Raw genomic sequence first — 200,579 nt, 5'->3', positions numbered from 1 at the left:
TGGGTGCCCAGGACGTTGGTGGTGACGAACGGGGCGGCGCCGGCGATGGAGCGGTCGACGTGTGATTCGGCGGCGAAGTGCACGATCACGTCGTGGTCGGCGACGACCTCGTCGACGATGGCGGGGTCGCAGATGTCGCCCTGGACGAACCGTAGCCGCGGGTCGTCGCGGACGGGGTCGAGGTTGGCCAGGTTGCCCGAGTAGGTCAGTTTGTCGAGCACGGTCACGACCGCCGGCTCGAGTGGCGGCACGCCGTCGGCACTGCCGAGGGGCTTGCCCAGCAGCAGGCGAACGTACTCCGACCCGATGAATCCGGCTCCGCCGGTGACGAGGATCCTCACGGGTCCGAGAGTCTACGCCGGCCGACTGGCGGCGACGGCAGGTGTTTCGGCATTATCGGTTCGGGCCGCCCGGGCGATTGCAGGTGTAGCGGGGTTCGGGTAGAAAGTGCCAGCGAAGTACGACTCGTCGTGCCCGCACGTATTACATCTATGGGGGGCGAGTGAACGGCGTGTCGCTGGTCAAGACTGCTCGGCAATCGCCGAGTCCCGGCACGAAACCATCGCCCGGCCGCCGCGTACTGGGTCTGTTGCGGCAGCTCGTCGCACCCGAGCGTCTCTACATCGGCGCTCTCGGCCTGACCGGGCTGGCAGCGGTCCTGTCGGTGGCCCTGCCGCCGGCGGAGCGCGGTGAGCTGTCCGCGAACATGGTGAGCGCGACGCTCGGTGCGGCCGTCGGTGGTCTGTCCCTGGACACCTTCCTGCTGTCCCGTCCGGGCGGCTGGGTCTTTTCCCGGGGACGCCCCTGGGTCCTCGCCATGTTGGGGGCCTCGGTCCTCCTCTCCGTCGTCGCCGCCGCGGTGCTCACCACGGTGGCCGGACTCGGCAGCTACCTGGTCGGCATGGGGTCCGCGGCAGGTCTGACGATCTTCAACACGGTCTCGTCGATCGCGCTGCGCCAGAAGAGCTTCCTGGTCGTCTACGCTATGCGCGCGGCGAGCGGAGCCGTCCTGGTCGGTGGCTACGTGGCGCTGTACTTCGCCGGCTACCTGGACGGCGGCCTGTGGAGCATGGTGTGGCTGGTCGTCCAGTGGGTCAGCGCGCTGTCCGTGTGCGCCCTGGTGCTGGGGATGCTCCGGCGGATCGGGCCCGCACCACGGCCGGAGGCGACCGCGGTGGACTACCGCGCCGACATGGCAGCCGTCGGCAACCTGCACCTGGGGATCTTCGCCCAGATGATGACGCTGCGGTTCAACCAGATCCTGGTGGCCAGGTTCGTCGGCGCCGGCCCGCTCGGCGTGTACGCGCTGGCGGTTGCCGCGCTGGAGTTCGCCCAGGCGGGTGCCGTCGTACGGGCGCAGCGGATCCTGGCCAGCCGGGACGGCGACGGCGGCCCCGACCCCACCCGGGCCGTGGTCACCGCGGCTCTGCCGGTCGCCCTGGCCGCCATCCTCGGGCTCGGTGTGCTGGGCTACCTCCAGCCCGAGTACCGGTACGCCTGGATCCTCGGCCTTGTCCTGCTGCCCGGTTCACTGGCCACCGCGGCCGGCAAGAGCTGGAGCGCCCTGCTGCTGAAGAGGCGGGGCGAGCGGGCGACGACGGTGGTCGCACTGATCACCCTCGGGTTCGCGATTCCCGCATACTTTGCGATCATCCCGTGGGCTGGTGTGGTCGGGGCGGCGATCGCCTCGACGCTCGCCTACGCCGTACACGCCTTCGCCTCCAGAGCAAGCCTGCGACGAGCGCAGTCGCCGAATCATGGGACGGTTTGACATGGATGTCTCGATTGTTGTCCTCGCCTGGGAGGACTTTGAGCGCACGCGCGCCTGCGTCCTGTCGCTGCCGGCGGAGGCGGAGATCGTAGTCGTCGACAACGGCAGCTCGATGCACATTCAGGAGTCGTTGAGCGCGTTCTGCGCCGAGCAGGGTGTCCGGTACGTCCAGTCCGGCTCCAACCTGGGGTACGCGCGGGGGATGAACCTCGGCGTGCGCCACACCAGCCGGGCGAACGTGATCCTCTCCAACAACGACATCATCGTGCACGAGGACGCCGTCAGCCGCCTGCTGACCGCCCTGGAGGACCCGCAGGTGGGCGCGGCCTTCCCGGGCGTGGTCACCCCGTCGGGTGTGTCGCAGACCGAGGGTGGGCGGTTCCTGGGCCTGGGCGTGGGCTTCGCCCACGCCACCGGGCTGAGCATGGTGCTGCCGAACCTGCGGATCGTCGCGCCACCGGAGAAGGCGGACTGGCTGACCGGCCCCTTCGTCGCCATGCGCCGCGACACCTTCGACGCCATCGGCGGCGTCGACGAGACCTCGTTCTTCTACTCCGAGGACATGCGGCTCTGCTGGGCCGTCCGTCAGCAGGGTCTGCGGCTGGCGTATGTGCCGGAGGCCGTGATCATGCACGAGGACGACGCGACCGCGAAGCGGCGCTGGTCCGAGGAGGAGATCTCCGAGCGTCGGACCAGGGAGTTCATCCGGGCGAGCCGGAGCATGGGTGGCACGCGCGGCCGCATCGCCACGACGGCGTACGTGGGCGGGGTGCTGCTGCGCGCCGCGGTGGGTGGAAACCCGGTTCGCCGCGCCATCGCGAAGGGCGCCGTCGAGGGGCTGCGTACCTCGTGAAGGTGTTGTTCGTCTGCACCACGGGTGGTTCCGGGCGGCGGCAGCTCGGTGGCGCCGAGCGCATCCTGACCGAGATCATTCCGGCGCACGCCCGAACGGGCCTGGACGTCATCGCCGCCACGTCGGACGACGAGGTGGGTCACGCGCTGCGCGAGGCCGGGGTGCCGTGGGTCGGGCTCAGCGCGACCAGCCGGATCGACCTCGCGTACGCGCGGGAGATCCGCCGCCTGGTCGACGAGGTGCAGCCGGACGTGGTCTGCGCCCACCTGCTGTCCGCCGCCATGCACTCCCGGGCGGCGCTGAGCATGGGACGCCGGCGGATCCCGCTCGTCGTCACCCTGCACAACAGCCTCTGGCAGTACCGGGACACCGCCGGATCGTTCCAGCAGAAGGCGCTCATCCAGTCCAACATCACGCTGGACCTGGCCATGCGTCGGGCCCGTCCACACGCGACGGTGGCGGTGTCCGAGTTCGAGGCCTCCGAGCTACGCGACCGCGGTGGCGTCAAGAACATCCACCTGATCCCGAACCCGCTGCCGGTCACCTGGCCGAGCCCGAAGCCCGCGCACCTGCCGGAGCCGGGTCGACGGCCGGTGGTCGGCTATCTCGGCCGGCTGGAGAAGGAGAAGGGCGCCGATCTCCTGCCCGAGATCGCCTCCCTCCTTCCGGAGGTGGACTTCAAGGTCGCCGGGGCGGGTTCCATGGCGATCGACCCCAGGCCCAACCTCGACCTCGTCGGTCGGGTCACGGCCGCAGACTTTCTTCAGGAGATCGACTGCCTGGTGGTGCCGTCCCGGGTCGAGTCGTTCGGGCTCAGCGCCCTGGAGGCGCTGTCCCTCGGCGTACCTGTGGTGCACACCGGGGCCGGCGGTCTGGCCGAGGTCACCCGCCACGCCACGGGCACCCTGGCGTTCCAGGCGGACCTCGCGCCCGCCGCGCTCGCCGCCGCCATCCGGGACGCCGTCGGCCACCGCGCCATCGACGAGGGTCAGCGGGTGGCCGAGTGGTACGCCCAGGAGTACGCCTTCGATCGGTGTGTCGAGCGGTGGCAGAGCCTGTACAGGTCTCTTCTGTGACCACAACAACCAGGGCCAGCAGCCCCACCCTCTACCGGACCCTGGTGCCCTGGGTGGTGGCGGTCGTCATCGTCCTGGCGGTCCTCCTCTGGGACACCGAGTTCGGCGTCGCCGCCGCCTTCCTCGCCATGGCGGCCCTGATCTTCCGTGCTCACACGTGGCTCGCCATCTGCACGGCCGCCTGGGGCTTTGTCTTCCTCGCCGTCCTCACCATTCCGGGGCCGTACGACTCTCCGGCCGGACGCGCCGCGGTGCCGATCTTGGGGATCTACGCGGCCTGGTTCCTCGCCGCCTGGTATTTCGGTCGTCGACTGGCAGCCAACAAGCCTCGCCCGGAACAGTCGACGGCGACCGAGGACACCGTCGTCATGCCGGCCGTGCGGACGGAGTCCGCGGTCACCGTCGTCATGCCGGCCGTGACGACGCGTCCGCCGATGGACCGAGCGGGCGTCGAGTCGGCTCGAGCCGAACTGCGCTGGCCCGCCGAAAGTCGGCTCCGGCCCTTCGTACTCTTCCTCCTTCTGCTCGCTCTCATCGGTGCGGCGATGAAGTTCCGCGGTGAGGTACCGCCGCTGTTTGCCGACAACCCGGACGCCGCACGCGAGGCGGTACGACTGCGCTCCAACCTCCTCACCGGGCTGTTCTCGGAGTTCTGGGGGATCGGATTGGCGATCTCGCTGCTTCGCGCGCTCACCGGGAAGGCGGAGGGACGGTGGAGCTACGTCGCCTTCGTCGTCATCTTCGCGTTCGGCGCGGCGCTGGGCGCGAGTAAGAACTCCGTTCTGCTGGGGATCGTGCCGCCGCTGGTCGCCGCACTCTCGGTACGCCGATCGGCGACCATCAGCCGGAAGAACCGGCTGCGGGTGTCGCTCGTGGTGCTGGTGATCGGAGCTCTCGCAATGGGTGCGGCAGTCTTCCTCGGCGGCCAACGGACGCTGGCCGGCACCGGGCAGTTCGAGGACCAGTTCCGAGCGCAATACGGCGCCAGCCCGTTGTACGCCAGTGTCGGGTCGCTGGACCTGTCGCTGAGCAGTTCCGTCGAGACCTTCGGTCGGTTGTGGCAGGTGCGCGAGCAGCACCCGCCGACCTGGGGTCGATACACCCTGACCTTCACGGGTTCGTTGGGCGATCGCCTGCTCGGTTCGGCCGACATCTACAAGATCACCGCGGGCCTGAGCAAACCGTTCTACATGAACACCGCGACGTTCGTGGCCATACCTCTGCTCGACTATGGGCCGGTCGGCGCGGTGCTCTTTCTCTCGCTGTTGGGCTTCTGCGTCGGGGTCATCGATCGGCGGCTGACGTACACGTCAAGCCCTGCCCACCAACTGACCCGGGCGTTCGTGATCTATTTCGCGACTTTTGGTGTCTACGAGTTCTATCCCGTGGTGCAACCCTTCTGGCTGGCGCTCGCCCCTGGCCTCGTTGCCCTTTACCTGCTCAGCAAACCGATGAGGTGGATCCCGGAGTGGATGAAGCGCTGACAATCGTCACCGTTCTCTACCGTTCGAGCGACATGTTGACCCAGACGCTGCCTACCTGGGTGCGCAGCGCCGAGGGACTTCCGGTGCGGTTCATCTTCGCCGACAACTGGCCCGAGGACGGCTGCGAGAAGGTCGTTGCCGGTTGGCTCGACGAAGAGCGGTACGAGTACCTCCCCGACTCCTCGAATCCGGGGTTCGCGGCGGGCTGCAACCGCGCGGTCGCGGCCGCGAGGACGAACCACGTGCTGCTGCTCAACCCCGACGTGTGGCTGCCCGACGACGCGCTTGCGCGCATGTGCGCCGCCATCGCCGAGGACCCCGGCACACCGATCGCGGTTGGTCTGGCCATGCACGGTGGGGAGTACATCGGCATCGACGTCAATCCGGTCTCGCTCTTCATCGACAGGACCGCCACCGCGGCGCGGGGACCACTGGGTCCGTCGGGGGGCGCCGCCGTCTTCCCGACCGAACTGTTCCACCAGTTCGGGGGGTTCTACGAGCACCTGTTCGCCTGGGGCGAGGACGCTGACCTGGCTTACCGTCTCTACGCATCGGGATACCGGACCCGCGCGCTCGATCTCGTGCTCCCCCACGCGGGTGGGCACAGCGTCGAGGGCGACAACAAGCTCCAAGGCTTTCGTGCCTTCCTGCTGGCCCGAAACCGACTTCTGGTCGCGGCCCGGGTCTTCACCTGGCCGCTGATGCTCCTCGCCATGCCGGTACTGGCCCTTGCGCACCTCGCGCTCGCCGCCCGACGTGTCCGTCAAGGCCTGCTGTGGCCGTTCCTCCGTGGCGTCGGACGTGGCCTGGCGGAGAGCCCGGCCGCCCGACGGCAGTGGAACGGCAAGCGGTTCGGCTTCGCGTCCCTCTACAGCTACCTGACAGTTCGGAGAGCATGATGGCAGGACACCAGTGGAGTGTCGTGACGGTCACCTACAACTCGGCGGAGACGCTCCGCAGGTGCTGGCGGGGAGCCAAGCCCTACGAGTGGATCGTCGTCGACAATGCCTCCTCCGACGACTCGGTCGCGGTGGCGGAGGAGTTGGGTGCCCGGGTCATTCGCCTGCCGGAGAACGTCGGCTTCTCCAAGGCCAACAACGTCGGCGTGCGCCAGGCGGCGAGCGAATACGTGGTATTCGCCAACCCCGATCTTGAGATCGACCCGGACGGTCTCGACGTGCTCAAGCGGCACCTCGACGTCCACGGCGGTCTGGTAGCTCCTCAGCTGCTCGCGACGGACGGCACTCCCCAGCCCAACGGGCGCGGTTTCCCCTACGCCACCGCCAAACTGGGCAACCGGAAGATCTGGCCGCTGTCCCGGATGCACGCGACCTACCGGGTGGTGGCGAACCCCGGTGAAGCGGTCTACGTCGCCTGGGCCATGGGTGCCGCAATCGCCGCCCGCACCGCCGACTTCATCGCCATGGGCGGATGGAACGAACAGTTCTTCCTCTACTACGAGGACCACGAGCTCGGTCTGCGGGCGTGGCGCCACGACATGCCCGTGGTGCTGCTCGGCGACGTGCGGTGGACCCACCACTGGGCCCGTGCGACGAACTCGTTCCAGTGGTCGCGCGCGCACACTCTGGAACTGCAGAGCGCCAAGACCTTCTTCAGTCTGTTCCCTGAGTTCGTCATCGGGTTGCCGTCGGCCTCCCGGCGCAACCCGCAGGCGGCACGCCTGATCGGCGCCCCGGTGCCCATGCAACGACGCACGGGTGAGTCGCTGCCCACGCCGGGCCGCCAAGCAGGGGGCAGCTGACGGCGCCCTGCTCCACCTCGGCGCCACGACGGGCTCGGTCGACACCGCAATTCGCTCTCATCGACGATGTCGTCGGAATGAAGCATGGTCGTTTCGCACTCTGGATGGGAATTGGCGTGGTTGGACAACTCGTACTCGAGAACGTGAGCCCGTCGGACGCCCCAGCGGCACCGACAACCAGGCGCCGCCCCACCTCCGCGGACTGGGTCGCCATTGCCGTATTGCTGGCCCTCGTCCCGGTGGTCCACGACGTCAAGACGATGCTCACGGCGGGGTACTGGCTCGACGAGGCGTGGGTGGCGCTCTCGGTCCGGCTCCCGCTCGGCGACCTGCCGGTGACGACCGCGTCCACCCCGATCGGGTGGACCCTCCTGCTGCGGCTGGTGCCGGACGCCGACTACCTCCGTGTGGTGCCGCTTGCCTTCCTCTGCCTGGGTGTCGTCGCCGCGTACGGGCTCGGGCGGTTGCTGCGGTGGCCGACTCGGTGGCTCGGAGTTGTCGCAGGCTTCGTCTGTGCCATGGCGGTCCTGCTCCTGCCGGCGCAGCAGATCCGTCACGACCTCAAGCAGTACACCGCTGATGCCGCCGTCACGGTGGTCCTGCTCGCTCTGGGCGCTTGGACCGAGCAGACCTGGTCGCGGAGACGGCTTGGCGTGGTCGCGGCCGTGGCCGCCACAGGCATATTCGTCAGCCACGTCACTGCCATCGCCACCCCCGCCGTGTTCGGCGGGTTGTTGCTGGTCACCGCGCTGCAACGCCAGTGGGCGCGACTCCGGGACGTCGTCGTGGCGGGGCTCGGCGCAATGACTGTCATCGTCGCCGTCTACTTCGGTATCTCTGCGCGGGGCAACAATGACTCGATGCGGGAATTCTGGGTCGGTAGTTTCCCGACCCTGACCGAGTTGCCCGGCTACCTCAGCGGGCACATCGGCGACCTGGTCCCGATGCTCGGCGCGTCCGCTCTGGTCGTCGGCGGGCTGTTCATCGCAGGTGCCGTCACCCTCGCCCGGCAGGGCCGCCCCGCGTCGGCGATCGCGGTGCTTCTGCTGCCGGTGGCGGTGACAACGCTGGGGGTCGGCAAGTTCTATCCGCTACTGGAGCTGCGTACCTCGCACTTCCTGCTCGTCACGACGGCTGCGGTCGCCGGCCTCGGTGTCGCCGGACTGGCCCACGGGGTGGCCGCGCTCATTGCCCGCAGGGTTCCTCGCGTGCCGTCGACGGTCCTGACCGCGGCGATCTGCGCCGTCCTGCTCACGATCTTCGGCATCAACAACGGCCGCTGGTACCGGTTCGACGGCAACGACCCGGGGTTCTACTTCACCGCCATCGGCGCGACGGACATCCGTTCGGCGACCGAATACGTGAACACCCATCGGTCGGCCAACGATGCCATCGTCATGAACGGTCTGGCGTGGTACGGCTTTGCGTACTACTCGCGGTCCGACAAGGTCAAGCTTGTCGCACCAGCCGACAACACCGTCGGCTGGCAGGTCGAAATGCCCACCCGGTCCGACCTCATCGTGATTCCCCACCACGACATCGCACTCATCCATGCCAAGATCGATGAGGCGCTGGCATTGGCAGCGCAGCGCGGCGGCGGGCGCGTATGGCTGATCCGCACCCACGTGATGTGGGAGACGGAGGACTGGCAGAAGGTGTTCACCGACTACCGGGTCGAGCAGGCTACCGGTGGTGTGGAACCGGTCCTGCTGATCAGCAAGAAGTGACCACCCCGGCACCGAAGAGTCACCGCACGCCCGGGCTTGGCTAAAGGCTTCCGGTCAAGCCGAGGTGGAGACCAGCGGCGGTTCGGCAAGGCGGAGATTCGTCCAGAGATCGATGGTGCATCCGGGCGAATCTCCGCCTCCGGGCGGGCCTAACGGATCTTGTAGATGAGGAATGTGGCAGCCGGATAGCGGACTGTCTCGCGAAGTTCCAGACACGGCTCGTCGAGCGCCGTCGCTGTCACCAGGTACCGGACCTGATGCTGCTGGAGGAAGCTGCCGCACGGTTCGGTGGCGACCTCGAAATGGTCGGGCGTCGGCAGGTCGAAGGTCGTCGGTGAGTCGCGGGCGGGGTCCCGGTCGAACACGAACCAGACGTGGGCGTAACGGTTGTAGACCGCGTCCTGCTCGCCCTGCTCGTCTGCGGTCCGCCAGAGATCCAGCTGGGGGTAGGCGTAGACGCCGGACAACGAGCGGGCGCCGCTCATGGAGGCGAAGCTCTGAATGCTTCCCACATCGGTCACCCAGGCGGCGCCGGGGTCTTCGGCATTGATGGTGCGGATCGACTCCGCCAGCGGCGTGCGGGTCAGTGCTGCGGTGCCGCGGTAGAGCGGGTGGATGAACACCGTCATGGCAACGGAGAAGGCCAGCAGGACGGATACGGCCCAGGTGAAACGCTGACGAAGCAGCAGATACACGACCAGCGGAACCGGGATGATCGACAAGAGGAAGCCGCGCGACTGCATGAAGCCGGGAAATGCCCGCTGCACGTGCAGGCTGAGCAGCACCTGAACGAGCAGGACGACGAGGGCGTATCCGACGACGACCTTGAAACCCGGCTTGGCCGATCGCTCGTCCTGCAGCCGCCGGACGACCAGCACCACCCCGATGACACTGAGCAGACCGATGCCGACGAGCAACCGCGTGTGCGGCACCAGGCTGAGGAACAGGATCTTGCCGACAAGGTCGAGATGGGGGACGGACAGCCAGACCAATGCCCCTAGAAGCGTGAGATTGGCGAGCAGCAGTGGCCAGTCGATGGCCCGCTGGGCGCGGTACAACAGGTACAGCAGGATCATGCTGGGCACTACCAGGTACGGGAATACGAGCAGGAAGTTGGAGTTCTCGCTCTGATTGTCCATGACCTGGTAGAGCTCGGCCTTCTCGGCGAACTGCAACCCGAAGCTGGTGTGCCCGGAGAACAGGTGCAGCAGATCGAACCCGCCGCTCTCCACGACGCGCTCACCCGGATAGACCGTGCTCTGCATGGTCTCGATGACGGTCAGCCGGGAGGCGATGAACGCACCGATCACGGCACCCGCAACCGCAAGCGATGCGGCGACGATGCTCAGCTGCCGCAGCAGCAGTCGGCGCTGTAGTACACGGCCCTGCTCGATCAGGTAGCCGATGGCGAACGGCGTCACCGCCAGGACGCAGGCGATCTGGAACGGTGGGTAGAGCACGAGCGCGAAGCAGGTGAGCAGGTAGGCCAGGAGCGCCCCCCAGGCAACTGTGACGAGCAGCCGTTTCGAACGCACCAGAAGAATCAGCACCGTAGCCGCGAACAGGGCGTAGTACATCGACGACAACGTCACGTACTGGTACCACCACTGCACGAACGGACTGAAGAACAGCGCCAGGGAGAGCCCGGCGGCAAACCACCGTTGCCTGGGCATCAGAGCCAGCACGAAGAAATAACAACTCAGGATGAGCAGGTAGCCCATCAGCCACCATTTGAAGGCGAAGGCAAAGTCGAACGGCAGCACCAGAAAAGCCAGGTTGTGCGGCTTGAAGGCGACCGACCACTCCTTGTACGGGACGTCCCTGACCAGGGAGACATCCTCGCCTTCCTCCCCCACGTTCGGGTTGATCAGGGGGTAACCGGCCGCGTCCTGGGCGACGGTCATTTGAGTGTTGACGTTCCACTCGTCTGACCGGATCCCCTGCGGGCTGTTGAACAGGAGGTCCGGGTCCTGCTGCGCGCCATACAGCGTCTTGTGGACCATTCCCATTGAGGACCCGTTGATTTGCAGAGCCGTCAGCCCCAGCAACGCGACAGTCAACAGAGCCGGGAAGAGCCAGATGCTACGGACGAATCTCCCGCCGGCGCGGGTGGCCCGGCCACGGAGACCAGTGATGTCGTTCATCAGTACCATTCTGTTCAAGGAGTGAGGGCATTGCGCGGTCAGCCGCAGGAAGACGTGCTGCCTCCTCGGCGCAAGACCCCGTAGTCAGCGCGGCGGCGCGCCTGGGCCGTTCGCAACGCCCAGGCCGGCCAGGTAGTAGTTGTGCCAGAGCCTCAGCTGTGGCGACGCCACATGTCGCGCAGAGCGTCCCAGTTGCCCGCGATGCCGGCCATGCAGGGAGTTTCGAGAACCATGACGGCGTTGGAGTCGTCCCGGTCCCACCAGACACCGCAGTATGCCTGGCCCTCGAACAGGAAGCCGTACTCGACGTAGCTACCGGGCACACCTGTCACGCCGCCCGTCGTGCGGGTCGGCTCCCTGACTCCAGGGGCGAACGCGTTGGCAGTGCGGCCGAGTTCTTCACGCTGCGCGCGCCCCGCGATCTTCAGGGCTCCTTCCCGGAACAGCGAGAAGTGCACCTGCAGTGCGCCGTCGGGGCAGAAGACGTGGGCCTCCTCGTTCTCTGCCAGTGCGGGGCCGCCGCGACCGTAGACCACGCAGCCGCTGACGTCGGCCAACCAGAGTTCGCCCATCTGCGCCAGCTCGCCGGTGAACTTCGACTTGTTGATGGAGAGCTGGGTCGCCTGATAGGGCGAGAGGGAGGCGGTTACGGGCGGCGGCTCGTCCGAGTCGCCGCGTCCACCGAGGGCGTACCCCGCGACACCGGCGACGAGGGTGAGCGCCAACCCGCCGACGACGACCCAGATCCAGTTCACGCCTCTCCGGACGACCTGGACCGGTGCGATCCGCCGGCCGGGCGCTGCGAACTGTTGGTCGAAAGGGGCCGGCGCGGCGGACGAGGGCGCCGCCGAGATCGGTTGGGACGACTGTGCGGACCACGGCGCTTGCGAATACAGGGCAACCTGCTGCGTCGGCTCCGCCGGCGCGCCGGTGACGTCGTCACCCGCCAGGTCTCCACTCGGGCCCGCCGACACGGGGATGCCGCTGACCGGAGCGGCTGGACCACTCACCGGCGCAGCGGGGTCTTCGGACCGGTAGTCGAGCTGCAGGAGCCGGAAGAGCTGCCCCGGAACATCAGGCTGCTCGCCCTCGTACGCCACCCATGGGTTCGTCGCGGACAGGTCGGCCTCGGCGTAGTGCTGGTTGCCAGGCGCCTGCATCAACATCCTGACGGCGTGAGCGAAGGCGTCTCGCCAGCGCGGGTCCGCCGCCGCCGGCCCTTCCAGCAGGATGACCGTCCTGGGTCGCCCCCGCTCGTCGACGGCGGCCCATGCCTTTCCCACCAGCGACCCGCCGAGTGCACGGGTGAACCTGTAGGGACTGTCCGGCTGCATGCGCGCTCCTCCGTCGTACCGCCGTGCGGATAGTACAGATCACCACCGACCGGGGGCTGCCCCGTAAACGTGTGCTTGAGGCCACTGTCCGGACGGCAGCGGCGCACTTGCGGCTGTTCTACCGGAAAGAAGCGGCCGGCGCATCCCGCCGGTGGGTGCTGTCGCCCGCCGGAGGCCTGCTGACCTGCGCTACCTCGCCTTGGTCAGGTACTCGCAGGTGAGAGGCACGAACCAGGCTGGATTGATGTCGACGCGGACCTCCGTCGCACCGGCGGCACACTGCTGCTCGGCAACCGCGAGACTCTGCTGCCACGTGGGGCCGTCGAGTCGCACCAGGCCAGTCGTGGACTGCCACTGGTAACCGATGCCGACGAGAATTATCGCTGCGACGCCGACGCGCACGACGGTCAGCAGGTGCCGCAACTGAGGTCGGGGAGCCCGTGCCAGGCTCACGAGCACGGCGGTGAACAGGAACAGACAGGGTGCCGCGCTGTAGCGCTGCATGGGAATGACGACGTTCGGCGCGTCGAGGCGAAGCAGGAAGGACCAGTTCATGTAGAGCTCCGCGGAGATGAACGCTGCGGAGAGGAGCAGGCTCGTGATCACCAGGATCCGCCGGCCCGAGGTCCCGTTGCGCAGGCCATACCCGACGATGGCCAGAACGATGACCGCGGCGAGCGCCGCCGGCCAGGCGTAGAAGTCCGAATAGAACGCGAGCGCATGGGGGTAGAGCTCCGCAGTCCACTCCGGCCCGAAGAACAGCACCAGGGGCCCGCGGGCCGCGGCCGCGGACACTCCCTGCAGCAGGTCGAACGGTTCACCGCCCCGCTCCGAGGTCGACCCCAGCAGCGGCACGATCTGCATCGCCGAGCCGATGATGAAGGCGAACGCCGGAACCCGGTCACGTCGTCGGGGCAGCGCGAGTCGTGCGGCGGCCAACGGAACGAGCAGCATTCCCAACGGGCTCGTCAACGCGGCGAGCAGGAGCGCAACGGCACTGAGCCCGTTCTGCCAGCGGGTGGTCGGCCGCCAGAGGAGTGCCCAGAAGGCGCCGAAGATGACGAACCAGTGCAGGTTGGCAAGGTTGTTCAGGGCCTCGCTGTTTCCCGCCGGGAGCAGGACGACCGCAGCGGCCAACACCGCTCGCAGCCTGCGGGACGGCAGATGACCGGAGGCCGCGGTGAAGACCAGCAACGCGACCGCGGCACGCACCACCGCCGCGGCGATCGCCACCACCGCGGCCCACCAGCCGATCGGCAGGTGGGTGGCCAACTCGGTGGAGAGTCGTGGCAGCACGTGCAGATAGCCGCCGTACGGCTCGACGAGCACCAGCGGGAAGCTCTTGGCCACCGCCCCGTCGAAGAAGATCCGACCGTCCTCCGCCCACATGTGCGTCAGGTGGGTTCGGCCCTGCGGGATCACCAACTGGTAGGTCACCGCGAGCAGGAAGGCCGCGACGTAGCCGAGGACGGTCCTGCGGTCGGTCGCCGGCGGTGTGAGCGTGCGGGGGAAGAGGTTGTCCGCCAACCACCGTTGCCAGGCCAGCCCACTCAGCCAGCCTCTCGGCGTGGGCCGGTGGGTGGAGTCGACCGCCGAAGGCGATTCCGGGGGTGGTGTGTCGTCGTGGATGGTCGCGATGTGCTGGCCCTGTTCCACGCTTGTCACGACACTACCTCCGCTGATCCCCCGCGCCGGATCGGCAGTATTGCATAGGCCGGACCTACCGATTCGACAGCGCAGACCTTGCCGTTGAAATTTTTCATGCATAAAGTCGCGCCATGAATGACGGCGGTGCGGGGTCGACCGACCACCTGCTCGACCTCTTCCACGGCGTACGACTCACGCCCACCCAGCGCCGCATCGCGCACTGCCTGGTGCAGCACGCCGGAGCGGCGGCCTACCTGTCCGCGGCGGAAGTCGCCGAGATGGCCGGGGTCAGCCAGCCGTCGGTGACCCGGTTTGCGATGGCGCTCGGATACGACGGCTACCCCGCCCTCCGCCGTCGGCTGCGGAAGGCGGGCCCCACCGAGGGCACCGAACCGGACGACGCCGGCAACGAGCTTCAGCAGGCGGTACGCGCGGAGATGGAGAACCTGGACCGGCTGGCCGTTCAGCTCGCCGACCGGGACCGGATCGCCGAGACCGGGCGGTTGCTCGCCCGGAGCCGCCCACTGCCGGTGCTCGGCCTGCGCGCCGCCGCGCCGCTGGCCGCGTACTTCGCCTACTTCGCGGCGAAGGTGCACCCGGACGTTCGGGTGCTCGACGACGGCGGCAGCCTGCTCACCGACCGCCTGGAGCAGGCGGCCGCGGCCGGGGCGTCGGCGCTGCTCGCCTTCGTCCTGCCCCGCTACCCCAGGGAGACCCTGGACGCGCTCCGCGACGCCCGCGACGCCGGGCTCACCGTGGTGGCGATCACCGACTCACCGGTCAGCCCCGCCACCGAGCACTCCGACGTGGTGCTGCCCGCGGCGGTCGGCGCGCAGCTCGTCTTTGACCTGCACACCGCCCCGATGACCCTGGCCATGGTGTTGTTACAGGCGATCTGCGACGCCGCACCGGCCGACACCCAACGCCGACTGGAGGCGTTCGAGGCCTCCGCGGCCCGCCGTCAGTTGTTCCGCGGATGACCGGAGGAGACCCGAGATGACCCAGCCCGTCCGTGCCGCACGGGGCAACCAGCTCACCGCCCGCGGGTGGCAGCAGGAGGCCGCCCTGCGGATGTTGATGAACAACCTCGACCCGGAGGTCGCCGAGCGCCCCGACGACCTGGTCGTCTACGGCGGCACCGGCAAGGCGGCCCGGGACTGGCCGTCGTACCACGCGTTGGTCCGCACGCTTACCGACCTGCGCGAGGACGAGACGATGCTCGTGCAATCCGGCCGACCGGTGGGCGTGCTGCGTACCCACGAGTGGGCGCCCCGGGTGCTGTTGGCCAACTCCAACCTGGTCGGCGACTGGGCGACCTGGCCGGAGTTTCGCCGGTTGGAGCAGCTCGGCCTGACCATGTACGGGCAGATGACCGCCGGTTCGTGGATCTACATCGGCACCCAGGGCATCCTCCAGGGCACCTACGAGACGTTCGCGGCGGTGGCCGCGAAGAGGTTCGGGGGCGACCTCGCCGGCACGCTGACGCTGACCGCCGGCTGCGGTGGGATGGGCGGCGCGCAGCCACTCGCGGTCACCATGAACGGCGGCGTCTGCCTGATCGTCGACGTGGACCGCACCCGGCTCGACCGGCGGGTGCACGACCGCTACCTGGACGAGGTCGCCGACTCGCTGGACGACGCGGTACGACGGGTGCTCGCCGCGAAGCGGGACCGGCGCGCGCTCTCCGTGGGCGTGGTCGGCAACGCCGCCGAGGTCTTCCCCGAGTTGCTCAGGCGCGGTGTCGGGGTCGACGTCGTGACCGACCAGACCAGCGCCCACGACCCGCTGTCGTACCTGCCGGTGGGGGTGGAGCTGGCCGACGCCCGGGACTACGCGCAGGCGAAGCCGGCCGAGTTCACCGACCGGGCCCGCGCGTCGATGGCGACGCACGTCGAGGCCATGGTCGGCTTCCTGGACGCCGGCGCCGAGGTCTTCGACTACGGCAACTCGATCCGCGGCGAGGCACAGCTCGCCGGATACCAGCGCGCCTTCGACTTCCCCGGTTTCGTGCCCGCGTACATCCGGCCGCTGTTCTCCGAGGGCAGGGGGCCGTTCCGGTGGGCGGCGCTCTCCGGCGATCCGGCCGACATCGCGGCCACCGACCGGGCGATCCTGGAGTTGTTCCCGGAGAACGAGCCGCTGGCCAGGTGGATCAGGCTGGCCGGCGAGCGGGTCGCCTTCCAGGGCCTGCCGGCCCGGATCTGCTGGCTCGGCTACGGCGAGCGGGACCGGGCGGGCGTGCGGTTCAACGAGATGGTCGCCTCGGGCGAACTCTCCGCCCCGGTCGTCATCGGGCGGGACCACCTGGACGCCGGCAGTGTGGCCAGCCCGTACCGGGAGACCGAGGCGATGGCCGACGGCTCCGACGCCATCGCCGACTGGCCGCTGCTCAACGCCCTGGTCAACACGGCCAGCGGGGCCTCCTGGGTGTCCCTCCACCACGGCGGCGGGGTGGGCATCGGCCGGTCGATCCACGCCGGGCAGGTGTGCGTCGCCGACGGCACCGCCCTCGCCGGGCAGAAGATCGAGCGGGTGCTCACCAACGACCCGGCGATGGGCGTGATCCGGCACGTCGACGCCGGCTACGACATCGCCCGCGACGTCGCGGACCGCACCGGCCTCCGCACGCCCATGGCCGAGGGACCCGCGTGAGCGCGAGGAGTGCAGCGCAGCGGAGCCCCGCAGTCGCGAACAACGGGAGTAGAGCGTGAGCGCGGACCTGTCCGGCCGGTTCCGGGCGCTGTGGGACGAGATCGCGCCGGTCGGGCGGGACGCCGACAGCGGCGGCTATCTGCGGTACGCGTTGACCGAGCCGGAGCGGGAGCTGCGCGCCTGGTTCCGAGCCCAGGCCGAGCAGCGCGGAATGCCCGTCACCGAGGACGGCAACGGCAACCTCTTCGCCCACTGGGGTGACCCGCAGGCGTCCGACGCGGTGCTCACCGGCAGCCACTTCGATTCGGTGCCGCACGGCGGGGCGTACGACGGGCCGCTCGGCATCGTCAGCGCGTTCCTCGCCGTGGACGAGCTTCGCGCCGCCGGCGTCACCCCGGATCGGCCGCTGGTGCTGGCCGCGTTCGTGGAGGAGGAGGGTGCGCGCTTCGGCGTACCGTGCCTGGGGTCTCGGCTGCTCACCGGTGCGCTGTCCGCCGACCGCGCGGCCGGCCTGCGCGACGCGGCCGGGGTGAGCTTCGCCGAGGCGCTGGGTGACCGGCCGGCGGGCGCCCGCCCGGAGTTGCTGGGCCGGTTCGGCGCCTACGTGGAGTTGCACGTCGAGCAGGGCCGCGCGCTCGTCGACACGGACGCGCCCGTCGCGGTGGCGAGCGCGATCTGGCCGCACGGCCGGTGGCGCTTCGACGTCGTCGGCGAGGGCAACCACGCGGGTACGACCCGGATGGCCGACCGGCGCGACCCGATGCTCACCTACGCGTTCACGGTGCTGGCGGCCAACAAGGAGGCCCGGCTGCGCGACGCGCACGCCACCGTGGGCCGGGTCGCCGTCGAGCCGAACGCCACGAACGCGATCCCGTCGAAGGTGACCGGGTGGCTGGATGCCCGCGCCGCCGACCCGCAGACGCTGTCCGGGCTGGTCGAGGCGGTGTGGGGCAAGCTCACCGAGCGCGCCCGCCGCGACGGTACGGTGGTGACGGTCACCGAGGAGTCGGCGACGCCGCTCGTCGCGTTCGACGGCGGTCTGGCCGGACGGCTGGCCACGCTGCTGGACGCGCCGGTGCTGCCCACCGGTGCGGGCCACGACGCCGGGGTGCTCGCCGCGCACCTGCCCACCGCGATGTTGTTCGTCCGCAACCCGACCGGGGTGTCGCACTCCCCCGCCGAGGCGGCGACCGACGACGACTGCGCCGCCGGGGTCCGCGCGCTGGCCCGGGTGCTGGAGGAGCTGACATGCCGATGACACCGAGCCGCTGGCTCGCCGAGTACGCCTGGCTGCCCGAGCACGCCGAACCCACACCCGACGTGCTGATCGAGGTCGAGGACGGCCGGATCACGGCGGTGACGCCGCTGACCCCCGGCAGCAGGCCGACGGCCGGGGTCGACGTGTACGCCGACGCGGTGCCGCTGCCCGGTCTGACCCTGCCCGGCCTGGCCAACGTGCACTCGCACGCCTTCCACCGGGCGCTACGCGGACGTACCCACGGCGGCCGGGGCGACTTCTGGACCTGGCGGGACCGGATGTACGCCGTCGCGGACCGGCTGGACCCGGACACCTACCTGGCCCTGGCGCGTGCCGTCTACGCCGAGATGGCGCTCGCCGGGATCACCGGCGTGGGCGAGTTCCACTACCTGCACCACCGGCCCGACGGCGGCGCCTACGACGACCCGAACGCGATGGGTGCCGCGCTGGTGGAGGCCGCCGCGCACGCCGGGATCCGGCTCACCCTGCTGGACGCCTGCTACCTGACCTCCAGCGTGGACGGTCAGGCCCTCGCCGGGCCGCAGCGCCGCTTCGGTGACGGCGACGCGACCCGCTGGGCGGAGCGGGCGGCGGCGTTCCAGCCGGCGGACTCGCACGTGCGGGTCGGCGCGGCCGTGCACTCGGTGCGGGCGGTTCCGGCGGACCAGCTCCGCACGGTCGCCGACTGGGCCCGGGATCGGCGGGCGCCGCTGCACGTGCACCTCTCCGAGCAGCCCGCCGAGAACGACGAGTGCCGGGCGGTGCACGGGCGTACGCCCACCGCGTTGCTCGCCGCGCACGGTGTTCTCGGGCCGGACACCACCGCCGTGCACGCCACCCACCCGACCAGCGCCGACCTGACCCTGCTCGGCGACAGCCGGACCGGGGTGTGCCTCTGCCCGACCACCGAACGGGACCTCGCCGACGGGATCGGCCCGGCCCGGCGGATGGCCGACGCGGGAATCCGGTTGAGCCTGGGCAGCGACAGCCACGCCGTCATCGACCTGTTCGAGGAGGCCCGCGCGGTGGAGCTGGACGAGCGGCTGCGCACCCGCCGCCGGGGCCACTTCACGCCTGTCGACCTGCTGACGGCGGCCAGCGTCACCGGGCACGCCGCCCTGGGCTGGGCCGACGCCGGCCGGATCGCCGTCGGCGCCCGCGCCGACCTGGTGACGGTACGGCTGGACAGCCCCCGCACCGCCGGCGTGCCACCGGTCGGGGCGTTCTTCGCGGCCACCGCGGGAGACGTCGAGCAGGTGCTGGTGGACGGCCGGGTGGTGGTGGCCGAGGGCCAGCACCTGAGCGTGGACGTGCCGGCCGAGTTGGCCGCCGCCATCGAGGCGGTGACCCCCACATGAGCAGTCTGCTTGTCGACACCATCGGGGAGCTGGTCACCAACGGCCCCGGTACGCGCCCACTCGGCATCCTCCGCGACGCGGCCGTGCTGATCGAGGAGGGCCGGGTGGCCTGGGTGGGGTCGTCCGCGACCGCGCCGGCCGCCGACCGGCGACTCGACGTCGGTGGGGCCGCCGTCCTGCCCGGCTTCGTGGACAGCCACGCCCACCTGGTCTTCGCCGGGGACCGGGCGGACGAGTTCGCCGCCCGGATGGCCGGTCAGCCCTACACCGGCGGCGGCATCCGCACCACGGTCCGCGCGACCCGGGCCGCGACCGATGACGAGTTGCGAGCCACCGTGCGCCGGCTGCGGGGGGAGGCGCTGCGCCAGGGCACCACGACCATGGAGATCAAGAGTGGGTACGGGCTGACCGTCGCCGACGAGGCCCGCTCACTGCGGATCGCCGCCGAGTTCACCGAGGACACCACCTATCTCGGCGCGCACGTGGTCCCCGCCGAGTACGCCGACCGCCCGGACGACTACGTGGGGCTGGTCTGCGGGCCGATGCTGACCGCCGCCGCGCCGCACGCCAAGTGGATCGACGTGTTCTGCGAGCGGGGTGCCTTCGACGTGGACCACGCCCGGGCCATCCTGGCCTGCGGGCAGGCCGTCGGGCTCGGTGTGCGGGTGCACGCCAACCAGCTCGGCCCCGGAGCGGGCGTGCAGCTCGGCGTGGAGCTGGGCGCGGCCAGCGTGGACCACTGCACCTACCTGTCCGACGCCGACGTCGACGCACTCGCGTCCTCCCTGGTCGACTGCATGTGCCACGAGGGCCCGCACAGCACCACCGTCGCGACCCTGCTTCCCGGCGCGGAGTTCTCCACCCGCTCGCCCTACCCGGACGCCCGCCGGCTGCTCGACGCCGGTGTGACAGTGGCGCTGGCGACGGACTGCAACCCCGGCTCGTCGTACACCTCGTCGATGGCGTTCTGCGTGGCCCTCGCGGTCCGCGAGATGCGGATGACCCCGGCGGAGGCGGTCTGGGCCGCCACCGCCGGTGGTGCCCGGGCGCTGCGCCGCGACGACATCGGTGTCCTCACCCCCGGCGCGCGGGCCGACCTCGTGGTCCTGGACGCGCCGTCGTACCTGCACCTGGCCTACCGGCCCGGTGTCCCCCTGATCCGCCAGGTAATTCGCAACGGAGTTCCGCTATGACGAACGTGACCATCCAGCCCACCGGGATCACCGCCGACGACGTGCTCGCGGTGGCCCGCGGCACCGCCACGGTCGTCCTCGCCCCGGCCACCGTCGAGGCCATGGCGACCAGTCGGGCCATCGTGGACGGCATCGAGTCGTCCGGCCGGCCCGTCTACGGGGTCTCCACCGGGTTCGGGGCGCTGGCCAACACCTTCATCGCTCCGGAGCGGCGGGCCGAACTGCAACACGCGCTGATCCGCTCGCACGCCGCCGGGGTGGGCGCCCCCATGCCGCGCGAGGTGGTCCGGGCCATGATGCTGCTGCGGGTCCGGTCCCTCGCGCTGGGCCGCTCCGGGGTCCGGCCGCTGGTCGCCGAGGCACTGGTCGACCTGCTCAACCACGACATCACCCCCTGGGTGCCGGAGCACGGCTCGCTGGGCGCCTCCGGCGACCTGGCGCCGCTGGCGCACTGCGCGCTGGTGCTGCTCGGTGAGGGCTGGGTCCTCGGCCCGGCCGGCGAGCGGCAGGACGCGGCCGACGCGCTGAGCGCCGCCGGGCTCACGCCGATCGAGCTGGCCGCCAAGGAGGGGCTGGCGCTGATCAACGGCACCGACGGCATGCTCGGCATGCTGTTGCTGGCCATCCACGACGCGGCGCACCTGTTCGCCATGGCCGACGTGACGGCCGCGCTGGCCATCGAGGCGATGCTCGGCTCGGAGCGGCCGTTCCTGCCGGAGCTGCACGCGATCCGGCCGCACCCCGGTCAGGCGGCGTCGGCGGCGAACATCCACCGGCTGTTGCAGGACTCCCGGGTGATGGACTCGCACCGCGACGACCTGGCCCATGCCGTGCAGGACGCGTACTCGATGCGTTGCGCCCCGCAGGTCGCCGGCGCGGCCCGCGACACCCTGGACTTCGTCCGTACGGTCGCGGGCCGGGAGTTGGTGTCCGTGGTGGACAACCCGGTGGTGCTGCCGGACGGGCGGGTCGAGTCGACAGGCAACTTCCACGGCGCGCCGCTCGGCTTCGCCGCGGACTTCCTCGCCATCGCCGCCGCCGAGGTGGGCGCGATCGCCGAGCGGCGGGTGGACCGGCTGCTCGACGTCACCCGCTCCCGGGAACTGCCGGCGTTCCTCTCCCCCGACGCCGGGGTCAACTCCGGGCTGATGATCGCCCAGTACACGGCGGCGGGGATCGTCGCCGAGAACCGTCGGCTGGCCGCCCCCGCCTCGGTGGACTCGCTGCCCACCAGCGGGATGCAGGAGGACCACGTGTCGATGGGCTGGGCGGCGGCCAAGAAGCTGCGCACCGTGCTGGACAACCTGACCAGCCTGCTCGCGGTGGAGCTGCTGGCCGGCGTACGCGGTCTGCAACTGCGCGCCCCGCTGGAGCCGTCCCCGGCCGGCCGGGCGGCCGTCGCCGCGCTCGGCCCGGCGGCCGGCGAGCCCGGCCCGGACGTGTTCCTCGCCCCGGTGATGGAGGCGGCCCGAGCGGTCGTCGGCGGGCCGGAGTTGCGCGCCGCCATCGAACGGGAGGTCGGCCCGCTGGGCTGACCTCCGTCGGTCGCTGTCGTCCGCCGCGGGTCAGGCGGCGGGCGGCAGGGTCCGGTCCCACCCTCGCCCGGCCTGTCGGCCGGTACTGCTAGGTTCGCCGCCGTGGACATCGAGGAGCCTGAGCTCACCGAGCAGATCCGGGACGTCGTCCGTCGTCAGGTGGCGCTGGCCGAGTTGCCGGCCGCCGCGATCGTCGCCGGGACGATGGAATATCTTGCCGACGAGGCAGACCCTGCGGAGATCCAGGCCCGAGCCTGGCCGATGGTCACCGAAGAGTTGAGCGCTCACCTCGCCGCCCAGGCCCAGTGGCCAGAGATCACCGACAACGATCGGCTCACCGCGGCCTTCCGGACGCTCTCGGCCGCCGGGGTGGTGGCTCGGGAAAACTTCAGCTGCTGCCAGACCTGCGGCACCGCCGAGATCGGCGGCGAGATTCCGAGGGGGCGCACCGCCCGGGGGTACGCCTTCTACCACCAGCAGGACGCCGAGAACGGCGTCGACGACTCGGGGGTGCACGTCGCGTACGGCCTGTTCGGGCAGCCGACGACGGCCGACCTCGGTGCGGAGGTGGTGGCGGCGCTGCGCGCCGAGGGGTTGAGCGTGCACTGGGACGGCAGCACCGGCACCCGGATCCGGGTCGCGTTGACCTGGCAGCGGCGCCGGGTCGGTCGGTTGGCCGCGCTGCCCGCCACTGTCGACGACGACGTCGACATCGACGTGGAGCTGCTGGACCAGTGGACGGGGGTGTACGCCCCGACCGACGGGCCCTCGTCGGCCGCCCGGCTCGCCGGTCTGCACCTGCCGTGGTTGCCGTCCGGCGTGCGGGTCCGGCTGGCCCGCGAGGGCGCCGCCGTCATCGTCCGGCGGGAGGGGGACGCCCTGGTGGGGACATCCCCGGACCAGGCTGGGCGGGAGCTGACCGTCGGCCGGTTCGACGGCCTGGAGCTGATCGGCCGGTTTACCGATGGGTCGGTGCGGGCGGTCGCCACGCCGGCCCCGCCAGATTTCCTCGAGGCGACCTACCAGTACCGCGACGACGTCCAGAAGGAGGTGCCCCTGGACGCGGCCGAGGCCCGCCTCCTGCTCCGTGCGATGCGACCGCTGAGCAGGGACTTCCTGACCGCCTCCGGCCGTTCCGGCGGCTGCGTGCAGGCCACCTGGGAGCGCGACGGGCTGTGGTTGGAGGAGCTGGACACCGCGCGGGCCACCTCGACCGGCCGGATCGCCACCGTGGCCGAAGCCGAACGACTGCTCACCGTGCTCGCGACGGAGGACCGCGTCGGGATCGACGAGCTGGGCGGCGACCTCGTGACGAAGAGCTGGTGACAGCCGTCGGAGGTCACCGACCGCGCCGGCGCGTCCCGGTGCTGCTCAGGCGGCGGGCGGCAGCACCTTGGCGATCAGCTTCGCCAGCTCGCGCAGTGCCTTGCCGCGGTGGCTGATCGCGTCCTTCTCCGCCGGGGTCAGCTCGGCGTTGGTCCGGTCCTGTCCGTCGCCCAGGAAGATCGGGTCGTAGCCGAATCCGCCGTCACCGCGCGGAGCCCGCAGCACCCGACCGGACTGCCGACCGTCGACGAGGTGCTCCTTGCCGCCGGGCAGCACCAACGCCACCGTGCAGACGAACGAGGCGGCCCGCTGCTCGTCGGGCACGTCGGCGATCTGGTCCAGCACCAGCTGAAGGTTGGCGCGGTCGTCGCCGTGGCGGCCGGACCAGCGGGCGCTGAAGACCCCCGGCATCCCGTTGAGCGCGTCCACCGCGAGCCCGGAATCGTCGGCGATGGTCGGCAGCCCGCTCTGCCGGAACCCCTCCCGCGCCTTGATCAGCGCGTTCTCGCCGAAGGTCAGGCCGGTCTCCGGCAGCTCCTCGTACTGCTCGACGTCGTCCAGCCCGAGCAGGGCGATCCGCTGCGCGCCGAGCGCACCGTCCAGGATGCGCTGGAGTTCCACAAGCTTCTTACGGTTACGGGTGGCGAGCAGGACCTTGTTCACGCTGAAACACCTCTGTTCGCGACTGCGGGGCTCGCAAGCTCACTCCTCGCGCTCACGCGAGTGCCTTCCGCTGGGCTTCGGCCAGATCCGCGCAACCCGCGACGGCCAGGTCGAGCAGGGCGTCGAGCTGGTCACGGGCGAACACGCCCGCCTCGCCGGTGCCCTGCACCTCGACGAAGTCACCCGTGCCGGTGCACACCACGTTCATGTCCACCTCGGCGGCGACGTCCTCCTCGTAGCAGAGGTCCAGTCGTGCCTCGCCGGCGATGATCCCCACGCTGACCGCGGCCACCGAGCGGTGCATCACCTTCTCCGGCTTACCGGCCAACGCCTTGCGGGCGGCGAGCCAGGTCACCGCGTCGTGCAACGCGACGTACGCGCCGGTGATCGCGGCCGTCCGGGTGCCACCGTCGGCCTGGAGCACGTCGCAGTCGAGCACGATCGAGTTCTCGCCGAGCGCCTTCAGGTCGATGCTGGCCCGCAGGCTCCGGCCGACCAGCCGGGAAATCTCGTGGGTACGACCGCCGACCCGGCCCTTGACGCTCTCCCGGTCGGAGCGGGTGTTGGTGGCCCGGGGCAGCATCGCGTACTCGGCGGTCACCCAGCCGAGCCCGGAGCCCTTGCGCCAGCGGGGCACCCCCTCGGTGACGCTCGCCGTGCAGAGCACCCGGGTGCCGCCGAACTCGACGAGCACCGAGCCCTCCGGATGGGTGCTCCAGCCTCGGGTCAGGGTCACCGGTCGGAGTTGATTGGGCCCTCGCCCGTCAGGTCGCGCCATCCCTGCACCCTATGCGGTGCGCTGATCCACCTCAGCCGGGGTGCCCCCGGTCAGCCCCACCGGGTCAGACGTCGTAGCTGGCGCCGGGTCGGACCACGTCGATCGGACCGGCGTACGCGCCGGCGGCCGAGTCCAGGGTGTGTGCCTCACTTCCCCAGGCGGGCACCAGGTGGGTCAGCAGGAGCCGGCCCACCGCGGCCTTGGTCGCCGCCTCGCCGGCCTCCCGGCCGGTCAGGTGCAGATCCGGCGGATTGTCCATGCCATCGAGGTAGCTGGCCTCGCAGAGGAAGACGTCGACGTCCTGGGCCAGCCGCAGCAGGGCCGCGCAGGGCGCGGTGTCCGACGAGTAGCACAGTGACCGGCCGTCGTGCTCCAGCCGCACGCCGTACGTCTCGACGGGGTGGTTGACCCGGTCCACGGTGACGGTGAACGGGCCGATCGGGAACGTGCCCGGCTGCAGGGCGTAGAACTGGTAGACGTCCTCCACCGAACCGTCGTCGCCGTACGCGGCGCTGAGCCGGTCCGGTGCGCCGGAGGGGGCGTACACCGGCAGCGGTGGATAGGGGCCGTCCGGTGCGTACCGGCGCACGACGACGTACAGGACAGCGTCGAACATGTGGTCGCAGTGCAGGTGGGTCAGCAGGATCGCGTCCGGGGCGTGCAGCCCCGCGTACCGCTGGAGGCTGGACATCGACCCGGAACCGAAGTCGACAAGGAGACGGAAGCCGTCGGCTTCGACGAGATAGGCCGAGCAGGGCGACTCGGGACCGGGAAAGCTACCGGCGCTGCCAAGGACAGTCAGTCGCATCAAGTTGTCTCGCTGTCACTGTCAGTAGCATCCGTGTGGGCAATCGCCTCAGCCATGATCTCTACCGACGCGTACGTCACGCTGCGCAGCCTACGCTGGGGTACCCGGCGGTAAGAATCATCCGGCGGAAGTTGTCACGAACGTGACACCTGCTCACGGTGCGCCGGACCGCGTACGGGCCGTCGACCCACGTCGACGGCCCGTACCGGGAAGACCGGTCCGGTCAGGCCCAGAGCTGCCCCTCCAGGGCGTCCTCGGCATCGGCGAGCGTGCCGCCGTACGCGCCGGTGGACAGGTATTTCCACCCACCGTCGCAGACCACGAAGGCCACGTCGGCACGTCGACCGTCGCGAACCGCCTCGTGCGCCACCGCGAGCGCGGCATGCAGGATGGCACCCGTGGAGAAGCCGGCGAAGATGCCCTCCACCTCCACGAGTTGGCGGGTACGCAGCACCGCGTCCCGGGTGCCGACCGAGAAGCGCCGGGAGAGCACCGAGGCGTCGTAGAGCTCCGGCACGTACCCCTCGTCGATGTTGCGCAGGCCGTAGACCAGCTCGCCGTAGCGCGGCTCGGCCGCCACGACCTGGATGCCGTCGACCTTCTCCCGCAGGTAGCGGCCGGTGCCCATCAGCGTGCCCGTGGTGCCGAGCCCGGCCACGAAGTGCGTGATGCTGGGCAGGTCGTGCAGCAGCTCCGGCCCGGTCGTCTCGTAGTGCGCCCGCGCGTTGGCCTCGTTGCCGTACTGGTAGAGCATCACCCAGTCCGGGTGTTCGGCGGCGATCAGCTTGGCGGTGGCGACCGCCTGGTTGGAACCACCCGCCGCCGGCGAGAAGATGATCTCGGCCCCGTACATCCGGAGCAACTGGACCCGCTCGGTGGAGACGTTCTCCGGCATCACGCAGACCAACCGGTAGCCACGCAACTTGGCCACCATCGCCAACGAGATACCGGTGTTGCCACTCGTCGGTTCGAGGATGGTGTCACCCGGCCGGAGCCGCCCGGCCTCCTCCGCCGCCCGGACCATGAACAGCGCCGCGCGGTCCTTGATGCTGCCGGTGGGGTTCCGGTCCTCCAGCTTGGCCCAGAGCCGCACCGGTGGCGCCCCGTCGGACACCGTCGGGGAGAGCCGGGGCAGGCCGACCAACGGCGTACCCCCGCACGCGTCGAGCAGGCTGTCGTACCGCGCCATGGCGGCCGACCTCAGCCAGCCGCGACGGCGCCGCGGACCGCCGCCGCGGCGCTGTGCGAGCTGATCGCCGCCGCCGCGGCGCTGTGCGAGCTGATCGCCGCGGCCGCGGCGCTGTGCGAGCTGATCGCCGCGGCCGCGGCGAAGCCGAACGCGCCGCCGGCCACCGCGGGCAGGATGGTGACGCTGTCACCGTCGGAGAGCTTGGCGTCCAGCGCGCCGAGGAAACGGACGTCCTCGTCGTTCACGTAGACGTTGACGAAGCGGTGCAGCGTGCCAGCCTCGGTGATCAGCCGGCCACGCAGGCCGCTGTGCCGGGAATCCAGGTCGGTGAGCAGGTCGGCGATGGTGTCGCCGGTGCCGTCGACGACCTTGGCGCCGCCGGTGTAGCTGCGCAGGATGGTGGGGATGCGAACCTCAATGGCCATGATGTCGAACTCCTCGATCGGGTGTGCCTACGGTGACGGGACGGGACGAGTGCGAACGCTGACGGATCAGCGGCCGGAACACTCGTAGTCGACCGTCGCCGGGCTCTGCCCGAACATGTAGGACTGGACGGCATGCGGGTCGACCCCGGCCTCCACGACCCGGACCGGCTCCTCGGCGATCACGCCGTCGACGATCCGGAACGAGCGGATCTCCTCGGAGTCGGGATCGCGGGTCGAGACGAGCAGGTAGTGCGCGCCCGGCTCACCGGCGAAGGAGACATCCGTCCGCGACGGGTACGCCTCGGTGGCGGTGTGCGAGTGGTAGATGACCACCGGTTCCTCGTCGCGGTCGTCCATCTCGCGCCACACGCGCAGGTGCTCCATCGAGTCGAACTCGTAGAAGGTCATCGACCGCGCGGCGTTGTCCATCGGGATGTGCCGGGTCGGGGTGTCGCTGCCGACGGGACCGGCGACGACGCCGCACGCCTCGTCGGGGTGATCCCGGCGCGCGTGGGCGACGATCGCGTCGATGATCGACCGGTCGATGCTCAGCACGAGGACCAGCCTAACGCCTGACGAGCGCGGGCCGAAGTGGTGCCGGTCACGCCTAGTCGATCAAGGCGTTGAGCAGCGACTCCTGCAAATACCCGAGATAGGCGTAGACCGAGAGTTGGAACACCCGGCTGGATCCCGGGTCCTCGGCGACCGCGTCGTCCAACTCCTCGCCCAGGTCCGTGCCGTCCTTGATCTCCAGGCGGACACCCATCGCGAGACGGGCGTCGTTCAACGCCCGCAACCACGCCTCGGCCGCCTCGGCGTCGAGTCGTACCTCACCACCGGTGTCGTCGGGCAGCGCGGCCAGGATCGCCCCCGCCTGATCGATCTTCGCGGTCTTCAGGTCGCCCTCGGTGTACCGCCGGAACTCGGCCGTCCCCGGCGCGTCCTGCGGGTAGACCGCCGGGAAGAGCCGACCCACGACCGGGTCGGTGTGGTCGAAGCCATCGGTGAGCAGGCCGACCACCTCGGAGGCGACCTTGCGCAGCACCCGCACCTCGTCGACCGCGAAGGTGGCGACGTAGCGGCCGGCCTGGCGATGGAACATGCTCACGACCGATCCACCGTCGCCCACAGCCCATACGCGTGCAGCTGCGACGCGTCGTGCTCCATCCGCTCCCGGACACCCGTGGAGACCACGGCCCGGCCCTTGTGGTGCACATCCAGCATCAGCTGCTCGGCCCTCTCCCGGCTGTAGCCGAAAAGCTTCTGGAAGACCCAGGTCACGTACGTCATCAGATTGACCGGGTCGTCCCACACGATCGTCACCCATTGCCGGTCAGCCGCCGGCACCTCGTCAGTGTCCGACGTCTCGACCGGTGCAACCTGTGGAGCCGCCATGCCCCCCATCGTGCCACCGGTTTCCCGGAACCGAGGAACCGGAACGCCGGCCCGGCGCGGATCGCCCACCCGGGACACCTCTGATCCGCCCCGGGCGCCCTCGGACCCGTGGTGCGGCGCGGACCCGGACTCGGGGGCGGCCACACCGTCAGGCGAGCAGGATGCCGTGATCGACTGCATCGGAGAGCACCGCGCCCAGCGAGAGGCGGATCACCTCGAACCGTCGGGATATCTCCCGGGACAACCCCAGCTCGACCTCCCGCACCGCGCGCTGGGACCAGGCCCGCGCCGCGTTGTGGTCGTCGCTGCCGGGCGTACGCCACTGTTGCCAGCACCCGCCGGAGAGCGCCACCGCGATCGGCGGGAGCACCTCGTCGCGGCACACCGCCGGATAGTTGGCGAGGGCATCGATCGCCTCCGGACCGGTCAACCCGGCCACCCCGGCTGTGCTGGTGATCAGGAGCACCTTGTCCAGCTCATGGCCGGGCCGGTCGTCCAGGCCGTACTGCACGGCGGTGGTGATCCGCCGCCGTACTCCTTCGACGGGCGGCGCGCCGAGCACCCGGACCGCGGCGTCGGTGACGATGCCGCGCACCGCCTGGTCGCACTGCGCGGTGGCCAACAGCGACAGCGCCGCCATCTCCCGATCCAGGAGGTCCGGTAGGCCCGCGCAGCCGACCCCGAACACGATCTCCTGGACTGCCCGCAGGTGGATGTTCGCCAGTTCCAGTGCGAGATGCTGACGGATCCGCTGCGCGCACGTGCGGGTCTGCCGGTCCAGTTGCTCCGACCAGTCGCCCGGATCGGCGACCACGGCCACCCGGTCGTGTTGCCCCGGCAGTACCGGCGGTTCGACGCTGGCCCGTCGCAACCCCTCCTTCGACGACCAGCCGACCAAGGCCCGTCGCAGGTCGGCGGCGGAGTCGGTGCAGTGGGCGTCGACCGGGAACCACCGCGCGTCGGCGAGCGCCGGTACCGCGGCCAGCAGCGCCGCGCGGTGCGCCGCCACGGTCACCGCGGCCGCGTCCATCTCGGTCGCCTGACCCCCGACCGGCGAGACGGACGCCCCCGCGTCCTCCGTCGTCGCCACGCCGTCGACCGGCGGGGCCCACCCTGCCGCGCCGGGGGTCACCGCGAAGACGACCTCCACCGAGGTCGGGGCGACCTCGGCGAGCAGGTTCAGCTCGGCGGCCGTGAACGCCTGGTCGGCGGCGATCACGAAGAGCAGCGCGCCGGCCCGGCCCACCGCGTCGAGCAGCACCTGCCGGCCGGACACGCCGAGCGTCGCGGTGTCCGGTACGTCGATGAGCGTGAAGTGCCGCAGCACCGGCTCGGGCACACTCAACTCGACCCGCCGGGGTGGACGGGCCAACGCCGGGCCGGCGGCGTTCCGGTCGGCCCCGTACGAGTGGGGCTGGCGGTAACCGGGCACGTACGCCGCCCGGGTGGGCACCTTGGCGTTGCGCACCAGCAGCCAACTGCCCGACGGCACGGTGAGCATGACCGGGTCCAGCCCGAGCAGCGTGGCGAGCACCGCGCGTCGCTCGGCGCCGGCCGGACCGACCGCGACCACGCCGAGCGGCTCCTCCGGGCCAGGGTTGGTCACGCCGACCTGGGAGGGCAGCGGGCCGCAGCTGGGCAGATCGGACGGGCCGACCACGTCATCCGAGGAGTCGACCGAGGGGAGAGGGCCCTGCTTCATCAGGTGGCCTCCCGGGGGCAGGTGGCCGGACGCCCCGGCCAGGTGGGAAATCCGGTCGAAAAACCCGGATGTCGGAAGACTACGGGCGGGCCGGCAACCAGGTGGAACACCTCGGATACTCAGCGGTAATTGTGCGGCTACTCAACTTCGTTGAGTGACGGTGCGGGCGCGGACGGATTCCGGTCGATATGCTGCGCGAATGAGTCGATGGAAGTTCGTCGGCCGGACCGATGAGCTCAACCGCCTGCTGGCGGCGGTGACCGGCGAGGCTGGTCGCGGGCTCTTCTTCAGCGGCAGCGCCGGGATCGGCAAGAGTCGGCTGCTGCGCGAAGGCGTGAGCACGTTGCCCACCGAACGCTTCGCGATCTGGTCCATCGCGGCCAGCGCCACCACCGCCGCACTACCGTTCGGCGGGCTGGTGCAGGTCCTTCCCACCGAGCAGCCCCAGGGCCTCTCCCCCGCCGGCATCCTGCGCTGGGCGCTCAACGTGCTGCAACAGCAGGCTGCTGGTCGACGGATCGTGCTCGCCATCGACGACGCCCACCTGCTCGATCCGCCCTCGGCCGCACTCGTGCACCTGGTCGCGCGCTCGGAGAACGCCACAGTGGTCGGCACCCTGCGCGACGGCGAGCAGATCCCGCTGCCGATCCGCGCACTCTGGACCGACGACCTGGTCGAGCACGTCGAGCTGACCCCGATGCCGCACGCGGAGACCGCCGGCCTGCTGGCGGCGATCCTGGGCGGCCCGGTCGACGCCAACTCCGCCGACCGGCTGGGCCGGCTGTCGGCCGGAAACCCGCTGCTGCTGCGGGAGCTGGTGCACGCCGCCAACGGCAGTTCGGAGTTGAAACAGACCTACGGGATCTGGAAGTGGACCGGCCGACTGGAGCTGGCGCCCAACCTGACCGACCTGATCGACACCCGGGTCGGCAAACTCACCGACGGCGTCCGCGCGGTCGTCGAGCTTGTCGCGTTCGGCGAACCACTCGGCCTGCACCTGCTCAGGCAGGCCGCCGACCAGGTGGACGTGGAGACCGCCGAGGAGCGCGGGCTGATCAGCGTGGTCCAGAACGACCGACGGACGAACGTCCGGCTGGCCCATCCGCTGTACGGCGAGGTGATGCGCCGCCGCTGCCCGGTCAGTCGCACCCGCCGGCTTCAGGCACACCTCGCGGAGCTGCTCGAACAGGTCGGCAAGCGCCGCCGCGACGACCTGCTGCGGGTCGCGGTGTGGCGCCTCGACTCGGGCACCGCACAGGATCCGGCCCTGCTGGTGGACGCGGCGGTCCAGGCGTTCACCCGGTACGACGTGCCGCTGGCGACCCGCCTGGCGCGGGCCGCGTTGCACGCCGGCGGCGGTTCCGATGCGGCGGAGCTGCTGGCCACCATCCTGATGTTCGCCGACCGGCCGGAGGAGGCCATCGAGGTCCTCGACGCGGTGACCCCCGAGCCCGGCGACGAGCGGCGATACTGCCGCTGGCTGACCGTCCGCGGAATGGTCAGCTACTGGGGGCTGAGCCAACAGTCCACGGTGGAGGAGATCGCGAGCCGCGTCGAGCAGCTCAGCGACTCGGCGGACCGGTCCCGGGTGCACGCCTTCGAGGCGATCATGCGCCTGCACCGGATGGACACGACCATCGCGGTGCGGCTCAGCCAACAGGTGCTGGACCGGCCGGCGGCAGGCGTCGCCGCCCGCGAGTTGGCCCGCTGCACCATCGCGTACGTCCAGGCCGCGCAGGGCCAGCTGACCCGCAGCGGTACGGCGATCGCCCAGGTGCACTCGGCCGTCGCCAACTGGCGCACCGACATGCCGTACCTGCAACTGGCTCTGGAGTTGGCCCGGGGCACCCGGCTCATGCTGACCGGTGACCTGGCCGGGATCGACGCGATAGTGGCCGACGAGTTCGCCGACCTCGCCGATGCCGGCGACTTCCGGCTCGGCACCGGCTACCTGGCCATCCTCCAGGCGTACGCGGCCCGCTTGCGTGGGCAGAGCGACGCCGCCACCCGCGCCTCGCTGGGTGCCTGCGCGGTGCTGGCCACCAGCCGGGTCTACGCCGGTCTGGCCCAGGCCGAGCGAGCCCAGTCGGCCGCGCTGCGCGGTGACGCCGTCCAGGCAGCCGCGGCGATGGCCGAGGCAGACCGCACCCACGCGCCGGGCATGGCGGTGCTCTACCCGTGGCTGGAGCAGGCCCGGGGTGCGACGCTCGCCGCGTCGGGTGACCTGCCGGGTGCGGTCAAGCACCTCGCCGACCTGGTGGATCGGCTGCGCTCGGACGGGTTCGCCGGCCACGAGGTGCACGTCCTGCACGATCTCGTCCGGCTGGACCAGGCCGGCATGGCGGTCGGGCCCACCTGCTCCGATGGTGGTCGACGCACGGTGGCGCAGCGCCTGGCCGAACTCTCCGAGCGGGTCGACGGGGTGCTGCCGCCGCTACTGGCCCGGCACGCCCGCGCGGCGGTCACCGACTCCGCCGACGATCTGCTCGCGGTCGCCGACGACTACGCCGCGCTGGAGCTGACCGTGTACGCCGCCGAGGCCGCCTCCCAGGCCGTGCAGCGGCTGCGCCGGCAGCACTCGACGGCGGCCAACGGCGCCCGGGAACGTCTGGCCGGGTTGCTCGGGCGCTGTGGCCTGATCCGCACGCCAGCGCTGCACGCGGGGGCGCCGGTGTTGACCGAGCGGGAGTGGCAGGTCGCCCGCCTCGCCGCGCACGGCGCGTCCAGCAGGGCCATCGCGGAACGGCTCTACCTCTCGGCGCGCACCGTCGAAAACCACCTCCAGCGGATCTACAGCAAGCTCGGCGTGACCGGACGGGCCGAGCTGTGGGCCGCGCTACGGTCGATCCCGGGCCACGACGACGGCGACGCGGACTGAACCTTAGGCTGGGGCGGTGAGCATCAACCGTCCCGCGCTGCTGACCGACCACTACGAGCTGACCATGGTCAGCGCGGCACTGAAGGACGGCACCGCCGACCGCCGGTGCGTCTTCGAGGTGTTCAGCCGCCGGCTGCCCAGCGGCCGCCGCTACGGCGTGGTCGCCGGCACGGCCCGCCTGATCGAACTGATCCGCGACTTCAGGTTCGACCCCACCGAGGTCGACTTCCTGCGACGGACCGGCGTGGTCGACGACGCGGCCGCGGCCTGGCTCACCGACTACCGCTTCACCGGCGACATCGACGGGTACGCCGAGGGTGAGCTGTTCTTTCCCGGTTCGCCGATCCTCACCGTCTCCGGCGGTTTCGCCGAGTGCGTGGTGCTGGAGACGCTGGCACTCTCCGTGCTCAACCACGACAGCGCGGTGGCCGCGGCGGCGGCGCGGATGGTGACCGCGGCGCGGGGTCGAGCGCTTATCGAGATGGGGTCGCGTCGGGCCCACGAGGAGGCGGCGGTGGCCGCGGCGCGGGCCTCGTACCTGGCCGGGTTCCGGTTCACCTCCAACCTCGCCGCCGGTGCGCGCTACGGCATCCCGACGGCGGGCACGGCGGCGCACGCGTTCACCCTCTTGCACGACGACGAGCGGGCGGCGTTCGCCTCGCAGGTCGCCACGCTGGGCAAGGACACGACGCTGCTGGTCGACACGTACGACATCAGCCAGGGCATCCGCAACGCGATAGCGGTGGCCGGGCCGGAACTGCGGGCGGTACGGATCGACTCGGGCGACCTGGCGGTCATCGCCCAGCAGTCCCGGGAGCTGCTCGACTCGCTGGGCGCCACCGAAACTAAGATCATCGTTTCCGGTGACCTCGACGAGTACTCGATCGCCGCGCTCGCCGCCGAACCAGTGGACATGTACGGCGCCGGCACGGCCGTGGTCACCGGCTCCGGGGCGCCGACCGCCGGGCTGGTCTACAAGCTCGTCGAGGTCGAGGGACGCCCGGTGGTGAAGCGCTCCGAGCACAAGGCGACCATCGGTGGCCGGAAGGTTGCGGTCCGCCGGCACAAGCCGACCGGCACCGCCACCGAGGAGATCATCGTGCCGCAGGGCGTACCGGACCGGCAGCCCAACGACCGCATGCTCCAGCACTCGTACGTGGTCGCCGGTGAGCCGGTGTGGCTGCCCACCCTCGACGAGTCGCGGGAGCACCTGCGCGAATGCCTGATCTCCATCCCGTGGGAGGGGCTGAAGCTCTCGGCCGGCGACCCGGCGGTCCCGGTCTCCGTCGTACCCGCCGACTGAGCTCATCGCGCACCGCCGCCGCAGACAGCCCGTGAGGAGAGGAACTCCAATGGCCAACGCTCTGATCATCGTGGACGTGCAGAACGACTTCTGCGAGGGTGGCTCGCTGGCCGTCGAGGGCGGCGCGGGGGTGGCCGCCGGCATCTCCCGGCTGCTCGCCGCCGAGCCGGACCGCTGGTCGCACGTGGTCGCCACCAAGGACTACCACGTCGACCCGGGTGCACACTTCGGCGATCCGCCGGATTTCGTGGAGTCCTGGCCGAGGCACTGCGTGGTCGGCACCAGCGGCTCGGAGTTCCACCCCGAGCTGAACACCGATCGAGTCGAGGCGATCTTCCACAAGGGCGAGCACGCGGCGGCGTACTCCGGGTTCGAGGGGCACGCCGACGACGGCGAGTGCCTGGCCGACTGGCTGCGCCGGCACGACGTGGATCGGGTGGATGTGGTCGGCATCGCCACCGACCACTGCGTCCGGGCGACCGCGTTGGACGCCGCCCGGGAGGGGTTCGCCACCACCGTGTTGCTCGAACTGACCGCCGCCGTCGCTCCGGCGACCACCGACGTGGCACTGCGCGCCATGGACGGCGCCGGGGTCACCCTGCAGGGCCAGCCTGTGATCAGGGCCGCATAAGACCCTAATTGGCTGGCCATCGGGGCGCCGCCGGTCGACGATGTCGCCGGAGGTACGGACCCACGTGAACATGAAGCCTTACCGGCAGGCGCTCGCCCTGCCCGGCCTGCGGTCGCTCCTGGTGGTCGCCGTCCTTGCCCGCATACCGCTCACCGCGACCGGGGTGACGCTGACCTTCCACGTGGTGCTCGACCTCGATCGGGGCTACGGGGCCGCTGGCCTGGTGGGCGCGGCCGTCACCGTGGGTGCGGCGATCGGCGGACCGCTTCTCGGCCGACTGGTGGACCGGCGTGGACTGCGCCCGGTCCTCGTGCTCACCGGCATCACGGAGGCGATCTTCTGGTCCACCGCGCCCGGACTGCCGTACCCCCTGCTGCTGCCGGCCGCCTTCGTGGCCGGCTCCCTGGCCCTGCCCATCTTCTCGGTGGTCCGTCAGTCGATCGCGGCGCTGGTTCCGGAGGACCGACGACGCCCCGCGTACGCACTGGACTCGATGTCGGTGGAACTGTCCTTCATGATCGGCCCGGCGCTGGCGGTGGCCCTGTGCACCGCGATCTCCGCACAGACCACCATGTACCTGGTCGGCGGCGGCATCGTCGCCGCCGGGATCGCCCTGTGGCTGGTCAACCCACCGATGCGCGACGCCGCCGAGGCCACCGCTCCGCAGCGCCGGACGCCTCGCCGGGAGTGGCTGACACCTCGACTGCTCGCCGTGCTGGCGCTCAGCGGCGCCGCGACCCTGGTGCTCGGTGGCACCGACGTGGCGGTGGTCGCCGTCCTGCGGGCCAGCGGCGAGGTCGGCTGGACCGGCGCGGTGCTGGCCATCTGGGCGGTCGCCTCGCTGATCGGTGGCTTCGCCTACGGAGCCGTCCACCGCTCGTTCTCCCCGCTGATCCTGACCGCCGCCCTCGCCCTGTGCACCATCCCGGTCGGGCTGGGCGGAGCGCACTGGTGGCTGCTCTGCCTGGCACTGATTCCGGCCGGCGCGCTCTGCGCGCCGACCATCGCGGCCGGCTCCGACGCGGTCAGCCGCCTGGTTCCAGCCGAGGTACGCGGTGAGGCGATGGGCCTGCACGGCTCCGCGGTCACCGTCGGCATCGCGATCGGCGCGCCACTCGCCGGCGCGGTGATCGACGCCACCTCGCCGCCCTGGGGCTTCGCGGTCACCGGCGCCCTCGGCGCACTGGTCACCCTGGTGGTACTCACGATCGAGCTCCGCCGCCGCCGCACCGCCGACGCGGCCACCCCGCCGCCGGTCGAAGCCGACCTCACCCCCGCCGCCCGCTGACGACTGCCGCCCCGACCGCTCTCCCGCCGACGCGGTGAAGGTCGGAGGCGCAGCGACCTCGGCCGGTCAGTCCCGGGCGTGCCGCGCGGCGTCGACCAGTCCGGCGTCCGCCGGGCACCCGGCGCGCATGCGTGGTGCAGAGCGTGATGCCTGTGAGTCATCTTGATGACTCACAGGCATCAGGCGCTTCAGGCACCCAGCCCCAACGCCGTTGCGTTGGCGCTGTGGCCGACGGGTCGACCCGCTGGTGACCAACGGGGCTTGTAGGGCCCGGCCGGGTAAGCAGTTGTCCGGGAAGTTGTTCGGATCTGGACGCGGGCGCGGGGCGCCGGGGGGCGCACATGGCGACGGGCGCCGCTCCCGGTGGTCCGGGGGCGGCGCCCGTCGTACTGCTGGGCTTGAGCGTCAGTGCCGGTCGATGTCGCTCGCGGTGTCTTCGCGGTAGCTGGCGCCGCCGTCCGACTCGCTCGTGAGCGGCTTCGAGCCGCCCTCCGGCGGGCCGGCCAGGGTCTGACCGGCGGCCAGCTCCGGGAACTTCGCGTCGAACGCCGGCCGCTCGGAGCGGATGCGGGGCATCCGGTCGAAGTTGCGCAGCGGCGGCGGGCTGCTGGTCGCCCACTCCAGCGAGTTGCCGTGGCCCCAGGGGTCGTTGACCTCGACCACCGGGCCGGTCTTGTACGACTTCCAGCAGTTGTAGATGAACGGCAGCGTGGAGATACCGGTGACGAAGGCGCCGATCGTGGAGATCGTGTTCAGCGTGGTGAAGCCGTCACTGGGCAGGTAGTCGGCGTACCGACGGGGCATGCCCTCGTTGCCGAGCCAGTGCTGCACCAGGAACGTGGTGTGGAAACCGATCATGGTGAGCCAGAAGTGCACCTTGCCCAGGCGCTCGTCGAGCATCCGGCCGAACATCTTCGGGAACCAGAAGTAGATGCCGGCGAAGACCGCGAACACGATGGTGCCGAAGAGTACGTAGTGGAAGTGCGCCACCACGAAGTACGAGTCCGACACGTGGAAGTCGATCGGCGGGCTGGCCAGCAGCACGCCGGTGAGACCACCGAAGAGGAACGTGACCAGGAAGCCGATCGCCCAGAGCATGGGCGTCTCGAAGCTGACCTGACCCCGCCACATGGTGCCGATCCAGTTGAAGAACTTCATACCGGTCGGCACGGCGATCAGGTAGCTCAGGAAGCTGAAGAACGGCAGCAGCACCTGGCCGGTGGCGAACATGTGGTGCGCCCAGACGCTCATGGAGAGCGCGGCGATCGCGACGGTCGCGGCGACCAGACCCTTGTAACCGAAGATCGGCTTGCGGGAGAAGACCGGGATGACCTCGCTGATGATGCCGAAGAACGGCAGCGCGACGATGTAGACCTCGGGGTGCCCGAAGAACCAGAACAGGTGCTGCCAGAGCATCGGCCCACCGGTTGCGGGGTCGTACACGTGGGCGCCGAGGATGCGGTCCGCGGCGAGCGCGAAGAGCGCGGCGGCCAGCAGCGGGAAGACCAGGATCACCAGGAGGCTGGTGACCAGGATGTTCCACGTGAAGATCGGCATCCGGAACATGGTCATGCCGGGCGCACGCAGGGTGAGCACCGTGGTGATCATGTTCACCGCGCCGAGGATGGTGCCCAGACCGGAGATGGCCAGACCCATGATCCACATGTTGGCGCCGACGCCGGGCGAGTGCTCGACGCTGCTCAGCGGCGCGTACGCGAACCAGCCGAAGTCGGCGGCGCCACCCGGGGTGAGGAAACCGGCGGTCGCCATCGTGCCGCCGAACAGGTACAGCCAGTAGGCGAAGCTGTTCAGGCGGGGGAAGGAAACGTCGGGCGCGCCGATCTGGATCGGCACGATGTAGTTCGCGAAGGCGAACACGATCGGCGTCGCGAAGAACAGCAACATGATCGTGCCGTGCATCGTGAAGAGCTGGTTGTACTGCTCCGGCGACAGGAACTGCAGCCCGGGTCGGGCCAGCTCAGCACGCATGATCAGGGCCATCAGGCCACCGATCATGAAGAACGCGAACGCGGTGACCATGTACATGATCCCGATTTGCTTCGCGTCCGTGGTTCGCAGCAGCCGCGCGATGGCCGACCCCTTGACCGGCTCCCGGACCGGCCAGGGCCGGGTCACGACCGGCTTGGGTGCGACGGTGGTCACGAGTGGCCTCCGGTTCTCGGTTGTCCCGCTCGGCACACGCTGTTTATCGGCGGGCCGTCATCCGCAAGGAGGATAGTCCCCGGCAGGTCGCAGCGCCGCGTGGGGTGGCGTGACACGATCTACTACGGGCCTACAGAGGGCCGAGCAGCAGCCGGTAGTGCTCCCCGAAGATCCGGCCGCCGCGCCCGCGCAGCAGCGGGTCGCGCAGCGCCGGCGGCACGTCCCTGGTCCGGTTGCGGTCCCGGGTCCGGTCCCGCACCCACCGGGTACGCGGTCGACGACGACTCTCGTACGCCACCAGGGCCGCTTCCACGCTGCCGGCGGCGCGCAACGATTCCGCGAGCACCACCGCGTCCTCGAGTGCCATCGCCGCGCCCTGGGAGAGCGTGGGCGCGGTGGCGTGCGCGGCGTCGCCGACCAGGAGCACCCGTCCCCGGTACCAGCGACCCAACTCCACCTCGTCGGTGATCCCGACGTGCACCTTGTCGAGTGCCGCCAGCACCTCCGGCACCGGGCCGCGGTAGTCGGCGAAGAGCTCGCGCAGCCGGCCCAGCGGGTCGGCGGGCGCCTCCGTGCCGGCCTCGTCGGCGTAGAGGTGCAGCCGCCCGGCGCCCATCGGCACCATCAGGAACCCGGAGCGCTGGCCGAGCAGGGCGGTCCACTCGGTGACGGGTGGGCCGTCGCGCAGCACGGCGCGGTAGACCACCTGACCGACCGGGCGGGGCGGCCCACCGAGCGCGGCCAGCGCGCGGACCGAGGAGCGTGGCCCGTCGGCGCCGATGACCAGTTCGTACTCGGTGGTGGTGCCGTCGGTGAAGGTGACCCCGACCGCGCCGGGCAGCAGCTCCAGGGTGCGGACCTCGGCACCGTGCCGGACGGCGCCGCCGGCGCCGCTGAGCAGCACCCGGTGCAGGTCGGCCCGGGGCAACGCCCGACATTCGCCGACGCCGGCCCAGAGGGTGTCGAGGTCGACCTCGCAGAGTCGCGCGCCGGTGGCGTCGAAGAACCGCTGCCGGTGGATCACCTGCCCGAGCGGGCGGACCGGGTGGTGCAGATCGAGCCGGTGCAGCGCGCGGGCGGCGTTGCCGGGCAGGTAGAGGCCGGCTTCGGTGGACTCCCCCGGTGGCAGTTTGTCGGTGACGTCGGGCCGGAAGCCCGCGAGGCGCAGGGCCCGAGCCGCGGCCAGGCCGGCGATGCCCGCGCCGACGACGAGGATGCGCAGGGGGGAGCCACCCATGGTGGTGTACGCCTCCGGAGGGGGAGCGGAACGCGTTGGAGGCAACACGCTACTCGGAGCGATCGGCGCACGCCAGGCCCGATCGGCCGTCCGGTTCCACTCGTCGGTGTGCCCGTGCCGCTTGGCTGGTCGCCCGTCGACAGCCGTCCGGTGGGGGCACGGCAATCCGCCCGATTCATCAGTTTGCCGCGTACGGTTGCGCAGCAGTTTCAGGCATGTAAATGTGTCGTTGAGCGTGGGAGCGCTCCCGCACCACCCCACCACACGCGGCGCCCGGCATGCGCCGAGTCAAGGAGCGTCATGAAACGTCAACTTCGGGCCCTGGCCGCCGCCAGCGTGCTGCTCGCCGGCTCGCTGGTAGCGGTGGCCTTCGGCGGCACCGCCTCCGCCGACACCCAGATCTGCGAACAGTACGGCTCGACGGTCATCCAGGGCCGCTACGTGGTGCAGAACAACCGCTGGGGCACCACCGCCCAGCAGTGCATCAACGCCACCAACAACGGCTTCGAGATCACCACCCTGAACGGCAGCAGCCCCACCAACGGGGCGCCCACGGCGTACCCCTCGATCTTCTTCGGTTGTCACTACACCAACTGCTCCCCCGGCACGAACCTGCCGATCCAGGTGAGCCAGATCAGCAGCGCCACCAGCAGCATCTCCTACCGCTACGTCAGCGGGGCGACCTACAACGCGTCGTACGACATCTGGCTGGACCCGTCGCCCAAGCGGGACGGGGTGAACCAGATGGAGATCATGATCTGGCTCAACCGGCAGGGCCCGATCCAGCCCATCGGCTCGGTCGTCGGCACGACGAACCTGGCCGGCCGCACCTGGGAGGTCTGGCGGGGCAGCAACGGCTCCAACAACGTCATCTCCTACGTCGCGTCGTCGGCGATCTCCAGCCTGAACTTCAGCGTGCTGGACTTCATCAACGACACCCGCAACCGGGGCGCGATCACCAACTCCTGGTACCTGACCAGCATCCAGGCCGGCTTCGAGCCCTGGCAGGGTGGCGTCGGCCTCGCGGTGACCTCGTTCTCGGCAAACGTCAACGGTGGCGGCCAGCCGCCGACGACCCCGCCGCCGGGCGGTGGCGCGAGCTGCGCGGTGAAGTACACGGCGAACTCGTGGAACAACGGCTTCACGGCCGACGTGCAGATCAGCAACACCGGGTCCAGCGCGATCAACGGTTGGACGCTCACCTACAACCTGCCCGGCGGGCAGCGGGTCACCAACGCCTGGAACGCCACGGTGAGCCAGAGCGGGTCGACGGTGACCGCCCGCAACGTCGGCCACAACGGGTCGGTCGCACCCGGTGGCACGGCCAGCTTCGGCTACCAGGGCACGCTGAGCGGGTCGTACTCGTCCCCGACCAGCTTCTCGCTCAACGGGGCAACCTGCTCCCGGAGCTGAGGCTCTCGACGGGCTGCGGGGGCGTGACCTCATCGGTCACGCCCCCGCGGCGTCTGTCGGTGCCGGACGCTCAGGCGGCCGGCGGGATGGTCCGCGTCCGGGTCAGCTGGCCGAAGTTGGTCGCCGACGCGTCGTACGTGGTGCCGAAACCGCTGCCCGAGACGGTCGTCCACGCGGACGTGCTGATGTGCACGCTGCCGTCCTCGCCCGTCCACCGCTCGCGCCGGAGCGGCTCGTCGAGAGCCACCCAGGTGACCTTGAGGGTGGTGGTGCCCGCGCTCTCCCGCCGCTCGCCGCAGATCTCGTCACCGTCGACGAAGTCGCAGTGCTGCTGAGACTCCTGGTACGGCACAGTCGCGGTGAGCTTCGCACCCGTCAACGAGAACGAGAAACGGGTGACCGGCACGTCGTACGCGCGGCGGGAGACGCTGTCGCAGCCGCGCACTCCGTCGGTGACGACACACACGCTCTTCTGCCACTCGACGTCGACAACTGTGTCGCCGACCGCCGGCCGGGTCACGTCGACGGACATGCTGCCATCGCCGTCGAATTGGGCGTGCGCGGACCGGTTGACGGTGTCGGCCTGCGCCGGGCCGGCGACCAGCGTGATCGTGGCGGCGGCAGTGATGCCGGCGGCCAGGACTGTGGAAAAGCGGATCACTGTGCTCCCTTGCTGAGGTGGAGCGATGACCTTAAATCAATCCATCGACATCCGGCACCCGGTTTGATCCACCCGGGTTACCTGAAGTCGGGGCATCATCGCGCCTGGGACGCCCCGACTTTCAGAAAGTCGAGTCGGTCAAGCGCGGACGGCCGAGATCAAGCGCCGGAAGGCCGCTGTCAGACGCGGGTGAGGCGTACCGCGTCGGCGATGACCAGGCCGCTGGTGTTGCTCCACCGGCTCACGCCCACCCGGTTGGCGTCGCCCGCCGGGAGTGCGAACGTGCCGAGGACGCGCCACTGCCCGCCGGTGGCCCGTTGGTCGACCCGCACCGTCTGGTTGCCGGTGCTGGTGGCGACGATGTACGGGGTGGCGCTGTTGTAGCCGGAGTTCGCCGGCCACCAGGCCTCGACCCGGTAGCTGGCGGTGGCCGGCACGTTGAACCGGTACCACGCGACGTCGCTGGCCGCGACCGGGTCCGCGTACCGGTAGTCGGCGCCGTAGCGCTGCCCGGAGTACGACGACACGCCCCAGTTGGCGCTGGCGGTGAACCGGCCGCTGGTGGTGTTGTCCACCGTGGACGACCAGGTCGTGCCGCCGCCGGCCATTCTCGCCGCCACGTCGGCCCGCATCACGTTCAGGTCGATGAACGACGGGTCGATCTTGCCGGTGGTGCTGGTCTCCCGGTGCCCCCGGGCATAGCTGCTGTCCCGGCCCAGGCGGGTGAGCACGGCAGCGGTGGCGGCGAGCGACGCGCTGTACTGCGCGGCGGTCATCTCCTGACTGACGCCGTTGTAGTCGATCTCCCACCCGATCATGAGGGTGTTGCCGTCGCCCGCCGGGATCGGCCCGCTGCCGCCGCTGACCCCGGCGTGGTTGCACCGGCCGGCCGAGATGACGTGGAAGACACCGTTGTAGTCGACGAGCGCCTGGCAGAGCGGGCCGGGCAGGTCGGACCGGCCGTTGATGCAGATGCCGAGGGCCGGGTGCGGGTTGCTGGCGCTGGAGGTCGAGGCGGTGTGGTGCCAGAGCACCCCGATCGGGTCGAAGGAGCCGGGCCGCATCCGGTTGAGCCAGTCCCCCTCGACGACGACCTGGACCCCGGCGGCGCGTAGGACGTCCACCAGCCAGGGGATCGTCGCCATCAGGCGTCCTGGAGCAGGTCGGCGAGGCACTCGGCCTTCGGCGCGGCGCTCGCCGGAGTGGGCCGGGCGACGACGGTCAGCGCGGCGGCCACCAGGGCCGGGATGCCGAGCAGCCCGCGGCGGCGCAGGCGGATGGACGGGGGTCGGGACATGGCGATCCTCCAGCGACGGCGGGTTTCGAACGGATCGACGAACGTGATGACCGGCACGTTATACCGTCACGAACGTCGATGTCGATACCCTTCATCTTCATGTTGCTTACTGAAGGAAATCGCCGCTTCAGACCTCGCCGAGCGCGTCGATGTCGCGCATCTCCTCCGCCGTCACGCTGCGCGGCTACCTGTGCAGCCGCACACCCCGCGGTATAGCAGACGCTATACTTCACGGATGGCTACGGACGAGTGGGAGATCTACCTCGTCAGCGAAGTGCAGGAGTGGATCGACAGCCTCGATCCACTCACCCACGCCCGCGTCGTGCAAGCCATCGACCTGCTCGCCGAAGCTGGTCCAGGGCTCGGCCGGCCGCTGGTCGACACGATCCACGGCTCGTCGGTCGCCAACCTCAAAGAGCTGCGCCCCGGCACCGTACGCATACTCTTCGCCTTCGACCCGTGGCGTTCCAGCATCCTGCTCGTCGCCGGAGACAAGGCCGGACGATGGCAGCAGTGGTACGCGGAAGCGATCCCCCTGGCCGAGCAACGCTACGAGATCTACCTGAAGGAACGCGCCGAGGAGGAGGGCCGACAGCCATGAGCAGCTACCCACGCTGGAGCGACATCCGCGCCGCTCACGTCGAGCGCGCCGGCGGCGAACAGGCCGTCGAGACGGGCAAGCAGGAACTACTCGCCACCGTGGTCGGACACCGCCTTGCCGAGGTACGCCGCGCCCGTGGCCTAACCCAACAGCAGGTCGCCGACCGCATGAGCGTCACGAAAGGCCGAGTCTCCCAAATCGAACAGGGCAAGATCTCCGGCCAAGACATCGTCGCCCGCTACGCCGCCGCCCTCGGCGGACGCCTCCACCAAGCCATCTACTTCGACGACGGCGACATCGCCGCCATCGCATAACCACCCCACCTGGCCAAAACCAGCCATCGACCGAATCGCGAACGGTGCCACGCCCGAGCAGCCCCTGCTCGGGCACGGCACCGGCCTGATGTGAACGAAGCCGCTTCAGACCTCGCCGAGCGCGTCGATGTCGCGCATCTCCTCCGCCGTGAGCGAGAAGTGGAAGACGTCGAAGTTGGCGGTGATCCGCTCCGGGGTGACCGACTTCGGGATCGCCACGATCTCGTGGTCGATGTGCCACCGCAGCACCACCTGCGCCGGCGAGACCCCGTGCGCGGCAGCGATCCTGGTCAGCACCGGGTCGCTGAGGTCGCTGGTCTTGAACGGGCTGTAACCCTCCAGCACCACGCCCCGGTCCCGGTGCTCGGCGTGCCGCTGCCGGTCGTACAGCGCCGGACTCCACTCGATCTGGTTGACCGCCGGGTTCTCCTCGGTCGACTGGATCAGTTCATCGATCTGCCCGGTGCTGTAGTTGCTGACACCCACCGCCCGGACGAGGTTCTCGTCCCGGGCCGCCAGCAGCTCACGCCAGAGCGGGATGCTGTCCGACGGTGACGACGGCGGCCAGTGGATCAACCAGAGGTCCACCTGGTCGACGCCGAGCGCCTCCAGGCTGGCCTCCAACGTCGCCCGCTCCTGGCCCACCCGGTTCGGCGGCAGCTTGGTGGTGATGAAGACGTCCTCCCGGCGCAGCCCGCTCTCCTGCACGGCCCGGCCGACCTCGCGCTCGTTGCCGTACACGGTGGCGGTGTCGACGTGCCGGTAGCCGGTGTCGAGCGCGGCCAGCACCGCGTCGTAACCGGCCTGGCCGGTGGCCTGCCAGGTGCCGAAGCCGAGCAGGGGCATCCGGACGTCGCCCGGGAGCAGGACGGTGGGCTGGTCGGTGAGGTCCATGAGGTCCGTTCTACCCCGCCGAGCGCCCGCCCGCCGAGCGAACCGGACACTCCGGCATCCAGCGCACCGATCCGGTGTGCCGCAGAATGCCTGTGTGACCGACCGGCTGGAGGAGTACCGGCGACGACGGGACGCGGCCCGTACGCCGGAGCCGGTGCCGGCGCGGACCCCCGCGACACCCGGGGCCGACGGCGACACCGCGCGCTTCGTCATCCAGCAGCACCACGCCCGGAGCCTGCACTGGGACCTGCGCCTGGAGCACCAGGGGGTGCTGGCGTCCTGGGCGGTGCCGCGCGGCCTGCCCCGCGATCCGGGTCGCAACCACCTCGCCGTGCACACCGAGGATCACCCGATGGAATACCTCGACTTCGCCGGCGAGATTCCCTCGGGTGAGTACGGCGGCGGCCGGATGCTGATCCACGACCGGGGCACCTACCGGTGTGAGAAGTGGCGCGACGACGAGGTGATCGTGACCCTCTCCGGTGATCGGACCGCCGGCCGGTACGTCCTCTTCGCCACTTCAGGACGGGACTGGATGGTCCGACGGACCGACCCCGCGCCGCCGGGTTGGACGCCGATACCCGACCTGATCCGCCCGATGCACACCACGGCCGCCGCCGGGCTCCCCCGCGACCGTGCCGCCTGGGGGTACGAGCTGCGCTGGGACGGCGTCCGGGCGATGGCGTACGTCTCCGGTGGGCGGCTGCGGTTGCTCTCCGAGACCGACGAGGAGATCACCGGCGGTCACCCGTGGTTGCGGGCGATGGCCGAGGCGCTCGCACCCACCGAGGCGGTGCTCGACGGTGTGCTGGTGCGCATCGACGGCGCCGGTCGGGTCCGCCCGGTCCGCCCGGCCAGCGGCAGTCGGGTGCCCGCCGGCGCCCAGTACCTGATCGTCGACCTGCTCTGGCTGGAGGGTGTGAGCAGCGTCGACGTGCCGTACGCGCAACGCCGGGAGCTGCTCGAAGGGCTGGCCTTGGCCGGTGTGCACTGGCAGACTCCGCCATGGTTCCCGGGCGCGGGCGACGAGGCCCTGCGCACCGGGCGGGAGCAGGGCCTACCGGGCGTGGTCGCCAAGCGGCTCGACTCGGTGTACGAGCCGGGGCGGCGCAGCCGGCGCTGGTTGAGCATCGACGCGGTCTGAAACGGCGAGGAGCGATGTGTACCTGACCCACCTGGACTGCCCGCGCTGCGGCAGGGAGCACTCCGCCGACGAGCTGCGCAACCTCTGCGCGTGCGGCTCCCCGCTGCTGGCCCGCTACGACCTGCCGGCGGTGGCGAAGGCGGTCACCCCGGAACGGTTCGGGTTGCGCCCGGCCGACCTGTGGCGCTACCGGGAGGTGCTGCCGGTCGGCGACCCACGGCACGTCACGACGCTCGGCGAGGGTTGGACGCCGCTGCTGCGCACCCCGGCGTACGGCGCCGAGATCGGCATCGCGGAGCTGATGGTTAAGGACGAGGGGTTGATCCCGACCGGCTCGTTCAAGGCGCGCGGCGCGGCGGTCGGCGTGAGCCGGGCCCGTGAGCTGGGGGTCGAGCGGATCGCGATGCCCACCAACGGCAACGCCGGGTCGGCCTGGGCGACGTACGCCGCGCGCGCCGGGATGGGCGCGACAATCGTCATGCCGCTGGAGGCCCCGAGCATCTGCCGGCGCGAGTGCGTCGCCGCGGGGGCCGACCTGCGCCTGATCGACGGGCTGATCAGCGACGCCGGCCGGCGGGTCGCCGAGCTGATCGCGGAGTCGAACGGGGCGATCTTCGACGCCGGCACACTGCGCGAGCCCTACCGGCTGGAGGGCAAGAAGACGATGGGGTACGAGATCGTCGAGCAGCTCGGTTGGCAGGCGCCCGACGTGATCATCTACCCGACCGGCGGTGGGGTCGGGTTGATCGGCATCCACAAGGCGCTGCACGAGCTGCGCGAGCTGGGCTGGATCGGCGACAAGCTGCCCCGGCTGGTGGCGGTGCAGTCGACCGGCTGCGCACCCATCGTGCGGGCGTTCGCCGCCGGTGAGGACCGGGCGCGGCCCTGGGCGGACGCGCACACGGTGGCGTTCGGCATCACCGTGCCCGCCCCGCTGGGCGACGAGCTGATCCTGGCGGCGCTGCGGGAGTCCTCCGGCACCGCTGTCGCGGTCGACGACGCGGACATCCTGGCCGACCTTCGGGACTTCGCCGGCCGGGAGGGGTTGCTGCTCTGCCCGGAGGGGGCGGCCTGCCTGACCGCGGCGCGGCAACTGCGCGCCGGCGGGTGGATCCGGGCCGGTGAGCGGGTGGTGGTGCTCAACACCGGCGCCGGGCTGAAGTATCCGGACACGGTCGACGTGTCCGGCGTACCGGTGCTGGTCTGACTCAGTAGCTGCCCGGCGCGGTCAACCGCCAGGCCGCGTTGATCAGCCCGACGTGGGAGAGCGCCTGCGGGGTGTTGCCGAGTTGCTCCCCACTGGTCAGGTCGATCTGCTCGCTGAACAACCCCACGTCGTTGGCGTACCCCACCACCCGCTCGAACAGCGCCTCGGCCCGCTCCGGCTCGCCCGCCATGACCAGGCATTCCACCAGCCAGAACGAACACAGCAGAAACCCGCCCGGGTCTGTCGACCATCGTCGGACCAGCCCGCCGTCCGTGCCCAGTTCCCGCTCCACCATCTCCATCGTCGAGCGCATCCGCGGGTCGGTCGCGGGCAGGAAGTGCGCCACGGGCAGGGTCAGCGCGGAGGCGTCCAGCTCCGCCGACCCGAAGGCACCGGTGAACGCCCCGATCCGGTCGTTCCACCCCTCGCGCAGCACGGTCTCGCGGATCTCGTCGCGCACCCGCGCCCAGCGCTGCGGGTCCGCCCGCTCGCCGAGCCGGTCAGCGAGGCCCACCGCCCGGTCCAGCGTCAGCCAGCAGATCACCTTGGACGACAGGTAGTGGCGCTCCTCGTCGCGGGTCTCCCACATGCCCCGGTCCGGCAGGTGCCACGTCGCCGCCACCTGCTCGGTCAACCCGAGCACCATCTCCCGCAACTCGCCCTCGAACGGCGCACCGAGATAGTCGCGCAGCCGCCACACGGCCGAGATCACCTCACCCGGCACGTCGAGTTGCCGCTGCCGCCAGGCGTCGTTGCCGATCCGGACCGGCCCGCTGCCGCGGTATCCGCGCAGGTGCTGACAGGGGTGCTCGGAGAGGTCACGCTCGCCCTCCAGCCCGAAGAGCACCGGCACCGGTTCGTCGCCGATCCGGCCGATCGAGCGCGACGCCCAGGCGAACAGCCGGGACGCCTCGTCCGGGCAGGCCGCCACCCACAGCGCGCGCATGGTCAGCGAGAAGTCCCGCAGCCAGGAGTAGCGGTAGTCGTAGTTGCGGTCGCCGCCGATCCGCTCCGGCAACGACGTGGTCAGCGCCGCGGCGACCGCACCGCTGCGGGCGTACGTGAGGCCGGTCAGGACCGTCGCGCTATGCCGGACGAGATCGGGGTACCGGCCGGAGTACTCGTGCACGTCCCGGTACGCGTCCCAGGCCTGCGTCGTCTCGGCGAGCGCGGTTACCGGATCCAGCCGGGCCGGAGGGTCGCCGTACGCGGCACCGAACGCCACGTCCACCCCGACCACCTGACCGGTGGACACCTCGAACTCGTGCGTCACCCGGTCGCGGCCCGCCCGCAGGCGCAGGCCCGGCGCGCGCAGCACCAGCACCACCGGGCCGGCGCCGGCCAGCACCCCGCCGTCCGGCTGCTCGTGCAGGTACGGCGTGAGCAGGCCGTACTCCGGTCGGGGCGCGAAATCCAGCTCCATCCGGACTCGCCCGGACAGCCCCTCGACCACCCGGAGCAGCACGGCGGGCGAGTTCATCCCCAGCTCGTGGGCGCGGGCGCCGATCTCGGCGGCGAGCGCGTCGGTGACCGCCACGCTGCCGTGCGGCGTGTGGTGCACCGTGCGCAGCACCAACGTGCCCGGCCGGTACGCGCGCTCCACCCGGTGCCCCGGGCCACCGGCGCCAACCGGTGCGAGCCGGAAGTGCCCGGCGGTCGGGTCGAGCAGCCGCCCGAACACGGAGGCCCCGTCGAACCGGTGCGGACACCACCAGTCGACCGAGCCGTCCTTGCCGACCAGGGCACCCGAACGGGAGTCCGAGAGGAATCCGTAGTCGGAGATCGCCGGCTGCTGCTCCACCCGCCGCGGGTACCCGCATCGGCCCGGATCAGACCGTTGCCCAACCGCTCAGTCGGTCGGCGGCTCGTCCTTGCCGGCCTCCTCGGCCGCGTCGGCCTCCTCCTTGGTCCGGTGGACTGCCTTGTCGGCGTGCTCGGCGGGGCCGTAGACCGTGTACAGCACCAGCGGGTTGGGGCCGGTGTTGACGAAGTTGTGCTTGGTGCCGGCCGGCACGACCACCAGGTCGCCGGAGACGACCTTCCGCTTCGAGCCGGCGACCCGGGCCTCACCGACGCCACTGACGAAGGTCAGGATCTGGTCGACGTCCTCGTGCACCTCTTCGCCGATCTCCCCGCCCTCGGGGATGGTCATGATGACCAACTGGCTGTGCTCGCCGGTCCACAGCACCCGCCGGAAATCCGGACTCTTCTCGGCAACGGTCGCGATAGTGAAATGTTCCATGCCCACGCTCATACCCCGTTCATCGGCGCGCCACGCAGGGGAGTTGCGGGGCGGCAACTGGCCCTGCACGCTGCCGGGACTGGCGAATTGTGGAATTCCCCACGGTCGGAGGGTTTGGATCCCACCGGCCCGGGGATCGAGACACCGGACCGGCACGAACAGCCGGTCGAGCCAGGTCCCCGCCGGCGTACCGCCGAACGGCTGCGGTGGTGGGAGACGGCCAGAGCGCGGCGACGTTCCGACCCTGTCGAGGACGGCGCCGCGCGCTCGTGTGCGCCTAGCGGTGCAGCCAGCGCAGCAGGTCGGGCGGGGCCAGCGCCGCCGCCCGCTCCTGATATCGAGCCTGCCCGGCCGAGTCCAGCAGGTTGCGGCCCTGGCCCGAGGTGCCCTGGCGGAAGAACTGCTGCCGGTCGCGCAGCACGCCGAGCGTGTCCGGGGCGAGCCGGTCCGCCCGCGCCCGCATCCGCCCGAAGGTGGCCGCCTCGACCAGCTCGGACCAGCGTTCCGGTGGGACCGCGATGCCCCACCGTTGGGCGAGCCGACGCATCTCACCGCCCAGGTCGGCAAGCAGGTCGTCGTAGTGCACCAGCTCGATGTTCGGCTCGTGCCGGCGGGCCCAGGCGTCGCTCAGGTGCAGCATCACCCCGGGCAGCGAGTCCAGGTCGGCGCGCGGATCCACCTCCCGGTCGACCCAGCTCGGCAGCCACTGCTCCAACGGCAGCGCTGTCCGGGGCGGCCCGGTCGGGGCGGGCGCGCCGGTCAGCTCGGCGAGGCGCACCGGGTCCAGGTTGCCCGCCTGGTGATAGAGGGACACCGCCAGGTCCAGGGGGTGCCGGGCCACCACCACGTAGTGCACCCGAGGATCGAGCGGCACGCCGTCCAGCGGGGTGTGCGTCTTGATGAACCGTCGGTGCGGTTGCGCGGCCAGCCGGTCGAACACGTCGTCGCGTGGTTCGACCAACCAGTCCAGCCACGGTGACAGCACGGTCAGCGGCGCCGGCAGCTCCGGAGTGCCCAGCACCAGGAGCGCGCAGATCATCTGCATCCAGGTCGTACCGCTCTTGGACCGGGTGCTGATCACGATGTCGCCGTCGCGGAACGGGAATCCCGTCCAGCGGGCGCTGTCCTCGTCGGTGGACCGGTACCGGTGGGCTGGCGGGGGCACCGCGGCAGCGTAGTCGCCGGGCCGACGCCCGAGCAGCCGAATTCCGACCCGGCGGGCCGCTCCTACTGCCGCTCGGTGAAGCCGAACTGGATGACGCCCTCGTCGTCGACGGTGGCGTCCACCGAGGCGTCCCCGAGCAACTCGGCGGCATCCTCGTCCAGGAAGATCCGGGCGCCCTGGTTGTCGACCACACGATCGCCCTGCACCGGCTCGGGCACCAACTCGACGGTCAGGGAGCCCGCCTCGGTGTCGGCGGCGATGCGTACGCCGCCGTCCTGGGCGACGTCCTGCTGGTTGGCGAGGTCACGGATGACGAGCACGGCGTTGTCGGTCATGGTGAGCATTTTCGGAACTCCTCGTGGATTCTCGGCTCGCGGTCGCAATGATGCGCAGACCGGACGGTCGGCTCGCGTACGAGCGCACGTGGGAGGCGACAGGAGGGCGAACGGTCGTCGCCGTCGCATGGAATCGGGGCAGCTGACGGCCCCTTCACCACCACCGTGCCCGCTGGCGGAGCATCCGTCAAATAGAGCCAGGTCAGTCGAGAGCGGGGGCCGGGGGCCACCTCGGTGACGATCACACCGCTGGTCCGGCGCGCGCCGGACCAGCGGGGCCGGCCATTCCGGTAACAGCCATCTGGCCTGCGCTTACGCTGAGTTCATGAGCGACTTTCGTCGGTACGCGGCCGAGTTCCTCGGGACCCTGCTGCTGGTCTTCTTCGGGGTCGGCAGTGCCGTCGCCGCGCGGGTCCAGGGTGGCGTGGTGGTGGTCGCTCTGGCCTTCGGCTTCGTGATGGTCGCCCTCGTCTACACGATCGGCCCCCTGTCCGGGAGCCACGTCAATCCGGCGGTGACGCTCGGTGTGCTGCTCTCCGGGAAGATCTCGGCGATCGGTGCCGTGGCGTACTGGATCGCGCAGTTCGTCGGCGCGACAGTGGCGGCCTTCGTGCTCTGGGCGTTGACCCGCTGGGGCGACGTCGCGGACCAGACCGGGGCGTTGGGCACGAACGGTTACGGCGCGCACATCAACCGGGGAGGCGCAGCCGTGCTGGAGGTCATCCTGACCTTCCTTTTCGTGCTTGTCGTCCTGGTGGTGACCAGTCGTAGCGAGAATCCGGGCACCGCGGGTCTGGCCATCGGGTTGGCTCTCGCCGCGACCCAACTGGTGGGCGTGACGCTGACCGGCGCCGCGGTCAACCCGGCTCGCGCGTTCGGCCCGGCGGTCTTCGAGGGTGGTGTGGCGTTGCGGCAGCTCTGGGTGTTCATCGTCTTCCCGCTGCTCGGCGGGGCGCTCGCCGCGCTTGTCGCACCGTTGGTGATGGGTGCGCAGCGGCACTACTGGGGTGGTCACGACAAGTCGGTCGGCCGGCCGACGTAGTCCGGGTCGGCGAGGACCCGCCCCGAGGCCCTTCTCCGGCGAATACACCTCATGACAGCATCGGCGCATGCATCGCCGTCACTTTCCTCGGGCCCTCGCGCTGCTCACGCTCGTCGCCGTCGCGGCCACCGCCGGAGCGCCCGGCGCCACGGCCGAGTCGCCCACGCCCGCGACGACCCGACTGAACGCCACAATCGACACGATCCTCGCCGACGCCCGGCTTGCCGGGGCGCAGACATCGGTGGTCGTGGTCGACACCAGCACCGGCCAGACGCTCTACGACCGCAACGGTGACCGTCGACTGATCCCGGCCTCGAACACCAAGCTGCTGACCTCGACGGCGGCCCTCGAGCTGCTCGGCCCGGGACACCGCTTCAGCACCGACGTACGCGCCACCGGCAAGCGCCGCGCGGGCCTGCTCTCCGGCAACCTCTACCTTCGCGGCGGAGGTGATCCGACGATGCTCGCCACGGACTACGACGCGCTCGCCGCGCAGGTCGCCGCCGACGGCGTGCGGGTGGTCGCCGGCAACCTGGTCGCCGACGACACCCGCTACGACCGCACCCGGCTCGGCCCCGACTGGACCTGGGACGACGAGCCCTACTACTACGCCGCCCAGGTGTCCGCGCTGACCGTCGCGCCGAGCACCGACTACGACGCGGGCACCGTGATCGTGCACGCCGCCCCGGCAGCCCGAGCCGGCGCCGCACCGGAGATCAGCACCACCCCGCCCACCGCGTACCTGCGCATCGACAACCGGGCCCGCACGGTCGCCGAGGGCACGACCTCGATCTCGATCGAGCGCGAGCACGGCGACAACACAGTCGTGGTGACCGGCCAGATCGCCGTCGGGGGCAGTCCCGCCAGCGACTGGGTGACCGTCGAGGAGCCCGCCGGGTACGCGGCCGACGTGTTCCGGGCGGCGCTGCACCGGCACGGCGTCCGGGTGCTCGGCCGGACCGTGCTCGGCCAGTCCACCCCGGAGACGGCCGACCCGGTGGCGCGGCACGAGTCGATGAGTCTGGGTGAGCTGATGACGCCGTTCCTCAAACTCTCCAACAACGGCCACGCCGAGGTGTTGACCAAGGAGATCGGACGGGTCCGGTCCGGGTCGGGCACCTGGACGGCCGGACTGACCGCGATCAGCGAGTACGTGGCCGACTCCGGTGTGGACACCGGGAAACTGCGCCAGCGCGACGGGTCCGGGCTGTCCCGGCGCAACCTGGTCCCCGCGACGGAGTTCGTCGACCTGCTGAGCGCCGTCCGCACCGAACCGTGGTTCGCCACCTGGTATTCGGCACTGCCGATCGCCGGGCAACCCGATCGGTTCGTCGGCGGCACCCTGCGCAGCCGGATGGCAAACACGCCCGCGGCGGGCAACGTGCATGCCAAGACCGGCAGTCTGACAGGTGTCTCCGGCCTTTCCGGCTACGTCACGAGCGCCGACGGCCGACTGTTGGCGTTCTCCATCCTGCTGAACAACTACCTGACGGCGTCGGTCAAGCCGTTGGAGGACCAGATCGCCGTGGCGTTGGCGGGATACCGCGAGGACGTGGCGGCCACCACGGCGCGGATGGCACCGCCTGCGGTGCCGGAGACGCCCGGGAACCCGGAGGGCGTCGAGTGCTCCTGGGTCAAGCCGATCACCTGCTGAGCGGGCGCCGGGAGGCGCATCCACGCCTCCCGGCCCGTCGCACGGTCAGGCCGGGCGGTCCGGTGGAGGGACCACCGCCGCCGGGTCGCCGCGCTCGATCAGCGCGTCGATGTCGGCGGCCCGCAGCCCGCGCAGGGCGAGCACCCGGGTGCCCCAACGGTGCAGGCGGCACGGGTGCGGGCTGGCGTCGTTGCGGCAGACCACTCCTCCGGACCACCGCTGCGGGGCGTGCACCACCACCGCCCGCACCGCGAACTGGGTGTCCTCGCCGGTCACGTACGGCGGCAGGGGAATGTCGCGGAGCACCTCCCCGGGCGCTTCATCGGCACCGGACGTAACGGCGCGACGGACGCGGTGGGCGGTGCTGCTGCTCATCTCCGCTGCCTCCACACTGGATAGTTGGATGGGGACAGCAGAAAGTTACGGCCTCCTCGACGGTGCGCGACGGACAAACTGTCCCGGGGTGCGATCGACCGGTCAGCGCACCGCCACGGCCTGGAGGCCGACGTTGCCGCAGTGCGGGGTGAAGACCTTGTCAACGGTCCAGGTCAGCAGCAGTCGGGCGTTCTTCGGCGCGGCGAACCGGACGGTGAACTGGGCGCTCCGACTGGTGTACGGGTCCTCCAGCACGGCGGTGCGGGCGGTCCCACCGGTGGACAGGCGTGCTTCCAGCCGACCCCGAGCCATCCAGGTGCCGCCGTAGACCTGCACCGTGCGCGGTTCACCGCTGCCGGCGACGGCGAGGGTGAACCCGTTGCCGGCACCACAGGTGTAGACGCCGTTGGAGGTGCCGTTCGTCGACCGCTGCGACGAGCCGTCGGACCAGCGGACGTACTCCTGGTTGCCGTCCCAGCCGACCCGCGTGCCGACACCACCCGCGTCGATGATCTCCCCGGAGCCGGAGTTCTTGCGGACCGTCGAGTTGCCCCCGCGCGGCCCCCAGTGCATCCAGTCCCGGGTGCCCACGGCGGTGAGGTCGACCTCGGCAGGCATCTCCCCCTGGGTCATCGACAGCACCGGGGACCCGGGTGACGCGGGAGGCGCGGGAGATGCGGGAGGTGCGACGGGCGCGCTCGTCGCGGGTGTCGGATCGGGCGAGGGTGGGCGCTGACGCGGACGCAGGCCCGGCATCGCCGGCCCCGCTTCGCCGGTGCGCCCGTCGGTGGCCGGGTGAGCGGCGGAACGGGCGGCGCCGGCAGGCACCTCTCCCGCGCGGCCCGCCTGGTCGTCGCCGGACTCCGGGTCGGACCGGCTGGCGAGGTACGAGACCAACAGCACCAGGCAGACGAGTACGGCAACCCCCTCCACCGCCCAACGCCGCCGCTGCCGGGCACGGGCGACCCGGCGCAGCCCGGTGCGGGTCTGCGTCCTCGTGTGGTCGTCGTCCGTCACCGACCCTCCACCTCCACCGCCCGGCTGCCATCGACCGTCGCGCGCCGCGCCGTCCACTGTGGGTCGTTTCACGTTTGCACCGGTGTGGACGACACGCTAGATCCGGACCGGCGGACGTGTCCAGCCCCGCAGCCGGACGCTGCCGGACGCCCCGCCTTGCGCGCACGGCGTACCGGCTGGACCGTCGGCGCCCCTCGCGTCAGCCGATCCGGAACCCGAGCACCTGCGCGATGACGATGGCCTGCTCGGCGTCGACGATGGCGCCGTCCCGCTCGACGACCGTCGGGTCGAGCGCGGTGAGGTCGCTGCCGCGCAGGTCGGCGCCGCCGAGCCGGACGTTGAGCAGCAGCGCGCCGGAAAGATCGACGCCGGTGACGGTGGCGCCGGTGAGATTGGCCCTGGTCAGGTCGGCCTCGCGCATCCGCACCCCGGTCAGCCGGACGCCGCGCAGGTCGGCACCGGGCAGCGCGACGAAGGACCAGTCACCGCCGTCCACCGTCATCGGACGCAGGTCGCACTCGACGAAGGTGCTGCCGATCAGCTTGCAGCCGGTGAACTCGGCCTCGAAGAAGTTGCACCGCCGGAAGACGCAGCGGGTGAAGGCCGAGTCGACGTGCCGGGACGCGTTGAACTGCACGTTGCCGAACGTGCAGCCGGTGAAGACCGCGCCGCGGCTCACCGCCTCCGTCAGGTCCACGTCGAAGAACTCGCAACCCACGAAGTGCCTGTCGACGAGCTCCTCGCCGTACCAGTCCTCGTTGCGGAAGGTCGCGTTCTCGGTCAGCTCCGGCATCCGGCCAGGCTAGTGCCCACCACCGACAGCCGACGGGCCGGCGTCGCTGGTGGCGGCCCCCTTCCGGTGCCGGCGTACCGGCTAGTAGGTTCGGCGACGTGAGTGTGGCTCAGAGCACGGACCCGGATCAGATCGGTTTCGACCCGACGCGGTTGGCGCGGATCGACGAGCACTTCGGCAGGTACGTCGACGACGGCCGGCTGGCCGGCTGGCAGGTGGTGGTCACCCGTCGGGGCGAGGTGGCGCACTCCTCGACGTACGGGCTGGCCGACCGGGAGTCGGGCGCACCTGTCGAGGCCGACACGCTCTGGCGGATCTACTCGATGACCAAGCCGGTCACCTCGGTCGCGGCGATGATGCTGTGGGAGGAGGGCCGGTTCGAGCTGACCGACGAGATCAGCCGCTGGTTGCCGGAGTTCGCCGACCTGCGGGTCTACTCGAAGGGGTCGGCGCTCAAGCCGTTCACCGTGCCGGCGATCGAGCCGATCCGGGTCTGGCACCTGCTCACCCACACCGCCGGTCTGACGTACGGCTTCCTGCAGACGTCGGTGGTCGACGGGCTCTACCGGGCCGCCGGGTTCGACCTGCACCCACCGGAGGACGTCGACCTCGCCAGCGCCTGCGCGGCCTTCGGCGAGCTGCCGCTGCTGTTCCAGCCCGGCTCCGCCTGGGGCTACTCGGTCGCCACCGACGTGCTCGGCCGGCTCGTCGAGGTGATCTCCGGGCAGAGCCTCGACGCGTTCTTCGCCGACCGGATCTTCGGCCCGCTGGGCATGACCGACACCCGCTGGTGGATGGACGGCGACGACGCCGGGCGGCTGGCCGCGCTCTACGTACCGGACCCGCGCAGCGGCCGGGCCGTTCGGCACGACAGCCTCGGGGCGCACGCGTACCGCAAGCCGGCCCTGCTCTCCGGCGGTGGTGGTCTGATCTCCAGCGCCGCCGACTACCACCGCTTCACCCAACTGCTGCTGCGCGGTGGGGAACTGGACGGGGTTCGGCTGCTCGGGCCGCGCACGGTGCGGTTCATGACCCGCAACCACCTGCCGGGTGGCCAGGACCTGGGCACGCTGTCCACCGGCGGCTTCGCCGAGACGACCCTGGACGGGATCGGCTTCGGCCTCGGCTTCGCGGTGGTCGAGGACCCGATCCCCAGCCGGGTGCCGAGCAGCGTCGGCGAGTTCTACTGGGGTGGGGTGGCCAGCACCGCATTCTGGGTGGACCCGGCCGAGGAGGTCACCGCACTGCTGTTCGCCCAGCTGATGCCGTCGAGCACCTACCCGCTGCGCTCCCAGTTGCGCCAACTCGTCTACTCCGCCCTGGTCGACTGACCTGGGCGGCGGGGCGCGGTCAGTCGGCGAGGCGGGCGGGGAAGCCCCCGGTGGCGATCGGGCCCCAGGCGTCGATCGTGACGCGGATCAGTGACTTGCCCTGGCGCACCATCGCCGCCCGGTAGTCGTCCCAGTCCGGGTGCTCGCCGGAGATGCTGCGGAAGTACTCGACGAGCGGCTCCACCGCCTCGGGCAGGTCGAGCACCTCGGCGGTGCCGTCGATCTGCACCCAGGGGCCGTCCCAGTCGTCGCTGAGCACGCACGCCGACACCCGGGGGTCGCGGCGGATGTTCGTCACCTTGGCCCGCTCGGGGTAGGTGGAGACCACCAGCCGCCCCTGTCCGTCGATCCCCGCGGAGACCGGGGAGGACTGCGGTCGGCCGTCGGCCCGGGTGGTCATCAGCACGACGCGGTGTCGCGGCCGGAGGAAGTCGAGCAGGCCGTCCCGGTCGACCCGGGTGTTCTGTGCGATGCTGCGCGCCATTCCCCGTTCCTACCAGGGCGGCGGCGACGGCGGGTCAGCGGGGCGCGGAGCGGTGCGCCGCCTGGGTGGGCACCCGGGGGCGGCTGGAGGGGCGCCAGGCCCGACCGTTGGCGTAGATCACCCGGAAGCCGAGGTACGAGGCGAGCGGCGCCCAGTGGGCGGAGCCCATCCGCAGCTCGGCGGCATTGTGCCGCTGACCGTTGGCGAGCACGTCGAGCAGGACGGTTTCGAACGCCGCCGATTCGACCCAGTCGACTTCTCGGCTGAAACCGCAGATCAGCGCGGCACCGGTGACCTCCAGGAACTCGCGCAACACCGCGTCCGAGGCGCGCAGCACCGAGCAGCTGCCGAAATAGAGTCGCCGCCCCTCGGCGCGGCCGGCCATCAGGTCGGCGACCTCGTTCAGCTCCACGGACTGCCAGTCGGTGAGGCAGAGGCGGCTCGGCTCGCCGTGCATGGCGAAGAAGCCCACCCGGTGGTCGGCGTACTGCTTGAGCAACCAGCGGTCCAGGAAGTAGAACAGTTCGTCGCGCGTGGCCGCGTCCTTGTGGATGAAGCGGATCTTGCCCAGTCGCTCCAGCAGCTCAAGGGTGGGCAACACGGAACCCCGCTCGTTGAGGTCCCGGTGCCACTGACCCTCGACACAGAAGACGCCACCGCGTGCCACGTGCACCTCCGCCAGTCCGCCCGCCCGGGCTGACGTTACCGCCAGCCACCGACAGCGGAACATCACCCTCGGTGTGATTGATTGCGACGTTCGGTGTGCTTGTCGTGATTGGTTGGAGCAGGGGTGATCGGTGACGAATGGCTGTTTCGTAAATCAGCACAATTCCCAGGCAATACCCAGGGATGGCGGTTTGTGAGGACGATTCTCGTTAACGACCGCCAACCGGCCCGATGAGTGTCAGGGTGGAAATCGCGGGACTTCTCGGTCGATGTCCTGGAGCCACCCCATTCGCTCTCCTATCGGGAGGACTTCTGTGCGCGTAAACACCTTGAAGCGAGTCGCCGTCGCATTCGCCCTGGCGCTGCCCGGGGCAGCAATCGCCACGGTGGTCGCCGCGCCGGCGGCACACGCGGACGGCTGTTACACCTGGAACCGCAACCTGTACCAGGGACGCTCGGGCGACGATGTCCGCCAGTTGCAGATCCGGATCGCCGGCTGGGCCGGCTACCGGGACATCGTGGAGAACGACGGCCAGTACGGACCGAAGACCGCCGCCGCGGTCAAGCGGTTCCAGCAGGCGTACGGGCTGCGTGCCGACGGCGTCGCCGGCCCGCAGACCTACACCAAGCTGTACCAGCTACAGGACAACGACTGCACGCCCGCGCACTTCAGCTTCACCGAGATGGACGACGGGTGCGGCGGGTCCGGTTACAGCGGTGGACCGCTCTCGGCGGCCCAGACCCGGCAGAACGCGCTCCGCACCATGTGGAAGCTGGAGGCGATGCGCAAGAGTCTCGGCGACAAACCACTCGACGTGTCCAGCGGCTTCCGCAGCCGGGCCTGCAACAACCAGGTCGGCGGCGCGTCCGACAGCCAGCACCTGTACGGCAACGCGGCCGACGTCACCGCGCGGTCGTCCTCGCTGTGCCAGGTCGCCCGCAGTGCCCGCAACAACGGCTTCAGTGGGATCTACGGGCCGGGCTATCCCGACCACGACGACCACGTGCACGTCGACTCGCGGCGAGAGAACAACAGCGACTCCAGCTCGAACACGACGAGTTGGTCGGCGCCGGACTGCGGGGTCGGCAACTGAGCCGTCCGCCCAGCGTGACGTCGGCCCGACGCGGAGGGGATCTCCGCGTCGGGCCGGCGTCCTGTCGTCCCGGGTCGGGCGGGCGCTCAGCTCGCCCGGGGCCAGCGCGGCGCGGTGACGGGGGGTGCCACCGGCCGGCCAGCGACGGTGGACCGTGCCCCCGGCGGCACGACCCGCGCGGTCTGCTGCCGCGACGGCCCGGTCGCCGTGAAGGGGAAGGGCACGTGCACGAACGGGTTGCCGTGCCGGATCACCGCCTCGATCTGCCGCTCATTGAGCCCGTGTGTCTCCAACACCCGTCGTCCCCAGCGGTGCAGGCGGCACGGGTAGGAGGCGCCGTCGTTGCGGCACAGCGGCCCGGTGGGCCACTCCTCGGCGGTGTGCACGACCACCGCCCGGACCGCGAGCCGAACGTCCTCCGGGGTCAGAGGTGCCGGCATTGGCACCTCCCCCAGTACCTGATCGATGGGATCCGTCGACTGCTCACCAACTCGCACGGCAGGCCTCCCGCAGCTCGGCAGCGGTACGGCGGACTCACCGCACCGACATCCTCGGCAATGGGTACGGCCGGCACCCGACGAAAGTTCAATCCCGATACGCGCGAAGCAGATCCTCCGGCGACAGAACGTGTAGCCCGTCGACGGCGGTGCCGCTGCGCGCCACGGCAAGGGTGGGTACCGACTCGTCGACACCGGGCAGCTGGGACCGGTGCAGGAGCAGCCGGCCGAGGTCGTGCGCGTCGAACGGCCGGTTCTCCTGCCATTTGATCGACCCGACGAAGGTGATGCGCCGCGCGACGGGCTCCCGGTCAGCACCGACTATGTCTATTTCCGGATCGTTTGTCCGGGTCCAATAGCCACCGACCGTCGCTGCCTCCGCCGGCAGGTGCTCGCTGGGTAGACGGCGCAGCGCCTCGCGAACGACAGGTTCGATGGCCCGCCCCCGCCAGGACGTCCAGGACCGAAGGATCCGGGCCAGGGTCAGATCACCCCGCCCCCGCTCGATCTCGGAGAGGTGCGGCCCCAGGAACGACAGCCAGAAGCGCAGGTACGGATCAGCCACCGTGTACCGGGTTTCCCGCGACGGCCTGGTGGACAGCGGAACGGCGACCTCCACGACCCGCTTCTGCGTCAGCAGGCGCAGGGCGCGGTTGAGGGACGCCTGCGGAAGATTCCCCGCCGCGCGGGAGATCAGCGAGAAGGTCCGCTCACCGGAGCCGATGGCCCGCAGCACCAGGCCCGCCTGGGACTGGGGCGGGAACTCCGCAGCCAGCGCCCGTTCGCCGCTGACCAACAGGGCCGAGGTCGGATCCCGTACGGCGTCGGCCAGATAGTCATGCACCGACACGCCGGTCGGCCACTCGTCGAGGATCAGCGGCAAACCACCGGACACCAGGTAGGCGTCGAACGCGTCGGCGGCGGACAGGTCCAACATGTCGCGAACGTCGGCCGGGCTCAACGGCGGGATGACCATCTCGGTTGCCCGCTGGTGGAACGGCCGGCCGTAGTCGTTCAGGGCCTCCATGATCGCCAGGTCCGATCCGACACAGATCAGCAGGACCGGCCGTCGGGAAAGCTCACGATCGAAGATCTTCTGCAGTGTCCCCTCGAAGCCCGGGTCACCCGCGATGAGGTACGGCATCTCGTCGAGGACCACGACGCTCGGCCGGTCGGCCGGCAGCGCGGCGGCGAGCAGGCTCAGGGCGGCATCCCACGTCTGTGGTTGCTGCTCGCGAAGTAGCTGTGCGTCCGGCAGCGTCGAGGCTGCCGCCTCCTCCACGAAGAGAGCGAGGTCGGCGGCGACGCTGGGCTGCGCGGAGGCGGTGAAGAACAGGTACGGCACCTCGGCCCGCTCCACGAACTCCTCGACCAGTCGGGACTTGCCTACCCGTCGGCGACCGCGCATGAGGAGTGCGCGACCTGGTCGGCCAGCTCTGCCGCCCCGTTGCACCCGAGCGAGCATGCCGCTCAGGAGCTGAAGCTCACGGTCCCGTCCGACGAAGCCGTCCATGACCCACCCCTGACACAACCAAAAATGAAACAACCAAGAATGAGTGTAACCTCATCCGTGTTGTCGCGATCGACAGATGGTGTCGAGGCATCCCCGCCGCGTGGCTCAGGCCAGGCCGGCGTCGTGCACGAGCAGGGCCACCTGGACCCGGTTGTTGAGGTTGAGCCGGGTCAGCAGCCGCGAGACGTACGCCTTCACCGTCGCCACACTCATGAACAGCTCCCCCGCGATCTCCGCGTTGGTCTGGCCTCGCCCGAGGGCGACCGCCACCTGCCGCTCCCGTTCACTGAGCCCACTGAGCAACCGCAGCGCCCGCTCCCGGCGCGGGTCCGGACCGACCGGGACGGGCGTGGCGGCGGTCACATGGGCGATCAGCTTCCGGGTCACCGTCGGGGAGAGCGTCGCCTCGCCGGCTGCCACCCGTCGTACGGCGTGCACGATCTCCGCCGGTGGGGTGTCCTTGAGCAGGAATCCGGCCGCCCCGGCGCGCAGCGCCCGCAGCACCTGCTCGTCGGCGTCGAAGGTGGTCAACACCAGCACCTCCGGCGGGTGCGGCTGGGCGCGCAGCGCCTCGGTGGCGGTCAGCCCGTCCACCCGCGGCATCCGGATGTCCATCAGCACCACGTCCGGGGCGTACGCGGCGACGGCGGCCGGGACCTCGCTGCCATCGGCAGCCTCACCGACCACGGTCAGGTCCGGCAGGCCGCCGAGGATCATCGAGAGGCCGGCCCGGACCAGGGCGTCGTCATCCACGATCAACACGCGCACCGACGGCACGGCCGACTCCGGCCCGGCCGCGCCCGACGGCCCGGCGGCACCAGCGGACCCCGGCGCACCGGCAGGCCCCGGCGCGTCGGCGGGCACGGTCACGCCGGCCACGGCAGCCAGGCGGCCAGCCGGAAGTCGCCCGCGTCGTCCCGGCCGTAGGCCAGCCGGCCGCCGGCCAGCGTGACGCGCTCGCTGATGCCCACCAGGCCGGTGCCGGCACCGGGCAGCGTGCCGCCGGGCGGCGCGCCGACCGGCCACCGGTTGCCGATCGCCACGGTCAGACCAGCGCCCGGCCCGCCGGCCACGTCCACGGTGACGGCCGCGCCGGCCGCGTGCTTGCGGGCGTTGGTCAGCCCCTCCTGCACGATCCGATACGCGGCCCGGCCCAGCGCCGACGGCACCTCCCCCACCCGGTCCACGGTGTCGCTGACGTTGACCCGAACGCCGGCGGACCGCGACTCGGCGATCAGGGCGGGCAGGTCGGCGAGAGTGGGCTGCGGCGGCTCGGGGGCGTCGCCGTCGGTGCTGCCCGCGGCCCGCAGCACCCCGATCACCTCTCGCAGGTCCTGGAGGGCGGCGTGCGCGCTGCCCCGGATCACCCCGGCGGCGCGGGCCACCTCGTCCGGCGGCGCGTCCGGGCGAAACTCCAGCGCGCCCGCGTGCAGGCTGAGCAGCGAGATCCGATGCGCCAGCACGTCATGCATCTCCCGGGCGATCCGGGTGCGTTCGAGGTGGCGGGCCTGGCTGACGCGGAGCTGCTGCTCGGCCTCGGCCCGCTCGGCCCGCTCGCGCAGCGACACGACCAACTGCCGGCGGGCCCGCACGAACATCCCCCAGGCCAGCACGGCGAAGCTGAACACCACGCCCCACGACGCCGTCGCCCAGTACGGCCAGGCCGGGTCCGGGCGCAGCCAACTGAAGACCAGGTTGGTGACCAGACCGGCGGCGGTCACCGCCATCGCGATGGCGGTCCGGCGATGCACCACCACCGTGAAGAACAGGATCAACAGTGGGATCGCGGCGGCCAGCGAGAACATGGTCAGCGGTGTGGTGGCCACCAGCAGCCTGAGCGGCCACCGCCGGCGCACCCAGAGCAGCCCGCAGCAGACCAGCCCGATCAGGGCGTCGGCGACGGTCATCCATTCGTGCGGGAGCGGGATCGCGATCGCCGGATCCGGCGACAGGGCGTCCGCGGTGACGAACAGCACCCAGAGCAGGGAACCCAGGAACGCGACCGTGTCCACGATCCAGTCGCGGGTGGTGCGGCGCGGGTGGGTGCGCCCCCGGTCGGCCGGCACGGCCAGCTCCCCTGGCAGCAGCCAGGGGTGCTCCGGGACGGCGAGGCTGGTCACGGCCCCAATGCTAGGCACCGACGGGCACCACGACCAGCTACCAAAGTCGAGACCCGAACGTCGACCAAGGGCGACACGGCACCGACCGGTGGCCGCAGCGGATGGCCGGGCGGCGCGGGCAGGCTCAACCGCATGATCACGGTAGAGAACCTCACCAAGCGATATGGGCCACATCCGGCCGTGGACGACGTCTCGTTCCAGTGCGAGCCGGGCACCGTCACCGGCTTCCTCGGCCCCAACGGAGCCGGCAAGTCCACCACCATGCGGATGATCTGCGGCCTCACCGCGCCGACCGCCGGCCGGGCCACCGTCTCCGGGCACCCGTACCGGGAGCTGCCCAACCCCGGCCGGGAGGTCGGGGTTTTGCTGGACGCCTCCGCCCAACACGCCGGGCGCACCGGGCGTGAGGCGTTGACGCTGTCCGCGTACACCATGGGTCTGGACCGGCGCGAGGTCGCCGCGAAGCTCGACCTGGTCGGGTTGAACGCGGTGGCGGCGAAGCGTCGGGTACGGGCGTACTCGTTGGGCATGCGCCAGCGGCTCGGCCTGGCGCAGGCGCTGCTCGGCGACCCTCGGGTGCTGATCCTCGACGAGCCGGCCAACGGCCTGGACCCGGAGGGGATCTTCTGGATGCGCGGCCTGCTGCGCGACTTCGCCGACCGGGGCGGCACCGTGCTGCTCTCCTCCCACCTGCTGCGCGAGGTGGAGGCGGTCGCGGACCGGCTGGTGGTGATCGGGGGTGGCCGGATCGTGGCCCAGGGCGACAAGAACGAGCTGCTGGCCGGTGGCGGCACCGTGGTCCGGGCGCGCGACGACGCGGCGCTGCGCCGGGCGCTGGACGCGGCAAACCTGCCCACCGCCGACAGCTCGGAGGGGCTGCTCGTGCAGGCCGACGCCGAGGCGGTCGGCCAGGCCGCCGCCGATGCCGGCGTCGCGCTGGCCGAGCTGCGCCCGGCCAGCGGCGGCGGCCTCGAACAGCTCTTCCTCACCCTGACCGCCGGCGAATCGACCAAGGAGGCCGTCCGATGACCACCACCACCGCGCCCGCCGCCGGCGCCGTCGCGCCCCGGCACCACACTCCGGTACGCCGTCCGTCGCTGCTCCGGCTCTCCGCCGTGGAGGTGCGCAAGCTCGTCGACACCCGGGCCGGCCGTTGGCTGCTGATCACCATCGGCCTGGCCACCGCCGTGATCGTGACCCTGCAACTGATCTACGCGAAGGACGCCGACCAGACCCTCCTCAACTTCTTCGTCCCCTCGCTGCTGCCGGTGTCGGTGCTGCTACCGGTGCTGGGCATCCTGTCGATCACCAGCGAGTGGTCGCAGCGGACCGCCCTCACCACGTACGCCCTGGTGCCCCGCCGGGAACGGGTGGTCGTCGCTAAACTGATCGCCGTGTCGCTGACCGCGCTCGCCTCGGTGCTGACCAGTCTCGCCGTCGCCGCCATCGGCACGCTCGTGGCGTCCGCCACCGGCGGGGCGGGCACCTGGGAGTTCGACTGGTCGCTGGTCCTGAACGCGGTGGTCATCCAGGTCACAAGCGTTCTGATGGGCGCCGCCTTCGGCCTGCTGCTGCTCAACCCGCCGCTGGCGATCGTCGGCTATCTCCTGCTGCCCACCCTCTGGGGGGTGCTCGGCGAGATGGTCAAGCCTCTGCGCGGCCCGTCCGAGTGGCTGGACACCAGCAAGACCATGGAACCGTTGTTCAGCAGCGACGCCGTCACCGGCGGGCAGTGGGGGCGGATAGTGGTGTCCCTGCTGGTCTGGATGGTCCTTCCGCTGGCCGCCGGTCTCTTCCGGACGCTGCGCCGCGAGGTGTCCTGACCATGGACCTGGCCGGCAATCGACCACGCACCGTCGTCAGCGGCGGCGCGACCGAGCTGGCCGTCATGTGGGGCGGCTTCCCGCTTGTCGGCGCGGGCCTCGGATGGCTCCTCGTGGCGACGACCGGTTGGCTCGCCCGGTTGCCCTGGGTGCCGTTCGGTGACCTGGTCGAGTGGCTGGACCGGCTGCCCGAGCCGCAGGCCACCTTCGGCGCGGTCGCGGTGGGCGTCCTGGCCGGCCTGGTCGTCGCCGGGATCGGTACCGCCGAACGGCTGATCGTCACCGTCGACGCGGCGCAGGTCCGCCTGCGCCGCTCCGACCAGGACCGCGCCGTCGCACGGGTCGACACCCGGATGGTCTTCCTCGCCGACAAGCACCTGGTGCTGCTCGACGGCGACGGCGCGGAACTGGCCCGCGAGTCGACGGACCTGCCGGCCGCCCAACTGGCGGAGGCGTTCCGCACGCACGGCTGGAGCTGGGCGGACGACGATCCGCACCGGTCGGCGTACCGGCTGTGGGTGTCCGACCTGCCCGGACTGCCCGCGGGCGCGGACGCGCTGCTACGCGCCCGCGAACGGGCGATCGAGCGGGACCGCCGCGACGACGCCCGTGAGTTGCGCCGGGAGCTGGGCCGGCTCGGGGTGGTGCTGCGCGACGAGGGCAAGCGGCAGTACTGGCGGTTGACCACACGGGCCGTCGCCCCGGGGCCGGAGCAGCCGACTTCGGCCGAGCGGAAGCCGGACGGGCGGTAGCGTCTGTCCCAGGAGATCCTGGGAGCCGCGCGATGACCGAACAGCAGCCGTACCGGGTGGTGTCCCGCCACCCCGGCTTCGAACTGCGTCGGTACCCGGCCCACCTGGTGGCGGAGATGCAGATCCAGGCGTCGTTCACCCGGGCGCCCATCGAGGCGTTCCGGCCGTTGGCCGCGTACCTCGGCGGCGCCAACCGGACCCGGCAACCGATCGGGACGGCCGCGCCGGCGAGGCCCGCCGCCAGCGGTTCGGAGAAGATCGCGATGACCGTCCCGGTGGTCCAGGTGGAGGGTGAGCGGCCGGGCGCGTACCTGATCCAGTTCGTGATGCCTGTCGTCTTCACCGCCGCCACCCTGCCCGAACCGGTCGACCCGAGGGTGCGGACCCGCGAGGTGCCGGGGCAACTGGCGGCGGCGATGCGGTTTTCCGGCCGGTGGACGGAGCAAGCGTTCAGCCAACGCGCCACCATGCTCGGCCGCTCGGTCACCGCGGCCGGGCTGCAACCCAGAGGCGCGATCCGGTACGTACGCTTCGACCTGCCGTGGAAGCCGTGGTTCCTGCGCCGCAACGAGGTCGTGCTGCCGGTCGTCGAGTGATGCGCCGACGGCCGTCCGGCTACCGGCGGTCGTCGGGCGAGCTACCGGCGGTTGTCGGCGGTCGGCCAGGCCAGCAGCAGGGACATCCCGAGCCCGGCGAGCAGCCCGCACAGCGAGACCAGCAGGTCGGAGTCGGCCGCGTTGATCGGGCTGTTGCCGGCCAGCGCGGTGAACGTCGGCCCGATCGGCAGCAGGATCAGCATGGGGATGGCCGTGACCAGCAGGAAGGCAAACGGTCCCACGAAGGCGGCGAGGGCGGCCAGAGCGTGGTGCCGCCAGATCGGCCGACCGCCCGGCCAGTCCCAGGCCAGCAGAGTGACCCCGGTGAGCAGCACGGCCCCGAGGGCCATCTCCGGCAGGAGTCGCGTCCCGGGCGCAACGGCACGGACCAGCCCGACGCCGAGCAGCGATGCCACGGCTAGGCCGGCCGCCAGCCCGACGCGGGACCGGGGCCGCGCCGGGGCCGCCGCCAGCGCGGCAGCGACGGACAGGACGACGAGCAGCGCCGCGGTGGCCAGGGCGCCCTGGTTCAGTTCCGGCTCCCGGTCCGTCGGTGACTCGATACCGGCCGCCACGATCGTCAAGACGCCGGCCACACACGCCGCACCGGTCAGGACCTTCCGATCGGCGGCTGGAGGCAGCCCGCGTTCCCAGCCCATCAGGGCCACCGCCAGCACGCCGAGTACCGCGCAACCGCCGACGGCAAGCAGCACCGTCGCCCGGACACCGATCGGATCGGTCCGGTCGATCGCGAGGTCGGCGGCGACCCAGCAACCGCCGAGCACCACTGCCGTTCGGCTCCAGGACCGAAGACCCCGGCCGGCCAGCACCAGCCCGACCGCCACCGCCATGATCGCCAGGAACCGAAGGTCGCGCGCCCAGTAGGTGTTGTTGCCCGGCAGGCGCTCCGACCACGGGCCGATCGGCTCGGTCAGCGGTTGCAGCACGGTCACGCCGAACGCCCAGAGCACGACGGCGACGGCGGAGAGCAGCAGCCCGACCGGCCGCGCGAATCGCATCCGTGGACCGTAGCCGTCCGGCCGCTCCCCCGGGGGGCGGGGCCGCGCTCATCCGGCGACCCCGACCGGTGACCGCGCGGGGCGGTAACGCAGCATCCGCCACGTCGGCAGCACGCTCGCCAGCGCCGCGAGCAGCAGGCACAACCCCACCACACCGACGATCACCGACCACGGCACCACCAGGTCGACAGGGGCACCGACCTGCTCGGCGAGGCCGGCGCGGATGCTGAGCAGACCGACGAACGCGACCACCCCGCCGAGCAGCGCGCCGATCAGCACCACCAGGGCGGACTCGGCCGTCACCAACCAGATCACCTGCCGCCGGGTCGCCCCGGCCATCCGGATCAGCCGCAGGTCGGCGGCCCGTCCGGCGGCGGCCAGCAGCAGCGTGTTCGCCACCGCGATGGCCCCGTAGCCGGCCGACACACCGATCAGCAGCAGGGTGAAGAGCCAGACGAGGCGGTCCTCCGCGGCGTCCGCCTCGGCCGCCCAGGTGGCGACGTCGACGACCCGCGCGCCGACCGGAGGCTCGATCCGGTCCCGGACGAACACCGTGGACGTCAGCGCCGACGGGTCGTGCGTACGCACCACCGCCCGGGGCACGAGCAGGTCGCCGGGGAGCGAGTCGTCGGTGACCACGGCGACGACCCGCAGCGACACCAGTTCCCCGTCCGCGAAGACCACCGCGTACGGCTCGGACGGCCGCAGGTTCGCCGCGGCGGTCACCACCACCGTGTCGTCGCCACGCAGGTCGTCGAGCGAGCCGGCGACGACGGTGAGCGCCCGGTTCGCGGCGGCGAAACCGGCCGGGTCCACCCCGAGCGCGGTCAGTGGCCGGTCCGCCGGCGGCGTCGCGGGATCGGTACGGAAGACCGTGGTCGGCAGGAGGGCGGTGCCGCCGGTCGCGGCGACGGCCTGGTCCGACAGACCGGGTGCCCGGTCGGGCAGCACGATCCAGCCGGCGTTCACGTTGTCGGCCCGACCCGCGGCGTAGGCGGCGGTGGTGGTCCGCACCATCCCGGACACCAGCACCGCGAAGGCGACGGTGAGCAGCACCGGGGCGGCCGTCGACGCGGTCCGCCGGGTCGCGGTCAACGCCCCGCCCCGGACCAGCATCCCGATCGCGCCACCGCGCCGCCGGACCGGAGACCGCAGCAGTCGCACCGCCGGCCCGACCACCGCCGGGGAGAGCACCGTGGCACCGGCCACCAGCGCCATCACCGCGTACAGGGCGTACTGCGCCCCGACGCGGGCCTCGTCGGCGGTCGCCGTCCCGACGCTGAGCGCGACCCCCGCCGCGACGAGCAGCGCGCCGGTGGCGACCCGCAGTCGCCCGATCGGTCGCTGCTCCACCGCCGCCTCCCGCAACGCCTCCAGCGGTCGGACCCGGGCGGCCCGGCGCGACGCCGACCAGACGGCCAGCAGCGCGATCACCGGCCCGGCGACGAGCGAGAGCGCGATCGGCCACGGGGTGTAGCGCACCCGGAAGGTCGATGGTTCGAAGCCGACCTCGACGAGCAGCCGGCCCAGGATCGGGGCGAGCACCGCACCCACCAACAGGCCGACGAGCCCCGCCGCGACGCCGACGACGAGCGCCTCGACGTACACCATGCGGCGGACCTGGCGTCCGGTGGCGCCGACGGCGCGGAGCAGGCCCAGCTCACGGCGGCGCTGCGCGATGGTGAACGCGAAGGTGGAGGCGACCACGAAGATCGTGACGAAGCCGGCGAGGGCCGCCGTGGCGGTGAGCACCTGCATGCCGATCCAGCGGGTGCGGGCGTCGTTGCGCGGCTCCAACGCGCCACGCGCGTCGCCGGTGAGCACCCGTCCGTCCGGGCCGACGACACCGCGTGCCGCCGCGGCGACCCGCTCGGGATCGGTCCCCGGCGCGAGCACCAGCCCGATGGCCCGGACGCCGGGCGCGAGCGCGGCGGCCACCTCGTCCGCGACCTGGACGCCGGGCGCGTCGACCAGACCGGTGACGGTGTACGGCTCCGGCCCCGCCGCGGTGAGCAGGGTGAGCGGCGCACCGGTACGCAGCCCGAGCGCGCGGTCGACGACCACTTCGCCGGGCCGGCGGGGCGGCTCGCCGGCCGTCAGGCGCAGTCCGCCCAGTTGGGCGCTGGACCAGCCGTGCCCCTGGTGGGCGTCCTCCCGTCCGGTGTCGGCGCCCGAGGGTCGGCCGTCGACGAGCGGCTGGGCGTAGAAGGTCCGATCCGGCACCGCCGCCACGACTCCGGGCAGGGCGGCCAACCGGTCGACGAGTCCCGCAGTCGCGGTGGCCGACCAGGGCCGGGTCGGCAGGAACGACTCGGCCGACGCGCCCGCCTCGGGGCTGTGCACCACGACCGCGGCCCGCGCGAGCCGGTCCGGCGCCTGTGGACGGCCGGAGGCGAGCAGCAGGGTGGCCGCCGCGACAAGCGTGACCCCGATGGCGACGGCCACGAACGCGCTTGCCGACCGCCGGATGCTCAGCACGACCGCTCCGCAGGCGTCGTCGCGAACGTCTCCCGCTCGGCGATCCGGGCGGCGACGACCGCGGCGGTGATCCCGCCGTTCAACTCGTCGACGACGCGGCCGTCGGCGAGCAGCAGGACCCGGTCGGCGTACGCGGCGGCGGCCGGATCGTGGGTCACCATCACCACGGTCTGCCCGTGGTCGTCGACGAGTGCGCGTAGCAGCCGGAGCACCTGACGGGACGCGGCACTGTCCAGTGCGCCGGTCGGCTCGTCGGCGAAGACCACCGCCGGCCGGGTGATCACCGCGCGGGCCACGGCGACGCGTTGCTGTTCGCCGCCGGACAACTCACTCGGCCGGTGCCCGGCCCGGTCGGCCAGGCCCACGGCGTCGAGCGCCGCGGTCACGTCCCGCGCCGGTGGGCGGCGACCGGCCAGGCGCAGCGGCAACTCGACGTTCTGCGCGGCGGTCAGCGTGGACACCAGGTTGAACGCCTGGAACACGAAGCCGATCCGGTCGCGCCGCAACCGGGTCAGCTCGTCCTCGCCGAGGTCGTTCAGGCGCGTGCCGTCAATCGTGACGACCCCCTCGGTCGGGCTGTCCAGTCCCGCCGCGCAGTGCAGCAGAGTGGACTTTCCCGAGCCCGATGGGCCCATCACCGCCGTGAACGTGCCGCTCGCGAAGCTGGTGCTCACGCCGTCGAGCGCCGTCACCCGCCGGGTTGCGGTGCCGTACACCGCCCGTAGCCCCGTCAGGGTCACCGTGTGTGTGGTCATGGCCAACACGGTGCCGGTTGCCCGGGGTGTCGCGCGTCGTGCCCCAGCGGGCACTTTGTTGCCCTCCCCCGGGTGGAGGTGGCGGCCCGGAAACACCGGCCGGTCGTCCTCGGTGATGACCACCCACGGGTGGACGCGGCCGACCCGGTCGGCCGATACCGTCTGGCAGGTGACCGCTCTTCTGCTGACCCGGCGGCTGCGGCCGGTGGACCTGTACCTGGTGGACGCCGTGCTCGCCCTGTCCGTCGGTGGTCTGCTCTGCCCGTACGCGGCGTTGGCGTCGCCGTTGCACGGTGGCGTGCGCGAGCCGCTCTGGGTGTCCGTGCTCGTCGGGCTCGCCCTCGGACTACCGTTGGCCGCCCGACGCCGGTGGCCGATGACCGTCGCCGTGGTGATCAGCGCCGGCACCACCGTGTCGCTTGTCACCGGGGTGATCCCGAACTTCGCCGCCGCCGCACCGGCGTTCGCCATCGGCCTGTCCTTCTACACGGTGGCCGTGTCGACGGCCACGCGTCGGTCGGTGCTCTGCGCGGCCGGTTGTCTCGCCCTGGTCAGCGTCGGCCTGGTGTTGACCGCGGGTGACCTGTGGTCACGGACCGGGGGCGTCGCCTACGCGGCCGTCATGATCACGCCCGCCTGGTTGATCGGCTGGTTGCTTCGCGAGCGGCGCGCCCTCGCCGCCCGGCAGAGTGACCAGCGGGTTCATCAGGCCGCAACGGAGGAACGACTGCGGGTGGCGCGCGAGCTGCACGACGTTGTCGCGCACACGCTGAGCCTCATCGTGGTGAAGGCGGCCGTCGCCAACCACGTTGCCGAGGCCGACCCCCGGGAGGCGGGGGCCGCCCTGCGGGTGATCGAGGAGACCGGCCGCAACGCGCTGACCGACGTCCGCCGGGTGCTCGGTCTCCTGCGTGAGGACACCCCGTACGCGCCGACGTTCGGCCTGGACGAGCTGCCCGCGCTCGCCCGGCAGGCGGCGATCGGCGGCGTCGACGTCCGGCTCGACGTCCGACGCGACGAACCGGACGGTACGGTGCCCGAGTCGGTGGGCCTCGCGGTGTACCGGATCGTGCAGGAGGCGGTGACGAATGTGGTGAAGCACGCGGCACCTGCCGCCTGTCGGGCACTGGTGACCGTCACCCCCGACGAGGTACGGGTGGAGGTGACCGACGACGGCCGCCGGCCGGTCCTGCTCGGCGGCGAGGGTCACGGATTGATCGGCATGCGGGAGCGGGTGGCGTTGCACGGTGGGGAGTTCCGGGCCGGTCCACGCTCCGAGGGCGGTTTCGCGGTGACGGCCAGCCTGCCCTACCGGGTGGCCGCGTGATCCGGGTGCTGATCGCCGACGACCAGGCGCTGCTGCGCGGCAGTTTCCGGCTGCTCGTCGACCTCGCCGGGGACTGCACGACGGTGGGCGAGGCGGGCACCGGCGTGGAGGCGGTCGCGCTGACCGGCCAGCATCGTCCGGACGTGGTGCTGATGGATGTCCGGATGCCGGAGATGGACGGCATCGAGGCGACGCGGCGGATCTGCGCCGACCCGGCGACGGCCGGCACCCGGGTCATCATCCTGACCACGTTCGACCTGGACGAGTACGTCTACGGCGCGCTGCGCGCCGGCGCCAGCGGGTTCCTGCTGAAGGACACCCCACCGGCGGATCTGCTGGCCGGGATCCGGGTGGTCGCCGCCGGTGAGGGGCTGCTCGCGCCGACGGTGACCCGCCGGCTGATCGACGAGTTCGCCCGGCGGGCGGAGCCGACCCGGCCGTTGCCGCGCCAGCTGGACGGGGTGACCGAGCGGGAACGGGAGGTGCTCACGTTGATCGCCCGTGGTCTGTCCAACGCGGAGTTGGCCACGCGGCTCAACCTCAGCCCGGCCACGGTCAAGACGCACGTCGGGCGGTTGTTGACCAAGCTGGGGGTGCGCGACCGGGCGCAACTGGTCATCGTGGCCTACGAAACGGGTCTGGTGGGGCCGAGCGGCCTACGCTGAGCCAGTCGACCCGCACCCGAGGAGGAGAGCCATGACCCGGTACGTCGCCCTGTTGCGCGGGGTCAACGTCGGCACCACCCGGTTGGCGATGGCCGACCTGCGCCGGATCGTCACCGACCTCGGCCACGAGGACGTCAAGACGTACCTGCAGAGCGGCAATGTGGCCTTCGGCAGCGCCGTACGTGACGCGGGGAAGCTGGCCGCCGGAATCGAGCGGGCGCTCACCGACGAGCTGGCGTTGACCGTGCCGGTGCTGGTACGCAGCGGCCGGGAGTTGGCAGCGGTGGTCGCCGGCAACCCGTACGCCGATCGGGAGGACGACCCGACCCGGCTGCTGGTGGCCTTCCTCGCGACCGCCCCGGCGACGTCCACGGTGGACGCTCTGGTCGTGCCCGGTGGGGAGAACGTGTCGTTCACGGTGGCCGGCCGCGAGGTCTTCCTGCACTTCGTCGACGGCGGTTACGGGCGGTCGAAGTTCACCAACGCGTACCTGGAGAAGAAGCTCGGCGTGGTGGCCACCACCCGGAACTGGAAGTCGGTGCGCGCCCTGGCGGAGCTGGCCGCCGGCTGACCGGGCGGGCGCGGGCGCCCGCCCGGACCCGGTCAGAAGTGGTACGCGGTCTCGTACTCGGGCACCAGCACCCGGCTGCGCGGCGAGATCCGGCGCACCGCCGCGATCATGTCGGTCAACCGGGCGCGGTCGGTGTCGGCGACCGTCGGCGGGTTCTCCAACGGCGTCTCGAAGTTGTCGTAGTGCACCGGCACGATGACCTTCGGGTAGTCGAGGCCGGCCAGCAGCCGGGGCAGGTAGTCGCCGGTGGTGGTGGCGCTCTGCATGGCCACCATCGCCACGTCGGGCGACAGGCCGGTGAGGTTGCGCTCGGCGACGTCGCTGGCCCCGGTGAAGTAGACCGACGGGCCGCCGTCGACCCGCAGCAGGTAGCCGAGCGTGTCGCCCTCCGGCAGGTCCGCGATGGTCGCCGGCTGCGGCGGCTGGGTCACCCGCACCCCGGGAAAGGCCACCGAGTACGACGGGTTGCGGCTGTGCAGCGAGCCGACCACCTCGACGCTGTGGTCCCCGAAGTCCAGCACCTCCCCACCCTTCACGGCGCTGAGCTGCGTCGCCGGCAACCCGTAGGCCAACCCCAGGTGGTACGCGGTGAGCGTGCCGAACACCCGTGCGCCGGTGCGCTTGGCGATGTGGGGCACGTCCATGAAGTGGTCCCAGTGCGTGTGCGTGACAAGCACCGTCATGGCCCTGTCGACGCGCGGATCGATCACGTCGGCGCGCACGGTCAACGGGGTGGCCGTCTGGAACGCGCCGGTGAACAGCCCGGTGTCGATCCGGCTGAGGAACGGGTCGACGAGGACCGTGCGGTCGGCGATGTCGACGCGCCAGCCGGCCGTACCCCACCAGCGGAAGCTGACCGCGCCCTTGCGGCGGGCAGCCGGGGTGGGTGCGGCGACCGGGGTGGCGGCCTGCGCCGGGGTGGCGGAGCCGGCGGCTAGGCCCCCGGCGGAGACGAGTGCGGTGGTGGCGGCGGCGTCGCGCAGGAAGCGACGGCGGTCGAGACTGGGCATGCGAATCTGCTCCCCGTGGTCGGGCTGTTTGTCGACCACGAGCCAACCAGCGCCACCGGGTCCCGGTCCAAGATCGAAGGCGGTCGGCTCCCATACGCCTCCGCATATCGGGCCAGCTCAGGGGCGGACCACCGAGGCTGCGGCGGGTGCGAAATCAGTCGCCGCGCAGCGCCTCGACGGCCGCACGGGCGGCCTCCCCCATCGCCAGGTCCACGTCGATGCGGCGCGAGGCCAACCGGTCCGCGCGGGCGAAGACGGCAATCGCGTACCGGCCGCCGTCGGGGTATTCGGCGACGCCGGCCTCCAGGTGCAGGCCGGGCAGGGTGCCGGTCTTGCCGGAGACCCGGACGCCGGGCGGAAACCCGGCAGCCAGCCGGGTCCAGAAGATCTGCCGGGCCATCCAGGCGCGGACCATCGCGCACGCCGCCGCCGGGCCGGCCTCGTCGCGCCAGATCAACGTGAGCAACCGGGTGATCTCCCGGGCCGTGCTGGAGGTGGTGTGGGCGGGGTCGAAGACCCGCATGGCCCGGACCCGGTCCGCCGGCAACGTGGGGAAGATCCGGGCGAACTCCGCCTCGGTCCGCGCGCCCACGTCGGTGAGCATCGTCTCGACCAGGTCCCGGGGACCGCCGAGGACACGGGTGCGGGTCAACCCCAGCTCGGCGGCGAGCATCGGCAGCAGATCCGGGCCGACCCGGCGCAGCAGCAGGTCGGCGGCCGTGTTGTCGGTGACCGACATGGCGAAGTACGCGAGGTCGCGCAGCGACACCTCGGCGTCGTCGGCGCAACCGGCCAGGCCCCACCCGCCGAGCCGGTCGGCGGCGGTGACCAGGACCCGTTCGGTGGGGTCCAGTTGACCGGCCTCGACCTGCCGGGCGAACTCCAGGACCAGCAGGATCTTGAAGATCGAGGCGATCACCACCTGCTCGTCGGCCCGCACCCCGACCTCCGGACCGCCACCGACGGCAACGCCGCCACGGCCGACACCGTCGACGTCGACGGTCAGGTCCGCGGCGTCCAGGTCGACGGCGTGCAGGCTGGCCGTCACCCCCACGGCGGCGAAGATGGCCTCGATGCGCTCGCTGACGTCCACGCCAGCACGGTATCCAGCGGCAGCGGGCCGGCGCTGGCGTAGGGTCCGGCCGTGGATCTGCTCCGGCACCTGCGGCACTTCGTGGTGGTGGCCCACGAGTTGCACTTCGGGCGGGCCGCCGAGCTGCTCGGGATGGCCCAGCCGCCGCTCAGCCAGTCGATCCAGCGCCTGGAACGGGAGCTGACCGTCGAGTTGTTCGACAGGTCCCGCCGCCAGGTACGCCTCACGACGGCCGGTGAGCTGCTCCTCGGCGAGGCGGAGGAGTTGCTCGCGGGTGCGGGTCGGCTGCGCAGCCTGATGGGGCAGGTCCGCGCGGGTGAGCTGGGCGTACTCCGGGCCGGGGTGCCGCCGGAGACGCCCGCGGTGACGCTGCGCTCGCTGCTGGACGGGCTCACCACCCGGGCGCCCGGCCTGGACGTGGAGCTGCACGAGCTGACCACCGCCGAGCAGGCTCGGATGCTCACCGAGCGGACTCTGGACGTGGGCCTGGTGCACCACCCGGTGACGGCGGACGGGCTGCGTTTCGGCACTCCGGTGGACGTACCCCTCGGGGTGTTGCTGCCACGCGCGTCGCCGCTGGCCCGCGACCGCGCGGTGGCGCTGGCGTCGCTGGCCGATCTGGATCTGGTGACCGCGCCCCGGGCGACCGCGCCCGGGTGGCACGACCACCTGTTGACGGTGTGCCGGCAGCACGGTTGGCGACCAGCCCGGGTCCGGCCGGCCCGCAACCCGGAGTTCCTCTTCGGGCTGGTGCTCGCCGGCGGCGCGGTGGCCGTGGAACCGGCGACGGTGGCGCGTCGGGAACCCCGGATCGCCTGGCGGCCGATCACCGGCGCGTCGCTGGTCCGGCGCACCTCGGCGGCGTGGCCGGACCGGTCGGCGCACCCGGCGGCGCCGATGTTCGGGCAGCTCGCCGCCGAGGTGCTGGCCGACGCCGAGCCCGTCGCGCCCGCGCCGGCGTCGGTGCCGGCGGCCCGGCCCTGGCCGGTGATCTTCGACACGACCGGGTGAACAGATCGTGCGTTGCACTCGTCACGCCGGATTGGCCGGTGAATCATCTTTCGCTCGGGTATGGATGACAGGCAACGAAGACGACGCGAAGGAGCCGCAATGGCCAACACCATTCCCGACATCAGCCTGAACGACGGCACCACCATTCCGCAGCTCGGCTTCGGCGTGTTCCAGATCGAGCCGAAGGACACCGTCGCGGCGGTGACGACGGCCCTGGAGACGGGCTACCGGCACATCGACACCGCCGAGATGTACGGCAACGAGGCCGAGGTCGGCGAGGCGGTCCGCGTGTCCGGCCTCGACCGGGGTTCGGTCTACGTGACGAGCAAGCTGAACAACGCCTTCCACCGCCCTGACGACGCCCGTCGGGCGTTCGACTCGACGCTCGCGGCGCTGAAGATGGACTACATCGACCTGTTCCTGATCCACTGGCCGCTGCCGACCCTGTACGACGGTGACTACGTCTCGACCTGGAAGGTGCTGGAGGAGTTCCAGCGCGACGGCCGCGCCCGTTCGATCGGCGTGTCGAACTTCCAGGTGGCGCACCTGGAGCGACTGGCCGCCGAGGCCAGTGTGGTGCCGGCCGTGAACCAGATCGAGGCGCACCCGTACTTCACCAATGACGAGGTCCGCGCCTACGGCCGCGAGCACAACATCCTCACCGAGGCGTGGTCGCCGATCGCGCAGGGCAAGGTGCTCGACGACCCGACGGTGGTCGACATCGCCGGGCAGCTCGGCCGCACTCCGGCGCAGGTGGTGCTCCGCTGGCACGTGCAGCGCGGCGACATCATCTTCCCGAAGTCGACCACCCCGAAGCGGATCGAGGAGAACACCCGGATCTTCGACTTCGAGCTGGACGACGCGACGATGGAGCGGATCACCAACCTGGACAAGGGCGAGGCCGGGCGGACCGGCCCGAACCCGGACACCTTCGCCTACCTGCCCAACTGACGCTCGAATGATGGTGATGCCGCTCAGTCATCAAGATGACCGAGCGGCATCACGCTCGCCCGTGGGGTTTCAGGAGCCGACGCGCTCGGCGATCCGGCGGAACACCGCGTGGGTCGGCGATCCGGGCTCGGCAACATAGACGATCATCCGCTGGTCGGTCTCCGGCACCAGCAGGACACGGCACTCGAACTCCAACGGCCCCAGGTCGGGGTGCGGCACCCGCTTGACGACCGGGCGGCGTTCCGCGACGTCGTGCTCGGCCCAGAGCCGGGCGAATCGGGGCGAGGTGCCGAGCAGCTCGGTGACCAGCTCGCGGATCGCCGGATCGGCCGGGTAGCGCCCGTAGGCGGCCCGCAGGTCAGCCACCGTGCTGCGCACGAAGCGGAGCACCTCGGCATCGGCCCAGTGCGCGCCGGTCGCCGGCTGCCGGAACGTCCACCGGATCATGTTGCGGTCCGCGTCGGGCACGGCCGCGAGATCCCCCACGAAGTACGTGGCAAGCCGGTTCCAGACCAGCACGTGGTACGCGGCGTCGACGAGGTACGCCGGGGTTTCGGTCATCGCGTCGAGCAGGTGCCGCATCCCGGGCGGAACCTCCCGGCTCGGCCCGCCGACCGGTGGCGGATTTTCCCCGGCGATCCGGAACAGGTACTCCCGTTCGTCCCGGCTCAGCAGCAGCGCCCGGGCCATCGCGGCGAGCACCTGCCGGGACGGGTGCGGCCCCCGGCCCTGCTCCAGCCGGATGTAGTAGTCGATCGACATCCCGGCGAGCTGGGCCACCTCCTGTCGGCGCAGGCCGGGGGTGCGTCTCCGTACCCCGTCGGGAAGGCCGACCTCGGCGGGGCGCAGCCGGGCGCGGCGGGTGCGCAGGAACGCCGCCAGTTCGTCCCGCCGCAGACCGCCGCTCGTCATGCCTCCAGCATGCCCCGGGCCGGGCTCGCGAGGGTGGTACCGCCGGTCCCAGGCTCGGCCCGTCTCTCCCCCGGGGCCGCCGGCGCAGACAGGCTCGACGGCATGACGAACATGATCGCCCTGATCACCGGGGCCAACAAGGGGATCGGCTTCGCCACCGCCCGGCAGCTCGGCGCCCTCGGGATGACCGTGCTGGTCGGTGCCCGCGACGCCGAGCGCGGCCGGACAGCGGAACGGAAGCTGCGCGACGGCGGCGCGGACGCGCGGTTCGTGCCGCTGGACGTCACCGACGCCGAGTCGGTGGCGGCAGCCGCGAAGCTGGTGGAGACGGAGTACGGCCGGCTGGACGTGCTCGTCAACAACGCCGGCATCATCCTCGTCGACGGAGAGCGAGGGCTGCCCACCGAGACGACGGTGGCGACGCTGCGCGGGGTGTACGAGACGAACGTGTTCGGGGTGGCGACGGTGACCAATGCGCTGCTGCCACTGCTGCGCCGGGCAACCGCGGCCCGCATCGTCAACGTCTCCAGCGATGTCGGCTCGATCGCGGCGATGACCGACCCGGCGAGCGCGCTGTTCGCGTTGACCTCCCTGCCGTACCCGTCGTCGAAGGCGGCGCTGAACATGCTCACCGCCATGTACGCCAAGGAGCTGCGGGACACCCCGATCAAGGTGAACGCGGCCAACCCGGGCTACTGCGCCACCGACCTGAACGGCAACAACGGCTTCCGCAGTGCCGAACAGGGCGCCGAGGTGAGCGTGCACCTGGCGACGCTGCCGGCCGACGGCCCGAGCGGGCTGTTCTGGGGCTTCCAGATGGACACCGGCGGTGGCTACGGCGTACTGCCCTGGTGACCGAGCGCTTGACCTGGAGCGCACTCCAGCCGTCAGGGTGATCCGCAGGCGCCCACCGGCAGGGCGCACGGAAGGAGATCCCCATGCGGTACCGCACGATCGGCACCGACCCGGCGACCCGGCGCGAGGTCAGCGTGCTCAGCCTCGGGGCCATGCTGTTCGGCAGCGCCACCGACGAGGTCACCTCGTACGCGATCCTCGACCGGTACGTCGAGGCCGGCGGCACGTTCATCGACACGTCGGACAACTACGCGTTCTGGGTGGACGGCGGGCAGGGCGGGCAGAGTGAGGCGCTGCTCGGCCGGTGGCGGCGCAGCCGGGGCGTCGGCGCCGAGATCGTCATCGCCACCAAGCTGGGTGCCCGACCGCTGGCCCCGGGGACCAGCTATCTGGACAACGCCGAGGGCCTGTCGGCGAAGGTGATCCGCGAGTCGGCGGAGCGCAGCCGGGAACGGCTCGGGGTGGAGCGGCTGGACCTGCTCTACGCGCACATCGAGGACCGGACCGTGCCGCTCCAGGAAACTGTGGAGGGCTTCGCCGAGCTGGTCGCCGAGGGCACGGTGGGTCTGCTGGGCGCCAGCAACCACCGGGCCTGGCGGGTGGAGCGGGCCCGCGCGTTGGCCGCCGCCGCCGGCCTGCCCGGGTACGAGGTGCTCCAGTACCACCGCAGCTACCTGCCGACCCGCACCGACCTGATCAGCGAACTGGACCCGGACGGCGAGCCGGGCGGCGTCGGCGGTGACCTGCTCAGCTACCTGCGTGCCGAGCCCGAGCTGACCCTGGTGGCATACTCGCCGCTGCTCAAGGGGGCGTTCACCCGGGCCGACAAGCCGCTCGGCTCGGCGTACGACCTGCCGAGTACGCCCCGGCGGCTGGCCGCGCTGCGGGACGTGGCCGGGCAGAGCGGCGCGACCGTCAACCAGGTGGTGCTCGCCTGGTTGCTGGGCGGCGACCTGCCGTCCATCCCGCTGGTGGGCGCCTCCTCGGTGGCCCAACTGGAGGAGAGCCTGGCGGCGGTCGACCTGGAGCTGACCGCCGAGCAACGACACCGCCTCGACACCACCTGGTGACCTGCCACCGACCGCCCCGCCGACCTCAACTCCCGGTCGGTGGGGCGGTCAGGTCGAGCTGCCAGTCGTTGGCACGCATCAGGTGCCCCGGCGGGTATTCGAAGCCGGTCTCACCGAGCAGCGTGAACCCGGCCTTGCGGCAGACCGCGTTCGAGGCCGCGTTGTCGACCGACGGGTAGGCGTGGGCGTGGCGGTGGGTCCGCCGGGCGCGGGCCACGTCGACCACCGCGCGCACCGCGGCGGTGGCCAGCCCCTGCCCCCGGTACGCGGGCAGCACCGCCCAGCCCATCTCGTAGACCTGCTGCTCCCGCCACTGCCGGGACCAGTAGGCGACGCTGCCCACCCGCGCGCCGTCTGGCAGGACCATGACGAACATGCAACCCTGGCCGTCGTCGGCGAAGTGCACGTATCGCTCGTGCCGGGCGAGCACCTGCTCGTCGGTCTCCGGGCCGCCGGTGTGCTTGCGCGTCTCCGGGGTGTTGAGCTGCCGCAGCAGGTCGAGGTCCTCCTCGCGCCACGGGTCGATGCGTACCTGAGCCATCCCATTCCCCTGTCCGTCGACCCCAGTCAAGCCGATCCGCGCCGACATTCCACCCCGAAACGCCGCCCGCTAGATCTGATCTAGCGGGCGGCCGACCTCCGTCTCGCGCCTTACGGGTGGCAGGCCAACCCGTACACCTCGAAAGGTACGAATCATGAGTAGACGCACCACCGGCCTGGCCATCGAGGCCGAGGGACTGACCCGCTCGTTCGGGGACACCAAGGCCCTGGCCGGCATGGACCTTCAGGTGCCCGCCGGCACCGTCTACGGCCTGCTCGGTCCGAACGGGGCGGGCAAGACCACAGCAGTCCGGGTGCTCGCGACGTTGCTGCGCCCGGACGGGGGCTCGGCCCGGGTGTTCGGGCACGACGTGGTCACCGAGGCCGACAAGGTCCGGTCCCGGGTCAGCCTCACCGGCCAGTACGCCTCCGTCGACGAGGACCTGACCGGTACGGAGAACCTGGTGCTCCTCGCCCGCCTGCTCGGCCTGCGCAAGCCGGCCGCCCGGGAGCGCGCGGCGGCACTGCTCGCCGCGTTCGGTCTGACCGAGGCGAGTGACCGCCAGGTGAAGAAGTACTCGGGTGGGATGCGGCGGCGCATCGACATCGCCGCCAGCATCCTCAACACCCCCGATCTGCTGTTCCTCGACGAGCCGACGACGGGCCTCGACCCGCGCAGTCGCAACCAGGTGTGGGAGATCGTCCGGGCGGTGGTGTCGCACGGCACGACGGTGCTGCTGACCACCCAGTACCTCGACGAGGCCGACCAGCTCGCCGGGCGGATCGCGGTCGTCGACCACGGCCGGGTGATCGCCGAGGGCACACCGGGTGAGCTGAAGTCGTCGGTCGGCTCCGGCACCGTCCACCTGCGACTGCGCGATCCCGGCCAGCGGCCCGAGGCGGAGAGGGTGCTCCGGGAGGCGCTCGGCGTGCCGGTGCAGCTCGCCGCCGACCCGGTGGCGTTGACCGCCCGCGTCGGTGAGGCCGGCACCGACCTCGACGCCAGCGCCCAGGCCTCGCGAGCGCTCGGCGAGCTGGCCCGTGCCGGCATCGTCGTGGACAACTTCTCCCTCGGCCAGCCGAGCCTGGACGAGGTCTTCCTGGCCCTGACCGATCACCCCGCCGTGCCGGCCGACGAGCCCGACAACGAGCTGGAGGCAGCCCGATGAGCGACACCACGACCACCACGACCGAACGGGCGCCGACGGTCTACGTCCCCTCCGCCGAGGCGCTGGCGACGGTGCTCGCGCCCGGTGCCCGACCGCCTCGACCGAGCGCGCTCGGCGCGTCGCTCACCTTCGGCTGGCGGGCCATGCTGAAGATCAAGCACGTGCCGGAGCAGCTCTTCGACGTGACCGCGTTCCCGATCATCATGGTGCTGATGTTCACGTACCTGTTCGGCGGTGCCCTCGCCGGCAGCCCGCGCGAGTACCTGCAGTTCTTCCTGCCCGGCATCATGGTGACAAGCGTCGTGATGATCACCATGTACACCGGGATCGGCCTCAACACCGACATCGAGAAGGGCATCTTCGACAGGTTCCGGACGCTGCCCGTCTGGCGTCCCGCCGCCCTGGTCGGCATGATCTTCGGCGACGTGCTGCGCTACATCCTCGCCGCCCTGGTGATCCTGGGCCTGGGGCTGGTGCTCGGCTTCCGGCCCGCCGGCGGGGTGGTCGGCGCGGCCGTCGGCATCGGGCTGCTGGTGGTGTTCTCGTTCGCGTTCTCCTGGGTGTGGACGTTCTTCGGGCTGATCCTGCGCAGCGAGAAGTCGGTGATGGGGGTCAGCATGATGGTGCTGTTCCCGCTGACGTTCCTGAGCAACGTCTTCGTCGATCCGAGCACCATGCCCGGCTGGCTCCAGGCGTTCGTGAAGGTCAACCCGGTGACGCAACTGGTGGCCGCGATCCGCGGGGCGATGAGCGGCGAGTCGGACCCGTCGGCCACCATGTGGCTGCTGGCCTGGAGCGCCGGCTTCCTGGTCGTCTTCGGCACCCTGACCATGTACCGGTACAACCGCCGCTGACCCTGTCCCCACCCCACCCTTGCCGTCCTGGGGTGGGGCGGGGACATCTCAGAGCCGCCAGGGCAGTGGCTCGGGGGGCAGGTAGCGGCACGCGTTGCCGGTGGAGACGGATTCGCGCAGGTGACTGGCGAGCGCCGGGTGGCGGTCGTCGAGCTTGCGCAGCGTGTCCCGGATCCGCGCGGTCACCGTCTTGCGAGCCCGCTCGGCCTCGTCGCCCAGCCGGCGGCTCCGGCCGGCCAGCCCCGCTGCCACCCGCAGCTCGTCGAGCAACGCACCCCGTTCGTTGTCCAGCGCGGCCACCTTGCGGTCGTCGTCGCGTGCGGCGGCCCGGTCGATCTCCTCGTCGAGACGTGCCAGGTGTTGCCGGTAACGGGCCTTCGCCTCGTCGTCGAGGACGGGATCGGCACCCATCCGGCGGGCGGCGATCAACTCCGGACCGGCGGCCGGGTCGAGCAACTCCACCGCCGGCACGTCGGTGCCCGGCCGGCTCAGCAGCAGGTGCAGGTCGCGCAGGCCCTTGGCGTCGGGCAGGTGCACCACCGACCCGGCGTACCCGAGTTGCCAGACCGGACCGTCGCGCCGAAACTCGTACCCCCCGCCGGCTGGCTCGTCCGCCGCGGCCTGACCGGACGCGGAAGCCTGGCCTGGCCCGGCATTGGCCGGCCCGCCGCTCTGACCCGGCGCGGCAAGTTGGCCGAGCCCGTTGAGTTGGCCTGGCCCGGAGAGCTGACCTGGCCCGGCGGCCATGGTCGGGCCGACAGCCGGTCCCGGCGTGACGGCCTGGCGTGCGGTGGCGGTGGTGGGTGCGGCCGGATCGACGGTCGCGCCGAGCCGGTCGAGCACCTGCGTCATGCCGAGAGCGGTTGCCTCCCGGGCGGTGGTGGCCCGTAGTGCGGCAAGTGTCGCGGCGTCGGCCGGGTGTCCCCGCGCGGCGAGGGCGTTCACGAGGCCGGCGCGGGCGATGAGCGACCAGGGGCGGGAGCCCAACCGGTCGGCGGAGTCACACGCGGCCGTGAAGCCGGCGATGGCGTCGTCCCAGCGCTGTTGGGCGGCGTCGACGAGCGCCAGCCAGTGGTCGACGGGGCCGCTGATGTCGCAGCCGAACAGCCCCACGGTCCACTCGCCGCGGTGCGGGGCGAGCGCGGCCCGCGCGGCCTCGCAGCGCCGCGGGTCGCCGGACGCCGCGGCGGCCTGCGCCTGCAACCGCAGCCAGAGCGGCGACACGGGGCGCGGGTACCGGATGGTGGTGGCCTCGATGCCGGCGGTCAGCCGGACCGTCGTCTCGTCGTCGCCACGCTCCGCCGCGGTGATCGCCCGCAGCAACTCGCGGTAGGGGTAGTCGAGCGGGGCCAAGCCGTCCAGCAGGGTGTCGGCCTCGGCGTGCCGGCCCTGCAACAACAGCCGGGACCAGCGCAGGTGATGGCCCATGAAGCCGAACTCGGCGTGGCTCAGGTCGGTGATGTCGGCGAAGCTCTTGTCGGCCTCGGCGAAGTCTCCTCGGAAAGCCGCGATGATCGCGCTGTCGACGGTTGCCGCCATGTCGTGCCGAGCGAGGTCGCCCCGCCGGTCGGCGCTGATGAAGGTGGTGAACTCGTCGTTGAAGCGGGGGTCGCCCAACTCCAGCAGCGCCACCCAGCGCAGCGAGGTGGCCCACAGCTCGGTCTCGCGGTCTCCCGTCCGGCGGGCCACGTCGCGGATCTCGGCGGTCAGCACGGCACGGGCCGCCGCGGTGCCCAGCCCCCAGGTGGAGTCGTGGCGGGCCCAGAGGCTGAAGGTGAGGGCCTCGTCGTCGCGCCCTCGACGGGCGATCGACTCGGTGGCGGTGATCAGGTCGGCGATCAGCGCGCCGACCGGCGCGTCCGGATCCGGTTCGCCGATCAGCCGCCGGTACGCCTCGCGGACCAACTCCGCCGCCTCGACGGAGTCGGCGGTCACCACCTGGCGGGCGCGGTTGACGATGAGCGCGACCCGGGCCAGCAGGGCCGGGTCGTCGAGGGTGCGGGCCAGTGTCCCGGCCTCGGAGAGCAGGCGCTCGGCCTCTTCCCGGTCGGCGTGGTGATATTGCGCCTCACCGAACTCGACGAGGATCCGCACCCGTTGGCTACGGTCCTCGACGATCTCCAGCGCTCGGCGGTAGTGCACCGCTGCCTCGTCGGTGGCGAGCCGGGCGAACGCGTCCCGGCCGGCGGCGACCAGCAGCGTGGCCACCCGGGCGCGGTCGAGCGCCGGGCCGGCGAGGTAGGCGTGCCGGGCGAGGTCGGCCGGGATCAGCAGGTCGGTGAGCTCCCGCAGGTCGTCGACCGCCCGGACCACCGTGCCGTGGCGGGCCTGCCGATCGTCGTCGGTCAGACCGTCGTAGAGCGTCTCGCGGACCAGGTCGTGGGCGAAGGCGAACCGGCCGCCGCCCCGGGAGACCGCCAACCGGGCCGTCAGCGCACGGTCGAGCAGCCTGTCGACCTGCGCCACGGGGGCGGTCACGCACGCCGCGAGGACCTGGCGGTGGAACTCGCGGCCCAGCACGGCGGCGACGGTGAGCGCCTCGACCACGGCCGGGGGCAGTTGGGCCAGGCGACGCCGCACCGCCTCCCGTACGCCGGGCGCGATCGTGTCCGCCGCCTCGTCGGCATGCCACAGTCGAGCCGTCTGCTCGATGAAGAAAGGGTTGCCGCCGGTCCGCCGGTGCACCTCGTCGACGAGGCCGGCGGCCGGTTTCCGCCCGGCGGTGCGGGTCATCAACGCGGCCACCTCGTCCCGGGAGAGGCCGGTGAGGGTGATGGTGGTGGCCTTCGCGACGAGCGGCATCAGCAGCGGGCGAAGCGGGTGCTCACCCGACTCGACCTCGGCGTCGCGGTAGGTGCCGATCAGCAGCAGGCGCTCGAACCAGGTGTGCTGGGCGGCGAAGCTCAGCAGCCGCAGGGAGGCCGGGTCGGCCCAGTGCAGGTCGTCGAGGATGACCACGACCGGCCGGTGCTGGGAGACCGCGACGAGTGCGGCGGTCACCCCGTCGTACAGGGCGAACGCCTCCTGGTCACCGACGTCCGGGACGCTGTCGACGCCGGCCCAACTGGTCAGGCGGTCGGCCGGCTCCTTGCTGGTGCCGGACTCACCGAGCAGGGCCGCGAGGGCAGGCTCGGCGGCCTGCCGTGCCACCGCCCAGTCGTCGGCGGAGCGCCGCAGACCGCGCAGCACCTGCACCCACGGCCAGTAGCCGGGGGCACTGTCGGAATCCCAGCAGGCGGCACCGAGGACCAGCGCGCCGCGCTGCCGGGCCTCCCAGGCCACCGACGTGACGAGTGTCGTCTTGCCGATGCCCGGCTCGCCGGTGACCAGGGCGAGGCCGCCGTGGCTGGTGGCGGCCCGGTCCAACTCGGCGCGCAGCAGAGCCGCGGGGTGATCCCGCCCGATGATGGCGTCGCCGCGCCGCACGTCCATGGTTCCCAGACGGTACTGGACCCCTCCGACGATGGACGTCGAGATCTGACAACGGCCGGCCGCCGGCCGATGACAGTGGGGAGCCGCGGCCCGGTGGAGCTGATGTCATGAGCGAATCAGGCCGCATGCTTCCGCAAACTTCCCTATGCGGCTAGGTTAGGGAACAATGAAGGAAGAAATATTTTCGGTGGAGCAGGTCGCCGACCGACTCGGGCTGCACGTACGAACGGTGCGCGGCTACATCCGCTCGGGCCGGCTGCACGCGGTGCGGATCGGCAAGCAGTATCGGATCGCCGCCAGCGATCTCGACGCCCTCACCGGGCAGGCACCGGCCGTCGTGACCGGGCCGGCGGAGGTGTCGAGCATCGTGCAGATCGACGGTGTCGACCGGGCCGCCGCCGACCGGCTCGGCACGCTCGTGCTCACCAGCGCCAACACCGCCCACGACCAGGCCAACCCGCTGCGGGTGCAGACGGTGTACGACGAACGACGCCACCGGATGAAGGTCATCATCTTGGGCGCCCCGGCCGACACCGCCGAACTGCTGCACCTGCTCGACGCCGTCCTCAACGCCGACAACGGCCTACTCGACCGGGAGGTCCACGATGCCTGACGAGATCCAGGAACGCGCCGGAGTGCAGGTGATGGTGTGCGACCCGGCCGGCCCGACCGTCACCACCGAGCAGGATGCGCTGGACCTGATCGGCGCGGCCTTCCTCGGCGCCCAGGTGGTCGCCGTGCCGGCCGACCGACTCGACGAACGCTTCTTCTCGTTGGGCACCCGCTTCGCGGGCGACGTGATGCAGAAGTTCGTCAACTACCGGCTGCGGTTGGCCATCGTCGGCGACATCTCGGCGCAGCTCGCGGAAAGTGCCGCGCTGCGCGCCCTGGTGCACGAGTCGAACCAGGGCGGGCACATCTGGTTCGTCGCCGACCTCGACGCGCTCGACGCCCGCCTGCGCGCGGCGCGATAGTCGCCTCACCCGCCGCCGACAACCGCCATCTCGACCTCGTCCGCCTCGATCGCCCACACCCGGGCCTGCTCGGCCGCCCACCGCAGGTAGGCCAGCCACTCCTCGGACGACCAGCCGTTGCGCCGACCGACGCCCGCCTCGGCGGGGAGGAGGCTGGCCACGACACGGTCGAGGATCAGGGGCTGCACGCCGCCCTCCCCGCGCCGGTAGCCGACGAAGTAGAGGACCTTCGTGAACAGGCCCGGCCCCAGCCAGGGCAGGCGAGCGTGGTCGGGGCTGCCGAAGCGGCGGTACGCCGTGCGCAACGCGGCCTCGTCGGGTGCCGGCACGGACATCTCTTCCAGCGCGTACGCCAGGCGTTCGCCGTTCGGGTCGGCGTCGAGCGACCTGGTGGCGCGCCACGGGCCGTACCCGATGGGTCCGTAGGCCCAGACCAGCACGGCGGTCAACAGGTGGCGTGCGCTCGAGGAGCCGGCCCGGTACGCGTCGGCCACCGCGAAGACGTCCCGTCGCCAGACCTCGCCGGTCGCCGGCAGCACGTCGGGCCACGCGTCCGGCGGCAGCCCGGCCCGCCAGCGGCTTATGTCCACAGTGACTGGTGCCCGCTCACCCGGTAACACCAACACGTCGGCCATGGCGGCCTCCCTCAGATCGCGCGCTCGCGGAAGTTCGTGGTTCGGACGCTATGGACGGGCGCTCCCATCCGCCGCCCGCCGACGGAAAGTCGCGGTATCGATTGCCGGGGCGCCTGCCTTCTGACCCGCGACAGCGCTCATCGGCGGGGACGGTGGGTGTCGCACGGTTGATCTACGGTGTTCGCGTGCTTCCCCGAAACGAGAAGATTCTCGACCAGGTCCGCGCCGAGGCGCTGCGCCGCGACATCCCCGCCGCCGAGGTGGAGCGCTGGCTGGGGCTCGCCCGCCCGTCCGCGCTCCTGAAACAGCAGGGTGACGGGCCGGTCGTGGGCGCCATCCGTGGGCCGGTGCTGCTTCCCGCCGACGCCAAGGACCCCACGTTCCCCCTGATCGCCACCATCGACTGTGCCGCCCTTCCGGCAGACGTGACCGACCTTCCGCTACCGGCCGACGGCCACCTGCTGCTGTTCGGTTGGCCCGAGGAGGACGGCTACGGCCAGGTGATGTACGTGCCGGCGGGCGTGCCCGTCGAGGAGCGAGAGCAGTATCCGCCGGGCTTCTCTCCGGAAGACGAGGAGTGCGCCGAGGTCTACGCGGAGATCCCGGAGGGCGACCTGCACCTCACGGTCGACATCTCCCTGCCCTACGTCAAGACGATTCCCGGGCCGCCGTGGTCTCCGCCGTTGCCGGGCGATCCTCCGTTCGAGGAGCTGACCAAGGTGTGGCAGGACGTCCTGGGCGACGTGCCCGACGGCGCCTTCTCCTACGAGGGCCATACGACGCCGCTGCTGCTGGGTGGCTACGGCACTGACTGCAACGGTTTCAACCCCGCCTGGTTGGGCGCCCACCGCTCGGGCAACTCCGGCGAGGACGGGCCACCCGACCATGGTGACTGGGTTCTGCTGGCCGAGTTTCACGGCGGCAGACAGGGCGGCGCGACCATCTACTGGGTGATACGGCGTGCCGACCTGAAGGAGCGACGCTTCGACCAGGCCAGCGTCCTCGTCTACTGGAATCCGTGAGGCCGGTCGCTCCAGCGAGCGTCGACCGGGCCGATCGCCGCCAGCTCAGGACTAGCCGCACGGTGACCGGGTACGCGCGATCCATGGGTAGCCACAAGCAGAACAAACACGACAACGGTGGCGAGTCGGCGCGAGGTCGGCGGCATCCGGGCAGCGGCGCTCCGGGCCGCCAGGGTTCGACGGTGGAGCACTCGCCTGACCAACGTCACCGCCGTACCGCGACCGGCTCCGCTGGCACCGAGCGCGACCTGGGTCGAGCCAAGGTCTCGGGCGATGGGCGGATCCAACGCCAGGGCGGCGCGTGAGCTGACCGGGTGTTGCCGCCCCGTGTTCGCGGGGAGGCAACACCGGATGGTTGGTTACGCCGTGGCGCAGATGGCGTACGACGTCTCGGACCAGTTGCCGGCGAAGGCGTCCTCCTCGTACGCACCCGAGTCGACTGTCGTCGGCGCGGTGGCGACGCCGCCGTTGGGCCGGAAGTCGTCCACGATGCCCTCACCGGTGACACCGTTCAGCTCGTAGCCGGCGCCGGTCATCACCTTGCCGGCCGGGCAGCCCGCGACGACACTGCGGAAGTCGAGTGAGTTGTTGGCGCCCACGGCCGACGCGCGGACCAGACCGGGCAGCGGGTTGGCGCAGATCGCGTACGCGGTAACCGACCAGTTCAGTGCGGTGGCGTCAGCTTCGTACGCGCCGGCGGTGACGGACGTCGGCGCGGTGGCGACGCCGCCGTTGGGGCGGAAGTCGTCGACGACGCCCTCACCGGTGACACCGTTCAGCTCGTATCCCGTACCGGTGAGCACCTTGGTGCCCGGGCAGGCGGCCGTGGCGGAGTGGAAGTCGGCCGAGTCGCTGACGCTGACCGCGGAGACCCGCACCAGGCCGGGCAGCGGGTTGGCGCAGATCGCGTACGCCGTCACCGACCAGTTGCCGGCGAACGCCTCCGTCTCGTAGGCGCCCACGGTGACGGACGTCGGCGCGGTGGCGACGCCGCCGTTGGGGCGCAGGTCGTCGACGACGCCCTCACCGGTGACACCGTTCAGCTCGTATCCGGTGCCGGTGAGCACCTTGGTGCCCGGGCAGGTGGCCGTGGCGGAGTGGAAGTCGGCCGAGCTGCTGACGCTTGTCGCGGCGATCCGGACCAGGCCGGGGACCGCGGCGGCCGCGGGGCTCGCCGGAACGAGCACCGCCCCGGCCGCGGCGAGACCGAGCACGAGTACGAACGCTCGGGCTTGTGTGGTGGTACGCATGGTGTTTCTCCCGTCTGAGGCCGGACGGCGGCGTGACGACGCCGACGCCAAGCCGTTCGTGATGACGAATTCACGGTAGGTAACCATCTGGCCAGGCGTTATCTGCAAACCGACTACGTCGCGTAACGGACCACGCCCAGATATCCGCAGCCATGGATGTCACCGATCGCTATGTGACTAAAGCGTAAGGTGACCATTTATTACTTTTAGGTAGGTGCGGGGGGAAGCTGCGAATAAATACCGCGTTCGCCCGAAAGTTGCGGTAGCTTGACTTCCGCGTCTACCGCGCATCCCTCACTCGGACGTGCCACCCCTGCCGTCCGCGTCCACTTTCACCACTTCGTGGAAGGTCCAACGGCGGACATGGGCGACGGTCCCGTTGACGAGTTCGAACGGTACATACAGGATGCGACGGTTTCGGTCGCGTTGCGGGAGTGGGCGGCCGGGCGTGATGCCACCGTCCGCCCTCCGTGCCATGCCACCCGACGTCGTGGGCGCAGCGGTGCGGAGCTGATCCCGATCATCGTGCAGCGACGGGACGGCCGGGACGCCGAGCAGCTGTACGTCAAGGTGCTTCCGGCCGGGCAGGCGATCGAGGAAGCGGCCCGGCACGCGGCGGCCGTCGCCGTCGACGCCGGCTTCGCCGAGCGCCACCTGGTCCGCCAGCCGTACCCGCGATACCCGGTCGGTGACGGCCGGTACCTGATGTTCCAGGACATCGCGCACGGCGCGGAGCTGGTCGTCCCGCTCGCCGGGGTCAGCGACAACCAACTCAAGGACGCCTACCGCACGCTGCTCGACGCGGTGTGGAACGGGTGGCACCGCGCGGGCCGGCGGAGCAGCCGGACCAGCGTCGTGGAGTTCGCGCGCCGGGAGCTGACCGACGCCGGAGCCATCTCCGAGGTGTACACGGCGGCGGACGCGCTCGGTCTGCACGACCTGGACGTCGACTGGCTGCTCGACCCCGCCACCAACACCGTGGTCCCCAACCCCCTCCGGTTCGGCGACGGCAACTCGCTCTTTGACGGCGATCCGCTCGACCAGCTCTGCGGGGTGTCCCACGGGGATCTGCACAGGGGCAACGCTCTCTTCCCGTCCTCCGGTACGTGGTCGGTGCATGTGAAGAAGTTCTGCCTGGTGGACACCGACCGGTTCGCGGTCGACGCCCCGCTCACCCGGGACCTGGTCAGCCTGCTGTTGGACGCCGTCCTCGCCGAGTTGACGGCCGGCACCCGCAGCGTGCAGGCCGACGCCCTGCGTACCCTGCTGATCGACCCGCGTGAACGCCCGTCGGACCGGCTGCCCGCGCTGCCCGCCAAGGTGATCAAGGCCAGCTACGCGGTCGGGTTGGCGGTCGCCAAGGACGGCAACTGGGGTGTGAACTGGCGGGCGCAGTACCTGCTCTCCCTGCTGAGCCAGGCACTGATCTGCTGCACCTACGAGGACGCCGGCCGCGCCGGTCGGGCCTGGTACTTCCGGTTGGCCGCCCACGCGGCGCTCGCCTACCAGCGGGAGTTCCGCCCCGATGTCGTCCCACCTGCCGCGGCCGGCCTGCCCACCGTGCCGCTCGTCGGCGCAGACCCGCAGCCCGCGTTCCCGGGCAACGACCGGCCGGCCCGGTTCGACGCGGTGGGCGCGCAGCCGAGCCAGCAGAACCGGGGTGCCCCACTGGACCGGGAGCACCTCGACCAGCCGCGACGTCCGTCGATCCCGGAGGCACCAAGGTGGCGGTGGGGAACGGTGGCGATTCCGCCACGCCAGGTGCCCGGCGGCTGGCACGGGAACGCGGCCGTCGGCGGCCGGCCGGGATCGGCGACCGAGACGGCGACCAGCGCCAGCGCGCCGGGGCGGCCCCTGAACCGGGACGGAAACCGACGCGCCAACCGGTCGGCACCCCGGCACGTCGTCGCCACCCGGACGAACGCCATCCCGCGGCCCCGCCGCCCCTCGGCCGCGAAGCCTCCGGTGCCGCCGACGGCCTCCGGCCGGACCAGCGGGCTGCCACCCAAACTGCGGGCCGTCCTGGTGATCCTGCTCGGCGGCGGGGTGACGCTGACGTCACTGGTGGCGGTCGGTGCCTCCAACATCAGGGGGCGCGGGGAGGCCCCGGTCACGCCGACGACCGAGGCACCGCCGGGCGCCGTACCGCCGCCGGAAACCCCGGGGTACGCCGGCAGAGCGCAGCGCCTCGCCGACCTCGCGCTGGCCGTCGCCGGGATCGCCCCGCGCCCCACCGACGGGACGTACACCCTGTCCTGCCTGCGGGTCTGGGCTCCGGCGGACCTGGCGCCGGGGGTCGACCGGGGCAGCTACCGGGACGAGCGCCTGTGGTGGAGTACCGCGCTGTCCGGTCGCCGGGTCGTCACGACGACCACCAGGGGTCGGGGCCCCGGCGCGCCCGCGTCGTTCCGGTACGGCCAGGGCGACCTGTCCGAGGTGCCGCCGGTGCCCTCCGTGGACCCGTCGGAGCTGCGCCGTCAGCTCGCCGCCCAACTCAGCGAGTTACCGCCGGAACTGCGCACCGCCGCCGGGATGGTCAACGTGGTCAGTCGGCTCTTCCGCTACCACCTGCTGAGCCCGGGGCAGATCTCGGCGCTGCTGTTCGAGTTGGCGGCCACGCCGGGCATCCAGGAGCGGGGCGCGTACCCGGACTGGGACGACCGACCCGGGTTGGCCTTCAGCGCCGACATCGAGGACCGGCGGGAGACCGTGCAGTTCGACCCGAACACCGGCGAGCTGCTCAGTCACGAGACCACCACGGTTACCGACAACCAGACCCTCGACTATGTGCTGTTCCTGCACAAGGAACGGACCAACCGGACCACCGCGCCCGGCTGCGACTGACGTCACCCGCAGCGACGCTGCACGTAGTTCGGCCAGTTGCGGTAGGGGGACGCGTCGCTGCGGACCCGGTTTCCGGCACCGACGTCGAAGAGCCGGGTGTCGTAGTAGTAGAACGCGACGGATCCGCTCGTGAGGTTGTAGTGCGCCGACTCGACGCGGAACTGCCAGTACCAGGTGGCGAGGCTCTGCCGTCCGCAGTCGGACAGCCGACCCCGGGGATAGCCGTAGTTGGGCCACTCGTAGAAGCAGTACCAGCCCGAGGGGCAGTCGGCCGCGGCGAGCGTCCCGATCGGCCGCCGCAGGGTCACGACGAAATCCCCACCGTCGTAACTGATCTCGTTGTCGTTGATCGCCTTACCGCCCGGGTGGGCAGCCAGATAATCGGCCGTTTCCGGACTGCCGGCCGGAGCGGCGCCGGCCGGACCAGGCGTCGGAAAAACGATCAAAAACCAGCTGAGTACGGCCGCGAGCACGGCGACAACGGGACGGGGAATGACCATTCGACACCTCGCGATGGATGGGCCGCCCGATCAGCGTATTGAGGACACTTGATTGATCGCCAGCTCGAATACGTGCAGAATCCTGACAATGCGCTATTGGGGCACCGCCCCGCACCCCCGCCAACAGGTGAGACATCACATTGATCGATGTTTATTGCCGCTACCATTCGGTCATGCCTGCCCGTCGCGTGACCGCCGCCGTCGCCCTCGCCGCGCTGGCGAGCCTGCTCGCCGTCGACGCCGCCCGTGCCGACGGCCCGGCGATCAGCACCCCCGGCAGTCCCACGGTGGTGGTCAACCAACCACACCAGCTCACCCTCAGTTGGGCGCCATCCACCTGGATCGGCGATCCGGCCGCCGAGCAGCCGATCAACTACGAGGTGCAGGTGCCGCTGGGTCCGCACACGTACCGCTGGCTCGGCACGTCGATCGACAGCACGATCACGCTGACCGACCTCGCGCCCGGCACGACGTACCGGATCGCGGTTGCCGCCCGCGCGCTCGGCGGCTTCTCCGACACCTCGCCCGTCACCACCGTGCGGACCGCCAACGGTCGCGCGACGGTCAGCTACCTCAATCTCGACTGGTCTCCGACCAACAACCAGATCCAGCACGCCCTGAAGGTCACCAACACCGGCTCCGGGCCACTCGACCTGAGCGCCGTGCGGGTGCGCTACTACCTGCGCTTCGAGGGCGCCAACACCTCGCTGGCGCCCAACTGCGACTGGGCCGCGCTGGGCTGCGACCGGATCCGGCAGACCGTGCAGTTCTTCATCCCACCGCCGGCTCCGCCCGCGTCGAGCACACCCACGCCACCGGGCTACCCGATCCCGGGTACGCCGATCTTCGGCTGGGTCGAGCTGACCTTCACCGACGGCATGCTGGAGCCGGGCGAGTCGACCGGGCCGATCCAGCTACGGCACCACCGGCACAGTTGGAGTGACATCGACGAGCGCGACGACCCGAGCTGGCTCGCCGCCACCGGCCAGTGGACCGAGAACGCCCGGATCACGCTGGACGTCGACGGCGTACGCGAATTCGGCGACGTCTCCTCCTGACCTCGTGCCCGCAGCCGAGTGGCATGAGGCGTGTCCGGCCGGCCTTGCCCTGGTGAGCGTGATGCCTGTGAGTCATCAAGATGACTCACAGGCATCAGCCCTCCTGGCGACACGTGCCGCAACCCGCGTACCTCATGGGCCAGGCGGTGAAAGACGTTGCCGGTGGGCATCGCGGCCCTGACGGCGACGGCGGCCGGCGATGAAGGCCGCAGCTCCCAACACAACTCCGACCGCGAGCACCGCGGCACGACCCTTTCCGGCCTCTCGCCGAGACTTCGACTCGGGGCCTGCGTTCGGCACAGCCGTAGCAGGCTCGTTCACCGCCGGTCCTGCCGCGACTGCCAAGAGATACCGGCGATCAACGATCGCTGTGAACCGCCGCGCGCGCCGGGACGTCTCAGCCTTCCGTCGCGGCCCACGCGCCTCCGCCCAGAATCGCCGCCCCACCTGACCCTTGAAGAACTGATCGGCGAGTACCTCCAGGTGCGGCGCGCTGAGAACGTCCACCTCCCACATCGACTGCCAGTGGGTCACGATCAGGTTCGCATAGACGTGCTTGCGGAACCATTCGAGGTCGGTGGCGTCCTCGATCGGCCCCCAGCATTCGAGAAGGGCCGGATCGTCGATCGCCATCTTGAGCAGGTCGGTGTGCAGGGCGCGTACTGCCTGTTCCCGGGCCGCCTTCGCCTCCCGGGACTGCAGCACCAGCGACGACGCAACACCGATGAGCGCCAGGGCCGCGAGGATCGCCGACGCGGCACCGTACGTCTGACCGACGTTGCCCAACAGCGGCCAGTCGTACCCGGGCCGCTTGCCGATCCAGAGCAGAACAGCGGGCGAAAGGAGAACGGCCGCCAGCATGGCCAGGACGGCAAGGAGCAGAATCGTTGGCGTGGCGGATCGACGGGCCAGATCGGAGACCATCCGGAGTCGGGGCACGCTGCCTCCACGCTCGCTGGTGGAGGCAGGCTACTACAGCTGCGGCTGTCTCGGCCTCGTCCCGTCAACCTCTCGACGGAAGAAGGATTCGAAGGGCTCGGCCTGCTCAAGCAGCGACAGCACGCGACTTCGGCAGCCCGCCACCACGGCCGGTTCAACTGTCTTCTCCGCACCGACAGGGGTGCCGGAATCGTCGTAGATGACCTCGTAGACGGCTTGACGGCCGACCACCATCAGCTCCGGAACCAAGCCGGCCGCGGCCTCCCAGTCGCTCACCGAGCCCGCGTCCAACACGCGAATCTGCTCCCCGGCTTCCGCCCGGTAGCGAAGGAAATGCAGCTCCCAGACCAGGTACGGCGTCAACGGAAGTTCGACGATCCGCAGGCGCCGAAGGCCGGAACCGAGCTGGTCAAGGTGCGCGAAGAACGCCACCAACTCCGGGTTCGGCTCCGCCGCGATCCGAAGAGCATCCTCCCATCGGCCATCGGCGTACGCCTCCCAACTGGGGCTGCCCGGCTCACGGAAGGTCTGCATCCGCTCGGTCTTGAGGATCGGGCCGTCGGTCGACTCGACTGTCGCGTAGAAGTCGGCGTCGTACTCGGCGAGGCTCAGCCGCTGCCGGCCGACCGCATCCAACAGATCACGCATCCGGGATGTCCGGCTTGGCGGCAACGAGCATGCTTCGCGGGATGACGACGACCCGTTCGTCCGCACCGACGCTCACACCGTGGGGTAGCCGGGTGGTAAGGACGTCGGTCAGATCACGCCCGATGACCGCGACATCGCCGTTCGACAGCTCCCAGACGTCGGGACACGTCGTCGTTCCCCCACTCTCGCCCAGCTCCGCGGCCGACTTGCCGAGTCTGCGCGAGAAGCTCGCAGTGCGGTCTGCTTCCCAATGTCCCGTCATGTTCATCTCCCACGATTGTGGATTGGCGGTCAGGCTAACAAGACGAGGGTCAAGGCATCGCCTGAATTGTTCGTGTTTTCGGATAGGAGAAAGTGAATCTATCTACCTCGCAGGGACCCGGCAGGTTGTGTCGACTGCGGCATCCGGCTGTCAGCGGGTGAAGGTTGCGGGGGTGTGGATGTGGGTGGCGGGGATGCCGAGGGCCAGGAGCCGGGATCGGGCGCCGGCCATCATCGCAGGCGGACCGCACAGGTAGATGTCCTGGCCGGGCTGGTGGTGGTCGAGGGCGATGGTCAGGGCGTCGCCCTGCTCGGCCGGCTCGGCGCAGGGATCGGCCGAGAACGCCGGCACGACGGTGAGCCAGTCGTGGGCGCATTGCAGCTTGTCGAGGGTGATCGCGTCGTACAGGTCGGTAAAGCTGCGCGCGCCGACGACGAGCGTCACCCGCCGGCCATCCGGTGCGGCGGCGACCTGCTCGACCAGGGCGCGCAGCGGCGCCAGACCGGTGCCACCGGCGACGAGCAGCAGATCGTTCGTGCGCGACCGGTCGAGGGTCAGCCCGGTGCCGCCGGGTGGACCGAGCCAAAGTTGCTCGCCGGGGCGTACCTCGTGGACCAGGCGGTGGGAGACGATGCCGGCGGGTACGGCGCGGACGTGCAGCTCGACGGTGCCGTCGGCGCGCGGGGCATTGGCCGGCGAAAGCCAGCGCCAGCGGCCCGGCAGGCGCGGCGTGCACACCGGGACCACCTGGCCTGGCTGGAAGGGCAGTCGCCGCCAGGGACGTACCGTCAGGATGGCGATGTCGGGCGACGGCCGCTCGTGGCCGATCACCTGGACGTGCCACCAGGCCCGGCCGTCGCCGACGCGAGCGGCGGCCTGGCGGATGGCGTGCGTGGCGCGGCACAGGGCGCGCTCCGCGGCGAGCGCGAGTCGTGGTGTCCACAGTGGGCGCGCGTGCCGGGCCACGGTGGCGAGCAGCGCGTCGCCGATGGTGGTGGAGTGCGGGAGCAGGGCAAAGTGACGGTACGCGCGGCCGAGCACCAGGAGCAGCGCGGACCGGCCCGCAGGGTCGTCGCCGACCATGAGGCGGCCCAGCGCGGTGAAGAACAGCGGCGCGTCGCGGTGTGGGAGTAGGCCGGACCGGCGGTCTTCGAGGGTGCACCAGAAGTCGCCGGCTGCCCGCACATCGACCGACGCCCAGGCTGCGGCCAGGCTCGCGTGAGACGGATGGTCGTCGTCGATCAGGGTGGGCATGCCGGCTCCGAGAGGTTGGCGGATCGAGCGGCACCGGGGCGGGCGGGATGGAGCTGCGCCGTTGAGGGCCGGCGCAACCCGAAGCCAGCACCCGCCCCGGGCCATGCGTCGACTCTCGCGTCTGACCAGGCGAAACAGCATGCCACGGTGATCATCGGCAGCATGCGCGACCCGTATGCGGTCGACTACGCGTCATCCTGGTCGGGCAGACTGCGGGCATGACGGAACGTCCGGTGCTGTATCTGGTCGTCTGCGCCGCGGGTCCGGCGGAACACGTCGACGAGCTGGTCGATCTGCTGATCGCCGACGGCTGGCGGGTGTGCATGATCGTCAGCCCGACCGCCGCGCGGTGGCTCGACCGGGAGGCGTTGCAGAACAAGACCGGCTATCTCGTACGCGTGGAGTGGCGGATGCCCGGCGACCCCGAGCCGCACCCGCCGGCTGATGTGGTGGTGGCCGCGCCGGTCACGTTCAACACGGTGACGAAGTGGGCGTTGGGCATCAACGACACGCTGGCGCTCGGCGTCCTCAACGAGTCGTTGGGGGCGGGGCTGCCGATCCTTGCGTTTCCACACGTGAAGGCGGAGTTGGCTGCCCATCCGGCGTATGCGGGTCACGTGGCGGTGCTGCGCGGGGCCGGTGTAGTCGTCGCCAAGGGGAAGGTGCTCAACCCGGTGGGCGAGAAGGATCGTTGGGCGATGGTGGTCGAGGCGCTGCGGTTGCTTCGTCCGGCCTGAGCATCTGCTCCCTTGTTGGGCGGTCCTTGAGATATGCGTCGCGCGTATACCAGCGCTGCACGCAGCGTGTTCAATGGATAGGCTCGATCAGGCGAGACGGACGGAGCCGCCGGTGACCCACGCGAACTGCCCTCGGTGCGGCGGACGGCTGGCCCGGGACAACGACAGCGGCCGGTGTACGCCGTGCCAGGCCGCCGAACGGGACCGGTTGAGCAGGCCACCGGTGGTGCCGGCGAGCTTCTGGGAACACGAGCCGGTGCGACAGGCCCTCGCCGAGCGGCATCTGGGGCGGGTGATCCGGGCGTACCGCTGCCATCCGTACCACGGGCGGGTCGCGTTGCCGCAGAGCGTGGTGTCCGGGTGGCTGGGGATCACACAGGCGCAACTCAGCCGGGTGGAAAACGGGCCGCCGCTGGTGCACCTGGATCGGCTGGCGCATTGGGCACAGCTTCTTCGGGTGCCGCCGGGAAGTCTCTGGTTCCGCCTTCCCGATGAGCATTGCTGGACGGTGCCGAGGTCCGTGGGCGTCAAGACAAATAGCGCCCATGGCGACGATCAGGTGGTCGAGCGAGGCGAACGGGCAGCCAAGGCGGTTAACGTGGAGCAGGCACCAAGCCAAGGGGGTGGCGCTACGGACCGTCGACGCTTCAACGTACTGGCCGCACTCGCGGGACTCGCCGCAGGCGGTCACACGTACCTGCTCCCCGGGCCGCCTGCTGAGGTGCCGGGAAACATCGGCATGGAACAGGTACGGCTCGCCAGCTCCCTGGTTGACGATCTCCGGCGGGCCGACGCGGCCGTCGGGGCCGACCTGCTTTGCGACGTCGCCATGCAAGCGCACACCAGGCTGTCGGCCTGGGCAGCGCGGGCGAGCTACAGCCGAGAGGTCGGTGACGCGCTCCAGAGCGCCCTGGCTGATCTGTCCATCGAGGCCGCCTGGCTCGCCATCGACGCAGATCGCCGACCCGAGGCAAGGCCGTACCTGCATGAGGCGATCACTCGTTCCCGAATCGCGGATGACCCACAGGTGGAAGTCCGTGCGCTCACACACCTGTCGCTGTTGATCCGCGAAGATCAGCCTGGCGAGTCGCTGCACTGCGCAGAGGCAGCCCTACGGATCTCTGCCGGGTGGACCACGCCTCGACTCAGCACGTTGCTGCACCTACGGAGGGCCCATGCCTACGCAGTGTTCAGGGACGCCAGTGGATTCAGCCGCGAAATGACCAAGGCCCGCCGAGAGCTGGACCGCGGCGCCCATGAAGATGACCAGAGCTTCGTTCACTTCGTGAACGAGCAAGAGCTGAACGGGATCGAAGGGCTCTCCTACCTCGCCCTCGACAGGCCCGAGCGCGCTGTGCAGTCGTTGCGCGCGATCACTGCCAACCCCTCGCCTAGTCATCGACGGAACCAGGTCTACTACGCGGTGCGGCTCTCGGAGGCGGCGTACCAGCAGGGCGACGTCAACGAAGCGGCGCGTATCGCTCTGGACGTGCTGCCCGCCGTACGCCAGATCAACTCGAAGCGAGTGAGTCAGCATCTCGCACAGGTGCGTGGGCATTTGGCGGCACCACGGCAAGCAACCACGACAACCCGCCAGTTCGTTGACGCCTACGATCAGGCGGTGAGTGCGTGATCGAGGGTTTGCAACTGCGCCATTACAGTGCCTTCGAAGCTAAGGAAATCCTAGATCAGCTTGTGAAGCTCTACCTAGAGGTCTACGCGGATGGCGGCGAGTTCTACAGCGAGGACCGCTACCGGCGGCAGCTTGACCTCCACATGCAGCGAGTTGGGTGGGAGTTGATCAGCGCAACAGTCAACGGGGTCCTCCTCGGCTACATCTACGGTTTTCCGCTACCTCCGGATACCCGGTGGTGGGAAGGAATCCACGAGCCAGTGCCGCCCGGGTTTACCGAGGAAGACGGTAGGCGAACCTTTGCCCTCAGTGAACTGCTGATACGTCCTGCCTGGCGCCGTCGGGGCATTGCTAGGGCGCTACACGATGAACTGGTCGCACGGCGGACTGAGCTGCGGACCACGCTCCTGGTTCGCCCTGATAATGCCGCTGCTCAGATCGCGTACAAATCCTGGGGGTGGATAAAAGTAACAAAACTGCGGCCAAGCTGGGGCAGGGCGCCAACCTTTGACGTGTTGGTTCGCAGCGACGAGTTCCGCCCGCGTCTGGACCGCTAGCTGCAATTCCACAAATTCTTCTACGGCTTGAGGGAAGACTCGGGGAGCTTCCTCAGCGGCGGCTCTATCCGTCGGACTGTCGTGGCGGCATCGCCGCGTACGTCGATGTCGGTCCCAGCTGGTACTAAGAGTTACCACGAGGGAGGCACGCCCATGATCATAACCGCGCACGGAGACCTGCTGACCGCTGATGTCGAGGCTTTAGTCAACGCGGTCAACACCGTGGGTGTGATGGGCAAAGGGATCGCCCTGCAGTTCAAGCGTGCCTACCCGGCCAACTACGCCGCCTACCGGGCAGCGTGTGCGGCCCAAGTGATCAAACTAGGCCAGGTGCATTTTTTCGATTCGGCTCGCCCAGGACCAGGCCGCTACGTGATCAACTTTCCGACAAAGGGCCACTGGCGTACCAGCTCGAAGGTGACAGATGTCCAGAACGGACTGTGTGACCTCGTCCGCGTTGTTCGCGAGCACGGGATCTCCTCGATAGCAGTGCCGGCGCTGGGCTGCGGTAACGGCGGTCTCGACTGGAACGAGATCAATCCGTTGATTGAACGGGCCTTCGCTGCCCTGCCGGACGTTCGGGTCCTGATGTTCCCACCGGAGAGTGCAAGCGACAGCCCGGCGTCAAATTCCCCGGCGCGGCGAACGGCAGCGCAGCCACAGAGAGATACCGTGCCGTAATGACGGATCTTGAGCGGGGCGTCTACGAGCACCTGATCACCCGTGAGCTGGCCGACCGCCTCCAGCATGTCGATCCCGCTCTGGTCCAACACCACAAGCTCGACCCCGCCGACGCGCACCACACTCTCGCCCGCCACATAGCGACCCTGGCCGCCCGCGCCCTGCAAGCCGTCCCGAGCGGCGACGACAAGCTCCACCACCAGGTCGCGATGGCGAACCAGATCGCCGAGGCCATCGCCGCCCTCAGCCCAAAAGCGGCAACACACCAGGACCAGGTGACGGACGCCAAGCACCTGCTCCACGCCATCGCCGCCCCACCAACCCCACCGGCCCTGCCAGCCTTCCCGCAGCGCCCCACCACTCCCCTCTCCACCGGCGCGCTGCTGGTCAACGGCCGCCACCAGCCCCGCATCGGCCACGAGGTCAACCACGAGATGGCGTCGGCCGAGAGCGTCGATCTGCTCTGCGCGTTCATCAAGTGGTACGGCCTGCGCATCGTCGAGCCAGCCATCCGCGAGCTGATCGCTAGAGGTGGCAAGGTCCGCGTCATCACCACCACCTACCTCGGCGCGACGGATCAGAGAGCACTCGACCGGCTCACCGAACTCGGCGCCGAGGTCAAGGTGTCGTACGAGACGCGGACCACTCGCCTACACGCCAAGGCGTGGCTGTTCCGCCGCAACAACGGCACCACCACCGCGTACGTCGGCTCGTCGAACCTGTCGAAGACCGCGCTCGTGGACGGCGTGGAGTGGAACGTCCGCATCTCGAACATCGAGCAGCCGCACGTCATCGACACGTTCACGGCGACGTTCGAGGACTACTGGAACGACCCGGCGTTCGAGACGTACGACGCGGCCAGGGACGCCGAGCGCCTACGGCACGCGTTGAGCGGGGAGCGCCGCGACCAGGCGCCCACCGAGATCTCGAACCTGGACGTACGCCCGTACCCGTATCAGGCCGAGATCCTGGCCGACCTGGACGCCGAGCGGCTGGTGCACGGGCGCTGGCGCAACCTGGTCGTGATGGCGACCGGCACCGGCAAGACCGTGGTCGCCGCCCTCGACTACCGCCGGCTGCACAAGGCGGGCAGGGTGGACTCGCTGCTCTTCGTCGCCCATCAGGAGCAGATCCTGCGGCAGAGCCTGTCGACGTTCCGGCAGGTCATGGGGGACGGCAGCTTCGGTGAAACGCTCGTCGCGGGCGAGAGGCCGAACGGCTGGAAGCACGTCTTCGCCTCCATCCAGTCACTGCACCGCCGGGAGGTCGACCCCGAGGCGTACGACATGGTGATCGTGGACGAGTTCCACCACGCGGAGGCGCCGACGTACGCGCGGCTGTTGGAGCGGCTACGTCCCCGCGTACTCCTCGGGTTGACGGCGACGCCCGACCGGGCCGACGGCGGCGACGTGCGCCGGTGGTTCGACGGGCGCGCGGCCGTTGAGCTGCACCTGTGGGAGGCGTTGGAGCGGCAGTTGTTGGCGCCGTTCCAGTATTTCGGGTTGCACGACGACGTTGACCTGTCGCAGGTCACCTGGAAGCGCGGGCAGGGTTACGACCTGGCGGAACTCAACGTCCTCTACACCGGCAACCACGCTCGGGCACGGTCGGTGCTGCGTGCGGTCGGCGACAAGGTGGACGTCGGGCGGATGCGGGCGCTCGGGTTCTGCGTGAGCATCGGGCACGCGGAATTCATGGCCGACTGGTTCCGGCAACACGGCGTCGAGGCGGCGGCGGTGACGTCGGGAGTGGACCGCGCGACGCAGAAGGGGCTACTGCGGGACTTCAAGGCCGGCAAGCTGCGGGTGCTCTTCACCGTGGACCTGTTCAACGAGGGCGTCGACCTGCCGATGGTCGACACGATCCTGATGCTGCGGCCCACCGAGAGCGCCACGATCTTCCTGCAACAGCTCGGCCGTGGCCTGCGCCTCGACGACGACAAGCCCTGCCTCACGGTGCTCGACTTCATCGGTGGGCAGCACGCGAACTTCCGCTTCGACAGGCGGTGGCGTGCCCTGACCGGGGTGAGCCGACGGGCGATCACCGAGGCGGTCCGCGACGACTTCCCCAGCCTGCCGAGCGGCTGCCACGTCGAGCTGGACCGGGTGGCCAAGGAGGTGGTGCTCGCCAATCTGAAGAACGCGCTGCCCACCTCGAAGGCCGGTCTGGTGTCTGAGCTGCGGCAACTCGGCGACGTCAGCCTGACGACGTTCCTTCGCGAGACCGGCCTGGAGATCGAGGACGTGTACCGCTCGGCCAGCATCGGCGGCTGGACCGGGCTGCGGCGACTCGCCGGCATCGAGACGTCCGCGCCCGGCCCGGACGACCGCGAGCTGGGCCGCGCCATCGGCCGCATGCTGCACACCGACGACGTCGACCGGCTGGAGCTGCTGACCCGGGTCGCGGCCGGACCGCCCGCGCCAGGCCAGCAGGTGTACGACGGGAACGGCCGACTGTTGGACATGCTGCACTTCAGCCTCTGGGGGCCGAACGCGCCCCTGACCGGGCGCGACGAGCGGTTGACCGGACTGTGGAAGGACCCGGCGCGCTGCACCGAGTTGCGGCAGGTAGCCGAGGTGCTACGGGACCGCATCCATCGGGTCACGCCGACTGTCGCTCCGGGTGGGGTGCCGTTGCGGGTGCACGCCCGCTACAGCCGCAACGAGGCCTGCGCCGCCTTCGGGATGACCAACCCGGGATCGCTGCGTGAGGGAGTGAAGTGGCTGCCCGACGCCGGCGCTGACCTGTTCTTCGTCACGCTGGTCAAGTCGGAGGCGCACTACTCCCCCACCACCATGTACGCCGACCGGGCCATCACCGACACCCTGTTTCAGTGGGAGTCGCAGAGCACCACCTCGGCAGCATCGGCAACCGGGCAGCGCTACGTCTCGAGTGGCTCGACGGTGCACCTCTTCGTTCGGGAGACCCGGATCGCCGACCGCGATCTGGGCGCGCCGCCGTATCTCTACGCCGGCACCATGACGTACGAGTCGCACACTGGCGACCGGCCGATGCGGGTTCTCTGGCGGCTTCACCACGCCCTACCCGCCGACGTCTACGCCACCGCCCGCACGATCGCCGCCTAGTGCTGCTCCTGGAGTGGGTCAGGGGCAGTGGTGTCGAATTGACTCGCCTCCTGCTGGCCCAGTGCGACTAGCTCGGTTGGTCGACGGCGCGGGCGTGTCGCCCGCCGGCCGGCCGCTCGTCCCCGTGGCCCGGCCACCACGCCTTGTGCCCGATCAGCGCGGTCAGCGCCGGGACGAAGAACATCGACATGACGAACGCCGACAGCACGATGCCGATCGCCACCGCGAAGCCCATCTGCTGAAGGAAGGAGATCGGCGCGAGCAGCAGCACCGCGAACGTGCCGGCCAGGATCAGTCCGGCTGCCGCGACGGTTGGGCCGGCGTGTTGCACACCGATGGCGGCGGCCTCGTGTGGTGCGTTGCCCTCCCGCGCTTCCTCGCGTAGTCGGGCGATCATCAGGATGTTGTAGTCGGTCCCGATCGCCACCACGAAGAGGTAGAGGATGATCGGCAACTGGAAGGTGACACCGGGCTCGCCCTGAAGCCCTTGGAAGAGGTAGACGGTCGCGCCCAGTGTGGCGGCGAAGTTGAGCAGCACCACGATCACCAGATAGATCGGCGCGACCAGGCTGCGCAGCAGCAGCGCGAGGATGAGCGCGATCAGGCCGGCTGCGACCGGCAGGATCACCGACAGGTCGCGGTTGTTCGCCGAGTTGATGTCCGCGAAGATCGCGGTGGTCCCGCCCACCAGCGCCCGGGTGCCGGGCGGCGCCGACGCGTGCACGGCATCGCGCAGGTCCTCGCGGACGAGGGTGATCGCCTCGTTGGAGACCGGGTTCTCGTTCAGCAGCAGGTTGACCCGGGCCACACTCGGGTCGGTGCTGCGTTCCGGGGGCTGTGCCTGGCCCACACCCGGGGCTTTCGCTATGGCCGCGGCGAACTCGTTGACCTGCTGCTCGGTCAGTTGTGACCCGTTACTGGTGGTCAGGTAGACCTCGGTGGGGGCGAGCGCACCGGCGGCGAACCCGCGCTGGAGGTCCTGCGCGGCCTTCGCCGACTCGGTGTCCTGCGGGAAGCCGGCGCTGAAGTCGTAGTCGGCCTTGTAGCTCAGCACGCCTGCGGCGAGCGCGACCAGGATGATGCCGGAGAGCGCCGCGACGAGTGCCGGCCGGCGCCCGACGATGCTGCCGAGCCGGTGCGAGATGGTGGCCTTGGGCGTACGCTGCCAGGCCTTCGACGGCCAGAAGACGTACCGGCCGAGCAGCGAGACGACCGCCGGGACGAGGGTGAGCGAGGTGACGAGCATGACGCCGACCGCGATCGCGAGCGCCGGGCCGAGCGAGCCGAAGAAGCCCAGGGAGGCGAGGAGCAGCACGAGGAACGCGACGATTACCGCTCCGGCGGCCGAGGTGATGACCTCGCCGACCCGCTGGACGGTGACGATCATCGCGGTGCGCTTGTCGTCGCCTGCGCGCAGCCGTTCCCGGTAGCGAAAGAGCAGGAACAGGATGTAGTCGGTGCCGATGCCGAACAGCACGATCAACAGGATCGTCTGGAGGTCCTGACTGACACTGAGGTCGAATGCCTTGCCGGCGGCGGCGACGAGACCCGTCGTGATGCTCAGGACGACGCCGACGACCACCACGGGCAGCAGCGCGGCGATGGGGCTGCGGAAGATGATCAGGATCAGTCCGATGATCAGGATGATCGTCGCGATGCCGACCACGGCGAAGGCGTTGTTGAAGGTGTCCTCGTTGTCGACGAAGCTCGCCACGTCGCCGGCCACGCCCGCGGTCAGTCCACTGTTCGCCAACTCCGGGCCGATGTCCGCTCGCAGATCGCGGACGGCGTCGAGCAGCGTCGGGTCGTCGGGGGTGGGGGCGTCGAGCCCGACGTTGACGATCTGCACCGACCTGTCCGGTGCCACTGCTGGCGGGCCGGTTTGGTAGCCGGACGTGTGCGGGATGTTCTTGGCCTTGAGCGCCTGGGCGAGCTTGCCCACCGTCGACTCGTCCGCCGGCGTCAGCTTCTGCCCGTCGGCGCGCTTGACCACGATGACCGCGGTCGCGGTGGCCTGCTGTGGAAACGCCTTCTGCCCGAGTTCGGTAGCCTGCACGGACTCGTACGAGCGGGGCAGGAAGCTTTCCTGATCCGCTGAGGTGATGTCGCTGAGCGATGGTGTGGTGAGGATGATGGCTGCCGCCGCCACCACCCACCCGGCAATCACCCACCACGCTCTGCGCACAACGAATTTGCCCAGCCGCTCGAACATGGTTCCCCCCGTGCGTTCGACACCACAGTCGTCTGGCCTGGAGCGCCCAGGGCGCGCACCCCATCACTCTTCCGGGTGGCCTTCGCTACCCGTTGTGCAGACTACAGTCGCCCGCCAAGCCTTTTCGGATGCTTGGCCGTCGAGGGTGGCGGGAGTTTCAGGTGTCGGGGTGCGCGAGCACCGCGGGCACCCGCGATGAACTTGCTCCGCGACACGTACCCCTGCTGGCCGGCCTGAAGAGTGCAGGTCTGCGACAGCAGGGCGTAGCCGCGAGGGAATTCCGGGGCCGGAGTTGCCCTACTGGCCAGGGCCGGCGGCCGAGCTGGCCCGCGCTGTCGCCGGCGCGCTCATCGTTGCAGCGTCGCGGTCGCGTAGCCGTCCGGGTAGAACTGGTAGTAGTCGCGGTACCGGACCGTGAAGACGGTGGTGCCGCGCGGCAGCGAGTAGGTGAGGGTGTATCTGCCGGTGGCGTCCAGCTTGCCGCGCCAGAACTCCCGCTCGGCCCCGCCGTTGGTCGACGCGGTGATCCACCAGTAGTTGTCGTCACCGATGGGCGAACTCCACGTCACGGTGAGCTGCGCGGTCTGCTTGTCCTTGCCGCCCCCGAACTGGGCGGTGACGGCCAGGTCGGTGACCGGCGGCGTCGGCGGGTGCGCCGGCCCGAAGGAGTGCAGCAGCTGAGTTTCCTGGTAGGGATCGGTCGAGGTGACCGCCCAGGCCCGGGTGCCGTCCCGGTTCACCAGCAGCGTTCCCTCCCAGAGGCTGTCGCCGCTGCGGAAGTCGACGGCGTACGTCGGGACCGTGCTGCCCTTGGCGTAGAGGTAGACATCGGCGGCACCGGAGGCGGTCGAGGCGCGGCCGATGGCGACGGTCGAGCCGTCCCCGGACCAGGCGGCGTCCTGCGGATAGACGCCGCTCGGATAGACGTTGGCGTCGGCGAGATCCGGCAGCCGGTACGAGTGGTGCTCGTACGGGCTGCCCACCGTCTCCACCACTTCGGTGCCGTCCGGGCTCACGGCGTAGCCGATGAGGTTGCTGCCGGTGTAGTCCCGCTGTGCGACGATCGTCGGGCTGTCACCGGAGACATCGATGACGTACGTGGTGACGGGCGAGTACCCGGTGTCGCCGGCGACGAGGAGACCGGGCGCGCCGGGGCTGGCGTCGATGATCGGATGGTAGTTGGGACCCGCGGTGTAGACCACCGGCGAGGTTCCGGGCGCGGACCAGACCAGCAGACCGCCGGAGCCGATACCGGCGTCGATGAACCCGCCGACGACCTTCTCGCCAGTCGGTTCGACCGTGTACAGGTGGGCGCCGACGGGTGCGGGATAGCTGGCGATGACGGTGAGCGTGGCGGCATCCAACGCGATGATCCGGTTGAAGCCCTGGGCCGCGTACAGGAAGCGTCCGTCGGCACTGAGGACGAGGTCGGAAATGTCAGCGACCGCGGTGACCCGGGACAGCAGGCGGCCGTCGAGATCCGTCACCACCAGCGGCAGTGCGCCACCAACCCCCTGTGCGATGTATAGGCGGCCGCGCGCTTCGTCGAGCTCGATCGCCCGCAGGTCGTCCACCGGCAGCTGGACGCCGACGCTCTTCAGCAAGGCCGGTTCGGCGGCGGCCGGGGCAGCTCTCAACAGCTCCCCAGCACTGAGCCCCATCGCCGCGAACACCCCGGACGCCAGCAGTTGGCGACGCCGCATGACACCTCCCCGTGTCGGCCAGCCGCATGCTGACGGCAAGGCGAGATTTTAGTACCGGGCTCCCTGCTGGCGCTGTCCCGCACCGCTCGGCCCGCCCTACCGCAGCCGTCCACGGTGGGCCGAAGGGCGCACGAGCCGCCGCGCCCTCGACGCTGGCGTCGCATGACGCTGGCCGGGGGCGCGGCGATCGACAGGTGGGCTCCGATCGGAGCCGCACGACTCGCGGTTACGTCCTGCGGTTGGTCAGGGGCTGGTGCAGGTCGGTGAGGTGGTGGCTGGCGTACCCGAGGCGAGGAAGCCGAAGCTCGTCGTGGCACCGGAGTCGAGCGAGCCGTTGTAGGAGACGTTGCGGACCGTTGCGGTGGAGCCGCTGGTGCTCAGGGTGCCGCTCCAGACCTGGCTGATGCTCTGGCCGTTGTTCAGTTCCCACCTGACGGTCCAGCCGTTGATGTGGGCGGTGCCTGCGGTCACGGTGACTTCGCCCTGGAAGCCGCCGGACCACGAGTTGACTGTGCGGTAGGTCGCGGTACAGGGGGCGCCGGATGGTGGCGGCGTGGTCGGCGTACCCGTGGTGGGCGGGGTGGACGTGGGCGGCGCGGACGTGGGCGGTGCCGGCGGGCCGTCCGGCGGCACCAGGGGGCAGGTGGCGTTGTACCGCGAAACGCCGCTGCTGTTCGCCAGTGGGCAGAGGAACTGGGTGTAGCGGGTGTCGTTGTCCAGGAACGTCTTGAGCCAGGGGATCAGGAGTCGCATCTCGGTGGGGTTCGGCCTGGTGAACGAGAGGTGGTCGTTGCCGGCCAGCTCCGCCCAGGCGTGTTCCACGCCGGCGGGCAGCGTGTTGTAGATGCCCTGCACGTACGACGGCGTGACAGTGCCGTCGTTCTGTCCCGACAGGAGCATGGTGGGGACCTGGGTGGTGGACATGTTCAGGTTGTTGCCGGGCGTACCTGGCGCGAGGCCGACCGCCGCCTTCAGGGTCGGCCGCCGGAGGGCGGCGAGGAGGGTGCCGGCGCCGCCCGCCGAGTGGCCCATGACGCCGAGCCGGTTGGCGTCGACCCGGTCGCGGATCGGGCTGGTGCGGGTGAGGTAGTCCAGTGCGGCGAGCAACTGGGTGGCACGGGCGTCGGCGCCGTCGGTGCGGCTGTTGGTCTCGATGCCGATCACCACGAACCCGAAGGACGCCAGCCAGGGACCCATCCAGGCTTCCTCGTTGGCGAACAGGGCGGAGTAGCCGGGCACGATCGCGACCGCACCCCAGGTGCCCTGGCTGGTGTCGGTCGGGTAGTAGACGTACCCGCCGTTGAAGCCGTGGCCCGCGGGCACGGTCGCCTGCGTGGTGGCGAACGGGCCGCGGGTGGCGGTGACGCTGGCCGCGGTCGGATCCGGACCCCGTTGGTAGGGGCTGTCGGCGGCGGCCGCGTCCCGGGTGGTTGTCGCCAGCGCCAGGCCGAGGACCGCCGCGAGCGCGGTCGTCAGCCACCGTGTCGGCTGTTTCATCGGCGACTGAACTGCTGGTTGGCCTGGCCGGTGCAGGTCCAGAGGACGAGCTTCGTGCCGTTGGCGGTGCCCTGGTTGTACGGGTCCAGGCAGAGGCCGGACTGCACGCCGGTGATCGTGCCGTTCGCGTTGACGTTCCACTGCTGGTTCGTGCCGCCGTGGCAGTCGTAGATGGTGACCTGGGTGCCCGGGGCGGTGCTGTTGCCGGCGGCGTCGAGGCACTTGTTGCCGTAGACGGTGAGCGCCTTGCTGGACGTGTAGGTCCACTGCTGGTTCGTGCCGCCGTGGCAGTCCCACAGGTTCAGCTGGGTGCTGTTGGTGGTGGAGTAGCCGGGGACGTCGACGCACCTGCCGGACCGGGTGCCCACGATCGTGGTGGTCTGTCCGCCGCCGCTGCCCGGGTTGCCGATGCTGCCGGGCACCGACTGCAAGGCGCTGTACCAGCGGGCGGCCATCTTGTCGTAGCCGCCGGCGGTGGGGTGGACGCCGTCGATCAGGTCGGCGGTGGTGAGGGCGCTGTGCATGTCGACCAGGTGCACCCGCTTGCCGGCGTTGACCTTGCTCTGGACGATGCCGGGGATCGCCGCGTTGAAGGTGCGGTTGGCCGCCTCCTGGCCGCTGTTGGAGAGCGGGATGAGCTGCGCCACGAACACCTCGGCGGTGGGCGCGGTGTTGGTGATCTTGTCGATCAGGTTGGAGAGCCGGTTCGGCGCGGTGCTCACGTTGTAGTTCTGCAGGATGTCGTTGGTGCCGATGTGCAGCAGGACGGTCTGCGGTCGTTGGGTGTTCAGCCAGCCGACGATGTTCGCGTCGATCTGGTCGATGCGCCAGCCGGGATGCCCCTGGTGGTCGTGGTCACCCAGGCTGGCCGGCCCGTTGAACTGCGATCCGACGAAGTCCACCGTGTACCTGTTGGTGGCGAGACGCTGCCAGAGCCCGATGCGGTACCCGCCCGGCACCTGGGTGCCCTCGGTGATGGAGTCGCCGAGCGGCATCACCCGTACCCCGCCGTTGGATTCCGCGCTGGCCGGACCGGTGGGTGCCACCACGCCGGCGATGACCACACCGAGCGCGGCGAGCGTCGCGAGCCATCGTGCCCTCGTTCGCATAGCTGTCTCCCCTGGATTGGTCGAGCTGGCCGAGGGCATGGGCCGGCCGGTGGGGCCGCCACGGGCAGCCGGCATCCGTCTGGGATCGGGGCCGGCCGGACCGAGCAGCCGCCGGCTGCCGGGTGTTCACCCGGCGGGCGCCGATCGTCACATCGGCATGGCGTCACTGCCTCAGCACTGGGACGAGTGTGAGCGTTAACAGAGAAGAGTGTAGATTCCTCGGATTGCTCTGGTCTACCTTGCCGCGCCCCCGGGCGCTGGCGCGTTAGGTTACGAGGATGGAGCAGCGGATCAGTCTGATCACCCTCGGCGTCTCGGACCTGGCGCGCGCCAAAGCCTTCTACGAACACCTCGGCTGGCAGGGCCAGGAGGTCGAGGAGACGGTCTTCCTCCAGGCGGGCGGCCTGGCCCTGGTGCTGTGGAGCCGAGACAAGCTGGCCGCCGACGCGGGAGTCCCCAACCCGGACACCGGCGGCTTCGGCGGCATGACCCTGGCCCAGAACGTCCGCTCCCGGGCGGAGGTCGACGAGGTGATGGCGACCGCGGGCAAGGCCGGCGCCGAGGTGACCCAGCCGGCGCGGGAGACGTTCTACGGCGGCTACGCCGGCTACTTCGCCGACCCGGACGGTCACGTCTGGGAGATCGCCTGGAACCCCGGCTTCACCCTCGGCCCGGACGGCTCCCTCACCCTCCCCGACTTCGGCGCCACGAGCTGACCCGACCGCAACGGCCCTGGATCACGGCCCGGTCGGCGGGCAGAGCAGCCGGTCCACAAGCGGCAGCAGAGAATCCAGGCACGCCATCACCAGCGCGGGGTCGGGCGTCGCGGTCGGCGACGGTGAGCCCGGCCAGGCCGCGGTGGGCGGGTCGGTCGGCGTCGGAGCTGGCGTCGGCGTCGCGCTGGCCGACGGGGCGGGAGCACTGGACGGAGTGGGCGCGATGGTCGGTGCCGGCTCGGTGAGCGGCACCGGAACGGTGGTTGGCACCGGCTCGGTGAGCGGCACCGGAACGGTGGTGGGGACCGGCGCAGCCAGCACAGCGGCGGACGGGACCGGCGCGGCGGGCTGCTGCGGACCGGCCGCCAGAGGCCGTACCGGACGCACCGGCGTGCTCGGGCTCGCCACCCCCAGGACGGAAGGTGTACGCGTCGCGGTGTTCCGCACGATCGGCTCACCCGTCGCGATGATCGCCGCTTCCGCTCGTCGCAGAGTGCCGGCCTGCTGTGGTCCCACGGTGCCGGGGGCCAGCGTCGCGAACACCACGGTCGCGACGGCGGCGACGGCGAGGGTCCGGCGGTCCAGGCGGACCGCTGTCGAGGGCGCGTCGTCGGGTGCCGCCGACACCGGAGGCGCGGGCCGGGCGTGTCGGTGGGCGGTCAGCAGGGCGTCGACCTGCGCGCTGACGGCGGCGCGATCGGCGGTGGCCGCGAGGGTGAGATAGAAGCGGAAGTTCACCACGGCGCTGGCCGGAACCAGCAGCCCGGAGAGTCGGTGCCGGGGTCGCGCCGACTCGGCAGATCCGCGACCGTCAACGGGCAGCAGGGTGACCGGCACGTCGGGGTGGTGGGCGGGGCCGAGCAGGTCCGCGTACCGCCACTCGCGCCGATGCTCGCGGCCAGCGAAGGCCACGCGGCGGCTGGTCACGACGGCCATCCCGGTGTCGAGCACCCGCAGGCCCGCTGGCAGCGCCGCGTGCACGGTGTCGGCGAAGTCGCAGGGACCCGGGCTGGGCAGGCCGGGGACGTGCCGCGCCTCGGCCTCGACGAGCGTGGCGACGGGAAGGACGCGGAAGACGAGTTCGTCGTGGTCGAGGTCCACCGGTAGGCCGATGCGGGGCTGCGTACACCCGAGGAAGCCGGCGGCCTCGATGCGGAGCCGGGTCAGGTGGTCGTCGCGGCGCAGCCAGGCGTCGGTGGCGTCGCGGTACGCGCGCTGCCGGCGCTCGTTCTCGCGCTCGGCCCAGGCGATCCGCCAGGGGGCGCAGGCCACAGAGGTCACGGTCACGCGCGGTACAACCGCTCATGTACGTGACAGGGAACGCAACCACGATCGATGCATCCCGTTGCGCCCGAAAGGAGAGAATTGACGGACAGGTCAGGCAGGTGCCGGCGCGAAGAGTTCGACGGGGTTGCCGGCCGGGTCGTCCAGGACGATCTGCCGGCCGCCCGGACCTGCGATGACGTCGCTGCGGAAGGCAACTCCGGCAGCGCGCAGCCGGGCAACCTCCGTGTCGACGTCGGCGACGATCAGGTGGATGCGGTTCCAGCCGCCAGGGTGCGGACGGCGTCCGTCCGGCATGGACCGCCCTGCGGAACTGTCCGGGCCGGACAGCAGTAGCCGCAGGTTGCCGCGTCGGACGTCGGCGAAAGCGGGCAGGAATGCGTGGGCCGACGTGAAGCCGAGGTGGGTGGTGTAGAAGTCGATCGCGGCGGCGACGTCATCGACGAGGTAGCGCACGCTCACGGTGTTGTCATTGATGGGGCTGGTCATGATGCCTTCTCTCGTGGGCGGCGAGCGCGTGCAGCAGGAAACTGACGCGTTGGGCGAGGTCGTCGGCGACCCGCTGGAAAGCGGGCAACCCGTCGGGATCGGCGGCCGGGTCCGGGATGCTCCAGTGCACGAGCCGTGACTGTCCGAGGAACTCGGGGCAGACCTCCTTGACCCGGTCGCACAGGGTGATCACGACGTCAAATCGCTGACCGGCGAACTCGTCCACGTGTTTGGGCAGCGCCTTGGTCAGGTCGATGCCGCGTGCCGCCATGGCGCTTGTCGCGTGCGGATGGACCGGCTTGGGTTGGCTTCCGGCGCTGTAGGCCGCCACGGTGCCGGAGGTGCGTTCCCGCAGCAGCGCCTCGGCCATCTGCGACCGTGAACTGTTGCCCGTGCACAGGAACAGCACTCGTCCGGTCACCGCGGTGGCCGGCGTGGGCGGAGTGAGCCGCAGCCCGGGGTGCAGGGCAGCGCCGGTGCCGGACAGCAGGTCGCCGCAGTGGGCCAGGGCGAGCGAATAGTAGGTGTCGCGGCCGTCGGCGCTGCTACGCCGCGCGGTCACCAACTCGGCCCTGCGCAGTTTGCCGAGGTGATAGGAGACGAGGTTCTGCGGTTGGCCGAGCAGCGCCGTCAGCTCGTGCACAGCAAGGTCACTGTGGGCCAGCTCGCTGATCAAACGCCACCGCACCGGGTGCCCGACGGCGGTCACGAACCCGGGCGGTGCGCTGGTGCCGGCTGTCTCTGACATCACAGCCGCACATTACATCAAACTTATTTGATGTAATAGGCCCCTTGGCGGGCACGACCGAGGCCAGGCGGCGGAGCCGGCCGTCTTGAGCGCGGCTCCGCCGTCGGACATCACCCGTGCAGCGAGGTGAAGAAACGCCTCAGCTCGTCGGCCAACAGGTCCGGCTCCTCCAACGGCAGGAAGTGCCCGCCCCGGCCCGGCTCGCTCCAGTGCCGGATGTCGGTGCAGGCCCGCTCCGCGATCTCGCGCGGGAAGTTGGCCTGCGAGGGCTCGGTGCTCACCGTGAACGCCGCCGGCACTTCGATCATGGGTCGTGGGGTGTTGTGGTCGAAGTCGGCGTACTGCCGGAACGACGAGCCGATCGAGCCGGTCACCCAGTAGAGGGTGATGATGGTGAGCAGGGTGTCCCGGTCGACGCTGTTCGCCAGGTCGCCGTGGTTGTCGGTCCAGTCCCGGTACTTGTCCACGAGCCAGGCGGCCAGCCCGGCCGGTGAGTCGGCGAGCGCCGCCGCGAGGGTGTCCGGGCGGGTGCCCATGATGGCGCTGTAGCCGCCGTCGGTCTCGTCGTACGCGGCCTCGGCGTCCAGGTACGCCTGCTCGGCCGCCGACAGTGGACGGGCGTCGAAGCTGGCCGGGAACGGTGGGTGGATCAGGTGGATGCCGACGACCTGCTCCGGGTACAGGGCGCCGAGCCAGCCGGTCACCACACCCCCGACGTCGCCGCCGAAAGCACCGTACCGCTCGTAGCCGAGTACCTCGGTCATCAGCTCGTGCAGGGTCCGGGCGAGGAGCGCCCGGGTCACCGGCTCGTCCGGGACCTCCGAGAAGCCGAAGCCCGGCAGCGAGGGCACCACCACGTCGAACGCGCCGCCGGGCCGATCGGGGTCGGTCAGGCGGTCGACAAGCGGCAGCATCTCGACGAAGCTGCTGGGCCAGCCGTGGCTCAGCAGCAACGGCAACGGCGTGGGCGCACCGGCCGGGCGCGCCGCCCGGACGTGCAGGTAGTGCAGCTTCCGGCCGCCGACGACTGCCAGGTGGTGGGGGTACGCGTTCAGCTCGGTTTCGCGCGCTCGCCAGTCGAACCCGTCGTGCCAGTAGGACACCAGGTCCCGCAGGTAGTCGGGATCGACGCCACCCTGCCACGGCCGGTGGCCGCTGCGGTCGGTGAAGCGGGTACGGGCCAGTCGGGTCCGCAGGTCGTCGAGGACCGCATCGGGTACGTCGATGCGGAACGGGGAGATGGACATGTGTCCTCCGAGAAAGGAGGGCGCACTCCCCGACGCGAGTGGTCAGCTGAGGGGGACGGCCGAGAAGAGCGCCCAGGATTGACGTCGGGTGGTCACCGGGCTCACCTCCTTCTCGTGGCTGACGACGATCACCCTACCCATACCCCCGGCCGGCAGTGGACGTCGAACCGCCGCCCGGGTGACCCGGGCGGCGGCGCGACGAGGTCAGCCGTGCTGGCCGGCCTCGGGAGCCTCGTAGACCCGACGGATGTCCACCTCCACCTCGCCGATCGTCTCGGCGAAGACGTCGGCGAACCGCCGTCCCCACTGCACGGCCTCCTCGTGGGAGCGCACGTCGACGAGCGCGAACCCGGCGATCAGTTCCTTGGTCTCGGTGAACGGCCCGTCGGTGACGGTGGTCGTGCCGCCACTCACGGTGATCCGGGTGGCGTCGGTGACGGTCGGGCAGAGCCCCTCGGCGGCGACCAGGATCCCGGCCTGCGCGACCTCCTTCATGAAACCTTCCATCCGGGCCATGAACTCCGGGCTCGGGTTGAACGCTCCGGGCAGGTTCTCGTCGAGCTTGTGCATCATCATGTAGCGCATCGGTGTGGTCCTCTCGTGATCGTTGGGTGCGGGTCAGCGGGTCAGCGGGTCAGCGGGTGAACGGTCGAGCGCAGAGCGCGGTGAGCCAGCCGAAGGTGACGAGACAGGCGAGCGCCATCCGGATGCTGAGGGTGTCCTGGTCGGGCCAGGCCAGGATCGCGACAATGGCCGTCGCGCTGCCCAGCGAGTAGGCGGCCCAACCGCGCTGCCCGGCCCGCCACCAGGTGCGGGCGAAGACCAGGCAGGCGATGGGCAGCGAACCGAAGGCCAGCCCCGCGCCGACACCGTGACCGATGGCGTGCCAGCTCACCGTGTCGGGCGTGCCCTCCGGCGCGCCGGCCGGCCAGCCCATGCTCGGGTCCGAGACCAGCACCCCGCCGATGACCAGGCCGAGGCCGTGCACGGCGATCAACGCCGGACCCCACGTCCCGCCCGGCTCACCCCGCAGCGTCCGGCGCAGCCCCACCGCGCCGGCCAGGGCCAGCAGCCCGGTCAGCACGAAGTTGGCGATCTGGATCCAACCCAGGTCGCCCAGGGCCAGCAGGCTGAGCGGCTGCCGGCTCAGGTCGAACCCGTCGCGGGTGAGCACCTGGGCGGCGGCCACCACCACGAACAGCGGGCCGGCGGCGGCTCCGCCGGCCAACAGCGCCCTGGTCGTCGTACGCCGGGAGTCGACGCCCGCCACCGCGGACCCCGCGCTCGTCGCCTTCGCTGTCGTCGTCATGTCGCTCTCCTTGTCCGTGCCGGCCGGTCGCCGGTCCCCCTTGCCGGTGCGAGCCGGCTTTCGCTGACGCGTCGAGCGGTCGGGGCGGGATACGACATGACTGTCGAAGAATTCTTCACCGGGTTGGCGTGACCCCGCGGGCGCAGTCGGCCGCACGGGCGCGCAGCAGCGCGCGTTCGCGTTCGTTGCCGGTCAGCTCGGCGGCCCGTTCGAACTCGGCGCGCGCCTCGTCGTGGCGGCCCAGCTTGGCCAGCAGGTCACCGAGCACGCTGGGCAGCAGGTGGTAGCCGGCCAGCGCCGGCTCGTCGGCCAGCGCCCGGGCCAGTTCCAGACCGGCGGCCGGGCCGTCGGCGAAGGAGACCGCGACGGCCCGGTTCAGCTCCACGACCGGGGACGGTACGACCCGGGCCAGCTCCGCGTAGCCGGCGGCGATGCGCGCCCAGTCGGTCTCCCGCGGGGTAGCCGCGCGCGCGTGGCAGGCCGCGATCTCCGCCTGGAGGGTGTACGGGCCGGGCGGGCCGTTCGCCGCTCTGGCCCGGCCGAGCGCGGTGAGGCCACGACGGATCAGCAGCCGGTCCCAGCGTCCCCGGTCCTGCTCCAGCAGCAGGATCGGCTCGCCGTCGGCGTCGACCCGGGCGGCGGTCCGCGACGCCTGGATCTCCAGCAGCGCGGCCAGCCCGTGCACCTCCGGCTCCTCGGGCATCAGCTCCTGCACGAGGCGGGCCAGCCGCAGCGCGTCCGCGCAGAGCGCCGGGCGCATCCAGTCGTCGCCGGCCGTCGCGGAGTAGCCCTCGTTGAAGATCAGGTAGATGACCTCCAGCACGGAGGCGAGCCGTTCGCCGCGCTCGGCCACGCCGGGCACCTCGAACGGCACCTTCGCCTCGGCGAGCGTCTTCTTGGCCCGGGTGATGCGCTGCGCGACGGTCGTCTCCGCCACCAGGAATGCCCGGGCGATCTCCTCGGTCTTCAGCCCGCCCAACACCCGCAGGGTCAGTGCCGCGCGCGCCTGTGGTGACAGCAGCGGGTGGCAGGCCGTGAACACCAGCCGCAGGAGGTCGTCGTCGATGCGTTCCTCGAACGCGGCGTCGAAGTCGGGGGTGAACCGCTCGTCGTCGAGGTCGCGCCCGAGGTCGGCCACCCGGCGTTCCAGCAGGCTCCGCCGGCGCAGCGCGTCGATCGCCCGCCGTTTGCCGACGGTGGTCAGCCACGCGCCCGGGTTGGCCGGTACGCCGTCGCGCGGCCACTGCTCCAGCGCGGCGACCAGGGCGTCCTGGGCCAACTCCTCGGCCCAGCCAATGTCGCGGACCAGCCCGGCCAGGGCGGCGACGACCCGTCCGGATTCGATTCGCCACACCGCTTCCACCGTGCGGTGGACCTGCTCAGCACCCATGACCGCACATCAGAGCAGGGCGTTACCGGCTCCACAAGGACAACGCGTGGTGAGCCGTTCAGCCCGCGCGGCGCGGATGGTGCACCGACCCGGGGTTCTCGGTGGGGAACCTCGACCGGATCCGCGGCGGGTACGCCGCGCAGTGCTCGGCCCACTGCTCGGCGGCCGCCGCGAGGGCGTCCGCCGAGACGGTGAGCAGCAACGGGTAGATCGCGCCGGACGGGCGGCGCATCCACGGCGGTAGCGACTCGGCGGAGAACTCCACGATCAGCTCCAGCCGGCGGCGGCGGAGCACCCGGGAGCGGAGGGCCAGGTTGGGTTCGGTGAAACTGACCATCGCCGGTGGCGCGTTCGATTCGAGCGCCGAGGTGGCCTGCCCGCGCAGCCAGCCGCCGAACGCGCGGGCTTCCTCGACCATCAGGCTCGGGTAGTGGTGCGACCAGGTCTGGCCGTCGGCGGTACGGGCGTCCACCTCGATGAGCAGCCAGTCGTGCCAGCCGGGCGCGGCCCGGTCGGGGTCGTCGGGCGGGTCGATGCCAGGCTGGTAGCCGACGGGGCGTATCCGCACCCGCGCGCCATCGTCAGACCTGATCTCCACTCGGCAATTGTGACCGACCGAAGCAGACTTTAACTCCCAAATCGGTCACTTCGTGATGGTTCGCCGCACCCCACGGTGCTCGCCGCACGCTTTCGCTCCGCCACCGGCCAGGCTGACCGAACCGTCGCGACACTGCACGAGGTAACCCCGCCCGGCCCAGAACTGCGGCACGCAGTCGAACCAGTCGCACACCTCCGGGGCGGGCCGACGGATCCGGGTACCGCCGCAGAAGCCGTACCCCAGGGGGTTCTCCGGCGCCCCGCAACGCGGGTCGGCGGTCGTGCGGGGCGCCGAGCGTGGCGACGTCGTCGGCTTCGGCGGTGGGGTGACGCGGGTGAGCGCCGGGGCTGCCGGGCGGATCAGCAGGGGCTCCGCGCTGGGGGTTGCGGCGGCGGCGACCTCCGGGCCGCCGGTCGGGTCGGACGGATTCGACTCGATGAGCGCCGCCGGCACCAGCAACGCCAGCGCGGCCGCCACCGCGATGGTCCGGCGACCACCGGGTACGAACGACGTGAGCCGGGCCTGCGCCGGGGTGGCCACGGCCGGCCGGAACGGCTTGAGCTGGGCGTGCTCGGCGATCATCTCGTCGAGTTGGTCGAGCACCGCGGCGCGCTGTTCGATCGCGTCGGCGAAGGCCAGGGTCAGCTTGAACCGGAAGTCCGGCGCCGCGTCGATGGGCAGCAGCAACCCGGCGGTCGTCCGCCGGTCCAGCACCTGGATCAACGTGACCGGCGACGCGGGGTCGTGGGCCAGGCCGGTCATCCGGCCGTACGCCCAGTCGCGCCGGCCGCGTCCGCCGAGCAGCACCAGGCGACGGCTGGTGATCACGGCCATGCCGGTGTCGGTGACGCGTACGCCGTCCGGGCGGCGCGGGCGTAGTGGTCCGGTCGGCGGGGCGACCGTGAGGTCCGGGGCGGGCAGCACCGGGGTGTGCCGTACCTCGACCAGTTGCGCGGCGGGCAGCACCCACAGCACCGCCTCGTCGGCGGTCAACTCCAGGGGCAGGCCGTCGCCGGCCGCGGCGGAGCCCTGGAAGTCGGCGGCGAGAGCGCGCAGTCGCCGCAGCTCGTCGGCACGTCGCCGCCAGGCCGTCTCGGCGCCCCGGAACGTGCTGACCCGCCGCACGTTCTGCCGGTGCGCCCACCGGTACCGCCAGGTGGAACCCGTTGAATCAGTCTTTGCCACGCCGACTCCTTCGCCGCGTAGGCCACCAATCTGGGTGTCTCCCCGTTCAACAGACGCGGCGTGGCACCCGGACACGCCGGAAGGGGCAAAATACCCGATCGGCGGATAAAGCCACACGATAGGCCGATACTGTCGCGTCGACGGATGTCCTGTGCGCGTGTCCTGCGGGGGCCGTCGCCGTCTCGGTAACGTCAACCGCAGCCGGGTGGCATCGCCGCCGCACCGCCGCGCGAAAGGGGGTGAGCGCGTGCCACAGGACACCCGGCCCGGAGTGGTCGTCGGCGTCGACATCGGCACCACCAGCACCAAGGCCGTCGCGTACGACACCGACGGGCGACAGCTCGGCAGCCACTCGGTCGGCTACCCGCTGAACGACCCGCAACCCGGCTACGCCGAGCAGGACCCGCACCTCATCCTCGACGCGGTGCTCAAGTCGGTGAGCGTGGTCGTGGCCGAGCTGGTCCAGCCGGTGGCCGGGTTGGCGTTCTGCTCCGCCATGCACAGCCTGATCGGGCTGGACCCGGACGGCAACCCGCTCACGCCGTCGGTGACCTGGGCCGACTCACGCGCGATCCGGCAGGCCGAGCGGCTCCGGGCGGTGCCGTCCGGGCTGGCGCTGCACCGGCGTACCGGCACGCCGATGCATCCGATGTCGCCGCTGCCCAAGCTGGTCTGGTTCGCCGAGCAGGAGCCGAAACTCTTCGAGCGCGTCGCGCACTGGGTGGGCATCAAGGACTGGGTGCTACTGCGGCTCTGCGACGCGCTGGTCACCGACCACTCGATCGCCTCGGCCAGCGGCCTGCTGGACATCCACCGGCTGGAATGGGACAGCGAGGCGCTGACCATCGCCGGCATCACCGAGGAGCAACTGCCCCAACTGGTCGCCACCACCGCCGTGCTGCCCGGCCTCACCCCGCAGGCCGCGGCCACCACCGGCCTGCCGGAGCGCACCCCGGTGGTGGTCGGTGCGGGCGACGGCCCGCTCGCGAACCTGGGCCTGGGCGCGGTGCACCCCGGCATGGTGGCCTGCTCGATCGGCACCAGCGGCGCGATGCGGGTGATGGTCGAGCGGCCCGGGGTGGACCCACTCGGCGGCGTGTTCTGCTACGCGCTGACCGAGCACCGCTGGGCGGTCGGCGGTGCGATCAACAACGGCGGCATCGTCCTCAAGTGGGCTGGCGAGGCGCTCGCGCCGGATCTGGGTGAGCACTCCGAAGAGGACCTGGTCGCCCTGGCGGCCCGCGCGCCGGCCGGCTCGGGCGGGCTCATCATGCTGCCGTACCTGCACAGCGAACGGGCACCACACTGGAGCGCCCTGCCGCGCGGGGCGTACGTGGGGTTGACCCACAGCCACCGCCGCGAGCACCTGATCCGTGCCGCGTTGGAGGGGGTCTGCCAGCAACTCGCCCTGGTGCTCAGCTCGGTACGGGCGGCCGGCAACGAGGTCCGCGAGATCCGTGCCGGTGGCGGCTTCGCCCGCAGCGGCCTGTGGCGGCAGATGCTCGCCGACGTGCTCGGCGTGCCGGTGAGTTTTCCGGCCGCACACGAGGGGTCCAGCTTCGGCGCGGCACTGCTCGGCATGCAGGCGCTCGGGCTGATCCCCAGCATCGACGTCGCCGCCGACCTCGTCCGGATCGAGGAGACGATCCGCCCCGACCCGGCCGCCGCCGCCACGTACGCGGCGCTGCTGCCACTGTTCGCCGAGCTGTACGAAGCGCTGACGCCCGCCTTCGCCTCGATCCGCCGGCTGGCGCCCGGCCTGCCCGCGGAACCCGAGCCCGCATCGGGACCGCCGATGTGAACCTCCGGCCGTGGGTGACCCGGGTCAGGGTGCCTCGACGCCGGAGATCAGGTAGCGCTGCACATCGGCGTCGAGGATCTCCGCTTCCTGCGTGTCACTCGGCCCCGAGCCACGGAATGCGGCCAACTGCTCCGCGGACTCCCAGCGTTCGTAGACGTGGATCCGTCCCGGCTCCAACGGGTCGGCCGCAAGCAGGAAGTCGAGGCAGCCGGCGCTGGCGCGCGCCTGCGCGATGACCTTTTCGCAGTCGGACAGGTACGCCTCGCGTGCGGAGGGTTCAACCCGCAGGCTGCCTGCGATGATCAACATGGGGACCTCCGGGGGTCGGTGCCTCTGATGAGGTTGATGCCGGTGAGTCATCTTTATACCTGTGAGTCATCACGCTCATGGGGACATCGCCGCCCGGACGGGTGACGCCGACCTCGCTTGTCGCACCGCTCCGCAGCGCTTCATATCGTACAAACGTGAGAAAAAGCGACAACAGGTCCTCATCTTCACCGCCGCCAGCCCCTGTCCGCGTACCTCGGAAGGGGCTGGCGGCGGCGGTCGCGCTCGCCGTGCTGGCCGCGACCGGGCCGGCCACCGCGGACGGCCCCGGACCCGGCGCGGACCCGGCGCGGCCGGCCGAGCCGGGGCACGCGGTCGAGCCGGGCGGCGGGCAGGGCCACGAGCCCGGTGTCGAGCCGACGCCGGAGCGGGCGCCGACAAGCGAGGTGTCCTGGCTGTCGTTTCCCGGTGGGGTGTTCGCGGTGGACTCGCTCGGGCACACCGTGCGCTACCGGGCCTGTGACGGTGACACCGGACGGGTCGCCGACCCGGGCATGCTCGTCGCCGCCGGGGTGGCCAGCGGCGCGGTCGTCGTCGGGGGCACGGCCTACCGCTACCGGGTGCCGTTGACCGGCCGCAGCGAGGGCACGCTCGAGGTGATCCCCCAGCACCGCCCGCCGGTCGAGCTGACCGGCGTGGTGGTCACCAGCCCGCAGCCGCCCACCGACCCGGTCGCGGGAGCCCGGCTGTTCCCGCTCAGCGGACAGCTCGCCCGGGTGGTCGCCGACGCGAGTCTCAACCCGGCCGGAGTCACCGTCCGCGACCTGTCCGGCCGGTACGGCGACCAGCAGATCGCCGTCAACGGCGCGCTGCGCCCCAAGGCCGCCAGCGTGATCAAACTGTGGATCCTCGTCGAGCTGCTTCGCCGGGTCGACTGTGGACAGGTTTCACTCGACGACGGCGTACTGGTCACCCCGCAGGACGTGGTCGGTGGCACCGGTCAGCTCCAGTTCGAGACGTTCCCGCAGGTGGTCACCCTGCATCGGCTCGCCCAGTATCTGATCAAGTACAGCGACAACGTCGCCGCGAACGTGCTGATCACCTACCTCGGCGGGTTCGCCCCGGTCAACGCGCTGATCGACTCGATGAACCAACGATCGACCATCTTGGCCCGCCGGATGCTCGACAGCGCGGCGGCGCAACGCGGCGAGGAGAACTACACGAGCCCCGACGACGTGGTGTCCCTGCTCGGGGCGGTCTGGGACGGCGAGATCCTCACCTCCGCCTCCCGTGACCTCATGGTCGGGTTCATGCGGGAGCAGACCCTGAACACCAAGATCCCGGCGGCGCTGCCACCCGGGGTGCCGGTGGCCCACAAGACCGGTGACCTGCCGGACGCCTCCCATGACGTCGGCTACTACCTGATCCCCGGCACCGAGACCGCCGTCGCGTTCCTCACCGCCGGCCCGATGGCCAGCGGCGACGAGACGGTCCGCCGGATGGCCCGCACCGTCTACGACTTCCTGGTCACCCCCAGCGCCGGCGCGGTCGAGGAGTGACCGACGGTCAGGCGCCCGGGATGTTCGCCGGCGGATTCTCGCCGACCAGGTCGGCCGCCGGCGGATCCGCCGACACCGACAACCCGAAGTCCGAGTACGTCAGTTCGAGCTGGGCGGTCTCCGACTGCTCCCTGGCCAACTCGATGCGGTAGCGAACCAACCGGCCCTGGTCGTCGACGGCCGCCGTGAACGGCACCGCCCCGGCCCGGTCGCCGAGCCTTCCGCCGACCCCGGTGCCGAGCACCGCGCTGCTCTCCCGCAGGTCCAGCGTGCCGGCGTACTCCCGTACCCCGGTCTGCCGGACGGCCGCCGCCGTGCTGAGCGTGCCGGCGAGCTTGGTGTTGTCCAAGCCCTGTTGGGCGGGCGGCGAACCCGGCGACCCGACGTGCCACCAGGTCTTGCCGTCCCACACCGGGACGCGGCGGTCCGGGGCGCTGATCCGCACGTAGACGTCCGGCCCGGTGGTGAGCCGTTCGATCTTCACCTCACCGGTGGGCACCTTGAGCGAGGTGGTCTCCAGGCCACGCTTCGTCGTCGGGTCCCAGAGCACCACCGTGCCGTCGCCGCCCGCTGTCCCGCCGGTGCCCAACGTCAGCTTGTAGGTCCGCTCGTCGACCTTCGCGGCGGCGGCCGTCAGCACACCCACCGGGTCGGTCGGTGCCGCTGACGCCGGCGCGCGACCCGCGTCGGGTTCGTCGCCGGTGGCCACGAGTGCCCACACCCCAGCGGCGACCGCCACCGCGAGGATGGCACCGGCGGCGATCAGCTTCGGCTTCTGCACGGTCGTCTCCCCGGGGGCGGTGGCGGTCCGGCCAGAGTAGCCGGACCGCACCCCGCCGCCGTCCCGGGCCGATCAGGCGCGGCTGATCGCGTTGGCGTGGATGGCCTCGTTCAGGTACACGGCCAACCCCGGCGCGATCTTCTCGTAGTACGCGGTGAACCGCTCGTCGGCCAGGTACATGTCGGCCAACGCGGTCTGCATCTCGTACGAACACTCGTAGAACCAGCGGTTGATGAGCTGCCGGTGCTCCTCGGCCAGGTCCATCGCCTCCGGGCTGTCCGCCGGCGCGCCCGAGGCCATCAGCGCGACGATCCGCCGCCCCCAGTCCTCGTTCTCCGTCTTGTTCCGCAGCCAGTCTTCCTTGGTGTAGCGGGAGACCCGCCGGTTCGACTCCCGGTACGCGTCGGTGTCACCCCAACGCTGCTTCACCTCGGCCTCGTACTGCTCCGGGTCGGCGTCACCGAAGACCTCGAACCGCTCCTCCGGGGTGAGTTGGATGTTCATGTTGCTCGCCTCCATCGCGAACTCGATCGCCTCGACCATCGCCTGCAACCGCTTCAGCCGGCCCGTCAGCAGCTCGTGCTGGCGGCGCAGGTGCGCGGCCGGGTCGGCCGCCGGGTCGTCGATGATCGCGGTGATCTCCTCAAGCGGGAAACCCAGCTCCCGGTAGTACAGGACGAGTTGCAGCCGTTCCAGGTCCGCGTCGTCGTAGCGGCGGTAACCCGCCGGGGTCCGCCCGCTGGGCGAGAGCAGGCCGATCTCGTCGTAGTGGTGCAGAGTCCGCACCGTCACGCGAGCGACCTTCGCCACCTGACCCACCGTGTACGCCATGGTTCCCCTCCCTTCCGGAAACCAGGCTCCCGCCTGCCGCTACGTCAGGGTCAAGCCCGATTCTGGCCCACCATGGCGGGCGCGTCCGGCCGCCCGTACAGATAGCCCTGACCGCGCGGGCAGCCGATCGCGGCGACCGCCTCGTGCTGACGCTCGGTCTCCACCCCCTCGGCGACGACCGTCAGGTCGAACGCGCCGGCCAACCGGGTCACCATCTCCACGGTGGCGTACGCGCGGTCGTCCGACCCCAGCCGGGTCACGAACGATCTGTCGATCTTCAACTCGGTCGCCGGGATGCGGTGCAGATAGCTCAGCGACGAGTAACCCGTACCAAAGTCGTCGATGGCGATCTTGATGCCCAGCTCCCGGAGCTGGTGCAGTCGCTCCAACACCGCCTCGGTGCCCTCGATCAGCGCCGACTCGGTCAACTCCAGGGTCAACGCCCGCGGCGCCAGCCCCGCGGCGCTGGTGGCAGCGGTGACCGTGGCGATCAGGTCCGGACGGCGCAGGTGCGCCGCGGCGATGTTCACCGCCACCGTCGCGTCCGGCGCCCGGTCCCGCCAGGTCGCCGCCGCCCGGCACGCCTCGTGGATCACCCACCTGTCGATCGGCAGGATCAGCCCGGTCTCCTCGGCCAGCGGCAGGAACCTCGACGGCGGCAGCATCCCCAACCGGGGGTGCCGCCACCGCACCAGCGCCTCGGCGCTGCGCACCGCGCCGGTGGCCAGGTCGACGATGGGTTGGAACTCCAGACACAGCTGATCCTCGTCGACCGCGCGGCGCAGATCGGCGATCAGCTCGGCCCGCGACACGGCCGACTCACGCAGCGCCGAGGTGCACGTCCGGTACGCGGACTTCCCCGCCGCCTTGGCCGCGTACATGGCGATGTCGGCGTCGCGCAGCAGGTCGGTGTGCGAGGCGTGCTGCGGGCCGAGTTCGGCGATGCCGATGCTCGCCGACGGGTGCACGCCGACGTCATCCTCACCGTCGGAGGGTCGCAGCGCGTCCAGCAGCCGCTCGGCGAGCCGCTCGGGTGAGACCTGCCGGTCGCCGTCGACAAGCACCGCGAACTCGTCCCCGCCGAGCCGGGCGATGATGCCGTCGTCGGCCACGACAGCCCGCATCCGGGCCGCCAGTCCGGTCAGCAGGGTGTCGCCGGTGGCATGCCCGAAACGGTCGTTGACCTGCTTGAACCCGTCCAGGTCGAGCAGCAGCACGGCCGCGGGCCGGCCGTCGCGCAGGGCCAGCCGCAGCCTCCGGTTGAACAGCAACCGGTTGGGCAGCCCGGTGAGCTGGTCCCCGTACGCGAGACGGCGCAGCCGGACCACCAGCCGCAGGTTCTCGTTGGCGGCCAACCCCTGCCGCACGGCGAGGGCCGCGAGCAGGACCATCATGGTCACGAAGATCAGGTGCGGGGTCTGCCCGGTGGGTCGGCGGGCCAGCACCACCGCGACGATCGCCCCACCCACCGGCAGGTACGGCAACGCCACCCGCCACCAGGGCGGCAGCGGTGACTCGGCGGTGTCGTCGGTGCCGTCGCAGTCCGGCGGCGGAGGGTTGCGGGAGGCCAGGCCGATCAGCAGGTAGCTCACCGGCCAGCACAGGTCGATCGGGTGACCGGCGGCGTAGTCGGCACGCGCGACGAGCGAGACGTAGACGACGTCGGCGACGACCCGCAGCGTGAGGCTCGCCGCGAGCAGACTCATCGGCCGCCACATCGGCCGGGCCGGCCCGGCCACCGCGACCAGGATGGTGAGCTGCATCAGGTCGAACATCGGGTAGAGCAGGCCCAGCGTGCGCGCCGGGTCGGCCAACTCGGCGGCGGCGACCCCCCGAAACACCAGCACCCAGGCGATCGGCACCAGGGCCAGGGCGACGATCACCCCGTCCAGCAACGTGCGGGCCCGCCCCACCGCGGTCCGTGGCGCGGACGGTGAGCTGAGCAGCGCGGCCGTACCGGTGAGGATGCCGGCGGTGAAGACCACGCCGACCACCGGTGTGTGCGGCAGGTCGCCGCCGACGAGACGTTGCGCAGTCCAGATGGCCCGGCCCAGCGCGGCGAGCGCCATGGTGACGGCGAGCAGCATCCAGAATCTGCGCAGCGGGGCCGGATGTCGACGGGCCACACCGACACACGCGACCGTCGCCCAACCGGCCACCAGCAGCGCGCCGATGTCACTGACCAGCGCGGCTCCGGGCAACGCGGCGACCAGCCAGCATGCCTCCACCAGAATGACCGCGGCCGCGGCGACAGCACCAGCGGGGCTGAGCCGCCCCACAGCCTGGTTTCCGTCCTGTCGGGACACGGTCGCTCCGGCTCTTCGATCGTGCGTGCACCCTCGGAAGACCGGTCCACGGCAAACCCCGAAAGCCTAACCAGCCCCCAGGTACGCCGCCAGGGCCGACCGTGCCCGCCGGGTCGGCCGGAACGACTGTCCAACCTCGACAGGCACCCCTGGTGGATGCCGCTGTAGACCTGCCCCGAATGGGGGCGGGGGTGCCCCGCGCCACAGTGCCCACATTCCGACTCTCCATGCATGCCCGCGTACCCGGTCACCGCCCGGCGGAGCGGTTCCAGGGAGAGCGGGGAAGCGCGGTGCCGGCCAGTGGGCGGCGGGCGCGGCGACGTCTGCGGCGGCCGGGGGTGCAGGGCGGGCGGGCCACGGTGTGCACCGCCACGTCCACAGGTGGCGTCGGTCGGCCGATCAGCCAGCAGAGGAAACGTTCCATCGACGATCAGCCGACCGGGAGGCGCTCGGCCTCGGACCTGGAGATCTCGTACTCCGCACCGCAGAACGTGCACTGCTGCGCGTATCGGGTACGGATCGGAATGAGGGGAATGAAGAACAGGGTGAATTTCGTCGAACGACGGGTGATCACCTGTGCGGCCTGGTTGCCGCAGTGCCGGCAGACCTGCTGCACGACACCGGACCTGGCGACCTTGGTACGCAGACCAAAGATGAAGAACATCGCCCGCCAGTACCCACTCAGCCGCGAAAAGTCACCAGGTTCCGCCGACGGATCCCCCGGACCCACCCCGCACCTACAAGATCGCGCTCGATCCAGGATGTAGTGGCCTCCAGGGCGAACGAGACCACTGCATCCGTGATCGAGCGCGATCAAGGGGCATGGCGCGACGGTCAGCTGGCCGGTGCGGGCTCCAGGCCGGGGACCTCCTCGGCGAGCCAGATCGGCTGCCAGTTCGGCACCTCGTGGAAGCGGCGCAGCTCGAACAGCCCGGCAACCGACCCACTCCAGGCCCCGTACGGGGGGTTGGCCTCGTCGAAGCCGCTCTGCACGAACGTCAGCGTGGTGCGGCCACCGGACTCGGCCAGCTCCCAGCTCGTCACACCGGTCGGCCCCCAGTCGATGGACATCCGTCGGCCGGGCTCCAGGTCGATGACCTTGGCCGCGTAACCGGTCTCGAAGCCGCCCATGGCGTACCGGCCGCCGACCCAGGGCTCGATGCCGATCGGGTAGCCGAACCAGGCGCTGGCCTGCTCGGAGTCGGTGAGCGACTCCCACACCTTGTCGGCGGGGGCGGCGATGACCAGCTCGCCCCGCAGTTCGGCGGAGGTGAAGTCGGTGCGGGGCAGCAGTGGCTTGCCCTCCACGTGCGCGGCCAGGTTGGCGATGGACAGCGCCCAGTACGTCTGGAGCACGCCCCGGATGCTGGAGCCGCTCATCGCCTCGGCGAAGTCGAAGTGGCTCTGGGTCAGCGTCAGCACGGTGCTGTCGGTGCCCTCGGCGGTGAGCTGAAGCTCGGTGGTGGTCTCCACCCCGTCGAGCAGCCAGCCGAAGCGCAGCGTGTCGTCGTCGGCGTGCAGCAGCCGCTGGTGCGGGGCGTCGCCCTCGGGCGTGTAGCGGCCCCAGAACTCGTACCGCTGGGGCAGCTCGACCTCGGCGTGCTCGGCCAGCCAGAGACGCAGCTCGGCCGGGTCGGTCAGGGCCGCGCGGACGCGCCCGACCGGTGCGGAGAGACGGGCCTGGACCTTCAACGGGTCACTCATTGTCGTTGCCTTTCGGATAGCAGGCGACGGCCAGCTTGAAGGCATCGCCCTCGCTGCCGCCGTAGCGGGTGAACAGGTCTTGGAGTGCGGTTTGCAGGTCGTGCAGGAACTGCTGGCGCTGCTCGGCGGGCACCCGGATCTCGCCGGAGACCCCGATCGAGGGCAGCTCGGGCGCCGCCCGGTCCAGACCGGCGATGTCGGCCTGGACCTCCTCCATCAGGTCGAGCAGGTAGCCCAGGCTCAGCTCGTCCCGGGCGCGGCGGAGGCCGATCCGGCCGACGAGCCGGGGGGACAGCCAGTACGACCGGGCGGCCGCCTGGTAGATCCCCTCGGTGATGCCGCGGACCTTGCGTTCGTTGACCAACTCGACGAGGCCAGCCGCGACGAGCTGCTTGACGTGGTAGTAGACGCGCTGTGGCGTCTGGTCGAGTCGGGCCGCGACCTCGGTGCAGGTGCGCGGTTCGGCGAGTTGCCGCAGCACCTCAACGCGCTGCGGCTTGAGCAGGACTTCGGCCTGCTCGATCTGCTCCAGGTACAGGACGTCTCTCATGGCAAAATCAGTTTGTACGTACAAAACTTGTTTGTCAATCGGTTCGCGAGAAGCCGCGCCGACTTTTTCCGACGCGGCTTCAGGCAGCAGTCAGCAGGTGATCAGGGCAACCAGTCCGGTCGCAACGGGTAGCCGTTCACACCGTCCGGGCCGTTGTGCGTGGCCAGCACCTGGTGCAACTGGATGCCGTTGCGCTCGAACGCCATCCGCGACCCGGCCATGTAGAGCCCCCACACCCTGGCGGTGCCCGCACCCACCTCGGAGACGCAGAAGTCCCAGTGCTCCACCAGGTTGCGGCACCAGGCGGCAAGCGTCAGCGCGTAGTGCTGGCGCAGATTCTCCTCGTGGTGCACCTCGAACCCGGCGTCGTGCACCTCGCTGATCAACCGACCCGGGCCGGCCAACTCGCCGTCCGGGAAGACGTACCTGTCGATGAACGCGCCCGAGCGGTGCGGCGCCCGGTTGTCCGCGCGGGTGATGCAGTGGTTGAGCAGACGCCCACCCTGTCGCAGCCGGCTGCGCAGCGCGCCGAAGTAGGCCGGGTAGTTACGCACCCCGATGTGCTCGGTCAGCCCGATCGAGGAGATGGCGTCGAACTGCTCGGCCGGCGCGTCCCGGTAGTCCAGGTATCGCACCTCCGCCAGCTCACTCAACCCCTCCCGCTCGATCGCGGCCTGCGCCCACTGCGCCTGCGCCTTCGACAGGGTCACCCCGAGCGCCTTCACGCCGTACTCGCGGGCGGCGTGGCGCACCATGCCGCCCCAGCCGCAGCCCACATCCAGCAGCCGCATCCCCTTCTGCAACGCCAGCTTGCCGGCGACCAGGTCGTACTTCGCCGCCTGGGCCTGCTCCAGCGTGTCGCCCGGAGACCGGTAGACCGCACAGGTGTACGTCATCGACGGGCCGAGCACCTTCTCGTAGAAGGCGTTGGAGACGTCGTAGTGGTGCGAGATCGCCGTGCTGTCGCGTACCCGCGAGTGCCGCAGCCCGTTCACCACCCGCTTCCACCGCGGCTGCGCCTCCTGCGGTGGAGCCGGCGGTGGCAGCAGCCGCTCCCAGCCCAACCCTCGGACCAGCGCCAGCCCCTCGGCGAGCGACGGCGGGCGCAACCGCAGCTCGTCCTTGAGCACCCGCAACGCCTCGTACGGGTCACCCGGGTGCACCCCCTGCAACGCCAGGTCACCACTGACGTAGGCCCGGGCCATGCCCAGGTCACCGGGCGCGGTGAGCAGGTAGGACAAGCCCCGCTCGGATTGGATCGCCAGGGTGATGCCCGCGTCGGACGGTCCGACTGAACTGCCGTCGTACCCGGTGATCCGCACCGGCAACGGCCCCGTGGTGACCGCGCGGATGACATCCGCCACGGTCGGACCCGTGTGCCGGCCCCCCGCCGGCGGGGTGGCGGGGACGCTCGCCGCCCCTTGATCTCTGTCGGTCAGGCTCATGCTCGTGCTACCGCCTTTTCGTACAGTCCCGTCAGCCGGTGGTCCGGGTCGTAGCGGTCTTTCACCGCCCGCCACGTGTCGCCGCCGTACAGGCGATCGAAGGCGTCCCGGTCGTAGTACGCGTCGGAGTAGAGCGACTTGTGGCCGCCCGACTCCGACACCCTGCGTTCGATCGTGCGGTTGACGTCGCCGTCGGCGGCGCCCGGCGCGATCGGCACGCTCCCCCAGAACCCAATGTTGACGTAGTCCTGCCCTGGCCGGAGTGGATACAGCGGCCACGAGCGCGCCGAACCCGCACCCGCCGGCTCCCGCAACCGCAACGGACACAGCCACACCGGGTTCATCCCCACCGCGCCGGCGAACCAGCGCAGGAAGTCGGCCGTACGGTCCAGCGGGATCTCCACGTCCTGCACGACCCGCTCCCGGGCCGGCTGCCCGCGCAGCCGGTCGATCCGGGCCGCCACCTGGTGGCGGTGCTCGAGACGGACCAGCCGGTGGTAGAAGTCGCTGCGCCGGTAACGCGCCGGCCAGAGCCTGCGCACGACCGGGTGCTGCGCGCCGAACGCCGACGAGCACCAGAACCAGTCGGTGTCCCAGCGCCACAGATAGTCGTACGCGGTGAGCACGTCCCGGGTGCGCCGGCGCAGTGACCGGTAGTAGATCGCCTGACCGGTGTAGTCGCTGGGCGGGTCGCCGGCGTCGGTGAACGTGGCGAACACCAGGTACGCCTCGCCGGGGCTGAACATCACCCCGTCCATCGCGTCGACCGGCTGCCCGGCCCACGACCGGGTCGCGGTCACCTCCGCGATCGCGTCGGTGAGCGCCTCCAGGTCGGTGAACCGCACGTTGCGCAACGCCACGTACCGGCCGACCGGTTGCAGCTCGATGCGCAGCCGGGTCGCGTAACCGAGGCTGCCCAGCGAGTTGGGGAACGCGGCGAACAGGTCGGCGTGCTCCCCGTCGGGTCGGGCGGTGACGATCTCGCCGGAGCCGGTGAGCACGTCCAACTCCCGGACCGACTCGTGCGGCAGACCGTTGCGGAACGAGGTGGACTCGATCCCGAGGCCGGTCACCGCGCCGCCCAGCGTGATGGTGCGCAACTGCGGCACCACCAGCGGCATCAGCCCGTGCGGCAGCGTCGCGTCGACCAGGTCCTCGTACGTGCACATGCCCTGTACGTCGGCGGTGCGCCCGGTCGGGTCGACCGACAACACGCCGTTCAGGCCGCTCACGTCGAGCCCCGGAGTCCGGGGTGCGGACCGCGGGCGGAACAGGTTGGAGGTGCGTTTGGCCAGCCGGACAGGCTCGCCCGTGGGCACCGCGGCGTACGACCGCCGCAGCGTGTCCACCGCTTGATCATGGTCAATGGGGTGATCCACACGCTCAGCGCGCATGTGATCACCTTACGCTCGCCGTTTGGAAACGGTGGGATGTCGGCGCTGGCAGTTTCCCGTCCGGTGGCGGGCCGGGCGGTTACCGTGGCGGGCATGCCATCGCCCGCGATCACCGCCCTGGACGCCGCCGGACTGACATATCGGCTGGTCAGCCACGGTGCGGTCGGCAGCCTCGCGGAGGCCGCCGCGGCCCGGGGCGTGGCCGTCCCCGACGTCGTCAAGACGATCGTGGTCCGCCGGAGTGCGGACGATCACCTGTTCGTGCTCACCCCCGGCGACCGGGTCATCTCCTGGCCGAAGCTGCGCGCCCTGCTCGGGGTGCACCGACTCTCCATGCCGGACGCCGCCGGCGCCCTGGCCGCGACCGGCTACGAGCGCGGGACCATCACCCCGTTCGGCGCGAGCACGGCCTGGCCGGTGATCGCCGACGAGCGACTGCGCGGCCGCGAGATCAGTCTGGGCGCCGGCGAGCGTGGCCTCGCCATCGCGATCGACGCCGACGCCGCGATCACGGCCCTCGACGCCACCGTCGCCGACGTCACCGACCCGCAACCCACCCGCTGAGCGCCGGCCATCCGGATCGCCAGCCGACCCACCGACTGGCAGTCGCCGACGGCGGTGGGTGAGGATGGCGGCTATGCCCGCGCCCGAGGAACGCCCCGACAACACCGGCACCGTCTACGGCGGTAGCCGACGAGCAGCACGGTCCGGCCCGCTGGCAGATCCGCTGCTGCGGGTGGCGCTGGCGGTCGGGCTGGTCGGCGCACTCCTCGGGGTGGTCTTCGCCACCGGGCTGCTCGACGGTGACGACGAGCCGACCGTGCCGGCGCCGGTCGGCGCGCCGACCACCGACGCGCAGCCCACCGACGCGGCGGCCGAGCCGAACTCGAGCACAGCCGCCGATCCGCTGACCGGGTCCCGGGTCTTCAAGGCCGCCTCGGGCCTGTGCCTGGGCCTCTACGGCGAAGGCACGCAGGCGAAGGCGCACCTGGCTGCCTGCACCGGCGACCCGGAGCAGGATTGGGTGATGACCCCGGTCGGTCCGGAGGCGTTCACGGTGGCCAACGCCGCGTCCGGGCAGTGTCTCGACGTCGAGGGTGGCAGCAAGGACGACGGCACGCCGCTGATGCAGTTTCCCTGCCACGGTGGGGCCAACCAGCAGTGGCGGCTGCCCCCCATCGGCGGCGGCCCGGTGCTGCTGGTCGCCGTGCACAGCGGCAAGTGCGCCCAGGCCGACGACGGGGGCACCCAGGCCGGCGACGACATCCGGCAGCGGCCCTGCGACGACGGGCCACCCCAGCAGTGGACCCTGGGCTGACCGGCCGGCCCACGGCAGCTCAGCCCCGGAAACTCCACGCCTTCGGTGCGGTCGCGGCGGCCAGCACGGCCGCCGGCACCGGCCGGCCCGGCCTGCGGCGCAGCAGCAACGACAGCCCGGCGGCGCCGATCGACAGGGCACCCGCCACGTACCAGGCCATCGCGTAGTCACCGAGTTGGTCCCGCACCAACCCCGCACCGGTCGCGGCGACCGCCGCGCCGAACTGGTGGGCGGCGAACACCCAGCCGAACACCACCGCACCGGCGCCGCCGAAGTACTCCCGGCACAGCGCCACGGTCGGCGGCACGGTCGCCACCCAGTCCAGGCCGTAGAAGATGATGAACACCAGCATGCTCGGTTCGGCGGTGCCGGCGAACAGGCTCGGCAGGATCAGCAGGGACGCCCCGCGCAGCGCGTAGTACATGCCGAGCAGCAACCGGCTGTCCACCCGGTCGGTGAGCCAGCCGGAGGCGATGGTGCCGACGATGTCGAAGAGCCCGACCAGGGCGAGCAGCCCGGCCGCGGTGGTCTGGGGCATGCCGTGGTCGTGCGCGGCGGGCACGAAGTGCGTACCGACGAGGCCGTTGGTGGTCGCGCCGCAGATCGCGAACCCGCCGGCCAGCAGCCAGAACGGGCGGGTCCGGGCCGCCGTCGCGAGCGCGCCCAGCGCCCGGGACGCCGCGCCGCCGGTCACCGGCGGCGCCGCGACGACCTCGGTCGCCCCGTAGGCGGGCAGCCCGAGATCCGCCGGGTGCTCACGCAGCAACCACACCACCAGGGGTACGACCGCCAGCGCGGCTCCGGCCACGACGAGAGCGGCGGTACGCCAGCCGTGGTCGCGGACCAGGATGGCGATCAGTGGCAGGAACACCAACTGTCCGGCCGCCCCACCGGCGGCCAGCACTCCGGTGACGAGACCTCGTCGGTGCACGAACCAGCGCCCGGTGATGGTGGCCACGAACGCCAGCGCCATCGACCCGGTGCCCAGCCCGACCAGCACACCCCAGCAGAGCAGCAACTGCCAGCTGGCGCTCATGAAGACCGTCAACCCACTGCCCGCGGCGACCAGCAGCAGGGCCACCGAGACCACCCGGCGGATGCCGAAGCGGTCCATCAGGGCGGCGGCGAACGGCGCGGTGAGCCCGTAGAGCAGCAGGTTCACCGACACGGCGGCGGAGATGGTGGCCAGTGGCCAGCCGAACTCCTCGTGCAGCGGGTGCAGCAGCACCGACGGGGTGGCGCGGAAGCCGGCCGCGCCGACCAGCGCCACGAAGGCGACGGCGGCGACCAGCCAGGCGGGATGCAGACGGCGGTTCTTGGTCACGCGACCAGTCTGGGCGGGGCCGTGCACCGCGACGAGTGGCCGGAAAGCCATCATGCGCAATAATCGGGCCATGACGCCTCGCCCGCACCGGATCGCCGTACTCGCCCTGGACCAGGTGGTCGGCCTGGACCTCGGCACCCCGTCGCAGGTCTTCAGCACCGCCCGGACCGCCGAGGACACGCACCTGTACGACGTACGGGTGTGCACCCCGGGCGGGCGGCCGGTCCGCAGCACGGCCGGTTTCCAGGTGCTCCCCGACCACGGTCTGGAGTTGCTCGACACCGCCGACACCGTGATCGTCCCCGGCATCCACGCCGGCACCGCGTTGACCGCGGGCACCGTCGAGCCGGCGGCGGCCGAGGCGCTCCGGGCGGCGTACCAGCGGGGCGCCCGGATCATGTCGATCTGCACCGGGGCGTTCGTGCTGGCCGCCGCCGGGCTGCTCGACGGTCGTCGGGCGACCACCCACTGGGCGTACACGGAGCAGTTCCGTCGCCTGCACGGCGAGGTGGACCTCGACCCGGGTGTGCTCTTCATCGTCGACGACCGGGTGCTCACCTCGGCCGGAGTCGCCGCCGGCATCGACCTCTGCCTGCACGTGATCCGCCTCGACCACGGCAGCGAGGTGGCCAACCGGGCGGCCCGCCGCTGCGTGATGCCGCCGTGGCGGGACGGCGGCCAGGCGCAGTACATCGAGCGGCCGGTGCCGAAGGTCACCGACTCCAGCACCGCGGGCGCCCGGGAGTGGGCGCGGCAGCGGCTGCACGAGCCGATCGCCCTGCGGGACCTGGCCGAGCAGGCGCGGATGAGTGTGCGTACCTTCACCCGGCGCTTCCGCTCGGAGACCGGCCTGAGCCCGGCGCAGTGGCTGCTGCAACAGCGCACCGACCACGCGCGACTGCTGCTGGAGACGACCGACCTCACCGTCGACCAGATCGCGCACCGCACGGGTTTCGGCACCACCGCCGCCCTGCGCCAGCAACTCCACCAGCGCATCGGCGTGGCGCCCTCCACCTACCGCCGCACCTTCCACCCCCGCCCAGCCCTAACCCAACCCTGACCCCGCGCCCCGCGCGCCCGCGCCCCGCGCCCCGCGCCCCGCGCCCCGCGCCCCGCGCCCCGCGCCCCGCGCCCCGCGATCTTGCACTTTCTGTCGCCGAATTGCCACTTTGCGCCACTTTTGTCGGGACAGAAAGTGCAAGATCGGCGCCGAGCTCGGGGCGGGGTGGGCAGCACTGGTGCGAGGGTGATGCCTGTGAGTCATCGTGATGACTCACAGGCATCACCCTCAATGGGGCAAGGAGCTGCCACCCTGACCGGCCGATTCGGCGTCGCTCAGGAGCGGAGCAGGTGCAGTTGGGCCTGGTGTTTGGGCAGGTGGACCCTTGTGTGCAGGTCGAGGGTGCGAGACCAGGGCAGTGACTCGTCCACGATGAGGTCGAAGCCCTCGCGCAGGTGGGTCTCGACCGGGGTCTCCGCCGCCAGGCCGAGCCGGTCGACGAGCCCGCACAGCCGGTCGCTGGTGCCGTGCAGCAGAGCGGTCAGCCCCCGCAGACCGCCCTGCTCGGCGGCCAACGCGTCGAGCTGCGGACGGTGGATGTCGTCCTCCAGCTCGTAGTAGGCGAACGGCGACCCGGCCAACAACGCCTCGGTGGCCTGGATCATCAGCTCGTCGTTGGCGACCAGGTGCGCGACGATCTGCTCGGCGCTGAGCTGCCCCTCCGGAGCCGGACCGAACTCCCCCGCGTCAAGCTCGACGAACACCCCGTCATAGGCCCGCCGCAGCCCTCCACTCTCCATCCCCCCAGTCAACCTGCCCGGAGGGACGTTAGCGGCGGGATTGGCGGGAGCGGAGGTAGTCGCTGACCACGTACTCGCCGAGGTCATCGGTGTCGGGGGTGAACATGCGGCCACGGCTGCGGCGGGCCACCGCGTCGACGAAGCGCCGCAGGCCCGGGTCGTCGCCGAGCATGAACAGGTTGAGCGTGGCGCCGTAGCGGCTCAGCCGGTCCACCTCACGGACCGTCGCCTCGATCGTCTCCGGCAGCGGCGGCCAGTGGAACAGCGCCTCCCCGTCGTCCGGGTCCAGGTGGGCGGTCGGCTCGCCGTCGGTGACCACCAGGACCACCGGCTCGGCGTCCGGGTGCCGGCGCAGGTGCCGACCGGCCAGCCGCAGCGCGTGCTGGAGGTTGGTGCCCTGCTCCCCGTCCGGCTCGACGGCGGCCAACTCCTGCTGCGTCAGCGCCATCGCCTCCCGGCCGAAGCCCACGATCTGCAGGGCGTCCTGCGGGAAACGCGTCTCCATGAGGTGCGCCAGCGCCAGCGCCGTCTGCTTCATCGGCCCCCAACGACCCTGCGAGATCATCGAGTACGACAGGTCGACGCAGAGCACCACCGCCGCCGAGGCCCGCCTCTCGGTCTCCACCACCTCGAAGTCGTCCACCGCGAGCTGCACCGGAACCGTCGGCCCGGCCCGGCGGACCGCCCGGGTCAGCGTCCGGACCACGTCCAGGGGTTGCTCGTCGCCGTACTCCCAGGGTCTGGACCCACCGCTGACCTCGCCGGCGGCCCCCGCCGAACGCAGGTCGTGCTGCCCGCGCGGCCCGGCCGTCAGGTCGGCGAAGACCCGTCGCAGCGCCGTCCCGCCGAGCCGGCGCAGCGCCTTCGGGCTCAGCGTGAGCCCCTCCGCGTCCCGGCTCACCCAACCCTGCCGACGAAGCTCCCGCTCCAGATCCCGCAGCCGGCGCACGTCGTCGGCCGCCTCCCGGCCCAGCGTGCGGGCGACCGCGTCGACGTCCACGTCGTCAAGCGTGGCGCCCGGGTGGTCCTGGTCGAGCTGGTCCAGCAGGTCGTCCAACTCGCCGATCTCACCCAGCGCACCCGCCGCGTCGGCGTAGTCCAGCGGCTGATCGCCCCGGACCCGCTCACCGCGCCCCCAGCGCAGATCCGGGCGCAGCGCCCGCAGGTTGGCGTCCAGCGCGGACAACTCCCCCGCGAGGCGGTCGCCGAGCGACTGCTGCATCAGGCCGGCCAGCTCGGCGCGCTGCCGGTCGGAGAGCGAGTTCATCAGCCGCTGACCGGCCGCCGAGCGGCGGGCCAGCACGTCGATCAGCTCGTCGACCGTCTCCGGCTGCTCCGGGAAGAAGTCGCCGTGTCGGCGCATGAACTCGGCGAACGCGTCGGTGGTGTCCTCCGCGCGGCCGTGCCGTTCCAGCAGGTCGTTCAGGTCGCCCATCATCTCGGCCAGCCGCTGCTGGGCGGCCGGGTCGGCGGACGCCCGCACCGCGTCGCGCAACCCGGCGAAGCGCTGACCGAGCACGTCGTCCCGGAGCTGGTCGAGGATCTGCTGGTACGACCGGCGGGCGTCCTCACTGGCCCACTGGTAGCCGGACAGCTCCTCCACCGCCCGCGCGGTCGAGCGGGGCAGATTGTCCAGCACCGACTCGGCGAACCGCGCGCCGTCGTCGTCGCGGCCGCGCAGCTCGTCCCGCTCGGCGGCGAGGGCCTGGTCGAGCAGTGCCTGTGCCCTGGTCACCGCGCCGTCCAGGTCGCCTCGGCGGAGCGCCTCCCGGCGGAGCCGCCGGGCGCGGGCGGCCAGGTCGTCCAGCCCGCCCCGCCCCTGCGGGCCACGGCGCAGCAGGTCCCGCAGCGCCTCCCGCAGGCTGCCGCCGGCCAGCACCTCGGCGCCGACCTCGTCGACAGCTTCGCGTACGTCGTACGGGGGGGCCAGCGGGTCGGGCCCGCCGGTCCACTGCCCGTACCGGAACCGGTTGCCGGCCATGGTCAGCCCCGACCGCCGTAGACGGTGCGCCCCGAGTCGGTGACGTCCTTGCCCAGCCGGCGGGTCAGATGCAGCCCTTCGAGCACGAACTCGACGGCGGCGGCGGCCTCCTCCGGGGTGGGCGCGTCGCCCAGGCCGAGCCGGTCGAGAACCTTCGCCAGCCCGGGTACGGTGCCGACCTGGCGCAGCAGCTCCGTCGCGCTGACCAGCTCGCCGGTCTCGATCGCCGCGCCGTCCTCGACAAGTGCCGTGAACCCGGACAGGTCCAGCCCGGCCAGGTGCGCCCGGAACGTCTCGGCGGTCGCGGTCCGCAGCAGGTGGGCGAGGACCTCGATCTCCCGCCCCTCCTCGCCGGACTCGAACTCCACCTTGCCGCGCAGCGTGCTGGTCACCGAGACGGCGTCGCCGACCCGGGCCACCGCCGCCTCGGGGCGGCCCTCCGGGGTGCCGGTGGCGGCGAGCAGGCCGGCGCGGCGCAGCGCGGCACCGGCGACCGTCTCGGCGGCGGCGATGGCGAACCGGGCGGAGACACCCGAGCGCGGGTCCACCGACGGTGACTCCCGTACCGCGCGGGCGAAGCGGGCCAGCACCTCCAGGACGTGTTCCGGAACGGCGGCGACCAGGTCGGCCTCCTGCCGGATCAGCGCCAGCTCCAACTCCAGGTCGACCGGGTAGTGGGTACGGATCTCCGCGCCGAACCGGTCCTTCAGCGGAGTGATGATCCGGCCCCTGTTGGTGTAGTCGTCCGGGTTGGCGCTGGCCACCAGGAGCAGGTCCAGCGGCAGTCGCAGCTGGTAGCCACGGACCTGGATGTCCCGTTCCTCCAGGACGTTGAGCAGGGCCACCTGGATGCGCTCGGCCAGGTCGGGCAGCTCGTTGACGGCGAAGATGCCCCGGTTGGTGCGCGGCACCAGCCCGAAGTGGATGGTCTCCGGGTCGCCGAGAGTGCGGCCCTGGGCGATTCGGATCGGGTCGACGTCACCGATCAGGTCGCCGACGCTGGTGTCCGGGGTGGCCAACTTCTCGCCGTACCGCATCGAGCGGTGCAGCCAGCCGATCGGCAGGTCGTCGCCGGCCTCGGCGACCTGGGCGCGGGACGCGGGGGTGAGCGGGTGCATCGGGTGCTCGTTGAGCACCGAGCCCACGATGACCGGGGTCCACTCGTCGAGCAGCGCGCCGAGCGAGCGGATCAGTCGGGTCTTGCCCTGGCCGCGCTCACCGAGCAACACCATGTCGTGCCCGGCGAGCAGTGCCCGCTCGACCTCGGGCAGCACGCTGTCGTCGTAGCCGACGATGCCGGGAAAGCGGGCCTCGCCGGAGCGCATCCGGGCGAGGAGGTTGTCGCGGAGTTCCTGCTTGACGGTGCGGTACTGGTGACCGGCCGCCCGCAGCGCGCCGAGCGTGCCGGGCAGGTCGGCCGGTGGAACCGGGATTACCGGGTTAGGCGCAGTCACCCGACCCACGCTAGCTCACATTCGCAGGGGCGCCCCGGGCATCAGGGGCACCCCCACTCCCACCTTCAGCCCCGGCCGCAGCGCCGGCAGGCTCCGCGCCGGCGCAGGTGGTACGCGTAGGTGGCCGCGCCGAGCGCCACGCCCCACAGCGGCCAGAGCCGCGCCGGGCCTCCGGCCACGTCGATCTCCTGCCAGAACTCGGGTTGACCGAGCAGCCCCAGGCTGGCCGCGGTCACCGCGATGGCGACCAGGGTGGCCGGCACCACGGCCAGCTTCACCGGCACCCGCCGGCCGGCGAGCCCGATCATCCAGCGCGGAAACCGCTCGCCCCAGCGCTGCACCAGCCCGAGGGTGAGGATCGCGCCGACGGTGGCGAACGCGCCCAGCCCGAGCCCGGCCCAGACCAGCCCGGTGTCCTGCATGTCGGTCAGGAACTCCCGGGTGATGCCCAGCGGGATACCGACCGCCCAGGCGAACCGGGTCACCGCGTACGTCAGCGGGATGACCACGGCGATGCCGGTGGCCCACCGGCCCCAGCGCGCGGCGGCGGCCGGGGCGGTCCACCCCCGGCCGGTGTCACCGCGACCGCAGCCGACGCAGGCGGCCGCGGTGCGGCGCTGCCAGGTGAGCACCGCACCGGCCAGCAGCAGCCCGCCGACCATCGCGGCGAACCGGACGAACAGTGCCCAGGTGAAGACGTCGGAGTAGTCCACCGGCGGCCACCCGAACGGCGCACCGACGATCAGGATCGGCAGGTACCCGAGGATGGTCAACACACGCGTGTCCGGGACGACCAGGGCGAGGAGGACCGCCACGACCCAGCCGTAACCGAGAAGCAGCGCCCGCAGCGGGCCGGGTGGGCGGCCGGCCGACCGGGTCATGGCCAGCGCGACCACGGCCGCGGTCAGGAGTACGCCGGCGAAGAGCGAGGTGGCCAGCTCCACCGGCACCAGGTGCAGCAGGTTGTCGTCACCGCCGCGCGGTTCGTTCGCGCCGAGCGGGTAGCCGGCGCCGGTGAGCACGCTGATCAGGGCGAGTACGCCCCACAGGCCCAGCCAACCGGCGGCCAGTGGGGCGAACCGGTCGGGCCAGCGGGAGTCGGATCGGGGCGGGGAGGCGGTGATCGTCGTCATACGCACAGCCTCGACCGATGTCCGGCCGGTTCCCTCCCGGCCGGCGGTGAAGCCGCTCCCCCGCTGGAGGGACCGATCAGCCGGACGGGGTGACGAAGCCGGACTCGTAGGCGGCGATGACCGCCTGGGTGCGGTCGCGGGCGCCCAGCTTGGCCAGCACGTTGCCGACGTGTGTCTTGACCGTCTCCACCCCGACCACCAGGTGGGCGGCGATCTCCGGGTTGGACCGGCCGGTGGTCATCAACCGCAGCACCTCGGCCTCCCGCTCGGTGAGTCGGGCGGCGCGCAGCTGGTCGCCGCCGGCCGGCCCGTACGCCCCGACGAGCTGACGGATCGCCGCCGGGAAGAGCAGCGACTCCCCCGCCGCGACGACCCGGACGGCCTCCACCACCTCGGCGGGCCGGGCCCGTTTGAGCAGGAAGCCGGACGCGCCCGCGCGCAGCGCCTCGTAGACGTACTCGTCGTTGGCGAACGTGGTGACCACCAGTACCCGGGGCGGGTTGGCGGAGGTGGCCAGCAGGTGCCGGGTGGCCTGAATGCCGTCGATGCTGGGCATCCGCACATCCATCAGCACCACGTCCGGCCGGTGCCGGGCGACCAGCGGCGGCACCTCGGCGCCGTCGGCGGCTTCGGCGAGCACCCGCAGGTCGGGTTGGGCGTCGATGATGGCGCGCAGCCCCACCCGGATCAACTCGTCGTCGTCGACGATCAGCACCCCGGTGGTCATGTCGCCTCCTCGTAGGGCAGACGGGCCCGGATCAGCCAACGGTCGCCGTCCGGCCCCACGGTGATCCCGCCGCCGAGCAGCAGCACCCGTTCCCGCATGCCGTCCAGGCCCCGACCGCCGCGTCCCGGATGCGCCCGGTCGGGGCGTCGCACCTCGTTGACCAGCTCCAACTCCAGTACCCCCGGGTGCAGGTCCAGCCGCAGCGTCACCGGCCCCGCGCCATAGCGGGCAGCGTTGGTCAGGCCTTCCTGGACGATCCGGTAGCCCTCCCGGGAGACCGCCGCGGGCACCCGCGCCGGGTCGCCGACGCGGTGTGCGTGCACCGCCAGCCCGGCTGCGCGGGCGTCGGTGACCAACCGGTCCAGGTCGGCGAGGGTACGCTGCGGCGCCACCACGGGCCGGCCGGTGCCGGCCTCCCGGAGCAGCCCGAGCACATGGTCCAGCTCGTCCATCGCGGTCCGTCCGGTCTCCTCGATGGCGGTGAGCGCCCGCCGGACGAACTCCCGGTCGGTGTCGAGGACCTCGCGGGCCGCTCCGGCCTGCAGGGTGGCCACGGTCAGCGCGTGGCCGATCGAGTCGTGCAGCTCCCGGGCCAGTCGGTTGCGTTCGGCGAGCCGGGTGGCCTGCGCCTCCAGGGCGGCGATCCGCTCCGCCTGGGCGGGGCCGAGCAGCACCGGCGCCATCAGACCGGCGAGCGCGCCGAGCCCGGCGACGGCGTAGCCGAGGCCGACCAGCAGCGCCACCCCGCTCAGGGTCAGCCAGCCGCTGTCCCGCCCGTCCAGCGGCCCGAACTGCCCCTCGGTGGTCAACTCGGTGCCGACGCCGAACTGCTGGGCGATGAAGGCCAACGCCAACGGCAGGGCGCCGAACAGCGCGGTCATCACCAGCGCGCCGACGATGAGGTGGGTGGCGATCCAGAGCGCGCTGCGCAGCCTGGTCTCCCGATCGCCGCGATGCCCCAGCGCCGGCTCGGGCAGGTCGACGCCGAGCAGACTCCGTACGGCGGCGATCTCCAGAGCCCGGCTGCCGTCCAACAGCAGCGGCACCACGGCGATCAGCACCGCGACCACCAGCAGCGCGTACGTCAGGGAGCGGGGGACCGCCGAGTCGGCGAACAGTTCGACGAAGGTCACCACGAGCAGCCCGTACGGCAGCGCCAGCACGCCACCGAGCAGCAGGAACACGCCGCGTCGCCAGGTGGTGCCGGCGACCAGCGGGGCCAGCGCCGTTCGGGGATTCACTCCGTCATTCTGCTGCCGGGGCCGGCTCGGCGACTCCCCCGCAACGGGGAGATCTCAGCGGTGGTCGGCCACGTACTGCTGGGGGTCCTTGTCGCGGAACGGCAGATTGCGGCCGTTCTTGTGCTCGCCGTAGAAGGTCAGCCAGCGTTGGCCCAGCTCGGCGCGGAGTTCGGTGCTGGCGTGCCGGCGGAAGTCGGGCAGCGCCTCGTCCTCCTCCTCGGCGAGGTGCTCGCTGTTCTCCCGGCGGGCCGTGCCGACCGCCTCCCACCACTGGTCCGAGCCGACCGGGTGCAGTTTCGCCTCGGCGACGGCGTCGCGGATCTTGTTGTGGTCGCCGATCGCGTCGGCGGTCTCGTCCTCGCCGTCGTCGCCGTGCTTGACCAGGTGCGGGTAGAGGATCGCCTCCTCCGCCTCGGCGTGGATGTCCAGGTGCAGGGCGAGGGCGTCCCAGATGGCGAGCATCTCCTGCTCGTCGCGGGCGTCGTCGAGGCGGGCGAAGCCGCGCCGGAAGGCGGCGTGGTCGTCCAGGATCAGTGCGGTGATGTCGTCCACTGTGCTCACTTTCCGGTGGTGTTGGCGAACCGGGCACGCAGCATCGCCGGCATCGCGGCGAGTCCGGTCACCGGGCGGAAGCGTTTCGCGGCCTCGGCCAGCGCCGCGTACTCGTCGTCGGCGAGGTCGATGTCCGCGGCGGCGGCGTTGCGTTCCATCTGTTCCACCCCGGACGCCCCGGGGATGGCGAGCACGTTCGGGTGGCGCAGCAGGTAGGCCAGCGCGATCTGACTGGGGGTGGCGTCGTGGGCGTCGGCCACCTGGCGCAGGGTGTCGATCAGGACCGCGCCGCGTTCCAGGTTCTCCGGCAGGAAGTACGGGTTGGCCCGCCGCACCGCGCCGCTCGGCGGGTTCTTCGCGTCGTAGCGGCCGGAGAGGAAGCCCTGCGCCAGCGGGCTGTACGCGATGACCACCCGCCCGGCCTGGCGGGCGTACGGCAGCAGGTCCTGTTCGGGGGCGCGGTCCAGCATGCTGTAGCGGACCTGGTTGCTGAGCACCCGCCGGCCGAGCGCCGCCTCGGCGACCTGCCAGCGGCGCAGCCCGTAGTTGCTCACGCCCACCTCGCCGACCAGCCCGACGTCCTGCAACACCCGCATGCCGCGCATGGTGGTGTGGTCGGCGACGAGCGGGTTGGGTTGGTGCACCTGGTAGAGGTCGATGTGGGTGACGCCGAGTCGGGCCGCCGAGGCGACCGCCCGTTGCTGCACCACCGCCGCCACCGGCACCACCGGGAAGATCTTGCTGGCGACGGTGACGTTGGGCCGGTCGTCGCCGAGGGCGGCGCCGAGGATCCGTTCGCTGCGCCCGAAGGCGTAGATCTCCGCGGTGTCGAAGACGGTCACGCCCAACTCGACGGCCCGGCGGACGATCTGCGCGGCCCGCTTCTCGAAGTCCGGGCCGTAGCCCCATTCCCGGGAGCCGAACTGCCAGGTGCCCAACCCGATCCTGGACAGCGGTTTGGGGGTGTCGAGGGCAATGAAACGCATGGCGTCGAAACTACCCCGCTGTCCTGATTCGCACGCGTGATCCGGGGTACCGCGGGCCGGAGCTAGGCTCATGATCGTGACCTACCTCGCCGCGGATGACCGCTACGACACCATGACCTACCGGCGCAGCGGACGCAGTGGCCTGCGACTGCCCGCCGTCTCCCTCGGGCTCTGGCACAACTTCGGTCCGGACCGCCCGTTCGACCGGCAGCGCGACATCGTCCGGCGCGCCTTCGACCTGGGGGTCACCCACTTCGACCTGGCGAACAACTACGGGCCGCCGCCCGGTTCGGCGGAGGAGAACTTCGGCCGGCTGCTCGCCACCGACCTGAGGGCCTACCGGGACGAGCTGGTCATCTCCAGCAAGGCCGGCTACCTCATGTGGCCCGGCCCGTACGGCGAGTGGGGCTCGCGCAAGAACCTGATCTCGTCGCTGGACCAGTCGCTGCGCCGGATGGGGCTGGACTACGTCGACATCTTCTACTCGCACCGGTTCGACCCGGACACCCCGCTCGAAGAGACGATGGGCGCGCTGGACGCCGCCGTCCGCTCCGGCAAGGCGCTCTACGTGGGCATCTCGAACTACAACTCCGAGCAGACCGCACGGGCCGCCGCGATCCTGCGCGACCTGGGCACACCGCTGCTGATCAACCAGCCGTCGTACTCGATGCTCAACCGCTGGACCGAGTCCGACGGCCTGCTCGACACGCTGGAGCAGGTCGGGGCGGGTTGCATCGCGTACAGTCCGCTGGCCCAGGGCCTGCTGACCGACCGTTACCTGGGCGGCATCCCGGACGACTCGCGGGTGCGCACGAGCGTCTTCCTCAACGAGAGCGACCTCAGCGAGGAGAAGATGGCCACCATCCGCGGTCTCGGCGCGATCGCCGAGCGGCGCGGTCAGTCCCTCGCGCAGCTCGCGCTCGCCTGGGCGCTGCGTGATCCACGGATGACCAGCCTGATCATCGGGGCGAGCAGCGTCGGACAGTTGGAGACGAACATCGCCGCGCTGGACAACCTCGACTTCACCGCCGAGGAGCTGGCCGAGATCGACGGTCTGCTGCGCTGACCCGCGCGGGCGGGCCGGGTCAGCAGATCCGGCCCCGCCCGACGCGGTCGGCCGCGGTCACCGTTTCCCGTCGAGGGCGGCCGCGGCGCGATCGGCGAGATAGCCCAGGTAGGCCAGGTAGGGCACGACGAGCAGGGCGAGCACCAGCACGGCCGCGATCACCGGCGGGTCACCGTAGGCGGCCCCGAGCAGGATCGGCAGCGGGGAGGCGACCGCCAGCAGGATGCCCGTGCGGCACAGGGGCCGGGCGACCCGTTGGTGCGCCGCGTGCCAGTGCTCGGCCGAGCGCATCGTCGCCGGGGTCCGCACACCGGGGCTGCGGTTTCTGTTCACCGTGGGTCGCAGCGCGACCCGGGAGGTGAACACCACGAGCCATCCGAGGAACGCGTAGACCGCTGTCACAAACGCCCCGGCCAACACTCCGGCACCTCCCACCCATCGCTGAGGATCATTCTAGGTGGCGGGGAATCCCCAGGGTGGGTGCGGCGTTTCGATACTCGGAACCGCTGGAACCAAGGAGGCAGACATGAAGGTACGTAGCTCGTTGCGTGCGCTGAAGCAGAAGCCGGGTTCGGTGGTGGTCCGCCGTCGTGGCCGGGTGGTCGTGGTGAACCGCGCGAACCCGCAGTGGAAGAGCCGCCAGGGCTGATAACCCCCTTATCGGACATAGTGCAGTGCACGCCCCGACCGGGTCACTCCCGGTCGGGGCGTTTTGTCGTTCGCAGATGGCCCCACGACGGACGCTGGGCCATCGGCGAGCGGACGGGTGGGGACGAAAAGAAGCGGCCCGGTTGATGATCATCAACCGGGCCGCTGCCCTACGTTCGCAAGGTGGAGCCGAGGGGACTCGAACCCCTGACCCCCACACTGCCAGTGTGGTGCGCTACCAGCTGCGCCACGGCCCCTTGCTGTCGTCCCGGTCGCCCGGGCACTGGGAAACTATACACAGACCGGCCCGCATGGTCATCTCGCGGGGTCCCCCGCCCGGGGCGGGTCAGTTGAGCGCGACGTCCGGCGGGAAGTGGGCGACCGCGGCCATCATCCCGCCCTGGCGGCGCAGCACCATCGGCCACAGATCGTCGGGCCGGTCGACGAACGCGTCACCGGGCAGCCCGTCCAGCACGAACCAGGAACCGTCGGCGATTTCCTGCTCCAACTGGCCGCTGCCCCAGCCGGAGTAACCGGCGAAGACCCGGATGCCACCGATGCTCTCCCGCAGCCGCTCCGGGTCGACCGAGAGGTCGATCGTGCCGACCGCTCCGGAGACCTGGTGGAAGCCCTTGAGCCGGCGCATCGGGTGCCGCATCCGGGCCAGGCAGATGGCCGAGTCAGGCTGCACCGGCCCACCCTCGAAGAGCACTGCCGGGTAACGGGCCAGATCGCTCCAGTCGCCGAGCACCTCGGCCACCGGCACCTCGGTGGCCCGGTTCAACACCACGCCGAGCGCGCCGCCCGGCTCGTGGGCGACCAGCAGCACCACCGTACGGTCGAAGTTCGGGTCCTTGAGCGCCGGAGTCGCGACCAGCAGCCGCCCGGTCATCGACTCCATCGCTCGTCCGCCGATCGCCTGACCCTCTCCCTGCATCCCACACACCCGTCAACCGTGAGCCCGCGCTGTGGATCGGTCATCTGCCGGATCCGCCCGGTGCATCGAGATCAGCCGTGCTGTCAACGCCATGCCTGGCACCATAGCCTGCGTCCCGGGTGCTGGCTAAGGGCTGACCGGCAGGTGATCAGACAGTTAAGACAGCTCCCTGTTCACCCCGATGCCCCTGACCAGGTACGGGCGTGGCCGGCTGGATGAGCCCGTGGGAAACACCCGAAAGGTCCGTCACATCCCGATAGATTCGGCTGATCGGGAGGGGCGACTGCTGTCGTCCCTCCCGCGACACGAAGGCGGGTGGCGATGGCAACGGTCCGGGACGCGACGTACGACGTGCTCCGCACCCTCGGCATGACCACCGTCTTCGGCAACCCCGGCTCGACGGAGGAGCCGTTCCTGCGGGACTTCCCCGCCGACTTCCACTACGTCCACGCGCTCCAGGAGGCGACGGCGGTCGCGATGGCCGACGGCTACGCCCAGGCCAGCGGGACAGCCGCCCACGTCAACCTGCACACCGCCCCGGGCACCGGCAACGGCATGGGCAACCTCGTCACCGCCTGGCACAACAAGACCCCGCTGATCGTCACGGCCGGCCAGCAGACCCGGGAGATGCTGCTGCTCGAGCCTCGGCTGGCCAGCCGGCGGCCCACCGAGCTCCCCCAGCCGTACGTCAAGTGGGCCTACGAGCCGGCCCGGGCACAGGACATCCCGGCGGCGGTGCTGCGGGCGTACGCGACGGCGGTGCAGCCACCAGCCGGGCCGGTCTTCCTCTCCCTGCCGATGGACGACTGGGCCCAGCCGGCCGACCCGCCGCCCGCACCGCGAACGGTGGCCACCCGGTTCGCGCCGGACCCACAACGGCTGGACGAGTTCGCCCGGGTCCTGGCCGGCAGCGACAACCCCGTGCTGGTGTACGGCCCGGGGGTGGACCGCTCCGGTAGCTGGCCGACAGCTGTCGCGCTCGCCGAACGGCTGGCCGCACCGGTCTGGTCGGCCCCCGCACCCGAACGCGCCGTGTTCCCGGAGGACCACCCGCACTTCCGCGGGGTGCTCCCGTATGCGATCGGTCCCCTCGCCGAGGCGCTGCGCGGCCACGACACGGTGCTTGTCGTCGGCGCTCCGGTGTTCCGCTACTACCCGTACGTGCCGGGCGGGCACCTACCGGACGGCGCCCGGCTGCTGCACGTCACGGACGACCCCGACGAGGCCGCGCGTGCCCCGGTCGGGGACAGCCTGCTCGGCGACCCGGGGCTGACGCTGACCGCGCTCGTGGACCGGGTGCCGCCGGCCGACCGGGTGCCGCCCACACCCCGCGACACACCGGCCCCGCCGGAGATCACCGCCCCGCTGAGCGCCGACGCCCTGTTCGCCGGGCTGGCCGCGCACTGGCCGGCCGATGGCGTGCTGGTGCAGGAGTCACCGTCCAATCTGTCCGCTCTGCGCCGGCAGTTGCGGATCACGCGCCCGGCGTCGTACTTCACGATGGCCAGCGGCGGCCTCGGCTACGGCCTGCCGGCCGCGATCGGGGTGGCGCTCGCCGAACGGGACACCGGGCGCGGCCGTCCGGTGGTGGCGGTCATCGGCGACGGCTCGTTCCACTACTCGGTGCAGGCGCTGTGGACCGCCGCGCGTCTCGCACTGCCGCTGGTGGTCGTCGTCCCGGTCAATCAGCAGTACGCGATCCTCAAGGCGTTCGCCGAGCTGAAGGACACCCCCGGGGTGCCCGGCCTGGACCTGCCGGGGTTGGACATCGTCGCCATCGCGGCCGGCTACGGCTGCGCCACCGAGGTCGTCGAGACGCCCGACCAACTCGGTACGGCGCTCGTCACCGGGCTGCGTGCCGACGGGCCGACCGTGTTGCCGGTGCCGATCAGCACCGACGTGCCCAGCATCCTCTGAGGGCCGCCGGTCAGCTCCGGTGCCCGGTCAGCGTGGGGCGATCGACAGGGGTGCTCCGCTGGCGACGTCCAGGACCGGCCGGGCGCCCAGCGGCGCCGCCAGGGTGACGGCGACCGGTTCCAGCTTCAGTATGGCGGGGCAGTCGCCGGTGCCCCGGGTGACGCTGCCGCCCACCACGACGACGTCGGGCCGTTCCCACACCAGCGGCGTGATGCCGGTGTCGCAGGCGCCGACGCCGAGCCCCACGGTCATCCGGACATCGTCGACCGCCGTCAGGTTCTGGGCGCCCACCAGCCCGTCGGCCAGCGGACGGGCCGGCGCGGAGGGTTGGGGAACGGGCGTGACCGCGGTCGGCGCGACGGCGAGCCGGGCCACCGGGGCGGCCAGTTCCTTGATGGTGAACAGCCAGGCCGGGACCTGCGCCGTGCCCCGGCTCGTGCGGACCGGCACGGCACCGAACGTGACACCGGTGACGGTGAGCGAGAGACAGGCCGTCTGCGTCGCGCTGGTGGCCCACCCGTCCGGCCCTGGTTCGACGCTGGGGCCGCCGGGGCTCGGCCGGCCGGGCCGCTTCGGTCGCCCCGGGCAGGGCAGCGGATCACCCTGGTCGAGCTGCCGGTACGCCTCAGCGGCATTGACCAGCGGCAGCGTCAGCCGGCCGTCCGGGAAGCGGATCTCCCCGCCGACCCGGGTGGGCGGTATCGCGGCCTCCGCCCGGTACCACCCGGCCTCGAACGCGGTCTTCGTGTCGGACGTGAAGCGCGGGTCGCCGCTGAGCACCGTGGGTCCCTCCAGCGGGACGTACCCCGTGCTCCACGCGGGGCCGGGTCGCCACGCCTCGGCGACCTCGGCGGCCCGCTTGTCGAACGCCTCGCCGCGGGGCGACGGGTGGCGAGGCCCGACGGGCGGATCGGCGACGGGCGCGGCGCAGCCCGCGGTGAGCAGCAACGGGAGTACGAGCAGCAGGGCCGGTCGACGCATGTACGGTTCGACGCCGCCGCCGACCCCGCGGTTCCCGGCCGACCGCTCAGGTCTCGCCGCCCAGGTCCGTCTGGTACGCCTCCCAGAGCAGGTCGGCGCCGCGCCGCCGATGCCGGGCCAACCTCCGCAGCAGGTGCCCGGCGCGGTGCCGCAGTTCGGCGGGATCGACCTCGGGCCGCTCGGCGATCCGCTGCACGGCGAGGATCGCCGCGATGATCCCCGCGTGCTCCCGGGTCAGCATCCGTACCCCGTGGTCCAGCCGTGGCGACTGGGTGAGCAGCTCCCGGTAGAGGCCGGCCGGACCCTCGGTGGCCCGGACGTGCTCGGCGAACCCCTGCCCCACCGAACCCAGCCGGAGCAGGACGCCTTCCCGCCAGCGCGGCTCGGTGGGAGGCACGGTGACGGCCCGGCCGAACGCGTGCACGTCTCCGGCCAGACCGGCCGGGCGTGGCTCACCGGGCAGCTCGACGGGATGCGGCGGTACGGCGGACAACCGGGCGACGAGTGACGACTGCTGGACCGGACCGGTGACCATGGCACCTCCCGTGCTGCGCTGCTATCCCATACCGCGATGGTGAGCGCGCCCGACCGTGCCTGTAAAGGCCCCGCGAGTCCTCATCTGCCCCGAGGGTCCCGGCAGTCCCGCCAGTCGCAGGGGCAACCGACCCACCGTTGCTCAGCCGAGCTGGGGGTGTTCCGCCAGGCGGCGCAGTTGGCGGGCGACGGCGTGCGCGTCGCCGTCCCGACCGTCGACGGGTCGGCCCGTCGTGATCGCGTCGGCCAGCGCGCGCAACTCGGACGGGGGCAGGCTGCTCAGCCCCATGCCCTGCAACGCGATGGTGACTCGCCGTCCATCCTCGTGGTCGGTCGCGATGATGGCGGGTGTTCGCTGCCGACCCGCCGGAAAGTCGTCCGCGGGCTCGCCGTACGACAGCGAGGCGGCGTCGATCCGGGCGGTGGCGAGGTCGACGTCGCGCGTCCGGAACGCGCCCCGGACCCGGACGTGGCTGCCCTCCAGCCAGGCGGCCGTGCGGAGCACCCGCAGCACCAGGTAGATGCTGAGCAGGACGAACGGCAGCCCGCAGAGTCCGATGAACGGGCTCAGCCCGGCGTGGTCGGCGCCACCGTCGGCGTCGCGCAGCGCGGGTGGCAGCATCCCCGGCGGCACGTCGCGAGCCTCCTCGTAGGAGGAGAACGGGTCACCCGGGCCGGACAGTCGCCCCAGCACCCCGCCGGCGACCAGCGGCAACACCACGAACGCCGCGGCGACGGCGGCGATGAACACGCCCACCACCACCGCCCACGTCCGCTGTGCCGGTGAGGCGCCGACCGACAGGCGCAGCTCCTGGTTCGTCACAGGGGGCAGCGTAGGCGAGCCGCGTACACGACGAAGCGCCCCGGCTGGTGGGCCGGGGCGCTTCGCTCGAGGTGGTGGAGGTGCCGGGAATCGAACCCGGGTCCTTCGCCGGTTTGTCAGGGCTTCTCCGAGCGCAGCTCGCTGTGCCTCTACTCGGCCCCACCGCTCACGCGAGCAAGTTGGTGTGACGGGCCCAGTCGCTGATTAATCTCGCCGCACGGACCCCGCGACCGGGTCCGGTTGGCCAGCCTCCTAGCTGATGCCGGCTACTGGGACGAAGGCGTTCCCAGACCGACAGACTTAGCTACTCGCCTCAGGCGGCGAGAGCGAAGTCAGCGCGTTGGTTATTGGCGCTTATAAAGTTCCGACGACCGATTCTCGAGACGACGTCGGCTTCCTCGGCTCGCTTCCCCTGTCGCTGCGTACGAAGTCGAAACCAGTCACCCCCTCGACAGGCCACCGATGTGGTGGCACTGACAAGACTAACGCCTGGCGCAACGGCTTTCATCCCGAGCCCCGGGCCGGCGTGCCGACCCGGACAAACGGGACGTTCTACTCGTCCATTCCCTTGCCGCGCCGACCCGACACCCGGGCGATCTCCCGGTCCGCGTCCCGCTTGGCGAGGTCCTGACGCTTGTCGTACGACTTCTTGCCCTTGGCCAGGGCGATCTCGACCTTGGCCCAGCCGTCGGAGAAGTAGACCTGCAACGGAACGATCGTCAGACCGCCCTCGCGGGTCTTGCCGACGAGCTTGTCGATCTCGACCCGGTTGAGCAGCAGCTTGCGGGTACGCCGGGGCTCGTGGTTGGTCCAGGTGCCCTGCGTGTACTCCGGGATGTGCATGGCGTGCAGAAACAGCTCGCCGTCCCGCTCCTGGGCGAACGCGTCGACAAGCGACGCCCGCCCGGCCCGCAGCGACTTGACCTCGGTGCCGGTCAGCGCCATGCCTGCCTCGTACGTGTCGAGAATGGCGTAGTCGTGGCGCGCCTTCTTGTTGGAGGCGACCACCTTGCGCCCCTTTTCCCGTGGCATCGGTGCCACCCCCTCTCTCCGCTGCCCGTGGGCCGAGCACACCTCGGCCGGACAACCGATCATGCTACCGGAACAACAAGGACCCTCCCGCGCCGTTTATTTCCGGCGGCGGAAGGGTCCTCGGGAGACGACGGGACGACCTAGACCCGCAGGTAGAAGCGCAGGGTGATCCAGGCGGTGCCCGCGCTGATCAGACCACCGACGCCGGCCATCAGCGGGAAGACGACCAGGATGTCACCCCAGCCGATCGGCGAGAGCAGACCCTGCAACGCGCTCAACGACCCGTCGAAGAGCAGGTACTTGGCCGCGACCAGGGCCACCAGACCCAGCAGTGAACCGATCAGGCCGGCCACCACCGCCTCCAGCACGAACGGCGCCTGGATGAACCAGTTGGACGCGCCGACCAGCTTCATGACCGCCACCTCACGCCGCTTGCTGTACGCGGCGACCTGGATGGTGTTCGCGACCAGCAGCAGGGCGGCGATCGCCATCACGGTGGCTGCGGCCAGGGCGATGTTCTGGATCGAGGTGAGGATGTTGAAGATCTTGTCGAGCAGTCGGCTCTGGTCGATGATCTCGTCGACACCGGCGCTGTTCTTGTACTGCTCGTAGATGTCCTTGTACTGCTCCGGGTTGTTCAGCTTGAGCCGGAACGACTCGGGCAACTGGTCGGGCTTGACCACGTTCACCAGGTCGGGCGCGTCCTGGTACATGACCTTGAACTTCTTGTACGCCTCGTCCTTGTTGACGTAGAAGACCTCCTTGACCAGGGGGTCGCTGTCGAGCTTGGCGTTCAGGTCGGTGCGCTCCTGCTCGCTCACCTCCTGCTTCAAGAAGATCGAGACTTCGATGTTCTTGTAGTAGGTGACCTTCATGTCGTCGACCTGGCGGTACATGAGACCGCTGGCGCCGAGCATGGTCAGCGAGACCGCCATCGTGATGATCATCGCGATGGACATGGTCACGTTGCGCCACAGTCCGACCAGTACCTCGGACAGGACGTATTTCACGCGCATCGGGATTTCCTCCGGGTCTCCGGCATGAAGTGTTCGTCGTCAGGCTGCGCAGGGGTGGAGAGCCGGCTCACCCGTAGACGCCGCGGGCCTGGTCACGCACGATACGACCGCTCTCGATCTCGACGACGCGGCGGCGCATCTGGTTGACGATGTTGGAGTCGTGGGTGACCATCACGACGGTCGTGCCGGTGCGGTTGATCCGGTCCAGCAGGCGCATGATCTCGATCGAGGTGTCCGGGTCCAGGTTTCCGGTGGGCTCGTCCGCCAGCAGGATCAGCGGACGGTTCACGAACGCCCGGGCGACGGCGACGCGCTGCTGCTCACCACCGGAGAGCTCGTGCGGGTACCGGTGCTCCTTGCCACCGAGCCCGACCAGCTCCAGCACCTCCGGCACGACCCGGCGGGCAACCGCCTTGGTCTTGCCGATCACCTCGAGGGCGAACGCCACGTTCTCGTACGCGGTGCGGTTCGGCAGCAGCCGGAAGTCCTGGAAGACACAGCCGATCGAGCGCCGGAAGTGGGGTCGCTTCCAGGAGCGCATCGATGTGACGTCCTTGCCGTTGACGACGACGCGACCCTTGTTGGGGGCGACCTCGTGCAGCAGCATCTTGATGATTGTGGACTTGCCGGAGCCGGATGGACCGATGAAGAAGACGAACTCGCCCTTCTCGATCGAGACGGACACGTTGTCGAGCGAAGGCCGGGACGCCTTCGGGTACGTCTTCGTCACTTGCTCAAGCTGAATCACGGGTGGTGAGTCTACGCGGTGTAACAACTGAGCCAAGCCCCACGCCCCGCCGATCCGGCACGAGTCGTCGAATCAGGCCTCTACCTGGAGATCGACGACGCGTTCCGCCCGCGTGTCGTTACGCTCCGTCGCCGGCGAGTTGCCGCTGCTTACGCCAACGGATGCCCGCCTCGATGAAACCGTCCAGATCGCCGTCGAACACCGCGCTCGGATTGCCGGTCTCCTGCTCGGTTCGGAGATCCTTCACCATCTGATACGGGTGCAGGACGTAGGAGCGCATCTGGTCGCCCCACGAACCGGCGGCGTTCTCCTTGAGCCCCTCCAGCTTGGCCTGCTCCTCCTGGCGCTTGCGCTCCAACAGCCGGGCCTGGAGCACCCGCAGCGCGGAGGCCTTGTTCTGCAACTGGGACTTCTCGTTCTGACACGTGACCACGATGCCGGTCGGGATGTGGGTCAACCGGACCGCCGAGTCGGTGGTGTTGACGCTCTGCCCACCGGGGCCGGAGGAGCGGTAGACGTCGACGCGTACCTCGTTCTCCGGGATGTCGATGTGGTCGGTCTGCTCGGTGACCGGCAGGACCTCGACGCCCGCGAAGCTGGTCTGCCGGCGGCCCTGGTTGTCGAACGGGCTGATCCGGACCAACCGGTGGGTGCCCGACTCGACGCTGAGCGTGCCGTACGCGTAGGGCACCTTGACCGCGAAGGTGGCCGACTTCAGACCCGCCTCCTCGGCGTAGGAGGTCTCGTAGACCTCGGTCGGGTAGCCGTGCCGCTCTGCCCAGCGCAGGTACATCCGCAGCAGCATCTCGGCGAAGTCCGCGGCGTCCACGCCACCGGCGCCCGCGCGGATGGCGATCAGCGCCTCCCGGGAGTCGTACTCGCCGGAGAGCAGGGTGCGGACCTCCATCTCCTGGATGGCCTTGGTCAGCCCGGTGATCTCCGACTCGACCTCGAGCAGCACGCCCGGGTCGACCTCGGCCTCGGCCAGCTCCAGCAGAACCTGGGCGTCGTCGAGGCTGGACCGGAGGCTGCCCAGCTTGCTGATCTCGCCGTTGACGTACGACAGCTGCGAGGTCACCTGCTGAGCCTTGGCCTGGTCGTCCCACAGGTCGGGGGCGGAAGCCTCCTGCTCGAGGCGGGCCTTGTCCTCGTGGAGTCGGTCGAGGTTGAGGACGGCCTCGATGTTTCGCAGGGTCGCGTCGAGTTCCTTGAGCTGTTCGGCGTAATCGGCAGCGGTCACGACAGGTAAGCGTACTGCGCGGACGACGATTGAGCTTGCGAGCCCCGCGGTCCGGCGCGAAAGCGGCACTCCGCCACCCCGCGCTGAGCAGCTCCTACCCTTCGGGCGAACCCGCCGCGGATCACCCGACCGGCGCGGACTTCAACCAGGACAGGGCCGCCCGGTGATAGGCGACGGCGAACTCCAGCGCGCTGGCGTCGTACGTCTCGCCATCCCGTTTGGCGTTCTTCACCTGCTCCCGGACCTGGGCGAGGGCCTCGGTGTGGTATTCGTTGGCCGAGGCGTACAGGCCCTTGAGCTGGCTGGCGGAGTGCAGGTTGCCGAAGGCCATCCGCAGCGCGATCGGGTTGCGGATGGTGTCCCGCCCCGGGTTCTCGGCCAGCCAGCGGGAAAATGTCCGTTTTCCGCTGGCGGTGAGCGCGTACGGCTGGCTCATCCGCGGCCCCGGCTTCCCGAGCCGCACGAAACCGCGCTCGGCCAGCACCGGCAACTCGCGGTAGACCTGACTGCGTGTCATCGACCAGTACGGCGCCAGACGGCGCTCAGCGGCGGCCATCAACTGACCGCCTGTCATCGGGCCCTCGTGGAGGAGGCCGAGCAGGGCCGCCGCCGTAGGGTTGACTCCGGAATCCGCCATGCCCCCTACGCTGCCACTTTGCGCACCCGGCGTCCAGGATTTGCCGGTTTGCCACCCAACAGGACTTCCTAAGTGCACTGTCGGCGGCAGACTGTCCGTTGAGGACCGTCGATGGATCACGACCCTCGGCCGACCCGCCGGCGGCACCGCGTGCCCCCGGCGGGTCGTCGCCGCAGGTCAGCCCATGTGGGGGTACGTGTGGTCGGTCGGCGGCACGAAGGTCTCCTTGATCGTGCGCGGCGACACCCAGCGGACCAGGTTGAGCCAGGAGCCCGCCTTGTCGTTGGTGCCGCTGGCCCGCGCGCCGCCGAAGGGCTGCTGCCCGACCACCGCGCCGGTCGGCTTGTCGTTGATGTAGAAGTTGCCGGCCGCGTACCGCATGCGCTCGGCGACCGCGTCGACCACCCGGCGGTCGGTGGCGAACACCGAGCCGGTCAGCGCGTACGGGGCGATCGACTCGGCCTGCGCCACCACGTCGTCGAAGCGGGCGTCGTCGAACACGTGCACGCCCAGGATCGGCCCGAAGTACTCGGTGGTGAAGGTCTCGTGGGCGGCGTCGCCGCACTCGAAGAGCGTCGGCCGGACGAAGTAGCCGACCGAGTCGTCGGCGGTGCCACCGGCCAGCACCCGGCAGGAGTCGTCACCGGCGATCAGCTCCAACGCGGCGGTGTGCCGGGCGAACGCCTTGTCGTCGATCACCGCGCCACCGAAGTTGCCGAAGTCGGCCACGTCGCCGTAGGTCAGCGAGTCGGCGGTGGCGGCCAGCCGGTCCCGCAGCCCACCCTCCCAGATCGAGCGCGGCACGTACGCCCGCGAGGCCGCCGAGCACTTCTGACCCTGGTACTCGTACGCGCCGCGGATCAGCGCGGTGTGCAGGGCGTCCACGTCGGCGCTGGTGTGCGCGACCACGAAGTCCTTGCCGCCGGTCTCGCCGACGAGGCGCGGGTAGCCCCGGTAACGGGCGATGTTGTCGCCGACGGTCCGCCACAACTGCTGGAAGACCTTCGTCGAGCCGGTGAAGTGGATGCCGGCCAGGTCCGGGTCGGCGAGCACCACGTCGGAGACCTCCTCGCCCCGGCCGGTGACCATGTTGATCACACCGGGCGGGAGGCCGGCGGCCTCGAACAGCCGCATGGTGAAGTGCGCGGCGAACTGCTGGGTCGGACCCGGCTTCCAGATCACCGTGTTGCCCAGCAGGGCCGGCGCCGACGGCAGGTTGCCGGCGATGGCGGTGAAGTTGAACGGGGTGACCGCGTAGACGAAGCCCTCCAACGGGCGGTGGTCGAAGCGGTTCCAGACGCCGGGGGAGGACGCCGGCTGCTCCTCCAGCAGACGCCGGGCGAAGTGCACGTTGAACCGGAGGAAGTCGATGAACTCGCACGCCGAGTCGATCTCCGCCTGAATCGCGGTCTTCGACTGGCCGAGCATGGTGGCGGCGTTGAGGGTGTCGCGCCACGGGCCGGCGAGCAGCTCGGCGGCGCGCAGGAAGATCGCCGCCCGCTCCTCGAAGGGCAGCGCCCGCCACATCGGAGCGGCATCCTTGGCCGCCTTGATCGCGGAGCGCGCGTCGTCGTGGGTGGCGTGCCCGGTCACGCCCAGCACGTGCGCGTGCCGGTGCGGCTGCACCACGTCGATCGAATCACCGCCGGCCATCCGCTGCTCGCCGCCGATGGTCATCGGCAGGTCGATGCGCTCGGCGGCGAGCTCGGTCAGCCGCCGCTGGAGCCGGTCCCGGTCGGGGCTGCCCGGCTCGTAGTTGCGAACCGGCTCGTTGCGCGGCTCGGGAACGGAGAACACGGCATCCATCAAGGCTCCTGGCGATCTCGACAGCAGTGGCGAAACCGGACCCGCGGGCACCGACCGGGCGGTCGGACACCGGTCGCCGCACGGGAGGGCCGAGCAGCGGCGGGACCTCCCGTAATTCTCCCACGAAGGCCTGCGCACCCTGCCTCCGCCATCGCCCTCGGCCAAGGACCGACCCACCCCTGCTCTCCTTACCGACCGGGTTCGATCCGGCAACCCGGCCCGCGTTCCGTGCGCCACCGCACCCTCCGCGCCCGGCCGCGCTGGGGGTGCTGCGTCTCGGCAGGACCGGTGGGCCGCAGGTGTCGCGGTCGTCCGCGGCGGCGGAGCGCCCAGCCGAGCCGCGTACCCTGAATGATCGGTGACCTGCCGCCTCGAAGGGGAGACGATGACCAAGCAGCCCGGCCGCGTCCCGGCCGCGGAGTCGCACGAGCCGGCGGCCGACGCGGCAAGCCCGAGCAGCCGGCCGCTGCCCGCGCCCGGCGCGGCGGTGCTCGCACTGCTGGCGCTCGGTTGGCTGGCCGCCATGCTCTGGTCCACCCGGGAGGCCATCACCTCGGCGGCGGCCGGGGTGACCGCGATCAGTCTCTCCGCGTTCGCCCTGCCCGGCGTGATCTCGGCCGCGCTGGTCGGCGGGGCGGCCGTCGCGCTGGCCGGCGGCAACCTGCTGGCCCGCCGGTACGGCGACTGGGCCACCCTGCGCTTCGCCGGGGCGATCGGCGGCGGAATGCTCGTCGGGCTGGCGGCCGCGGTCGCCATCAACCTCACCTACTTCGACACCTCGACGACGAACGTGATCGCCGGCACCACGGCGGCCGCGGCGATCATCGGTGGCGCGGTGGCCGCCGCGCGGACCGCCCCGGCGGTCGGTGCGATCGTGACCGCCGCGCTGGGCACGCTTGTCTTCGTGGTCGCGTTCAGCCAGGCCCGGGACCCGCTGTTCGACCTCTTCGGGGCCGGCGACAGCCAGCAGTCGGTGGTCGACGCGGCCAAGTGGGTGTCCCGCACCGAGTCGCTGGTCGCGGGGTTGCTCGCCGGTCTGCTCGCCTTCGGTTACCTGACCTGGGCGCGACGCCGGGCGGTCCGCCGCGACCCTGCCGCTCGGGCGCTGCGCTGGCCGGCGTACCTGCTCGCCGGTGCCGGGCCGGGGTTGCTCCTGCTGCTCGCCGAGGTGATCATCCGGGTCGGTGGCCGGTCGCTGCTCGACCTGGCCAGCGCGCTCAGCGAGGCGGACGCGGTGGCGCAGACCTCGCTGGGCACCTCGCGGGTGGACAACGGGATCTGGGTGCTCTTCGTGGGGGCGCTGACCGCGCTTATCGCGTTCGGCCGCACGCTCGGCCCGGCCCAGACCGACGACGACGACGACCCGGCCGGCAGCCCGGCCGCCGTCGCGAGCCAGGTCGACCCGGAGGACGACGAGCCGGACCCGGCCGAGGCGTTCGACGCTCCGGCCGAGGCGTTCGAGGCGGACCCGGCCGAGGCGGACCCGGCCCGCTGACACTCGCCCGGCAGGGCGTCGCCTCGCGGTCTCGCCCAAGATCGTGCTCGATCCTTGTTGTAGTGGTGTCGGGTCCAGGGGGATGCCACTACAACAAGGATGTTGCGCGACCTTCCGTTGGCCGGCTCAGCTCGCCGCGTGTAGCAGCAGGTCCAGCTCCGTCACGTCGTACCACTCCAGCTCGTGGTCCTCCGCGCCATCGACGGTGAACTGGGCGTCGGGATCGCCGGCCGCCGCCTCGGCCACCACCTCGGCCGCTGCGGCGACATCCTCGACCGCGTCCGTACCGTCCACGTGCAGGGCCGCGACGGCAGCCACCGGCACGGCCTCGGCCAGCGTCACCGTGCTGGACCCCAACTCACCGTCGCCCCGTCCGAGCGCGCTCGCCGGCAGGTCGACCGACACGACGACGCGGCGGCGGGGAGCGGACGGGTCGGCCCGGAGCAGGTGCAGCGCATCCTGGGCGGCCCGGGTGAACGCGACGTACTCCAACTCCTCCTCGTCGCCCTCGGCGTACCACTCGCGCAGCGCCGGGGTCACCGCATGCGCCTGGTCGGCGGCCAGCCCTTCCGCGCGCAGGCGGGCCACCATCGGTACGGTCGCCGGCACGTACACCCGGACTCGGTCATCGGTCACCGGTCGTCTCCCCCGCTTCGTCCTGCACCGGCGTCCACCGGCACGGGCGCAGATCATGCCGCACGCCGTGACCGTCATACACCCCGACTCCGGCCGGCGGAAGTTTCCGCGCGGTGTGTCCCGCGCGGTCGACTTCCGGCAGGCTGGCCAGGTGCTGGGCGGGCTGGGCGGTCGATGGCAAACTGAACCAAACGACATCAACCCCGGGAGTTCGTGTGGAGCCAAGGTTCCTGTTGCTCTCCGACGTCGCCACCGAACTGAACGTGTCGGACTCGCAGGTCTACCACATGGTGCGCAGCGGTGAACTGCCGGCGATCAAGATCGGTGGACGGGGCCAGTGGCGCGTCGAGCGCGCTCGGCTGGAGGAGTACATAGCGCGCAAGTATTCCGAGACCGCCGAGTGGGTGCAGAGCAACCCGCTGGTTGACCGCGATCCGGAGTAGTCGCCCCTCCTCCACGACCCAGCCCGACACCTACCGCACCGCGCTTGATCCACTCCGTTTCTGGAAGGCGGGGTGGCTGATACCGCGCCTTCGGCACCACCGCGTGGATCATGCCGGCGAGGCACGCGATGGTCGGCGGACCATTGACGGAGGCCACTTTCTCGCCGAGAATTAGGGCTGTCGGAGGCAAACGAAGGCAAACGCAAGATCGAAGGGGTCCATGATGAGCGAGGCGCGACCCGGCCCTTCCCGACCGCCCGTGCGGCTGCGCCCCGTCCCGCCCATCGACCCGCCGTACGCCGACGAGGCCGACGGGTCGTACTGGCCGGCACCCGTCCACGGCCAGCTCGCCCTGGACCTGTTCGCCTCGACCCGGCCAGACCCGGTCCGACCACCGGAGCGCCGGAGTGCCCTCCGCCCGGTGCCGAGCCGGTCCACCACCCACCCGGTGACGCCGCTACCACCGGCGACCGCCCCGGAAGCCACCCGAGCCGCGCATCGCTTCGTCGGCACCTGCCTGGAGGTGATCAACGGCTACCGGTCCCCGGCCCAGGTGCGGGCACTGCTCGACCCGGCCCAAGCGACCGACCTGCTGACCGAGCTGGCCCGAGCAGGTCAGCTACTGACCGGGTCGACCTGCGCGTCCGGGCGGGCCGGGGCACCTCGCCGTCGGGCCGGTCGACCCCTGGTCCGGTTGCTGCGCATGCGGGTCTGCGAGCCACGGGACGCCGCGGTCGAGGCGGCGGCCGTCCTCACCGGCGCGGGCGGTCGGAGCTGGGCCATGGCACTCCGCCTGGAGCACCGTCGGGGCCGCTGGCTCTGCACCGCCCTGCACGTCCTCTGACCGCAACCTGCCCGGACCGGGGCGGGGCGGGCTTGATCGACTCGCGTTTCAGGTAGGCGGGCCGTCAGTCGGTCGCTGACACCCCGACTTCCGTGACGTCGAGTCGATCATCGGCGCGCGGGGCAGACCCACGGACGGCCCGAAGCCTGCGATGCCGCGGCGCGGTGTGAGCGGGTGCGCGCGGGTTGGAGACGACGAACGGGTCCCGGCCTGTCTGGCCGGGACCCGTTCGTCAGGTGCTGTTGGTCAGTTGCCGCCGTTGGGGGCGCCGTGGCAGCGCTTGTACTTGCGGCCCGAGCCACACGGGCACGGCGCGTTGCGGGACGGGCCGTTGCTCGCCTCCGCCTGGTTGGCTGACGGCCGGCGGGAGGCGGCCGACGGAACCGCCGGGCCGCGCAGACCGGCCGCCGGACGTTGCGGGGCGGACGGAGCGGTCCGGCCCGGTGCCGCCGGAGCGCCCGGGGCGGGGCGGCCCACACCGAGCGCCGGAGCCTGCTGCTCGGCCTGCTCGATGACGGGAGCGCCTGGGCTGGCCTCACCGTCGATGGTGGGAGCCGAGTATTGCAGGCCCTGCCGCCGCGGTGCCTGGTTGAGGCCCTTGGCTCGGATCTCCACCGGCTTGTCCAGCAGCGCGACCTCTTCCGAGCCCGCGTCCGGCTCCGGTTCGGTCACCTGGACGTCGATGTTGTAGAGGAAGCCGACCGTCTCTTCCTTGATGCCGTCCATCATCGTGGCGAACATGTCGAAGCCCTCGCGCTGGTATTCCACCACCGGGTCGCGCTGGGCGTACGCCCGGAGGTTGATGCCCTCCTGGAGGTAGTCCATCTCGTAGAGGTGCTCGCGCCACTTCCGGTCGATGACCTGGAGCAGCACCATCCGCTCGAGCTGACGCACACCCTCGGTGCCGACCTCCTCCTCGCGCCTGTCGTACGCGGCGTTGGCGTCCTCCTTGAGGCGGGCGACCAGGAAGTCGGCGTCCATACCGGCCCGCGAGCCGCCGGCGTCCTCCTCCAACTCCTCGATCGTCACGCCGACCGGGTAGAGCTGCTTCAGGCTGGACCAGAGCTGTTCGAGGTCCCAGTCCTCGCCGTAGCCATCGGAGGTGGCCCCCCGCACGTACGCCTCGACGGTGTCGTCGATCATGTTGCGGACCTGGTCGGAGAGGTCCTCACCGTTGAGCACCCGAAGACGCTCGGCGTAGACGACCTGGCGCTGCTTGTTGAGCACCTCGTCGTACTTCAGCACGTTCTTGCGGATCTCGGCGTTCTGGCCCTCGATCTGAGCCTGGGCGCTCTTGATCTGCCGGGTGACCATCTTCGACTCGATGGGCACGTCCTCCGGGATGTTGAAGCGCTCCATCACCGCCTCGACCGCCCCGGCCCGGAACCGCCGCATCAGCTCGTCCTGCAGGGACAGGTAGAAACGGGACTCGCCCGGGTCACCCTGCCGGCCGGCGCGACCGCGCAGCTGGTTGTCGATCCGCCGGGACTCGTGCCGCTCGGTGCCCAGCACGTAGAGGCCACCGGCGGCGGAGACCTCCTCCGCCTCGACGTCGCAGGCCTGCTTCCACGTGGGAAGGACCTCCTCCATCGCCTTGGCGTACTCTTCCTCGTTTTCCAGCGGGTCGAGGCCGCGCTGGCGCAGCTCGTTCGCGGCGAGGAACTCGGGGTTGCCGCCGAGCAGGATGTCGGTGCCGCGGCCGGCCATGTTGGTGGCCACGGTGACCGCGCCCTTACGCCCGGCCTGGGCGACGATCTCGGCCTCCCGGGCGTGGAACTTGGCGTTCAGCACGTTGTGCGGGATGCCCCGTCGGCGCAGCAACTGGGAGAGGATCTCGGAGTTTTCCACCGAGACGGTGCCGACAAGCACCGGCTGGCCGAGTTGGTGCCGCTCGGCGATGTCCTCGATGACCGCGTTGAACTTGGCCTTCTCCGTCTTGTAGATGACGTCCGGCCGGTCCTCGCGAACCATCGGGCGGTGGGTCGGGATCGTCACGACGCCGACCTTGTAGACCTTGTTGAACTCGCTCGCCTCGGTCTGCGCCGTACCGGTCATCCCGGACAGCTTCTCGTAGAGGCGGAAGTAGTTCTGCAGGGTGATGGTGGCAAGAGTCTGGTTCTCCTGCTTGATCTCCACCCCCTCCTTGGCCTCGATCGCCTGGTGCATGCCCTCGTTGTAGCGGCGGCCGTGCAGGATGCGACCGGTGAACTCGTCGACGATCAGGACCTCACCGTCGCTGACGATGTAGTCCTTGTCGCGCTTGTAGAGCTCCTTGGCCTTAATGGCGTTGTTGAGGTAGCCGACCAGCGGCGTGTTCACCGACTCGTAGAGGTTGTCGATGCCGAGCCGGTCCTCGACCTTGGCGACACCCCGCTCGGTCACCGCGATGGTGCGCTTGGAGTGGTCGACCTCGTAGTCGCCCTCGCCGTCGGTGCCGGGCTGGAGCCGGGCCACGACCCCGGCGAACTCGCCGTACCAGCGGGCCGAGTGCTCGGCCGGGCCGGAGATGATCAGCGGGGTGCGGGCCTCGTCGATCAGGATGGAGTCGACCTCGTCGACCACGGCGAAGTTGTGGCCGCGCTGCACCAGCTCGTCCTTCGACCAGGCCATGTTGTCGCGCAGGTAGTCGAAGCCGAACTCGTTGTTGGTGCCGTAGGTGATGTCGCACTCGTAGGCGGCCTTGTGCTCGGTGGCCGGCCGGTTGGGCAGCACCACGCCGACGGTCAGCCCGAGGAACTCGTGCACCCGACCCATCCACGCCGCGTCACGCTGGGCGAGGTAGTCGTTGACCGTGATCACGTGCACGCCCTTGCCGGACAGCGCGTTGAGGTAGACGGCCATGACCGAGGTCAGCGTCTTGCCCTCACCGGTCTTCATCTCGGCGATGTTGCCGAAGTGCAGCGCCGCGCCGCCCATCACCTGGACGTCGTACGGACGCTGGCCGAGCACCCGGGCGGCCGCCTCGCGGGCCACCGCGAACGCCTCCGGCAGCAGGTCGTCGAGGGTCTCCCCGTCGGCCAGCCGCTCCCGGAACTGGTCGGTCATGCCGGCCAGCTCCTCGTCGGTGAGGTTGACGTAGTCGTCCTCGATCGAGGTGACGGCGGCGGCGATGGCCTTGAGCCGGCGCACCATGCGGCCCTCGCCCGCGTTAAGGACCTTTTCCAGAATCGACACGGATCAACGCTCCCCTAGACAGTCTCGAACCATCGTAGGCGCTCCATCGGCGCGATGGTCACTGGTGGCGGTGGTCGACTCCGCCGAACCCGACATAATTCGCGTCCTGCGCACCCCTCGAACGTTATCCGGTTACGCCGTCGGCGAACGGTGCGGCACGATGCACGGGTGGAGCCCGTGGAGATCATCGAGGACGGCGTGCTGCTGCGGCCCTGGCGTGGCACCGACGCCGACGCGGTATACCGGGCGTGCCAGGATCCGGACATTCAGTACTGGACCACTGTGCCACGCCCATATCGGCCCGAACACGCCCTCAGCTTCGTCACCGAGATGAGCGAGACGGCCTGGGCGGGGGGGACCAAGGCGCCGTTCGCGGTCTGCGACCCGGCGACAGGTGAACTTCTCGGCTCGTGCGGGTTGGTCTCCATCGAGCGGGACGGCACCGGCGAGGTGGGTTTCTGGACCGCCCCCTGGGCACGCGGCCGGGGCGTGATGGTCCGGGCCACCCGGGCCGTGGCCCGCTGGTCCTTCGACACCCTCGGGCTGCGCCGGCTGATCTGGCACGCCGAGGTGGGCAACCACGCCTCCCGGCTGGTGGCCCTCCGGGCCGGTTTCCGGATCGACGGCCGGCTGCGGCTGGCCAACCCGCCGACGCGGTCCGACGCGGACGGCTGGATCGGCTCGCTGCTGCCCGGCGAGGTCCCCGAGCCCGGGGCGACCGGGCCGGCCGGTCCCGGCACCCTCGCCGCCCGGCGCGCCGCGGTCTTCGGCCGCCCGCAGCCCACCCTGTTCGCCACCGTCGGGGCCGGTGAGCTGCGTCTGCGGCCGATGGAGGAGCAGGACCTGGATGCCGTGGTGGAAACCTGCCGGGACCCGGAGTCCATCCGCTGGACGACCGTGCCGGACCCGTACGAGCGGGCCGACGCGCAGGGGTTCCAGGCCTACGGCCAGGACACCTGGGCTCGGGGCCAGGCCGCCTGCTTCGTGGTCGCCGACCCGGACGACACGTACGCCGGCACGATCGCCCTACGGCTCTCCCCCACCGACGCCCTGCTGGCCGACGTCGGCTTCATGACCGCGCCGGCGGCGCGTGGCCGGGGGTACATGCCGGCCGCGCTCGTCGCGCTCAGCGCCTGGGGCTGCGCCACGCTGGGCCTGGCCCGCATCGAGTGGAAGGCGAACGTGGGCAACACCGCCTCCCGGCGGGTGGCGGAGAAGGCGGGCTTCACCTTCGAGGGGACCGCCCGGGGCGGGGTGCAGCACCGGGGCGAACGGGTCGACGCGTGGGTGGGCGCGCTGCTCGCCAGGGACCTGGTCTGATGGCCCTGCGGCAGGTCGTCGAGGCGCACGGCGTGCGGCTGCGCCCCCTTCGGGCCGAGGACGCCGCCGACGTGGTCGACGGCTGCGCGGACCCGCTGACCCAACGTTTCGTCTCGAACCTGCCCACGCCGTACAGCCGGACCGATGCCCGGTGGTGGATCGACGTCGGCGCCCCGGCGGTCTGGACCGGCGGCGGCGCGGCGTACGCCGTCGCGGACCCGGCCACCGACCGGCTGCTCGGCGCGGTGGGGCTGAGCAACCCGGTGCCCGCGCGGGGCCAGGCCGAGATCGGCTACTGGCTGCGGCCGGCGGCGCGTGGACGCGGGCTGGCCGTCGCGGCCAGTCGCGCGCTCAGCGAGCACGCGTTCGCCACCGGAACGGTTCGACTGGAGTTGCTCACCGACCCGGAGAACGGCCCGAGCCAGCGGGCCGCGCTGGCCGCCGGTTTCCGCTACGAGGGTTCGCGCCGGTCGGCCGGTTCGGGCCGCGAGGGGGGTCGACACGACCTGCTGGCCTGGGTACGCCTCGCCGACGACCCGCCCGGACCCGTCGCCCGGCTGCTGCCCGACCTGCCCGGCGGGGTGCTCACCGACCAGGTGGTGAGCCTGCGCCGGCTCGCGCCGGACGACGCCGAGCTGATGTACCGACTGCACAGTCGACCCGAGGTGGTGGCGAACCAGGCGCCGCCCGTGCCGCCGACGCGGGAGGCGATCGAGCGACGGTGTCGTCTCGCGGAGAGCGGGTGGCTGACCGGGGACATCGCCCGACTGTTGATCACGGACGTGGCCGGCGGGGAGCCGGTGGGCAGTTGCGGGCTGTCGTACACCGACGTGGCGGCCGGCGAGGCGTCGGTCGGCTACGCGTTGCTGCCCGGCTGGCGCGGCCGGGGGTACGCGACCCGGACGGTCCGGCTGCTGGCGGACTGGGCGTTCGGGCCGGCTGGTATCGCGCGGCTGACCGCTGGCACGGTGCCGGACAACACCGCGTCGCACCGCGTGTTGGAGCGGGTCGGGTTCCGGCGCGAGGCACTGCAGCGTGGCCGGCTGCCCGGGTTGGCGGGCACCCGCCTGGACGATTTGACCTTCGCGCTGCTGCCGGCGGAGCGGCGCTGACGTCGCCGGGGGTCACGGGGTTGCGCTGGGCTCCCCCAGCACAACCCCGTGACCGCGGATCGGCTGGTGGTCAGGTGGCGAGGGAGATGATGCCGTAGTCGTAGGCGTGGCGGCGGTAGACGACGCTCGGGCGGCCGGACTCCTTGTCCTGGAACAGGTAGAAGTCGTGGCCGACAAGTTCCATCTCGAACAGCGCGTCGTCGATCGTCATCGGCTCCGCCGGGTGCACCTTCTCCCGGGCGATGTGCCACGGCTGGTCGTCGTGCTCCTCCTCGACCCGCTCCGCGACGGCGGTGCCGGCGCGGGCACCGTCGAGCGACGCGCTCAGCGTGCTGGTCCCCAGGTCGGCGACCGGCAGGCCCGCGGTGGCCTCGGCGACGGAGATCGGTGCGTGCCGCCCCCGGTGTACGCGACGGCGGTCGGCCGCACGACGCAGTCGGGTGTCGAGCTTCGCGATGGCCGCGTCGAGTGCGCTGTAGAAGTCGTTCGTGCAGGCCTCGGCCCGCATCACCGGACCCTTGGAAACGCAGGTGATCTCCACCCGCTGGCAGTGTTCGGCCTGGCGCGGATTGCGCTCGTGAAACAACTCGACATCGACGCGAATCAGTTTGTGGTCGTAGCGTTCGATCTTTGCGAGTTTCTCGGCTACGTGTACCCGGTAATGGTCCGGCACTTCGACGTTTCGGCCCTTGACCACGATGTCCACGTGACCTCCCTTGTTCGGACGGTCTTCGATCCGGCAACCCGGTCGCGCGCCGTGGGGGGACCCGCTGGCGTCGACCGGCTGGTACGGCTACGCCTCCTCTCACCGCCGAGGGTGGTGGAACGACCTCCTACCCCCGACAGCGAAACGCTAACTCCTGTTGGCCCGGCAGTCACCCCAAGTTGCCGAGACTCCCAGGATTTTCGCAGCTGATACACCAACGAGTGAAACGGAAACACAGTCGGTTACGAGAAGTGTCTTTTCTGGGTCGCGGCGAGCACCGCGGCGACACTCGGCACCCATCCGGTCGCGCTCAGCACCCGGGCCGCAGCGGCCAGGGTCACGCCTGTGGTGACGATGTCGTCCAGCAGCACCACGACCGGCGCGCCCGCGGCACGCGCCCCACTCGCGGTGGCGCGCGGCCGGAACGCGGCCTCGGCCGCCGCCGCGCGCCCGGCGCTGTCCAGGCCCACCGAGTCGGGCCGGGGCAGCGCCCGCAGCGGACGGTGCACCCGCGCCGTCCAACCGCCCTGGTTGAGCCGGGCCGCGCAGTGCCGGGCCAACCGGTCCAGGTGGTCCCCGTACCGGGACCGGGCTGCCACCGCCGTGTCCGGGACCGGGACCAGCGCCACGGGACGAGCCACGCCGACCGCCGCCGCGACAACCTCGGCGAGCAGTGCGCCGAGCGGCCGGGCCAGACCGTGCCGGCCGTGGTCCTTGTACGCCAGCAGAGCCTCGCGCAGCGGACCGGCGTAGGGGCCGAGGGCGACGCAGGACGGCAGGCCCGGCGGCGCGGGCCTCGGACGGACCGACCGTGGGCGCAGCGCGCCCAGGGCTGCCACGCAGTCCGGACAGACCCCGTGCCGCAGGCCGGGCCGGCGCTCCCGACAACCCGCGCAGGTGGTGGGCAACACCAGGTCGGCGAGGTCCGCCCAGAGCCCGGTCACCACGTCACCCGGTCAGTAGAGGAAGAACGGTGCCGACGGGTTGCTCGGGCGGACACCTGCCGGGACCGGGGCGATGTCGCGTACGCGGCCGGGCTCGATCCGTTCGAAGGGGCTGCTGCGGTAGGCCACCCCGTTCGCCTCGTACATGTAGGCCCCGCTGGGCACCCGGACGATGCGGTTGGTCGGGTACGCCGTCAGGTGGTTGACCTTGGCACCGAGGTCGGTCCGCAGCGGCGTCTCCAGCGCGCCGTCGACGCTGATCTCGTAGATCGCCGGCTGACCGACGGACCCCGCCACCACCAGTTGGTCCTCGCTGCCCCAGTCGACAGCGGTGAGGGCGGTCAGCGAGGTGGCCAGCTGCCGGGGTGGGCCGATGGAGACGCCCCCGCCGTCCAGGTTCACCGCGGCGACGTAGAGCCGGCCACCGGCGATCAGCGCGACCCGCTGGCCGTCCAGCGCGGCAGCCACCGCGCTGACGTCGGCGGGCAGGTTGAGGGGCACCTGGTACATCCGCGCCGACTCGTCGAACCGGTAGAGCTGCCCGTCGGCGACGACCAGGCCGCGGCCGGGGCGTGCGTCGACGGACCGCAACCAGACCGGACGGCTCATCGAGGAGTATTCGGACGTGCTGCGGAAGGGGACGGAGACCGGCGCGGCACCCGCACCCACCGCGAGGCGGCGTCGGCCGTCGCTGCTGCCGGTGACCACCAACGCGGCGAGGATCCGCTGGTCCTTGGCCATGGCCAGGTCGGCGGAGACGATGTTGCGGTTGGCCTCGGGCGCCAGCGGCACGGTTCCGCTGAGTTCGCTGCCGAAGTCGAGCGGGTGGATGGCGCCCTCGTACAGGCCGAACCGCTGCGGGCTCTCGGCGATCGGGTAGAGCTGATCGGAGTTCCGTCGCTCGCTCAGGTCCTGTACGGGCAGCGAGTTGTTGCGGATCTTCAGCTCCAGCTCACCCGGCAGGTCCCCCAACGACCAGGCGATCTGCGTGATCAACTGGTCGATCCCATTCTGGTCGTCGCCGGACATGTCCAGGTTGATCTCCCAGCGACCGTTGCCGCCGGTGGCGTTGTTGATCAGCTCGGTGCGATCGGGCAGCCCGACGACACCCGGGCGCAACCAGTCGGAGGGACCACCGACCAGCCACTTCACCACCTCGTTGACCCGGCGCCCATCCGGCACCGCGAGCGGCCGGTAGCGCTGGTCGGGCACGAGGCGCGTGCGGTCCGAACTCCAGAAGTAGATCGACTCGTCCTGGTAGTAGCGACGGAGGGCGGCGTCGCTGAGCAGCAGCACGTTCGGCGGGTCGAAAATGTACAACCCGGCCCGCTCGTCGTTCACGGCGCCGTTCAACGCCGCGCTGCGGATCCCGAACTCGTACTCCGTCTCGGTCGCCACCGGCGGCGCCAGGATGCCGTTGGCCCGCAGGACGCCGATCTGCTGCACGGTGATCTTCACCGTGGTGGTCGAGTCGCTGTTGAGGGTGTAGACCGCCTCACGCAGCCGCACCACGTTCAGCGCGACCTCGCTGCCCTTCTTCTCCTGCAGGCGGGACTTGTGCTCCGGGGCGATGAACGCCTTGACCCGCTCGTACGCCCGATCCGGCTCTCCGGCGGCGGCGGACAGGAAGTTGCGGACGAACGCCTCGTTGACGCTGCCGCTGGCCGTTCGCGTCGGCGGCTCGTTGCCGGGACCGTTGACCGCGCCGGCCTCCGTCGCGGTCCCGCCCTTGCCGTCCACCCGCACGTCGGACGCCGCCGGGATGCCGCAGCCACCGCCCAGCAGTACCACCACGCCGAGCGCCGCGACCAGGGTCGGCCGTCTCATGAGCGCACCTCCGCCCGCTGTCCGTCCCCGGTCGGCGCCGGGTCGATCGCCAGTGCCCCGCCGGTGCCGGGCCCGATGGCCAGCGGGCCACCGTCGCGGGGACCGCCGAACGGCAGCGCGGCGTCCGCCGGCACCAGGCGCAGCGGCGAGGTGGTCAGCCGGTCTCCCGCGCGGGCCGGCAGCGTGAGCCGGAACTGCGCGCCCTGCCCGGGTGCACCCCAGGCCTCCAGCCAGCCGCCGTGCAGCCGGGCGTCCTCCAGGCTGATCGACAGGCCCAGCCCGGTGCCTCCGGTCTGCCGTGCCCGGGACGGGTCGGCTCGCCAGAACCGGTTGAACACCAACTTCTCCTCGCCCGCCTTGAGCCCCACGCCACGGTCGCGGACGGTGATCGCCACGGCGGTCTCGTCCGCGCCGAGGGTAATCAGCACCGGTCGGGCCTCGCCGTGCTCGACGGCGTTGCCGACCAGGTTGCGCAGCACCCGCTCGACCCGGCGCGGGTCGACCTCGGCGATCACCGGAGTGCCCGGCAGGTCGAGTTCGATGGGTACGCCCACCCGCTCGGCCAGGCCGCCCAGCCGGTCGACCACCCGGTGCACCACCGGCACCAGATCGGTCGGCTCGGAGTCCAGCATGGCGAAACCCGCGTCGAAGCGGCTGATCTCCAGCAGATCGGTGAGCAGTTCCTCGAAGCGGTCCAACTCGGCCTGGAGCAGTTCGGCGCTGCGCGCCACCGCCGGGTCGAACTCGTCGCGCTCGGCGAAGATCAGGTCAGCGGCCATCCGTACGGTGGTCAGCGGGGTACGCAGCTCGTGTGAGACGTCGGAGGTGAACCGACGCTGTAGTCGGGACATCTCCTCCAGGCGCAGGATCTGCCGTTGCAGGTTGGTGGCCATCTGGTTGAAGGAGGCGGCGAGCAGGGCCAGGTCGTCCTCCCCGTTGACCACCATGCGTTGGTCGAGCAGGCCGGCGGAGAGTCGCTGGGCGGTCCGTGCGGCGACCCGGACCGGGTTGACGACCAACCGGGTGACGAGCGCCGCGAGCAGCCCGAGCAGGATCACCAGGGCGACCCCGGTGGCGACGACGGTGGCTCGGGCGTCGGCGGCGGTGACGTCCTGCCGGGTCAACGGCACCAGGTAGTAGAGCTCGATCTGGCCGAAGCGGGTGGGCACCGGCGAGCCGTAGACCAGGTATTTGGTGGACTCGCCGGTGAGCCGCCCGGTGCGGATCTGGCTGGCCACCTTGCCGTCCGCGATCGTGGCCCGCAGCTCCGGGCTGATCAGCGACTGGACGTTCACCGATGGCGAGGTGCGGGTCTGGATGTCGTTCTGGTAGCCGTCGGCCGTGATCGCCACCACCACCCCGCTCGTCTGCTGGGGGTCGCCGCCGGCCAGGTAGTTGACCGTCCCGTCGATGGTCTCCTGGAGCTGCGCCTCCTGCGACTGGCCGTAGAGGGAGACCTGCTTGGCCGCGTAGCTGGCACCGCTGATCACCCGCTGTCGGACGTCGCTGCGGGCGTTGTCGAGGAGGATCGTGGTGATCTTGTCAGCGATCACGAACGCGAAACCGCCGACCAGCAGGCTGGACGCGACAAGCGTGATGGTCACGACCCGGACCTGCAGGGAGCGCCGCCAGGTCTGGTGCACGCGGCCCACCACCCGGGCGACCCGGCCGCTCACCGCGCGCCAGATCTCCCCACCGGCGCTGGGCCGGCGGGCAGCCGTGCTCGGGGAGTGTGGGGGCGGCGAGGTCGACACAGTGCGACCAGGCTATCCGGTCCCCGCCTTGTATCCCACGCCCCGCACGGTGAGGATGATTTCCGGTCGCTCCGGGTCCGGCTCGATCTTGGCGCGCAGTCGCTGGACATGCACGTTGACCAGGCGGGTGTCGGCCGCGTGCCGGTAGCCCCAGACCTGCTCCAGCAGCACCTCGCGGGTGAAGACCTGACGCGGCTTGCGGGCGAGCGCGACCAGCAGGTCGAACTCCAGCGGAGTCAGCTTCACCTCCTCGTCGTTGCGGCTGACGGTGTGCGCGGGCACGTCGATGGTGATCTGGTTGTCGGGTGGCCCGATGGTCAGCATCTCGGGGGCCACGTCCTCGCCTCGGCGCAGGCGGGCCCGCATCCGGGCGACCAGCTCCTTGGGCTTGAACGGCTTGACCACGTAGTCGTCGGCACCGGACTCCAGGCCGAGCACGACGTCCACGGTGTCGCTCTTGGCGGTCAGCATGACGATGGGCACGCCGGACTCCGCCCGAATCGACCGGGCGACGTCGATACCGCTCATACCAGGCAGCATCAGGTCGAGCAGCACGATATCGGGACGGCTGTCACGAAAGGCGGCCAACGCCCGCTCGCCGTCCGCCACGAACGAGGGCTGGAAGCCTTCGCTGCGCAACACGATGCCGAGCATCTCGGCGAGCGCGGGGTCGTCGTCGACCACCAGTACGCGGGCTCTCATGGGATTAATATTGCATCCTCGTTCGGTTCGGTGGGACCGGCGTCCGCCGGTAACGCAGGGTGCCGCCACAGAAGCGCTCGTCGCGACCCCCGGCGGCGGCGCCACGGGCTGCGGTGCCCGGCACAGGATGAGGACTCCGGCCCAGGCTGCCACCATGATCCCCCTTCGACGGCACCCGGCGCCACCGCAGCCGCGGCCGGGGCCGGCTGTCGCCAACCTGACCCCGGGTCAGCCGAAGAGCGCGCGCCCCCAGTGGTCGCCGCCGTCGCGTACCCCGGGCGGGCAGGCGAACACGCCGCTGGAGACGTGCCGCAGGTACTCGTTCAGCACGTCGTGCCGCGCCAACTGGGTCTGGATCGGCACGAACTGGCGGCGCGGGTCGCGCTGGTAGGCGATGAAGAAGAGGCCCGCGTCGAGCCGGCCGAGGCCGTCCGAGCCGTCGACGAAGTTGTAGCCCCGGCGCAGCAGTTGGGCGCCGTTGTTGCGGCTCGGGTGGGCCAGCGTCACGTGCGCGTGCTCGGCGATCACCGGCTTGCCGTCCGCGCCGCGCGCGGTGAAGTCCGGCTCGTCGAACTCGTCGGTCCGGCCGAGGGGGGCGCCACTGCCCTTGGTCCGGCCGACGATCTCCTCCTGCTCGGCCAGGGAGGTCCGGTCCCAGGTCTCCACCAGCATCCGGATCTTGCGGGTCACCAGGTACGAGCCGCCCGTCATCCAGTCCGGCCCGTCACCCGGCTGCACCCACAACTGGTCGCGCAGCAGCTCGGTGTCCTCGGCCTTGAGGTTGGCCGTACCGTCCTTGAACCCGAACAGGTTGCGCGCGGTGGCCTGGTCACGGGAGGTCGAGGAGGTACGCCCGAAGCCGAGCTGCGACCAGCGGACGCTCACCACACCCATGCCGAGCCGGGCCAGGTTGCGGATCGCGTGTACGGCGACCTGCGGATCGTTGGCGCACGCCTGCACGCAGAGGTCACCGCCGGAGAGCTGCGCCTGTAGGGCGTCGCCGGGGAACTTCGGCAGCTCGGACAGGGCGGCGGGCCGCCGGTCGGCGATGCCGAAGCGGTCCCGCCCGTCGGCGTCGCGGAACAACGTCGGTCCGAAGCCGATCGTGAGGGTGAGCTGCGACGGGGGCAGACCGAGCGCCTCGCCGGTGTCGTCCGGTGGGGCCTCCGGCATCCCGCCGACCGCGCCGAGGATGCCGGCGTCCCGTCCCGCGGTCATCCGGGCGGCGGCGGCCGTCCACTCCTCGAGCAGCTCGACCAGCCGGGCGCGATCCTTCGTGATCACGTCGAAGGCGACGAAGTGCAGCCGGTCCTGGGCCGGGGTGACGATGCCGGCCTGGTGCTCACCGTGGAACGGCACCGCCCCGGCCGGGTGGTCGCTCGCCGCGGCCGGACCGTGGGCGCCGTTCAGCAGCGCCCCCGCGCCGGCCGCCACTCCGGCGACCCCGGCCACCCCGGCGCCGGCCAGGGTGATCGCCCGGCGCCGGGTCAATCTGCTCCCACTCATCGACTCGACTCCTTCTGCCGAAAGGTCACTTCGCGACGGCTGCGGCGACCTTGCTGATCGGCTCGGCGAGCGCGTTGATCCCGTCGGAGAGATCCTTGAGCTCGGCCTTGCTCAGTGCGGTGTGCAGCTTCCACCCGTCGCCGTCGCGGTGCTTGCCGAGCAGCGCCTCGACGTTCGTGAACTCGGTGTCCAACTGCGTGACCAGCTCCGGCGAGCGCTGCTGCAGGGCCGGGCGGAGGGCGGAGACGGCGGCCTTGGAACCTTCGAGGTTGGCGGCGAAGTCCCACAGGTCGGTGTGCGAGTAGCGGTCCTCCTCGCCGGTGATCTTGCCGCTGGCCACCTCGTCGAGCAGTTCCTTGGCACCGTTGGCGAGTTGGAGCGGGGAGAGCTTCTCCGCGTTGGCCTTGGTCACGATCTCCTTGACGTCCGCCAGCAGGCGGTCGGCGATCGGGCCGTCCTTGCTGATGTCACCCGACTGCCAGAGGTCCTTCTCGATCCGGTGGAAGCCGGTGAACTCCATCCCCTCCTCGATGACCTCCTCGCGGCCATCGATCTTGGGGTCGAGGTCGCCGAAGATCTCGGCCACCGGCTCGATCCGCTCCCAGTAGGTGCGGGCGACCGGGTAGAGCGTCTTGGACTTCGCCACGTCGCCAGCCTTGACCGCGCTGACGAACTCCTCGGTCTTGTCCAGCAGCGCGTCGGTCTGGCTCTTGACGTAGCGCTGGTAGTTCTCGGCCGCGCCGGCCAACGCGGCGTCGGCGGTGAGCGGCTGCGCCGACCCGCTGACCTTGAGCGCACCCCGGATGCCCTTGCCGCTCATCCCGGGCTTGCAGGCCGTCTGGTAGGTGCCGGCCGGCAACTCCACGTGCAGCTCACGGCTCAGCCCCGGGGCGATGTTCTCCACCTCGCCCATGACGCGGTCGCCGTCGGCGTACACGTAGAACTCGGTCACCTTCGCGCCGGAGTTGGTGATCTTGAAGGTGGCGGTGCCGGCGCCCAGGTCGGTGGTGCCGACCTCACAGGCGGTGTCGTTGGCCTTGACCACGATCGGTCCGCCGGACGCGGCCGGGTCACCCTTGTCGGAGTCGGAGCAGGCGGCCAGACCGGCCGTCGCCAGCACGCCGACGGCGGCCAGCGCGAAAAATCGGGTGGTACGCATCTGAGCTGTCTCTCCTCGTGGGGGTCAGGCACGCTGCGGCGTGGCTGCCGCCTCGGCCTCGGCCTCGGTGCCGGTGTCGGCTCCGCGCTCGGTGACTGTGGTGGTCGCGGCGGGTGCCGGCTTGCGGCGGGCCGGTCGCAGGAAGAGCAGAAGGACCGGCACGGCGTACCCGATCCAGGCGATCGTCTCCAGCACGGTGGGCGCGGGCGTCACGTTGAACATGCCGGCGAGCAGGGCCGCGTACCAGGTGGTCGGGTCGAGCGCCCCGGTGATGTCGAAGGCCAGGTCGTTCAGGCCGGGCAGGACGCCAGCCTCCTGGAAGTCGTGGACGCCGTACTTGAGGATGCCGGCGGCCACCAGGATCAGCAGCGCGCCGGTCCAGGTGAAGAACCTGGTGAGGTTGATCCGCAGGGCGCTGGCGGAGAGCAGCGCGCCGAGCACCACGGCGGTGACGATGCCGCCGATCAACGCGAGCAGCGGCCCGCTGTCACCGGCCGCGCCCTGGGCGGCCGAGTAGAAGATCAGCGCGGTTTCCATACCCTCCCGGATCACCGCGAGGAAGGCCATGCCGGCGACCGCGAACGAGCCGACGGCGAGCGCCTCGGTCAGCTTTCCCCGCAACTCGCCGGCGATGGTCCGGGCCGCCCGGCGCATCCAGAAGATCATCCAGGTGACGAAGACCACGGCGGCGACCGAGGTGATCGCCTCGAACAGCTCCCGGTCCTCGTAGCGCGAGAACAGCGAGGTCGACGTGTACTCGATCAGCCAGCCGAAGAGCACCGACAGCGCCACGGCCAGGCCGACGCCCGCCCAGACCTGCGGCAGCCGGTCCCGGCGCTGCGACTTCACCAGGAAGGCGACCAGGATGCTGACCACCAGGGTGGCTTCCAGACCCTCCCGCAGGCCGATCAGGTAGGTGGCGAACATCCGGGCTCCGAGTTCATCAGGTACGCCTCAACCAACTTAGGGCAGGCATACCTTGCTCCCTGCCCAGGAGCCTCGTCAAGTCGTACACGACAAGCTCACTCGACCCCTGCGCCGCAGGCCAGGCCGGTCGGCGACGGACACCGCCCTTCGACTGTGGCAGGATGCCCGCCGTGAAGGGATTCCTGCCGTGGCTGGCGGTGCTGGCCGTGGTCCTGCTGCTCAGCGCGCTGCGCCTGCGGGCGCTGGCCACAGTCGTGTCCCTCGCCTGGCTGGCCTGGTGCGTGTGGACGTGGTTCCGCCCCACCCGCCGCGACTCCCGTTCGGGCTGACCCCGCCGACTCCGGGCGGAAGACGACGAACCGGGCCGGCTGCGAACAGCCGACCCGGTCCGGACGTGCGTTGATCAGTAGCGGTAGTGATCCGGCTTGAACGGACCCTCGGTCGAGACACCCAGGTACGCGGCCTGCTCCTTGGTCAGCGTGCTCAGCTTGGCGCCGAGCGCGCCCAGGTGCAGCCGGGCCACCTTCTCGTCCAGGTGCTTGGGCAGCACGTAGACGCCGATCGGGTATTCCTCGGTCTTGGTGAACAGCTCGATCTGGGCGATCGTCTGGTTGGCGAACGAGTTCGACATCACGAAGCTCGGGTGCCCGGTCGCGTTGCCCAGGTTCAGCAGGCGACCCTCGGAGAGCACGATGATGGCGTGCCCGTCGGCGAACCGCCACAGGTCGACCTGCGGCTTGATGTTGATCCGCTCCACGTCGGAACGCTTGGCCAGACCGGCCATGTCGATCTCGTTGTCGAAGTGGCCGATGTTGCCGACGATGGCCTGGTGCTTCATCCGGGCCATGTGCTCGTTGGTGATGACGTCGAAGCAACCGGTGGCGGTGATGAAGATGTCCGCCTGCTCGACCACGTCGTCCAGGGTGGCGACCTGGTAGCCGTCCATCGCGGCCTGCAACGCGCAGATCGGGTCGACCTCGGTCACCACGACCCGGGCGCCCTGGCCGCGCAACGACTCGGCGCACCCCTTGCCCACGTCGCCGTAGCCCATGACGACGGCCATCTTGCCGCCGATCAGCACGTCGGTGGCCCGGTTGATGCCGTCGATCAGCGAGTGCCGGCAACCGTACTTGTTGTCGAACTTGCTCTTGGTCACCGAGTCGTTGACGTTGATGGCCGGGAAGAGCAGGGTGCCCGCACGGTGCATCTCGTAGAGCCGGTGCACGCCGGTGGTGGTCTCCTCGGTCACGCCCTTGATGCCGGCGGAGATCCGGGTCCAGCGCTGGCCGTCCTCACCGAGCGAGCGGTGCAGCAACTCCAGGATGACCGCGTACTCCTCGGAGTCGGCGGACTCGACCGGCGGGACCGCCCCGGCCTTCTCGAACTCGGTGCCCTTGTGCACGAGCAGGGTGGCGTCGCCACCGTCGTCGAGGATCATGTTGGGGCCCTGCCCGTCCGGCCAGGCGAGCACCTGCTCGGTGCACCACCAGTATTCCGGGAGGGTCTCGCCCTTCCACGCGTACACCGGGACGCCGGCGGGGGCGTCGGCGGTGCCGTTCGGGCCGACGACGATCGCCGCGGCGGCGTGGTCCTGGGTGGAGAAGATGTTGCAGGAAGCCCAGCGCACCTGCGCGCCGAGGGCGACCAGCGTCTCGATCAGGACGGCGGTCTGGATGGTCATGTGCAGCGAGCCGGTTATCCGCGCGCCGGCGAGCGGCTGCGCCTCGGCGAACTCACGGCGAATCGCCATCAGGCCGGGCATCTCGTGCTCGGCGAGCTGGATCTCCTTACGCCCGAACTCGGCGAGCGACAGATCCGCCACCTTGAAGTCGCCTTCGGCGAGGGTGCTTGGCCGGGCCTCGGACGGCGTACCGCTGGGGGACGCCGGGAGGGTGCTGGTCATGAAAGCTCCTGTCGAACGATGTCTACGCCGACCCTTCACCTTACGCGCGCCGTCACCACCTGTCCGGCACGGTCCACGGACAGCGCACGGGGCGGTCGGTGATGAGCGGACTTTCCCGCCCACGTCCCGCCCGCCCCGTGCATCCCCCCGGTTTGGTTCCCCGCACGTTCTCGGACCGTCGTCGCGATAACGCTGCGTACTCATAGAGTCACACTCAGGCAACTTGCCGTCAAGCTATTCCGGAAAAGTCGGACTTGTGTCGTCGTTGGCGCGGACGGGTCAGCGCAATCCGGAGGTCGCCACGTACGCCTCGCCGTCACCGCTGATCCGCAGCGGCTCGCCGGCCGCGGTGCCGATCGCCGCCTCGCCGGACGCCAGCGTCACCGCACCGGCGCCGTCGTCCACGGTGACCGCGCCACCGGCGCAGAGCACCACCCGGGGGCCGGGCAACGGCAGTGTGACCAAGGGCACCGCCGCGCCCACCCGCACCCGGTGCAGCGCGAAATCATCCACCGGCACCGGCCAACACTCGACACCCGGACCCACCGGCAGCGCAGCTCGCACCGGCTCGTCGAGCACCTCGAAGCGAAGCACCCGCAGCAACTCGTCGACGTCCACCCGCTTCGGGGTCAGCCCACCCCGGAGCACGTTGTCGCTGGCCGCCATGATCTCCACGCCACAGCCACTCAGGTAGGCGTGCAGGTTGCCGGCGGGCATCCAGATCGCCTCCCCCGGCACCAGCCGCAGGTGGTGCAGCAGCAACGCCACCAGCACGCCCGGATCCGCCGGGTACGCCGTGGCCAGCCGGCGGGCCAACTCCGCGTCCGGGCCGTCGACCGGCGCTGCCGTCACCGAGGCCAGCAGCTCGGGACGCTCGGCGACCGGCCAGCCGAGCAGCGTCCGCACCGCCGTGCGCAACCCCGGCGGCCCGGCCCGCAACGCGGCGACCACCGGCGCCAACTCCGGTACACCGAACGCGGCGAGCGCCTCGGCCGACTCCACCGGATCCCGAAAACCGCACAGCGCTTCGAACGGCGTGAGTGCGACGAGCAACTCCGGCTTGTGGTGCGGGTCGGAATAGTTGCGCTGTCCCTCGGGACGCCCGGCCTCGGCCGCGTAGCCCGCCCGCGCCTGTTCGGCGTCCGGGTGGGCCTGCAGACTCAGCGGAGCATCGGCGGCGAGCACCTTGAGCAGGAACGGCAGCCGGCCGCCGAATCGCTCGGAGACCCGCTGACCGAGCCACTGCCCCGGCTCGTCCCGCACCAGGTCGCAGAGGCTCACCCGCAGGCCGGAGCGGTCCACTCTGGCCGGAGCGCCCGGGTGGGCGCCCAGCCACAGCTCCGCCTCCGGCCCCGTGCTGGGCACCACCCGACCCTGCAGGAGTGCGAGGGCCGAGCGGGAACCCCAGGCGTAGTCGCGAATCGGTCCGTAGAGTGGCTCCACAGGTCAGCCCCCGGGCCGCCCGGCCGCCTCGCCCGAGGCGTCCTGCGGCACGGCCGTGTCGGCCGCCGCGCCGGTGCCGGCCTCGGCGGCGGCGGCACTGTAGACGTCCGGCTCCAGGTAGATCACCCGGGCGATCGGCACCGCGGCGCGAATCCGCGCCTCCACGGCGTTGATGCCCCGCGCGAGGTCGTGGGCGCTCTCCCACTCCGGAACGGCGATCTTGGCGGCCACCATCAGCTCTTCCGGGCCCAGGTAGAGCGTCTTCATGTGGATGATCCGCTCCACCTCGGGGCCGTCGGTGACGGCCCGCTCGATGGTGGCCAGGTCGGACGCCTCGGCGCCCTCACCGAGCAGCAGGCTCTTCGTCTCGATGGCCAGGACCACGGCGATGACGACAAGCAGGATGCCGATCATCGCGGTGCCCGCGGCGTCCCACCGGCCGTTGCCGGTGATCAGCGTCAGGCCGACACCGAACAGCGCGAACACCAGACCGACGAGCGCGCCGAAGTCCTCCAGGAGCACCACCGGCAACTCCGGCGCCTTGGCGCGGCGGATGAAACGCACCCAGGACTGGTTGCCCCGGACGTGGTTGGACTCCTTGATGGCGGTCCGGAAGGAGAACGACTCCATGATGATCGCCGCTACCAGCACGATCACCGGCACCGCGTGCCACTTGGTGATGCCGTGTGGGTGCGCCCACTTGTGGTAGGCCTCGTAGAGGGCGAACAGGCCACCGATGCTGAACAGCACGATGGACACGATGAACGCGTAGATGTAGCGCTCCCGGCCGTACCCGAACGGGTGCTCCGGGGTGGCCGCCCGCTTAGCCCGCTTGCCGCCGAGCAGCAGGAGGCCCTGGTTGCCGGAGTCGGCGACCGAGTGGACCGACTCGGCCAGCATCGACGACGAGCCGGTCAGCAGGAACGCTGCGAACTTGGTGACGGCGATGCCGATGTTGGCCAGCAGGGCGGCGACAATCGCCTTCGTCCCACCGTTCGCGCTCATGCCACCGCTCCGCTTCGCCGCACGAAGCCAACCGGTCCGCGCATGACGCACCGCCCCCTACGTTCGTTCACTGGTTCGACAGCTCCTTCATCTCGGTGATGGCCGGTACGGCCATCGGGTCCAGCCCGTGTGCCAGAGCGAGGTAGATCGAGGCGAAATCCGGGACCGCGATCAGCGAGGCCAGCCGCTCCAGGGCAGAGCCGCCCTCGGCCGTCACCACGTCGCACCGCACGCCACGGCGCTCGGCGAGGGTCTGCACCGCGTCCGCGCGGCGCTCCTCGACGGCCAGCGGCTCGTCGGTGTCGTCCTCGGCGTTGAGCCCGCCGTCGCGCAGCAGCACGAGCCGCAGCCGGGTGCCCTCGCCGTCGTCCTCCGCCCGGTCGGCGAAGATGTCCCGCTCGCCCTCGGCCAGGCCGCCGAAGACGCCGTCGAGCAGCCCGACCCGGCCCCGGCCGGCCTCGCCGAGCGCCCCGGTGACCACCGGGTAGCGGGCGTTGGCCGACAGGGTGTCGCCGAACCGGCGGGCGGCCACGGTGGCCAGCGGGGACGAACCCCAGACGATCGGGATCGAGCCGGCCAGGCCCAGGGCCAGCGACTTCGCCGGGTTGACGAAGGACTCCGCGGCGGAACGGCAGCGGTCGGCGTCCGCGTCGAGCCGGGCCGCGGTCTCCGCCAGGTCCGCCTCGTTGACCTTCACGAGCCCGAGCGAACGAGCCGCGAGCAGGACCGGAATGGTGAGCGCCCAGAGGCTGGCTCGGGCCGGGGCACGCCGGGGCACCGGAATGAACGGCGCCCGGGCCTGCTCGGCGATCGACTGCAACTGCGAGTCGGGGGCACCCACGGCGACCAGCCGGGCACCCCGCCGGTGCGCCGCCTCGGCCGCGCCGAGCGCCTCCGGGCTACGACCGGACGCGCTCACCGCGATCACCACGTCCGCCGCGCCCACCCAGCCGGGTACGCCCGCGCTGCGGTGCCCGATGATCGGGACCGGGCAGCGCGGACCGGCGACAGTGGCCAACACGTCCCCGGTACGCCCCGCGGTGCCGATACCGGCGATGACGACGGCTCGGGGACGCCCGTCGTCGGCGAGGACCGCCAGGTTCGCCTCGGCGGCCAGAGCCGCGCTCTCGCGAACCTGCGCACCGGCCGACGCCGTGTGCCGGAGCATGCCGCCCGGGTCGTGCTCGGCCAGCGCCTCCGGGTTGTCGAGCAGGGCCTCGTCGGCGTCGCGACGACCGCTGACCCCGGCCGTACCGTCGATCATGAGGACTGCCCCGGGCCGCCGCGCGCCTCGTCGAGCAGCAGCACCGGCACGTCGTCGCGGACCTCGAAGATCCGGCCACACTCCGTGCAGGTGAGCGTCTGCGCCTCGGCGTCGTAGGTGAGCGGGGCGTGGTGCGTGTCCGGACAGGCGAGAATCTCGAGCAACTGCGGATCCAGGGCCATGGCACGGCTCCTTCCACGTGTGCGGCTTGACCGGCGGCGGTACCGACCGGGTGTGCGGCTTGACCGGCGGCGGTGCCGACCGGCGCAGGCGATCTTATCGGCGAACGCGGTCGAGCACGTCGTCCCGGAGCGAGACCATCCGCTCGCGGGTAGGCGCCTCGACGTTGAGCCGCAGCAGCGGCTCGGTGTTGGAGGCGCGCAGGTTGAACCACGCGCCGTCGGGGAACCGCAGAGTGAGGCCGTCCATCTCGTCGGTCACCGCGTCGGGGTACGCGGCCCGCACCTCGGCCACCGCCGCCGCCTGGTCGGCCACCGTCGAGTTGATCTCGCCGGAGGCGATGTAGCGCTCGTACTCGCCGGCCAGCACGGACAGCGGCAGCGACTGCTCGCCCAGCGCGGCCAGGGTGTGCATCGCCGCGAGCATCCCGGTGTCGGCGAACCAGAAGTCCCGGAAGTAGTAGTGCGCGGAGTGCTCGCCGCCAAAGACAGCGTTGGTCCGGGCCATCTCCGCCTTGATGAAGGAGTGCCCGACCCGGGCGACGACGGGCTTCCCACCGTGCTCACGGATGATCTCCGCGACCGCGCTGGAGGTGATCAGGCCGTGGATCACTGTGGAGCCGGGGTGCTTGGCCAACTCCCGTGCGGCGACGAGGGCGGTGATCGCCGACGGCGAGACCGGCTCGCCACGCTCGTCCACCACGAAGCACCTGTCGGCGTCACCGTCGAAGGCCAACCCGATGTCGGCCCCGTGCTCCACCACCGCGCGCTGGAGGTCGACCAGGTTCGCCGGATCCAGTGGGTTGGCCTCGTGGTTGGGGAAGGTGCCGTCCAACTCGAAGTAGAGCGGAACGATCTCCAGCGGCAGCGGCGACAGAGCGGCGTCGCCCAGCACGGTGGGGACGGTGAAGCCACCCATCCCGTTGCCGGCGTCGACGACGACCTTCAACGGCCGGATGCCCGAGAGGTCGACCAGCTTGCGCAGGTAGCCGGCATAGTCGGGCAGCAGGTCGCGCCGCTCGGCCGGCCGGGTGGGCGTACCGGCGGGGCGGGCCTCGCCCGAGTCCAGCAGCGCCTGGGCCCGCTCCCGGATCTCCGCCAGACCACTCTCCTGGCCGATCGGGCGCGCGCCGGAGCGGCACATCTTGATGCCGTTGTACTGGGCGGGGTTGTGGCTGGCGGTGAACATCGCGCCGGGCAGGTCGAGCGAGCCGGAGGCGAAGTAGAGCAGGTCGGTGGAGGCCAGCCCGATCTCGATCACCGAGCGGCCCTCGGCCCGTACGCCGGCGGCGAACGCGGCGGCCAGTCCGGGCGAGGTGGCGCGCATGTCGTACCCGACGACCACCGCGTCACCCGGCTCCTCGGTGGCGTTGAGCAGCTGCGTGAACGCGGCTCCCAGCGCCTCGGCGACCCGTTCGTCCCACTGGTCCGGCACCGTCCCTCGGACGTCGTACGCCTTCACAATCTGGGACAGATCAGACACGTGTTCCACTCCTTGGCCGCAGGTAGACACCGAGCCTGAGCGTAACGGAGGGCCGGGGTCGAGCCCCGCTCAGCCGGGGAGCCGGGGCATGATCACCGTGCGACCACCATCGTCGGGGGGCGGATCCCCGGGCGGTTGGCGGTTTTCCGGCGCTCCCGGCATCGGCTGCGTCGCCTCCGGGGGCGCACCTGCTGCGGGCCGAGCACCGTAGACGCCACCGGCGGCCGGGGGCGGGGACGGCACAGCACCCGGACCCGCGGCCGGGCGCGGGAATGGCATGGCGCCCGGGCGTGGGAGTGGCGCGGCGCCCGGACCGGCGGGCGGCGGCTGCTGGCCGTACACCTGGCCAGGGCGACCGGGCGTGGCCGGCGACCCACCGCCGGCCCGGTAGGTGGTGCCGCCGGGGTTGCCCGGCAGCGTGCCGGTCGGCTCGTCGGACGGCCGGCGATCCTGGCGCGAGCGACGGAACAGCAGCACGATGAGCAGCAACCCGATCGCCACCATGACGATGCCGAAGATCATCACCGGCGAGGTGCCGGACGAGGCCGCGGCGGCCGCCGAGGTGTCCGGCGCACCAGAGGTGCCGGCCAGCGCGGCCGGCGTCACCGCGTCGTCGACAATCGCGACGTCGGTCGGACTCGGGGTGGGCGTCGCCTTCTTCGACGGCGTCGGCGAGGGGGTGACCCGCGCGCCGTTCACCTTCGCCGTGTCGCTGCCCCGGCCGAGCTCCAGACCGGCCGCGTTGAAGCCCACGCCGATCACGATGAGCCGGCCACCCGGGACAGCCGCATCGAAGGTCACCCGGTACCGCACGGTGATGCCCTTGCCCTTGCACAGGGTGGGCTTCAAAGGCGTCGTCTGCACGGTCCCCACGTTGCCGCCACCGCCGCTCACCGCCACCGGGAGCCACTGCCTGCCCGCGTTGACCTCGACCTTCACCTGGTCCGGCTGGAGACCCCCCAGGTTGAGAACCACTCCGGTACGCAGCAGGACGCAGCCGTCGGTGCGCTTGCGCACCGCCACGTTCACCCCCTGGGCGGAACCACCGGCGGTGAAGCTGCTGGCCGCACCCACCCGGACCGAGTCGCCTTCGGCCAGCGCGGGCGACGCGCCGAGCATCACCAGGCCGCCCACCAGACCGCAGACCGCCGCGAGCCGTGCCGCGCGTCGACGCACCGTCATGATCACCTCGCCGTCTCCCCGGGTGGGGTCCGCGGGCCAGGCTACTACCGCCCCATCCACCCCGCCGGTCACAGAGCGGCCCGGACGTGTGCCGCGTTACGGTTTCGGACCCGGCCCGACGACCTGCTCACACGTGGTTTCACTCCGGGCAGGACGTCGGGTCAGTGCGGGTGCTCCGCCCGGGAGAGGGCGTCGCGGCAGAGTCGGTCGGACGTGCGGGTGGTCTCCGGCAGCCGGAACCGCGGGGTCAACGCGAGCACCTGCGCGGTCGCGTTCTCCAGGCTCATTCGATGTCCGACGCTGACGAAGACCGGCTTCACGCCGTCCTGGGTGCGGAGCACCCGGCCGACGACGTCACCACCGTCTAGCAGCGGCGACCAGGCACCCCGCTCGGCGGCCGGCGGATCCCACGTCCCGACCAGCGGCGTCTTGCCCACCCCGATCGCGGGCAACCCGGTGACCACGCCGAGGTGGCAGGCGAGCCCGAACCGACGCGGATGCGCCAACCCGTGCCCGTCGCACACCAGCAGATCCGGGATCGTGGCCAGGCGGTCCAATGCGCTGAGCAACGCAGGCAACTCACGGAAGGCGAACAGCCCCGGCACGTAATCGAACGCCGGCCGCCCCACACAGACCGCCGAGTCCACCACGACCAACGTCCGGGCATCCAGCACCGTCACGGCCGCCGCCAGCAGGTCACCACCCTGGGAGTACGCGACATCCAGGCCGGCCACCGTCTCCGGTGCGCTGGGCCCCGGCCCGACCAGGTCGACAAGCGGCCGCAACTCCTCCTGTACGGCCACCGCCTCGGCAACACTGCCCGGCGTCGCCACGTCCCTCGGCGTCGAGGCCACCGCTCGCCATGATCCACTCGACGTCATTGACGTCGGGCTGTCCCACGGCGGCGAATGCCCGACATCGCCGAACCCGAGTCGATCACCCTCGCCGCCGACCTTCGGTACCGTCCCGGGCGGCACCACCGTCCGGGCCACCCTTCGCGGGGTCGCCATCGGTTCGCCCCTTCGCCGCGCCGAGGGCCATCGCGAAGGCAATGCCGAGGGCCACACCGAAGGCCACGCCGCCGGTCGAGCCGAACGAGGGGATGCCGATCGCCAGTCCGATCAGGATGCCCACCGGCCACGCCCAGAGGTTGGGCCACTTGCTCTGCGGGTCGGAACTCGCCATCCGTCGATGCTATTCGACCCGGTCGGCCGCCACCCACGCCGTCCGCTCCGGACGACAACGGCAACCCACCGCCAGGCAAGGCCCTATCCGCCGCTGGCCTCCGCCCTCGCTATCTCGGGGTCCGCGCCAGGATCGCCCGCCGCGCGAAGCTGCTCCTCGAACATGACAAAGGTCCGCTGCCGAATACCACGAATGATGGCCTGCTCCTTCGGCGTCAGATGACGATTCTCGGCCTTTGCTACCTCCCTGACCGCCTGCAAGGTGTCGTAGAGAGCGAAGATCGGCCCCTCGCCCTCGAGATGGTGAGCCCGGAAGCGCTCTACCTCCTGCACGAATTCTTCAGGCGTCCGCCGGAAAACCTCTCCCCCGACATCGAAGACGATCTCGGCGAACAGGTCATTTTTCTCGTGCCAGCCGCCAGTATCGATGGCAACCCGCCACACCCTGACACCACCGTCGGGCGTCTCTACGATCTTCACCGGCGACTGGTAATAAAGGTAGTAGGACGGCAGCACCAGGCCTGGCATCTGGGTCATCAAGCATTCCCCTCGTAGGTCGACTGCAATGCCTGCCAGAACAACTGTTGCTCGCGCTGAAGGATCCCCTCTGCGATCGCTCCCTCGCGCCTCGTCAAGGCTCGGCCCTGGGCTCGGGCCAGGGCATCCACATCGCGGCGTACCTCATACAGCGCATGCTCCCAGACCGCCACGGCGTCAAGCGCAGCCAGGTGCAGACGGAACTCGGCAAGGTGGTCGTTACGTGTTCGCAGTACGAGCTGCACGTCCCGGTAGCCGCTGTCCTGGGGAGACATGAAGCGGTCCTGGAAACTCACGATCGCAACGTCAGGGTGGTCCCGTATCCGCTCGAGCGCGGCGTAGAGGTCGTCGAGGTTGCGAAACTCGACCTTTGCGGCAGCCAGATCGAGCAACTTAGACGTGTCGCCCTGGTATTTGTCCACCTTGTCCTCGGCTCGAGAACGAATCTTGGGTTGAACGCGCCAGCCAGGCTCACCGACGAGACGATCGTCCACGTGTGCGAGCGATACCGCCAACTGGTTCAGCTCCGCCTGCGCATCGACCGCCGCCGCATAGAGATTGTCGAGATACTGCTCGCGATAGGTCGCGTCAGCCTGACGGCGCTTGTCAAAACCGGGCTGGACTACCGGATCATCCGGGATCTGAATGCTCAAGCTGGTCTGCCGCTGGTCATCAGTCAGCGGCGTTGGCTGTGGACGGCCTACATCTCTGTCAGTCCGACCCGGGGGCGTCGATGCCTCCAGGCCGGCAGCCTCTTGCCGGGCGACGTCGTCGAGCACCTCGGCGAGGACGTCGATGGCCTGCTGATGACTCGCCAGGTGATAGAGGGTCAACGGGCGCGCGGTCAGCGAGTTCGCGAGTTCGGGCGTGGACAGGATCAGACGTGCGAGATCTGGATGCCGCACCAGCTGCCGGGTCAGGCTCTCGGCCAGCCCTGGCTCGTTCGCGGGCGGCTCCCGCCCAATGCTGTCGAGCACGTCGCGGACCCGGCCGTCGGCGAACAGCCGCACCACATCCCGCGCCGACGCGTCGTCCAACTCCGGGACCAGCCGACGAAGGCTGGGCGGGTCGACCACCTCCGCGAACTCGGCCGGACTCACGCCGGCGGTGAAGATCTCGTCCAGACTGGCGGCCATCGAGACGACCCGGGCCGGGCTGTCACCTGCCGGCGGCTGCCGCGGGACAGCGCCGGACGAGTCCTCGGCGGGCTCGCCGTCGCCCGCACTCACCGAGCCCGGACCGTCCAGCAGCAGATACATCCGGTTGATGTACGGGTCGCCGTGGCCGCCGTCGCCGTCCGCCGACGGGTGGTTCGGCAGGTCGGGCCGCTCACTGAACCGGCCGCGGGGCAGCCCGCTGAGCGGCATCGGCCGGCCGTCGCCGCCCAGTACCAGCGAGTCGATGCCGACCACGTCGGGGTACAACGGCCGGTCCCGGACCACGCCGTTCTGCGGGTCGACGTAGAGCACCGTGCCGTTCTGGTTGAGCGCCACCCACGCGTGCGAACCGCCGTGCGGCCACTCGGTGACCAGGAACGCGTAGCTGCCGTGGCCGCCCAGCAACAGTTGGTCGTGCAGGTTGCGGTAGCTCCGGTCGGCGGCCTGCCGTGCCTGCTCGCCGTACGAGCGTTGCCCGGACGGCGGGGCGAGGAGCCGCTGGAAGCGCCCGCCGGTCACGTCCTCGACCCGGCCCGGGCCGCCTGCTTCACCACGGATCGGGCGTCGGATGTCCCCGTCCAGGTAGCCGTCGAAGGTGCGCGGGGCCGACACCCGCGGCCGGCCGTGCACCCAGGTTTCGAACATCGACAGCGTGCAGTCCAGGCAGTTGATGCCCCGGGTGGCGTCGGCCCTGGGACCTCCGTCGTTCAACAGCCGGAACCAGCCGCCCCGGCGGGGATCGGCGGTGCGGGTGACGGTGCCGTCCGACTCGCGGGGCATCTGCCGTTCGACGTCGACCTGGTGCAGGGCGAGCGGTGGACGCAGTCCTCCCGGCTGCCCGTACGGCCGGGAGTCGTCGATCGGCGGGGGTGTGTCGTCGCCGGTGAGCCGGGACGGACCGGAGGTCTCCACCGCGCCGAGTGCGAGCGCGCCGACGTCCCGGTTGGCGTGTTCGAAGGCGGTGGCGCCGATGTCCACGACCGGCGGCGCCGTGGTGCCGGCCAGCACCGCGTCCGCCAGGTCACGCCACTGGGCGTACGCCTGTGTCTCGTCGTTCGCGGCCCACTGCCAGCCGTCGGCCCACTGCCGGTGACCAGCCTGGTGCAGTTGTCGGGCGTAGGCGGCGTACTCGGTGGCCCGGCGATCGTGCTCGGCGGCCCGGGCGCGCAGTCGGGTGGCCTCGGCCTGCCGGCGATTGCGCTCGAACCCGGTCCGCTGCGTTTGGTGGTGGCCGTGGTAGCGCCGCCGCTCGGCGGCTTCCGCCTCGGCGGCCCACTGCGCGGCGTACCAGTCGATGGTGTCGGTCGTGGGCGTCACCGGATCGCCGAACGCCACGACCTCGGCGGGGACGGACGCCCTGCCCCGGGCCGGATGATCCGGCGCGCGCCGCTCCCGCGCCGGGGCGAGCAGTCGTCCCACCTCCGGGTTGGCGACGGTGACCGGCGCTGTCGGGCCGGCGGTGGTCGTCGGCGTCGGCGTGGCGGTCGACAGTGACCAGGCGACCGGGCCGTAGGTGGTGGCGTGCGGCGGGTTGCCGACGTGGCCCGGCGCGACCCCGGTGGCCGGCCCGCTGGTCGGCCCGCTGGTCGGCCCGCTGGTCGGCCCGCTGGTCGGCCCGGTGGCCGGCCCGCTGGTCGGCGCGAAGGCCCCGGCCACGGGTGCGGCCACCGACGAGAGCCCGGGAGCGACTGCCGACGACAGCCCAGGAGCGGCCACCGGCGAGACCCCGGGACCGACCGGCGACGGCATCCCGGGAGCCGCCATCGGCGAGACTCCGGGAGCAACGGCCAACGGTTGCCCGGGAGCTGCCACCGGCGACGGCCTTGGGTCGGCGGCCGCCGACGACGGCGTCGGATCGGCCGCGATCGTGGGTGTGGCGCTGGCCTCCTTCAGGAGAGGCCCCTCCGTCGACGGCATCGGGGTGTCCACGTCGGACAGCGCGTTGACCGACGGTGGTGTCGACACGTGCAGGTCCACGGCGGTGGCGGTCGGCTGCGCCGTGGAGACGCCCGGCGAATCGACGCGCGGCGGCAACCCGTGGTCCGGTGGCGACGTGGCGGCGAGGGGCGTCGCCTGCGCCGGGATGCTCGGAGCCGAGACCATGCCATTCGAACCCGCCGCGCTCGCGGCCACCGTGGACGATCCCACACCCGCTGCCGACGTGGCCGTACCCGCCCAAGCATCGGCCGGCCGGGACGTCCCCGAGGCGGACGGATCGCCGGCGACCGGTGCCACGGAAGGGAGGGAGGGGCCGGTGAACGACGCCCCGGCGAGGGCGTCGGCCTGCGCGTCGAGCCGGGCGCGCAGCGCGTGGTCGGTCTGCCCGGTGGCCGAACCGGTGGCCCCGGAGGCGGCGGCGCGCGCCACGTCCTCCAGGGAGGTCAGTCCCTGACCGGTGGCCAGGCTGGCAGCGCTGTCGGCGAGCACCTCGCCGGTCATCTCCCGCCCCAGGTGCTCCCCGACCCGCGCCACCCGCCCGGTCGCGTGTCGGCCCAGCCCAGCCAGCGGCGCCACCGCCCCGCCGGCGAGGCCACCGACCGCCGACGCGCCGAGGTCGGTCAGGTCCAGGCCGTGTGCCCGCCCGGTGGAGTTCTGGTACGCCTGGGTGGCCAGGGTGACCCCGGCCTCCTCGGCGGCTTCCTCCAGTCCCTCCCGGCCGGCCCGCCTGGCGAAACCGCGCACACCACCCCGGGTGACCTCCTTGGCCGCCCGCTCGCCGGCCTCCTTGAGCCCGTGTTTGAGGGATTTGCTGGCGAGTTGGCCCATCAGCCGCTTGAAGATCTGTTGCACCAGCAGCCGGGTCGCGGTGATGGCCGCGCCGGCCGCCGGGCTTGCCGCACCCGCGGTGAGCACCGCCGCGACCGCGACCGCGAGCAACTCGACGACCAGGATGCCCAGCTCGATCCAGACCTCCAGCTTGGCGCCCTCGATGTCGCAGCCGCACTCCTCGACCAGCCGACCCAGGTCGGCGGTGACCGCGAGGAGCACGGGCAGCGGGGCGTCGGCACCCTCGGCGATCGCCCGCCAGGCCGCCTCGAACGCCGCGTCGACCGCCCCGACACGGCCGTACCCGTCGTGCACGTCGGCGGCGGCCGTGGCGGCATCGGTGTACGGGCCGGAGAGGACGCCGGCGATCGCGTACCACTGGTCGGCGACGTCCCAGACCGCCCGCTCGTTGCCCTCCGGCCACTGCACGCCGACCACCCAGTCCAGGGCTTCGTAGATCCAGCCCGGCACGTCCCAGGGTGCGTGGTCCAGCGGGTGCGGAATCGGGCTCGGCAGCACACTCATCGCAGTCGCCGGCCGTCAGCGCCTGTCGGCGGCCCGACCGAACCGGGCCGCGCTGCCCCCGTCGGTCTGCACGCTCGCGTCGACGGCGCGGACCACGTCGCCGCCCAACTCGGTGAGCCGGTGCCCGACGCCCGCCCAGGCCCGCAGCACGGTCTGCTCGAACCCGCGGTAGTTGCGCTCGAACGCGGCGCCGATGTCGTCGCGACCCCACGGCCGGGCGCCGCTGGCGGCCTCGATCGCGCCGCCTTCCGCCGCTCGTCGGGCCGCTACCGCCTCACCAGCGAGCGCCAGGTCGGCACCGCCGCTGCGGGCGCGGGACGGGTCGAGCCAGAGCTGTCCGTCGGTCATGGCTGCCCCGCGCCCCGGCCGAGAACGGTGTCGGCCCGGCCGAGCAGCGCGGCGTAATCTCCGGTGCGCAGGAAGTCCGCCGACCCGGAGCCGGCCGGCATAACCTCGGCGACGAGGTCACGGGTGGCGTCGGCGGCGGCGGTCGCGGCGCTCCGGATCGTTTCGGTGATTTTCCGGCCGAGCGCCGCGGCGTCCCGCTCGCGGTAGACGGCCGGCGTCACCTCGACCTCAATCAACTGACCCTGGGCGCCCACGGTTGCGGTCACCTGGCCGTCGGCCGACCGCCGGGTCACCCGCAACTCGGCGAGGCGCGTCTGCAAGTCGTCCAAACCGGACCTGAGCTGCTGGTACTGCCCGTACACGTCGTCGAATCTGGCCCGTAGCTCGCGGTTGGCGTGCCGGTCCGCGTGTTCGCTCACCGCTGCCCCTCCCGTCACCGTCGGTAGAGCAGCACCATACCGGCCGCCATCGATTCGTGTAATCCGGTAGTTTCAGAGTGTGATCGACCGTCAGCAGGCCGAGCAGCTCGCGGCCACCTGGGCCCGCCGCGACTCGCAGCGCCTCGGCCACGAGTGCACGGCGATGGTCGACGAGTTCGACCTCGGCTTCGTCATCACCTCCGTCGTCCCCACCGAGGTGCGCACGATCCCCGGGGACCTGCCGACGACGGTCATCGACAAGCAGACCGGCAAGGTCACCACCTGGCCGCGGGTGCCGAGCGACGTGGTGGCGGATCTGTACCGACGCAGCCAGCCGGCCGGGCCGAGCGCTCCCCGCACCGTCGACCCGTCGAGTCTGCTGGTCCGGGAGATCCATCGGATCGCCACCCCGAACACCACCGCGCACCTGACCCTCGAAGGCCGGATCTGGACGGCCCAGGGCACCAGGGCGGCCGTCCCGCTCAACCATCACCCGCTGGTCCGCACCTACCTCGACCAGTTGCCCCCGGGCGACCTGGTCCGCGGGGGCGACGCCCACGCCGAGCTGATCGTGGTCTCCGACGTCCTACACGAGTACGACCACCGCCGGGCCGCCGAGGGCATCGCGCCGATGGGGCGGGCCGAGGCGGCGGCACTGCTGGCGGACGCCCGGTTCGAGATCTTCCGGGTCCGGGAGCCGGGTGACCCGGCTGGCGGCCCCGCCGAGCTGCCCTGCGATTCGTGCATCACGTTCCTGGTGCGCGCCAACGTCCTGCCGGAGTCGGCACGGGCGTACACCGAGACCTGGCGTGCCCCGGCGGAACCCGACCCCGACCCTGGCCGCTTCCCGGCGGAGGTCGCCAACGCGCTGGTCGCGGCGGGTTGGCGACCACACATCGGCGATCAGATCATGGCTGCCGCGGCCGTGCGGGACGTCACCGCGGTGCGGGGGGTGGCCCACCAGCACGCGGTCTTCCCCGCCGCCGTCGAGGCGCTGACCGCGTTCCCCAGCCTGGTCGGTGCCCGACGCGGTCGCGGCGAGCAGGTGTGGATCTCCCGGTTCGACATCCGCCCACACACCGTCGCGCACACCGCCGACACCCTCGCGGACTTCGGGGCGGTGCTCGGCGTACGACTCTTTCCGATCGGCACCGAGCAACAGGACAGCATCCTGGCGGTGGACGAGCGCGGCCGGGTCTTCGCCCTCGACCAGGCCGGCGAGTGGTTCCTCGGCGACACCATCGACGCGGCGCTCACCACGCTGCTGCTCGGCCGCGCCCCCGCCCGGGTCCGCGACGACGGCACCTGGCAGTCCGACTGAGGGCCGGCCTCAGCGCAGCACCTCGACGGTGTTGCGGCGGACCAGGTTCTTGCCGGGCTCGCGGATCTGGTCCATCGCGGCGGAGTTGAGCAGCACACAACTGCCCGACGGGCCGGTCACCGTCACCGTGGTCGCCCGGTTGTTGTCCAGGTTTGTCACCCGCAACCGGGTGCCCACCGGGAACTGGCCGCTGGTCGCCGCCGGCGCGCCACCCTCAGCGAAGAAGGTGATCGCCCCGGAGCACGCCGAGCGGGGAGCCGCACCCGACGCCCCGGGAGATGCCGCACCGGGGCGGATCGTGCCGGCGGTCGACTGCCCGGCCGACGGCGCCCTACCGTCCAACCGCTCCACCACGTTGCGGCGGATCACGTTCTTGCCCGGCTCCCGGACCAGCTCCATGGCGGCCGCGTTGAGCAGCACACAACTGCCCGACGGGCCGGTTACGGTCACGGTGGCCGCCCGGTTGTTGTCCAGGTTGGTGACCCGCAGTCGGGTACCCACCGGGAAGCGGTCGCTGGTCGCCGCCGGCGCACCGCCCTCCGCCGAGAAGGTGACCGAGCCGGAGCAGACGGTCGACCGTGCCGGGGCGGTGTCGGCGAAGCCGAAGTTGGTCCCCACCGCCACGCCCGCCGCGGCGAGCACCGCCACGGTCGCTGCCAGCACGTGCCTGCGCTGCACCCTCATCGACGTCACTCCCGTCCTCGGTGGTGTCCTTCCTCCCCTGGTACGGACGGGAGCGCCCTACCGTTCAGCCGGAACGGGCACCGATCGGGCGGCGGCCAGGTCCACCGGCCCGTACCGGGTGCGCGGCGCCCCGGTGATCAGCGCCCAGTAGCGGTCGCCGTACGACCAGTGCCACCACTCGGTCGGGTAGTTCACCATCCCCGCGCCGCCGAGAGCGTCCACCATGATCTGCCGGTGCCGTCGGGCCGTGGCGGAAATCGTGGGCGCGTCGGTGAAACAGGCGTCGTCGCTGTCCTCCGGGGTCGCGTCGATGGCCGTACCCAGGTCGAGTTCCACACCGTCGTCGGTGCAGAGCGTCAGGTCCACCGCCCCGCCGGTGCTGTGCGGGGCCACCTCGACCGGCGAGACGAACTTGGTGGTCTCCCGGTGCAGCCGCTGCGGGGACCAGTCCGGGTGCCGTCGGCGCAGCTCGTCCCGGTAGCCGGTGAAGATGGCCAACTGCGCCCGGTACGGCCGGTATCCCTCCACCACCAGCAGACGCATCCCGGCCGGCAGGGCACGCTGCGCGGCCAGCAGGCGGTCCACGACCGCGGCGCGCAGCCGGGCGTACGCCCCGGCCGGGTCGGCCGCGCGGCCGTCGAGCCGCAACTCGGGCAGCTCACGCAGGTCCACGAACGGGTCACCGTCGTCGGCGCTGGGCACCGCGGCCACGCGGGGATCGGAGAGCAGGATCATCGGACGCTCCCCCCGGTGTTGGCGGTCCGTTCCGCGTGCCGGGTACGGGCCAACTCGACGAGTCGGTCCACCACCTCCCGGTACCCGACACCGGCGGCCGCCCACACCTTCGGATACATCGAGTGCGCCGTGAATCCGGGCATGGTGTTCAGTTCGTTGACGTACAGCTCACCGCTCCTTTCGTCGTAGAAGAAGTCGACCCGGGCCAGACCCCAGCCGCCGATCGCGGCGAACGCCCGCAGCGACAGCTCGCGGACCCGCGCGGTCACCTCGTCCGGCAACACGGCGGGGACGATCATCGGGTCGGCGTCGCCGAAGTACTTCTGCTGGTAGTCGAACCACCCGCCGGCCACCCGCACCTCGCCCACCGCCGACGCCTCCGGACGCCAGCCACCGAGCACCGCACACTCCAACTCCCGGCCGGTGACCCCCTGCTCGACCAGGACGAGCTGGTCGTGGCGCAGCGCCTCCTCCACGGCGGCGGCCAGGTCGTCGCCCTCGCCGACGCGGGAGATGCCGATCGAGGAACCCATGTTCGCCGGTTTCACGAAGAGCGGCCGACGCAGCCCGAGGACCAGCTTCTCCGGGTCGTCGGACGCCCGGTAGGTGTGCGCGTCGAACGCGACGTACGGGGTGACGGGGATGTCCTCGGCGCGCAGCGCCCGCTTCATCGCCACCTTGTTCATCCCCACCGCGGAGGCGAGGATGCCGCACCCGACGTACGGCACGTTGAGGGACTCCAACAGCCCCTGCACCACACCGTCCTCGCCGAACGGGCCGTGCAGCACCGGGAAGACCACGTCCAGCTCGGCGTGCACCGCGCCGGGGGCGTTGCCCGCGGACACCTGCACGACACCCGGACGCGGACCGGCCCGCAACTCGACGGCCGGACCGGTCACCTGGAGGCGGTCGTCGATGGCCCGCTCGCCGGCCGGCCGGTCCCGCAACTGCGCCAGCAGCGCGTCGGGCACCAGCCGGAAACCGCCGCCGCGGGTGATGCCGATGGCGAGCGTGCGGTACCCGCCGCCGCCGAGCGCCCGAGCCACCCCGAGCGCGGACGCGCAGGACACCTCGTGCTCCGCCGACGGTCCACCGAACAGGATTCCGATCCGCGTCGGCGCGCTCACGCCGCCACCGCTTCCCTGCTCGGCAGCTCGGCGGGCGGCGGAACCAGCAACCGGGCCACCAACGCCGGCTCCACGTTCCCGCCGGTCAGCACCACCCCGATGGTCCGCTGCCGACCAGCTTCGGAGGTGAGCCGAAGCGCGCCGGCCAGACCGGCCGCCCCGGACGGCTCGGCGAGCACCTTCAGCTCCGTCAGGATCAGCCGGAACGCCGCCCCGATCTCGTCGTCGTCGACCCGGACGACCCCGCGCAGCTCGTTCCGCACGATCGCGAACGGCAACTCACCCACACAGGACGGCCGCAGCCCGTCCGCGATCGTGGGCACCGGCGCGACCGGGACACGCTCACCGGCCGCCAGGCTACGGGCGAGCGAGTCACAGCCGACCGGTTCCACGCCGTACACCTCGATGCCCCTGCCGGCCGCGGCCAGGCAGGCGCCCGCGACCCCGCCACCACCACCCACCGGTACGACGAGCGTGTCCAGCGGTGTGCCGACGCGCTCGGCCTCCTCGATCAGTTCGAGGCTGGCGGTACCCTGCCCGGCGATGACGTCCGGGTGGTCGTACGCGTCGACGACGGGGTGGCCGCTCTCGTCGTTGAGCCCGTTGGCCACCGCCACCCGCTCCTCGACGCCGGTGCCGGCGAACACCACGCGCGCCCCCGCCGCGCGGGCCCGGTCGACCTTCGTCGGTGCCGCGTCGACCGGCAGCACCACGGTCGCCGCGATCCCGTGCTGCCGGGCCGCCAACGCCACCGCCACCGCGTGGTTGCCGGTGCTCTGCGCGATCACCCCTCGGTGGCCGGCCGCGGCGAGCCGGCCCACCGCCCGCAGCGCGCCACGCATCTTGTACGAGCCGCCGTCCTGGAGGTTCTCCGCCTTGAGCAGGACGCGCGCCCCGGCCAAACTGTCGATCACCGGAGACCGCAGCACGGGTGTCCGGACCACGCGGCCGGCGAGCCAGCGGGCGGCCTCCTCCACATCGACCCAGGTCTGGGCAACGGTGCGTGACATCGGTTTCTCCTTTCGCGCGCACCACGGGTCGGATCCGCCGTACGCGGACCCGGAGCGAGGGTGTGGAGCGCTAGGTCACATTGGGTAGTTGGACGTCGACCCGTAGGCCGCCGTGCTCGGCGGGGCGGGCCGCGATGATCCCGTCGTGCGCCTGGGTGATCGAGCGGGCGATGGCCAGGCCGAGACCGGCGCCTCCGCCCTGCGCGGTGCGGTCCCGGGTCAGCCGGCGGAACGGCTCGAAGAGACCGGCCACCGCCTCGGCCGGCACGGGCTGACCGGTGTTGACCACGGACAACGCGGGCACCCCACTCACCGCGACGGTCAGCGAGCCGCCCCGCCGGTTGTACTTGATCCCGTTCTCCACCAGGTTGCTGACCAGGCGTTCCAACAGCACCCGTTCGCCCACCACGATCCGGGGCGCGAGATGGGTGTCCATGGTGACCGCAGCTTCCCGGGCACGGTCCTGGTAGCCGGCGAGCACCGCCTCGACGATCGCGTCGAGCCGCTGCGGTATCCGCGACCGCAGGCCCTGGTCACTCTCGCTGAGCGCCAGCAGACCCTCGATCAGCCGTTCGTTGCGCTCGTTGGTCTCCAGCAGCTGGGCGGTCAGCAGCTCCAACTGTTCACCGGAGAGCGCCTGGGCCATGCCGACCTCGATGAGCGTCCGTTGCACCGCCAGCGGGGTACGCAGCTCGTGCGAGGCGTTCGCCGCGAACCGCCGCTGGCCCTCGTACCCCGCGGAGATGCGTTCCATCATCTCGTCGATCGCCCGGGACAGCCGGGCCAGCTCGTCGCGCCCCCGAGGGCGGATCCGGTGACCGAGGTTCTGCGGGCCAACGTGCGCGATCGGCCCGGCCAGGTCACGGACCGGGCGCAGGCACCACATCGCGCCGAACCAGAGCGCCGCCAGGACCGAAACGCTCACCAGCAGTACGGCCACCAGGGGCAGCACGAACGCCCCCGGCCGCACCTCGGCGCACACCGTGCTGAGCCCGGGCAGGGGAACGTCGCAGAACTGCTGCCCCCAGTCCCAGGTCACCCCGGCCAGCCATTTGCCCATCGTCGGGAGCACCGGCCCCGTCAGCAGTGCCAGCAGGCCCACGAGCAGCACCCGACGTCGCGGCGTCCAGCTCACGCCGTACCGCCGATCCGGTAGCCGGCCTTCGGAACCGTGTGAATGATCGTCGGATCGCCGAGCTTCTTCCGGAGAGTCATCACGGTGACCCGTACCGCGTTCGTGAACGGGTCGGCGAACTCGTCCCAGGCCTGCTCCAGCAACTCCTCGGCGCTGACCACCTGACCTTCGGCCCGCAGCAGCACGTGCAGCACGGCGAACTCCTTCGGGCTCAGGGTGAGCGGCCGGCCGTCGCGGGTGGCCACGTGCCGGCCCACATCCAGCGTCAGGCCGTCCTGGCTGAGCACCGGTGGCAGCGCCGGGGTGGACCGTCGGCCAAGAGCCTGCACCCGGGCCACCAGTTCGGCGAAGGCGAACGGCTTGGTCAGGTAGTCGTCCGCACCGAGCCCGAGCCCCTCCACCCGGTCCCGGATGCCGGCCGCCGCGGTGAGCAGCAGCACGCGGGTGCCGACCTGTGAGTCGGCGATGCTGCGGCACACCTCGTCGCCGGTGTGCCCGGGCATGTCCCGGTCCAGCACCGCGACGTCGTACCGGTTGACCCCGATCCGCTCCAGCGCGCCGTCGCCGTCGTAGCAGACGTCGACGGCCATCGACAGGCGGCGCAGCCCTTCGGCCACCGTGTCCGCCAACAACCGCTCGTCGTCCGCCACCAGCACCCGCACGTTTCCGCTCCCCCGAGTTCGGCCTGCCCCGGCATACCGTCGCAGGCCCGGGTTAAGGGTTCTGTAAGCACCCGCCGCTGCCATCCTCCACGCGAGCGTCCAGCGGGCAAACCATCGCAAGCCAGCCCTTGCCGGTTTCGTCCCCCTCCACGTCGTCCACACCATCCGTCCCCAACAACCACGCCACCACCAAGACCCGTGACCCCCGTCACCCCAAGCCCCACCCACCCACCCCCACCCCCTGCCCCGCCCGCGTCACTGCCCACTGCCCGGGTCGATCATGGAGTTGTGGTGGGGCTTGTGGTTACTTTTGCACCTTTGGAAAACCCCATAACTCCATGATCGACTGGCCGGCCGAGGGCAGCGCGGTCCGGGGCGGGGCGGGGCGGGGCGGGACTGGCGGGGCCGGGCGGGGCAGCGGATTGGCGGTTCGGTTAGGGGGCGAGGAGGGGGATTAGGGTTCTGATGATGTGGGCGGGGCGACGGTAGAGGTCCAGGTCGGTGAAGTGGCGCATGCGCCAGCCATTGGCGGCGAGCCAGTTCATTCGAGAGCGATCGTGCCGGAGGCGGGCGCGGTCCAGATGGGACGAACCGTCGTACTCGACACCGACGCGGTGTTGCCGGTAACCAAGGTCGAGGCGGTAGAGCGGGATCCCGTTGCTGTCCGAGACCCAGATCTGCGGCTCCGGCGGTGGCAGGCCGCCGTCAATCAGTACTAGGCGGAGTTGGCTCTCCTGCCGGCACTCTGCCCGGGGATCGGCGCGCGGCACGAGATCACGCGCCTGACAGACTCCACGCAGACGAGCGTGCCGATCGACCTCGATCCGGAGTTCCTCGGGCCGGCAGGCGCCTACGCGAAGGCTAAGGTCCAGTAGCGGCATCGCGTCCATCCGGTGCAACGACCGGGCCAGGTCCACCGCGCACCTGGAGGCGGGCGCACAGGGCACCCCGGCCAGCAGTACGGGGTCGCGCACCGGCAGAACCGCCTCGTGGGTGATGACGCCCCGAATGCGCGGGACGTTCTCCCCTGCCGGCACGATCACGTGCACGTCGGGGCTGCGGGCGTCGCCGAAGCCGTGCAGTTGCGCGCCCGTTTGGAAGCCTACGACGGCGGTGGCGGGTAGTCGTCGGAAGATCGCTGGCAGGCGTCCGGCCTGATCGGCCGACGGCGCGTAGATGCTTCGCGACATCCGGTGCAGGCGGGACAGCTCAGCCAGCCCCCGTACCTGCTCCCGACTGAGGCCGGCCGCGAGTAACTCCGAGTATCGATACAAACGCTCTGCCATGCCGCATGAATCTGCAGCAACACGTCGCCATCCCCCGACCCCAACCCAGCGCCCTGTGGATAACCATCGGCCCTGTGCACAACCCCCAAAGCTCCTCCCGCGATGCTATGCGCACCAAGGTCCGCCACTGGGTCGATCATGGAGTTGTGGTGCCGTCCGCCTCTAGGTGCCTGCGGCTGAGCCAATCCTGGTCAGTCGGTCGCCCTCGGGTGGCCCGTGCCGGCGTGCTTCACCCAGCAGGTGCGGG

Annotated in this window: 186 protein-coding genes, 1 tRNA gene and 1 other RNA gene; 66 read left to right on the top strand and 122 right to left on the bottom strand. The window is 71.3% G+C overall.

The features are described 5' to 3' along the window. A partial coding sequence (locus AB0O48_RS27450; protein ID WP_365069138.1) for a GDP-mannose 4,6-dehydratase occupies positions 1 to 341 on the bottom strand: 341 nt, incomplete at its 3' end. Between the two features lie 248 nt (positions 342 to 589). On the opposite strand from AB0O48_RS27450, the gene AB0O48_RS27445 reads away from it, so the two are divergent. The 7 genes from AB0O48_RS27445 (at position 590) to AB0O48_RS27415 (ending at position 8,673) form a co-directional block, all read left to right on the top strand. Continuing rightward, positions 590 to 1,771: a hypothetical protein gene (locus tag AB0O48_RS27445; protein ID WP_357255951.1), complete on the top strand. Its 1,182-nt coding sequence runs from the start codon at positions 590 to 592 to the stop codon at positions 1,769 to 1,771. Between the two features lies 1 nt (position 1,772). Next, entirely contained in the window at positions 1,773 to 2,624 is an 852-nt protein-coding gene (locus tag AB0O48_RS27440) for a glycosyltransferase family 2 protein (protein WP_357255953.1), read from the top strand. Further along, positions 2,621 to 3,700: a glycosyltransferase family 4 protein gene (locus tag AB0O48_RS27435; RefSeq protein ID WP_357255955.1), complete on the top strand. Its 1,080-nt coding sequence runs from the start codon at positions 2,621 to 2,623 to the stop codon at positions 3,698 to 3,700. The genes AB0O48_RS27440 and AB0O48_RS27435 overlap by 4 nt, the downstream gene beginning before the upstream one ends. After that, on the top strand, positions 3,697 to 5,184 hold the full coding sequence (locus AB0O48_RS27430; RefSeq protein ID WP_365069134.1) for an O-antigen polymerase: 1,488 nt from the start codon (positions 3,697 to 3,699) through the stop codon (positions 5,182 to 5,184). The genes AB0O48_RS27435 and AB0O48_RS27430 overlap by 4 nt, the downstream gene beginning before the upstream one ends. Continuing rightward, a complete protein-coding gene (locus AB0O48_RS27425) occupies positions 5,169 to 6,083 on the top strand; it encodes a glycosyltransferase (protein ID WP_357255959.1) in 915 nt (304 codons plus the stop codon). The genes AB0O48_RS27430 and AB0O48_RS27425 overlap by 16 nt, the downstream gene beginning before the upstream one ends. Next, positions 6,080 to 6,946, top strand: a complete 867-nt coding sequence (locus tag AB0O48_RS27420) for a glycosyltransferase (RefSeq protein WP_357255961.1) — start codon at positions 6,080 to 6,082, stop codon at positions 6,944 to 6,946. Before AB0O48_RS27425 ends, AB0O48_RS27420 begins: the two co-directional genes overlap by 4 nt. Positions 6,947 to 7,167: 221 nt before the next feature. After that, positions 7,168 to 8,673 carry a hypothetical protein gene (locus AB0O48_RS27415; protein WP_357572476.1) on the top strand — a complete coding sequence of 502 codons (1,506 nt, stop codon included), beginning with the start codon at positions 7,168 to 7,170 and terminating at the stop codon, positions 8,671 to 8,673. A gap of 149 nt (positions 8,674 to 8,822) precedes the next feature. Here the strand turns inward: AB0O48_RS27415 and AB0O48_RS27410 are convergent, their stop codons facing one another. The 3 genes from AB0O48_RS27410 to AB0O48_RS27400 all read right to left on the bottom strand — a co-directional run bounded on the left by AB0O48_RS27410 (position 8,823) and on the right by AB0O48_RS27400 (position 13,816). Further along, positions 8,823 to 10,817, bottom strand: coding sequence for a hypothetical protein (locus AB0O48_RS27410; RefSeq protein WP_357255965.1), 1,995 nt, complete (start codon positions 10,815 to 10,817; stop codon positions 8,823 to 8,825). A 152-nt stretch (positions 10,818 to 10,969) separates the two neighbouring features. Next, positions 10,970 to 12,151, bottom strand: a complete 1,182-nt coding sequence (locus AB0O48_RS27405) for a hypothetical protein (protein WP_357255967.1) — start codon at positions 12,149 to 12,151, stop codon at positions 10,970 to 10,972. 189 nt (positions 12,152 to 12,340) lie between these two features. Next, positions 12,341 to 13,816, bottom strand: coding sequence for a hypothetical protein (locus tag AB0O48_RS27400; protein ID WP_365069130.1), 1,476 nt, complete (start codon positions 13,814 to 13,816; stop codon positions 12,341 to 12,343). Positions 13,817 to 13,929: 113 nt separating this feature from the next. Between AB0O48_RS27400 and AB0O48_RS27395 the strand changes: the two genes are divergently transcribed. The 7 genes from AB0O48_RS27395 to AB0O48_RS27365 all read left to right on the top strand — a co-directional run bounded on the left by AB0O48_RS27395 (position 13,930) and on the right by AB0O48_RS27365 (position 23,120). Then, entirely contained in the window at positions 13,930 to 14,778 is an 849-nt protein-coding gene (locus AB0O48_RS27395; RefSeq protein WP_357255971.1) for a MurR/RpiR family transcriptional regulator, read from the top strand. A gap of 16 nt (positions 14,779 to 14,794) precedes the next feature. Beyond that, complete coding sequence (gene hutU, locus AB0O48_RS27390; protein ID WP_357572474.1) at positions 14,795 to 16,450, top strand: urocanate hydratase; 1,656 nt, start codon at positions 14,795 to 14,797, stop codon at positions 16,448 to 16,450. 55 nt (positions 16,451 to 16,505) lie between these two features. Further along, positions 16,506 to 17,708, top strand: coding sequence for an allantoate amidohydrolase (locus AB0O48_RS27385; RefSeq protein WP_365069127.1), 1,203 nt, complete (start codon positions 16,506 to 16,508; stop codon positions 17,706 to 17,708). Further along, the gene (locus tag AB0O48_RS27380) at positions 17,699 to 19,066 is read left to right on the top strand and encodes a formimidoylglutamate deiminase (protein ID WP_365069125.1); all 1,368 of its coding nucleotides are present in this window, start codon (positions 17,699 to 17,701) and stop codon (positions 19,064 to 19,066) included. The genes AB0O48_RS27385 and AB0O48_RS27380 overlap by 10 nt, the downstream gene beginning before the upstream one ends. Further along, a complete protein-coding gene (hutI, locus tag AB0O48_RS27375) occupies positions 19,063 to 20,259 on the top strand; it encodes an imidazolonepropionase (RefSeq protein WP_365069123.1) in 1,197 nt (398 codons plus the stop codon). Before AB0O48_RS27380 ends, hutI begins: the two co-directional genes overlap by 4 nt. Continuing rightward, complete coding sequence (gene hutH, locus AB0O48_RS27370) at positions 20,256 to 21,794, top strand: histidine ammonia-lyase (RefSeq protein ID WP_357255981.1); 1,539 nt, start codon at positions 20,256 to 20,258, stop codon at positions 21,792 to 21,794. The genes hutI and hutH overlap by 4 nt, the downstream gene beginning before the upstream one ends. Before the next feature lie 102 nt (positions 21,795 to 21,896). Further along, a complete protein-coding gene (locus tag AB0O48_RS27365; RefSeq protein WP_357255983.1) occupies positions 21,897 to 23,120 on the top strand; it encodes a hypothetical protein in 1,224 nt (407 codons plus the stop codon). Between the two features lie 45 nt (positions 23,121 to 23,165). On the opposite strand, the gene rdgB is transcribed toward AB0O48_RS27365, so the two are convergent. The 9 genes from rdgB to AB0O48_RS27320 form a co-directional block, all read right to left on the bottom strand. Next, positions 23,166 to 23,783: an RdgB/HAM1 family non-canonical purine NTP pyrophosphatase gene (rdgB, locus tag AB0O48_RS27360; protein ID WP_357255984.1), complete on the bottom strand. Its 618-nt coding sequence runs from the start codon at positions 23,781 to 23,783 to the stop codon at positions 23,166 to 23,168. A 52-nt stretch (positions 23,784 to 23,835) separates the two neighbouring features. Further along, complete coding sequence (rph, locus tag AB0O48_RS27355) at positions 23,836 to 24,561, bottom strand: ribonuclease PH (RefSeq protein ID WP_357255986.1); 726 nt, start codon at positions 24,559 to 24,561, stop codon at positions 23,836 to 23,838. A 64-nt stretch (positions 24,562 to 24,625) separates the two neighbouring features. After that, positions 24,626 to 25,369 (bottom strand): MBL fold metallo-hydrolase, encoded by a 744-nt coding sequence (locus AB0O48_RS27350; RefSeq protein ID WP_357255990.1) that lies wholly within the window; start codon positions 25,367 to 25,369, stop codon positions 24,626 to 24,628. A gap of 223 nt (positions 25,370 to 25,592) precedes the next feature. Next, positions 25,593 to 26,558, bottom strand: coding sequence for a pyridoxal-phosphate dependent enzyme (locus AB0O48_RS27345; RefSeq protein WP_357255992.1), 966 nt, complete (start codon positions 26,556 to 26,558; stop codon positions 25,593 to 25,595). Between the two features lie 11 nt (positions 26,559 to 26,569). Further along, positions 26,570 to 26,983, bottom strand: coding sequence for a MoaD family protein (locus AB0O48_RS27340; RefSeq protein ID WP_357572470.1), 414 nt, complete (start codon positions 26,981 to 26,983; stop codon positions 26,570 to 26,572). A 66-nt stretch (positions 26,984 to 27,049) separates the two neighbouring features. Then, positions 27,050 to 27,538 carry a M67 family metallopeptidase gene (locus AB0O48_RS27335; RefSeq protein WP_357255995.1) on the bottom strand — a complete coding sequence of 163 codons (489 nt, stop codon included), beginning with the start codon at positions 27,536 to 27,538 and terminating at the stop codon, positions 27,050 to 27,052. 52 nt (positions 27,539 to 27,590) lie between these two features. Continuing rightward, entirely contained in the window at positions 27,591 to 28,085 is a 495-nt protein-coding gene (locus AB0O48_RS27330; protein WP_357256025.1) for a DUF2017 domain-containing protein, read from the bottom strand. A gap of 2 nt (positions 28,086 to 28,087) precedes the next feature. Then, the gene (gene clpS, locus AB0O48_RS27325; protein WP_357256027.1) at positions 28,088 to 28,378 is read right to left on the bottom strand and encodes an ATP-dependent Clp protease adapter ClpS; all 291 of its coding nucleotides are present in this window, start codon (positions 28,376 to 28,378) and stop codon (positions 28,088 to 28,090) included. 148 nt (positions 28,379 to 28,526) lie between these two features. Further along, complete coding sequence (locus tag AB0O48_RS27320) at positions 28,527 to 30,080, bottom strand: hypothetical protein (protein WP_357255998.1); 1,554 nt, start codon at positions 30,078 to 30,080, stop codon at positions 28,527 to 28,529. Positions 30,081 to 30,279: 199 nt separating this feature from the next. Between AB0O48_RS27320 and AB0O48_RS27315 the strand changes: the two genes are divergently transcribed. From AB0O48_RS27315 to AB0O48_RS27300, 4 genes are read left to right on the top strand one after another with little or no spacing between them, the layout of a single operon-like run. Further along, on the top strand, positions 30,280 to 32,958 hold the full coding sequence (locus AB0O48_RS27315) for a LuxR C-terminal-related transcriptional regulator (RefSeq protein ID WP_365069116.1): 2,679 nt from the start codon (positions 30,280 to 30,282) through the stop codon (positions 32,956 to 32,958). 16 nt (positions 32,959 to 32,974) lie between these two features. Continuing rightward, entirely contained in the window at positions 32,975 to 34,261 is a 1,287-nt protein-coding gene (locus tag AB0O48_RS27310; RefSeq protein WP_357256002.1) for a nicotinate phosphoribosyltransferase, read from the top strand. Positions 34,262 to 34,310: 49 nt separating this feature from the next. Continuing rightward, entirely contained in the window at positions 34,311 to 34,892 is a 582-nt protein-coding gene (locus AB0O48_RS27305; protein WP_357256004.1) for an isochorismatase family protein, read from the top strand. 40 nt (positions 34,893 to 34,932) lie between these two features. Then, on the top strand, positions 34,933 to 36,180 hold the full coding sequence (locus AB0O48_RS27300) for an MFS transporter (protein ID WP_365069114.1): 1,248 nt from the start codon (positions 34,933 to 34,935) through the stop codon (positions 36,178 to 36,180). 405 nt (positions 36,181 to 36,585) lie between these two features. Here the strand turns inward: AB0O48_RS27300 and ctaD are convergent, their stop codons facing one another. Next, on the bottom strand, positions 36,586 to 38,343 hold the full coding sequence (gene ctaD, locus AB0O48_RS27295) for a cytochrome c oxidase subunit I (RefSeq protein ID WP_357256008.1): 1,758 nt from the start codon (positions 38,341 to 38,343) through the stop codon (positions 36,586 to 36,588). Between the two features lie 130 nt (positions 38,344 to 38,473). Then, entirely contained in the window at positions 38,474 to 39,580 is a 1,107-nt protein-coding gene (locus AB0O48_RS27290) for an FAD-dependent monooxygenase (protein ID WP_365069112.1), read from the bottom strand. Between the two features lie 300 nt (positions 39,581 to 39,880). Here AB0O48_RS27290 and AB0O48_RS27285 point away from each other — a divergent pair, with 300 nt between their 5' ends. Further along, a complete protein-coding gene (locus AB0O48_RS27285; RefSeq protein WP_357256012.1) occupies positions 39,881 to 40,993 on the top strand; it encodes a cellulose binding domain-containing protein in 1,113 nt (370 codons plus the stop codon). A gap of 70 nt (positions 40,994 to 41,063) precedes the next feature. Here the strand turns inward: AB0O48_RS27285 and AB0O48_RS27280 are convergent, their stop codons facing one another. The 3 genes from AB0O48_RS27280 to AB0O48_RS27270 form a co-directional block, all read right to left on the bottom strand. Then, a complete protein-coding gene (locus AB0O48_RS27280) occupies positions 41,064 to 41,654 on the bottom strand; it encodes a hypothetical protein (protein ID WP_365069109.1) in 591 nt (196 codons plus the stop codon). A 179-nt stretch (positions 41,655 to 41,833) separates the two neighbouring features. Further along, positions 41,834 to 42,799, bottom strand: a complete 966-nt coding sequence (locus AB0O48_RS27275) for an N-acetylmuramoyl-L-alanine amidase (RefSeq protein ID WP_357572465.1) — start codon at positions 42,797 to 42,799, stop codon at positions 41,834 to 41,836. Continuing rightward, entirely contained in the window at positions 42,799 to 42,951 is a 153-nt protein-coding gene (locus AB0O48_RS27270; RefSeq protein WP_357256018.1) for a hypothetical protein, read from the bottom strand. The genes AB0O48_RS27275 and AB0O48_RS27270 overlap by 1 nt, the downstream gene beginning before the upstream one ends. Positions 42,952 to 43,186: 235 nt before the next feature. Here AB0O48_RS27270 and AB0O48_RS27265 point away from each other — a divergent pair, with 235 nt between their 5' ends. Continuing rightward, a complete protein-coding gene (locus AB0O48_RS27265; RefSeq protein WP_357256020.1) occupies positions 43,187 to 43,552 on the top strand; it encodes a type II toxin-antitoxin system RelE/ParE family toxin in 366 nt (121 codons plus the stop codon). Then, a complete protein-coding gene (locus AB0O48_RS27260) occupies positions 43,549 to 43,866 on the top strand; it encodes a helix-turn-helix transcriptional regulator (protein ID WP_365069106.1) in 318 nt (105 codons plus the stop codon). The genes AB0O48_RS27265 and AB0O48_RS27260 overlap by 4 nt, the downstream gene beginning before the upstream one ends. Positions 43,867 to 43,971: 105 nt before the next feature. Here the strand turns inward: AB0O48_RS27260 and AB0O48_RS27255 are convergent, their stop codons facing one another. Continuing rightward, positions 43,972 to 44,760: an aldo/keto reductase gene (locus tag AB0O48_RS27255; RefSeq protein ID WP_357242339.1), complete on the bottom strand. Its 789-nt coding sequence runs from the start codon at positions 44,758 to 44,760 to the stop codon at positions 43,972 to 43,974. Positions 44,761 to 44,854: 94 nt separating this feature from the next. Here AB0O48_RS27255 and AB0O48_RS27250 point away from each other — a divergent pair, with 94 nt between their 5' ends. Together AB0O48_RS27250 and AB0O48_RS27245 are read left to right on the top strand one after the other, a co-directional pair. Next, positions 44,855 to 45,904 carry a DNA polymerase ligase N-terminal domain-containing protein gene (locus AB0O48_RS27250; protein ID WP_357242336.1) on the top strand — a complete coding sequence of 350 codons (1,050 nt, stop codon included), beginning with the start codon at positions 44,855 to 44,857 and terminating at the stop codon, positions 45,902 to 45,904. 16 nt (positions 45,905 to 45,920) lie between these two features. Next, the gene (locus AB0O48_RS27245) at positions 45,921 to 47,111 is read left to right on the top strand and encodes a threonine synthase (protein WP_357242333.1); all 1,191 of its coding nucleotides are present in this window, start codon (positions 45,921 to 45,923) and stop codon (positions 47,109 to 47,111) included. Position 47,112: 1 nt separating this feature from the next. On the opposite strand, the gene AB0O48_RS27240 is transcribed toward AB0O48_RS27245, so the two are convergent. The 4 genes from AB0O48_RS27240 to AB0O48_RS27225 all read right to left on the bottom strand — a co-directional run bounded on the left by AB0O48_RS27240 (position 47,113) and on the right by AB0O48_RS27225 (position 50,862). Continuing rightward, positions 47,113 to 48,912 (bottom strand): glycoside hydrolase family 15 protein, encoded by a 1,800-nt coding sequence (locus AB0O48_RS27240; RefSeq protein ID WP_365069102.1) that lies wholly within the window; start codon positions 48,910 to 48,912, stop codon positions 47,113 to 47,115. A gap of 48 nt (positions 48,913 to 48,960) precedes the next feature. After that, positions 48,961 to 49,353, bottom strand: coding sequence for a cupin domain-containing protein (locus AB0O48_RS27235; protein WP_357242327.1), 393 nt, complete (start codon positions 49,351 to 49,353; stop codon positions 48,961 to 48,963). 277 nt (positions 49,354 to 49,630) lie between these two features. After that, positions 49,631 to 50,518, bottom strand: a complete 888-nt coding sequence (locus AB0O48_RS27230) for a sulfotransferase domain-containing protein (protein WP_357572461.1) — start codon at positions 50,516 to 50,518, stop codon at positions 49,631 to 49,633. Positions 50,519 to 50,580: 62 nt separating this feature from the next. After that, positions 50,581 to 50,862 carry an adhesin gene (locus tag AB0O48_RS27225; RefSeq protein WP_355032899.1) on the bottom strand — a complete coding sequence of 94 codons (282 nt, stop codon included), beginning with the start codon at positions 50,860 to 50,862 and terminating at the stop codon, positions 50,581 to 50,583. A gap of 316 nt (positions 50,863 to 51,178) precedes the next feature. Here AB0O48_RS27225 and AB0O48_RS27220 point away from each other — a divergent pair, with 316 nt between their 5' ends. Continuing rightward, positions 51,179 to 51,895, top strand: a complete 717-nt coding sequence (locus AB0O48_RS27220; RefSeq protein ID WP_357242321.1) for an aquaporin — start codon at positions 51,179 to 51,181, stop codon at positions 51,893 to 51,895. A gap of 67 nt (positions 51,896 to 51,962) precedes the next feature. Next, the gene (gene dacB / locus AB0O48_RS27215) at positions 51,963 to 53,549 is read left to right on the top strand and encodes a D-alanyl-D-alanine carboxypeptidase/D-alanyl-D-alanine-endopeptidase (RefSeq protein ID WP_357242318.1); all 1,587 of its coding nucleotides are present in this window, start codon (positions 51,963 to 51,965) and stop codon (positions 53,547 to 53,549) included. A gap of 45 nt (positions 53,550 to 53,594) precedes the next feature. On the opposite strand, the gene AB0O48_RS27210 is transcribed toward dacB, so the two are convergent. The 3 genes from AB0O48_RS27210 to AB0O48_RS27200 all read right to left on the bottom strand — a co-directional run bounded on the left by AB0O48_RS27210 (position 53,595) and on the right by AB0O48_RS27200 (position 55,734). Further along, positions 53,595 to 53,924, bottom strand: coding sequence for a hypothetical protein (locus AB0O48_RS27210; protein ID WP_357242315.1), 330 nt, complete (start codon positions 53,922 to 53,924; stop codon positions 53,595 to 53,597). 102 nt (positions 53,925 to 54,026) lie between these two features. After that, a complete protein-coding gene (locus AB0O48_RS27205; protein WP_357242312.1) occupies positions 54,027 to 54,941 on the bottom strand; it encodes a hypothetical protein in 915 nt (304 codons plus the stop codon). A 199-nt stretch (positions 54,942 to 55,140) separates the two neighbouring features. Continuing rightward, a complete protein-coding gene (locus AB0O48_RS27200; protein ID WP_357242309.1) occupies positions 55,141 to 55,734 on the bottom strand; it encodes a pentapeptide repeat-containing protein in 594 nt (197 codons plus the stop codon). A 98-nt stretch (positions 55,735 to 55,832) separates the two neighbouring features. On the opposite strand from AB0O48_RS27200, the gene AB0O48_RS27195 reads away from it, so the two are divergent. After that, complete coding sequence (locus tag AB0O48_RS27195) at positions 55,833 to 57,065, top strand: serine hydrolase domain-containing protein (protein WP_365069096.1); 1,233 nt, start codon at positions 55,833 to 55,835, stop codon at positions 57,063 to 57,065. Positions 57,066 to 57,084: 19 nt separating this feature from the next. On the opposite strand, the gene AB0O48_RS27190 is transcribed toward AB0O48_RS27195, so the two are convergent. Next, positions 57,085 to 57,549, bottom strand: a complete 465-nt coding sequence (locus tag AB0O48_RS27190; protein ID WP_357242303.1) for a PPOX class F420-dependent oxidoreductase — start codon at positions 57,547 to 57,549, stop codon at positions 57,085 to 57,087. A gap of 34 nt (positions 57,550 to 57,583) precedes the next feature. After that, positions 57,584 to 58,216, bottom strand: a complete 633-nt coding sequence (locus tag AB0O48_RS27185; protein WP_357242300.1) for a hypothetical protein — start codon at positions 58,214 to 58,216, stop codon at positions 57,584 to 57,586. A gap of 313 nt (positions 58,217 to 58,529) precedes the next feature. Between AB0O48_RS27185 and AB0O48_RS27180 the strand changes: the two genes are divergently transcribed. Continuing rightward, positions 58,530 to 59,309, top strand: coding sequence for a D-Ala-D-Ala carboxypeptidase family metallohydrolase (locus tag AB0O48_RS27180; RefSeq protein ID WP_357242297.1), 780 nt, complete (start codon positions 58,530 to 58,532; stop codon positions 59,307 to 59,309). 86 nt (positions 59,310 to 59,395) lie between these two features. On the opposite strand, the gene AB0O48_RS27175 is transcribed toward AB0O48_RS27180, so the two are convergent. The 4 genes from AB0O48_RS27175 to AB0O48_RS27160 form a co-directional block, all read right to left on the bottom strand. After that, on the bottom strand, positions 59,396 to 59,749 hold the full coding sequence (locus AB0O48_RS27175; RefSeq protein ID WP_357242294.1) for a hypothetical protein: 354 nt from the start codon (positions 59,747 to 59,749) through the stop codon (positions 59,396 to 59,398). A 145-nt stretch (positions 59,750 to 59,894) separates the two neighbouring features. After that, positions 59,895 to 61,319, bottom strand: coding sequence for a DUF234 domain-containing protein (locus AB0O48_RS27170; RefSeq protein WP_365069093.1), 1,425 nt, complete (start codon positions 61,317 to 61,319; stop codon positions 59,895 to 59,897). Between the two features lie 105 nt (positions 61,320 to 61,424). After that, positions 61,425 to 62,207, bottom strand: a complete 783-nt coding sequence (locus AB0O48_RS27165; protein ID WP_365069140.1) for a response regulator transcription factor — start codon at positions 62,205 to 62,207, stop codon at positions 61,425 to 61,427. Continuing rightward, positions 62,186 to 63,439 carry a histidine kinase gene (locus tag AB0O48_RS27160; protein ID WP_365069091.1) on the bottom strand — a complete coding sequence of 418 codons (1,254 nt, stop codon included), beginning with the start codon at positions 63,437 to 63,439 and terminating at the stop codon, positions 62,186 to 62,188. Before AB0O48_RS27160 ends, AB0O48_RS27165 begins: the two co-directional genes overlap by 22 nt. A 132-nt stretch (positions 63,440 to 63,571) precedes the next feature. Here AB0O48_RS27160 and AB0O48_RS27155 point away from each other — a divergent pair, with 132 nt between their 5' ends. The 4 genes from AB0O48_RS27155 to AB0O48_RS27140 are packed head-to-tail and all read left to right on the top strand — an operon-like array spanning position 63,572 to position 66,610. Further along, a complete protein-coding gene (locus AB0O48_RS27155; RefSeq protein WP_365069089.1) occupies positions 63,572 to 64,468 on the top strand; it encodes an ATP-binding cassette domain-containing protein in 897 nt (298 codons plus the stop codon). After that, a complete protein-coding gene (locus tag AB0O48_RS27150; RefSeq protein ID WP_365069087.1) occupies positions 64,465 to 65,262 on the top strand; it encodes an ABC transporter permease in 798 nt (265 codons plus the stop codon). Before AB0O48_RS27155 ends, AB0O48_RS27150 begins: the two co-directional genes overlap by 4 nt. 2 nt (positions 65,263 to 65,264) lie before the next feature. Then, positions 65,265 to 66,014: a hypothetical protein gene (locus AB0O48_RS27145; RefSeq protein ID WP_365069085.1), complete on the top strand. Its 750-nt coding sequence runs from the start codon at positions 65,265 to 65,267 to the stop codon at positions 66,012 to 66,014. A 32-nt stretch (positions 66,015 to 66,046) separates the two neighbouring features. After that, a complete protein-coding gene (locus AB0O48_RS27140) occupies positions 66,047 to 66,610 on the top strand; it encodes a heme-binding protein (protein ID WP_357242278.1) in 564 nt (187 codons plus the stop codon). Between the two features lie 41 nt (positions 66,611 to 66,651). Here the strand turns inward: AB0O48_RS27140 and AB0O48_RS27135 are convergent, their stop codons facing one another. From AB0O48_RS27135 to AB0O48_RS27125, 3 genes are read right to left on the bottom strand one after another with little or no spacing between them, the layout of a single operon-like run. Next, on the bottom strand, positions 66,652 to 67,629 hold the full coding sequence (locus tag AB0O48_RS27135; RefSeq protein ID WP_357242275.1) for a hypothetical protein: 978 nt from the start codon (positions 67,627 to 67,629) through the stop codon (positions 66,652 to 66,654). A 48-nt stretch (positions 67,630 to 67,677) separates the two neighbouring features. Then, on the bottom strand, positions 67,678 to 70,107 hold the full coding sequence (locus AB0O48_RS27130) for an ABC transporter permease (protein ID WP_365069082.1): 2,430 nt from the start codon (positions 70,105 to 70,107) through the stop codon (positions 67,678 to 67,680). Further along, a complete protein-coding gene (locus AB0O48_RS27125) occupies positions 70,101 to 70,862 on the bottom strand; it encodes an ABC transporter ATP-binding protein (protein WP_357242269.1) in 762 nt (253 codons plus the stop codon). The genes AB0O48_RS27130 and AB0O48_RS27125 overlap by 7 nt, the downstream gene beginning before the upstream one ends. A 169-nt stretch (positions 70,863 to 71,031) precedes the next feature. On the opposite strand from AB0O48_RS27125, the gene AB0O48_RS27120 reads away from it, so the two are divergent. From AB0O48_RS27120 to AB0O48_RS27110, 3 genes are read left to right on the top strand one after another with little or no spacing between them, the layout of a single operon-like run. Beyond that, positions 71,032 to 72,189 (top strand): sensor histidine kinase, encoded by a 1,158-nt coding sequence (locus tag AB0O48_RS27120; protein WP_357242266.1) that lies wholly within the window; start codon positions 71,032 to 71,034, stop codon positions 72,187 to 72,189. Beyond that, on the top strand, positions 72,186 to 72,854 hold the full coding sequence (locus AB0O48_RS27115; protein ID WP_357242263.1) for a response regulator transcription factor: 669 nt from the start codon (positions 72,186 to 72,188) through the stop codon (positions 72,852 to 72,854). The genes AB0O48_RS27120 and AB0O48_RS27115 overlap by 4 nt, the downstream gene beginning before the upstream one ends. A 31-nt stretch (positions 72,855 to 72,885) precedes the next feature. Continuing rightward, positions 72,886 to 73,425, top strand: coding sequence for a DUF1697 domain-containing protein (locus AB0O48_RS27110; RefSeq protein WP_357242260.1), 540 nt, complete (start codon positions 72,886 to 72,888; stop codon positions 73,423 to 73,425). A 32-nt stretch (positions 73,426 to 73,457) separates the two neighbouring features. On the opposite strand, the gene AB0O48_RS27105 is transcribed toward AB0O48_RS27110, so the two are convergent. Continuing rightward, positions 73,458 to 74,435 carry an MBL fold metallo-hydrolase gene (locus AB0O48_RS27105; protein WP_357572453.1) on the bottom strand — a complete coding sequence of 326 codons (978 nt, stop codon included), beginning with the start codon at positions 74,433 to 74,435 and terminating at the stop codon, positions 73,458 to 73,460. 154 nt (positions 74,436 to 74,589) lie between these two features. Then, positions 74,590 to 75,528, bottom strand: coding sequence for a serine hydrolase (locus AB0O48_RS27100; RefSeq protein WP_357242254.1), 939 nt, complete (start codon positions 75,526 to 75,528; stop codon positions 74,590 to 74,592). 51 nt (positions 75,529 to 75,579) lie between these two features. Here AB0O48_RS27100 and AB0O48_RS27095 point away from each other — a divergent pair, with 51 nt between their 5' ends. Both AB0O48_RS27095 and AB0O48_RS27090 read left to right on the top strand, forming a co-directional pair. Then, on the top strand, positions 75,580 to 76,539 hold the full coding sequence (locus AB0O48_RS27095; RefSeq protein ID WP_357242251.1) for a LysR family transcriptional regulator: 960 nt from the start codon (positions 75,580 to 75,582) through the stop codon (positions 76,537 to 76,539). A gap of 99 nt (positions 76,540 to 76,638) precedes the next feature. Next, positions 76,639 to 77,490, top strand: coding sequence for an aldo/keto reductase (locus AB0O48_RS27090; RefSeq protein ID WP_357242248.1), 852 nt, complete (start codon positions 76,639 to 76,641; stop codon positions 77,488 to 77,490). A gap of 69 nt (positions 77,491 to 77,559) precedes the next feature. Here AB0O48_RS27090 and AB0O48_RS27085 read toward each other — a convergent pair whose 3' ends face one another. After that, positions 77,560 to 78,402 (bottom strand): helix-turn-helix transcriptional regulator, encoded by an 843-nt coding sequence (locus AB0O48_RS27085; protein WP_357242245.1) that lies wholly within the window; start codon positions 78,400 to 78,402, stop codon positions 77,560 to 77,562. Positions 78,403 to 78,504: 102 nt separating this feature from the next. Here AB0O48_RS27085 and AB0O48_RS27080 point away from each other — a divergent pair, with 102 nt between their 5' ends. Together AB0O48_RS27080 and AB0O48_RS27075 are read left to right on the top strand one after the other, a co-directional pair. Then, positions 78,505 to 79,257, top strand: a complete 753-nt coding sequence (locus AB0O48_RS27080) for an SDR family oxidoreductase (RefSeq protein ID WP_357572452.1) — start codon at positions 78,505 to 78,507, stop codon at positions 79,255 to 79,257. A gap of 83 nt (positions 79,258 to 79,340) precedes the next feature. Continuing rightward, entirely contained in the window at positions 79,341 to 80,327 is a 987-nt protein-coding gene (locus AB0O48_RS27075) for an aldo/keto reductase (RefSeq protein WP_357572451.1), read from the top strand. Between the two features lie 25 nt (positions 80,328 to 80,352). Here the strand turns inward: AB0O48_RS27075 and AB0O48_RS27070 are convergent, their stop codons facing one another. Further along, positions 80,353 to 80,868, bottom strand: coding sequence for a GNAT family N-acetyltransferase (locus tag AB0O48_RS27070; RefSeq protein WP_357572450.1), 516 nt, complete (start codon positions 80,866 to 80,868; stop codon positions 80,353 to 80,355). Between the two features lie 154 nt (positions 80,869 to 81,022). Between AB0O48_RS27070 and AB0O48_RS27065 the strand changes: the two genes are divergently transcribed. Together AB0O48_RS27065 and AB0O48_RS27060 are read left to right on the top strand one after the other, a co-directional pair. Beyond that, positions 81,023 to 82,036, top strand: a complete 1,014-nt coding sequence (locus AB0O48_RS27065; RefSeq protein WP_357242234.1) for an ATP-binding cassette domain-containing protein — start codon at positions 81,023 to 81,025, stop codon at positions 82,034 to 82,036. Continuing rightward, positions 82,033 to 82,890, top strand: a complete 858-nt coding sequence (locus tag AB0O48_RS27060; protein ID WP_357572449.1) for an ABC transporter permease — start codon at positions 82,033 to 82,035, stop codon at positions 82,888 to 82,890. The genes AB0O48_RS27065 and AB0O48_RS27060 overlap by 4 nt, the downstream gene beginning before the upstream one ends. 48 nt (positions 82,891 to 82,938) lie before the next feature. Here AB0O48_RS27060 and AB0O48_RS27055 read toward each other — a convergent pair whose 3' ends face one another. Beyond that, positions 82,939 to 86,322, bottom strand: coding sequence for an AAA family ATPase (locus AB0O48_RS27055; RefSeq protein WP_357572448.1), 3,384 nt, complete (start codon positions 86,320 to 86,322; stop codon positions 82,939 to 82,941). Between the two features lie 166 nt (positions 86,323 to 86,488). Here AB0O48_RS27055 and AB0O48_RS27050 point away from each other — a divergent pair, with 166 nt between their 5' ends. Both AB0O48_RS27050 and AB0O48_RS27045 read left to right on the top strand, forming a co-directional pair. Then, positions 86,489 to 86,935 carry a helix-turn-helix domain-containing protein gene (locus tag AB0O48_RS27050; protein ID WP_357572447.1) on the top strand — a complete coding sequence of 149 codons (447 nt, stop codon included), beginning with the start codon at positions 86,489 to 86,491 and terminating at the stop codon, positions 86,933 to 86,935. After that, positions 86,928 to 87,296 carry a DUF4180 domain-containing protein gene (locus AB0O48_RS27045; protein WP_357572446.1) on the top strand — a complete coding sequence of 123 codons (369 nt, stop codon included), beginning with the start codon at positions 86,928 to 86,930 and terminating at the stop codon, positions 87,294 to 87,296. Before AB0O48_RS27050 ends, AB0O48_RS27045 begins: the two co-directional genes overlap by 8 nt. Before the next feature lie 5 nt (positions 87,297 to 87,301). Here AB0O48_RS27045 and AB0O48_RS27040 read toward each other — a convergent pair whose 3' ends face one another. Continuing rightward, positions 87,302 to 87,931, bottom strand: coding sequence for a hypothetical protein (locus tag AB0O48_RS27040; protein WP_357572445.1), 630 nt, complete (start codon positions 87,929 to 87,931; stop codon positions 87,302 to 87,304). Between the two features lie 185 nt (positions 87,932 to 88,116). Here AB0O48_RS27040 and AB0O48_RS27035 point away from each other — a divergent pair, with 185 nt between their 5' ends. Further along, on the top strand, positions 88,117 to 88,953 hold the full coding sequence (locus tag AB0O48_RS27035) for a hypothetical protein (protein ID WP_357242216.1): 837 nt from the start codon (positions 88,117 to 88,119) through the stop codon (positions 88,951 to 88,953). Positions 88,954 to 89,312: 359 nt separating this feature from the next. Here the strand turns inward: AB0O48_RS27035 and AB0O48_RS27030 are convergent, their stop codons facing one another. Then, positions 89,313 to 90,203: a hypothetical protein gene (locus AB0O48_RS27030; protein ID WP_357242214.1), complete on the bottom strand. Its 891-nt coding sequence runs from the start codon at positions 90,201 to 90,203 to the stop codon at positions 89,313 to 89,315. A gap of 363 nt (positions 90,204 to 90,566) precedes the next feature. Here AB0O48_RS27030 and AB0O48_RS27025 point away from each other — a divergent pair, with 363 nt between their 5' ends. Then, entirely contained in the window at positions 90,567 to 93,047 is a 2,481-nt protein-coding gene (locus AB0O48_RS27025) for a hypothetical protein (RefSeq protein WP_357572444.1), read from the top strand. Between the two features lie 2 nt (positions 93,048 to 93,049). Here AB0O48_RS27025 and AB0O48_RS27020 read toward each other — a convergent pair whose 3' ends face one another. Then, the gene (locus AB0O48_RS27020; RefSeq protein WP_357572443.1) at positions 93,050 to 93,547 is read right to left on the bottom strand and encodes a peptidase inhibitor family I36 protein; all 498 of its coding nucleotides are present in this window, start codon (positions 93,545 to 93,547) and stop codon (positions 93,050 to 93,052) included. A gap of 173 nt (positions 93,548 to 93,720) precedes the next feature. Here AB0O48_RS27020 and AB0O48_RS27015 point away from each other — a divergent pair, with 173 nt between their 5' ends. Further along, on the top strand, positions 93,721 to 94,605 hold the full coding sequence (locus AB0O48_RS27015; RefSeq protein WP_357572442.1) for a cellulose binding domain-containing protein: 885 nt from the start codon (positions 93,721 to 93,723) through the stop codon (positions 94,603 to 94,605). Positions 94,606 to 94,737: 132 nt separating this feature from the next. Here AB0O48_RS27015 and AB0O48_RS27010 read toward each other — a convergent pair whose 3' ends face one another. From AB0O48_RS27010 to AB0O48_RS26995, 4 genes are all read right to left on the bottom strand, one after another. Then, positions 94,738 to 95,529: a DUF6082 family protein gene (locus tag AB0O48_RS27010; RefSeq protein WP_357572441.1), complete on the bottom strand. Its 792-nt coding sequence runs from the start codon at positions 95,527 to 95,529 to the stop codon at positions 94,738 to 94,740. 48 nt (positions 95,530 to 95,577) lie between these two features. After that, positions 95,578 to 96,192: a DUF6879 family protein gene (locus AB0O48_RS27005; RefSeq protein WP_357572440.1), complete on the bottom strand. Its 615-nt coding sequence runs from the start codon at positions 96,190 to 96,192 to the stop codon at positions 95,578 to 95,580. Then, positions 96,185 to 96,460, bottom strand: coding sequence for a hypothetical protein (locus AB0O48_RS27000; protein WP_357572439.1), 276 nt, complete (start codon positions 96,458 to 96,460; stop codon positions 96,185 to 96,187). The genes AB0O48_RS27005 and AB0O48_RS27000 overlap by 8 nt, the downstream gene beginning before the upstream one ends. Before the next feature lie 144 nt (positions 96,461 to 96,604). Then, positions 96,605 to 97,708, bottom strand: coding sequence for an FAD-binding oxidoreductase (locus AB0O48_RS26995; RefSeq protein ID WP_357572438.1), 1,104 nt, complete (start codon positions 97,706 to 97,708; stop codon positions 96,605 to 96,607). Between the two features lie 218 nt (positions 97,709 to 97,926). On the opposite strand from AB0O48_RS26995, the gene AB0O48_RS26990 reads away from it, so the two are divergent. The 5 genes from AB0O48_RS26990 (at position 97,927) to AB0O48_RS26970 (ending at position 104,402) form a co-directional block, all read left to right on the top strand. Further along, positions 97,927 to 98,445: a flavoprotein gene (locus tag AB0O48_RS26990; protein WP_357242196.1), complete on the top strand. Its 519-nt coding sequence runs from the start codon at positions 97,927 to 97,929 to the stop codon at positions 98,443 to 98,445. Positions 98,446 to 98,668: 223 nt separating this feature from the next. After that, entirely contained in the window at positions 98,669 to 100,078 is a 1,410-nt protein-coding gene (locus AB0O48_RS26985) for a hypothetical protein (RefSeq protein WP_357242193.1), read from the top strand. Then, positions 100,075 to 100,635 carry a GNAT family N-acetyltransferase gene (locus AB0O48_RS26980; RefSeq protein WP_357242190.1) on the top strand — a complete coding sequence of 187 codons (561 nt, stop codon included), beginning with the start codon at positions 100,075 to 100,077 and terminating at the stop codon, positions 100,633 to 100,635. The genes AB0O48_RS26985 and AB0O48_RS26980 overlap by 4 nt, the downstream gene beginning before the upstream one ends. A gap of 153 nt (positions 100,636 to 100,788) precedes the next feature. After that, positions 100,789 to 101,316 (top strand): macro domain-containing protein, encoded by a 528-nt coding sequence (locus AB0O48_RS26975; protein ID WP_357242187.1) that lies wholly within the window; start codon positions 100,789 to 100,791, stop codon positions 101,314 to 101,316. Next, entirely contained in the window at positions 101,316 to 104,402 is a 3,087-nt protein-coding gene (locus AB0O48_RS26970; protein WP_365069068.1) for a DUF3427 domain-containing protein, read from the top strand. The genes AB0O48_RS26975 and AB0O48_RS26970 overlap by 1 nt, the downstream gene beginning before the upstream one ends. A 67-nt stretch (positions 104,403 to 104,469) precedes the next feature. On the opposite strand, the gene AB0O48_RS26965 is transcribed toward AB0O48_RS26970, so the two are convergent. The 4 genes from AB0O48_RS26965 to AB0O48_RS26950 form a co-directional block, all read right to left on the bottom strand. Beyond that, the gene (locus AB0O48_RS26965; RefSeq protein WP_357242181.1) at positions 104,470 to 106,569 is read right to left on the bottom strand and encodes an MMPL family transporter; all 2,100 of its coding nucleotides are present in this window, start codon (positions 106,567 to 106,569) and stop codon (positions 104,470 to 104,472) included. 392 nt (positions 106,570 to 106,961) lie between these two features. After that, positions 106,962 to 108,317, bottom strand: a complete 1,356-nt coding sequence (locus AB0O48_RS26960; protein WP_365069065.1) for a hypothetical protein — start codon at positions 108,315 to 108,317, stop codon at positions 106,962 to 106,964. A 243-nt stretch (positions 108,318 to 108,560) separates the two neighbouring features. Continuing rightward, positions 108,561 to 109,814: a cellulose binding domain-containing protein gene (locus AB0O48_RS26955; RefSeq protein ID WP_357242175.1), complete on the bottom strand. Its 1,254-nt coding sequence runs from the start codon at positions 109,812 to 109,814 to the stop codon at positions 108,561 to 108,563. Next, positions 109,811 to 110,923, bottom strand: coding sequence for a ricin-type beta-trefoil lectin domain protein (locus AB0O48_RS26950; RefSeq protein WP_357242172.1), 1,113 nt, complete (start codon positions 110,921 to 110,923; stop codon positions 109,811 to 109,813). The genes AB0O48_RS26955 and AB0O48_RS26950 overlap by 4 nt, the downstream gene beginning before the upstream one ends. A 278-nt stretch (positions 110,924 to 111,201) precedes the next feature. Between AB0O48_RS26950 and AB0O48_RS26945 the strand changes: the two genes are divergently transcribed. Continuing rightward, entirely contained in the window at positions 111,202 to 111,639 is a 438-nt protein-coding gene (locus tag AB0O48_RS26945; RefSeq protein ID WP_357242170.1) for a VOC family protein, read from the top strand. A gap of 21 nt (positions 111,640 to 111,660) precedes the next feature. Here AB0O48_RS26945 and AB0O48_RS26940 read toward each other — a convergent pair whose 3' ends face one another. The 9 genes from AB0O48_RS26940 to AB0O48_RS26900 all read right to left on the bottom strand — a co-directional run bounded on the left by AB0O48_RS26940 (position 111,661) and on the right by AB0O48_RS26900 (position 119,889). After that, on the bottom strand, positions 111,661 to 112,926 hold the full coding sequence (locus AB0O48_RS26940) for a hypothetical protein (protein WP_365069062.1): 1,266 nt from the start codon (positions 112,924 to 112,926) through the stop codon (positions 111,661 to 111,663). 90 nt (positions 112,927 to 113,016) lie between these two features. Beyond that, entirely contained in the window at positions 113,017 to 113,412 is a 396-nt protein-coding gene (locus tag AB0O48_RS26935; protein ID WP_365069060.1) for a VOC family protein, read from the bottom strand. Further along, positions 113,393 to 114,160, bottom strand: a complete 768-nt coding sequence (locus tag AB0O48_RS26930) for a metalloregulator ArsR/SmtB family transcription factor (protein WP_357242161.1) — start codon at positions 114,158 to 114,160, stop codon at positions 113,393 to 113,395. Before AB0O48_RS26930 ends, AB0O48_RS26935 begins: the two co-directional genes overlap by 20 nt. Before the next feature lie 110 nt (positions 114,161 to 114,270). Next, positions 114,271 to 115,407: an epoxide hydrolase family protein gene (locus AB0O48_RS26925; protein WP_365069058.1), complete on the bottom strand. Its 1,137-nt coding sequence runs from the start codon at positions 115,405 to 115,407 to the stop codon at positions 114,271 to 114,273. A 204-nt stretch (positions 115,408 to 115,611) separates the two neighbouring features. Further along, entirely contained in the window at positions 115,612 to 115,992 is a 381-nt protein-coding gene (locus tag AB0O48_RS26920; RefSeq protein ID WP_365069056.1) for a YciI family protein, read from the bottom strand. A 49-nt stretch (positions 115,993 to 116,041) separates the two neighbouring features. Continuing rightward, positions 116,042 to 116,716: a DUF998 domain-containing protein gene (locus AB0O48_RS26915; protein WP_365069054.1), complete on the bottom strand. Its 675-nt coding sequence runs from the start codon at positions 116,714 to 116,716 to the stop codon at positions 116,042 to 116,044. Positions 116,717 to 116,831: 115 nt separating this feature from the next. Next, entirely contained in the window at positions 116,832 to 118,106 is a 1,275-nt protein-coding gene (locus tag AB0O48_RS26910; protein WP_365069052.1) for an RNA polymerase sigma factor, read from the bottom strand. Positions 118,107 to 118,164: 58 nt separating this feature from the next. Further along, positions 118,165 to 118,704, bottom strand: coding sequence for a hypothetical protein (locus tag AB0O48_RS26905; protein ID WP_357242146.1), 540 nt, complete (start codon positions 118,702 to 118,704; stop codon positions 118,165 to 118,167). Positions 118,705 to 118,749: 45 nt separating this feature from the next. Beyond that, positions 118,750 to 119,889 carry a hypothetical protein gene (locus AB0O48_RS26900; protein WP_357242143.1) on the bottom strand — a complete coding sequence of 380 codons (1,140 nt, stop codon included), beginning with the start codon at positions 119,887 to 119,889 and terminating at the stop codon, positions 118,750 to 118,752. A 247-nt stretch (positions 119,890 to 120,136) separates the two neighbouring features. Here AB0O48_RS26900 and AB0O48_RS26895 point away from each other — a divergent pair, with 247 nt between their 5' ends. Next, entirely contained in the window at positions 120,137 to 121,690 is a 1,554-nt protein-coding gene (locus tag AB0O48_RS26895; RefSeq protein ID WP_365069049.1) for a gluconokinase, read from the top strand. Between the two features lie 24 nt (positions 121,691 to 121,714). Here the strand turns inward: AB0O48_RS26895 and AB0O48_RS26890 are convergent, their stop codons facing one another. Further along, positions 121,715 to 121,999: an antibiotic biosynthesis monooxygenase gene (locus AB0O48_RS26890; RefSeq protein ID WP_357242137.1), complete on the bottom strand. Its 285-nt coding sequence runs from the start codon at positions 121,997 to 121,999 to the stop codon at positions 121,715 to 121,717. A gap of 155 nt (positions 122,000 to 122,154) precedes the next feature. Between AB0O48_RS26890 and AB0O48_RS26885 the strand changes: the two genes are divergently transcribed. After that, positions 122,155 to 123,516 carry a serine hydrolase gene (locus AB0O48_RS26885; protein ID WP_365069047.1) on the top strand — a complete coding sequence of 454 codons (1,362 nt, stop codon included), beginning with the start codon at positions 122,155 to 122,157 and terminating at the stop codon, positions 123,514 to 123,516. 7 nt (positions 123,517 to 123,523) lie between these two features. On the opposite strand, the gene AB0O48_RS26880 is transcribed toward AB0O48_RS26885, so the two are convergent. From AB0O48_RS26880 to AB0O48_RS26840, 9 genes are all read right to left on the bottom strand, one after another. Beyond that, positions 123,524 to 124,297, bottom strand: a complete 774-nt coding sequence (locus AB0O48_RS26880) for a hypothetical protein (RefSeq protein ID WP_365069045.1) — start codon at positions 124,295 to 124,297, stop codon at positions 123,524 to 123,526. Positions 124,298 to 124,369: 72 nt separating this feature from the next. Further along, positions 124,370 to 125,128 carry a MerR family transcriptional regulator gene (locus tag AB0O48_RS26875; RefSeq protein ID WP_357242129.1) on the bottom strand — a complete coding sequence of 253 codons (759 nt, stop codon included), beginning with the start codon at positions 125,126 to 125,128 and terminating at the stop codon, positions 124,370 to 124,372. Between the two features lie 50 nt (positions 125,129 to 125,178). Further along, the gene (locus AB0O48_RS26870; RefSeq protein WP_357242126.1) at positions 125,179 to 127,434 is read right to left on the bottom strand and encodes an EAL domain-containing protein; all 2,256 of its coding nucleotides are present in this window, start codon (positions 127,432 to 127,434) and stop codon (positions 125,179 to 125,181) included. Between the two features lie 247 nt (positions 127,435 to 127,681). Further along, positions 127,682 to 127,858: a hypothetical protein gene (locus tag AB0O48_RS26865; protein WP_357376429.1), complete on the bottom strand. Its 177-nt coding sequence runs from the start codon at positions 127,856 to 127,858 to the stop codon at positions 127,682 to 127,684. A 6-nt stretch (positions 127,859 to 127,864) separates the two neighbouring features. After that, the gene (locus tag AB0O48_RS26860) at positions 127,865 to 128,098 is read right to left on the bottom strand and encodes a zinc-ribbon domain-containing protein (protein WP_357242120.1); all 234 of its coding nucleotides are present in this window, start codon (positions 128,096 to 128,098) and stop codon (positions 127,865 to 127,867) included. 170 nt (positions 128,099 to 128,268) lie between these two features. Then, the gene (locus AB0O48_RS26855) at positions 128,269 to 129,138 is read right to left on the bottom strand and encodes an SRPBCC family protein (protein ID WP_365069041.1); all 870 of its coding nucleotides are present in this window, start codon (positions 129,136 to 129,138) and stop codon (positions 128,269 to 128,271) included. Further along, positions 129,131 to 129,688 (bottom strand): helix-turn-helix domain-containing protein, encoded by a 558-nt coding sequence (locus AB0O48_RS26850; protein ID WP_030490876.1) that lies wholly within the window; start codon positions 129,686 to 129,688, stop codon positions 129,131 to 129,133. Before AB0O48_RS26850 ends, AB0O48_RS26855 begins: the two co-directional genes overlap by 8 nt. Positions 129,689 to 129,789: 101 nt before the next feature. After that, positions 129,790 to 131,133, bottom strand: a complete 1,344-nt coding sequence (locus AB0O48_RS26845) for a class I SAM-dependent methyltransferase (RefSeq protein WP_357242114.1) — start codon at positions 131,131 to 131,133, stop codon at positions 129,790 to 129,792. After that, complete coding sequence (locus tag AB0O48_RS26840) at positions 131,130 to 132,527, bottom strand: FAD-binding oxidoreductase (RefSeq protein WP_357242111.1); 1,398 nt, start codon at positions 132,525 to 132,527, stop codon at positions 131,130 to 131,132. The genes AB0O48_RS26845 and AB0O48_RS26840 overlap by 4 nt, the downstream gene beginning before the upstream one ends. A 93-nt stretch (positions 132,528 to 132,620) precedes the next feature. Between AB0O48_RS26840 and AB0O48_RS26835 the strand changes: the two genes are divergently transcribed. Then, positions 132,621 to 133,091: a YbaK/EbsC family protein gene (locus tag AB0O48_RS26835; protein WP_357242109.1), complete on the top strand. Its 471-nt coding sequence runs from the start codon at positions 132,621 to 132,623 to the stop codon at positions 133,089 to 133,091. A 73-nt stretch (positions 133,092 to 133,164) separates the two neighbouring features. After that, entirely contained in the window at positions 133,165 to 133,845 is a 681-nt protein-coding gene (locus tag AB0O48_RS26830) for an RICIN domain-containing protein (protein ID WP_357242106.1), read from the top strand. 19 nt (positions 133,846 to 133,864) lie between these two features. Here the strand turns inward: AB0O48_RS26830 and AB0O48_RS26825 are convergent, their stop codons facing one another. Continuing rightward, positions 133,865 to 135,169 (bottom strand): MFS transporter, encoded by a 1,305-nt coding sequence (locus tag AB0O48_RS26825; RefSeq protein WP_365069037.1) that lies wholly within the window; start codon positions 135,167 to 135,169, stop codon positions 133,865 to 133,867. Positions 135,170 to 135,221: 52 nt separating this feature from the next. Here AB0O48_RS26825 and AB0O48_RS26820 point away from each other — a divergent pair, with 52 nt between their 5' ends. After that, a complete protein-coding gene (locus AB0O48_RS26820; RefSeq protein ID WP_357242099.1) occupies positions 135,222 to 136,229 on the top strand; it encodes a DJ-1/PfpI family protein in 1,008 nt (335 codons plus the stop codon). 275 nt (positions 136,230 to 136,504) lie between these two features. On the opposite strand, the gene AB0O48_RS26815 is transcribed toward AB0O48_RS26820, so the two are convergent. The 8 genes from AB0O48_RS26815 to AB0O48_RS26780 all read right to left on the bottom strand — a co-directional run bounded on the left by AB0O48_RS26815 (position 136,505) and on the right by AB0O48_RS26780 (position 145,043). Continuing rightward, positions 136,505 to 136,969 (bottom strand): hypothetical protein, encoded by a 465-nt coding sequence (locus AB0O48_RS26815; protein WP_357242096.1) that lies wholly within the window; start codon positions 136,967 to 136,969, stop codon positions 136,505 to 136,507. A 28-nt stretch (positions 136,970 to 136,997) separates the two neighbouring features. Next, on the bottom strand, positions 136,998 to 138,950 hold the full coding sequence (locus tag AB0O48_RS26810) for a VWA domain-containing protein (RefSeq protein WP_357242093.1): 1,953 nt from the start codon (positions 138,948 to 138,950) through the stop codon (positions 136,998 to 137,000). A 2-nt stretch (positions 138,951 to 138,952) separates the two neighbouring features. Beyond that, on the bottom strand, positions 138,953 to 140,413 hold the full coding sequence (locus AB0O48_RS26805; protein WP_357242090.1) for a sigma 54-interacting transcriptional regulator: 1,461 nt from the start codon (positions 140,411 to 140,413) through the stop codon (positions 138,953 to 138,955). Between the two features lie 56 nt (positions 140,414 to 140,469). Further along, the gene (locus AB0O48_RS26800; RefSeq protein WP_357242087.1) at positions 140,470 to 141,537 is read right to left on the bottom strand and encodes a hypothetical protein; all 1,068 of its coding nucleotides are present in this window, start codon (positions 141,535 to 141,537) and stop codon (positions 140,470 to 140,472) included. Between the two features lie 76 nt (positions 141,538 to 141,613). Beyond that, positions 141,614 to 142,264, bottom strand: a complete 651-nt coding sequence (locus AB0O48_RS26795) for a response regulator transcription factor (protein WP_357242084.1) — start codon at positions 142,262 to 142,264, stop codon at positions 141,614 to 141,616. Then, complete coding sequence (locus AB0O48_RS26790; protein WP_357242081.1) at positions 142,261 to 143,505, bottom strand: histidine kinase; 1,245 nt, start codon at positions 143,503 to 143,505, stop codon at positions 142,261 to 142,263. The genes AB0O48_RS26795 and AB0O48_RS26790 overlap by 4 nt, the downstream gene beginning before the upstream one ends. Positions 143,506 to 143,559: 54 nt before the next feature. Continuing rightward, the gene (locus tag AB0O48_RS26785) at positions 143,560 to 144,066 is read right to left on the bottom strand and encodes a hemerythrin domain-containing protein (protein WP_124854064.1); all 507 of its coding nucleotides are present in this window, start codon (positions 144,064 to 144,066) and stop codon (positions 143,560 to 143,562) included. After that, a complete protein-coding gene (locus AB0O48_RS26780) occupies positions 144,063 to 145,043 on the bottom strand; it encodes an aldo/keto reductase (protein WP_357572425.1) in 981 nt (326 codons plus the stop codon). The genes AB0O48_RS26785 and AB0O48_RS26780 overlap by 4 nt, the downstream gene beginning before the upstream one ends. A 70-nt stretch (positions 145,044 to 145,113) precedes the next feature. Here AB0O48_RS26780 and mgrA point away from each other — a divergent pair, with 70 nt between their 5' ends. After that, on the top strand, positions 145,114 to 146,109 hold the full coding sequence (gene mgrA / locus AB0O48_RS26775; protein ID WP_357242075.1) for an L-glyceraldehyde 3-phosphate reductase: 996 nt from the start codon (positions 145,114 to 145,116) through the stop codon (positions 146,107 to 146,109). Positions 146,110 to 146,166: 57 nt separating this feature from the next. Here mgrA and AB0O48_RS26770 read toward each other — a convergent pair whose 3' ends face one another. Next, complete coding sequence (locus AB0O48_RS26770) at positions 146,167 to 146,526, bottom strand: SdpI family protein (protein WP_357242072.1); 360 nt, start codon at positions 146,524 to 146,526, stop codon at positions 146,167 to 146,169. A gap of 109 nt (positions 146,527 to 146,635) precedes the next feature. Between AB0O48_RS26770 and AB0O48_RS26765 the strand changes: the two genes are divergently transcribed. Then, the gene (locus AB0O48_RS26765) at positions 146,636 to 146,758 is read left to right on the top strand and encodes a 50S ribosomal protein L36 (protein ID WP_030490864.1); all 123 of its coding nucleotides are present in this window, start codon (positions 146,636 to 146,638) and stop codon (positions 146,756 to 146,758) included. 183 nt (positions 146,759 to 146,941) lie between these two features. Here the strand turns inward: AB0O48_RS26765 and AB0O48_RS26760 are convergent. Continuing rightward, a tRNA-Ala gene (locus AB0O48_RS26760) sits at positions 146,942 to 147,014 on the bottom strand. An 89-nt stretch (positions 147,015 to 147,103) separates the two neighbouring features. Next, positions 147,104 to 147,694, bottom strand: a complete 591-nt coding sequence (locus AB0O48_RS26755) for a YqgE/AlgH family protein (protein WP_357098712.1) — start codon at positions 147,692 to 147,694, stop codon at positions 147,104 to 147,106. Positions 147,695 to 148,015: 321 nt separating this feature from the next. On the opposite strand from AB0O48_RS26755, the gene mdlC reads away from it, so the two are divergent. Beyond that, entirely contained in the window at positions 148,016 to 149,611 is a 1,596-nt protein-coding gene (gene mdlC / locus AB0O48_RS26750; RefSeq protein WP_357572423.1) for a benzoylformate decarboxylase, read from the top strand. Positions 149,612 to 149,638: 27 nt separating this feature from the next. Here mdlC and AB0O48_RS26745 read toward each other — a convergent pair whose 3' ends face one another. From AB0O48_RS26745 to pruA, 10 genes are all read right to left on the bottom strand, one after another. After that, entirely contained in the window at positions 149,639 to 150,592 is a 954-nt protein-coding gene (locus AB0O48_RS26745; RefSeq protein WP_365069029.1) for a hypothetical protein, read from the bottom strand. Positions 150,593 to 150,638: 46 nt separating this feature from the next. Next, positions 150,639 to 151,127, bottom strand: a complete 489-nt coding sequence (locus AB0O48_RS26740) for a hypothetical protein (RefSeq protein WP_365069027.1) — start codon at positions 151,125 to 151,127, stop codon at positions 150,639 to 150,641. Between the two features lie 141 nt (positions 151,128 to 151,268). After that, positions 151,269 to 151,949 (bottom strand): hypothetical protein, encoded by a 681-nt coding sequence (locus AB0O48_RS26735; RefSeq protein ID WP_365069025.1) that lies wholly within the window; start codon positions 151,947 to 151,949, stop codon positions 151,269 to 151,271. A gap of 72 nt (positions 151,950 to 152,021) precedes the next feature. Beyond that, positions 152,022 to 152,397, bottom strand: a transfer-messenger RNA (tmRNA) gene (ssrA, locus tag AB0O48_RS26730). A 104-nt stretch (positions 152,398 to 152,501) separates the two neighbouring features. Next, positions 152,502 to 152,981, bottom strand: a complete 480-nt coding sequence (gene smpB, locus AB0O48_RS26725; protein ID WP_357242057.1) for an SsrA-binding protein SmpB — start codon at positions 152,979 to 152,981, stop codon at positions 152,502 to 152,504. A gap of 140 nt (positions 152,982 to 153,121) precedes the next feature. Continuing rightward, positions 153,122 to 153,997 carry a permease-like cell division protein FtsX gene (gene ftsX, locus AB0O48_RS26720; protein ID WP_357242054.1) on the bottom strand — a complete coding sequence of 292 codons (876 nt, stop codon included), beginning with the start codon at positions 153,995 to 153,997 and terminating at the stop codon, positions 153,122 to 153,124. Between the two features lie 67 nt (positions 153,998 to 154,064). Beyond that, positions 154,065 to 154,745, bottom strand: a complete 681-nt coding sequence (gene ftsE / locus AB0O48_RS26715) for a cell division ATP-binding protein FtsE (protein ID WP_030331491.1) — start codon at positions 154,743 to 154,745, stop codon at positions 154,065 to 154,067. A 118-nt stretch (positions 154,746 to 154,863) separates the two neighbouring features. Next, complete coding sequence (gene prfB / locus AB0O48_RS26710) at positions 154,864 to 155,985, bottom strand: peptide chain release factor 2 (protein ID WP_357242050.1); 1,122 nt, start codon at positions 155,983 to 155,985, stop codon at positions 154,864 to 154,866. 121 nt (positions 155,986 to 156,106) lie between these two features. Then, on the bottom strand, positions 156,107 to 156,622 hold the full coding sequence (locus AB0O48_RS26705) for a PadR family transcriptional regulator (protein ID WP_091393967.1): 516 nt from the start codon (positions 156,620 to 156,622) through the stop codon (positions 156,107 to 156,109). A 177-nt stretch (positions 156,623 to 156,799) separates the two neighbouring features. Beyond that, complete coding sequence (pruA, locus tag AB0O48_RS26700; protein WP_357242046.1) at positions 156,800 to 158,428, bottom strand: L-glutamate gamma-semialdehyde dehydrogenase; 1,629 nt, start codon at positions 158,426 to 158,428, stop codon at positions 156,800 to 156,802. 385 nt (positions 158,429 to 158,813) lie between these two features. Here pruA and AB0O48_RS26695 point away from each other — a divergent pair, with 385 nt between their 5' ends. After that, positions 158,814 to 159,923: a hypothetical protein gene (locus tag AB0O48_RS26695; protein WP_365069020.1), complete on the top strand. Its 1,110-nt coding sequence runs from the start codon at positions 158,814 to 158,816 to the stop codon at positions 159,921 to 159,923. A 126-nt stretch (positions 159,924 to 160,049) separates the two neighbouring features. On the opposite strand, the gene AB0O48_RS26690 is transcribed toward AB0O48_RS26695, so the two are convergent. Continuing rightward, complete coding sequence (locus tag AB0O48_RS26690; protein ID WP_357572420.1) at positions 160,050 to 160,559, bottom strand: hypothetical protein; 510 nt, start codon at positions 160,557 to 160,559, stop codon at positions 160,050 to 160,052. 215 nt (positions 160,560 to 160,774) lie between these two features. On the opposite strand from AB0O48_RS26690, the gene AB0O48_RS26685 reads away from it, so the two are divergent. Together AB0O48_RS26685 and AB0O48_RS26680 are read left to right on the top strand one after the other, a co-directional pair. Then, positions 160,775 to 161,002 carry a helix-turn-helix domain-containing protein gene (locus AB0O48_RS26685; RefSeq protein WP_357071774.1) on the top strand — a complete coding sequence of 76 codons (228 nt, stop codon included), beginning with the start codon at positions 160,775 to 160,777 and terminating at the stop codon, positions 161,000 to 161,002. Positions 161,003 to 161,222: 220 nt separating this feature from the next. Further along, positions 161,223 to 161,846 carry an Rv3235 family protein gene (locus AB0O48_RS26680; protein ID WP_365069017.1) on the top strand — a complete coding sequence of 208 codons (624 nt, stop codon included), beginning with the start codon at positions 161,223 to 161,225 and terminating at the stop codon, positions 161,844 to 161,846. Positions 161,847 to 162,092: 246 nt separating this feature from the next. On the opposite strand, the gene secA is transcribed toward AB0O48_RS26680, so the two are convergent. Beyond that, a complete protein-coding gene (gene secA / locus AB0O48_RS26675) occupies positions 162,093 to 165,020 on the bottom strand; it encodes a preprotein translocase subunit SecA (RefSeq protein WP_357242031.1) in 2,928 nt (975 codons plus the stop codon). Between the two features lie 168 nt (positions 165,021 to 165,188). Between secA and AB0O48_RS26670 the strand changes: the two genes are divergently transcribed. Further along, positions 165,189 to 166,340 carry a GNAT family N-acetyltransferase gene (locus AB0O48_RS26670; protein WP_357242028.1) on the top strand — a complete coding sequence of 384 codons (1,152 nt, stop codon included), beginning with the start codon at positions 165,189 to 165,191 and terminating at the stop codon, positions 166,338 to 166,340. Beyond that, entirely contained in the window at positions 166,340 to 167,452 is a 1,113-nt protein-coding gene (locus tag AB0O48_RS26665; RefSeq protein ID WP_357242025.1) for a GNAT family N-acetyltransferase, read from the top strand. Before AB0O48_RS26670 ends, AB0O48_RS26665 begins: the two co-directional genes overlap by 1 nt. Before the next feature lie 70 nt (positions 167,453 to 167,522). Here the strand turns inward: AB0O48_RS26665 and raiA are convergent, their stop codons facing one another. From raiA to efeU, 8 genes are all read right to left on the bottom strand, one after another. Further along, on the bottom strand, positions 167,523 to 168,158 hold the full coding sequence (raiA, locus tag AB0O48_RS26660) for a ribosome-associated translation inhibitor RaiA (RefSeq protein WP_357242022.1): 636 nt from the start codon (positions 168,156 to 168,158) through the stop codon (positions 167,523 to 167,525). A 242-nt stretch (positions 168,159 to 168,400) separates the two neighbouring features. Then, a complete protein-coding gene (locus AB0O48_RS26655) occupies positions 168,401 to 169,102 on the bottom strand; it encodes a ComF family protein (protein WP_357572418.1) in 702 nt (233 codons plus the stop codon). A 12-nt stretch (positions 169,103 to 169,114) separates the two neighbouring features. Next, positions 169,115 to 170,929, bottom strand: a complete 1,815-nt coding sequence (locus tag AB0O48_RS26650; protein ID WP_357242016.1) for an LpqB family beta-propeller domain-containing protein — start codon at positions 170,927 to 170,929, stop codon at positions 169,115 to 169,117. Further along, positions 170,926 to 172,683, bottom strand: coding sequence for an MtrAB system histidine kinase MtrB (gene mtrB, locus AB0O48_RS26645; protein ID WP_357572417.1), 1,758 nt, complete (start codon positions 172,681 to 172,683; stop codon positions 170,926 to 170,928). Before mtrB ends, AB0O48_RS26650 begins: the two co-directional genes overlap by 4 nt. 12 nt (positions 172,684 to 172,695) lie before the next feature. Continuing rightward, entirely contained in the window at positions 172,696 to 173,385 is a 690-nt protein-coding gene (gene mtrA / locus AB0O48_RS26640; RefSeq protein ID WP_110564421.1) for an MtrAB system response regulator MtrA, read from the bottom strand. Positions 173,386 to 173,613: 228 nt separating this feature from the next. Continuing rightward, entirely contained in the window at positions 173,614 to 174,891 is a 1,278-nt protein-coding gene (gene efeB / locus AB0O48_RS26635) for an iron uptake transporter deferrochelatase/peroxidase subunit (RefSeq protein WP_357242010.1), read from the bottom strand. Positions 174,892 to 174,916: 25 nt separating this feature from the next. Beyond that, positions 174,917 to 176,050, bottom strand: coding sequence for an iron uptake system protein EfeO (gene efeO, locus AB0O48_RS26630; RefSeq protein WP_357242007.1), 1,134 nt, complete (start codon positions 176,048 to 176,050; stop codon positions 174,917 to 174,919). A 24-nt stretch (positions 176,051 to 176,074) separates the two neighbouring features. Continuing rightward, a complete protein-coding gene (efeU, locus tag AB0O48_RS26625; protein WP_357242004.1) occupies positions 176,075 to 176,977 on the bottom strand; it encodes an iron uptake transporter permease EfeU in 903 nt (300 codons plus the stop codon). A gap of 170 nt (positions 176,978 to 177,147) precedes the next feature. Between efeU and AB0O48_RS26620 the strand changes: the two genes are divergently transcribed. Next, complete coding sequence (locus tag AB0O48_RS26620; RefSeq protein ID WP_357376384.1) at positions 177,148 to 177,306, top strand: hypothetical protein; 159 nt, start codon at positions 177,148 to 177,150, stop codon at positions 177,304 to 177,306. Positions 177,307 to 177,380: 74 nt separating this feature from the next. On the opposite strand, the gene ahcY is transcribed toward AB0O48_RS26620, so the two are convergent. The 13 genes from ahcY to AB0O48_RS26555 form a co-directional block, all read right to left on the bottom strand. Beyond that, complete coding sequence (gene ahcY / locus AB0O48_RS26615; RefSeq protein WP_357241999.1) at positions 177,381 to 178,880, bottom strand: adenosylhomocysteinase; 1,500 nt, start codon at positions 178,878 to 178,880, stop codon at positions 177,381 to 177,383. A gap of 279 nt (positions 178,881 to 179,159) precedes the next feature. Further along, positions 179,160 to 180,323, bottom strand: coding sequence for a mannose-6-phosphate isomerase, class I (gene manA / locus AB0O48_RS26610; RefSeq protein ID WP_365069009.1), 1,164 nt, complete (start codon positions 180,321 to 180,323; stop codon positions 179,160 to 179,162). A 3-nt stretch (positions 180,324 to 180,326) separates the two neighbouring features. Continuing rightward, positions 180,327 to 181,328, bottom strand: a complete 1,002-nt coding sequence (locus AB0O48_RS26605; RefSeq protein WP_357241993.1) for a cation diffusion facilitator family transporter — start codon at positions 181,326 to 181,328, stop codon at positions 180,327 to 180,329. A gap of 67 nt (positions 181,329 to 181,395) precedes the next feature. Then, entirely contained in the window at positions 181,396 to 182,592 is a 1,197-nt protein-coding gene (locus AB0O48_RS26600; RefSeq protein ID WP_357241990.1) for an SIS domain-containing protein, read from the bottom strand. Beyond that, the gene (locus AB0O48_RS26595) at positions 182,589 to 182,774 is read right to left on the bottom strand and encodes a Trm112 family protein (protein WP_091394023.1); all 186 of its coding nucleotides are present in this window, start codon (positions 182,772 to 182,774) and stop codon (positions 182,589 to 182,591) included. Before AB0O48_RS26595 ends, AB0O48_RS26600 begins: the two co-directional genes overlap by 4 nt. A gap of 94 nt (positions 182,775 to 182,868) precedes the next feature. Beyond that, positions 182,869 to 184,254 (bottom strand): phosphomannomutase/phosphoglucomutase, encoded by a 1,386-nt coding sequence (locus AB0O48_RS26590; RefSeq protein WP_365069005.1) that lies wholly within the window; start codon positions 184,252 to 184,254, stop codon positions 182,869 to 182,871. A gap of 69 nt (positions 184,255 to 184,323) precedes the next feature. After that, a complete protein-coding gene (locus tag AB0O48_RS26585) occupies positions 184,324 to 185,442 on the bottom strand; it encodes a hypothetical protein (protein ID WP_365069003.1) in 1,119 nt (372 codons plus the stop codon). A gap of 155 nt (positions 185,443 to 185,597) precedes the next feature. Then, positions 185,598 to 186,290, bottom strand: a complete 693-nt coding sequence (locus tag AB0O48_RS26580) for an endonuclease V (protein ID WP_365069001.1) — start codon at positions 186,288 to 186,290, stop codon at positions 185,598 to 185,600. A gap of 82 nt (positions 186,291 to 186,372) precedes the next feature. Further along, complete coding sequence (locus AB0O48_RS26575; RefSeq protein ID WP_357241978.1) at positions 186,373 to 186,621, bottom strand: hypothetical protein; 249 nt, start codon at positions 186,619 to 186,621, stop codon at positions 186,373 to 186,375. A gap of 83 nt (positions 186,622 to 186,704) precedes the next feature. Continuing rightward, a complete protein-coding gene (locus tag AB0O48_RS26570; protein WP_365068998.1) occupies positions 186,705 to 187,157 on the bottom strand; it encodes a hypothetical protein in 453 nt (150 codons plus the stop codon). Further along, complete coding sequence (locus AB0O48_RS26565) at positions 187,157 to 191,605, bottom strand: toxin glutamine deamidase domain-containing protein (RefSeq protein WP_365068996.1); 4,449 nt, start codon at positions 191,603 to 191,605, stop codon at positions 187,157 to 187,159. The genes AB0O48_RS26570 and AB0O48_RS26565 overlap by 1 nt, the downstream gene beginning before the upstream one ends. Positions 191,606 to 191,620: 15 nt before the next feature. Further along, positions 191,621 to 191,953 (bottom strand): hypothetical protein, encoded by a 333-nt coding sequence (locus tag AB0O48_RS26560; protein ID WP_357241968.1) that lies wholly within the window; start codon positions 191,951 to 191,953, stop codon positions 191,621 to 191,623. Beyond that, the gene (locus tag AB0O48_RS26555; protein WP_365068993.1) at positions 191,950 to 192,372 is read right to left on the bottom strand and encodes a YbaB/EbfC family nucleoid-associated protein; all 423 of its coding nucleotides are present in this window, start codon (positions 192,370 to 192,372) and stop codon (positions 191,950 to 191,952) included. The genes AB0O48_RS26560 and AB0O48_RS26555 overlap by 4 nt, the downstream gene beginning before the upstream one ends. Positions 192,373 to 192,451: 79 nt before the next feature. Between AB0O48_RS26555 and AB0O48_RS26550 the strand changes: the two genes are divergently transcribed. Continuing rightward, on the top strand, positions 192,452 to 193,693 hold the full coding sequence (locus tag AB0O48_RS26550; RefSeq protein WP_365068991.1) for an SUKH-3 domain-containing protein: 1,242 nt from the start codon (positions 192,452 to 192,454) through the stop codon (positions 193,691 to 193,693). A gap of 9 nt (positions 193,694 to 193,702) precedes the next feature. Here the strand turns inward: AB0O48_RS26550 and AB0O48_RS26545 are convergent, their stop codons facing one another. The 7 genes from AB0O48_RS26545 to AB0O48_RS26515 all read right to left on the bottom strand — a co-directional run bounded on the left by AB0O48_RS26545 (position 193,703) and on the right by AB0O48_RS26515 (position 200,332). Continuing rightward, on the bottom strand, positions 193,703 to 194,377 hold the full coding sequence (locus AB0O48_RS26545; protein WP_365068989.1) for a hypothetical protein: 675 nt from the start codon (positions 194,375 to 194,377) through the stop codon (positions 193,703 to 193,705). 57 nt (positions 194,378 to 194,434) lie between these two features. After that, positions 194,435 to 195,112 (bottom strand): M15 family metallopeptidase, encoded by a 678-nt coding sequence (locus tag AB0O48_RS26540; protein WP_357241956.1) that lies wholly within the window; start codon positions 195,110 to 195,112, stop codon positions 194,435 to 194,437. Next, positions 195,109 to 196,239 carry a D-alanine--D-alanine ligase family protein gene (locus AB0O48_RS26535; protein WP_357572408.1) on the bottom strand — a complete coding sequence of 377 codons (1,131 nt, stop codon included), beginning with the start codon at positions 196,237 to 196,239 and terminating at the stop codon, positions 195,109 to 195,111. Before AB0O48_RS26535 ends, AB0O48_RS26540 begins: the two co-directional genes overlap by 4 nt. Further along, positions 196,236 to 197,249 carry a pyridoxal-phosphate dependent enzyme gene (locus AB0O48_RS26530; protein ID WP_365068986.1) on the bottom strand — a complete coding sequence of 338 codons (1,014 nt, stop codon included), beginning with the start codon at positions 197,247 to 197,249 and terminating at the stop codon, positions 196,236 to 196,238. Before AB0O48_RS26530 ends, AB0O48_RS26535 begins: the two co-directional genes overlap by 4 nt. A gap of 70 nt (positions 197,250 to 197,319) precedes the next feature. Further along, positions 197,320 to 198,384, bottom strand: a complete 1,065-nt coding sequence (locus AB0O48_RS26525; RefSeq protein WP_365068984.1) for a HAMP domain-containing sensor histidine kinase — start codon at positions 198,382 to 198,384, stop codon at positions 197,320 to 197,322. Further along, the gene (locus AB0O48_RS26520; RefSeq protein ID WP_357241945.1) at positions 198,381 to 199,046 is read right to left on the bottom strand and encodes a response regulator transcription factor; all 666 of its coding nucleotides are present in this window, start codon (positions 199,044 to 199,046) and stop codon (positions 198,381 to 198,383) included. The genes AB0O48_RS26525 and AB0O48_RS26520 overlap by 4 nt, the downstream gene beginning before the upstream one ends. A gap of 434 nt (positions 199,047 to 199,480) precedes the next feature. Beyond that, positions 199,481 to 200,332: a DUF559 domain-containing protein gene (locus tag AB0O48_RS26515; protein WP_357572405.1), complete on the bottom strand. Its 852-nt coding sequence runs from the start codon at positions 200,330 to 200,332 to the stop codon at positions 199,481 to 199,483. Positions 200,333 to 200,579 lie beyond the last annotated feature (247 nt).

The organism is Micromonospora sp. NPDC085948 (assembly GCF_040686315.1).
Classification (GTDB): Bacteria; Actinomycetota; Actinomycetes; order Mycobacteriales; family Micromonosporaceae; genus Micromonospora.
This window is presented reverse-complemented; position numbering and strand designations above follow the sequence as displayed.

Excerpts from the sequence above, each read along its gene's own strand:
- AB0O48_RS26845 (WP_357242114.1), bottom strand. The coding sequence starts at position 131,133 with ATGAGCCTGACCGACAGAGATCAAGGGGCGGCGAGCGTCCCCGCCACC.
- AB0O48_RS27110 (WP_357242260.1), top strand. The coding sequence starts at position 72,886 with ATGACCCGGTACGTCGCCCTGTTGCGCGGGGTCAACGTCGGCACCACC.
- AB0O48_RS27225 (WP_355032899.1), bottom strand. The coding sequence starts at position 50,862 with ATGCTCACCATGACCGACAACGCCGTGCTCGTCATCCGTGACCTCGCC.
- AB0O48_RS26540 (WP_357241956.1), bottom strand. The coding sequence starts at position 195,112 with ATGATCCTGCTCTCCGATCCCCGCGTGGCCGCGGTGCCCAGCGCCGAC.
- AB0O48_RS26795 (WP_357242084.1), bottom strand. The coding sequence starts at position 142,264 with ATGACCACCGGGGTGCTGATCGTCGACGACGACGAGTTGATCCGGGTG.
- AB0O48_RS27170 (WP_365069093.1), bottom strand. The coding sequence starts at position 61,319 with ATGGACGGCTTCGTCGGACGGGACCGTGAGCTTCAGCTCCTGAGCGGC.
- AB0O48_RS26840 (WP_357242111.1), bottom strand. The coding sequence starts at position 132,527 with ATGCGCGCTGAGCGTGTGGATCACCCCATTGACCATGATCAAGCGGTG.
- AB0O48_RS26800 (WP_357242087.1), bottom strand. The coding sequence starts at position 141,537 with ATGACGACGATCACCGCCTCCCCGCCCCGATCCGACTCCCGCTGGCCC.
- AB0O48_RS26995 (WP_357572438.1), bottom strand. The coding sequence starts at position 97,708 with ATGCCCACCCTGATCGACGACGACCATCCGTCTCACGCGAGCCTGGCC.
- AB0O48_RS27150 (WP_365069087.1), top strand. The coding sequence starts at position 64,465 with ATGACCACCACCACCGCGCCCGCCGCCGGCGCCGTCGCGCCCCGGCAC.
- AB0O48_RS27380 (WP_365069125.1), top strand. The coding sequence starts at position 17,699 with ATGCCGATGACACCGAGCCGCTGGCTCGCCGAGTACGCCTGGCTGCCC.
- rph (WP_357255986.1), bottom strand. The coding sequence starts at position 24,561 with ATGGCGCGACCTGACGGGCGAGGGCCCAATCAACTCCGACCGGTGACC.
- AB0O48_RS26560 (WP_357241968.1), bottom strand. The coding sequence starts at position 191,953 with ATGACCGACGGACAGCTCTGGCTCGACCCGTCCCGCGCCCGCAGCGGC.
- AB0O48_RS26865 (WP_357376429.1), bottom strand. The coding sequence starts at position 127,858 with ATGGAACGTTTCCTCTGCTGGCTGATCGGCCGACCGACGCCACCTGTG.
- hutU (WP_357572474.1), top strand. The coding sequence starts at position 14,795 with ATGACCCAGCCCGTCCGTGCCGCACGGGGCAACCAGCTCACCGCCCGC.
- efeO (WP_357242007.1), bottom strand. The coding sequence starts at position 176,050 with ATGCGTACCACCCGATTTTTCGCGCTGGCCGCCGTCGGCGTGCTGGCG.
- AB0O48_RS27010 (WP_357572441.1), bottom strand. The coding sequence starts at position 95,529 with ATGGTCTCCGATCTGGCCCGTCGATCCGCCACGCCAACGATTCTGCTC.
- AB0O48_RS27025 (WP_357572444.1), top strand. The coding sequence starts at position 90,567 with ATGGGCGACGGTCCCGTTGACGAGTTCGAACGGTACATACAGGATGCG.
- AB0O48_RS27410 (WP_357255965.1), bottom strand. The coding sequence starts at position 10,817 with ATGAACGACATCACTGGTCTCCGTGGCCGGGCCACCCGCGCCGGCGGG.
- AB0O48_RS27210 (WP_357242315.1), bottom strand. The coding sequence starts at position 53,924 with ATGAGCAGCAGCACCGCCCACCGCGTCCGTCGCGCCGTTACGTCCGGT.
- AB0O48_RS26990 (WP_357242196.1), top strand. The coding sequence starts at position 97,927 with ATGACGGAACGTCCGGTGCTGTATCTGGTCGTCTGCGCCGCGGGTCCG.
- AB0O48_RS26820 (WP_357242099.1), top strand. The coding sequence starts at position 135,222 with ATGCGCAATAATCGGGCCATGACGCCTCGCCCGCACCGGATCGCCGTA.
- AB0O48_RS27065 (WP_357242234.1), top strand. The coding sequence starts at position 81,023 with ATGAGTAGACGCACCACCGGCCTGGCCATCGAGGCCGAGGGACTGACC.
- AB0O48_RS27190 (WP_357242303.1), bottom strand. The coding sequence starts at position 57,549 with ATGGCGCGCAGCATCGCACAGAACACCCGGGTCGACCGGGACGGCCTG.
- AB0O48_RS27060 (WP_357572449.1), top strand. The coding sequence starts at position 82,033 with ATGAGCGACACCACGACCACCACGACCGAACGGGCGCCGACGGTCTAC.
- AB0O48_RS26920 (WP_365069056.1), bottom strand. The coding sequence starts at position 115,992 with ATGCGCTACATGATGATGCACAAGCTCGACGAGAACCTGCCCGGAGCG.
- efeU (WP_357242004.1), bottom strand. The coding sequence starts at position 176,977 with ATGTTCGCCACCTACCTGATCGGCCTGCGGGAGGGTCTGGAAGCCACC.
- AB0O48_RS26575 (WP_357241978.1), bottom strand. The coding sequence starts at position 186,621 with ATGGCGAGTTCCGACCCGCAGAGCAAGTGGCCCAACCTCTGGGCGTGG.
- AB0O48_RS27140 (WP_357242278.1), top strand. The coding sequence starts at position 66,047 with ATGACCGAACAGCAGCCGTACCGGGTGGTGTCCCGCCACCCCGGCTTC.
- AB0O48_RS27105 (WP_357572453.1), bottom strand. The coding sequence starts at position 74,435 with ATGCCCAGTCTCGACCGCCGTCGCTTCCTGCGCGACGCCGCCGCCACC.
- AB0O48_RS27020 (WP_357572443.1), bottom strand. The coding sequence starts at position 93,547 with ATGGTCATTCCCCGTCCCGTTGTCGCCGTGCTCGCGGCCGTACTCAGC.
- AB0O48_RS26740 (WP_365069027.1), bottom strand. The coding sequence starts at position 151,127 with ATGGTCACCGGTCCGGTCCAGCAGTCGTCACTCGTCGCCCGGTTGTCC.
- AB0O48_RS27040 (WP_357572445.1), bottom strand. The coding sequence starts at position 87,931 with ATGGCCGACGTGTTGGTGTTACCGGGTGAGCGGGCACCAGTCACTGTG.
- AB0O48_RS27305 (WP_357256004.1), top strand. The coding sequence starts at position 34,311 with ATGGCCAACGCTCTGATCATCGTGGACGTGCAGAACGACTTCTGCGAG.
- AB0O48_RS27275 (WP_357572465.1), bottom strand. The coding sequence starts at position 42,799 with ATGGCGACGATCCCCTGGCTGGTGGACGTCCTACGCGCCGCCGGGGTC.
- AB0O48_RS26960 (WP_365069065.1), bottom strand. The coding sequence starts at position 108,317 with ATGCGGCGTCGCCAACTGCTGGCGTCCGGGGTGTTCGCGGCGATGGGG.
- AB0O48_RS26810 (WP_357242093.1), bottom strand. The coding sequence starts at position 138,950 with ATGGCCGGCAACCGGTTCCGGTACGGGCAGTGGACCGGCGGGCCCGAC.
- mtrA (WP_110564421.1), bottom strand. The coding sequence starts at position 173,385 with ATGAGAGCCCGCGTACTGGTGGTCGACGACGACCCCGCGCTCGCCGAG.
- clpS (WP_357256027.1), bottom strand. The coding sequence starts at position 28,378 with ATGGCGGCTCCACAGGTTGCACCGGTCGAGACGTCGGACACTGACGAG.
- AB0O48_RS27075 (WP_357572451.1), top strand. The coding sequence starts at position 79,341 with ATGCGGTACCGCACGATCGGCACCGACCCGGCGACCCGGCGCGAGGTC.
- AB0O48_RS27135 (WP_357242275.1), bottom strand. The coding sequence starts at position 67,629 with ATGCGATTCGCGCGGCCGGTCGGGCTGCTGCTCTCCGCCGTCGCCGTC.
- AB0O48_RS27045 (WP_357572446.1), top strand. The coding sequence starts at position 86,928 with ATGCCTGACGAGATCCAGGAACGCGCCGGAGTGCAGGTGATGGTGTGC.
- AB0O48_RS26680 (WP_365069017.1), top strand. The coding sequence starts at position 161,223 with ATGATGAGCGAGGCGCGACCCGGCCCTTCCCGACCGCCCGTGCGGCTG.
- AB0O48_RS26755 (WP_357098712.1), bottom strand. The coding sequence starts at position 147,694 with ATGCAGGGAGAGGGTCAGGCGATCGGCGGACGAGCGATGGAGTCGATG.
- AB0O48_RS27350 (WP_357255990.1), bottom strand. The coding sequence starts at position 25,369 with ATGCGACTGACTGTCCTTGGCAGCGCCGGTAGCTTTCCCGGTCCCGAG.
- AB0O48_RS27255 (WP_357242339.1), bottom strand. The coding sequence starts at position 44,760 with ATGGACCTCACCGACCAGCCCACCGTCCTGCTCCCGGGCGACGTCCGG.
- AB0O48_RS27265 (WP_357256020.1), top strand. The coding sequence starts at position 43,187 with ATGGCTACGGACGAGTGGGAGATCTACCTCGTCAGCGAAGTGCAGGAG.
- AB0O48_RS26910 (WP_365069052.1), bottom strand. The coding sequence starts at position 118,106 with ATGGGTGCTGAGCAGGTCCACCGCACGGTGGAAGCGGTGTGGCGAATC.
- ftsX (WP_357242054.1), bottom strand. The coding sequence starts at position 153,997 with ATGCGCGTGAAATACGTCCTGTCCGAGGTACTGGTCGGACTGTGGCGC.
- AB0O48_RS26605 (WP_357241993.1), bottom strand. The coding sequence starts at position 181,328 with ATGAGCGCGAACGGTGGGACGAAGGCGATTGTCGCCGCCCTGCTGGCC.
- AB0O48_RS27005 (WP_357572440.1), bottom strand. The coding sequence starts at position 96,192 with ATGCGTGATCTGTTGGATGCGGTCGGCCGGCAGCGGCTGAGCCTCGCC.
- AB0O48_RS27285 (WP_357256012.1), top strand. The coding sequence starts at position 39,881 with ATGAAACGTCAACTTCGGGCCCTGGCCGCCGCCAGCGTGCTGCTCGCC.
- AB0O48_RS26600 (WP_357241990.1), bottom strand. The coding sequence starts at position 182,592 with ATGATCGACGGTACGGCCGGGGTCAGCGGTCGTCGCGACGCCGACGAG.
- AB0O48_RS26595 (WP_091394023.1), bottom strand. The coding sequence starts at position 182,774 with ATGGCCCTGGATCCGCAGTTGCTCGAGATTCTCGCCTGTCCGGACACG.
- AB0O48_RS26935 (WP_365069060.1), bottom strand. The coding sequence starts at position 113,412 with ATGACCAGCCCCATCAATGACAACACCGTGAGCGTGCGCTACCTCGTC.
- AB0O48_RS27200 (WP_357242309.1), bottom strand. The coding sequence starts at position 55,734 with ATGCCGGAGCTGACCGAGAACGCGACCTTCCGCAACGAGGACTGGTAC.
- dacB (WP_357242318.1), top strand. The coding sequence starts at position 51,963 with ATGCATCGCCGTCACTTTCCTCGGGCCCTCGCGCTGCTCACGCTCGTC.
- AB0O48_RS27000 (WP_357572439.1), bottom strand. The coding sequence starts at position 96,460 with ATGAACATGACGGGACATTGGGAAGCAGACCGCACTGCGAGCTTCTCG.
- AB0O48_RS27340 (WP_357572470.1), bottom strand. The coding sequence starts at position 26,983 with ATGGCCATTGAGGTTCGCATCCCCACCATCCTGCGCAGCTACACCGGC.
- AB0O48_RS27330 (WP_357256025.1), bottom strand. The coding sequence starts at position 28,085 with ATGTTCCATCGCCAGGCCGGCCGCTACGTCGCCACCTTCGCGGTCGAC.
- AB0O48_RS26815 (WP_357242096.1), bottom strand. The coding sequence starts at position 136,969 with ATGGAGAGTGGAGGGCTGCGGCGGGCCTATGACGGGGTGTTCGTCGAG.
- AB0O48_RS27270 (WP_357256018.1), bottom strand. The coding sequence starts at position 42,951 with ATGTCCCGACCCCCGTCCATCCGCCTGCGCCGCCGCGGGCTGCTCGGC.
- AB0O48_RS27345 (WP_357255992.1), bottom strand. The coding sequence starts at position 26,558 with ATGGCGCGGTACGACAGCCTGCTCGACGCGTGCGGGGGTACGCCGTTG.
- AB0O48_RS27300 (WP_365069114.1), top strand. The coding sequence starts at position 34,933 with ATGTCGCCGGAGGTACGGACCCACGTGAACATGAAGCCTTACCGGCAG.
- pruA (WP_357242046.1), bottom strand. The coding sequence starts at position 158,428 with ATGGATGCCGTGTTCTCCGTTCCCGAGCCGCGCAACGAGCCGGTTCGC.
- AB0O48_RS27145 (WP_365069085.1), top strand. The coding sequence starts at position 65,265 with ATGGACCTGGCCGGCAATCGACCACGCACCGTCGTCAGCGGCGGCGCG.
- AB0O48_RS26570 (WP_365068998.1), bottom strand. The coding sequence starts at position 187,157 with ATGACCCAGATGCCAGGCCTGGTGCTGCCGTCCTACTACCTTTATTAC.
- AB0O48_RS26665 (WP_357242025.1), top strand. The coding sequence starts at position 166,340 with ATGGCCCTGCGGCAGGTCGTCGAGGCGCACGGCGTGCGGCTGCGCCCC.
- AB0O48_RS26705 (WP_091393967.1), bottom strand. The coding sequence starts at position 156,622 with ATGGCGGATTCCGGAGTCAACCCTACGGCGGCGGCCCTGCTCGGCCTC.
- AB0O48_RS27030 (WP_357242214.1), bottom strand. The coding sequence starts at position 90,203 with ATGCGTACCACCACACAAGCCCGAGCGTTCGTACTCGTGCTCGGTCTC.
- AB0O48_RS26950 (WP_357242172.1), bottom strand. The coding sequence starts at position 110,923 with ATGCGAACGAGGGCACGATGGCTCGCGACGCTCGCCGCGCTCGGTGTG.
- AB0O48_RS26925 (WP_365069058.1), bottom strand. The coding sequence starts at position 115,407 with ATGTCCATCTCCCCGTTCCGCATCGACGTACCCGATGCGGTCCTCGAC.
- AB0O48_RS27080 (WP_357572452.1), top strand. The coding sequence starts at position 78,505 with ATGACGAACATGATCGCCCTGATCACCGGGGCCAACAAGGGGATCGGC.
- hutI (WP_365069123.1), top strand. The coding sequence starts at position 19,063 with ATGAGCAGTCTGCTTGTCGACACCATCGGGGAGCTGGTCACCAACGGC.
- AB0O48_RS27260 (WP_365069106.1), top strand. The coding sequence starts at position 43,549 with ATGAGCAGCTACCCACGCTGGAGCGACATCCGCGCCGCTCACGTCGAG.
- AB0O48_RS26970 (WP_365069068.1), top strand. The coding sequence starts at position 101,316 with ATGACGGATCTTGAGCGGGGCGTCTACGAGCACCTGATCACCCGTGAG.
- AB0O48_RS26530 (WP_365068986.1), bottom strand. The coding sequence starts at position 197,249 with ATGTCACGCACCGTTGCCCAGACCTGGGTCGATGTGGAGGAGGCCGCC.
- AB0O48_RS27405 (WP_357255967.1), bottom strand. The coding sequence starts at position 12,151 with ATGCAGCCGGACAGTCCCTACAGGTTCACCCGTGCACTCGGCGGGTCG.
- AB0O48_RS27220 (WP_357242321.1), top strand. The coding sequence starts at position 51,179 with ATGAGCGACTTTCGTCGGTACGCGGCCGAGTTCCTCGGGACCCTGCTG.
- AB0O48_RS27125 (WP_357242269.1), bottom strand. The coding sequence starts at position 70,862 with ATGACCACACACACGGTGACCCTGACGGGGCTACGGGCGGTGTACGGC.
- AB0O48_RS27050 (WP_357572447.1), top strand. The coding sequence starts at position 86,489 with ATGAAGGAAGAAATATTTTCGGTGGAGCAGGTCGCCGACCGACTCGGG.
- AB0O48_RS26855 (WP_365069041.1), bottom strand. The coding sequence starts at position 129,138 with ATGAGTGACCCGTTGAAGGTCCAGGCCCGTCTCTCCGCACCGGTCGGG.
- AB0O48_RS27155 (WP_365069089.1), top strand. The coding sequence starts at position 63,572 with ATGATCACGGTAGAGAACCTCACCAAGCGATATGGGCCACATCCGGCC.
- AB0O48_RS27085 (WP_357242245.1), bottom strand. The coding sequence starts at position 78,402 with ATGACGAGCGGCGGTCTGCGGCGGGACGAACTGGCGGCGTTCCTGCGC.
- AB0O48_RS27320 (WP_357255998.1), bottom strand. The coding sequence starts at position 30,080 with ATGAAGCAGGGCCCTCTCCCCTCGGTCGACTCCTCGGATGACGTGGTC.
- AB0O48_RS27175 (WP_357242294.1), bottom strand. The coding sequence starts at position 59,749 with ATGCCGGCACCTCTGACCCCGGAGGACGTTCGGCTCGCGGTCCGGGCG.
- AB0O48_RS26915 (WP_365069054.1), bottom strand. The coding sequence starts at position 116,716 with ATGACGACGACAGCGAAGGCGACGAGCGCGGGGTCCGCGGTGGCGGGC.
- mdlC (WP_357572423.1), top strand. The coding sequence starts at position 148,016 with ATGGCAACGGTCCGGGACGCGACGTACGACGTGCTCCGCACCCTCGGC.
- AB0O48_RS26515 (WP_357572405.1), bottom strand. The coding sequence starts at position 200,332 with ATGGCAGAGCGTTTGTATCGATACTCGGAGTTACTCGCGGCCGGCCTC.
- AB0O48_RS26830 (WP_357242106.1), top strand. The coding sequence starts at position 133,165 with ATGCCCGCGCCCGAGGAACGCCCCGACAACACCGGCACCGTCTACGGC.
- hutH (WP_357255981.1), top strand. The coding sequence starts at position 20,256 with ATGACGAACGTGACCATCCAGCCCACCGGGATCACCGCCGACGACGTG.
- AB0O48_RS26975 (WP_357242187.1), top strand. The coding sequence starts at position 100,789 with ATGATCATAACCGCGCACGGAGACCTGCTGACCGCTGATGTCGAGGCT.
- AB0O48_RS26780 (WP_357572425.1), bottom strand. The coding sequence starts at position 145,043 with ATGCGTTTCATTGCCCTCGACACCCCCAAACCGCTGTCCAGGATCGGG.
- AB0O48_RS27015 (WP_357572442.1), top strand. The coding sequence starts at position 93,721 with ATGCCTGCCCGTCGCGTGACCGCCGCCGTCGCCCTCGCCGCGCTGGCG.
- smpB (WP_357242057.1), bottom strand. The coding sequence starts at position 152,981 with ATGCCACGGGAAAAGGGGCGCAAGGTGGTCGCCTCCAACAAGAAGGCG.
- AB0O48_RS26850 (WP_030490876.1), bottom strand. The coding sequence starts at position 129,688 with ATGAGAGACGTCCTGTACCTGGAGCAGATCGAGCAGGCCGAAGTCCTG.
- AB0O48_RS27090 (WP_357242248.1), top strand. The coding sequence starts at position 76,639 with ATGGCCAACACCATTCCCGACATCAGCCTGAACGACGGCACCACCATT.
- AB0O48_RS26695 (WP_365069020.1), top strand. The coding sequence starts at position 158,814 with ATGACCAAGCAGCCCGGCCGCGTCCCGGCCGCGGAGTCGCACGAGCCG.
- AB0O48_RS26565 (WP_365068996.1), bottom strand. The coding sequence starts at position 191,605 with ATGAGTGTGCTGCCGAGCCCGATTCCGCACCCGCTGGACCACGCACCC.
- efeB (WP_357242010.1), bottom strand. The coding sequence starts at position 174,891 with ATGAGTGGGAGCAGATTGACCCGGCGCCGGGCGATCACCCTGGCCGGC.
- ahcY (WP_357241999.1), bottom strand. The coding sequence starts at position 178,880 with ATGACCAGCACCCTCCCGGCGTCCCCCAGCGGTACGCCGTCCGAGGCC.
- AB0O48_RS26745 (WP_365069029.1), bottom strand. The coding sequence starts at position 150,592 with ATGCGTCGACCGGCCCTGCTGCTCGTACTCCCGTTGCTGCTCACCGCG.
- AB0O48_RS27440 (WP_357255953.1), top strand. The coding sequence starts at position 1,773 with ATGGATGTCTCGATTGTTGTCCTCGCCTGGGAGGACTTTGAGCGCACG.
- AB0O48_RS26955 (WP_357242175.1), bottom strand. The coding sequence starts at position 109,814 with ATGAAACAGCCGACACGGTGGCTGACGACCGCGCTCGCGGCGGTCCTC.
- AB0O48_RS26545 (WP_365068989.1), bottom strand. The coding sequence starts at position 194,377 with ATGAGGGTGCAGCGCAGGCACGTGCTGGCAGCGACCGTGGCGGTGCTC.
- AB0O48_RS26945 (WP_357242170.1), top strand. The coding sequence starts at position 111,202 with ATGGAGCAGCGGATCAGTCTGATCACCCTCGGCGTCTCGGACCTGGCG.
- AB0O48_RS27315 (WP_365069116.1), top strand. The coding sequence starts at position 30,280 with ATGAGTCGATGGAAGTTCGTCGGCCGGACCGATGAGCTCAACCGCCTG.
- mgrA (WP_357242075.1), top strand. The coding sequence starts at position 145,114 with ATGATCGTGACCTACCTCGCCGCGGATGACCGCTACGACACCATGACC.
- AB0O48_RS26765 (WP_030490864.1), top strand. The coding sequence starts at position 146,636 with ATGAAGGTACGTAGCTCGTTGCGTGCGCTGAAGCAGAAGCCGGGTTCG.
- AB0O48_RS26835 (WP_357242109.1), top strand. The coding sequence starts at position 132,621 with ATGCCATCGCCCGCGATCACCGCCCTGGACGCCGCCGGACTGACATAT.
- AB0O48_RS27420 (WP_357255961.1), top strand. The coding sequence starts at position 6,080 with ATGATGGCAGGACACCAGTGGAGTGTCGTGACGGTCACCTACAACTCG.
- AB0O48_RS27235 (WP_357242327.1), bottom strand. The coding sequence starts at position 49,353 with ATGGAACATTTCACTATCGCGACCGTTGCCGAGAAGAGTCCGGATTTC.
- AB0O48_RS27395 (WP_357255971.1), top strand. The coding sequence starts at position 13,930 with ATGAATGACGGCGGTGCGGGGTCGACCGACCACCTGCTCGACCTCTTC.
- AB0O48_RS27055 (WP_357572448.1), bottom strand. The coding sequence starts at position 86,322 with ATGGACGTGCGGCGCGGCGACGCCATCATCGGGCGGGATCACCCCGCG.
- AB0O48_RS26890 (WP_357242137.1), bottom strand. The coding sequence starts at position 121,999 with ATGTTGATCATCGCAGGCAGCCTGCGGGTTGAACCCTCCGCACGCGAG.
- AB0O48_RS26650 (WP_357242016.1), bottom strand. The coding sequence starts at position 170,929 with ATGAGACGGCCGACCCTGGTCGCGGCGCTCGGCGTGGTGGTACTGCTG.
- AB0O48_RS27290 (WP_365069112.1), bottom strand. The coding sequence starts at position 39,580 with ATGGGTGGCTCCCCCCTGCGCATCCTCGTCGTCGGCGCGGGCATCGCC.
- AB0O48_RS27070 (WP_357572450.1), bottom strand. The coding sequence starts at position 80,868 with ATGGCTCAGGTACGCATCGACCCGTGGCGCGAGGAGGACCTCGACCTG.
- AB0O48_RS26860 (WP_357242120.1), bottom strand. The coding sequence starts at position 128,098 with ATGTTCTTCATCTTTGGTCTGCGTACCAAGGTCGCCAGGTCCGGTGTC.
- AB0O48_RS26875 (WP_357242129.1), bottom strand. The coding sequence starts at position 125,128 with ATGGCGTACACGGTGGGTCAGGTGGCGAAGGTCGCTCGCGTGACGGTG.
- AB0O48_RS26930 (WP_357242161.1), bottom strand. The coding sequence starts at position 114,160 with ATGTCAGAGACAGCCGGCACCAGCGCACCGCCCGGGTTCGTGACCGCC.